General features: G+C 42.6%; 182 protein-coding genes, 3 pseudogenes and 3 riboswitches (1 of these 188 running past the window's edge). Of the genes and pseudogenes, 134 read left to right on the top strand and 51 right to left on the bottom strand.

The annotated features are described in order from the left end of the window. From AB685_RS16855 to AB685_RS31355, 7 genes are all read left to right on the top strand, one after another. Positions 1-1,926: condensation domain-containing protein (locus AB685_RS16855; RefSeq protein ID WP_047971734.1), on the top strand; the 1,926-nt coding region annotated here is incomplete at its 5' end. After that, on the top strand, positions 1,919-3,685 hold the full coding sequence (locus tag AB685_RS16850; protein ID WP_047971733.1) for an ABC transporter ATP-binding protein: 1,767 nt from the start codon (positions 1,919-1,921) through the stop codon (positions 3,683-3,685). The genes AB685_RS16855 and AB685_RS16850, both read left to right, overlap by 8 nt. A gap of 4 nt (positions 3,686-3,689) precedes the next feature. Next, a complete protein-coding gene (locus tag AB685_RS16845; RefSeq protein WP_047971732.1) occupies positions 3,690-4,421 on the top strand; it encodes a DUF2807 domain-containing protein in 732 nt (243 codons plus the stop codon). Between the two features lie 11 nt (positions 4,422-4,432). Further along, positions 4,433-5,125 carry a thioesterase domain-containing protein gene (locus AB685_RS16840; protein ID WP_047971731.1) on the top strand — a complete coding sequence of 231 codons (693 nt, stop codon included), beginning with the start codon at positions 4,433-4,435 and terminating at the stop codon, positions 5,123-5,125. A 214-nt stretch (positions 5,126-5,339) separates the two neighbouring features. Further along, positions 5,340-6,731 (top strand): lysine 2,3-aminomutase, encoded by a 1,392-nt coding sequence (gene ablA, locus AB685_RS16835; RefSeq protein WP_047971730.1) that lies wholly within the window; start codon positions 5,340-5,342, stop codon positions 6,729-6,731. A gap of 28 nt (positions 6,732-6,759) precedes the next feature. Then, the gene (locus AB685_RS16830) at positions 6,760-7,023 is read left to right on the top strand and encodes a YokU family protein (protein WP_082153682.1); all 264 of its coding nucleotides are present in this window, start codon (positions 6,760-6,762) and stop codon (positions 7,021-7,023) included. A gap of 120 nt (positions 7,024-7,143) precedes the next feature. Next, positions 7,144-7,308: a hypothetical protein gene (locus AB685_RS31355; protein ID WP_157860732.1), complete on the top strand. Its 165-nt coding sequence runs from the start codon at positions 7,144-7,146 to the stop codon at positions 7,306-7,308. Between the two features lie 91 nt (positions 7,309-7,399). Here the strand turns inward: AB685_RS31355 and AB685_RS30430 are convergent, their stop codons facing one another. Together AB685_RS30430 and AB685_RS29800 are read right to left on the bottom strand one after the other, a co-directional pair. Next, positions 7,400-7,564: a DUF4261 domain-containing protein gene (locus AB685_RS30430; RefSeq protein ID WP_082153675.1), complete on the bottom strand. Its 165-nt coding sequence runs from the start codon at positions 7,562-7,564 to the stop codon at positions 7,400-7,402. A gap of 28 nt (positions 7,565-7,592) precedes the next feature. Further along, positions 7,593-7,877 (bottom strand): hypothetical protein, encoded by a 285-nt coding sequence (locus AB685_RS29800; protein ID WP_053073857.1) that lies wholly within the window; start codon positions 7,875-7,877, stop codon positions 7,593-7,595. A gap of 435 nt (positions 7,878-8,312) precedes the next feature. Beyond that, positions 8,313-8,415, top strand: a riboswitch (purine riboswitch). A gap of 160 nt (positions 8,416-8,575) precedes the next feature. On the opposite strand from AB685_RS29800, the gene AB685_RS16820 reads away from it, so the two are divergent. Continuing rightward, on the top strand, positions 8,576-9,457 hold the full coding sequence (locus AB685_RS16820) for a 5'-methylthioadenosine/S-adenosylhomocysteine nucleosidase (protein ID WP_047971729.1): 882 nt from the start codon (positions 8,576-8,578) through the stop codon (positions 9,455-9,457). An 88-nt stretch (positions 9,458-9,545) separates the two neighbouring features. Here AB685_RS16820 and AB685_RS16815 read toward each other — a convergent pair whose 3' ends face one another. Beyond that, the gene (locus tag AB685_RS16815; RefSeq protein ID WP_241773326.1) at positions 9,546-10,631 is read right to left on the bottom strand and encodes an endonuclease; all 1,086 of its coding nucleotides are present in this window, start codon (positions 10,629-10,631) and stop codon (positions 9,546-9,548) included. 424 nt (positions 10,632-11,055) lie between these two features. Here AB685_RS16815 and AB685_RS16810 point away from each other — a divergent pair, with 424 nt between their 5' ends. Both AB685_RS16810 and AB685_RS16805 read left to right on the top strand, forming a co-directional pair. Then, the gene (locus AB685_RS16810) at positions 11,056-11,496 is read left to right on the top strand and encodes an S-Ena type endospore appendage (RefSeq protein ID WP_047971728.1); all 441 of its coding nucleotides are present in this window, start codon (positions 11,056-11,058) and stop codon (positions 11,494-11,496) included. Positions 11,497-11,546: 50 nt separating this feature from the next. After that, complete coding sequence (locus AB685_RS16805; RefSeq protein ID WP_047971727.1) at positions 11,547-11,801, top strand: hypothetical protein; 255 nt, start codon at positions 11,547-11,549, stop codon at positions 11,799-11,801. 211 nt (positions 11,802-12,012) lie between these two features. Here AB685_RS16805 and AB685_RS16800 read toward each other — a convergent pair whose 3' ends face one another. After that, positions 12,013-12,942, bottom strand: coding sequence for an Ltp family lipoprotein (locus AB685_RS16800; protein ID WP_082153673.1), 930 nt, complete (start codon positions 12,940-12,942; stop codon positions 12,013-12,015). Between the two features lie 129 nt (positions 12,943-13,071). Then, entirely contained in the window at positions 13,072-13,521 is a 450-nt protein-coding gene (locus AB685_RS16795) for a GNAT family N-acetyltransferase (RefSeq protein WP_047971726.1), read from the bottom strand. A gap of 155 nt (positions 13,522-13,676) precedes the next feature. On the opposite strand from AB685_RS16795, the gene AB685_RS16790 reads away from it, so the two are divergent. The 24 genes from AB685_RS16790 to AB685_RS16675 all read left to right on the top strand — a co-directional run bounded on the left by AB685_RS16790 (position 13,677) and on the right by AB685_RS16675 (position 39,417). Further along, on the top strand, positions 13,677-14,099 hold the full coding sequence (locus AB685_RS16790; protein WP_047971725.1) for an Lrp/AsnC family transcriptional regulator: 423 nt from the start codon (positions 13,677-13,679) through the stop codon (positions 14,097-14,099). A gap of 512 nt (positions 14,100-14,611) precedes the next feature. Next, positions 14,612-15,709, top strand: a complete 1,098-nt coding sequence (locus tag AB685_RS16785; RefSeq protein ID WP_053073856.1) for an autoinducer 2 ABC transporter substrate-binding protein — start codon at positions 14,612-14,614, stop codon at positions 15,707-15,709. Further along, the gene (locus AB685_RS16780; protein WP_047971724.1) at positions 15,699-17,543 is read left to right on the top strand and encodes a sensor histidine kinase; all 1,845 of its coding nucleotides are present in this window, start codon (positions 15,699-15,701) and stop codon (positions 17,541-17,543) included. Before AB685_RS16785 ends, AB685_RS16780 begins: the two co-directional genes overlap by 11 nt. Beyond that, positions 17,530-19,179: a response regulator gene (locus AB685_RS16775; RefSeq protein ID WP_047971723.1), complete on the top strand. Its 1,650-nt coding sequence runs from the start codon at positions 17,530-17,532 to the stop codon at positions 19,177-19,179. Before AB685_RS16780 ends, AB685_RS16775 begins: the two co-directional genes overlap by 14 nt. Positions 19,180-19,453: 274 nt before the next feature. Beyond that, complete coding sequence (gene hxlB, locus AB685_RS16770) at positions 19,454-20,008, top strand: 6-phospho-3-hexuloisomerase (protein WP_047971722.1); 555 nt, start codon at positions 19,454-19,456, stop codon at positions 20,006-20,008. Between the two features lie 72 nt (positions 20,009-20,080). Then, positions 20,081-21,169, top strand: a complete 1,089-nt coding sequence (locus tag AB685_RS16765; RefSeq protein WP_047971721.1) for a substrate-binding domain-containing protein — start codon at positions 20,081-20,083, stop codon at positions 21,167-21,169. Positions 21,170-21,354: 185 nt separating this feature from the next. After that, positions 21,355-22,833, top strand: coding sequence for a sugar ABC transporter ATP-binding protein (locus AB685_RS16760; protein WP_047971720.1), 1,479 nt, complete (start codon positions 21,355-21,357; stop codon positions 22,831-22,833). Between the two features lie 15 nt (positions 22,834-22,848). Next, a complete protein-coding gene (locus tag AB685_RS16755; RefSeq protein WP_198530527.1) occupies positions 22,849-23,883 on the top strand; it encodes an ABC transporter permease in 1,035 nt (344 codons plus the stop codon). Between the two features lies 1 nt (position 23,884). Further along, a complete protein-coding gene (locus AB685_RS16750) occupies positions 23,885-24,946 on the top strand; it encodes an ABC transporter permease (RefSeq protein ID WP_082153671.1) in 1,062 nt (353 codons plus the stop codon). An 89-nt stretch (positions 24,947-25,035) separates the two neighbouring features. Beyond that, entirely contained in the window at positions 25,036-25,713 is a 678-nt protein-coding gene (alsE, locus tag AB685_RS16745) for a D-allulose 6-phosphate 3-epimerase (RefSeq protein WP_047971718.1), read from the top strand. Positions 25,714-25,719: 6 nt separating this feature from the next. Then, positions 25,720-26,418 (top strand): fructose-6-phosphate aldolase, encoded by a 699-nt coding sequence (locus tag AB685_RS16740; protein ID WP_241773320.1) that lies wholly within the window; start codon positions 25,720-25,722, stop codon positions 26,416-26,418. Positions 26,419-26,449: 31 nt separating this feature from the next. Next, on the top strand, positions 26,450-27,058 hold the full coding sequence (locus AB685_RS16735; protein ID WP_198530526.1) for an SIS domain-containing protein: 609 nt from the start codon (positions 26,450-26,452) through the stop codon (positions 27,056-27,058). Positions 27,059-27,079: 21 nt separating this feature from the next. Further along, on the top strand, positions 27,080-28,753 hold the full coding sequence (gene araB / locus AB685_RS16730; RefSeq protein ID WP_198530530.1) for a ribulokinase: 1,674 nt from the start codon (positions 27,080-27,082) through the stop codon (positions 28,751-28,753). Positions 28,754-28,951: 198 nt separating this feature from the next. Beyond that, positions 28,952-29,326, top strand: coding sequence for a hypothetical protein (locus tag AB685_RS16725; protein ID WP_277814293.1), 375 nt, complete (start codon positions 28,952-28,954; stop codon positions 29,324-29,326). Between the two features lie 291 nt (positions 29,327-29,617). Beyond that, a complete protein-coding gene (locus tag AB685_RS16720; RefSeq protein WP_198530529.1) occupies positions 29,618-29,896 on the top strand; it encodes an autorepressor SdpR family transcription factor in 279 nt (92 codons plus the stop codon). Beyond that, on the top strand, positions 29,893-30,465 hold the full coding sequence (locus tag AB685_RS16715) for a hypothetical protein (RefSeq protein ID WP_047971714.1): 573 nt from the start codon (positions 29,893-29,895) through the stop codon (positions 30,463-30,465). The genes AB685_RS16720 and AB685_RS16715 overlap by 4 nt, the downstream gene beginning before the upstream one ends. Before the next feature lie 227 nt (positions 30,466-30,692). After that, positions 30,693-31,982 (top strand): hypothetical protein, encoded by a 1,290-nt coding sequence (locus AB685_RS16710; RefSeq protein WP_047971713.1) that lies wholly within the window; start codon positions 30,693-30,695, stop codon positions 31,980-31,982. Next, positions 31,979-32,533: a hypothetical protein gene (locus AB685_RS16705; RefSeq protein WP_047971712.1), complete on the top strand. Its 555-nt coding sequence runs from the start codon at positions 31,979-31,981 to the stop codon at positions 32,531-32,533. The genes AB685_RS16710 and AB685_RS16705 overlap by 4 nt, the downstream gene beginning before the upstream one ends. A gap of 216 nt (positions 32,534-32,749) precedes the next feature. Then, positions 32,750-33,724, top strand: a complete 975-nt coding sequence (locus AB685_RS16700) for an ABC transporter ATP-binding protein (protein WP_047971711.1) — start codon at positions 32,750-32,752, stop codon at positions 33,722-33,724. After that, positions 33,711-34,484: an ABC transporter permease gene (locus AB685_RS16695; RefSeq protein WP_047971710.1), complete on the top strand. Its 774-nt coding sequence runs from the start codon at positions 33,711-33,713 to the stop codon at positions 34,482-34,484. Before AB685_RS16700 ends, AB685_RS16695 begins: the two co-directional genes overlap by 14 nt. Before the next feature lie 41 nt (positions 34,485-34,525). After that, entirely contained in the window at positions 34,526-35,086 is a 561-nt protein-coding gene (locus AB685_RS16690; RefSeq protein WP_047971709.1) for a GNAT family protein, read from the top strand. 255 nt (positions 35,087-35,341) lie between these two features. Next, positions 35,342-36,259, top strand: a complete 918-nt coding sequence (locus AB685_RS16685; protein WP_047971708.1) for a proline dehydrogenase family protein — start codon at positions 35,342-35,344, stop codon at positions 36,257-36,259. Between the two features lie 84 nt (positions 36,260-36,343). Continuing rightward, positions 36,344-37,975 (top strand): L-glutamate gamma-semialdehyde dehydrogenase, encoded by a 1,632-nt coding sequence (gene pruA, locus AB685_RS16680; protein ID WP_047971707.1) that lies wholly within the window; start codon positions 36,344-36,346, stop codon positions 37,973-37,975. 170 nt (positions 37,976-38,145) lie between these two features. Continuing rightward, positions 38,146-39,417 carry a helix-turn-helix domain-containing protein gene (locus AB685_RS16675; RefSeq protein WP_047971706.1) on the top strand — a complete coding sequence of 424 codons (1,272 nt, stop codon included), beginning with the start codon at positions 38,146-38,148 and terminating at the stop codon, positions 39,415-39,417. A 52-nt stretch (positions 39,418-39,469) separates the two neighbouring features. On the opposite strand, the gene AB685_RS16670 is transcribed toward AB685_RS16675, so the two are convergent. Further along, on the bottom strand, positions 39,470-40,843 hold the full coding sequence (locus AB685_RS16670; protein WP_047971705.1) for a HAMP domain-containing sensor histidine kinase: 1,374 nt from the start codon (positions 40,841-40,843) through the stop codon (positions 39,470-39,472). 10 nt (positions 40,844-40,853) lie between these two features. Continuing rightward, entirely contained in the window at positions 40,854-41,570 is a 717-nt protein-coding gene (locus AB685_RS16665; protein WP_047971704.1) for a response regulator transcription factor, read from the bottom strand. Between the two features lie 188 nt (positions 41,571-41,758). Here AB685_RS16665 and AB685_RS16660 point away from each other — a divergent pair, with 188 nt between their 5' ends. Genes AB685_RS16660 through AB685_RS16650 form a run of 3 tightly spaced genes read left to right on the top strand, consistent with a single transcriptional unit; the run spans position 41,759 to position 44,725 of the window. Further along, positions 41,759-42,526 (top strand): ABC transporter ATP-binding protein, encoded by a 768-nt coding sequence (locus tag AB685_RS16660; RefSeq protein ID WP_047971703.1) that lies wholly within the window; start codon positions 41,759-41,761, stop codon positions 42,524-42,526. After that, the gene (locus AB685_RS16655) at positions 42,513-44,375 is read left to right on the top strand and encodes an ABC transporter permease (RefSeq protein WP_047971702.1); all 1,863 of its coding nucleotides are present in this window, start codon (positions 42,513-42,515) and stop codon (positions 44,373-44,375) included. Before AB685_RS16660 ends, AB685_RS16655 begins: the two co-directional genes overlap by 14 nt. Next, the gene (locus AB685_RS16650) at positions 44,375-44,725 is read left to right on the top strand and encodes a YxeA family protein (RefSeq protein WP_047971701.1); all 351 of its coding nucleotides are present in this window, start codon (positions 44,375-44,377) and stop codon (positions 44,723-44,725) included. The genes AB685_RS16655 and AB685_RS16650 overlap by 1 nt, the downstream gene beginning before the upstream one ends. 58 nt (positions 44,726-44,783) lie before the next feature. Here AB685_RS16650 and AB685_RS16645 read toward each other — a convergent pair whose 3' ends face one another. Continuing rightward, positions 44,784-45,329 carry a hypothetical protein gene (locus AB685_RS16645; protein WP_047971700.1) on the bottom strand — a complete coding sequence of 182 codons (546 nt, stop codon included), beginning with the start codon at positions 45,327-45,329 and terminating at the stop codon, positions 44,784-44,786. A gap of 151 nt (positions 45,330-45,480) precedes the next feature. Between AB685_RS16645 and AB685_RS16640 the strand changes: the two genes are divergently transcribed. The 7 genes and pseudogenes from AB685_RS16640 to AB685_RS16610 all read left to right on the top strand — a co-directional run bounded on the left by AB685_RS16640 (position 45,481) and on the right by AB685_RS16610 (position 52,287). Next, positions 45,481-45,894 carry a VOC family protein gene (locus AB685_RS16640; RefSeq protein ID WP_047971699.1) on the top strand — a complete coding sequence of 138 codons (414 nt, stop codon included), beginning with the start codon at positions 45,481-45,483 and terminating at the stop codon, positions 45,892-45,894. Between the two features lie 647 nt (positions 45,895-46,541). After that, a pseudogene (locus AB685_RS32115) lies at positions 46,542-46,706 on the top strand (IS5/IS1182 family transposase); the annotation flags it as partial. A gap of 253 nt (positions 46,707-46,959) precedes the next feature. Then, positions 46,960-48,201 (top strand): MFS transporter, encoded by a 1,242-nt coding sequence (locus tag AB685_RS16635; RefSeq protein ID WP_047971698.1) that lies wholly within the window; start codon positions 46,960-46,962, stop codon positions 48,199-48,201. Between the two features lie 463 nt (positions 48,202-48,664). Continuing rightward, complete coding sequence (locus tag AB685_RS29795) at positions 48,665-50,347, top strand: LXG domain-containing protein (RefSeq protein ID WP_053073854.1); 1,683 nt, start codon at positions 48,665-48,667, stop codon at positions 50,345-50,347. A gap of 499 nt (positions 50,348-50,846) precedes the next feature. Beyond that, the gene (locus AB685_RS16620; protein ID WP_047971696.1) at positions 50,847-51,155 is read left to right on the top strand and encodes a hypothetical protein; all 309 of its coding nucleotides are present in this window, start codon (positions 50,847-50,849) and stop codon (positions 51,153-51,155) included. An 84-nt stretch (positions 51,156-51,239) separates the two neighbouring features. Then, on the top strand, positions 51,240-51,539 hold the full coding sequence (locus AB685_RS16615) for a hypothetical protein (RefSeq protein WP_047971695.1): 300 nt from the start codon (positions 51,240-51,242) through the stop codon (positions 51,537-51,539). A gap of 25 nt (positions 51,540-51,564) precedes the next feature. Next, positions 51,565-52,287: a hypothetical protein gene (locus tag AB685_RS16610; protein ID WP_047971694.1), complete on the top strand. Its 723-nt coding sequence runs from the start codon at positions 51,565-51,567 to the stop codon at positions 52,285-52,287. A 54-nt stretch (positions 52,288-52,341) separates the two neighbouring features. On the opposite strand, the gene AB685_RS16605 is transcribed toward AB685_RS16610, so the two are convergent. Beyond that, the gene (locus AB685_RS16605) at positions 52,342-53,025 is read right to left on the bottom strand and encodes a type II CAAX endopeptidase family protein (RefSeq protein ID WP_241773319.1); all 684 of its coding nucleotides are present in this window, start codon (positions 53,023-53,025) and stop codon (positions 52,342-52,344) included. Positions 53,026-53,110: 85 nt separating this feature from the next. Between AB685_RS16605 and AB685_RS16600 the strand changes: the two genes are divergently transcribed. Both AB685_RS16600 and AB685_RS16595 read left to right on the top strand, forming a co-directional pair. After that, on the top strand, positions 53,111-53,863 hold the full coding sequence (locus tag AB685_RS16600; protein ID WP_047971693.1) for a MerR family transcriptional regulator: 753 nt from the start codon (positions 53,111-53,113) through the stop codon (positions 53,861-53,863). A 96-nt stretch (positions 53,864-53,959) separates the two neighbouring features. Next, positions 53,960-54,355 (top strand): VOC family protein, encoded by a 396-nt coding sequence (locus AB685_RS16595; protein WP_047971692.1) that lies wholly within the window; start codon positions 53,960-53,962, stop codon positions 54,353-54,355. A gap of 222 nt (positions 54,356-54,577) precedes the next feature. Here AB685_RS16595 and AB685_RS16590 read toward each other — a convergent pair whose 3' ends face one another. Next, positions 54,578-55,147 (bottom strand): TetR-like C-terminal domain-containing protein, encoded by a 570-nt coding sequence (locus AB685_RS16590; protein ID WP_047971691.1) that lies wholly within the window; start codon positions 55,145-55,147, stop codon positions 54,578-54,580. Between the two features lie 277 nt (positions 55,148-55,424). Between AB685_RS16590 and AB685_RS16585 the strand changes: the two genes are divergently transcribed. Both AB685_RS16585 and AB685_RS16580 read left to right on the top strand, forming a co-directional pair. Beyond that, complete coding sequence (locus AB685_RS16585; RefSeq protein WP_241773325.1) at positions 55,425-57,368, top strand: MMPL family transporter; 1,944 nt, start codon at positions 55,425-55,427, stop codon at positions 57,366-57,368. Further along, a complete protein-coding gene (locus AB685_RS16580) occupies positions 57,368-59,173 on the top strand; it encodes an X-X-X-Leu-X-X-Gly heptad repeat-containing protein (protein ID WP_047971689.1) in 1,806 nt (601 codons plus the stop codon). Before AB685_RS16585 ends, AB685_RS16580 begins: the two co-directional genes overlap by 1 nt. Before the next feature lie 45 nt (positions 59,174-59,218). On the opposite strand, the gene AB685_RS16575 is transcribed toward AB685_RS16580, so the two are convergent. Further along, positions 59,219-60,013 (bottom strand): sporulation protein, encoded by a 795-nt coding sequence (locus tag AB685_RS16575; protein WP_053073852.1) that lies wholly within the window; start codon positions 60,011-60,013, stop codon positions 59,219-59,221. 168 nt (positions 60,014-60,181) lie between these two features. Between AB685_RS16575 and AB685_RS16570 the strand changes: the two genes are divergently transcribed. Both AB685_RS16570 and AB685_RS16565 read left to right on the top strand, forming a co-directional pair. Next, positions 60,182-60,535: a PadR family transcriptional regulator gene (locus AB685_RS16570; protein ID WP_047971688.1), complete on the top strand. Its 354-nt coding sequence runs from the start codon at positions 60,182-60,184 to the stop codon at positions 60,533-60,535. Further along, entirely contained in the window at positions 60,525-61,184 is a 660-nt protein-coding gene (locus AB685_RS16565; protein ID WP_047971687.1) for a permease prefix domain 1-containing protein, read from the top strand. The genes AB685_RS16570 and AB685_RS16565 overlap by 11 nt, the downstream gene beginning before the upstream one ends. A gap of 171 nt (positions 61,185-61,355) precedes the next feature. Here AB685_RS16565 and AB685_RS16560 read toward each other — a convergent pair whose 3' ends face one another. Then, a complete protein-coding gene (locus AB685_RS16560; RefSeq protein ID WP_047971686.1) occupies positions 61,356-61,925 on the bottom strand; it encodes a biotin transporter BioY in 570 nt (189 codons plus the stop codon). Between the two features lie 180 nt (positions 61,926-62,105). On the opposite strand from AB685_RS16560, the gene AB685_RS16555 reads away from it, so the two are divergent. From AB685_RS16555 to AB685_RS16535, 5 genes are all read left to right on the top strand, one after another. Further along, positions 62,106-62,888, top strand: a complete 783-nt coding sequence (locus AB685_RS16555) for an SDR family oxidoreductase (RefSeq protein WP_047971685.1) — start codon at positions 62,106-62,108, stop codon at positions 62,886-62,888. A 217-nt stretch (positions 62,889-63,105) separates the two neighbouring features. Further along, positions 63,106-63,633 (top strand): RNA polymerase sigma factor, encoded by a 528-nt coding sequence (locus AB685_RS16550; RefSeq protein WP_047971684.1) that lies wholly within the window; start codon positions 63,106-63,108, stop codon positions 63,631-63,633. Then, positions 63,608-64,363 (top strand): hypothetical protein, encoded by a 756-nt coding sequence (locus AB685_RS16545; RefSeq protein WP_047971683.1) that lies wholly within the window; start codon positions 63,608-63,610, stop codon positions 64,361-64,363. Before AB685_RS16550 ends, AB685_RS16545 begins: the two co-directional genes overlap by 26 nt. 145 nt (positions 64,364-64,508) lie before the next feature. Next, complete coding sequence (locus AB685_RS16540; RefSeq protein WP_047971682.1) at positions 64,509-65,042, top strand: RNA polymerase sigma factor; 534 nt, start codon at positions 64,509-64,511, stop codon at positions 65,040-65,042. After that, on the top strand, positions 65,032-65,871 hold the full coding sequence (locus AB685_RS16535) for a hypothetical protein (RefSeq protein ID WP_047971681.1): 840 nt from the start codon (positions 65,032-65,034) through the stop codon (positions 65,869-65,871). The genes AB685_RS16540 and AB685_RS16535 overlap by 11 nt, the downstream gene beginning before the upstream one ends. A gap of 245 nt (positions 65,872-66,116) precedes the next feature. Here AB685_RS16535 and AB685_RS30425 read toward each other — a convergent pair. After that, positions 66,117-66,386 (bottom strand): annotated as a pseudogene (locus AB685_RS30425) (phosphotransferase); the annotation flags it as partial. 330 nt (positions 66,387-66,716) lie between these two features. Here AB685_RS30425 and AB685_RS16530 point away from each other — a divergent pair. Together AB685_RS16530 and AB685_RS16525 are read left to right on the top strand one after the other, a co-directional pair. Continuing rightward, positions 66,717-67,349, top strand: a complete 633-nt coding sequence (locus AB685_RS16530; RefSeq protein WP_053073851.1) for a lysoplasmalogenase — start codon at positions 66,717-66,719, stop codon at positions 67,347-67,349. Between the two features lie 126 nt (positions 67,350-67,475). Beyond that, positions 67,476-68,219: a hypothetical protein gene (locus AB685_RS16525; protein WP_047971680.1), complete on the top strand. Its 744-nt coding sequence runs from the start codon at positions 67,476-67,478 to the stop codon at positions 68,217-68,219. A gap of 230 nt (positions 68,220-68,449) precedes the next feature. Here AB685_RS16525 and AB685_RS16520 read toward each other — a convergent pair whose 3' ends face one another. Beyond that, positions 68,450-68,869, bottom strand: coding sequence for a hypothetical protein (locus AB685_RS16520; RefSeq protein WP_053073850.1), 420 nt, complete (start codon positions 68,867-68,869; stop codon positions 68,450-68,452). Positions 68,870-69,099: 230 nt separating this feature from the next. Then, on the bottom strand, positions 69,100-69,612 hold the full coding sequence (locus AB685_RS16515; RefSeq protein WP_047971774.1) for an acyl-CoA thioesterase: 513 nt from the start codon (positions 69,610-69,612) through the stop codon (positions 69,100-69,102). A gap of 178 nt (positions 69,613-69,790) precedes the next feature. On the opposite strand from AB685_RS16515, the gene AB685_RS16510 reads away from it, so the two are divergent. Next, positions 69,791-71,254 (top strand): protein adenylyltransferase SelO, encoded by a 1,464-nt coding sequence (locus AB685_RS16510; protein ID WP_047971679.1) that lies wholly within the window; start codon positions 69,791-69,793, stop codon positions 71,252-71,254. A 145-nt stretch (positions 71,255-71,399) separates the two neighbouring features. Then, positions 71,400-71,969 carry a Uma2 family endonuclease gene (locus tag AB685_RS16505; RefSeq protein ID WP_047971678.1) on the top strand — a complete coding sequence of 190 codons (570 nt, stop codon included), beginning with the start codon at positions 71,400-71,402 and terminating at the stop codon, positions 71,967-71,969. A 243-nt stretch (positions 71,970-72,212) separates the two neighbouring features. Here AB685_RS16505 and AB685_RS16500 read toward each other — a convergent pair whose 3' ends face one another. Beyond that, positions 72,213-73,952 (bottom strand): ABC transporter ATP-binding protein, encoded by a 1,740-nt coding sequence (locus AB685_RS16500; RefSeq protein WP_047971677.1) that lies wholly within the window; start codon positions 73,950-73,952, stop codon positions 72,213-72,215. A gap of 197 nt (positions 73,953-74,149) precedes the next feature. On the opposite strand from AB685_RS16500, the gene AB685_RS16495 reads away from it, so the two are divergent. Both AB685_RS16495 and AB685_RS16490 read left to right on the top strand, forming a co-directional pair. After that, positions 74,150-74,719, top strand: a complete 570-nt coding sequence (locus AB685_RS16495; protein WP_047971676.1) for a TetR/AcrR family transcriptional regulator — start codon at positions 74,150-74,152, stop codon at positions 74,717-74,719. A 52-nt stretch (positions 74,720-74,771) separates the two neighbouring features. Further along, positions 74,772-75,710, top strand: coding sequence for an SDR family NAD(P)-dependent oxidoreductase (locus AB685_RS16490; protein WP_047971675.1), 939 nt, complete (start codon positions 74,772-74,774; stop codon positions 75,708-75,710). Between the two features lie 266 nt (positions 75,711-75,976). Here AB685_RS16490 and AB685_RS16485 read toward each other — a convergent pair whose 3' ends face one another. After that, a complete protein-coding gene (locus AB685_RS16485; protein WP_047971674.1) occupies positions 75,977-77,044 on the bottom strand; it encodes an AI-2E family transporter in 1,068 nt (355 codons plus the stop codon). A 165-nt stretch (positions 77,045-77,209) separates the two neighbouring features. Between AB685_RS16485 and AB685_RS16480 the strand changes: the two genes are divergently transcribed. The 3 genes from AB685_RS16480 to AB685_RS16470 all read left to right on the top strand — a co-directional run bounded on the left by AB685_RS16480 (position 77,210) and on the right by AB685_RS16470 (position 79,502). Next, the gene (locus tag AB685_RS16480) at positions 77,210-77,557 is read left to right on the top strand and encodes a PadR family transcriptional regulator (protein WP_047971673.1); all 348 of its coding nucleotides are present in this window, start codon (positions 77,210-77,212) and stop codon (positions 77,555-77,557) included. Beyond that, positions 77,544-78,533 (top strand): hypothetical protein, encoded by a 990-nt coding sequence (locus tag AB685_RS16475; protein ID WP_047971672.1) that lies wholly within the window; start codon positions 77,544-77,546, stop codon positions 78,531-78,533. The genes AB685_RS16480 and AB685_RS16475 overlap by 14 nt, the downstream gene beginning before the upstream one ends. A gap of 147 nt (positions 78,534-78,680) precedes the next feature. After that, complete coding sequence (locus tag AB685_RS16470; protein WP_047971671.1) at positions 78,681-79,502, top strand: STAS domain-containing protein; 822 nt, start codon at positions 78,681-78,683, stop codon at positions 79,500-79,502. A gap of 97 nt (positions 79,503-79,599) precedes the next feature. On the opposite strand, the gene AB685_RS16465 is transcribed toward AB685_RS16470, so the two are convergent. Further along, on the bottom strand, positions 79,600-80,493 hold the full coding sequence (locus tag AB685_RS16465) for a TetR/AcrR family transcriptional regulator (RefSeq protein WP_047971670.1): 894 nt from the start codon (positions 80,491-80,493) through the stop codon (positions 79,600-79,602). A 183-nt stretch (positions 80,494-80,676) separates the two neighbouring features. On the opposite strand from AB685_RS16465, the gene AB685_RS16460 reads away from it, so the two are divergent. From AB685_RS16460 to AB685_RS16390, 15 genes and pseudogenes are all read left to right on the top strand, one after another. Further along, positions 80,677-82,230: a DHA2 family efflux MFS transporter permease subunit gene (locus AB685_RS16460; RefSeq protein WP_047971669.1), complete on the top strand. Its 1,554-nt coding sequence runs from the start codon at positions 80,677-80,679 to the stop codon at positions 82,228-82,230. A gap of 149 nt (positions 82,231-82,379) precedes the next feature. Continuing rightward, positions 82,380-82,572, top strand: a riboswitch (cobalamin riboswitch). A 141-nt stretch (positions 82,573-82,713) separates the two neighbouring features. After that, positions 82,714-83,268: pseudogene (locus tag AB685_RS16455) on the top strand (cob(I)yrinic acid a,c-diamide adenosyltransferase); the annotation flags it as partial. 21 nt (positions 83,269-83,289) lie between these two features. Then, positions 83,290-84,663, top strand: coding sequence for a cobyrinate a,c-diamide synthase (locus AB685_RS16450; protein WP_047971667.1), 1,374 nt, complete (start codon positions 83,290-83,292; stop codon positions 84,661-84,663). Further along, positions 84,656-86,194: a cobyric acid synthase gene (locus AB685_RS16445; protein ID WP_047971666.1), complete on the top strand. Its 1,539-nt coding sequence runs from the start codon at positions 84,656-84,658 to the stop codon at positions 86,192-86,194. Before AB685_RS16450 ends, AB685_RS16445 begins: the two co-directional genes overlap by 8 nt. Beyond that, the gene (gene cobT / locus AB685_RS16440) at positions 86,187-87,227 is read left to right on the top strand and encodes a nicotinate-nucleotide--dimethylbenzimidazole phosphoribosyltransferase (RefSeq protein ID WP_047971665.1); all 1,041 of its coding nucleotides are present in this window, start codon (positions 86,187-86,189) and stop codon (positions 87,225-87,227) included. Before AB685_RS16445 ends, cobT begins: the two co-directional genes overlap by 8 nt. Positions 87,228-87,284: 57 nt before the next feature. Beyond that, positions 87,285-87,498, top strand: a riboswitch (cobalamin riboswitch). Between the two features lie 161 nt (positions 87,499-87,659). After that, entirely contained in the window at positions 87,660-88,658 is a 999-nt protein-coding gene (locus AB685_RS16435) for an ABC transporter substrate-binding protein (RefSeq protein WP_047971664.1), read from the top strand. Further along, a complete protein-coding gene (locus tag AB685_RS16430) occupies positions 88,624-89,697 on the top strand; it encodes an iron ABC transporter permease (protein WP_047971663.1) in 1,074 nt (357 codons plus the stop codon). Before AB685_RS16435 ends, AB685_RS16430 begins: the two co-directional genes overlap by 35 nt. Then, positions 89,690-91,168: an adenosylcobinamide amidohydrolase gene (locus tag AB685_RS16425; protein ID WP_047971662.1), complete on the top strand. Its 1,479-nt coding sequence runs from the start codon at positions 89,690-89,692 to the stop codon at positions 91,166-91,168. Before AB685_RS16430 ends, AB685_RS16425 begins: the two co-directional genes overlap by 8 nt. Beyond that, the gene (gene cbiB, locus AB685_RS16420; protein ID WP_047971661.1) at positions 91,161-92,129 is read left to right on the top strand and encodes an adenosylcobinamide-phosphate synthase CbiB; all 969 of its coding nucleotides are present in this window, start codon (positions 91,161-91,163) and stop codon (positions 92,127-92,129) included. Before AB685_RS16425 ends, cbiB begins: the two co-directional genes overlap by 8 nt. A gap of 4 nt (positions 92,130-92,133) precedes the next feature. Next, entirely contained in the window at positions 92,134-93,213 is a 1,080-nt protein-coding gene (gene cobD, locus AB685_RS16415) for a threonine-phosphate decarboxylase CobD (RefSeq protein WP_047971660.1), read from the top strand. Beyond that, positions 93,210-93,758, top strand: coding sequence for a bifunctional adenosylcobinamide kinase/adenosylcobinamide-phosphate guanylyltransferase (locus tag AB685_RS16410; protein WP_047971659.1), 549 nt, complete (start codon positions 93,210-93,212; stop codon positions 93,756-93,758). Before cobD ends, AB685_RS16410 begins: the two co-directional genes overlap by 4 nt. Beyond that, the gene (gene cobS, locus AB685_RS16405) at positions 93,755-94,516 is read left to right on the top strand and encodes an adenosylcobinamide-GDP ribazoletransferase (RefSeq protein WP_047971658.1); all 762 of its coding nucleotides are present in this window, start codon (positions 93,755-93,757) and stop codon (positions 94,514-94,516) included. The genes AB685_RS16410 and cobS overlap by 4 nt, the downstream gene beginning before the upstream one ends. Beyond that, a complete protein-coding gene (locus tag AB685_RS16400) occupies positions 94,468-95,091 on the top strand; it encodes a histidine phosphatase family protein (protein ID WP_047971657.1) in 624 nt (207 codons plus the stop codon). The genes cobS and AB685_RS16400 overlap by 49 nt, the downstream gene beginning before the upstream one ends. After that, positions 95,043-95,474, top strand: a complete 432-nt coding sequence (locus AB685_RS16395) for a bifunctional adenosylcobinamide kinase/adenosylcobinamide-phosphate guanylyltransferase (RefSeq protein WP_047971656.1) — start codon at positions 95,043-95,045, stop codon at positions 95,472-95,474. Before AB685_RS16400 ends, AB685_RS16395 begins: the two co-directional genes overlap by 49 nt. Positions 95,475-95,688: 214 nt before the next feature. After that, on the top strand, positions 95,689-96,291 hold the full coding sequence (locus tag AB685_RS16390; protein ID WP_047971655.1) for a class I SAM-dependent methyltransferase: 603 nt from the start codon (positions 95,689-95,691) through the stop codon (positions 96,289-96,291). A 285-nt stretch (positions 96,292-96,576) separates the two neighbouring features. Here AB685_RS16390 and AB685_RS16385 read toward each other — a convergent pair whose 3' ends face one another. Next, positions 96,577-97,308 (bottom strand): UvrB/UvrC motif-containing protein, encoded by a 732-nt coding sequence (locus tag AB685_RS16385; protein ID WP_241773318.1) that lies wholly within the window; start codon positions 97,306-97,308, stop codon positions 96,577-96,579. A 683-nt stretch (positions 97,309-97,991) separates the two neighbouring features. Here AB685_RS16385 and AB685_RS16380 point away from each other — a divergent pair. Both AB685_RS16380 and AB685_RS16375 read left to right on the top strand, forming a co-directional pair. Next, entirely contained in the window at positions 97,992-99,071 is a 1,080-nt protein-coding gene (locus tag AB685_RS16380; RefSeq protein ID WP_047971653.1) for a hypothetical protein, read from the top strand. Between the two features lie 7 nt (positions 99,072-99,078). After that, the gene (locus AB685_RS16375; protein WP_047971652.1) at positions 99,079-101,103 is read left to right on the top strand and encodes an AAA family ATPase; all 2,025 of its coding nucleotides are present in this window, start codon (positions 99,079-99,081) and stop codon (positions 101,101-101,103) included. 85 nt (positions 101,104-101,188) lie between these two features. Here the strand turns inward: AB685_RS16375 and AB685_RS31740 are convergent, their stop codons facing one another. Then, positions 101,189-101,392, bottom strand: a complete 204-nt coding sequence (locus AB685_RS31740; protein WP_198530531.1) for a hypothetical protein — start codon at positions 101,390-101,392, stop codon at positions 101,189-101,191. Between AB685_RS31740 and AB685_RS16370 the strand changes: the two genes are divergently transcribed. Then, complete coding sequence (locus tag AB685_RS16370) at positions 101,327-103,093, top strand: DUF2357 domain-containing protein (protein ID WP_241773324.1); 1,767 nt, start codon at positions 101,327-101,329, stop codon at positions 103,091-103,093. The genes AB685_RS31740 and AB685_RS16370 overlap by 66 nt on opposite strands. A gap of 158 nt (positions 103,094-103,251) precedes the next feature. Here the strand turns inward: AB685_RS16370 and AB685_RS16365 are convergent, their stop codons facing one another. Together AB685_RS16365 and AB685_RS16360 are read right to left on the bottom strand one after the other, a co-directional pair. After that, a complete protein-coding gene (locus AB685_RS16365; protein WP_082153681.1) occupies positions 103,252-104,211 on the bottom strand; it encodes a GHKL domain-containing protein in 960 nt (319 codons plus the stop codon). Positions 104,212-104,314: 103 nt separating this feature from the next. After that, positions 104,315-105,013 carry a LytTR family DNA-binding domain-containing protein gene (locus AB685_RS16360; protein WP_047971650.1) on the bottom strand — a complete coding sequence of 233 codons (699 nt, stop codon included), beginning with the start codon at positions 105,011-105,013 and terminating at the stop codon, positions 104,315-104,317. Between the two features lie 190 nt (positions 105,014-105,203). Here AB685_RS16360 and AB685_RS16355 point away from each other — a divergent pair, with 190 nt between their 5' ends. The 16 genes from AB685_RS16355 (at position 105,204) to AB685_RS16280 (ending at position 125,312) form a co-directional block, all read left to right on the top strand. Then, positions 105,204-105,956 carry an ATP-binding cassette domain-containing protein gene (locus AB685_RS16355; RefSeq protein ID WP_047971649.1) on the top strand — a complete coding sequence of 251 codons (753 nt, stop codon included), beginning with the start codon at positions 105,204-105,206 and terminating at the stop codon, positions 105,954-105,956. Next, a complete protein-coding gene (locus AB685_RS16350; protein ID WP_047971648.1) occupies positions 105,946-107,103 on the top strand; it encodes an ABC transporter permease subunit in 1,158 nt (385 codons plus the stop codon). The genes AB685_RS16355 and AB685_RS16350 overlap by 11 nt, the downstream gene beginning before the upstream one ends. A 183-nt stretch (positions 107,104-107,286) precedes the next feature. Then, complete coding sequence (locus AB685_RS16345; RefSeq protein WP_047971647.1) at positions 107,287-108,711, top strand: PTS mannitol transporter subunit IICB; 1,425 nt, start codon at positions 107,287-107,289, stop codon at positions 108,709-108,711. A 214-nt stretch (positions 108,712-108,925) separates the two neighbouring features. Continuing rightward, positions 108,926-111,058, top strand: a complete 2,133-nt coding sequence (locus tag AB685_RS16340; protein WP_047971646.1) for a transcription antiterminator — start codon at positions 108,926-108,928, stop codon at positions 111,056-111,058. 3 nt (positions 111,059-111,061) lie between these two features. After that, a complete protein-coding gene (locus AB685_RS16335; RefSeq protein ID WP_047971645.1) occupies positions 111,062-111,499 on the top strand; it encodes a PTS sugar transporter subunit IIA in 438 nt (145 codons plus the stop codon). 1 nt (position 111,500) lies between these two features. Next, entirely contained in the window at positions 111,501-112,643 is a 1,143-nt protein-coding gene (locus AB685_RS16330) for a mannitol-1-phosphate 5-dehydrogenase (RefSeq protein ID WP_047971644.1), read from the top strand. Positions 112,644-112,990: 347 nt separating this feature from the next. Beyond that, positions 112,991-113,353, top strand: a complete 363-nt coding sequence (locus tag AB685_RS16325; protein ID WP_047971643.1) for a PH domain-containing protein — start codon at positions 112,991-112,993, stop codon at positions 113,351-113,353. Between the two features lie 99 nt (positions 113,354-113,452). Further along, the gene (locus tag AB685_RS16320; RefSeq protein WP_128755887.1) at positions 113,453-114,526 is read left to right on the top strand and encodes a carbohydrate-binding protein; all 1,074 of its coding nucleotides are present in this window, start codon (positions 113,453-113,455) and stop codon (positions 114,524-114,526) included. A 371-nt stretch (positions 114,527-114,897) separates the two neighbouring features. After that, positions 114,898-115,575, top strand: coding sequence for a GntR family transcriptional regulator (locus AB685_RS16315; RefSeq protein ID WP_047971641.1), 678 nt, complete (start codon positions 114,898-114,900; stop codon positions 115,573-115,575). A gap of 21 nt (positions 115,576-115,596) precedes the next feature. Beyond that, on the top strand, positions 115,597-116,208 hold the full coding sequence (locus AB685_RS16310; protein ID WP_047971640.1) for a sterol desaturase family protein: 612 nt from the start codon (positions 115,597-115,599) through the stop codon (positions 116,206-116,208). Between the two features lie 452 nt (positions 116,209-116,660). Next, positions 116,661-118,166, top strand: coding sequence for a BCCT family transporter (locus AB685_RS16305; RefSeq protein ID WP_128755886.1), 1,506 nt, complete (start codon positions 116,661-116,663; stop codon positions 118,164-118,166). A gap of 375 nt (positions 118,167-118,541) precedes the next feature. After that, complete coding sequence (locus AB685_RS16300; protein WP_047971638.1) at positions 118,542-121,418, top strand: 2-oxoglutarate dehydrogenase E1 component; 2,877 nt, start codon at positions 118,542-118,544, stop codon at positions 121,416-121,418. Next, positions 121,415-122,701 (top strand): 2-oxoglutarate dehydrogenase complex dihydrolipoyllysine-residue succinyltransferase, encoded by a 1,287-nt coding sequence (gene odhB, locus AB685_RS16295; RefSeq protein WP_047971637.1) that lies wholly within the window; start codon positions 121,415-121,417, stop codon positions 122,699-122,701. Before AB685_RS16300 ends, odhB begins: the two co-directional genes overlap by 4 nt. Positions 122,702-122,859: 158 nt before the next feature. Continuing rightward, positions 122,860-123,495, top strand: a complete 636-nt coding sequence (locus tag AB685_RS16290) for a DUF4352 domain-containing protein (RefSeq protein WP_047971636.1) — start codon at positions 122,860-122,862, stop codon at positions 123,493-123,495. 311 nt (positions 123,496-123,806) lie between these two features. After that, positions 123,807-124,802: a Gfo/Idh/MocA family oxidoreductase gene (locus AB685_RS16285; protein ID WP_047971635.1), complete on the top strand. Its 996-nt coding sequence runs from the start codon at positions 123,807-123,809 to the stop codon at positions 124,800-124,802. Positions 124,803-124,862: 60 nt separating this feature from the next. After that, complete coding sequence (locus AB685_RS16280; protein ID WP_047971634.1) at positions 124,863-125,312, top strand: GNAT family N-acetyltransferase; 450 nt, start codon at positions 124,863-124,865, stop codon at positions 125,310-125,312. Between the two features lie 238 nt (positions 125,313-125,550). On the opposite strand, the gene AB685_RS16275 is transcribed toward AB685_RS16280, so the two are convergent. The 3 genes from AB685_RS16275 to rpsN form a co-directional block, all read right to left on the bottom strand. Further along, complete coding sequence (locus AB685_RS16275; RefSeq protein ID WP_047971633.1) at positions 125,551-125,946, bottom strand: SET domain-containing protein; 396 nt, start codon at positions 125,944-125,946, stop codon at positions 125,551-125,553. Between the two features lie 178 nt (positions 125,947-126,124). Beyond that, a complete protein-coding gene (locus tag AB685_RS16270) occupies positions 126,125-126,472 on the bottom strand; it encodes a hypothetical protein (RefSeq protein ID WP_047971632.1) in 348 nt (115 codons plus the stop codon). Positions 126,473-126,541: 69 nt separating this feature from the next. Continuing rightward, entirely contained in the window at positions 126,542-126,811 is a 270-nt protein-coding gene (gene rpsN / locus AB685_RS16265) for a 30S ribosomal protein S14 (protein WP_010199153.1), read from the bottom strand. Between the two features lie 255 nt (positions 126,812-127,066). Here rpsN and pssA point away from each other — a divergent pair, with 255 nt between their 5' ends. The 3 genes from pssA to AB685_RS16250 all read left to right on the top strand — a co-directional run bounded on the left by pssA (position 127,067) and on the right by AB685_RS16250 (position 130,012). Further along, positions 127,067-127,780 carry a CDP-diacylglycerol--serine O-phosphatidyltransferase gene (pssA, locus tag AB685_RS16260; protein ID WP_082153666.1) on the top strand — a complete coding sequence of 238 codons (714 nt, stop codon included), beginning with the start codon at positions 127,067-127,069 and terminating at the stop codon, positions 127,778-127,780. 152 nt (positions 127,781-127,932) lie between these two features. Continuing rightward, positions 127,933-128,313, top strand: coding sequence for a MerR family DNA-binding transcriptional regulator (locus AB685_RS16255; protein WP_047971631.1), 381 nt, complete (start codon positions 127,933-127,935; stop codon positions 128,311-128,313). Further along, positions 128,303-130,012, top strand: coding sequence for an acyl-CoA dehydrogenase family protein (locus AB685_RS16250; RefSeq protein WP_047971630.1), 1,710 nt, complete (start codon positions 128,303-128,305; stop codon positions 130,010-130,012). Before AB685_RS16255 ends, AB685_RS16250 begins: the two co-directional genes overlap by 11 nt. Before the next feature lie 114 nt (positions 130,013-130,126). Here AB685_RS16250 and AB685_RS16245 read toward each other — a convergent pair whose 3' ends face one another. Then, entirely contained in the window at positions 130,127-131,563 is a 1,437-nt protein-coding gene (locus AB685_RS16245) for a carbon starvation CstA family protein (protein ID WP_047971629.1), read from the bottom strand. Between the two features lie 290 nt (positions 131,564-131,853). On the opposite strand from AB685_RS16245, the gene AB685_RS16240 reads away from it, so the two are divergent. The 4 genes from AB685_RS16240 to AB685_RS16225 all read left to right on the top strand — a co-directional run bounded on the left by AB685_RS16240 (position 131,854) and on the right by AB685_RS16225 (position 137,417). Beyond that, the gene (locus tag AB685_RS16240; protein WP_053073847.1) at positions 131,854-133,596 is read left to right on the top strand and encodes an ATP-binding protein; all 1,743 of its coding nucleotides are present in this window, start codon (positions 131,854-131,856) and stop codon (positions 133,594-133,596) included. A 10-nt stretch (positions 133,597-133,606) separates the two neighbouring features. Then, a complete protein-coding gene (locus AB685_RS16235; RefSeq protein WP_047971628.1) occupies positions 133,607-133,837 on the top strand; it encodes an excisionase family DNA-binding protein in 231 nt (76 codons plus the stop codon). A gap of 760 nt (positions 133,838-134,597) precedes the next feature. After that, positions 134,598-135,974 (top strand): aldehyde dehydrogenase, encoded by a 1,377-nt coding sequence (locus AB685_RS16230; protein WP_047971770.1) that lies wholly within the window; start codon positions 134,598-134,600, stop codon positions 135,972-135,974. A 234-nt stretch (positions 135,975-136,208) separates the two neighbouring features. Beyond that, on the top strand, positions 136,209-137,417 hold the full coding sequence (locus tag AB685_RS16225) for an MFS transporter (protein ID WP_047971627.1): 1,209 nt from the start codon (positions 136,209-136,211) through the stop codon (positions 137,415-137,417). Between the two features lie 147 nt (positions 137,418-137,564). On the opposite strand, the gene AB685_RS16220 is transcribed toward AB685_RS16225, so the two are convergent. The 3 genes from AB685_RS16220 to hpaB all read right to left on the bottom strand — a co-directional run bounded on the left by AB685_RS16220 (position 137,565) and on the right by hpaB (position 140,693). Continuing rightward, positions 137,565-137,762 (bottom strand): YwbE family protein, encoded by a 198-nt coding sequence (locus tag AB685_RS16220; protein ID WP_047971626.1) that lies wholly within the window; start codon positions 137,760-137,762, stop codon positions 137,565-137,567. A 402-nt stretch (positions 137,763-138,164) separates the two neighbouring features. Next, positions 138,165-139,115 (bottom strand): glycerophosphodiester phosphodiesterase, encoded by a 951-nt coding sequence (locus AB685_RS16215; RefSeq protein ID WP_053073846.1) that lies wholly within the window; start codon positions 139,113-139,115, stop codon positions 138,165-138,167. A gap of 138 nt (positions 139,116-139,253) precedes the next feature. Beyond that, positions 139,254-140,693 carry a 4-hydroxyphenylacetate 3-monooxygenase, oxygenase component gene (gene hpaB, locus AB685_RS16210; RefSeq protein ID WP_047971625.1) on the bottom strand — a complete coding sequence of 480 codons (1,440 nt, stop codon included), beginning with the start codon at positions 140,691-140,693 and terminating at the stop codon, positions 139,254-139,256. A gap of 139 nt (positions 140,694-140,832) precedes the next feature. On the opposite strand from hpaB, the gene AB685_RS16205 reads away from it, so the two are divergent. Beyond that, positions 140,833-141,951: an alanine racemase gene (locus AB685_RS16205; protein WP_047971624.1), complete on the top strand. Its 1,119-nt coding sequence runs from the start codon at positions 140,833-140,835 to the stop codon at positions 141,949-141,951. A gap of 435 nt (positions 141,952-142,386) precedes the next feature. On the opposite strand, the gene AB685_RS16200 is transcribed toward AB685_RS16205, so the two are convergent. Both AB685_RS16200 and AB685_RS16195 read right to left on the bottom strand, forming a co-directional pair. Then, positions 142,387-143,772 carry a dipeptidase gene (locus AB685_RS16200; protein WP_047971623.1) on the bottom strand — a complete coding sequence of 462 codons (1,386 nt, stop codon included), beginning with the start codon at positions 143,770-143,772 and terminating at the stop codon, positions 142,387-142,389. Next, a complete protein-coding gene (locus tag AB685_RS16195; protein ID WP_047971622.1) occupies positions 143,769-145,256 on the bottom strand; it encodes an amidase family protein in 1,488 nt (495 codons plus the stop codon). The genes AB685_RS16200 and AB685_RS16195 overlap by 4 nt, the downstream gene beginning before the upstream one ends. 409 nt (positions 145,257-145,665) lie before the next feature. On the opposite strand from AB685_RS16195, the gene AB685_RS16190 reads away from it, so the two are divergent. The 4 genes from AB685_RS16190 (at position 145,666) to AB685_RS16175 (ending at position 152,750) form a co-directional block, all read left to right on the top strand. Further along, positions 145,666-147,408: an ABC transporter ATP-binding protein gene (locus AB685_RS16190; protein WP_047971621.1), complete on the top strand. Its 1,743-nt coding sequence runs from the start codon at positions 145,666-145,668 to the stop codon at positions 147,406-147,408. Further along, complete coding sequence (locus AB685_RS16185; RefSeq protein ID WP_047971620.1) at positions 147,389-149,197, top strand: ABC transporter ATP-binding protein; 1,809 nt, start codon at positions 147,389-147,391, stop codon at positions 149,195-149,197. Before AB685_RS16190 ends, AB685_RS16185 begins: the two co-directional genes overlap by 20 nt. Positions 149,198-149,515: 318 nt before the next feature. Next, positions 149,516-150,931 (top strand): alanine/glycine:cation symporter family protein, encoded by a 1,416-nt coding sequence (locus tag AB685_RS16180; protein ID WP_128755891.1) that lies wholly within the window; start codon positions 149,516-149,518, stop codon positions 150,929-150,931. A 526-nt stretch (positions 150,932-151,457) separates the two neighbouring features. After that, on the top strand, positions 151,458-152,750 hold the full coding sequence (locus AB685_RS16175) for an ATP-binding protein (protein WP_047971619.1): 1,293 nt from the start codon (positions 151,458-151,460) through the stop codon (positions 152,748-152,750). 431 nt (positions 152,751-153,181) lie between these two features. On the opposite strand, the gene AB685_RS16170 is transcribed toward AB685_RS16175, so the two are convergent. Then, positions 153,182-154,708 (bottom strand): FAD-dependent oxidoreductase, encoded by a 1,527-nt coding sequence (locus AB685_RS16170; protein ID WP_047971618.1) that lies wholly within the window; start codon positions 154,706-154,708, stop codon positions 153,182-153,184. 170 nt (positions 154,709-154,878) lie between these two features. On the opposite strand from AB685_RS16170, the gene AB685_RS16165 reads away from it, so the two are divergent. After that, positions 154,879-156,180, top strand: coding sequence for a DEAD/DEAH box helicase (locus tag AB685_RS16165; protein WP_047971617.1), 1,302 nt, complete (start codon positions 154,879-154,881; stop codon positions 156,178-156,180). Positions 156,181-156,314: 134 nt separating this feature from the next. On the opposite strand, the gene AB685_RS16160 is transcribed toward AB685_RS16165, so the two are convergent. Next, a complete protein-coding gene (locus AB685_RS16160) occupies positions 156,315-157,526 on the bottom strand; it encodes a cytochrome P450 (protein ID WP_047971616.1) in 1,212 nt (403 codons plus the stop codon). A gap of 395 nt (positions 157,527-157,921) precedes the next feature. Between AB685_RS16160 and AB685_RS16155 the strand changes: the two genes are divergently transcribed. Further along, positions 157,922-159,106, top strand: a complete 1,185-nt coding sequence (locus tag AB685_RS16155; RefSeq protein WP_128755885.1) for an FxLYD domain-containing protein — start codon at positions 157,922-157,924, stop codon at positions 159,104-159,106. Positions 159,107-159,146: 40 nt separating this feature from the next. Further along, positions 159,147-160,277 carry a trypsin-like peptidase domain-containing protein gene (locus AB685_RS16150; RefSeq protein ID WP_047971614.1) on the top strand — a complete coding sequence of 377 codons (1,131 nt, stop codon included), beginning with the start codon at positions 159,147-159,149 and terminating at the stop codon, positions 160,275-160,277. 123 nt (positions 160,278-160,400) lie between these two features. On the opposite strand, the gene AB685_RS16145 is transcribed toward AB685_RS16150, so the two are convergent. Next, positions 160,401-160,805 (bottom strand): C40 family peptidase, encoded by a 405-nt coding sequence (locus tag AB685_RS16145; protein ID WP_053073845.1) that lies wholly within the window; start codon positions 160,803-160,805, stop codon positions 160,401-160,403. A gap of 102 nt (positions 160,806-160,907) precedes the next feature. On the opposite strand from AB685_RS16145, the gene AB685_RS16140 reads away from it, so the two are divergent. Continuing rightward, positions 160,908-161,672, top strand: coding sequence for a hypothetical protein (locus tag AB685_RS16140; RefSeq protein ID WP_047971612.1), 765 nt, complete (start codon positions 160,908-160,910; stop codon positions 161,670-161,672). A gap of 412 nt (positions 161,673-162,084) precedes the next feature. On the opposite strand, the gene AB685_RS16135 is transcribed toward AB685_RS16140, so the two are convergent. Beyond that, complete coding sequence (locus AB685_RS16135; protein ID WP_047971611.1) at positions 162,085-162,813, bottom strand: tryptophan-rich sensory protein; 729 nt, start codon at positions 162,811-162,813, stop codon at positions 162,085-162,087. A gap of 186 nt (positions 162,814-162,999) precedes the next feature. On the opposite strand from AB685_RS16135, the gene AB685_RS16130 reads away from it, so the two are divergent. The 3 genes from AB685_RS16130 to AB685_RS16120 all read left to right on the top strand — a co-directional run bounded on the left by AB685_RS16130 (position 163,000) and on the right by AB685_RS16120 (position 166,583). Continuing rightward, positions 163,000-164,328: a polysaccharide biosynthesis protein gene (locus AB685_RS16130; RefSeq protein ID WP_047971610.1), complete on the top strand. Its 1,329-nt coding sequence runs from the start codon at positions 163,000-163,002 to the stop codon at positions 164,326-164,328. A gap of 172 nt (positions 164,329-164,500) precedes the next feature. Then, positions 164,501-165,355, top strand: coding sequence for a YitT family protein (locus AB685_RS16125; protein WP_047971609.1), 855 nt, complete (start codon positions 164,501-164,503; stop codon positions 165,353-165,355). A gap of 136 nt (positions 165,356-165,491) precedes the next feature. Continuing rightward, positions 165,492-166,583: a nitric oxide synthase oxygenase gene (locus AB685_RS16120; RefSeq protein WP_053073844.1), complete on the top strand. Its 1,092-nt coding sequence runs from the start codon at positions 165,492-165,494 to the stop codon at positions 166,581-166,583. 150 nt (positions 166,584-166,733) lie between these two features. Here the strand turns inward: AB685_RS16120 and mreBH are convergent, their stop codons facing one another. Continuing rightward, on the bottom strand, positions 166,734-167,741 hold the full coding sequence (gene mreBH / locus AB685_RS16115; RefSeq protein WP_047971607.1) for a rod-share determining protein MreBH: 1,008 nt from the start codon (positions 167,739-167,741) through the stop codon (positions 166,734-166,736). Between the two features lie 213 nt (positions 167,742-167,954). On the opposite strand from mreBH, the gene AB685_RS16110 reads away from it, so the two are divergent. The 3 genes from AB685_RS16110 to AB685_RS16100 all read left to right on the top strand — a co-directional run bounded on the left by AB685_RS16110 (position 167,955) and on the right by AB685_RS16100 (position 169,816). Further along, positions 167,955-168,527, top strand: coding sequence for a hypothetical protein (locus tag AB685_RS16110; RefSeq protein ID WP_047971606.1), 573 nt, complete (start codon positions 167,955-167,957; stop codon positions 168,525-168,527). A gap of 338 nt (positions 168,528-168,865) precedes the next feature. Then, positions 168,866-169,183, top strand: a complete 318-nt coding sequence (locus AB685_RS16105; RefSeq protein ID WP_047971605.1) for a hypothetical protein — start codon at positions 168,866-168,868, stop codon at positions 169,181-169,183. A 183-nt stretch (positions 169,184-169,366) separates the two neighbouring features. Next, positions 169,367-169,816, top strand: a complete 450-nt coding sequence (locus AB685_RS16100; RefSeq protein WP_241773317.1) for an NUDIX domain-containing protein — start codon at positions 169,367-169,369, stop codon at positions 169,814-169,816. Positions 169,817-169,957: 141 nt separating this feature from the next. Here AB685_RS16100 and AB685_RS16095 read toward each other — a convergent pair whose 3' ends face one another. Then, the gene (locus tag AB685_RS16095; protein WP_047971604.1) at positions 169,958-171,253 is read right to left on the bottom strand and encodes an NCS2 family permease; all 1,296 of its coding nucleotides are present in this window, start codon (positions 171,251-171,253) and stop codon (positions 169,958-169,960) included. 132 nt (positions 171,254-171,385) lie between these two features. Here AB685_RS16095 and AB685_RS16090 point away from each other — a divergent pair, with 132 nt between their 5' ends. The 5 genes from AB685_RS16090 to AB685_RS32390 all read left to right on the top strand — a co-directional run bounded on the left by AB685_RS16090 (position 171,386) and on the right by AB685_RS32390 (position 175,696). Then, positions 171,386-171,832, top strand: a complete 447-nt coding sequence (locus AB685_RS16090) for a DnaJ family domain-containing protein (RefSeq protein WP_347230872.1) — start codon at positions 171,386-171,388, stop codon at positions 171,830-171,832. 217 nt (positions 171,833-172,049) lie between these two features. Continuing rightward, positions 172,050-172,727, top strand: coding sequence for a response regulator transcription factor (locus tag AB685_RS16085; protein WP_047971602.1), 678 nt, complete (start codon positions 172,050-172,052; stop codon positions 172,725-172,727). Further along, a complete protein-coding gene (locus AB685_RS16080) occupies positions 172,724-174,142 on the top strand; it encodes a HAMP domain-containing histidine kinase (RefSeq protein WP_047971601.1) in 1,419 nt (472 codons plus the stop codon). The genes AB685_RS16085 and AB685_RS16080 overlap by 4 nt, the downstream gene beginning before the upstream one ends. A 119-nt stretch (positions 174,143-174,261) precedes the next feature. Continuing rightward, positions 174,262-175,500 (top strand): trypsin-like peptidase domain-containing protein, encoded by a 1,239-nt coding sequence (locus AB685_RS16075; protein ID WP_047971600.1) that lies wholly within the window; start codon positions 174,262-174,264, stop codon positions 175,498-175,500. Positions 175,501-175,561: 61 nt separating this feature from the next. Continuing rightward, complete coding sequence (locus tag AB685_RS32390; RefSeq protein WP_277814292.1) at positions 175,562-175,696, top strand: hypothetical protein; 135 nt, start codon at positions 175,562-175,564, stop codon at positions 175,694-175,696. Between the two features lie 420 nt (positions 175,697-176,116). On the opposite strand, the gene AB685_RS31350 is transcribed toward AB685_RS32390, so the two are convergent. The 3 genes from AB685_RS31350 to AB685_RS31345 all read right to left on the bottom strand — a co-directional run bounded on the left by AB685_RS31350 (position 176,117) and on the right by AB685_RS31345 (position 177,811). Beyond that, complete coding sequence (locus AB685_RS31350) at positions 176,117-176,281, bottom strand: hypothetical protein (protein ID WP_157860729.1); 165 nt, start codon at positions 176,279-176,281, stop codon at positions 176,117-176,119. 325 nt (positions 176,282-176,606) lie between these two features. Next, complete coding sequence (locus AB685_RS16070; protein ID WP_047971599.1) at positions 176,607-177,473, bottom strand: metal-dependent hydrolase; 867 nt, start codon at positions 177,471-177,473, stop codon at positions 176,607-176,609. Positions 177,474-177,646: 173 nt separating this feature from the next. Continuing rightward, positions 177,647-177,811 carry a hypothetical protein gene (locus AB685_RS31345; protein ID WP_157860728.1) on the bottom strand — a complete coding sequence of 55 codons (165 nt, stop codon included), beginning with the start codon at positions 177,809-177,811 and terminating at the stop codon, positions 177,647-177,649. A gap of 103 nt (positions 177,812-177,914) precedes the next feature. Here AB685_RS31345 and AB685_RS16065 point away from each other — a divergent pair, with 103 nt between their 5' ends. Next, on the top strand, positions 177,915-178,385 hold the full coding sequence (locus AB685_RS16065) for an SRPBCC family protein (RefSeq protein ID WP_047971598.1): 471 nt from the start codon (positions 177,915-177,917) through the stop codon (positions 178,383-178,385). A gap of 72 nt (positions 178,386-178,457) precedes the next feature. Here AB685_RS16065 and AB685_RS16060 read toward each other — a convergent pair whose 3' ends face one another. After that, positions 178,458-178,682: a DUF1128 domain-containing protein gene (locus tag AB685_RS16060; protein WP_047971597.1), complete on the bottom strand. Its 225-nt coding sequence runs from the start codon at positions 178,680-178,682 to the stop codon at positions 178,458-178,460. Positions 178,683-178,843: 161 nt separating this feature from the next. On the opposite strand from AB685_RS16060, the gene AB685_RS16055 reads away from it, so the two are divergent. The 3 genes from AB685_RS16055 to AB685_RS16045 are packed head-to-tail and all read left to right on the top strand — an operon-like array spanning position 178,844 to position 180,567. Further along, positions 178,844-179,317, top strand: a complete 474-nt coding sequence (locus tag AB685_RS16055; RefSeq protein ID WP_047971596.1) for a low molecular weight protein-tyrosine-phosphatase — start codon at positions 178,844-178,846, stop codon at positions 179,315-179,317. 13 nt (positions 179,318-179,330) lie between these two features. Continuing rightward, positions 179,331-179,687, top strand: coding sequence for a YtxH domain-containing protein (locus tag AB685_RS16050; protein ID WP_047971595.1), 357 nt, complete (start codon positions 179,331-179,333; stop codon positions 179,685-179,687). Between the two features lie 55 nt (positions 179,688-179,742). Further along, positions 179,743-180,567, top strand: coding sequence for a YihY/virulence factor BrkB family protein (locus tag AB685_RS16045; RefSeq protein WP_047971594.1), 825 nt, complete (start codon positions 179,743-179,745; stop codon positions 180,565-180,567). A 432-nt stretch (positions 180,568-180,999) separates the two neighbouring features. On the opposite strand, the gene AB685_RS16040 is transcribed toward AB685_RS16045, so the two are convergent. After that, on the bottom strand, positions 181,000-182,901 hold the full coding sequence (locus AB685_RS16040; RefSeq protein WP_047971593.1) for a heavy metal translocating P-type ATPase: 1,902 nt from the start codon (positions 182,899-182,901) through the stop codon (positions 181,000-181,002). A 268-nt stretch (positions 182,902-183,169) separates the two neighbouring features. On the opposite strand from AB685_RS16040, the gene AB685_RS16035 reads away from it, so the two are divergent. Then, the gene (locus tag AB685_RS16035) at positions 183,170-184,120 is read left to right on the top strand and encodes a DMT family transporter (protein ID WP_128755884.1); all 951 of its coding nucleotides are present in this window, start codon (positions 183,170-183,172) and stop codon (positions 184,118-184,120) included. Between the two features lie 65 nt (positions 184,121-184,185). Here the strand turns inward: AB685_RS16035 and AB685_RS16030 are convergent, their stop codons facing one another. Then, entirely contained in the window at positions 184,186-184,335 is a 150-nt protein-coding gene (locus AB685_RS16030) for a BH0509 family protein (RefSeq protein ID WP_010191652.1), read from the bottom strand. 808 nt (positions 184,336-185,143) lie between these two features. Between AB685_RS16030 and AB685_RS16020 the strand changes: the two genes are divergently transcribed. Continuing rightward, positions 185,144-185,584 (top strand): SRPBCC family protein, encoded by a 441-nt coding sequence (locus AB685_RS16020; RefSeq protein ID WP_047971591.1) that lies wholly within the window; start codon positions 185,144-185,146, stop codon positions 185,582-185,584. Positions 185,585-185,690: 106 nt separating this feature from the next. On the opposite strand, the gene AB685_RS16015 is transcribed toward AB685_RS16020, so the two are convergent. After that, a complete protein-coding gene (locus AB685_RS16015) occupies positions 185,691-186,854 on the bottom strand; it encodes an MFS transporter (RefSeq protein WP_047971590.1) in 1,164 nt (387 codons plus the stop codon). A gap of 157 nt (positions 186,855-187,011) precedes the next feature. Here AB685_RS16015 and AB685_RS16010 point away from each other — a divergent pair, with 157 nt between their 5' ends. Beyond that, the gene (locus tag AB685_RS16010) at positions 187,012-187,395 is read left to right on the top strand and encodes an OsmC family protein (RefSeq protein ID WP_047971589.1); all 384 of its coding nucleotides are present in this window, start codon (positions 187,012-187,014) and stop codon (positions 187,393-187,395) included. 260 nt (positions 187,396-187,655) lie between these two features. Here the strand turns inward: AB685_RS16010 and AB685_RS16005 are convergent, their stop codons facing one another. Continuing rightward, the gene (locus AB685_RS16005; RefSeq protein ID WP_047971588.1) at positions 187,656-188,912 is read right to left on the bottom strand and encodes a cytochrome P450; all 1,257 of its coding nucleotides are present in this window, start codon (positions 188,910-188,912) and stop codon (positions 187,656-187,658) included. Positions 188,913-189,102: 190 nt separating this feature from the next. Then, entirely contained in the window at positions 189,103-189,657 is a 555-nt protein-coding gene (locus AB685_RS16000) for a DUF3231 family protein (protein WP_047971587.1), read from the bottom strand. A gap of 129 nt (positions 189,658-189,786) precedes the next feature. Here AB685_RS16000 and map point away from each other — a divergent pair, with 129 nt between their 5' ends. After that, on the top strand, positions 189,787-190,548 hold the full coding sequence (gene map, locus AB685_RS15995) for a type I methionyl aminopeptidase (RefSeq protein WP_047971586.1): 762 nt from the start codon (positions 189,787-189,789) through the stop codon (positions 190,546-190,548). Positions 190,549-190,633: 85 nt separating this feature from the next. Here the strand turns inward: map and AB685_RS15990 are convergent, their stop codons facing one another. Genes AB685_RS15990 through AB685_RS15980 form a run of 3 tightly spaced genes read right to left on the bottom strand, consistent with a single transcriptional unit; the run spans position 190,634 to position 194,398 of the window. After that, a complete protein-coding gene (locus tag AB685_RS15990; protein WP_047971585.1) occupies positions 190,634-191,740 on the bottom strand; it encodes a Ger(x)C family spore germination protein in 1,107 nt (368 codons plus the stop codon). After that, positions 191,733-192,830, bottom strand: coding sequence for a GerAB/ArcD/ProY family transporter (locus tag AB685_RS15985; protein WP_047971584.1), 1,098 nt, complete (start codon positions 192,828-192,830; stop codon positions 191,733-191,735). Before AB685_RS15985 ends, AB685_RS15990 begins: the two co-directional genes overlap by 8 nt. Further along, positions 192,827-194,398, bottom strand: a complete 1,572-nt coding sequence (locus AB685_RS15980) for a spore germination protein (protein WP_053073843.1) — start codon at positions 194,396-194,398, stop codon at positions 192,827-192,829. The genes AB685_RS15985 and AB685_RS15980 overlap by 4 nt, the downstream gene beginning before the upstream one ends. Positions 194,399-194,659: 261 nt before the next feature. On the opposite strand from AB685_RS15980, the gene AB685_RS29790 reads away from it, so the two are divergent. Then, the gene (locus AB685_RS29790) at positions 194,660-195,631 is read left to right on the top strand and encodes a BadF/BadG/BcrA/BcrD ATPase family protein (protein ID WP_053073842.1); all 972 of its coding nucleotides are present in this window, start codon (positions 194,660-194,662) and stop codon (positions 195,629-195,631) included. Between the two features lie 275 nt (positions 195,632-195,906). On the opposite strand, the gene AB685_RS15970 is transcribed toward AB685_RS29790, so the two are convergent. Together AB685_RS15970 and glcD are read right to left on the bottom strand one after the other, a co-directional pair. Next, the gene (locus AB685_RS15970) at positions 195,907-197,238 is read right to left on the bottom strand and encodes a (Fe-S)-binding protein (protein ID WP_047971583.1); all 1,332 of its coding nucleotides are present in this window, start codon (positions 197,236-197,238) and stop codon (positions 195,907-195,909) included. After that, positions 197,235-198,399, bottom strand: partial view of a glycolate oxidase subunit GlcD gene (gene glcD, locus AB685_RS15965; RefSeq protein WP_047971582.1) — the 3' portion only. It continues 248 nt past the right edge of the window; only the last 1,165 of its 1,413 coding nucleotides appear in the window; its start codon lies off the right edge, out of view; it ends in the stop codon at positions 197,235-197,237. The genes AB685_RS15970 and glcD overlap by 4 nt, the downstream gene beginning before the upstream one ends.

Below are 198,399 nucleotides of genomic sequence, written 5' to 3'. Positions count from 1 at the left end.
TTCAACAAACAGGCAGGAGTAAAAGAAACCGTAGTCCTCGCAAAAGAACTGGACGAAGGAGTTCAAGCCCTTTTCGCTTATGTGGTGATGAAAGAAAACGAAGCGCTAGATCTAGCAGCTATAAAAGAAGGTGCTAGAAAAGAATTACCAGAGTACATGATACCATCCTATATGATGGCAATAGATGAGATCCCTTTAACTGTAAACGGGAAAACCGATAAAAAGGCGTTGCCGGATATTGGATTTGAAAGGCAAGATGACTATATTGCCCCAACAGAAGAGATTGAAAAGATGATAGCTGCAAGCTTTGAACAAGTTTTAGGTGTAGAGTCTGTAGGGCTACATGATAGTTTCTTTGAATTAGGTGGAGATTCTATAAAAGCAATCCAAGTATCCTCCATAATTAGAGAACTAGGATATAGACTTACAATCAAGGACATTATGAAACATCAAACAGTGGGGAATATCTACAATTCAAATGTTATTGGAAAAGAAATTGATGAATATAGTCAGGATCCATTATCTGGAGAAGTCACTTTATCACCCATACAGAGTAGATTCCTTCAATTAGATTTAAAAAATACAAATCACTTTAATCAATCCATCGTTTTAGAAATGGATGCGCCTTTAAAGGCAGATATTTTAAGGAATGCATTAAATGAAATTGTAAAACATCATGATATGTTAAGAGTCATATATGATCCTTATCAAAGGATTACATCCATTGATGAAAGAGAGGAATTAATAGTCTTCAGAGAAGAATTTGTAGAAGAAGACACAAAAGAAGAAATTGAAAAAATTATGAAATATGAGCAAAGCGCTATGAATATACAAAATGAACCATTGCTTCATGCAATATTATTTCATACTAAGACAAAGGATTATTTAATGATTTGTGTACATCATCTAGCTGTAGACGGTGTTTCCTGGAGGATATTAGTGGTGGATATCTTTACAGTATATAATCAGTTGGCTGCAGACAAAAACGTTGCATTGCCTAAAAAGACAGCTTCGTACGCGGAATGGGTGGAAAGCTTAAAGGAATTTGGACAAAGCCATTATATTCACCACGATGAAAAACACTGGAAAGATATCGTCTATGAAACGAAATTTACAGACAGATTGTTCTTTAAACCAATAACAGAAGAAAAATACATTGGTAAAAAGAGATTAGGCGTATCAAGTTTTGAAATTCCCAAAGAAAAGTGCACCAAAATGATCATGCAATATCAGAAGATATTTGGTATTGAAACTAACGAATTCTTTATAACAATATTAAACATAGCCCTAAACAAATGGAGGAATGTATCAAGTTATGTACTAGAGGTGGAATCCCATGGTAGAGAAGAACTCCATAAGAACATAAATATTAATAGAACCGTAGGCTGGTTTACAAATATATATCCAATATTATTGAAACCTAGTTCAAATATTTATGAAGCAATAATGGATATCAGAAGGAGTTTTTTAAAGGTTCCGAACCAGGGAATGTCCTATGGAATATTAAAGTATCTACATCATAATGATTCACTAAACATAGATGGGGATATAATCTTTAACTTCTTAGGAGAAACTTCTCTGGAAAATCATGAGCTAAAAGGTATTACATTTTCAAATACATTTAATCAATTTGATATAGATGATATGAATAGATTGTTTCATCCTTTGACAATAAATGGCGCATATATTAAGGGCAGAGTCGTATTTACGAATTATTATGATCATCTATTTATAAGTCAAGAAAATATGGAGAGCTTTGAAAAATACTTTTTAGATGCTTTTGAAGATCTTTATGATTTTGCAAACTCCGACTATATGCCAAAAGAAAGAATAAATATGATAGAAGAAGTAAGTGCCGTAGAATTCCTAGATGAAGAAGTGGATTTATTAAATCAATTAATGGAAGGGATAGGAGCAAATGGTTAAGGGGGGACTAATTAAAAGAGGATTAAAAAGATCCCCCGAATATAATGAGAAAAAGCTAAAGGATTTTATATTCGAAAAGAATAAAGTTATGTATTTTCTAGCTGTATCTTTTTCAATAATATCCTACCTTTTAAGCGTAGGTGTAGCCCTTATATTACAACAATTTATTGACTCAGGTATTGAGGGAGGGCTTCACGAATTATATAGCTTAATCATTATTTCTATCATATATATTCTAGTAAATATCTTAGTCAATATGGTAGAAATCATTACCGTAAATACATTTACTAAAAAAGCAATGACGAATTTAAAAAAGGTAGTAACAGAAAAGATTTTCAATTTAAAAATGAAAGATTTTAATAATGAGAAAACCGGGAACTATATCTCGATACTAAATAATGATATGACCATTATCGAGCAAGATTATATTAGAGGAACCATTCGCCTAATATCACAAAGTGCCATGATCGTTTTCGGTATAGCTCTTATGTTTTACATCAACTGGAAATTAGCTATATGTGTATTGTTATCATGTGTACTACCATTAATAGTTTCAGCTATATTCAATAAAAAGTTAGTCAACGCCCAAAACAATGTTTCAGTAAATAATGGTTTATTTACTTCATTTATTAAGGATATTCTTACTGGATATCCAGTAATAAAAAGCTTTAATGTTGAAGATGAGATACTTAATTTATCTGAAGGAAAAGTAGAGCAGCAAGAAAGTGCCAAGAAAAAGTATCATGTGTTACTTGGGATTGTAATGTCATTAACTCATAATAGCACTGTTATTATTGTACTGATACTTTTTGTTGCAGGTGCATGGTTAACTATACAGGGGCAAATGACAATTGGTGGGATTCTTGCATTTGTGCAGCTTCTTAACAATGTAACTTCTCCTATAAATGATGTGGTTTCATCTTTAGCTAAAAGAAATGCAAGCTTACAGTTACTAGAAAACTCTAATGACTTATTGAAGAAAGAACCATCATCAGGACTTAAAATTCATAAAACCAATTTAGAACATAGCATTAGAGTAGAAAATTTAAGTTTTGCTTTTAAATCTAATGGTCAAAGTATTTTAGAAAATATTGATTTAGTTTTTGAGAAAGGGAAAACATATGCAATCGTTGGTCTGAGTGGTAGTGGAAAGTCTACATTACTTAAAATTCTAGCAGGCAATTATGATTCGTTTGAAGGAAATATCTTTATCGATGATGTTGAAATACGTGATGTTGATGAAAAAGCATTGACGCAGTTATATAGCATTGTTCAACAAGATACATTTGTTTTTGATGATAGCATTGAAGAAAATATTAAACTTTATAAAGAGTGGCCAGAAGATCAACTTAAATTTGCTATAAAGAACGCAAGTATGGATTCTTTCCTTGAAGAAAGAGGAGGAATAAAGGCGCTATGTGGAGAAGGAGGCGTAGAATTATCAGGTGGTGAAAGACAAAGAATTTCAATTGCAAGGGCATTGTTAAAGGAACCACCAATATTGCTTATGGACGAAGCTACTTCGGCCTTAGACTTAAAGACAACTAGGGATTTGGAGAATTCCCTTAGCAATCTTATGGATATGACAAGAATTGCTATCACTCACAAAATAGATGAAGAACTACTAGCAAATTATGACTGTATTATCATGTTGAAAGACGGTAAGGTTTCTGAAATGGGTAATATCAATGAATTATTACAACGAAAGGGAGAGTTTTATTCGCTTTGTAAATTAAGTGATGAGCTAGCTAAGGTGTAAAACAATGAAAAAATACAAAAAAATCATACTAATGATAATACCGATTACTGTTATGTTAACAGCGTGTTCTACTAGTAATTCGAAGGTAGATACGAGGGATAGGGTAAATATGGAAAGTTACTCTATTATTATAAATAAGGTGAAAAATAAGAAGTCCAACTTAGTGGGAGATATAGTATTCGATAAAGACCTTGGTGAATTATACGAAGTTACAGGTACTAATGCAAAATCTATTTCTGTATCAGTAGATGAAGGTAAAAAAGTTATTACAATAAAAAGTGATAAAAGGAATTTAGATACAGGCGGAAATCTGGTCATTAAATTTGGTGTTCCGATAGATTCAATATATATCGATCAAGGTAATTTTAATTTGGACATCTTTGTAGATTCCATTGAAAAGTTTAGGGGAGTATTTGAATCGGGAATCAGTGGTGAAATAAGAAGTGAAAATGTAAAGGAATTTAATTTAGATCTGCTAGGTGCGGGCAATATAACTCTTTCGGGAAATGCAGAATCAGCTAATATCCTTATACAAGGGTCTTCTATACTTCAAGGGAAGGAAATGAAAGTGAAAGATATGAAATTTAAATTAGAAGGAACTGGAAGCGGTAGTGTGTATGCTTCTAATAGTCTAGATGCTTCGGTTGATGGGATAGGGGGTATAAGTTATAGCGGAAATCCTGAAAAAGTGAATAAAAAGGTAAATGGAATTGGATTTATTAGAGAACTCAACTAGGGAGGATAGTCTTGAAGAACATAACGCTTTTATGTTTACCTTACGCAGGTGCTTCTGCCACAATCTATTATAAATTGCGACCATTTTTACAAAAAGATATCAACTTAATACCTATCGAGTTATCTGGAAGAGGATCAAGATTTGATGAAAAATTACTGTATTCTTTTAATGAGGTAGTTGAAGATGTGGTAAATCAAATAAAGTCTAAAATAAGTAAAGAAGAGAAGTATATGATATTAGGATATAGTTTTGGTAGTTTATTAGCCTATGAAGCTAGTAAGAGGTTAAAACAAAAACCTGAACACTTATTTTTGGCAGCCTTTCAACCACCAATGTATGAAATGTCCTCAGACTTACTGGGGTTAGAGGACGAGAAGTTTATTCAAAAATTAGTAAATAATGGTGGAATAGAAGCTGATTTAACTATTAATCTAGATTTACTTAAATACTTCATTCCAATAATGAGAGCAGATTTTGCTTCTGTTGAAAGCTATCAATTTGATAAATCATCTGAAAAGCTGAGTTGCAGAGCTACTATCCTCTATACGGCAGAAGATGAACACAGTGATAAGATTCATAAGTGGAATGATATCTTTGTAAAGGCTTGTGAATATAAGTTGTTTACAGGGAATCATTTTTTCATCAAAAGGGATTATGTAAGAATGGCTAATATTATAAATCGTGTATCTTTAAGATATTTATGAAAGATTTACCCTACTCTCCGAAAGAAGTCTCCCCTTTTAAACGAACTGGGTGGAACTCAGTGAAAGTGGGAGATGAATTTCGGTTTTTCTTTTTGTTTTCTGTGATAAGAGCAGTCTGGACTTAGCAATAAGTTACAGGAAAAATGCCGAAATTGGATGATAACAAGAGTTGAAGATATAACAAATTAATAAATAATGGAGGGCGATCAATCGAATGCATAATCAATTATATAAACCCAAAAGAGCTTGGCAAGAAGTAGAATTATGGAAGGATGTACCAGAAGAGAAGTGGAATGATTGGATTTGGCAGTTGACGAATACGATACGCACTGTTGAAGACTTAAAAAAAGTTGTTAATCTGACTCCTGATGAGGAAGAGGGTGTAAGAATATCAACGAAAACGATTCCATTGAACATAACACCATATTATGCATCATTAATGAATCCTGATGATCCTCGATGTCCCATTCGGATGCAATCGATTCCAATATCAGCAGAAATAAACAAGACGAATTATGACCTAGAAGATCCTCTTCATGAGGATGAGGATTCTCCGGTTCCTGGACTTACGCACCGTTATCCAGATAGGGCTTTGTTCCTGGTTACAAATCAATGCTCAATGTATTGCCGTTACTGCACAAGACGAAGGTTTTCTGGACAAATCGGTATGGGAGTTCCGAAAAAACAACTTGATAAAGCCATTCAATATATTAAGGAAACACCTGTAATTCGTGATGTTCTTATCTCAGGCGGAGATGGCTTACTCATCAATGACAAGGTATTAGAGTATATCATAAAGAATTTACGCGCAATTCCACATGTGGAAATTATACGTATCGGTACAAGAGCACCAGTTGTCTTTCCGCAAAGAATTACGGAGAACTTGTGTAATATATTGAAAAAGTATCATCCGATATGGCTGAATACTCATTTCAATACCTCTGTAGAGATAACAGAGGAATCTAAAAAAGCATGCGAGATGTTAGCTGATGCAGGTATTCCATTAGGAAACCAAGCTGTTATTTTAGCGGGGATCAATGATAGCGTTAGTATTATGAAGAAGCTTATGCATGATTTGGTGAAAATCCGTGTTCGCCCGTATTATATTTACCAATGCGACTTATCAGAAGGAATCGGCCATTTTAGAGCACCAATTTCAAAAGGAATTGAAATTATTGAGGGGCTGAGAGGCCATACATCTGGCTATGCTGTACCTACTTTTGTTGTTGATGCACCGGGTGGTGGCGGTAAAATCCCCGTTCAACCCAATTATGTTATTTCACAAGGTGGGGGAAAAGTAATTCTTCGAAACTTTGAGGGCGTCATTACTTCATATCCAGAACCTCAAAATTATGTTCCGGGCAGGGCAGATGAGTACTTCAATGAAATATACAAAATGGAAAACACATCCCGTACAGTTGGGATTGCATCTTTAATGAATGATGAAGTCAAAACTATAACTCCAGAAAACTTAGAACGTAATAATCGCAGAAAAATCTATGAATCAGATCCTGAACATGAGACTCTAAAAGATGGCAGAGAAAAAAGAGATGAATTAGTTGAGAAAAAATGGCTTGCACAACAAAAGGTTAAGGTAAATCAATAGAAAAATGGAGGGAATTAAAGTGGAATGTATGTGGTGTGAATCAGATGATATTTTATTATCTAAACAAAATGCATCGTGGGAATTACCAACAGGTAATAGAGCTATTGAAATTACATCAATTCCATCTATTGAATGTTTGAATTGTGGAATGATTTATCAAAAAGATTCTGTTCACGAAGAAATCGAAGAACAATTATATCTTGTTGACAACAATAAGATAGAATCGAGTGTCTCGTATGTGAATTTATTGAAAATACCAAGATTACTAAAGGAAAACTATTTTAAAGTTTAATCATTTAATAGTAATTTTGCGGACAACTGGTGATTTTGAATTAGAGTTTGAATATAATGTAAATGCCGTGATGTCAAAGAGTAAAGATAAAGCTAGAATGCAGTTTTTCTGTGAGCCATAATGGTGAAGCGGCATGCCGACCCATTGTCTCTTGTTAACATATTACCAAATAGACATGCTGATGCAGCATGTCTATTTGGTGTTGGTGGAATTACAATACAACGGATACAAGAAATAGCGGAAGAACTTTGTGTAAATAGTGAACACGAAGAGAAAGAGCATTGATTATATTATCAAGATCTTCTTTCTGCAATTGAAGGTATGGATAAAGGATAAATTGGAGAGGTACGCTTGCACGTATACCTAGAATCATTGGTTAAATCAATAGTATATATGGGAGTATTATGCTAAATGTTTCGCCACTTCTGAAAGTAGGATTTTCCACTATACTATATAGATTGACGTTATAGAGTAGGTCGGCTGCTTCTTCAGATGGAAGGGAAGAGGGAATAACGGTATCTGGCAACCCGAATGCTTTCATTCCACATGAAAAGTAATAATCTTCATCTCTAATTAGGGTGACAAAATGAGAATATAATGGGGAAGTATTCTTGTTCCCGGTTGAGCTGATGCCATTCTTCTTTTGTATAGGCGATCCCTGTGGTCTCAATCTTCACAGCTAAACCTCCAAATTTCAATAATCCTGCACCGACATCTACTACGTCTAGGAGATCCTTGAACCGGTTTATATCTGCTATAACATAAACGGTGAAGATATGTTGTTCAATTTCACTTAATAGGCTATCATCAAACGTCTCTCGACTCGCATAGGAGAAAGCGTCCTTTTTGTTCATACACTTCCACTTGAAAGCCTACATCCCTTTTCGCATTATGAATGAGATGACCAGCCATTAAGTATCCTTCGCTTTGAGAGGCAATAGCCTGTATTATTTCTGTTCTTGTTTTCATTTAACTGGTACTTCAATTATAACCTGAGCTTAGTAAAATTTACGGTGATATCTACTAAATTCTTCACAGATCGACATACCTCCTCTATTCTAATGAGTGGATATAGAGAGATGTTAGGTTAAGTGGATCGGTGGGGAAGTTTGGGAGTTTCTCTGCTTGTGGATTAACTATTAATATAAAGTTTTTTAAAGGGGGAAGTAGAAAAAACAAATTTATTTTAGTTGAAATATGGTTAAAAACGAACATTATTAAAGTCATTTATAATTATTATTCGCATTTTAATTGATTATTCAATGTGCGTTTGTTATATTAGGAAAGTAGTATAATTAAATATATTTACTCGTATATACTCGGTAATATGGTCTGAGTGTCTCTACCCGGTTCCCATGTAAGAACTGGACTACGATTTGAAGTATATGGAAAATCAGCTTTTTTGCTGATTCCAAATTTTGATGCAGGGCTACATGTCTGTGTCGTTATTTATACTTGGACTCGTAGGTGTAGAGGGTAGAAATTATTCTATTTTCTAGGCCTTTTTCTTTTGACCAGAGCAGCAAGAAAATACTACTTAGGAGAGATCACTATGAAAAACATTATGGTAAGAAAATACGTTTCATTAACATTGATTGCGGTACTATTAGTGTCGGTATTTGCAGGTTGCAGTTCCACGACTCAATCAGCAGGTAAGAAAAAGGAAACGCAACGGCCAATCATGGTTCAAGGGCCGATGCCAATTGAAGCAGAAAAATTTGCAGATAGACTGGAGAACGTAAAGGAAGAAAAATCAGGATCGTTTGTATTTTATATAGGGACTTTAGATAACTACCCGGTTATCGTTGCAAAAACCGGTAAAGGGATGGAAAATACGGCAGCAGCTACTGCAGTTGCGATTGAAAGATACAATCCGATTGCCATCATCAACCAAGGAACATCAGGCGGACATGATGCGGATCTAAACGTATTTGATATCGTTTTAGGGGAAAGAACGACCAATCTTGGTTCATTAAAGACAGCGGATAAGGATGAAAACGAAGGAATTGATCCAACTGTATGGAAACCGATGGACTTGATGGCTTCTGAAGGAAGTGCAGGGGAAGATCCTAATGCCGAAAAGATTCGCTACTATGAGGGAGACAAAGAACTGCTCGCAGCTGCCAATGCCGTAATAGATACCTATACGGAAGGGAAAGTTGTTCAGGGGACAATCGGTTCTGCAGATGTGTGGAATAATGAAGTAGATCGAATTAAATGGTTCCATGAAAAATACGGTACATCCGTAGAAGAAATGGAAGGAGCCGCAGCTGCTCAAATCGCTGACGCATATGATACAGCATTCTTAGGCATAAGAATACTATCCAATAACAAGGTTAACGGAGGGAAATACAACCCGGAAACAGCAGCAGCTAACCAAGGATATGTGTACGAAGTGGTGAAAGAATACATCTCCACGTTGCAGGGTGAATGATGTAAAGTAAACAGATGAAAATGAACCATTCTGGTAAAAAGGCCTCATTTCTACACGATGAAATGGGGCCTTTTTATGAATATAAGTTCTACCAAATCATCTCCGCAAATTCTGGGTGGTCGATGAATGGATTGCGGTTTCCTTGGTAGTTTTCGAAAATGATATTGTTGCGGCGAATTTCTCTTGCATCCACTGGGTCGTCTGTGTGCCATTGTAGCAGGACGAACAGTTTGCCGTGGTAAGGGGAACTGCCGTTGTTTACGTAGTTATTAAGCTCTAAATCTAGCTCCCCGCTGTCTCCTTCATAGCGAACTGCCATATAGAAGATCATGCGTGCTACGTCGCCTTTTACTTCATCACGCGGCTCCCAGGAATCACTGTCATAATAGTTTCCTGGTGCTTCCGAATGCTGGCTTCCGCCGTTATCAAAGTCTAGGTTTCCTCTGGAGGAGTTAACCGTCACATCTGTTGGGCGCAGGTGGTGAAGGTCTGTTCCAGGGCCTTGTGATGTACCGAAGTCTCCGTGGGATTTTGCCCAAACGTGCTCGCGGTTCCAGTCGTCTACTCCTCCCCCGTTCGTGTACTTGGATTGAGAACGGTTGGAATAGAGTAAAAGGACATTGTTGGAGTTTGCTGGGTCTTCATCTGTATGACGCAACGCATCCCACACTGCAGAATAGGTTAGAGTTTGGTGATCGTCGATGATGTTATGTAGCGCTATTTTTAATGCGGATCCTGTTTTACCTTCTGCAGAACTGTAATACTGATCATAGCTTGGTGGAGGGTCAGTAGGATCAGTTGGGTCCGTTGCTTCTCCATCAACTACCTCATATGCAGAAGTATTTTTGATACCTGAATGAGAGAAGTAAGCTGATAAAGAACCAGTGATCTTCAGTTTTTTTCCCATTAGGTCAGGGTTGCTCTGTAATCCATAGTCTGAACGGAAGGAAGACGGGATTTGAACATAAATCATATTGGATGTGCCTGTTTCAGACGGGCTGTCGGCTAACGCTAATGCGTAGTCGTTGGGAAAATTGCTCGTAACAACTGTATTGGTTGCGGTTGGTTGTCCCACTACATAACCTTCAACAGTCTTAGTAGAACCGTTTTGATTGGAGTTTGCTTGACTGACAGTAAACGGAGAACTACAAGTACCCGAACCTGCAGCGCTCATCTTATCAGGTACGGCGTGGGAGCATGCAAGGGTAAAAGCAAATAGGAAAATAAATAAGCCTCTGACTTTTTTATTTAATTGATTCAAACCGTTTCTCCTCCTCATGGTTGCTTCGGTACATAAATAGCGTACATCAGGAGGTTTAAAAATTGTGTAAATATTGTGTAAATGACGATAAATGAGGCTTTTAGCATGTGTTGGGGAAACCCGGGGCGTGTGTGTTCTGGGGATATGTTACTGTTTTATGAGGTGAAGGGGAGGACAGGCACCGTGACCCATTCTTGTCCTGTGATTAATCATTAGCGGGTCGAGGAACCTGTCCCCACAACCAAAAAATAGTTAAGAAATGGCTCACGCCTATACATGTCCTCCCATTGGCGCATACAATGCAAGTGAATATTGTATAGAAAAAGGAGAGAAACATATGGGATTGTATCATTCCGGATATACTGCGTGTTCATTTGCTAAAAAGGAAGCTAAGGATAAGTGCTTTATTGATTTTCATAGTATATTTATAGATGTTGCTCAACCATGCAATGGAACAACCGTGGAGTATTATCAAAATACAACTGATAATCACAACAAGGCGTCCATTACGATTGAAAATTTTACAGAATGTACTCTAATCGCCCTTATTGAAACAAGGGACGGGAAATCGTTTGAAGTACCAGTTATTGCAGTTGAGGGACCATTTGGTGGATTATTTGGTGAACGCGCGATAACAGTGGAAAATCTTTGTCGGATATCGGTTCGTTGTGAAGGGGGAGGACCAACAGCCACTTGCCAGGGAGGTATTGATATTGATCTGACATTCTGCATCTGCTGCCCTGGTCATAAGTCCACAAAACATAGTTGTGACTGTTAAGCCTGAGTAAGTGGAAAGCTTTAGATCTATAAGGAAGGAGGCAAACATTTTTGAATGATATGAGAACGCAGAGGCTGATGCGTCTTTTAGAAAGAAACAATTTGTATCATTTAGTTGAAATGATCAATAATGGTACAGACGTGAAAAAAATTGCCGAAGCATACGAAGTTTATGACGAAAAAGCAGCTTCGAGAAGAAAAAACCGAAACCGAGATGCCAGAAACAGATATTCACGCAACTCCGATTTCAAAAAAATAGAATTTTATTTAAGGCTTTTAGGAAGGAAATCCGATTGTGGCTGTTAGAGAGACATGAGGACATGGACAGGTCCCTTGTAATTAGAGAGTCGGGGGGACAGGCACGCCGATCCATTTTGCTCTCCTTACAGAAGCAGAAGAGACATGCTGCATCGGCATGTCTCTTTGGTGTTGGTTGGGAGGGATTGAGGGTATTACCTCGATTGTTCAATATTACTGGGTTATTGAACGAACCAGGGTCCGCTAACCAGGAACTATTTTATAGCCCTACTTCGTCCACGGCATAAGTAGCATCAGCATTACTGAACCCTTCAAATTCTAGCTGTTGGATTAAGCCACTTCTGGAGAATGAAGTGTAATCTAGGTAGTTTTGAGCCATTTTAACTGCTTGGGCTTGCCAATCTACCTGGAGATTATCTACTGCATAAGTAGCATCAGCATTACTGAAGCCTTCAAATTCTAGTTGTTCGATTAAGCCAGTTCTTGAGAATGAAGTGTAATCTAGGTAGTTTTGAGCCGTTTGAACTGCTTGGGCTTGCCAGTCTACATTTAGTTTATCTGCAGCATAAGTAGCATCAGCATTACTGAATCCTTCATATTCTAACTGTGCGATCAAGCCGCTTTTAGAAAATGCAGTGTAATTAAGGTAGTCATTAGCCATTTGAACTGCTTGGGTTTGTGACATGGTTTCAGCATTTTTTGCTGCTTCTTCAGCGTCTTTTTTAGCTTGCTCTTCGGCTTCTTTTTTGGCTTGTTCTTCGGCGTCTTTCTTAGCTTGCTCTTCAGCTTCTATCTTAGCTTGTTCTTCGGCGTCTTTCTTGGCTTGCTCTTCGGCCTCTTTCTTGGCTTGTTCTTCAGCTTCTATCTTGGCCTGCTCTTCAGCCTCTATCTTGGCCAGCTCTTCGGCTTCTTTTTTGGCCTGCTCTTCGGCCTCTTTCTTAGCTTGTTTTTCACCTTCTTCTTTTTTCTCTATTTCCTCGTCGTTTTTAACTGCACTCTCGCTTGTGGGAGGTGTGGTTATTGCAAATAAAATAAAGAATGCTACTGTGGCAATTCCAAAATACATCGCCACATATTTTCTTTTTCTTTTGGCTTCGGGAGACCATGATAATACTATACCGGGTCTAATCATACCAATAAGAAATGCTAAGATTGAAATAAGAGATAAAATTAAAAAGAAATCATCCATCCGTTCCCCTCCTAATCATTAACATATACCAATATATGTTAATGATTTTAGGGATATGTAAAAGGATGGAATTAATCATGAAGAGCAGTAGAAGTCGGCGAAAGGAGGAATGGGCTGGAGTTACTGGGGTTAGCCCTCTCCAAGTTCCAGGTAATAATGGTAAAATTGATCATCCTTTTTATACCCGTTTTTTTTGTATAATCCTTGGGCTACTTCATTATCTGGTGTTGTTTCTAACGTAATACTTTTTGCACCTGTCTGACTAGCAAACTCCTTTGCTTTTTGTAAAAGTTGTTCCCCGACTCCTTGTTTTCTGGCATTAGCATCTACAAACATGTCATTTAAAATCCATGCTCGTTTCATTGATATGGATGAGAAGGTGGGGTAGAGTTGGGTGAATCCGACATATTTTTGATTGGATTTTGCAATGAATATAACCGAATCCTCGTTTTCTAAGCGATTTTTTACGAAAGCCTTAGCCCCATCTAAATCTGGTGTTTGTTGATAGAAAGTACGATACATATTAAATAAATTTGCAGCACCTTCTAGGTCTTTCAAGGTAGCTTGATAGATCTCCATTTGTTGTTCTCCCCCTTACTTTAAGTTAGTTATATTTTATAGGGTGGATTGTTTTATTTACATAAACTTTTAAAGGTTATTCGCGAAAATTGCATGCTATTTTATTATAATAATAGTTAATTACTTTAAATTTTATTGCCGTGGAGGGAAGTAGCTTGGATGAGATAGATCAAAGTATCCTTAGTCATCTTCAAGAAAATGCTCGAATATCGATGACCGAACTAGCGAAAAGGGTTGGGCTTTCCACCCCAGCAACCAATGAGCGGGTAAAAAAGCTTGAAGATAAAGAAGTGATAAAGGGATACAGGGCGATTGTGGATCCTGAGAAACTTGATAAGAATGTGACAGCATATATTCTGTTTGACACCAAACAAGGGAAGAAGTTCAGGGATTTTTGTAAAGATCATCCAGTTGTAGTGGAGAGCCATCGATTGGCAGGGCAGTATAGTTATTTGGTGAAGGTGGTTGCAGAATCGGTGAAAGTGCTTGAGGAATTCATTGATGCAACTTTGCCTTTTGGAGAGCCATCTACTTTGATTAAGCTGTCTTCGGTGGTGGAGTTTAAGCCTTTGGTGTAGAAGGGACAGGTTCCTTGACCCATTTATAGTGGGTCACGGTGCCTGTCCCTTTGATTCTTCTTGAAGACTACTTCAACCAAAGAAGTGGTCTATTTATTATGAATTCCTATAATTATTAACTTCACATTTTTTCACAATTCCAGGAAGAAGCTTGAAGCAGTAAGGGCTTACGCTTCTTATTCTATGTAAATTTATTGTTATATTCTGAGTCATATTAAGACCCCTTCCTTTAAAACCCTATTTTTATTTATATAGGCTTGTTATATTATAGTAAATAAGGGTGGGACTAAAAGTGGATTTTTTTGAAATATTTAGTTTGCAATCCTAGACTTGATATATAATGATGGGTGCATTTTTCTAAGATTTATAGGGTGATTATTTTATTAACTGAATTCCCCAACAAAATGGAACTGTATTAATAGTTTAATGTAACTATTAAAATTTTTTAGTTTCAATGAAACCGTTATCACGATGGTAGATCGAAACCTGAATAAGGTGCGATTATAAGGAGATTGGCACTAAAACAAGAAGATTTATCTGATTATTTTAAAATTTTTGAAATTGCGGAGGATAATATGGTAAGAATTCTCATCACGTTGTGTTTGCTTATGATCTGCACTAGCTGCAGTACGAAGTCACCATATGAAGTTATTTATAGTAGTGAAAATCAGCAGGTATTAGAGGAAGAACTAAAAGAAGAACTACTAGCTTCTTATAAAATAGGCATAGTATCCAAGATTAGCGGTATTTCTTACTTTAATGCTGTTCAAGAAGGAGTATTGGAAGCCGCAGAAGATATAGGAGTGGAAGTTATTTTCAGAGCACCTAGAGATGTTTCGTGGGAAGGTCAGGAAAAAATTATAGAAGAGTTTATCAGAAATGAAGTAGATGTCATTGCAATTGCTGCTAACGATCCAAAAAATATTGGTCCTGCCTTACTAAAAGCAAGAAATCAGGGGATAAAAATAATTACTTGGGATTCAGACACCGACCCTGAATTTAGAGAGTTTTATATCAATATGCTTGATCCGGAAGTTTTAGGACGACATTTAATGGATTCTTTAGCTCTGAGAACAGAGGAGTCAGGTGAATATATCATTTTGACAGGGTCGGAGAATTCCGCTAATTTGAATGATTGGATTAAATGGATAAAAATTCAAAACGAGGAGTATTATCCAAACTTGAAATTAATAGATACCATTGCAACAGATGAAAATATTGATAAGGCTTATACAACTTCAAAAATAATGATTGAAAAGTATCCAGATTTAGCGGGGATTCTCGCAATTTCAACGGTTAACCCTCCAGCATCAGCAGAAGCTGTAAATGATCTTAACAAAAATGGAGAAATTGTCATTATCGGAACAACAACTCCGAACTTAAGTAGGGAACATATTAAAGAGGGTACCATCCAAGTAAATACATTTTGGAGTCCTCAAAGACTTGGATATTTGACAGTGATTTTAGCAAAGGATCTTTTAGACGATAAGCTTCCATATGACGGGCAAGTTATTTCCAATGTAGGTGCTATTAAAGTTAAGGGTGATACAGTAATTATGGGATTACCAGTTGATTTTACAAAGGATAATATAGATCAGTATGATTTCTAATGTATGGAAAAGAGTTGCATTCAAAAATTTTCATTTATCTACAAAATTAATCATCACTTATGTTATGTTAACGGTTATTCCTATGGCCTTAATAGGTTCCATCGCCTATTCCCAATATTCAAAGTCAATGGAAGAACAAATTGGGGAATATATCCCAAGACTGTTACATCAATCGAATGAAAATATCGAAAATAATTTTAGGGAAATGTCAGCACTACCTGAATTAATTTATAACTCGGAAAATGTTATGGCTATATTAAGGAAAGAGAGGGCTCAAAGTCTCGCCCAGTTTAATAGAGATCAGTATATTTTAAATTCCTTTTTTTCCAGAACATTTCTAAATAATAATTCCGAAATAGTAGGAGTGTTCTTGGTATCAAATGGTCGTGTATTTGAAAGCTCTCGTGTCCCTTATGAGGGATCTATTAAAGATATCTATTTTACAAGTGATGAAGAGATACCCTTGGAGGGAGGGATGTATCTCCAGCCTCCAAACCAAAGCAATCTAAAATTCCAAGGTAACCCACCTTATTTTTTATTAAAGAAGAATATAATAGATTTCGACAATCGAAAAACGATTGGTGCTCTTTTTATTGCCGTTGAGACATCTTTTATTGAAAGAGTATTTAATAATTTGGATCATCAAAATAAAGCGGATATTTGGGTCATGAACAAACAAGGTAGAATAATCTATCATACTGATTCAAATGAAATAGGTAGAACATACGAAGGGATTACTAATTTCCCAATTATCAATGGTAGTTTTCGTTTTACTGAATCTGGCGTTGCCACAGTAATAAGTGTAGATGAAACAACAAATATGGACTGGATTCTGGCCCACAGTATACCAACTAAATTCCTGACCGAGAAAACAGACATTGTGACAGAAGTCATTATTATATTTTTTATTATCCTGGTCTTGATTGGAACAGTGATTTCCATACATTTAGCTTTAACCGTTACGAAGCCTATAAAAAAATTAAGCAGACTGATGAATGAGGTAGAGGGCGGGAATCTTAAAGTGAAGATACCTATTCATTCTAACGATGAAGTCGGTGTACTTGCTCGAAATTTTGATTCTATGATTACACAACTAAGGGAACTTATACGCAAGAATTATCAAATTGAACTTAGACAAAAGAATGCGGAGTTATATGCACTAGAATCACAAATCAATCCACACTTTATGTACAATACCTTAGAAACAATTGGTATGGCAGTTGAGGAAGGAGACACAGAAGTAGTCGTCGACATGGTAACCATTTTAGGAAGAATGCTTCGTTTTTCTCTTAGCAATAAGGAACGATTCATTCCCATATCGAAAGAGGTTCTGCATATTCGTGATTATTTAAGTCTTCAAACCTTTAGATTTGAAGACCGCCTTACTTTTCAAATTAACGAACAAATAGATAGTGACTATTACTACACACCTAAATTTATTTTGCAGCCCATCGTTGAAAATGCGATTAAATACGGATTAGAAAATAGAAGAGAATTGACTATAAGTATTGATGTTCAAAAGGAAATTAATGAAACAGGAGAAGAAGATTTATTGTTTGTCGTTCGGGATAACGGACCAGGTATTCATCATGACATATTGAAAAGGATATATCAGCTGTTAAAATCTAATCCCATTGTAAATCGTGATTCTGGATATGGAATTACCAATGTACATTCAAGAATCGCTACAATGTTTGGAGACCAGTATGGGGTTAGCATGAGTAGTACGCTTAATGAAGGTACGGAAGTTATTATTCGAACGAAATTGATTGAAGAAAATGAAGTAGTTAAGTATGCAAGCAGTAGGGAGGTTATTGGAGATGACGACTATTAAGACAATCATTGTGGATGACGAAGCCCGGATCCGCCGAGGAATTGAGCGGTTAGTAAAATCATTTGGAGAGGAATGGGAGGTTATAGGCACTTATTCAGACGGAAAAGAAGCCTATGAAACAATATTGAGTAGTCATTTACAAGTAGACCTTGTTTTAACAGATGTAAAAATGCCTGAGATGGATGGATTAACGTTTGTGAGGGAATTGAAGAAAACACATTCTTTCTTTGCTTTTTTTATTAGTGGTTTTGATGACTTTGAGTATTTACAAAGTGCAATACGTGAAGGTGTAATAAACTATATCCTAAAGCCTATAGACCGTGAACAATTCCGTACGGAGCTACAAGTAGTTAAGGAAAAGGTTATGAAAAAAAGAGAAGAGCAACAAGAATTGGAAGTGGTGTATGAAAAAGCTTCACGGCTAACGTACACTAAACAAGTACAGTTATTAAGTGAGATGACGTGGATGGAAGACAAAGATGTCTCCATGTTAAATTGGAAAGATAAATTTCCAAAAGGTAACTATAAGCTTGTATATATAAGTATTGATCAAGTGACAACAAAAACGGCGGAGTTTGACTCTGGAGAATACGAGATTTGGAACTTTGCTATTGAAAATATTATAGAAGAATCGTTGGATATAGAATTTCGAAATTCAGATGTATCAACGTGGTGGTGGCGTAACGGTAAGTTTAACTATTGGCTGTTGCTTAATGAACAAGTCCAAACAGAAGTGGATTCTTTTTCAAACTTGATAGACCATTTTATTAAAAAGCTGCAACAGAATATAGATGACTATACTTCCTATACTGCGTCTGTTTCTATTGGTAATGTATTTCAGGATATCATGCAATTGCCAAGTTATAAAAAGCAATTATTATCTCTTTTACAATTTCGAATTATACAAGGCGGAAATAATATATTTCAATATGATTTAATAAAAAATGATTTGGAACAAAAACCAACAGAAATTCCCTCTGGTATATACATATGTACCCAACAAATCATTTATTGGATCGAGAAACAAAATGAAAAAAAAGTAATGGAGAGTTTACAATCCTTTTTTGTTGAACTTGAAACGGTATCATCACCTAAATTGGTAGAAGAGGGGATACACTATTTATTCATTAAAATAGTTAACATGTGGATGGATAACGATGGTTATTGTGTAGATCCTTATTTACTAACGGACGCTATGCAAATTACAAAACAAGCTGCTAGTTTAAATGAGCTTAAGGAAAGAACAGAAATCTGGATAATAAGCATGATGAATAAAATACAATCATTGACCCAAACCCAATCAGACTCCATCCATCAAGCTAAACGATGGATTAATGATAATCTTAGTGGAAATATCACTGTTAAGAAAATAGCGGATCATGTTTATATGAACCCTACTTACTTTTGCGAATACTTTAAAAATAATACTGGAAGAACTGTGCTGGATTACATCACAAAAAAACGTCTGGAAAAGGCAAAGGAGTTATTGGAGATTCCTGATATTAAGATTTATGATATTTCTAGTTCAGTTGGATACCAAGATGCGAAATACTTTAGTCAACTATTTAAGAAGTGGCAAGGATATTCCCCTTCTCAGTATCGGGACTATTACTTCAAACGGTCACATATCCAATAGTTAAACTCCGCTCGGAATCTCAAGCTTACATTTGTCATCCCTAGCAGTCTTTAATAATAGTGTCTCGGTACCACTCATGCAAAAAGGGTGTCTTAAAAGGTAGCAGTAAACCTTTTGAGACACCCTTTTCTATTTTAAATCCTTATTTTTTTCTCATTACCGAATATTACCCGACTAATCTGAACTTTATCACCTACAAGAATAGGCCAATAATCTATATAGTACTACTTAACAGTAATCACTAAGTGAATGTGGAGAGCAATGAGGGGTGGAAATGCTGAAAACTAATTTGAAATCGGTTACATTTGAACTTGCTTCGGTAATGGAAAGTATTGATGAAACTCAGTTTGAAAAAGTTGCTGAGTATTTAGGAAATGCCCCACGCATTTTTGTGAAGGGTGTTGGTCGATCTGGCTTAATTATGGAAGCGTTTGCAATGAGGTTGATGCATTTAGGATTTCCTGTTCATATAATTGGAAGCGCAACCACTCCGGGTGCAAGAGAAGGAGACTTATTAATAGTAGGTACAGGGTCTGGTGAAACGGGCAGCTTAATTACCTATGCGAACAAAGCTGAGAAGCTGGGCATGAAACAGATAACGCTAACAAGTTCAGTAGATTCGACTTTAGGGGGAATGGCTGATGTAGTATTACGAATCCCTTCACCAACTAAGTCAGCAAATAATAGTAAGATTTCTTCCATTCAACCGATGGGGACGCTTTTTGAACAGTCTTTACTGATTTGCTTGGATATCTTGATCTTGGAGCTTATGGAATCCAAATCAATAAATGCAGACCAGATGTTTGGTAACCATGCAAATCTTGAATAGGCCTTAACAGGCAGTTGTAATCACTTCTTACAACTGAATTAAAATATATTAGAAAAATAGGAGGGTCAAAAGATGAAGAAAAATACTTTAGCATTATTTTTAGTTGTATTAATGGTCTTTTTTGTAGCAGCTTGTTCTAGTGAAAATGGGGGAACAAGTGGATCTGGAACAGATGGGGCTGCAAATGAGGATCTATTAAATCCAGCAAACTATAAGTCTGATAAAGACAAATCTGAATGGACAATTGGAGTTGTTACGAAAGATAACACTGCAGCTTGGTTCAAGCGGATGGAGATTGGAGTTAATGAATACGGTGATGAGATGAACATCAATGTTATTCAAAGAGGACCAGCTAATGCTGATGCTGCATCTCAAGTACAAGTAATTGAAGACTTAATCGCTCAAGGTGTAGATGCACTAGCGGTAGTACCTATCGATCCGGGTGCAATTGAAGCATCTTTAAAAAATGCTTTATCTCAAGGGATTGCAGTAGTAACGCATGAAGCTTCCAACCAAGAAAATACATTGTATGACGTAGAAGCATTTACATCAGAAGCATTTGGTAACACGATAATGGATACTGTTGCAGAATTAATGGATGAAGAAGGTAAGTATGCATTGATGGTTGGTTATACAACTAGCACGACTCATATGGAATATGCCAATGCGCAGAAAGCTAGACAAGAAGAGAATTACCCTAATATGGAATTAATTAATGGTGGAGAAGTACCGAGTGCTGAATCAGAAGAAAGTGTTAGTGTAGCGTATGACAAAGCTAAAGAAATCTTAAAAGCAAACCCTGACTTAAAAGGGTTCACTGGAGTTGCCTCTACAGATATCCCAGGAGTTGCTAACGCTGTCGAAGAACTAGGATTAGCTGGAAAAGTAAGCATCGTTGGCGTTGGTACCCCGAACGAGCTTAACTCCTATGTAAAAGCAGGAACAATTAACAAACTTCTTCTATGGGATCCAAAAGATGCTGGTTATGCAATGGTTTCTGTTGCAGCTAAAATTTTGGCTGGTGAGGAAATTACAGAAGGTTCTGGATTAGGTGTTACTGGTTATGAGAGCGTTACAATCATTGAAGGTACAAACAAAGTTATTGTCGGTAATGCTCCATTGGAAATTGATATTGATAACATTGATGACTTTGACTTCTAAGAATAAAGCTAGGCTTTTAAGATAAAACAAAGAGAAATACCGTATCCTATTAATTCTTGAGCAGGGTAATGCGGTATTTCTTTTAATTCAGGATCATTCCTGACATTTATCTTTAAGATATAGGCTTATCTTAAAACAACGAGGAGTTGACCAATAATAGTAGCCCAAATTTGAGGAGGGACAATATGTCAGAGAAAATAGTATCTGTTAAAGGTATTCATAAATCTTTTGGGGGTGTTCATGCATTAAAGGGTGTTGACCTTGAAATTAAGAAGGGTGAGGTTCATTGCTTAGCTGGAGAGAACGGCTGTGGAAAATCCACAGTTATCAAGGTTATTTCAGGAGTGCACCGCCCAGATTCAGGTGAAATTGAAATAAATGGGAAGAAGTATAATTCAATGACTCCATCTGAAGCTATAAAACAAGGTATACAGATTATATATCAAGATTTCTCCGTGTTTCCAAATTTAACAGTTGTTGAAAACTTAGCTTTCAACAAGGTTTTGGCGAACAAAAGAAAGTTCGTTAACAAAAAAGAGTTTAGAAGAATTGCAGAGGAAGCAGTCAGTAAGATCAACTTTGATATTGATTTAGATGCATTAGTGGAAACACTTCCGGTAGCGGATAAGCAGTTAATCGCAATATCTAGGGCTTTATTGGATAATGCGAAGTTTATTGTGATGGATGAACCAACAACAGCCTTAACTAAAAAAGAAGTTAAAAGGTTATTTGAAATTATAAATAAATTGAAAAAAGAAGGTGTAACCATTCTTTTCGTTTCACACAAATTAGAAGAAGTATTTGAAATTTGTGATAGTGTGACGATTTTTCGAAACGGGAGAAATGTTATCTCATGTCCAGTGTCAGAAATGGATGAAGAGAAATTTAGTTATCATATGACCGGACGCTACTTTGAAGCATATAAAGCACCTGCAACAAGGACTCTCGGCGAAACGATATTAGAAACAAAACAATTATCTGCAAAAGGGTTTAGTGATGTTAGTTTCCAATTAAGAAAAGGTGAAATACTCGGTATCTCTGGACAACTTGGATCAGGTCGTACGGAACTGTCCTTGGCATTATTTGGACTGCTACGTCCGCTTGAAGGAGAAATTCTCATTGAAAATAAAAATGTAGTCATCCCAAATCCATCTAAAGCGCAGGAATTAGGAATTGCACTAGTCCCAGAGGACCGATTGACAGAAGGTTTATTTTTACCACAGTCCATAAAGAATAATATCGTTGTAACGAGATTAGATCAGCTATCTAACAAACTAGGTTTGGTAAATAATGATTCCGTGGATGAAGAGTCAAAGAAGTGGGTTCGTGATATTGGGGTTGCAACCAAGGACGATGAATTCCCTGTTTCAACACTATCTGGTGGTAACCAGCAAAAAGTGCTATTAGCAAGATGGATTGCTTCAGAGCCTAAGGTTTTAATATTGAATGGGCCGACTGTGGGAGTTGATATTGGAGCAAAACATGATATTCATAATTTACTACGTGAGCTTGCCGGCAAAGGTATGGGAATCATCATTCAATCGGATGATGTAACGGAATTACTTAGCACTTGTGATCGTGTTCTGGTCATGCAAAAAGGTCATATTACAGCAGAAGTGAAGGAGGACGACTTAAACGCATCAACTTTAGCTAATTACATATAAAAGATAGGAGTGTTAATGATGAATACACTTTCATCAAATTCATTGAAGAAACTTGCAACACGCCCTGAATTTTACGTATTGATAATCATACTACTACTGAGCTTATTCATCCAGGGTAAGTCAGGACAATTTTTTACCAGTAATAACATCGTGGATATCTTGCGTTCTATGACAGTTCCACTAATCTATGCGATATGTGCTTACTTGGCCTTTATTAGTACCGGCCCGGATGTATCCTTCCCTTTAATCGCTGCATTAAGTGGTTACTTGGCTACACAGTTTGTTTTTATTACGGGATATTCAGGCCCGATCTTTATAGTATTTCTAGTAGCTATCTTCTTCGGTCTACTTATGGGTGCTATTAACGGTTTCATAATTGCCAAATATAACTTTCCGAGTTTAATAGTTACTTTGGGGACAACGTCCATTTTCAGTGGGATTTTATTAGGGGTTTTTGAAGCAGGAAGAATCAAATTACCAGAATCAATGATTGAATTTGGACAACAATCTATCATAAGTGTTTCAAATACAGGAAACGGATTAGGCTCATCGCTGCCAATGACTTTTCTTATAGCGGTCGGTTTGTATATCCTGACTTACTTATTTCTGAATTTCACTATGGCAGGAAGAGGAGTTTTTGCGGTAGGCGGGGATGAAACTTCCGCAGAAAGAGCAGGATTTAGCGTAAAGAAGACTCGTTTTGGTGTATTCACAATCAGTGGTGCTTTAGCAGCTATAGCTGGTGTTTGCTACTCCGTTGAAACAACGTACTTCTTGCCAACTGAATTTGCTGGGAAAGAAATGATTGTTATTGCTGCTGTCATTCTTGGTGGTACACGGTTAATGGGAGGAGTTGGAACACTGACTGGCTGTGTATTAGGTACCTTATTACTTATAATTGTGACTAATAGCCTGATTCTAATCGGTGTCCCAATATATTGGCAAAAATTTATAATTGGTGCAATTATTATCTTCGGTACTGCAATATCCGTTATTCAAATTACTGAATTAAAAGGATTCAGGAAGCGGAAAAGGGTAGGGGTGGCTTAATATGAAAACTTCCATAAAGACAAATACAGATGCTATTTTAAACAATGATAAAAGATTTCCTTTCAATAAAATGGATGGAAACACGCTTCGTTTATTAATCATCATGTTCACTTTGTTAGGTATAGCAAGTATCACAAAGCCAGATTCCTTTTTATCACTAGCCAACTTCCTTTCGATGGAGAAACAACTCGTAGAGTACGGTTTACTGGCAATTGGAGTAGGGATCGCGATGATTGCAGGGGGAATTGACCTCTCTGTTGTTTATATAGCTAACCTTAGTGCGATTGTTGCAGGAATATTTATGCAATCCTACGCTACTGCAGTTACTGGTACGGAACAAATAATTTTTATAATTCTAGGAATACTACTTGGTTTATTAACTGGTGTTATTTGCGGCCTTTTTAACGGTTTTCTTATTGCGAAGCTAAGAATACCTGCAATGCTTGCGACATTGGGGACCATGCAGTTATTCATGGGTCTTTCCATTATCATTACAAAGGGAGGGATCGTAAGTGGTTTACCTCAACCTTTTACAGAACTGGGACGTACAAATGTATTTCAAATCTTTACGCTATCTTTCATTGTGTATCTTGTTATTGTGGCAATCGTATCCTATTACATTGGGAGAACAAAATACGGAATGCAATTGTATTTATTAGGAACAAATGAGAAAGCATCTAAGTTTACTGGTATAAAAAATAATAAAATCATCATGAGAGCATATATGCTTTCCGGAGTGATTGCAGCATCTGCCGGAATACTAAGTCTTGCCCGAATCAACTCAGCAAAGGCTGACTTTGGGTCAAGCTTTGTTATGTTGACTATTCTTATTGCTGTCCTTGGCGGGATTAATCCAAGTGGCGGTAAAGGTAAGATATATGGGATTTTCCTGGCAACTATCATCGTTCAGTTAATGTCATCTTACTTAAATATGTTTCCGAATATCAGTAACTTCTACAGAGACATGATTTGGGGTACAGCGCTAATAGTAGTACTTATAGTTAACTTTGTTCTAAATAAGAAGAGTGAAGCTAGATTAATGCGGATTACTTCGCAGCAGTGACATTGGTTCAAGATAAACCAGGGAAACCAGGAACCTACTATTGATTAATATAAAAATGCATTCCTTCTTTATAAGCGGGAGGTTAAACGATGAAACCTATATTCTCGGCATCTCTTATGTGTATGGATTTCTTGCATGTAAAAGATCAGTTGGAAGTTTTAAATCATTCTGTTGATTATTATCATATTGATATTATTGATGGACACTACAGTAAGAATCTTTCCCTCTCCCCAGACTTGATGAAAGCGTTTAGAAAAGTGGCGAATAAGCCAATGGATGTCCATTTAGCAACCACAAATCCAGAAGATTGGATTGAAATTTGTGCAGATGCTGGTGCAACCTACATTTCCCCACAAGCAGAGACGATTAATCATCATGCTTTTCGTGTATTAAATATGATTGCAAGGGTTGGTTGTAGGGTAGGGATTGTCATTAATCCAGCAACTCCCCTCCGTTATATTGAATCCTACTTAGGGAGAGTGGAATTACTGACGATTATGACAGTGGATCCTGGATTTCCTGGGCAGCCCTTTATCAATGAAATGATAGAAAAGATTGAAGAAGCAGTTCGTCTGAGGGAGGAAAAAGGATATTCCTATAAAATCCAAGTAGATGGAGCAGTCAACAAACATTCGTTCAGTCTGCTGAAAAAGGCCGGTGCAGATGTTTATGTGCTTGGTTCCTCTGGGTTATTTAATTTAGATGAAAATATTGACCTTGCCTGTAAGAAAGCATACGAGAACTTTGCTGAAGTAACCACACTATAAATATTAATGGGATATGGAGGGTTGAGAATGGAATTGATGTTTGATACGGCGAATTTAGATGATATACGGTATTGCACTGGAATTTTCCCATTTACAGGTATCACATCCAATCCCAGTATCTTAAAAAAAGAAGGAAGACTTGAACTAGTCAACCATTTTAAAGAGGTCCGGAATGTAATTGGCAATCATCGTTCTTTACATGTTCAAGTAACTACAGATAAATCTGAAAGAATGGTAGAAGAAGCATACAGATTAGTAGAGAAATTAGGAAAAGATCTGTATATCAAAATACCTGTCAATGAAGAGGGTTTAAAAGCCATCAATCAGCTGAAGAATGAGGGTTTTTACATAACTGCGACCGCAATCTATACGATGGCACAAGGTGATTATGCTATTATGGCAGGCGCAGATTATATTGCACCTTATTACAATCGAATGGAAAACATCAATATAGACCCAGAACGTGTAATCAATCACTATGCGAAAGTGATTCAAACTGGCAACTACCAAACAAAGATTCTAGCTGCTAGTTTTAAAAACATTGGCCAAGTAATGAGAGCATTTGAAAGTGGGGCACATAGTGCAACTGTTGACCCAGGATTGCTTCGTACATCACTTAAAATGCCCTCAATCGAAACAGCCGTAACAGACTTTAAAAAAGATTGGGAAGCGATTTATGGAGAAAAAACATTTTTAGATATTTGATAGACATATTACTCTAGGAGTGTGATTTATTTTGTTCGCTAATGTGATAGATTCCGTCAATGATACGCTTACAAAAGAAGCAGAGGCTATATTGGAAATTAGGAATACGTTTGATCATGCACAAGTAGAAAAGGTGTATGAACTTATAAAGAACTGCAAAGGGAAAATTATTACGACAGGTTGTGGAACATCAGGTGCTGCTGCAAAAAAAATAGCCCACACGTTAAGTTGTGTGGAATGTCCAGCCTTATTTCTAACACCTTCTGATGCTGTTCATGGTGGGCTTGGTGTTGTTCAGAAAGAAGATATCGTTATTGCGTTTTCTAAGGGAGGGGCAACACAAGAAATTAATAATTTAATACCAGGTTGTAAAACAAAAGGTGCAACCTTAATTGCCGTAACAGAGGTAGAGGACTCATACATAGCAACTAATGCAGATTATGTATTAAAAGTAAAAGTATCGAAAGAACCGGATGACTTTAACATGTTAGCTACAGCAAGTACCCTTACTACTATTGCCCTTTTTGATGCTATTAGCATTGCGATGACACGATTCAGGGGGTATTCAAAAGAACAATTTGCAGTTATCCATCCTGGCGGAAAAGTTGGTGAAGCTCTGACTAAAAATAAAAACGACTAATCTAAGAACTACTTAGGGGGGATTATATTGTCAAAATATACAATTGGCCTTGATTTCGGAACACTTTCGGGGCGCGCAGTATTAGTGAATGTAAAAACAGGGGAAGAGTTAGCGACAGCAACACATGATTACGCTCACGGGGTAATGGATAAGGCATTGCCTAACGGGGATAAGCTGCCTCTTGATTGGGCACTTCAACATCCAAAGGATTATTTGGAAGTACTATCCACCGTTATCCCATCTGTATTAAAACTGTCTGGTGTCTCTCCGGATGATATTATTGGTGTGGGTGTAGACTTTACCGCGTGTACAATTTTACCGATAAAATCGGATGGCACTCCATTGTGCTTCATCGATTCATATAAAGAGGAAGCACACTCCTATGTAAAGTTATGGAAACACCATGCTGCTCAGGAAAAAGCGAACAAGTTAAATGAGATTGCAGAACAAATGGGAGAAGAATGGCTGAATCGTTATGGTGGAAAAATTTCATCTGAATGGGTCTTCCCTAAGATCTGGCAAGTATTAGACGAAGCTCCACATATTTATGACGAAGCAGATTATTTTATAGAGGCTTCCGATTGGATTGTTTGGCAACTGACTGGAGAACATACGAGAAATGCATGTACAGCCGGTTTCAAGGCAATTTGGCATAAACAAGAAGGATATCCAGAAAAAGCGTTCTTTAAATCATTAGATCCTCGTTTGGAAAACGTCGTCGAAGAAAAGTTGAGTACTGATATTACCCCGATTGGGCAAAGGGCAGGGGAAATAACAATAAAAGCGGCGGAATTAACTGGATTAAATGCAGGAACTGCTGTAGCAATTGCCCATGCCGATGCTCATGTGTGTTTCCCTGCTGTAAAGATAGATGGACCAGGTAAAATGTTAGATATTATTGGAACATCAAGCTGTCACTTGATCACGAGTGAAGAGGAACAGAAAGTACCTGGTATATGCGGTGTTGTAGAAGACGGACTTGTACCTGGGTTCTTTAGCTATGAAGCAGGTCAGAATTGTGTCGGGGATACCTTCGCGTGGTTCGTAGATAATTGCGTACCAGCAGAGTATAAGAAGCAAGCCAAAAGTGAAGGGAAAAGCATTCATGAATATATGACCGAAAAAGCCGAAAATCTAAAAGCAGGTGAAAATGGATTAGTCGCACTTGATTGGTGGAACGGAAACCGTTCAACGCTCGTGGATGTTGATTTAACTGGAATGATTGTGGGGATGACCCTTCAAACGAAGCCAGAAGACATCTACCGTGCCATAATCGAAAGTACAGCCTATGGAACAAGAAAAATCATAGAAACTTTTAGAGAAAATGGTGTAGCCGTCGACGAGTTCTTTGCCTCTGGAGGCATTGCCCAAAAGAACCCTCTTGTTATGCAAATATACGCAGATGTGATTAATATGCCTGTGAAAGTTGGCGGTGGCTCACAAGGACCTGCGCTAGGAAGTGCTATCTTTGGAGCAGTTGCTGCAGGTATAGAACGAGGCGGATATGATGATGTATTTGTTGCAGGTCAAGCAATGGGTAAGTTGGAGGATAAAGTGTATGTTCCAGACGCTGACAATGCAAAAGTCTATGATCAAATGTATCGTGAATATTTAACTCTTTACAATTTCTTTGGGGTGGAGTCGAAGGGAATCATGAAAAGGTTGAAAAATATTAAAATTGAACAAAGTAAATAGTTTGATGTATGCCCTGCCTGATGGTAGTGGCAGCCTACATTGTAATGGGTGGAATGTATAGTGTTGTTTACACAGATGTTGTTCAATGGTTCTTTATATTAATTGGTATGGCATTAATTATTCCTTTTGCTTTAAAGGCTGGAGGAGGATTTACAGATCTTACCGCCAATGTCCCCGCAGAAAAATGGAGCATGTTTGATGGGATTTGGAACTATTTTAGCGCTAATATTCATGTATATCGCTTCTTTCACAGTTGGACAGGAACCGGTTCAACGCTACTATGCAGCCAAGGATGAAAAAGCGGCGAAGAAAGCTTCTATCATTACATCAATAGTATATGCGCTGTTCGCATTTATCCCTGCCGTTATCGGAATCCTAATGTACGGTATGGTCCAGAACGGCATTGATGAATCCATCATGACCGAATACGGAGCCAACTATGCTCTGCCGTTAATGGCTGTAGAAGTTCTACCGTCGTTTGTGGTAGGAATTCTGTTTGCGGACCTTATCTCAGCCATACTATCCAGTGCATCCAGTATTTTTACGATAAACTTTCCCCTTTGTCATTATTGATAGTAGTCGGTTTATCTGTTGGCTTGCTTGTATAAATAGATACAATGTAAAAGGAGAGTGCGCTAACAATTAAGGCTGGATAAATAGGGTCCAATCCAAAGAGGTTTTTGAAGCAGAGGGCGGTTCCTCTGCTTTTTCTAATAAATAAGGGGACGGTTCTCGCGCTTCCTTCGAACATCGAATGAAGTAGTGGAATCGACGCCTTTTTCTTGACAATAAAATACAATCGGCTATAATTTAAGTAGTTAAGTAATTACTTAAATACTTAATGTGGAGGTCTAGTAGTTGGGAATCAACGGATTGTTTAAAGCATTATCAGATGAAAACAGAAGAAAAATCTTAGATCTTTTGAAGGAGGGAGATTTAACTGCTGGTGAAATTGCTGACCATTTTGACATGAGCAAAGCTGGGATATCGCAACATTTGTCTGTATTGAAGAATGCAGATTTAGTTTATGCCATCAAAAGGGGCCAGTATGTGTACTATTCGTTAAATGCGAGCGTATTTCAAGAAGTGCTGAAGTGGGTCGTGCAATTTCAGTCACAATCAAAGGGGGAAAATGAAAAATGAGAAAGCTGAGTATGTATTTGTTAGTCGTTATTTCTTTTGCGTGGAGCATCTATGTTTTGTTTATGGGGTTGTTGGGAGCAGCGGTGCAGGACTCTTCGCAAATCATTTCATTATTTAGCATTCCATTTGCGATGGTTCTGGTTATGGTGAGCTTTTGGATCATACCGAAACAAGCTTCGTTTGAGCGATACAGCAAAGGACTGGAAAGTATCTTTTTAGCTTTAATGTTGATATTGACCATCCTTCAAATCGGATTGATTTTATATCTTATGGATACGGGATTCCCAGTCATTATGCTCGTTCCAATTGGCGTCGGGCTTGTCCTGATTGCCACTGCAAACACACTTCCTAGATTTCAACTAGAGTTGCCTCCTACATCCTCAGAACCCAAAAAATCAACTCACCAATCCTGGAATAAGGGGTTGCGTCCATTCTCCAAACCACTGATTATTGGAGGACTAGCCATGTTGCTATGCGCTTTCCTTCCGCAACACCTCATACTTATCGGATTCCTGACGGTTTTGGCCTGTACACTTGTTACATCTGTGTTTTTAACGCTTAGAACCTGAAAATAAGGGACGGTTCTTCTGCTTCTTAGGTAACATGGAAGCGCAAGAACCGTCCCTAGATGCTCCCCGAAAACCAGTAAATATTCCTCATGGGGAAGATAATTTTATGAATTTTTAGTTAATTATAACTATTGTTGATATACCGCAAGATAAAGTAAAATATTTCTAAAGATGTATAAAGCTTCTAAGAGACATTTGCATAAAAAAATTAAAAGGGAGGTTGGGAAATGAAAAAGAAGTTCCATGTTGCTTTTGGATTATGGTCTTTGGTGATTGTTTTGTTAATGAGCACAACGTTTAATGTATCGGCAAGCGAAAAGGGTGCAGCTAATGGGGAGAAAGCAGAGTATGAAGGGTGGTTAACAGAGGTTGCTGACACGAGAAACTTAGATATCAACCCTGTTGTTACCGGTCAGATCTTGAACTATGACGGGGGACAAGCAGCTAAAAATGCTGCAGTGTATCTTCAGGCATGGCCAAGTTCAGAGAAACTTGGTTCAATGAAAGAAGGTGACACGTTTGATCTCGTACCGATTGCAAAAACCGTAACAGATGCGAATGGATATTTTAAGCTTAGTATAGACCCAAGTATAGACATATCTGATTTATGGTCTGAGGACGGAATGATGGATGTCGACGTTGTTGCTTGGACAGAGTCAGGAACGGTTACGTATAGCTTTACTATCGAACCCACACAAAAAGACAGTGAAAATAATCCTTCTGGAGCGCAAGTTAATCCAACCACGGGTCAGATAGTCAATGCAATAGGTGTTAATTTGCAATTGAATAATCCTGCAGCTACCACAGTAGATGGAGAAGAGATAGTCTATGAAGTAGATACGGGGCTTTACACAGAAGTGGGAAATACTTCATTACCAACAGACTTTTCAAACGGTTGTCCTACCACAGGTACTAAATTAGTTCAAAATTTAGGAGATCGATTGGTGAATGTTGGGTCCATTCATACAGCAACAAGTGGAAAGAATATGAAATTTACGTATTCTGGCAGTGCTTCAAGTACTTTAGGTGTCGGTATTTCATCTTCAGGTAAGTATGGATCATTTAGTTCAAGTGGCTCCGTAACCAGATCAAGAAGCAATACGACTACATGGCCTTGGTACACGTCAGCCACGTCACGTCATCTAGATACTTATTTTTCATACGGAAAATATTGCACGACTACCCGTAGCCCAGGGCCAAGTTTTTCATGGTCAGTTAGGCCAATTAAACATGAAGGGGGAACTAATCACCGAAGTGTAAGTGTTCCTACAACATCCAGTAGTTACTGTGTACCGTACAGATCAGCTGGTAGTGGCGGAGAAAAAGCAAGCACCAAAACTATTACATGGTCAAATGGTGCCAAGCTTAGCGGAGCAATTGGAATTGACTTGTCCAGTCAAACTGGATACACAACAAATTCAAAAATAGAATATGTATTTAAAACCGCTGGCAGACTATGCGGTACACATGATAAACCTAATGGGTCCCCGAAACGCTTGGTGATGAGGTCGTTATGATTCGAGTAAAGTCTCTCTTATTGCTCACCTTACTTTTATTCATCAGTGGATGTACTAACTCGAATCCAGTTGGAAGCAGTTTAAACCTTGGTGAGACACCTGGTATGGACTGTGTACCTGGAGGGGATGGAGCGAGCAGAATGTTTGGGGATACATTTCTCATACATGAGGGAGATGAGGAAATTACTATTACTGATATCTCTCTGGTAAATGCTGACGGCCTAGAACTTAAAGAGGCTGTTCTGGTAAAGCTTAACCCTGATGAAGCGCTTCTGGGATTTGGCGAATGGCCACCAGCAGACACCCCAGAATTTCCACTGCCGGAGAATTGGGATAATCGTATAGAAGCTGTTGATGCGAAAATTCAGCCAAATGAGAAATGGAATCTTGTATTTGCCTTAACTTCTACTTCATCTGGCACTGTTTCTACTGATGCAGTTAAGATTGTGTACAAGGATTCTGCAGGAAAAACCTTTGAGCAAGAAACACTAATTCGTTATTTTATAACTTCCAGTAAGTGTGAGGAAGTTTTAAAGGCTAACCCTCTATAGAGTTAAAAAGACAGTTTCCCCTTAGTAGGTGGGAACTGTCTTTTATTGTGGAAAATAGGGGACGGTTCTTCTGCTTCCTAGGTAACATGGAAGCGCAAGAACCGTCCCTTAAGTCTCTAGACCGAGAGGAAATCCACCTGCTGGGTGTTTATATCTGTCAATTTACAGAATATAATGAAAATATAGGATGAACAATTTAGAACATTGGAGGTAGCGATGGAGAAAATAATTGAGGTGCGTGGGATTCAGAAGCGGTATGTGAAGCGGAAGACGAAGGAAGTTGTGACGGCGGTAAATGATGTGTCTTTTGATGTACATAAAGGGGAGGTCCTGGGACTGCTTGGTCCAAATGGTGCCGGTAAAACATCCACCATTAAAATGATCTGTGGGCTGTTGAAGCCAGAAGAGGGATCTATTTTCATTAATGGACTGGACATCCAAAAAAAGAGATTGAAAGCATTGCAGCATATTAGCGCAGTTCTGGAAGGAAACCGGAATCTGTATTGGCGCTTAACAGTGCGGGAAAACCTGGAGTATTTTGCCGGGAACAGAGGACATTCCCGAAAAGAAGTTGCAGCGCAGATAGAGAAACTGTTAGAGCAGTTCGGACTGAAGGATAAAGAGCATGAGCTTGTGCAAGGATTGTCGCGAGGAATGCAGCAGAAGCTGGCAATTGCGGTGGCCTTACTTGCAAACACAGAGGTCATTCTGCTTGATGAACCTACACTCGGCCTTGATGTGGAGATTAGTTACGAGCTTCGTGAAAGCCTTAAAAAAATTGTCAAGGAAGAGCAGCGTACCATCATTATCAGCTCTCATGATATGCCAGTTGTCCAGGAACTCTGTGACCGGACCATCATCATTAACAAAGGCTCCGTTGTCGTGGATGAAAAAGTGGAAAATCTCCTCAACCTCTTTGAAACGAAAGCCTATTCCGTAACACTCGGTAAGGCATTAAGTACTGCCCAGAAAAAGAAGCTGACCACCACTTTTCCTTTGAGCAAGTACACAGAATCCTCGCTTCAAACGTTGGTAGAAGTGAACCTGGAGCGGAGTGAGGACATTTATCTCCTTTTTGATATTTTTAAAGAGGAAGGGACTCCTGTGGAAAGCATCGATCGTACGACTATCGATTTCGAGCAGGTATTCTTGCAGATCGTGAAGGGGGAGAAGCGCTATGCAATGGCTTAATGTGCTAAATGCCAATGTACGGAAGGAATATATCGAGTTAAAGCGTTATCTACCAAACACCATTGCGCTTGTGCTCACCTTCTACTTTATTTTCCTTGGGGCGTTTTTCGGAATCATGTTTATTGGCGACCCGGCAAGCTTTGATTCGAATGTGCAGTATTCCATCGTTAGTGTGGTGTTCTGGGGACTGACGCTGATGACAATGAACTTTATCGGCTTTGCCATCATAACAGAAGCGATGCGGGGAACCCTCGAGCAACTCTACATGTCTCCAAAAGGTGTTTGGAAAATCATGCTCACCCGGATAATCGGCCAATTTTTACTACAGTCCATCTGCATGATTATTTTGTTATTCGCTGTAATGCTGACGTCCGGTCAATGGCTGAACCTTAATCCGTTAACGACCATCCCGATTATTCTTGTGACGATGATCAGCATGGTAGGAATCAGCTTTATGATCGCAGGACTTGCCATCATCGTAAAGCAAATCCAAGCGTTTCTACAAATCTTTCAATTTATCTTGATGGCCCTTGTCTTCATCCCGCTTACCGTTGCACCATACCTCGTGTTTGCGCCGTTTGTAAAAGGGGTGAACATGGTCAGAGCGGTCATGATCGAGAACTTGACGTTAAGTGATATTGCTTGGATGGACTACGGGATTTTGTTGTTAAATTCCCTCGTTTACCTGATTCTTGGTCTCCTAGTCTTCCATTGGTGTGAAAAGATAGCGATGAAAAAGGGATTGCTCGGACAATATTAAACTAGTAATGGACGATTTCCATGTAAGGAGTAATTTACGCAATGATTAATTTACGAGAAAAACCAACAATGATAGGGTCTAAAATTACATTAAGGCCATTTATGCCAGAGGACCTTCCGTATATCGAGGAATGCCTGAGGGATCCTGAGGTTAATAAATATACAGGCGGAACAGAGAACGATTTTGATGAAGAGGTGGTAAGGAATTGGTACGCCACCCGCAATGAACAAAAAGACCGCTTGGACCTTGCCATTGTGGATAATGCGGCCGGTGTGGTTGTAGGGGAGGCCGTCGTTAATCTTTATCAAGAGGATAAAAATAGCATGAACTTTAGAATCATGATTGGTCCAAGAGGAAGAGATCGAGGTCTGGGCACAGAGGCAACAAAGCTTATGGTGGATTATGTGTTTGACCATACCGCCTTGAGCCAACTAACTCTAAGTGTTTTTGCCTTCAATCAAAGGGCAATAAAGGTGTATGAAAAGGTCGGATTTGTTTTGGAAAGTGTCGATAAAAACGAGCTGGAGTATGAAGGGGAATGGATTGACTCGTATAATATGGTACTGACGAAGGGAGGACCACAGAATCGGTCCAGATCCTGATAATTTTGATTTTTAATAGGTGAAATAATGTCCAAGAGGCGCATGAAAAACATTCATGCGTCTCGTTCTATTGCAATTTTTATATCCAATTGTGTTTAAATCATAAATCAGCACTGGAATTATTGTGGTTAGAGCACGTTGTTTCAAGTCAATCATTATCGATATAATTTACTTAACAAATAAATAATCAAATGAATTCTTCGTTTATTCACCCTAGTCTTCAGGGAAGAGTCAATATAAGGAGGTGAGGGGATCTTGGAAATCATAAGCAAGCGCTTCTTTTTGTACCTCTCCAACAATAAGACATTTGATCGAATGGCCAAACGTTGGGGATCAAAATTTGGGGCCAACAAGATTATAGGGGGAGAAACCTTTTCACAAGCAATTCCATTGATTTCTCAATTGAACCAGGAGGGATTCCAGGTTACAGTCGATCACCTAGGTGAATTCGTCAATTCCGAAGATGTTGCGCGGGAACATGTTCAAGAGTGCATTAAGAGTATAAGTGCGATCGCTTATCATCAACTGGACACTGAAATTTCTGTGAAACTGACCTCCTTGGGATTGGATATCAGTCATGACCTTGTCATAGAACACATGGAATTGATTCTATCCAAGGCGAAGGAAAGTGGAATCACGGTAACCATCGATATGGAGGATTACTCCAGGTGCCATGCCATCCTTGAGGTTTACAAAACGCTTCGGAGTAAGTACGAAAACCTTGGGACGGTGATTCAATCCTATCTCTATCGATCAGAGCAGGATATAGATGATCTCCATCATTTCAATCCTTATTTAAGGCTTGTGAAGGGTGCATATAAAGAATCTAGTAAAGTGGTTTTTCCTGAAAAGCAAATGGTGGATGAGAACCTGAAACATCTCATCAAAAAGCAACTCTTGAGTGGTCATTATACAGCTATAGCAAGCCATGATGAAGCGATGATCGATTACACCATCGATTTAGTGAAAGAATATAAAATTCCAGATGACCGCTTTGAGTTTCAAATGCTTTATGGAATGAAAAATCAATTGCAGTCCGATCTAGTGAAAAAAGGTTATACAGTCCGTATTTATCTACCTTACGGGGAGGATTGGTATGGGTATTTCATGAGACGTCTGGCGGAAAGGCCTGCAAATGTTGCGTTTGCATTGAAAGGAATCTTCAGCAAGTAAATTTTATGAGCCTTATTACCAATAAATTTGTCGATATAAGCAGTTATATCTAATTAGGATTTAAACAGGAAGGAATGGATAAGAATGAGTAACGGAATTTTCAAAATCCCAACACCTAAAAATGAGCCTGGTAACACATATGCCCCAGGTACAAAGGAAAGAGAAACATTAAAAGCGGAATTAAATCGCCAATCTAATATGGAAGTCAATATCCCTGTGATTATTAATGGAGAAAATATTAAGACAGATACAGTGAAGCAATTGGTTATGCCACATGATCACCAGCATGTCTTGGCAAGCTATTCACAAGCTGGAGAAAAGGAATTGCGTGACGCTGTGGAAGCGGCAATGGCTGCAAAAGAGTCATGGGCAAATATGCCATGGGAACACCGTGCATCCATTTTCTTAAAAGCAGCTGATTTGATCTCGGGTCCATACCGTGACGTAATAAATGCTGCTACAATGTTAGGACAATCCAAAACAGCTTACCAAACGGAAATTGATGCTGCACAAGAATTAGCAGATTTCTTACGTTTTGGCGTTGATTATGCCAACCAAATCTATCAAATTCAACCGGATAGTATGAAGAATATTTGGAATCGTTTAGAATACCGTCCATTGGATGGCTTTGTCTTGGCAATATCTCCATTTAACTTCACAGCAATTGGTGGGAACTTACCATCAGCTCCTGCAATAATGGGGAACGTAGTCGTTTGGAAACCAGCAACAACAGCTTTACTATCAAACTACTACTTTATGCGTATTTTAGAAGAAGCAGGATTACCAAAAGGTGTCATCAACTTTGTACCTTCTCGTGGTTCACAAGTATCGGAAGTAGTATTAACAGACTCTCGTATGTCTGGATTCCATTTTACTGGTTCCACAAGTACGTTCCAAACAATTTGGAAAACAGTAGGAGAAAACATTACAAACTATAAATCATATCCTCGTTTGGTTGGGGAGACTGGTGGAAAAGACTTTGTATTTGCTCACGAAACGGCACAAGCAGACAAAGTAGTAGCTGGACTTGTTCGTGGTGCGTTTGAATACCAAGGTCAAAAATGTTCAGCAGCCTCTCGTGCTTACATCCCTGCAAGCATGTGGGAAGAAGTGAAAACTGGTGTAGTGGAAGAAACTGCTAAGCTTAAAGTAGGGGATATCCGAGATTTCACAAACTTCATGGGTGCGGTAATTGATAAAGCGGCTTTTGATTCCATCACAAGCTATATCGACTATGCTGCAGCTTCTGAAGAAGCAGAAATTATTGCTGGTGGTACTTATGATGATTCTGTTGGATATTTCGTTCAACCGACAATCATTGTGACAACCAATCCAAACTTTAAAACAATGACAGAAGAAATTTTTGGACCAGTATTAACGATTTATGTATATGAAAATGATAAATTAGAAGAAACATTGACTGCAGTAGATACAGCGTCTATGTATGCATTAACCGGGGCGATCTTTGCACAGGATCGTCAAGCAATTATGCACTTAGAACGCCGCTTATCTGGTGCGGCTGGTAACTTCTATATCAACGATAAACCTACTGGTGCGGTGATTAATCAACAACCATTTGGCGGTTCCCGTGGTTCTGGTACAAACGATAAAGCAGGTTCTGTATTTAACATGATTCGTTGGACAAGTCCTCGTATTATCAAAGAAAACTTTGCACCAAATACAGAAATTTCCTATCCGTTTATGGATGCAGAATAATTTGGAAGGTTGGACATGCTGGCCAAGACCATTTCGAAAAATTCTAATGGAATAGCGATTTAAGCTTCTAATGACAAAAGCTCTCCCGATAAGGGGGGGCTTTTCGCTTTTCATTCAGGAATTAAACGCTATAATAGGAATAATAACTCTCGCGGAAAGGTAAGATTCCTATGGAAGCAAAAGACTTGATCCTCCAAGCAGAAGACATCCATAAAGCAACGGAAATGATCAGTTCAAAATTAGGGAACCCTGTGATCATTGAAAACAAAAATTTTGAATTGATTTCTTACAGTTCCTCTTTCGATAAATTTGATCAAACACAGCAAAAGACGATCCTCACGAAAAAATGTCCGATCTTCATCATCGATCGACTGAAAAAAGAAGGCATCGTACACCGACTCGAAAGACATTCGGATCCAATCCGGGTTCAACCTATGGAAGAGTTGGGGTTCCACCAACGTGTCGTCATTGCCACAAAGTACCTTGGGAATACTATGGGATATATTTGGGTCCAGGAATCCAGCCAGCTTCTCCAAAGTGAAGAGCTTGCTTTCCTTGAAGAGATCTCCCCTCACCTTGGGAACCTGATCAATGATATTTACGCGAAGGTCAATGTCAAGAAAGGCAAGAAAGAAGAGGTATTGTGGCAACTCCTCCAGCACGAATATGGAAGTGAAAGCCAACTGCGCCATGACGCATCACTAGTCAAGCTGACATTGCCGGAACGGTTCTCTGTAGCTGTTTATTCGATAACATCCCCACAATTTAAACCTATGCTCGACCATCTTGAGAGGCTGATCCACGAATCAAGCTTCCATACAAATATTTATACGTTGAAAACGGAATACCAAGTGATCCTCGTTCTCTACGGCAAAGCAGATAAACCGTTTTCTTCCCTGGAATTAGCCAGGGATTTAGTCAGTAAAATCAAAGAACAAACAGGCGAAGAACAATTTTATAACTTCTTGATCGGGATGGGGAAGGAATACACCGAGCTATATCAAATGAGAAAGAGCTTTTTGGAAGCGTCAGAGGTCATTGAGACCGCGAACTTCATCGGTCCGCGTCCTGAATCGATGCCGCGGGAATTTGCTCAATTGGGAATTTATCGGTACTTGCCCACCCTCTATGAAAAAAACACCTCAAAGGATTATTATAGTGATGACTTGTTGTCATTGCTCAAGAATGATGTCAAGAAACAGACAGATCTGCTCCGTACACTTGAAGTGTTTTTGGCGAATGACGGAAAAGGCAAACAGACCGCTAATGAATTGTTTATCCATCCGAACACTTTGAATTATCGAATAAAAAGAATACAAGAGCTTACTACAATTGATTTCAATAACTTCAATATGAAAGTGTACCTATACACTGAATTACTGCTGTTGAACAATGTTGAAGCATATTATCAGCGTTACAAAGATGCTTTGAAAGGAATTTGATTTTTGGGGACGGTTCTATTGCTTCCGAAGAAGCAATAGAACCGTCCCTTATCTACAACCGAATCTCAACGGTAGTCCCTCTCCCAACCTCACTTGTTAATTCCACGCTACCACCATGCGCTTCCACTATATCTCTTGCGATTGCCATGCCAAGTCCGGTACCACGAATGTTTTGGGTGTTTGTTCCGCGGTAGTAACGTTCAAATATATGCTCTAAATCGTGTGGTGCGATACCCTTTCCTGTATCTGTGATGGAGATGCCGTATGACGTGATATGTATAGTCACTTCAATGTTGTCATCATTGTGAATGAGCGAATTGTAAACAAAGTTGAGAATCGCTCGCTTCATTAAATGGCGATCGATATTCCAAGTTAATTCAGGTGACAAGCTCTCAAAGGAAATATGATATTTACCAAATTGCGAATCATTTAATAAGTCGATGACAATTTCTCTAACGAAGCTCTCGATTCGTGTTTCTTGTAAATGGAGGGGCATCTCTTGATTCCTTAATCGCATTGTAAGGTTAAAGTCATCAAGCAAATCCTTCATGTAGATGGATTGACGTTCTATGACTTCTGCATATTCCAAGCGATCTTCAGGAGAGAGATCCTGGTAGCGGAGGAGCTCCGCATATCCTCTTATAGAGGAAAGTGGTGTTTTTAAGTCATGAGAGACATTACTGATCCAATCATCTCGCATTTTCTCTAGCTTTGCCCGTTCCTTTTCCTGTACTTGAAGGGTTCTGGACACTTCATTTAAATTGGCGAATACAGGTTTATAAATCCCCATTTTCTTCATTTCCAACTCCGAAAAGTTGCGTTTTTTCAGCTGTGTTATGCGGTCAATCAGCCTTGTGACCGGCTTTGTTAAAAAGGTACTGAACAGCAAGCCGACAAGTGATGCTATGAGTAGATCAACAACAAGAATGACAAGTAATGATTTAGAAATAAAGGCAAAAACGGATTCGGCGTGAAGCATGAACACGACCCGCTCTTCTTTAGAATTAGGAACCCCGATCAAATAATTATAAGGCTCAAATTCTCCAATAAAGTACGTGACAAATTGGTCATCCATGTATTTATAGATATGGATAAGTTGGAGCGGACTATAGTGGCCAGGGGCATCTTCTGGTTCGAGAGCGGATGTGACGACATTCCCGTTGACATCCAGGATTTGAATCCATGCTCCAAAAGCTTGCAGCGCCTCTATCCCTTCTTTTGAAACGGCAGGTTGCTCGTTTTCCATCGTTAAATACTTATGGAAGTGACGAGAGAAGTCCTCGCCAGAATTACTTGATACATCATCCATTCCTAGTCCTTGCTGATAAAAGAGCATCCCAAAAAGAATGATGGTATTAATAATAATCACAATAAAGACAATGATGAGCACTGATACTAAATAGCGCCCCGTTAGCTTCCATTTCATAAAACCTCACCTACTTTGGGATAAATCGATAGCCAAGTCCTTTGACCGTGATGATATGGGTTGGCTTGGACGGTGTATCCTCTATTTTTTCCCGTAAACGTCTGATATGTACCATTAAAGTATTGTCCGCACCGTAAAACTCTTCGCCCCACACCTTGTTAAAAAGCGTCTCTTTACTCAGAATGTGATTTGGGTTTCTCATGAAGCATGCCATTAACCCCACTTCTTTTGCCGTCAATTCCAACATTTGCCCATCCTTCATCACTTCGGTTTCATCATGGTTGATAGTAAAGGAACCGATGGTAATCGTTCTTCCACTAGTGCTTGAAACGTGTGCTTCTGCTTCAGCTGTGCTGTAACCTGCACGGCGGAGCTGCGCCTTTACTCGGAATGCCACTTCCTTTGGACTGAATGGTTTTGTAATATAATCATCCCCGCCAATTGCCAGTCCTAAGATCTTATCTATTTCATCTGTTTTGGCTGATAAGAATAAAACAGGTACACGAGATATCTCTCTTATTCTTTTACAAAGATCATATCCTTCACCATCAGGTAGCATGACATCCAAAATGACGATGTTAGGCGTGAAATCGTTAAATTTTTCCCATCCTTCTTCCACAGTACCGGCCATTTCTATTTCAGAAAATCCTTCTTTCTGTAGTGCCGTTTTAATCAATGAACATAAATCCTTTTCATCATCCACTATTAATATCCGTGGCTTGTCCATCATTCACACATCCTTTCACCGATCGAAACAGCTTTCTCATTTCTACTAGTATAAATCAATGCCTGAACTAAATGTATGTCTATTCTTTCAGATTTGCTTCATTTAAGGATTTTGTAAGGTACCGTTGATTTTAATGTAAGGTTGGCCCGGTATAGTAAGGACATACGAAAGAGAGAGGTGCATATTTAATGGAACCATTATTAGTAGTAGATAAAGTAGAAAAAATATATGGCAAAGGAGCTAATACTTTTAAAGCTCTTCAACATATCTCATTTGATATTCATCCAGGGGAGTTTGTTGGGGTGATGGGTCCTTCAGGTGCAGGGAAATCGACCTTGCTTAATGTCCTAGCAACCATTGATTCTCCAACGAGGGGAGACATTTTTCTTGGGAAAGATAATATCGCTAAGTTGAAAGAAGAAGCACTTGCTGATTTTCGACGTAATCACCTGGGCTTTATTTTCCAGGACTACCATTTACTCGATTCGCTAACCGTACGAGAAAACATCGTGCTACCATTAGCAATTGCGAAAAAGCCGGCTGCAGAAATAAAAGAACGGGTAGAAGCAATGGCTGATACATTTGGTATCTCATCATTATTAGATAAATATCCTTACCAGTTATCAGGTGGTCAAAAACAGCGTACTGCTGCAAGCCGAGCACTTGTGACAAATCCCAAGCTGATCTTTGCGGATGAACCCACAGGGGCGCTCGATTCTAAATCGGCATCTGATTTACTGACTAGCCTGAGTCGGTTGAATGATGTTAACGAAACAACAATCATGATGGTTACCCACGATGCATATGCAGCGAGCTATTGCCGTCGCATCCTATTCATTAAAGATGGTGAATTATCAAGAGAGTTATACCGTGGAACAAAATCGCGCAAGGAATTCTTCCAACTAATATTAAATGAGCTTGCTACATTAGGCGGTGACGTCCATGACGTTATTTGATTTGGCCATAAAGAATATTCAACGTAATGTAAAAAGCTATTCCCTTTATATTGGGACAACTATTTTTTCCATCGTCATCTACTTTACATTTGTGATGCTGAAATATAGTAACGATATTAGTGAACTTGCAGAAGCATCCAAGCAAGTCCAAGGAATCATGGGTGCTTCCGCTTTTGTATTAATGATTTTTGTGGCAATTTTTATCCTATATTCAAATTCGTTTTTTATGAAGAAAAGAAAAAAGGAAGTAGCGTTGTATTCCTTATTAGGTGTTCGTAAACGTTCAATTGGCTTATTGCTCTTTTTTGAAAACATGGTTATTGGCCTGTTGTCGCTAGTGGTCGGAATCGGACTCGGCTTTTTACTTTCCCGTGTCCTGCTATCGATCTTAATGAAATTAATGAACATGGATATGATGGTCGGGTTCGCATTTTCCATGGATGCCGTGCTGAATACGCTATTGGTGTTCTTCGTTATTTTTCTTTTCACGTCCTTGCAAGGATACCGTGTTATTTATCAATTCAAACTGATTGATTTATTTCATGCGGAAAAAAAGGGAGAAGAGTTGCCAAAGGCGCGGATTATTACAGCGATTTTAGGTGTCGGTGCACTAGCTGGAGCGTACTGGCTAGCTCTTCAAGATCTGATGACATCTGAAGTATGGCGTACGCTTGGTTTAGCGATGCCCATTGTCATTATTGCCTTAACCGTTATCGGTTCGGGACTAATTTTTCATAGTGTTCTTGTTTATGTATTATCTTTTTTGAAAAAGAAGGAGACCTGGGCTTGGCGAGGGCTTCATTTAATGACTGTATCACAGTTGCTTTACAGGATTCGCGGAAATGCCAGAACGCTGACGATGATAGCTATTTTGAGTGCGACCACTATTACTGCGGGTGGGGCGGTATTCGGTATTTATTATAACGCGGAAAAAAGTGTCCTGGACTATACGCCATTCACCTTTATGTGGGAAGGCGCTCCCATTGCTATTGATCCTAATGTGCTGGAGCACGAAGAAACCATATCGAGTAAAGCAATACGTGTGACAGAGGATATGTATGAAAGAGAATACACGGTCATAGATCAGTCTACGTTTGAAAAGCTTGCAGCTCATTTGGAATGGGACGACGTGCATGCCATAAAGGAAGGAGAAGTCCTACTGATTGATGCCTTTTATGATGAACGTTGGTCTATCAAACAGGAAGCGGTTCTCATCCATGAAAAGGAGCATACAGTCGCCAAGTTATATGACAAAGCATTATTTAATACTTTTGCCATTGGAAGCAGCACATTAGTAGTAACAGATGACGTGTATAGTAGCATCGCGTCTGAGGAGCGAATCTTCCAAGCGGTTCAAGTCAAGGATTACAAAAATCAGTTAGCCTTGTCGGAGGAATTAGAGGCTTCACCTGTTACTGAAAATTTCACTAGTGCCACAAAGGATTATAAGGAAGCCATCGAAGCGTATGGTTCGCTCCTGTTTGTAGGAAGCTTTTTGGGATTAGTATTTCTAGTTGCAACAGGAAGTATCATCTTCTTCAAAATGATGACCGAGGCGGAAGAGGATAAAGCAAAGTATGGCATGCTTCATAAGCTTGGTGTTTCAAGTCGAGAAAGAAAGCGTACCGTTCGACATCAAGTGGCAGTAATCTTCACCGCACCGCTCGTATTAGGGCTGGTTCACGGAGCAGTTGCGCTAACGGCATTTTCCAAGTTGTTGATGATGGATCTGCTGGTGCCTGTTGTCCTGTGGATGCTTGCATACACCGTCATCTATACAATTTACTATTTTGCTACGGTAAGAAGCTTTAACAAAACGATTGAACAATATTATTTGGAGGGATCTTGATGAAGAAGTTTTTCATTTTTATAAGTTGTATGGTTATCCTTATTATAGGTGTGCTTGTCGTTTTGCCTGCCATTGATTTTAACCGCTTGGCAAAAGACAATGCCTATGTACAAATTACAAAGGCCACTTCTGTAGAAGAAACAAAATTAGATTCCGGTGAAATCATGATGACTTATTGGTACAAGCTACCCGCATACCATGAAGACGGAAGAGTCATAGAAGTAGAATTCTCTGCCTCAAAAGAATTGCGCGAAGAAGCCTACCTAATGCTTTATTTAACAGATGATAACGACGTGACTTCATATGACGAGGTTAAGTATGAGGACCTTCCGGGGGGCATGAGGAATTGAATAAGGGACGGTTCTTCTGCTCCATAGGAATATGGAAGCGCTAGAACCGTCCCTTTCTTTAAGACACCTTAAATGCCTCAAAGTTCGAGCTGAATGCTAAACCGGGTTCTTCAACGTCACTGAAGATGGTTCCGGCTGTGGAGCTTTGACCGAAAATTTCGACGAGGTCGCCTGCTTCTAGTTGGAGGACGGCGGAGACATTGACGACGTTTAGGATGAATAGTTGGTCCCAATAATCATTGTCGACTTGGACGGTGATGCCGTTCACCACAATGTCTGCTCTTGTACGGTAGGGAACATTCATGTTCGGGGAAAAAGTGTAGCTGGCTGATACATAGTAGATACCGCTCTCTCGGGGTACAAAAGTGGAATTTCCGGCATTGTAGATGTTTCCGATATCAAATTGCTCTTCTTCAAACGTAATTTTGCTAGACTGACCTGCTGCCAGTGGTTGATTGGTTGTTTTCAATGCACGGAAAGCTGGTGTTCTGCGGTCTCTTCTATCACTTCCGCAATCGACGTTAATGTTGATATCTTTGGAGTCCTTTTTGTGTTTGTGATGAAAAGTAGATTCCGGATCATTTTTATAATGGAAAGTTTTCACTTAATTCACCTCCCTTTCTTTCTACTAGTATATGGAAATCTAGTAAAAGTGTTTGGGTGATAGAAGCCTGAATTATCTTTTTATAGTGTCTATTATTTGAATTTTCGGATAAGATAGATTTGTACTTAATCAATGAAGAGGAGTGAAGAGAATGTCTGTAGATGCTTATCTTGTTTTTAATGGTAATTGCCGAGAAGCAGTCGAGTTTTACGCGAAAGTGTTTCAAACTGAAACCCCGCAAATTATGACGTTTGGAGATACACCGGAAAACCCGGAATATCAACTGCCTGAGGAAGCAAAAGAACTGGTTATGCACACACGTCTGACTATCGACGGAAGCAATGTCATGTTTTCTGATACCTTTCCGGGTCAGGAATATATAGTTGGCAACAATGTAACACTTGCTTTGGTCAGCCACAATATGGATGATCTGAAATCTTGGTATGAGCAATTAAAAGAAGGCGGCAAGGTCGATATGGAACTGCAGGAAACTTTCTGGAGCAAGCTCTATGGACAAGTTACGGATAAGTTTGGTGTTCATTGGCAACTTAACTACGGAGAATAACGAACTTGGAAAGGGGTCTATCGCGTAAGAGCGGTAGACCCCTTCCTTTTGCGAGGCAACTGAAAAAGCCTTAATTTTAGGCTCTGCTAAAACACCGCTGTTGATTTCCGCAAAAGACTTCGTTTATCCAGAGGGCGATCTTGAGCCTCCTCGGGTTATGCCCTGCGGGGTCTTAAGATTGTCGCTACTCCCCCGCTGGAGTCTACGCCTTTTGCTCCAATCCACAGCTAGAAACCATCAAATACTATAAGATTTCCAGTTTTTCGTGGCTAAGTAGAGTTGTGTGGGGATTATTGCGATTTGTGGGGGGATTACCGCTGTGAATGGGGGGATTATCGGCTCTACCGGTGGAATTATGCAAATGTGTGGGGGGATTAAAATTGGTGTGGAGGGAACACCCCCCTTAAGTGGTTGGATTGGAAGCTTTTAGTGGGGGGAATGGTACCAGTTGATGGTTAGTTTACGCATTTGTGTGGGGGGAATGAGGGGGGAAGATTAGGAACTTTTCAATTCCCCCTTAAAACTAGCAATTAAATTAGTGTTTTTTAGATGCTGGCAAAAAGTAGTCATGTAAGCAAAGGTCTTTTAGATCTTCAGCCAGCTTTCTCCTCAGTAAATAAGGAACGGTTCTACCGCTGCCCCTTTCTTTCTTAAAAAAGAACACGAAAAAGGCTTCGATAGAAGGAAAGAATGCGGAGCTAAAGAGATTTCACGACCTATCCCGAGCGAGGGGGGATGGTCTTTTAAGCGTGCCTGAAAAATCAAAACTCACTGCCATCTCAGTCAATATAAAGATAATTGCGGGACTCATATTGAAAAAATCGGAGGTATAAAGTAACAAAACCTTCCGATTTGATTCGAAATTTATAAGAACAGACCTCTAATATACATAAATACCCAAATGAAAACTAGTTCAAATGTTTTTTACACTACTTTTTCACTGGTCTCGAACCGTCCCTCATTTATACATCATAAGTTGTACGCAATATTCAATCTTTTGCTTAATGTAGTGGTCTTCTTTTCCAATTATGATGAGAGTATCTAAAGTGGAGAGGGAGATTTAGTATGAACAGTTTGTATAGGGATTCACGGTTTCGTTTTATTATATTTGCCAATATAGCTTCTTCTATTGGAAGCGGGATAACGATGATTGCCATTCCGTGGCTCTTGGTGACAAGCAGGAATGGGAATGAGGTATTTGGGTATGTGGCGATGGGCATGACCATCATCAATTTTATTTTGACGCCTTATTTGGGACATCTGATTGATAGGATTTCCAGGAAGAGACTGCTTATATGCAGTAAAGTGGTAAGTCTCTTCGCTTTGCTAGCTTTCACGGCGATTGGGTTTTTGGGAGTGGATTATGAACTCTGGCATTATATCGTGATTTACATGATTGGCAGCCTTTACTACACTATTTTCTATCCAACGATGTTTGCTTTAAATCAAGAGTTGTTTCGTAAAGATCAGTTTAAGGTGCTGAACGGGACGATGGAGGTGCAGGGGCAACTCTCGAGCATGGTTGCCGGAGGAATTGCAAGTATCCTCTTGTTAAAATGGGAGCTTCATTATATTTTGCTGATGGATGTGTGTACGTATGCAGTTGCCATTTTCTTTTTTATGAAAATTCCTTACGTGAGGGAGAAACGTGAAGCCACGGATGGGGACGGATTCGGAACAAGCAAAGTAACGGGGATAAAAGCATCGGTCACTCTAAATTATTTAATGAAACAGCCCGTCATGTTTCTGTTTCTTCTGGCCACTTCTTTGCCGTTTATCGCGATCATGCTTACGAATTATCTGTTTCCGGTTTATTTGGCAGATGTTTTGAGCGTGGAAGGCAATATTTATGGGATTCAGGGGATGGTTTACGGATTGGGGGCTGTGCTGGCTGGTGTGTTTGTCCCGATTGCCGCCCAGAAGTTCGCAGGTGAAAAAATGATTGCTGCTTTGATGGTTATGTTTACAGTGGCAATCTCCATCATGGTATATCTGTCGGTATCTGGTTATTTATTCATGATGCTGCTTATCGCGGTGGGGAACAGTGGTGTTAGGGTTGCTAGGAATACGTTCATGATGGAGCACGTTCCAAATGACATCATCGGAAGAGTGGACGGTTTGCTGCGAGCAACTGGGCTTTTATTGCGAATTGTGTTGCTGGGATTGTTTACTGGCTTGGTTTCAGGGGGGCATATTTTGTTGTGTTTTACCATATTGACTGGAATTTTGGGGTTCGCTTCGTTTTATGTGGTGGTTTATTGGCGGAGGAGCCTTCATTCAATCAATCGGGAGGTCGTGAAGGCGTAGGGGCAGTGGGAAAGCTGGTGCTCCACCGGGTTCTTCGGGTGATATCGTAGCGGAAAGTGGTCTGAAAGTGGATTACTTTCCTGGGGCTCGATATTGTAGTCCAACTTTCGATTTTATAGACAATTTAGGGCAACAAAAAACCATTCGACAAAATCAGCCATAATTAGATATGGTTGGTTTTATTTTTTCTTTGTAAAACCCGCTATCATCAAGTTTTACTTTTTCCAAAAATGGGCATGTAAAAATTAGGTAGTTTGCTAGAACAAATAGGTTAAGAGAATTCGTAAGTAGGTGAAGCGATCTGGGAGAAAAGTTGTGTAGTATGTAGGGGAAAAGATGGATTTCTTAGATGAAACATAAACCATAACACCTATTCTAAACAAGTTGGCAAATTGGTAAAATTAAACTAATTGTTATTTTTTCTAGTAAGTACTAGTAAATGATCGTGGGTGGTGATTGTAAAATGAAGGTTTTAGAAGTAGAATCGCTTCATATGGAACTTCAATCGATGCTTGAGAAATTGGAGTTGCAGAAGGAAGCGGTGGAAAAGATACATAATGATGTGATGGGAATCGTTAGTTTGGAAGACTCCTTAAAAGGGCAAGGTGGACAGGCAATTAGAGCGTTTTATCAGGATTGCCATGTCCCTTTCTTGACCTATTACCAAACCATGCTTGATGAATTCAAGAACACGTTGAATGGGATAAAAAGTGCTCTCCAGTCGGTTGAACCATCCAGTTCAGGTTATATTAATGAAAGCTTTTTGCAGAACGATTTGCCCCGGGCGCTGGATAGTGCAAGGAGAATGACAACGGATTTGGCAAACGAAACAAACCAGGCCATCTATTCTGTAAGCGACATTGTTTCCTTACCAGCTATGAAGGAAGATGGATTTGTCGATCAGGTAAGGGTGGCCGAGAGAGATATTGATCAGACACTTGAGAAGCTGCATGTTTTTGATCAGGAACAAACAAGGAAGTTAGATGCGGTATCTGAGAGCAGTCAGGTTGCTTCCGGGTATATTGAACAGATCAATTCGATGTTTTCGGCGAAGAAAATCAGCATCAGTGGGTATGAATCGGGTTCGTTGTTTGAAAAATTGGCAAGTGAAACGGTGGAGTCAGGGATGAGCGCACCAGGTAGTTCTTCAGCGGCAGTGCTTAACGGTAATTCTATTAGTGAACGTGCGCTAAGTTTATTGTTATCGCATGAAAGCAGTATGAATTTGGATGGACCGAACTCGGAAGGACAGGGCGATTCTAAGGGGATTTTTCATGCCATTAAAGACGGTGCTTTTGATTCCTTTGCGCCACTGGCTGTTTTGGTGGCAGCGCATAAATCTAAGCTTCTTCGTATTGAATACACGAAGAAAAAGAATCATTATACGTTTAAGTATAATCGAAAGGTCTTGAAGTTCCTTAAGGGGAGAATCGGGCCGAAATGGTCACGGATGCTTATTCAGAAGATTAATAGGACATCGAAAAACTATAGGAATATAGAGAAAACCTTAAAAGCTCAAAAGGCAAGTGTTTTAAAAGGCAAGGAATTTAAGGATATGAGAAGCACAGGTCAGAAAGTAAAAAGCGGTGTCTGGAAGCTGGCAACGAAAAACCGACCTTTACATGAAAATGTTAAAAAAAGGCTAGTTAAACACTCATCTCACGGAATGGTCATTCCTAAGGAAGCATTTAAGAAAGTGGCTGCAAGAGCGTCAGGTACTGCGACTGCTTTTGTTAGCACCTATACTGCGGTTACTACGGCATGGGATAGAAGGAGTGAAGCAGATGGTTTAGAAGGAAAAGAAAAACATAATGTGCTGGGGCGTGTTGTTGCAGAAGAAACAAATAGAGCCGTTGGGACTGTAAGCGGTGCTACAGCGGGAGCTTATGTAGGAGCAGCCATTGGAGGAGTACTCTCTGGTCCATTTGCCCCTTTTGGAGCAGCGGCTGGAGCCGTAATTGGAAGTGCCGTTGGGGCTACAGTTGGCGAATGGGCTTCAAAATACACAAATAAATGGGCAAGTGATGCTGGGGCAGCTATTGGAGAGAAATTTTATGATGTCAAGAAAAAGGCAAAAGGTGCAATTGAAGGCGCTAAAAATACATTAAGCAATGCCAAGGATTCACTTTTTGGGTGGGTAGGTTAATATAACTTTAAAAAATCAAAGGTGATGTTAAAGGATGATAGATACGTAATGAAATATATTGCAATTTTTCTCGGTATGCTAGGAATATTTATACTAGTTAATTTTCTTTTTTCCCTCCTATATATACTAAGTAGATCAGCCGGGAAAGGTTTTTATCGCTGGATTACTTATGACCTTGATTTCCTGGAGATTTTATCTTCTCCACTATTTGGAATAACCCAATGGGTAGCAGGTGTTACATATGAACGTTTTAATTGGTTTGTAGCAAGAGTGTTACTAATTTTATATGCCATATTTATACTTATTCTATCAATCGTTTGCTTTAGCATGTTTTGGTATATTGGAGATAAGTATTGATTGAGTGCAACAAGAATAATTTCGCCATTTGTACCATTTTCTAAATATTTCGGGGGGTTTTTGGGTGGAGTGGAGTAAGGTGTACATTAACAAAATTCTATAATAATCGCTCTAAAGAAAAGTTTAAGGGTGTTAGATTATAATGCAAATACTTGCAGTTTCTTTTGGTTCTCTTGGGGCATTTATATTATTTAATTTTTTCCTTACCCTTTTATATATACTTAGTAAATCAGCAGGAAATGGCTTTTATCGCTGGATTACTCATGACCTGGATTTCTTGATAATTTTATCTTTTCCGCTATTTGGTTTAACCCAATGGGTAGCAAGTAGTGCTTATGAAAGGTTTAATTGGTTTGTAGCGAGGGCGCTGTTAATTTTATATGCAATAATCATTTTTATATTAGCAATCGTTAGCTTTATTGTGTTTGGTTATATTGAGGATAATAGGTAATAGAGTATAGTAGTAGTTGTAAAAAAGGAAGTATAACTCCTGCAAAAATAGATATAGATAGACTTAAAGGATGCTAGATAAATAATGGAATTCATCGAAACTATTTTCTTTATAATTGGGGCACTTTTATTTACAAATTTCTTCTTTGCCCTCTTATATTTATTGAGTAGATCAGCTGGTGAAGGGCTAATTAACGGGATTTCTCATTCCTCGGAGTGCCTAGGAACTTTGCTGGTTCTGCCGTTTTTAGGATTGACACATTTTGTAGCAATTCTTACTTATGATCGCTTTAATTGGTTTGTAGCGCGGGTTGTAATACTCTTATATGCCATATTCCTATTTATAATATTTTTTGTTCTTTTAATTTTGGCTGATTATTTTTGAAAATAGGTGGTAAACGAGTCTGAAAATGAAAGGAATAACTATTATGACTTATGTTCTTACTGCAGAAGAATACATTTTATCGCTTTTATTGCTTGATGGTGCAGAAGTGGCCTCTTCGATAAAAGACGAAGTGTTCGGTAATATATCGGATCAGGAATTGGAGTGTCGGTTAGATAGTGCTACAAGTGGCCTGATTTCCAAAGGGCTATTGACTGTGGACCGTAATCAGGAAACAGTGGATGAGCAGTTCCGGAAATTTCTGATGGGACTGACAAATGTGAAGCGGGTTATTCGCTGTCAAATTGCTACAGACGAAGGCGCCAGTACTGTATCGTTATTCTGTAACGAGGAATTTACCGTTCAACAATCTTTGTATGACAACCGTATTTTTAAGTTGTTTGTTGAGTCGGATGAGCAGAAGTTAAGCAAGTTAATGGACATAAGTCCCACTAAAGTGGAAGGTGAGGCATTCTCTTTGAAGGAGTCTCAGTTTGAAAAGGTTGTAGACAAATTGTTGGCGGGAATGGAGCTTACAGCGGAAGAGTCCGGTCTGTTTGATCCGCAGTTTTTAGAAGTGCTTGTGGCGAAAAAAGGAAAGTTGAATTCGTTGTATGATTACCATCTTGGTGAACAGGTAGCCATTGGTGCTCTTCTGTATATAACCAGTGGTGGGCGGACATGGTTTATTGAAAGCAATGGAGATAATTTGACGATTGCGCCGTTTTCATATGGGGCTTTGTTTGAATAAAGTTGTTTTAGGAACAGGCACGTCGACCCAATTGGGTTGGCGTGCCTGTTCCTGTTAACCCACCACCGTCAACACCACCGCCAGCCCGTTAAACACCGCATGAATTATTATCCCCGGAATAATGGAACCCGACTTTTCATAGGTCCAGGCAAAAATCATTCCAGAGATAAAATTGACCGGCAACGTGTTGTAGGTTGGGATGTGGACGATGGTAAAGATCAGGGAACTCCCTAATAGTCCGGCCGTCACATCCCACTTGTCACGCATCCATTTATACAAAAATCCTCGGTAAAAAATTTCCTCGTATAAGGGTGAGACGACAGCGGCAGAAAGGAAGGCGATGGCGAACGTGAACCAGGTGACCTGCTCTTTCAGGGATTCTGTCTTGCTATTGTCGACTCCGATTTGAAAGATATCCATTAGAACTACTAATAGAATACTAGAAACAATTAATACGACCGTCCATACCGGGATCCATTTCCAATAGTTTTTTGAGAATGAGCGCAGACCGACTTCCTTCCAGCCTAGCTGATGAGGTTTTAGGGCAACCAAGTACACGCTTAATGTGAAAATAATGGACATGATGAGGCCTGACATCGTGCCAGCGTAGAGTGTGTTCCCGAATGCTTGGAGTAAAAACCGGTGTAGGTAAGTTTCAATAAAAATTGGCACGAAAACGAGTGCCATTAAGAGTAGTAGGATTAATTCTTTTACATTCCATTTTGTGTTAATTTTCAATGTGATTTCCCCCAGATATTTTGTATGATAGATATAGGATAGATGGTGACGTTACGTAACCTGCAAGTAGTTTAGGAGGGAATATATGAATTATTTTTCATCGGGAGATGTAGCAAAGAAACTAGGGGTTTCCTTGCGGACGGTACGATATTATGACGACATTGGATTGGTGGAACCGACACGGAAGGATGAGAGTGGTAGGCGCCTATATACGGAGGAAGATATCCTCCAGCTTCAAAAAGTAATGTTGTTGAAGGAAACGGCCATGCCACTGAAGGACATCCAAAAAGTCTTGAATCAGATTACGATGGAGCGGATTCTTCTTTTACACAAGGAAAAATTGGTGAGTGACCTCGAGCAACTAGATCTATCTCTTGATCACACACATTCTCTACTAAATATGATTAAGCTTGAAAAAGACATTCAATGGGAGCATCTTATCCCCTTGCTAGGTGAGGACTTAGAAGAGAAACGACAGCAGCGTTCAGCAGCAATGGAAATGGCATTCAGTGGCGAGGAGCAAGCGGTTTTGCAAGAGAACTTGCCTAAGTTAGAAGACAATCCGGTGGAGGTGGCGAAGTGGATTAATATCATCAAGCGGATTGAGCTTTGCCTTGCAGGTGGGAAAACTCCGGAATCGCTAGAAGGTCAGCTGATTGCTGAAGATGTGATGATTTTATCTAAGGAGACATTCAATGGCGATGGCGAGTTGGCGGCGAAGTTCTGGGATGTGAGGAAATCGGAAGAGGCATCTAATGAGTTAGGATTCTATCCAGTGAGGCAGGAAGTGTTGGTGTTTTTGGAGAGGGCGATGAGGGAGACTTCAATATCTTCATAACTACTTATTGAACCGTTGACTATAGATGATTTATGATAGAGAAGTAAGCTGGGATATATTAGGAATCGAAATAGGAGATCCAATAGGAGGGGAACTATGGGTAGATTAATTCATTTCGAAATCCATGTGGATGACATGGAGCGTGCAAAGGGGTTTTATGGAGAGGTATTCGGTTGGTCGTTTCAAGATTGGAGCGAATATGCTGGAACACCGTATTTCGGAGCGGTGACAGGCGACGAGAATGAGCTTGGGATCAATGGTGCTTTAATGCAGCGTAAAGGTGCACCACCTGCAGAAAATCAGCCTTTAAATGGGTTTGCCTGCACAATGGGAGTGGCGGAGTACGATGTCACGGAAAAGTTGATTCTTGAGAATGGCGGGAAAGTGGCAGTGCCAAAGTATGCATTGCCTGGAATGGCGTGGCAGGGGTACTATGTGGACACGGAAGGCAATGTGTTTGGTATCCACCAGCCGGATCAGAATGCGAAATAGATAGAGTGGGAGACAAGACCTGATGTATGAATGTTTGAACAAACATTCATACTCGGGTCTTTTTTTTAGTGTAAACACCTAAACTTGGCGGCGTGCCTGTCCCTTCAGCCCAAAGTAGCTCACCACGTATGATTTATCAACCACTTTGGGCAATATAAATGCCATTCGACAACCTACGACAAAATTCACACCTCATTTCAATTGGAATTCTCAAAAACCGCGTCACCGTACCTGTCCCCTCAACCCACGGTTCAAAAACTCATTCAACAACCCCGCCATTTCCTTTGGTGTCTTGTTCATCCCACTCTCCAACCAGTTCTTAATCATATAAATACTTCCGCTCACAAAGAATATACTTAAGTATTCAAAGGTTTCTGCGTCGACTTGTTTGCTGGGAATGAAATTTTTCAATATGTATTCTTTCGCAATCATCATGCCCTTTTTCTGAAATTGCACTTCCGTATTTTCACTCAACAAAATACAACAAATGTCACTTTTAGCAGCAATGTATTCAAAGATCTTCTCGGTCATTTGGTATGCTTCATCTTCTTTTGAGAAATTATATTGGTTAAGTGTTTTGACCATGTCCTCTGTGAATTCATCGTCGATGGAATCCAGTAAGTCGTATTGACTGGAATAGTGGGCGTAAAAGGTGGACCTGTTGATGTCTGCCTTTTCACAGATTTCTTTTATGGTAATGCTACCGATGGATTTCGCTTTTAACAGGTCCAACAAGCTATCCTTCAGTACCATGCGTGTATATTGTTTTCTTCTATCTACTTTTTCGCTCATTTGTCATCATGCCCCTCAAATAAAAAATTTCCTCGTTATCCAACATTAATGATTAATTTGTTGACTATCTAACATCTAGAAACCAACTGTCTGTTGAATACCCAACACTGTGTCTAATATAATAATAAGATGAAAAGGGTTAAGACACAAGAGAGGATGAAAAACGATAAATATAGCATCACGTATTATAAAACATAAAAAGGCTGTTTTGATTGTGTTTGCGTTGGTGACCATCATCTCGACCGTGGCGCAGTTTTTTGTCTCGGTCAATTATAATATGGTAGATTATCTGCCGGATGATGCCCAGTCGACCAAGGCGATGGAAATCATGGAAAAAGAATTTACCGGCTCTGTTCCGGATACGCGGGTTATGGTGACGGATGTATCCATTCAGGAAGCCGTTTCGTATAAAGAAAGATTAGAAGCAATCGAGGGTGTTGCCGATGTGCTTTGGCTTGATGATGTCGTCGATATGAAGACCCCGCTTGAAATAGCTGACACGGAATTGGTCGAAACCTATTACAAGGACAGCAATGCGCTATTCTCTATCAGTGTGGGCAGCGGAAATGAGGTGGCCGTCACAGATGCCATCTATGAGGTGATTGGGGATAATGGCGCGATTGCCGGAGAAGCCATTAATACGGCGACCTCGCAAAAAATGGCTGGAAACGAATCGATGTATGCGGCAATGTTACTTGTGCCGATTATCATCTTTATCCTCGTTATTTCCACCACTTCTTGGGTGGAGCCGATTTTCTTCCTGACAGCGATTGGGGTATCCGTCCTAATCAACTTAGGAACGAACATCTTTATTGGAGAGGTTTCCTTTGTGACGCAGTCGGTTGCGCCGATCCTGCAGCTCGCCGTGTCACTTGATTATGCGGTGTTCTTGCTCCACAGTTTTGCAGAATATCGTAAGAAGACCAACAATCCGGAAGAGGCAATGGAGCTTGCGATGAAAAAGTCGTTCCCGGCCATCACGGCAAGTGCGGCGACGACGTTTTTCGGATTTATTGCCCTGACGTTTATGGATTTTGAGATTGGTTCTGACCTTGGCTTGAACTTGGTTAAAGGAATTGTTCTGAGCTTTATCAGTGTCATGGTATTTTTGCCGGCTTTGACGCTTTTCTTTTATAAATGGATGGATAAGACGCAGCACAGAAGCTTCATTCCAAGCTTTGAGGGAATCGGGAATTTCGTGGTGAAGTTCCGCATACCAAGCTTATTAATTGTTCTTGCCCTCATGGTGCCGGCGTTCCTAGCACAAACCAATACCTCTTTTACATATGGATTTGGGGAATTGCCAGACCATACGAGAGCGGGTGCGGATTATAAGCAAATTAATGAATCGTTCGGAGAAATCACGCCGATCGTGCTTTTGGTGCCAAAGGGTGATGTGGCAAAAGAGGAGGAGCTTGTTACAGAGCTTGAGGCCATGGACTATGTCACAAGCGTAGTGTCCTATGTAAACATGGTGGACCCGGTGATTCCGCCGGAGTACTTGGATGAAGAGGTCCGGAATGAATTTTATTCGGAAAATTATAGCCGGATAGTTATCAACACCAATCAGGCTACAGAAGGAGACATTCCTTTTGCGATTGTGGAAAATGTGGATAAAGCCGCATCGGAGTATTACGGTGAATCCGCGCTCAGCCTTGGGGAGAGCGTGACGTTATATGACATTAAAAACACGGTGACAAAGGATAATATTTTGGTCAATGTGCTGACGGTGGTGACGATTGCGATTGTGTTATTGATTGGTTTCCGATCGATTTCTATGCCGGTTGTGCTGCTCCTGACGATTCAGTCCGCCGTATGGATTAACCTGTCGATTCCGTATTTTACGGAAACTTCACTCGTGTTTGTAGGGTATCTAATCATCAGTACGGTGCAGCTAGCGGCAACAGTGGATTATGGGATCCTCTTTACGGAAGCCTATACCCACCACCGCAAGGAAATGTCCGCGAGAAAGGCGATTATAAAAACGCTGGATGAAAAGACCTTCTCAATTTCCATTTCGGCAGCAATTCTATCAAGTGTCGGGTTTATTTTATGGATTACGTCTTCCAATCCAATTGTCGGTTCAATCGGACTGTTGCTTGGAAGAGGAGCGCTGTTAGCCTTCATCATGGTGCTGTTCTTTTTACCGGCGATGTTGTTGGTGTGCGATAAATTCATCAAAAGAACTACCTATAAGTCCAATTTTAAAGAGGAGAAGTGATGATGAGACAAAAGAAGATACTTTATGTTGCGCTTGCTGGGATGCTCTTTTTGCCTTCTTTTCTAGGGAATGCGAGCGGTGTTCTGGCTGAGGGTCAAGGGAATGTACGGTCCAAAGAAGAAGTCGTCTATGCCACGTTGAAAGCCAACGGAGATCCAGGTCCGATCTATGTCGTGAATACACTGGAGGTTGCCATGGCTGGAGAAATCCTTGATTTCGGAAATTATAAAACGGTGAAAAACCTGACGGATATGACAGAACTTGCGCAAGATGGCGAGCGTGTTGCGGCGGATGTGGAACAGAAAGGAAAGTTCTACTACCAAGGGGACTTGGAAGAGGGGACGGAATTACCTTGGGATGTGACTGTGACGTATCTATTGGATGGTCGTGAGGTGGATTCTTCCGAGCTTGCTGGTGAGAGCGGTCATGTGGAAATCCAAGTCGAAACGTCCTCGAACAAGAACGTGGACTCCGTCTTTTATGAAAATTACTTGCTGCAAGTATCCCTAATGCTACCGAACACCTACCAGAATATTGAAACATCTTCTGGCGGAATGCAGGCCAACGCCGGGAAAAACAAGCAGATCACGTTTACCGTCATGCCTGGAAAAGAAGAGCAGCTTCTGGTTGAGGCTGATGTCGAAAACTTTGAATTTGATGGTGTCGAGATTGCCGCAGTTCCGTCCAGCCTTCCGATAGATACAACGGGAACGGAAGGGATGACTGATGACATGGCAGAACTGTCAGATGCCATTGGACAATTGAATGATGGGGTTGGCCAGTTGCAGGACGGGGTTGCTGAATTGAACAACGGTTCCACGAAGCTTCGGGACGGTTCTGCACAATATAAAAATGGCATCAACCAGCTGGATGGATCCTCTACAGAGTTAGTGGGGGCATCGAATTCTATAAAAGAAGCGTTAGTAACAATCAACCGTGAGCTTTCCGGTGGTGCCGCTGACGTTGATTTGAGCAGCTTGACGAAATTGCCTGCAGGATTGCGTGAGCTTGCGAAAGGCTTGAATGATACGGCAGACGGCCTCGGGAAATTACAGGAGAACTACGGGGCGGCATATGCTGCACTAGATGGTGCAATTTCGGAAATCCCAGCTGGGGACCTATCTGAAGCAGAGATTGCCGGATTATACGAAAGCGGAGCAGACCCTGCTGTTGTGGATAAGTTGGTTGCCAACTATGCAGCTGCACAAAAAGTGAAAGGGACTTATGCACAAGTGCGTGAAGCATTTGCTGCAGTGGAGCCATCCCTTACCCAGGTCGATGGGGCAGTTAGAGGGATGAGTGGCACCTTGACAACGATTGCTGATGAGCTAGCGGCTTCACTAGAGGAAACCGATTTGAGTGGGTTTGCCGAACTGACCAAAGGGATGGAGACGTTAGCGGGTAATTATAATCAGTTCCATTCTGGACTTGTGAGCTATACGAACGGGGTTGGAGAGCTATCCACATCCTATTCACAGCTTCACACAGGTTTGATTGGTTTGACGGATGGTACGAGTGAATTGTCATCTGGAGTCGGTGAATTGTCTGAGGGAACAGAGGAATTATATTCTGAAACAAAAGATCTACCTGAAAAAATGCAAGCCGAGATCGATAAAATGATCCAGGAATACGATAAGTCAGACTTTAAGCCCGTCTCGTTTGTTTCAGCGGAAAATGAGAAAGTTACTTCAGTTCAGTTTGTTATTAAAACCGAGGCAATTAAGATGGAAGAAAAGAAAACGAAGGAAGCGGAGCCTGAGAAGAAGAAGGGGTTTTGGACTTTGTTGAGAGAGTTGTTTAAATAAAGAAAAAAGAGCCCATCCGTACCAAAGGATGGGCTCATTTCTGCCTTACAAAACTCTATCAATAATCTTCTCAAACTCGTCACTCACAGACCTTCTGTCATTCAAGATCTGCTCGTTTTTAAACGTCACACTGCCTCTGTTTTTATCCAAATTAAACTTATCCACAACTGAGGATAATGGATTTCTACGCAGTTTATCCACATCAAACAGAACCGTGGTTTCCACATCCCCTTGGAAAATGTAAACTTCGATTTCTTCTAATCTCTTAAAATATTTTCCGAATGTAGGGACGAATTCGTATTGTTGGCCGAATACTTTTTCCGATTTTAAATTAAAGGGAAGCTTCTGGCTTTCCATTTGACGGAACTTCAACCCGAGAACTCTCAGGGCGTCGAGGATTTGTTCATGCACCCTGGTAGGTTCGATGGTGATGTAGTCTTTATCTCTTGGATCTACAGCATTTTTCACATCAGCTTCTGTTGCGATCCAAACGGGCGGGATGTTCTTTCCTGTTTCCGGATCTTGCATGGTAATAGGTGTATCCAAAGGAATTCGGAATGAAAATGGAATTTCCTTTCGTTCGCCGGCATGAATGGTAAATGAATCATTCAGTTTGTGGGTATGTATGACTGTGTTAGTCAGGCGGCTGCTTCCTTCATGACCGTAAAGGGTCATCAGTTTCAAGTGAATGGCATCAATTTTTTGATTGGAGTTTCCACCTAATATCTCCACAATTCCATCCAATACTTCCCCTTGCATAAAATAATTCTTCTTCAATTTCGTATCCACTTTCGCCGAGCCGATCCCGACACTGGTAATTAGTTTTGAAAATAGGGACATTGCTATTCCTCCTTCGATCGTCTACTAATTAGTACGATATTGAAGGGGAAAAGTTTCTTTTATAAAATTAGTAATTAATGGTACTTTACAAACAAAGTAATTGGTCAGAAAAATTACTTTGACACACACAGTAATATGTTGTAAATTATAACCAGGAGGTGAAGTAATGTGGGAACCAAGATATCAACTGATTTGATAAGGGGCCATACGGATACCATTATTCTGAATGTACTTCGGCAAGGGGATAGTTATGGTTATCAGATCTACAAGACCATCATTGAGTTGAGTAAAAATCAGTATGAACTGAAAGAGGCAACTTTGTACACAGCTTTTCGACGGCTCGAGAAGGATGGCTTTATTGCTTCGTATTGGGGAGATGAAACGCAGGGTGGGCGCAGGAAATACTACCGGATAACCGAAGATGGTACAGCGCGTTACTTGCAATTCAAAGATGAATGGAAGTTTGCGAAAGAGGTACTTAATTACTTGATAGAGGGAGGAATCGAAATTGATGAGAACTAATGGGGATAAAAAGGTCCAGGCATATGTGGATGGTCTTTTTTCAGGAGTTGGGGAAAGTCAGCAGTTGTTTGACCTCAAAGAGGAGCTAACAACCAATCTTAAAGAGAAAATTGCGGATTATAAGAGAGCGGGGATGGAAGAAACAGTAGCATTTAACGAAGCGGTAAGTTCCATGGGCGACCTTAGCGGGTTGGTCGATGATATGCGCGAAGTTGGTCAGGACAAAGCGAAGCAAGCAGTCTATTCATCCATGACAGCACGGATTTCTGCGGCCGGATTGATCACGGGGATATTGCTTGTTTTATTCGGTGTATTAACATCTGCCATGCTGTTTTTTATGGGATTGCAATTGGAAGCTGTAACAGGTACTGCGATATTTGCCGTGTTTGGAATTGCGATTATTACGTATAGTGCGTTAACGAGAGAGACGAGTAAAAAGTATGCGATGAATAAGGTGCGGGCGATTTTTTATGCAGTGGCAGTCGGGTTGGTCGCCTTTAGTCTGTTTGTGGCTTTTACTTCAGGGTTTGCGACTGGGGAGATGTATATTGCCATTAGTTCCTTCATGATTTTCTTCTTGGTTGGAATTGGTTTATGGTTAGGCCTTGCTTTTACGGGAACGGATCGAAGGAAGATGGTGGCGAGGTAGTGAGATCTAAACTATTTCAATGGCAAAAGAAACCCACCCTTAGGTAAAAGCAAAAGGTGGCTTTCATATGAAATCAATATTACCCACTATTTAAAGCTAGTGAATGTCGGGAGAAGTGTTGGAGCACTTCTCTCTTTTAATTATACACGATTTTGATAAGGAGGCTCCAGTTTATGCGGCTACATCACCTTTATTGTGTAGCAAGTTTGCTTGCTTAAGGCGTCTTCTAACTGTAATACCAATCCAACTAGCTAAAAATGCCTTAACTAGACCGACAACAATAAAAGGATAAACTCCAAATTTCAAAGCATCCGCCCATGTCATATCCATCACAAGTTTTAACTGAATTGTTCCCATCACAAGTGTGATAATCATCCCGACGGTGTTCGCGATCATTGCCCATTTTAATGTGAAAGATGTTTTTTCCAAAATGTAACCAGTAAAAAATGCAGCTAAAATAAAGCCAAAAATGTATCCCCCTGTTGGACCAACAAGTACTCCAGCCCCACCTTTCATCTCCGCGAACACCGGCAATCCGACTGCTCCAAGAAGAACGTAACATACCATTGACATGGCTCCGTATCTGCTTCCTAATATTGTTGCGGCAAGTCCTACCGCCAATGTTTGCCCGCTGATTGGTACAAGTGGCAATGGTATTTCCATTTGTGCCAATACCGCCGTGATCGCTGCGAACATGGCGCATAATATAAGCCATCGTAACCTTTCGTTTCTTACGTTCATCTGATGATCCTCCTATTTTGTTAACTAATTTATAATTTCAGTTTACATAAATATCAGGATGATGGGAAGGTTTTTTTCTTATGGAAAAAGAAGCGGTAGAACCGTCCCCCATCTCCTTGTTTTGCCACCACTCCTTCAGGGAAAACAAAACGATAACCTATTTTTACAGGAGGAGTTCAAATGGCGAAAACAATATTCATCACAGGAGCAGGGACCGGACTTGGAAGAGGTGCTGCGTTAGGACTTGCCGAGAAAGGGCATAGAGTTATCGCAACAACGGAACTGACATCCCAGAAAACAGATCTATTGCGAGAAGTGGAGAATCAAGGGCTGGAGATGGAAGTTTTCAAGCTCGACATTACCAACCCTCTTGATTTGGAACAGATGGAAAAATACGATTTTGATGTGTTTGTGGCAAATGCCGCAATCAATGAGGGAGGGCCGCTTGGGGAAGTGCCGATGGAAAGATTTCGTGCCCTTTTTGAAATCAATGTTTTCGCGACCCTTGAAACTGCGCAGATTGCTGCAAGGAAACTGGTGAAAAGGGGAAGCGGAAAGATAGTCTTCATGAGTTCCATGGCGGGCATTTCCGCGACACCATATGTGGGTCCTTACACGGCAACCAAGCATGCATTGGAAGGAATAGCGCAGACGATGAAATCTGAGCTAGAAGAGTTCGGAGTGAAAGTGGCGACAATCAACCCAGGACCATACGCAACTGGCTTCAATAAACGTGCTGCTGAGGAAAAGTGGAAATGGTTTGATGAAGAAAAGCATTTTACAAGAAAAGCAGACATGATAGAGCAGGAAGAGCAGTTGAAAGAGTTCCATCCGGAAGATATGATTGAAAAGATGGTAGAAATCATCCCAGCCGATGAGCATAAGTTCCGTACCGTTTATCCTGAAGAGACGGAGAAACAGTTGAAGGAGACGGAGCAGGAGCGGTGGGGTATGAGAATATAAATAGAAGATATAGAAACCGGTGACCTTCATTCTGGGATGGAGTCGCCTTTTTTTTACATCTATTGAACAAATATGGAGTAATTAAAGTTATTATAGGGATGGTTCTCCTGCTTCTAATTGAGAGGTGGGAGAGCCATCCTATTATTTTTCTCTATTTTAAAACTTTTTTGAAGTTCACCCGTCTATACAGTGTCAAAAAAACGAGGGGGAAAACCAGGTGTCATTCTATAAAGAAAATGAGATAGAGGAGTGGTATAGCCAATACCATCAGACTATTTTCAAATACATTATTCTCATGGTCAAAGACAGTCAGCAGGCAGAGGATTTGACGCAAGAGACTTTTATAAGGGCATATAAGCATCATCATACATTTAAAAGGGATTCTTCCCCGAAAACATGGCTTTTCAAAATTGCTCATAATACTACTGTCGATTACATCCGTAAAATGAAGCCGATTAGATTATTCCATCAAGTATTTAATAAAGAACTGGCAGCATCATCAGAGGATATCATCATCCTTAAAGAGAATTCCCGAGAACTTTATGAAGCTTTAAGTAATATGAAAGCTGCATATAAGCAGGTAATCATCCTTAGAAAGATTAAAGGCTTTTCTATCCTGGAAACAGCCCACATCTTGGACTGGTCCGAAAGTAAAGTGAAGTCAACTTTGTTTCGAGCGATGCAGACCTTGGGAGAACATATGAAGGGGGAGGTAAATCATGAAGAGAAACAGTTTAGAAAGTGAATACGGGTTGGACCAATTATTGAAAAGGTTAGAGTATGATCTGGAGTGGAATCATGATCGAGCCGGTTTGGTAAGGGAGAGAATCCGGTCAGATATCTATAGGATGAAGAAAAAGCGGAGAGTGACAAACATTCTTCTCGTTGCAGCAACTTTGTTTCTCTTAATGGGTACTCCTCCTTTGCTTCAAGAACATTGGGGGTCATTAACGGGTGATTCCACTGAAATAAAAAAAGAAACTGTACTTCAAACTGATGAACCAATTTCAGCAAAGCAGCAGGACAAGGACATCATTTTAGATCCCGAACATAACTTTTTTCCTTTGAATGCACAGGAAATTGTAGAAGGAATTAGCGGGGAGCCTACTATAACTAGGGCTTCATATGGAAAATACCCTTATCAACTCAGTGAGCGTCCAGTTGAATTTCTACACGTCAGAATTGAACCCCATGAACTTTCCCAAGAAAAAATGCTTAAACAATTGAATCCGGAATTAAATTATCATCCCTCTGTCCCCTACGAGTCAGAAGAGTTAATGGTTGGGGAACATCCCGCAATTCTTAAAGTTTCCGGGCAAGAAATGGGAGGAATTATTTTAGAAGTAGTTACCGAAGATTTTATCTACCTTTTCACAACTCCTAAGTCATTCCAGCCAAAGGATATGACAAGTGAAGAAATAGAACAATTGAAGGCAGACTTGATTGAACTTGCAAATTTATTTCAACTTGAATGAAGGAGCGGACCTCTCGTTTTCTAGTGTAAACTAGAACTACGAGAGAACCGTTTCTTTTTTTTTGAAAAAAGTGTAACCATATTACAATCCTCACGTCCTTAAAGTAAGCAAATTTGCGATAGCTATAGAGAGATAGGTGAAATAAATGGAGGGAGAATGGTCCATTCGAAAGCTGAATGATTGGTATGAGCGTTATAGTGATGAGGTTTTTCGTTATGTTCTGATGATGACCGGTGATCCAGAGATGGCGAAGGATTTGACGCATGATACCTATATCAAGGCTTATCAAGCAATAGATCGTTATAAAGGGGAAACAAGTGAAAGGAATTGGCTGTACCGGATTGCCCGGAATGCGACAATTGATGAGTTTCGGAAGAGGAAGCCTTTTCGTTATGTGGCGGATTCTTTTGCAGCTACTGCCATGCTTTCAACAGCAGAATATCTACCAGAGCAGGTCGCGCAGCAAGGAGAATATGAGGCATATCTGTATCGTGCCCTGCAGCAATTGAAAAGGTCGTATCGGGAGGTCATTACTTTACGAAAAATAAAGGATTTGACGGTTCGGGAAACTGCGGAAATCCTGGATTGGAGCGAAGGCAAAGTGAAGACCACTTTGCATAGAGCGTTGGAAGCCTTGAAGAAACAAATGCTGAAGGAGGGTTATAACCATGACGCATGAGAAAGATGAGAGTCGCCTGGATCGGACATTGAAAGGGTATCAGAAGATCAAGATGGATGATGAAGGGAAGAAAGAACTTCATGAAAAAGTGATGGAGTCGGTTAGGCAACCGGAGAAAAGACAACAAAGGAGATGGGATATGAGGCCGGTATTTTCATTTGTGTTGGCTGGGTTATTATTGGTGATTGGTGGGTATGTTCTGGCGACTGAGGTGATTTTTTCAGATTCGGAAAAGAGTTTGACGGTGGAGGAAGAGACTGAAGCTGGTGTAGAACCTGGGAATGGAGGGGTGACCCCATATACCAATTTAGAAAAAGTAGCTTCTGCAAAGCTAGGGACAGAGGTTCATATACCGTTTCATGCTGAAGTTCCTTTAAAGGTGGCTACCATTATAAAAGACGGATACATTATTGATGATGAAGCTCATATCGGCAATCCAGTTTACGGAATTTTCATTTATAGTACATTGGATGCGGGAGAAGAGGAAAAGGAGCAGGAAGAGGAATTGGAGAAAAGATATGGTGGCGTCTTTGGAAATATAATTTACGGTGAGCCGTTGGTTGATGATAAACACATGGTGAGTCTGAGCATAGTAAATGGAGATACGAGTCAAATAGATGATATTAATAGACATCTGATTGAAGAAGAAAAAACAATCGCCGGCAAAACTGTCTATTATAGTCATAGAAAAGATTCTATCCCGGAAACGTTCAGAATCAGTTTTCGACAAGATGATGATGTGTATGCATTCTATTTTAATATGGAAAAAGTAACGGAAGACTATGCGTTTGCTTTTGTGGAGAAGTCGTTGAAGCAGATTCAAGAATAAGTGAAGGACGGCTCCCTCGGTAGCTCGGTAGGAGTTAACCCATTATGAATTTCTAATTTTTAAAGGTATGAAGACAATCTGGAAGGTGATTTCTAGCTGAAATTGTCATCATCCCGCTTATGAAGACAATCTCGTAGCTTATTTCTTGTTAAAAAGGACTTCATACCACTTATGAAGTCCTTTTCATTGTTTTTTTATGCCAAAGTGTTCTTCATCTTACCAAGCTAGACCTCTACTGCTAGATTCTATTCCTCATTCACTCTACCCAACACCTGCTTCGCCATCTCCATATATTCCTCCAAACCAGATTTAATCGCAAACTCAGCTATGGCGATAGGGTAGGCTGCAGTCAATTTCATTACGTGCTGTGCCATTCCTGGCCATACTACGTAGCCGCCAGCTTTTTCATAGTGATGGATTAACTCTTTTAAAACATCTTCTCCAAATGTACGATAGTGTGCTACAAAGTCGATGGCAATGTCGCTTACGGAAGCTTCCGTCCAGTCGATAAAGCCAGGACCTTATTCAAACACCTCCATTTACAGATTTTCCGAACGGGAAAGCCCACTCCTTAAAAGTCGGAACGAAAAGCATATCAAGAGTCTTTCTAGGCTTGTTGAGAGAGGTGCCTTGCTATACGCAATACGTCCGTTAATGTTTTAGGAGAAAGCACGCCAGTGCTTTGGTGGAAACTCTTTTCGAAAGGGAAGATAAGGGCACCATCGAGAAGCGTAAAAGTACCCTAGAACCCCACTGCTTTAGCTGTGGGAGTTGTCAGATCTTTCACGGATTCTTTTTGTGGATTAAAATGTAAAGTGTATCAATGTCTGAAGGAGGTTTCCGTCTTGTTAATAGCTCTCTCATTTCTCACCATGCTTTTAGGAATTTTTTATCTTTTGGCGATAGAAAAACAACATAAATTATGGATATATCTCTTAAAGCCAGGGACGATGGTTATCATTATTTTAATAGCGGTGATGGGCCTTGTGAATTCCCCCTCTTTTTTTAGCTGGTGGATCTTGGCGGGGTTATTATTTTCTATAATAGGTGATATTTTTCTGATGCTGCCAAAGGATCGTTTTGTATATGGATTAATATCTTTTTTGGCCGGGCATATATGCTATGTTGTGGCGTTTTTATACTTTCCAGTCGGTGGAGTAAATATATGGATTACTGGATCGTTACTTTTTGTCGCAATTCTATACCTCTCAATATTGTTGAAAGGGGTTCTGAATTCGGGAGGCATCGTTCTTTTCCTTTCAGTCACCGCATATGTAGTAATCATCACGTCCATGGTATGGGCAGCATTCTATAGTCAACAGCCGCTTATTTTAGCAGGGGCAATCTTGTTTTTCTTTTCCGATGGCATTCTTGCTTGGGACAGATTTGTCGGAAAGTTAACATATAGAAACTATCTGGTGATGATCCCTTATTATTCGGCACAATATCTGTTTGCAATTTCTTTGCACTGGATGTGATTTGTTACTAGATTTGACAGAGAACAGTTCCAAGTTAATGGAAAAGAATCATTAATAAAGAAGGAATATGTAAATAAATATCGAATCCTTTCTTTGTATCAAACTATAATTGAAGGGATTGATGTAATGAAGAAATATGAAACAGTTGATAATGTTGTGGGTTTTGCCCAGTCGGCAACACATTCCGGGGAGTTTAAAAATGACCTGCCAATTTCCGAGGAGTTAAAAGTAGAGTTACTTACCGAGGTTTATAACGACTTTGCTAGAGAGGTGGTTGGCACCCATTTCAAAGACTTTCAGGAACTGATGCAGGAGTACATCGATGAACACCAGATCCCCGAAGAGAAAAGGCATTCCCTTGAGCACAACCTATTCTGGTGGAAAGTACTATACCAGGCAAGCATTGGAGTCGAGATTTTATTCGTGCAGGAATATATCGCAAAAAACTATTCAGTCCTCAAACACAAACCACTTATCATCTCCTGGCTCAAACAATGGGAGATGGCCACAACCAAATTCTACTATGTTGGCTTTAAGCACAACGACCGCACCTTAGTCTTAATTGATATCCTAACTGAAGAGACACTTGATGTTGTCGTTTATGACCGGAACGCTATCCCGCCAATAAAAGGCGAAATAGTGGTGGGGACTATACTTCCCATCGGAGACGCCCTATATTTTCCTATTCTTGATTTCTACCATTTCGACTACCGAGCAAGAGAACATATCGCAACCCTCCTACCTCACTATTACGAACGTTACCAAAAAAACTCAACCGAACAAGAAGCCTTCATTCACGTTTTATCTGCCGCCTTGCAGGTGGAGCGCATTCTTAGGGATGAGGAGGAGAAGGGGGATAAAAAGGACTAGGTTATGAGTCTAAAAAAAGTAAGTAGTTCAGTTTTAAGGTTGAAAAACTAAATTAACTTCACTATTTTGAGTTCAATTCGCATATGAATTGGACTCTTTGTTTTTGTTGATATATCAATATTTATTGGCAAAATAGGTATGAAATAGCACACAAATTAGCATATTAATTAGTAGGTTGACAATAGCTGTTGGTCATATGCCAGAAGTTCAGATAAAAAGCTCAGTGAAAATTATTCACCGAGCTTTTCGCCTGTAATGATTTCATATAAAACTGTGGAGTCCTCTTTAGAAAGTTTAGTGTATTTATTTTCACCTTGGATAATCACTTCGAGCATATCCTTTTGGGGAGTTAACCAAATTAAGTATTTATTGTTAATCCTAAAGTCAGGAGGGTGAGCCATTTGAACTTTAGCGTTTTCCCAATTCGCTTCTCGAAATATATTTAATACTTTTTCTACCTTTTCCTTGTCCGTTATTTCATTAAATTGTTCATATTGATTTTCTGTTCCCACACGTTTTTCAATGAATAGCTTTTCTTCTTCAACTATTATATTTGTTTCATTAACTTGCTTACTATCTGACTTTAAATTACACCCAACTAATGAAATGAGTGCAATCGACACAAACATTAAGATAACGAGTTTTCTCATAAGACACCTACCTTTGTTAAGTTTTCTTTCATATAGACGAATAATTCGCTAAATAAGTTTCATTCCCTTGTATTAACCACTAAAAATAGCATCAGCTAAAACTGATGCTATTTCCCTTGCGATTTGCCGTATATTTTTTAGTGAAAACATATGTTAGTTCATATTCCTTTTATGATTTTCTACTTCAAAACTGAACTGCTTGCCAAAAAAGCGCTCTCCTTTTTGTACGTTTAATCTATTGACGAAAATCCACTTGTCAGCTTGAATGCCAATCCTTTACTTTCGGCACGTCTATTTCTTCGTGTTTTTGCTCGTTCGTACCCGGTTTGATGCAAGTAAATCTCTTCCTCCGTTTCTGGTGTGATGGAAGGAACGGGGGCAGGTTTACCTTGATCATCGAGTGCGACAAACGTCAAAAATGCCGTCGCAGCAATGGTTCTTGTACCCTTAGTTAAATCCTCCGCCGTCACTTTCACAAAAACCTCCATGGATGAATTTCCTGTCCAAGTCACAAATGATTCGAAAATGACAGCATCTGTAGGACGAATCGGGGACAGAAAATCAACCGAGTCCATGGATGCAGTCACACATTCGCAACGGCACATGCGGGCGGCGGATATGGAGGCAAGCATGTCCACATCTGACAACAGTTTTCCTCCGAACAAGGTGTTATGGTTATTGATATCATTTGGAAATACGCGGCTGGTTCGGATAACACGGGTATCCTTGCAGGTTTTGTTCATTTTGGATTCTCCTTGGCTTAAAAGATTATTTTTTGCATTCAGTAAATATTTTAGCATTATTTTCCTCTATTCCAAACATCCAACTCTCAGTAACGAACTGAACCTCCATTTATTAAAACAGATGGCTTTAAGGGTATAATAGAGAATAACGACAAAACAGATGAGAAGAGGGGATTTGATGACCATAAAAAAACATGAAACTGAAATAGGCTGGAACTTCGACAACAGCTATGAGTCGCTACCAGGACTGTTTTTTTCAGAAATAAAGCCGAATCCTGTGGAGTTACCGAACCTGATTTTGCTTAATGAATCGGTGGCAGAGGATCTTGGACTGAGTGCGGATGCTTTGAAAGGGGATTCGGGCCTAGAGGTATTTGCAGGTAATAAGATTCCGCAAGGTGGTTCGGGTATTGCGCAGGCGTATGCTGGGCATCAGTTCGGGAACTTTACCATGCTCGGCGATGGCAGGGCGCTGCTGGTTGGGGAACAAATCACTCCAACTGGTGAGCGGTTTGACATTCAATTGAAGGGATCTGGAAGGACTCCATACTCCCGTGGTGGGGATGGCAGGGCGACTATAGGACCAATGCTGCGCGAGTACATCATCAGTGAAGCGATGCATGGCCTTGGCATTCCGACCACACGAAGCCTTGCGGTAGTTACAACCGGCGAGGAAGTGTTGAGGGATGGACTGTTACCTGGTGCAATCATGACGCGTGTCGCATCCAGTCATCTCCGTTTTGGGACATTTCAATTTGCGGCGCAGTGGGGGGATTTGGAAAAATTGCGTGCTTTGGCGGACTATGCGATGAAGCGACATGACACTGAGTTGGATGCTGGGGACTATATCGGCTTTTTTAGAAAGGTGATGGAGCGTCAAGCTGCATTGATTGCGAAATGGCAGCTGGTCGGATTCATTCATGGTGTCATGAACACGGACAATATGACCATCAGTGGGGAAACCATCGATTACGGACCGTGTGCGTTCATGGATGTGTATGACCCGGCGACCGTGTTCAGTTCCATTGATATGCAAGGGCGTTATTCGTATGAAAATCAGCCGCGGATCGGGGGATGGAATCTGGCGAGGTTTGCGGAATCCTTGCTGCCGTTGTTCCATGAGGACCAGAAGAAGGCGGTCGAGTTGGCGCAGGAAGAGCTCTATAAATTTTCGGATTTGTATAAGGGTCACTGGCTTGCCGGAATGCGTGCGAAGCTTGGACTGTTTGGTGAAGAGTCTTCGGATGAGGCTTTGGTGCAGGGTCTACTTGATGTGATGAAGGAAAGTAAGTCGGACTTTACGAATACGTTCCGTGAGCTGACGTTGGGTGAGCTTGGGCTTGGCGAAAAGCCGGAATTTCTAGAGTGGCATTCGATGTGGCAGGAGCGTTTGGGGAGGCAGTCCGAGAGTGCGGAATCTGTGCGCGAGTTGATGCGGAAGAGCAATCCAGCCATTATCCCCCGTAACCACCGGGTCGAAGCGGCATTGACGGCTGCGGTGGAGCATGGAAATTACGGAGTGATGGAGAATTTGGTCAAGGTATTACAGGATCCGTATGCGTATTCGGATGTGCAGGAGGATTATTGTGTGTCTCCTGGAGTGAGTGCGACTGTAGGATATAAGACGTTTTGCGGGACCTAATGAGATGTAGGGTGAGGGTGACCAAGGAGAATGGTAATCCTCACCCTCACGCTAAGTGCAGAGGAACCCCTTCCTCTTCAAACCGGTCAAAGATGATATAATATTATAAATAGTATTTCCAAATTGATCTAAAGAGGTGAATTCCATGTCACTATCCAAAGAGTCTTTTGTCTCCTTAGAAAGATATTATGAAATCCGCGAATCAAGTGACCATTTATACGAATATATTGATGGCTCTGTCTTCATGTCCCCATCTCCTTCTACCAAACATCAAAGAGTATCTGGTCGCCTTCAATTAAAATTCGGCAATTTCCTAAGTGAGAATGAGAGCAACTGTGAAGTGTTTGTTGCCCCCTATGACATTGAGTTGTCTAAAGAGGGGATGGAAGGAACCAAAATTGTCATTCCCGATATCAGCATAATGTGTGATGCAAATGGCTTCACAGAAACTAAATACGTTGGTATTCCAAATCTTATTGTTGAAATTTTAAGCCCCTCCAACCAATCACATGATCTAATTACGAAGCTCAATCTTTATATGAAGTATGGGGTGAAAGAGTATTGGATCGTGAATCCGATGTTAAACTCCATCACGGTTTACTCTCTGAATGAAGAAGACGTATATGAACAATTTGATATAAAAACAGAACAGGGAACCATTACTTCAAAACTACTTGATGGTTTCCATGTCGAATTAAAATATATTTTTAAATAGCTCTTTTCTCAAAGATTGTTGCTATTCACTTGTAAAAAGTCGGCAATTGGACTTTTTACCGCATATAGACTCTAATGTAGGCATAAAACCTATTCTGATAACCGGGAAAAGAGCACGATAGCAAGGAATATAACGGTTGGTTCAAAAATACGAAAAAGCAACAAAGTATACGAAAAGAGCCTTTTAAATAGAAAAATGGTCAAGGACCCAAAATCCTTGACCATTTTTTTAACTTCAACCACCCTAAGTCAGCTGCTGCTCCGCAAACTCCCGATACAGATTATGCGATTCCACCAGTTCCTGATGTGTCCCGACACCAGTAATCTCACCTTTTTCAATAAAGATAATCTTATCTGCGTTCACAATGGTAGACAGTCGATGGGCAATCACAAACGTAGTCCGTCCTTCCATCAACCTTGTCAACGCCTGCTGGACAATCCCTTCCGATTGGCTGTCTAGGCTTGCTGTTGCCTCATCCATCATTAATATTTTCGGATCCCGCAAAAAGGCCCTTGCAATCGCAATCCGTTGCCTTTGTCCACCGGATAGCATTACGCCGCGCTCTCCAACCTCCGTATCGAGTCCTTTCGGAAACTCTTGGATGAACTGATCTGCATAAGCCATTTTGGCAACTTCCCACAAGCGATCATCTGTGAGCTCCTCTTTATTTTCCAAGCCATATGATAAGTTATCCCTGATAGTTCCAGCCATCATCGGACTGTCCTGGGAAACGTAGCCAATCTGCTGGCGCCACGATTTCATGGACAGCGAGCGAATTGGTGTAGTTCCAACATAAATTTCCCCGTCCGTAGGCTCATAAAAACGTTCCAGTAGTCCGAAAAGGGTACTCTTTCCGCCCCCACTTGGCCCTGCAAAAGCAACCATCATACCGGGTTGCACGTCGAAGGATACTCCTCTGATAATTGGCTCGTCCTCGTTGTAACCGAAGGAAACCCCTTCAACTAGAATTGGCTGGTTGGTGATATCCGCATCCATACCTTCCTGCCCTGGTTCTTCGTCAATTTCCAGGATATCAATAATTCGTTCTGTAGCACCCTTTGCCTTTTGTAACTGTGTAAAAAACATCGTAAAGGATGTAATTGGGAAAATGATCTGGAACAGATAAAGCAGGAATGCCACAAGTGCACCTGTTGTCATCGTTCCTTCTGCAACACGAATCCCTCCGTATCCGATAATAACGACGATTACGAACATGACGACCATATACATAAGTGGTCCGATGATTGCGAAAATGCGCGCTTCTCGCAGTCCGAACGTCAAAAGCGTGCGGATGCCGGTTTTACCTTTCAGTTTCTCTGCTGTTTCGGCATTAGATGCTTTCATCAGGCGAATTTCACTTAATGTCTGCTGAACACTGCCTGTAAAATTGGCTGTCTCATCCTGCATGCCACGGGATATTTTCGCCATTTTTGTTCCTAATGGAATCATCACCAATGTAGTGATTGGTACAGAAATCAGCATAAGCAAGGTCATTTTCCAATCCATAATCAAGAGAATAGTGACAGCCCCGATAATGGTGATGATACCTGTAATGAATTGAGGGAAGTGCTGCGAAATCAAATCTTTCACAATCCCGGTGTCATTCACCACGCGGCTGACAGATTCTCCGCTCGTCTTTTTGTCAAAATAGCTGACAGGCAGGCGAATCAGTTTGAACCACATTCTCTCACGAAGGCCGGCAACGATACTCTGCCCAACGTAGGCGAGCGAGTAGGTGGAAAGCCCGTCAATTATGGCCTGGATGATGAAAACCGCAGCAATCGTAATGATTAGTGCGACACTTAGTGATTCCATGGAGAAGCCGTCGACAAGTTGCTGGGTGAGCAAAGGGATGGTCAGGCCGACTAGCGTTGTGATAAGACTTCCGATTAATCCAAGGGTCAGCGCTACCTTTGGTATTTTGGTGGAGAGTATGAGTGAGATGAACTTCTTGAGATTGGTGTTTTTGTTTGTTGGTTCCATTTATTTTTTTGTCTCCTTTGGAAGAATGAAGAGGACAGGTTCTGCCTGCCTCCAATTGTACGTTTATATCAACTATAAGATCCTCCTTCATTGTGACAGATTAAGGAACTTGTTTCCAATTTAACAGTTGACAACAGTATCTTCAAGCGTTTATATTTTAATTAAACAGTGGTCAATAAAAAGGATGAGACAAGAATATGACACCTAGAAAAGCGGTAGCAAAGGAATTGACTCAGGAGATGGTGATGGTAGCTGCTAGAGAGCTGTTCCGAAAGAAAGGGTACCAGCAGGTTTCCATGAGACAGATTGCAGCGGAGCTCGGCTACAGTCACGGAGCAATTTATTATCATTTCAAAAATAAAGCGGACTTGTTTTATGCCATGATTGAAACGGACTTCAAAGAATTAGATCGTTGGCTGGAAGAAGTGATGAAACAGGATTTTGATAAAAGGACCAAGTTGAAGAAGGTGCTCCTCGCATTCATACGATTCGGTCTCACCCACAAGAATCAGTATGAATTGATGTTTTTACTGGCAGATGAGGAAGTGAAAAGCTACGTCAACAAAGGGCCGAACGAGTCCTATAAAAAATTTGCAGATGCACTCGTGGAACTTAGCGCAAAGTCTATCAGCATCCAGCAGGCATGGTCCATTTTCCTTTCGTTGCACGGCTTTGTCAGCCACTATTGCCGTTGTGACGCAGAATATGAAGATGTGAAAGGGTTGGCCGAGTCGCATGTGAATTTTATCCTAAAATCCTTAGGATAAAATTTTTTTAGAATAATTGACCGTTGGTTAATAATAATTGGAGGGTTTTAAAATGGAAAAAGCGATGGTTATTGGCGCATCAGGCGGGATGGGGTACGCACTGGTCATGGAACTTGTCAAACGAGGAGTAGAAGTAGTTGCTTTCGCTAGAAGAAAAGAAAGGTTAATTAATCTATTTGGAGGGGTGGAAAAAGTGATAATCGTGGCTGGCGATGCAAGTGAATTGAAACAAATATCTTATGCTGCCAAAGGGGTAGATGTAATCTTCCATGCACTTAACCTCCCCTATGAAGAGTGGAAAGAGAAACTGTTACCGATTACCAAAAACATACTAGAAGCAACTGAAGAAAATAGTGCAAAGCTTGCGGTGGTAGATAATATTTATGCTTACGGTAAAAGCAATGGTGTTCCACTGAGTGAGGATAGAGAAAAAATACCTCACACCAAAAAAGGGAAGCTACGTTTGGCGATGGGGGAATTAATTCTGCAGGCGCCAGTCCCGTCCTTTGTCTGCCACTTTCCGGATTTCTATGGTCCCAATGCTTCTAACACCTACATCCACTTTACACTTGAACAGCTCCTTAAAAAAGGAAAGGGAGGTTTCGTCGGTAGAGGTGATATAGAAAGGGAATTCATCTTTACAAAAGATGGGGCGAGAATGATGGTAGAATTGGCTTTAAGTGGAGACGCCTATGGTCAAAGCTGGAATATCCCTGCAGTCTCCACCATCACGGGCCGTGATTTTGAGCAAATAGTGAAAGAACAACTTGGGGAAGATAAGCAACTCTACTACATCACGAAGCCGATGTTTACACTATATGCCTTGATTGCCGGCAAAGGCATGAGAGAGGCAGTGGAAATGCAGTATATCAACTCTGAACCTACCATTCTTTCAGGAGAAAAAGTGAAAAGGTTTTTAGGAGAAACATACAGTACTACGTATGAAAAAGGAATAGAGGAAACAATAGAATTTATGCAGAAACAGATTTAGATAGAAGGCTCTTTTCTCAAAGATTGTTGCTATTCACTAATAAAAAGTCGGCAATTGGACTTTAATCGGCCTTTGGATTTTTCACAGCTTATCTACTTTAAAATAGGCATGTAGGTTATTCTGTACGCCGTGAAAAGAGCACGACAGTAAGGAATATAACGGTTGATTGAAAAATACGAAATAGCAACAAAGTTTACGAAAACAGCCAAATAGAAAAAGGGAATCAGCCATGATTACTGATTCCCCCATATAATGTAGGAGCTCATCTAAATACTCCGCAACCGATAAAACCTATACAAATTCTTCGTTACAACCTTCAACACCGAATACACCGGAACCGCCAGTAGGATTCCAATAAATCCATACAACTTCCCTGCTACAAGTAAAAGCAAAATAACCGTCAAAGGATGGATGGAGAGTTTGTTTCCGATAATCTGCGGCGACACAAGATTTCCCTCAATCTGTTGCACAACAGCCAGCAGAATCAAGATTTTCAAGACCATAAATGGATCTGTCATCAGTCCGATGATCACAGCGGGCAAGATACCGAGTGCAGGACCGATGATTGGAACGATAGCGGTAATGACAATGAAAAGCGCCAGCACCAAGGCATAATCCAATCCGATGATAAGGTAACCGATATACATCAGAATGCCATTGACTAATGCAACGAGCATTTGCCCGCCAATGTAGGTGGATAGGGTCTTATCAATGTCGATCAACAATCTTTTCCCTTCGTCATGGTGCTTGCCCGGTAGCATTTTCAAAATGAAGGGTAACAGCTTATGGCCATCCTTTAGGAAATAGAACAGAATAAACGGTACAACAATAAGGACCGTTAAAAAGTCGGTGATGGAGGAAATGATAGTCGACACATTATCTCCAATGCTCTTTGTCTGTTCCTTTAAGAATCCCAGTACACGTTTTTTGGCTTCCTCATAGGAAATGAGATCGAAGTTATTGTCATCAATCAGTTCCTTTGTCTGTTCTTCGTTCTTTTCAAGGAAAGCAGGAAAGTCTTCGGCAAACTGGACGACCTGCTCCTCAACTTTTCCACCGACCGAAAAGCCACCTAGAACCGCGCCACCAATAATTGCTGAGAATACAAGAATGATAGCTAGAGTTCGCGGCACATACTTCGACCTAGCCAGAAAATTAACCAAAGGCTTCAAAATATAGAATAGGAATCCTGCAAATATAATAGGAAAGAACAGGGTTGTGATGAAGCTGATAACCGGTTGTACGATAAATTCCACTTCACTTAATAGAAAAACAATTAATAATACGAGAATAATACCTGTTACATATTTAAAGAACGGGTGTCTGATCCACATGGTATCCCTCCAAATAAGGTAATAGTGGTCTATTCCCGTAGATGGAGGTCGTTGAAACGGGGTCAGACCCCAATGCCTTTTTTGCTTTACTTTTTTCACTTTTATACTGTATGATACATAGTATAAACTATACTGTACGACATATAGTATAAAAGAGGTGAGCAGATGGGCGATGGATTGTTGCAGTCATTGACGACAGAATTAAGGAGGGGGACATTAAGCTTGGCGGTATTGAGTCAGTTGAAAACCCCGCAATATGGGTATTCTCTTGTTCAATTGCTTGAGAAGAGTGGAATCACCATCGAGCAAAGCACTCTATATCCTTTGCTCAGACGACTCGAAAAGCAGGAATTGGTGACAAGCAGCTGGGACAAAACGGAAAGCAGGCCGCGCAGGTATTATGTTTTAAGTGATTATGGGACGGAGATTTTCGAGAAGTTGAAAAAGGAATGGGAGAAGACATCTCAGGAATTATCCATTTTATTAAAGGAGGATAACAATGAAACTGATTGATTTGTATGTGCAGGAGGTGACAAGAAGGCTGCCGGAGAAACAACGGGAGGACATTGGATTGGAATTGCGTTCGACGATTGAGGATATGCTTCCAGAGGAGTATCATGAGGAAGATGTAAAGGTGGTATTGTCTCAGCTTGGCCACCCGGCAAAATTAGCAAGTGGCTATCTGGATCGGCCGATGCATTTAATAGGACCCCGTTACTTTGATATATATGTAAGTCTGTTGAGGCTGATAATTCCACTTGCGATGATCATCTCGTTTTGCGTAGTAACATTCATTAACATTTTCTCCTACAGTGGTGAAGGGGAAGTAATCCAGGTTTTATTGAGTATAATTGGAGAGGGTATCTGGAACAGTCTTGCTGCAGGCATCCAGACATTCTTCTGGATAACGGTCACGTTCGCCGTAGTGGAAAGGTTTGATACGTCCAACAAAACAAACCCGATCACCTCCAACTGGAAGGAATGGTCCCCGGATGACCTGAAGGAGGTCCCGTACATTCCAAAGGAGAAAGCAATCACGAAGGTGGAACTGTTCGGCAGTTTAATCTGGACGGTCATTTGGGTAGTAGGGTTTTTTAATGCCAATAAGTTGCTCGGAATCTATGAAAAAGGGGCCGACGGATTGACGCTGGTGACGCCACTCTTCAATCAATCGCAATTGCTCGTGTTCTGGCCGTTGGTAGTGATGGTTTTCCTACTGGAGCTTGGAATGGTGGCGTATAAATGGAAGCTCGGTCTGTGGACGATGAAGCTTGCTGTGGTAAATGCAGGTATCCACGTCGTATCGCTTGCTGTTTTTATCATTGTTTTCAGCAACTTTACGATTTTCAATCAGGCATTCTTTGAAGCTTCCCAAGGGTTGTTCGGCTTTACACATCAATTGGATATGATTTTTTGGGGAGCGGTATTGATTTATATCCTTTCTTCCGCCTCAGATATTTACCAAGGTGTGAAGAAAGCGAAAAGTTGAATAATAAATATAGGAACAGTGGTGTGGTGAAGCATAACGGCAGCGCAGTCCTTTTTTTGTCGAAAATTTGAAGTAATATCTTTTTTTGTATAGAATAAGGAATTATATGATATAAGTCCATAAAAACGCAAGAAGAGGAGATATGAGATGAATATGAAGATTAACATCAACGGAGAGTTAACCAATTTTCTTATTGAAAAAAAGCCGGAGTTTGAAGCAACACTTTTATCTGAGGCTGTAAATGTCGCAGCCAAAATCAATGATATTTTACAGACGGGTAATATTGACCTCTTAAAAAATGCATATACACTTGTACAGCGTGTGATTGAACAGAGAGAATCGGAAGTGATCGAGTTTGCGGAGAAGGAAGGGGTGGCCTGGGCAAAACATTCCCTTACATTGTCTTTCAAGTTGGAGTGGGTACAGGCGATAAGAAGGACTTTATGGCAATTCGTTAATAAATTTATTGACGAAAGAGGTGAGTACCTCACCCAGGAAGATTTTTTTGATTTGGAGAAGAAGATAAATAACAACATCGACTTTTTCTTGAATAGCTTCTTCCTTAGCTACTCCCACTACAAAGATGAACTAATCAGCTCCCAAAGAAAATTGGTGGAGCACTTATCTGTACCGATTATACCGGTAAGTCCGACTGTAGCTGTCTTGCCGTTGATTGGAGCCGTCGATGACTACCGTATCCAGATTATCGAGGAAAAGGCGCTGACGGAGATTTCTAACTTGAAATTGCAAACCCTTGTGCTCGATCTTTCCGGTGTGACCACCATGGACGAGAGTGTCATCTCGAAGTTCGAAAATCTCCTTTGTGGAATTTCTATGATGGGTTGCAAGTCGGTGCTCACAGGATTGCGCGCAGAGCTTGTCAGGCAGATGGTGAGCATGGGTGTGACCTTCAACCAGCTTGCGGAAACTCATGGAACTTTACAGCAGACGTTGAAGAAGTATTTGTAGGAAGTATAGTTAGAAGGGGGCCGATCAGATTCGGCCCTTATATTTAATGGTAAGAAAGTAAAATCAATTTACTGAAAGTAAAAGGAGAAGCCACTGCTTATTTCACATTAGCGGTGGCTTGTTTTTGTTGTATGAAGTTTCTCAGTTTGTTCCATTCTTTTTGATTGTGAATCAGTTCATACTCAGAAAGTGTATCCAACGCACTTTCTACCAAAAATCTTCTTGGCGCGACCGGGTTCCCCTCCCTATGCTCCTCATGAATAAAATCCAACAGTTCCGTCAACTTTGGCGATTCTGGTTGCCCATGAAGTTTCTTTTTTAAGCTGAGAATGATGGAGCAAAGCGTTTCTCTATTATCAGGCTGATCTTCTGGAAATAACAGGTCCATGACATCCGCTTCCAACAATACTTCCTCTGTTCTGGAAACATCCTCGACAATAGTCAAAAGGCGGTTCGTACTGAATTGAACGACGCGCTGAATGTCCAATTGCTTATCGTGTGTCAAAGTGTAATATTTAATGTTGTGATTTAAAATTCCAAGGAACATGATCGCACAATCCCAGAGATAGTCGCGTTTGTCCTGGCCGAAAATTTGAACAAATCGTTGGTGCACCCACGAAAGCATTCGCATTTGTCCCTGTCGAATGAAATCCTTCAACTCAGGATCATTAATAAAAATGACTTCCTCAAATAAAGATATCAGCTTGTTCGCACGATTCGTCTCCATCTGAAGCTCGAACTGTTTGATGAAAATATTAATGTCGGACGGATCCTCGCCGATCAGCAGGTCGTTCCGTTCTTTCTCCATTTTCTGATATAAGGTTTTAAAGAGCTCTATTAATAGCTCGTTTTTCGAGGAAAAATAATTATACAAGGTCCCTTTGGCAATACCGCTTTCATCCAGAATGTCCTGGATGGACGTGGCTTGAAATCCTTTTTCTATAAAAAGTTTATGGGCACATGTGAGCACATACAGTTTCCGATCCTTCATTTTATCACCTAATTAAAATAGACTGGTGGTACAAGAATAATAGTACACGAATTATAGTAGTTACACAAACAGCAAATTAACAAAGTTTTTTAGATTGATTTAATTGGACTGATGGTATAAAATCGGGGTAGATGTAATGGTAGTATAAAAAATGTACTGTAAGTATAAAACGGGGGAGAAATTATGCAACAAGCAGAACCAAACACAAATACAAAACGTCCACCATATGGCATTCTGGCCATTTTAATGATTGGCGCATTTATCGCCTTTTTGAATAATACATTATTGAATATCGCCCTGCCATCCATCATGATGGAAATGGAAGTCGGCCCTTCGACGGTTCAGTGGCTGACCACAGGGTTCATGTTGGTCAACGGAGTACTGATTCCGACCACGGCCTTTTTAATTCAGAAGTATTCCGTCCGAAAACTGTTTATTGTCGCAATGGGATTATTTACAGTAGGAACGGTCATTGCCGGTTTTGCGCCGGTTTTCGGAGTCCTTTTAGCAGGGAGAATGATGCAGGCTTCCGGTTCGGCCATATTGATGCCACTATTGATGAATGTGATGCTTGTCAGTTTTCCAATTGAAAAACGCGGAACCGCAATGGGGGTTTTCGGACTTATTTTGATGGGAGCACCTGCTATCGGTCCGACACTTTCCGGTTGGCTGATCGAACATTATGATTGGAGAATGCTGTTCCATTTCGTTTCGCCGATTGCAATAGGGGTCTTGCTTCTTGGGGTATTCCTATTGAAGGATAGAAAAGAAAAGCGGGATATCCGCTTGGATCGAGTCTCTGTAGTGTTATCAAGTCTTGGGTTCGGTGGGCTTTTATACGGATTCAGTTCAGCAGGGGCCAAGGGGTGGGACAGTCCGCTAGTGTATGGGACGATTGCCATCGGGGCTATGTCATTAACCTGGTTTATTTTACGACAGCTTGGAAAAGAAAAACCGATGTTGAATTTCAGAATCTATCGTTACCCGATGTTCGCCTTATCTTCCGCGATCTCCATGGTCATAACGATGGCGATGTTCTCCGGGATGATTCTGTTGCCGATCTACGTGCAGACGATTCGAGGAATCTCGCCGTTGGATGCTGGCCTGTTGATGCTTCCGGGTGCGATTGTGATGGCATTGATGTCGCCGATTACCGGGAAGCTCTTCGATAAATACGGCGGAAGGGCAATGGCGATTACCGGTTTGACAATTACCGTTGTGACGACGTACTTCTTCAGCCAGCTGACGTTTGAAACAACTTATACGCAATTGCTGATTTTATATACGGTGAGGATGTTCGGGATGTCTATGGTGTTCATGCCGGTTTCCACGAACGGATTGAACCAGCTACCGACACGTTTTTATCCGCATGGCACGGCAATGAACAACACGTTGCAGCAGGTGTCCGGTGCGATTGGAACGGCACTGCTCGTGACGTTGATGTCCACCCGAGCGGCAAGCTATGGACGTGAGTTGTCGGGGGATGCGATGGCTGCGCTTGGAGCGAATCCTTCCGCAGAGGCGGTCGCAGCGGTTGAACAGCAGGTGTTGATGCAAGGAATGCTTGAAGGGATCAATTTTGCATTCTTCGTGTCGACGTTTATTGCTGTGGTTGCACTTGTGTTGGCATTCTTCATCAAACGCGCTACACAGGCTGAAGATACGATGGAAGCTGAAGTAGAGCCGGTAGTAGAGGCAAACAAACCGCAGGTCAAGGCTAAGTTGGTAGAGAGTTAACGTGTTAAAGAGGTGAAGAGGGGTCTGACCCTCAGCGCGGTGATGCGCTGAAGGGTCAGACTTTTTTTGTATTCAATAAAGACTTTTTTGTTTAAATAGGCTACAATGAATGCGTTGTTAGTTTGGTAGTTAGCAAAATAATAATTACATAGTTTTATCAACATTTAGGTGCCTTTGTGAAGAAAGGTTAAAAGGGAAGCTGGTGACAATCCAGCACGGACCCCGCCACTGTAAGCGTTGAGCGATGCTGAGAATTATCCACTGTGTGAAAAATGCATGGGAAGGGTTGGCATTGTGCTTGAGACGTAAGTCAGGAGACCTGCCTAATTGTTTTTAAGGATTCTGCGAGGAAAGAATGCTTAAAGAGACATTCATAGTTTCATGTCAGCCAGCCATGAATTTGGCTTGTTTTATAAATGAATGGACCTTTAACGCCTTTCCGCTCTTAAGCAGAAAGGCGTTTTTTATTGGAGAAAAGAGGAGGCAACTATGAGCAGAAAAGAGAAGCAAAGAGGTCTGACACTTGTGTACACAGGAGATGGGAAGGGAAAAACAACATCCGCAATCGGTTTGACGGTCCGGGCAGTCGGAAGGGGCATGCACGTGAAAATCTTTCAGTTCATCAAATCACCGGAACGGACTTATGGCGAACAGATTGCACTCAAAAAACTGGGTGTTGAAATGGAACAGGTAGGTATCGGCTTTACCTGGACCAAGACGCCGGAGGAGCATCGCGAGGCACTTCGCATTGGATGGCCGAAAGCGAGAGAGGCTGTAATGAGTGGCGAATATGACGTTGTTGTTTTGGATGAACTTAATAACGCCCTGGCCATACAGAGTTTCCCGGTGGACGATGTGCTTCCATTAGAGGACGTTCTGGATTTGATTAAAAATAAACCAAACCATGTTCACCTAGTTATCACAGGCAGGGGTGCACACGAGAAGGTTAAAGAAGCAGCTGACTTGGTCTCTGTTATCGAAGTGGAAAAGCATTATTACAACGAAGGAGTACCGGCAGTGAAAGGAATAGAATTTTAACCGAGCGGAGGTGAAATTGCGATGTTGAACAGAAGATTGGTCATTGCAGGAACAGGAAGTGGGGTAGGAAAGACGACCGTAACAATAGGCCTGATGGCGGCCCTGCAGCAAAAGGGCTACAAGGTACAGGGGTTCAAGTGTGGTCCGGATTATATCGACACCTCCTATCATACAGCGGTTACTGGCAGGCCGTCCCGCAACCTGGACAGCTGGATGCTTCCGCATAGTGTGGTAAAAGAAGTGCTGAAACGCGGAAGTGAAGGAGCAGATATTTCTATCATAGAGGGTGTTATGGGATTTTACGACGGAAAAGACCCTCGTTCCGACCGGGGAAGCACCGCAGAAATAAGCATTCTCACCGGCAGTCCGGTGGTGCTGGTGGTAGACTGTTCTGGCATGGCGAGAAGTGCAGCCGCGATGGTAAAAGGCTATCAGATGTTGTCCGATCAGGTGAACTTAGTGGGAGTAATTGCAAATAAAGTAGGAAGCGAAGGCCATTTCCAGCTGATAAAAACAGCTGTTGAACAGGAATGTCGCATCCCGGTGATTGGCTATATGACAAGGGAAGCGGATATAGAGATGCCGGAACGGCACTTGGGGTTGGTTCCATCCATTGAGCGTGGAGACCTTGATAACTTTTTTACTAGACTGGGAGAGCTCCTTCGCACAACGATAGACCTGGAGCTGTTATACCAGCTGGCAGGTCAGTCAGGAGAAATCCAGTTGGATGAAAAGCTATTTTCCGTTCGTGGTAAGAAGGGTGTCCGAATTGCGGTTGCCTATGATGCAGCCTTTAATTTTTACTATAAGGAGAATTTGGAGCTGTTGGAATGTAGGGGAGCCGAATTGGTCTATTTTTCCCCTTTGAAAAATGAGAGAGTACCTGTTGATGTGGACGGGCTTTATCTAGGCGGGGGTTTTCCGGAGGAGTTTGCGGCAGACCTTTCTTCTAAACATGACAGCATGGAATCTATCCGCAAGGTAGTTATAGCAGGAATTCCAACTCTGGCGGAATGTGGCGGATTTATGTATTTGTGCGAGGAGCTCATGACAATTGACGGCAATTCTCACACCATGGCATGCATCATTCCAGGTACAGTGAAAATGGAAGATAGACTCGCAGCGCTAGGATATCGTGAAATCAGGGGCACAAACAGCAATTTTCTTTTAAAAGAAGGACAGGTTGCCAAAGGACACGAATTTCACTATTCGACTTTTCATACTGAAAAAGAACTCCCACGTGCTTATGAAACAAAAGGAATGCGAGGGGAAGCAAGGGACGGATATGTTACAAAAAATCTTGTTGCCGGCTATAGCCATATACATTTCGCTTCCCAACCGGAGATGGTGGAAAACTGGATCCAGCGTTGTCTGGAGGTAAAAGCCCATGTTTAAGGGAACCCCGTTGATGGTGCAGGGCACGCATTCCGATGCTGGTAAAAGTGCAATTGTTACGGCATTATGCCGGATTTTCTCACAGGATGGCTACCGGACTGCGCCCTTTAAATCCCAGAACATGGCGCTCAATTCTTACATTACAATGGACGGAAAGGAGATTGGCAGAGCACAGGGAGTGCAGGCGGAAGCGGCTGGAGTAATCGCGACCACTGATATGAATCCGATTCTGATCAAGCCGACCGGCGATTATCAATCGCAAATTGTGGTGCACGGTGTGCCTTTTCAAAATATGAAAGCGGGAGAGTACCGTCAGGAGTTTTATGAAAAGGGTCTGCATTTGATAGATGCCGCTTATCGCAGTCTTCAGACAGAGTATGATTGCATTGTGATTGAAGGGGCAGGAAGTCCGGCCGAGGTCAACTTGAACGACCGAGAGCTGGTGAATATGCGGGTGGCCAGACTTACCAACGCTCCTGTCATTCTTGTCGGGGATATTGAAAAAGGCGGTGTGTTCGCAAGTTTGGTCGGAACGCTACAGCTGTTGGGCGAGGAAGACCGTCAAAGGGTCATTGGCGTCGTCATCAACAAGTTCAGGGGCGATGTGTCGCTGCTGGATCCTGGTTTGGAGTGGTTTGAAGCATATACGGGTGTACCTGTTCTTGGAGTCGTTCCATACGTGCCAAATTTGAATATCGAGGCAGAGGATTCTGTGATTCTTGATAGTTATTCTGTAAAAAGGGACGTCACGAAAGAGCTTGATATTGCAGTAATCCGCTTCCCACTGATTTCAAACTTTACCGATATGGACCCGTTCTTTGCAGAGCAGGACTGTCATGTGCGGTATGTACAAAAGGCGGAAGAGCTTGGGGAACCGGATATGGTCATTCTACCCGGAAGCAAAAATACATTGAGCGACCTGCTTTTTTTACACGAAAGAGGGTTGGCTAACAGACTTCAGACATTGTCAGCACAAGGAACCGCAATCTTCGGGATTTGCGGTGGCTACCAGATGCTTGGGGATGTAGTGGTGGACGAGTATGAGATGGAATCTTCATTGAAGGTGGTTTCAGGGCTTGGACTGCTTTCAATGAAAACATCAATTTTGGCGGATAAGACGACGGTATTATCTGAAGGTGTGGTGTCCTTTGGGCAAAAAGAGATACCTGTGAAAGGTTACGAGATTCATATGGGAGTTTCGGAAGTGCAGGAAGGGGTTGCACCGTTTGTCAGACTGTCTGGTCGTTCAGAGGGTGTTCAGTTCGAAAACATTACGGGCACATACTTCCATGGAGTTTTTCATAATGATAAGTTCAGGGAGGAGCTGCTGAATTCGTTAAGGATGAAGAAGGGGCTGGCGCCAATCGAAGGCAGGACTTCTTTTGAGAGATTAAGAGAGGAGTCTTTTAATCGGTTGGCGGATGTGGTGAGGGAACATCTTTCCATTGACTTTATTTATAAAAGGATGCGAGAGTTCCAGGATTACGGATTTTCCATAAAAAAACAAGCAGCAGGTGATAAAAATGAGTAACAACTATAACATCGAGCCAGTCAATCAGAAGCAAGGAGAAAAGATGAAGTCCTATCTAGACACCTTAACAAAACCGCAGGGGAGCCTTGGGATGGTGGAGGAGATTGCTATCCAGCTCGGACAAATTACAGGAGCGGATTTTCCGGAGGTGACGCCACCAGGAATCATTGTGTTTGCTGCTGATCATGGAATAGCTTCCGAAGGGGTATCGGCTTACCCGCAGGAGGTGACTGTACAGATGGTTCACAATTTCCTGAACGGAGGAGCGGCTATCAATGTGCTGGCACGACAGATTGGAGCAAAGGTTGAAATTGTCGATATGGGTGTGGTGAGCGATGTAAATAGAGAAGGGCTACATGTTAATAAAGTTCGCCATGGGACCGGCAATTTCCTGAAGGAGGATGCAATGACTCGAAGTCAGGCACTCCAGGCGATCGACGCTGGAAGAGACATCGCAACAAAAGTATTAAATGACGGTGCTAAGTGTCTGATTGTCGGGGAAATGGGAATCGGAAACACAACGAGCAGCAGTGCCGTATTGGCAGCATTAAGCGGCTTGGGTGCAGCTCAAGGGGTCGGCTTCGGGACAGGGATATCTTCAGAGCAGGTGAAAATAAAACAGCAGGTCATCAGTCAAGCGATCGGCAACCGCAAACCAGACTCCGCTGATCCAATCGATGTCTTGTCTAAATTAGGCGGCCTTGAAATAGCAGGGATGATCGGTGCCATCTTAACAGCCGCAGAAAGAAAAATCCCGGTTCTCATCGACGGCTTTATCAGTACTATCGCTGCACTTCTGGCAGTAAAGCTGCACAATGAAGTGAAAGGCTATCTTTTTATTGGCCATCAGTCCCAAGAGGCGGGGCATCAGCATGCCATTAAACTTTTAGAAAGAATGCCAATACTGAATCTCGGACTGCGACTTGGGGAAGGGACCGGTGCCGCCTTGGCATTCCCGGTTCTCCAAGCGGCTGCGAACATCACAAAAGAAATGGCCACTTTCAAGTCGGCAGGGGTAGCAGAGAAAGTTTAGTAGAATAAAATTTACAACTCCAGGAAGTTATTTTATAATAACGAAAGAATAAAAAAACAAATATTACGACAAATAGGTTCCTTTCTTGTTTAGAGTATGACTCGTGCAGGAAGGGTGAAAAGGGAAGTTGGTGCAAGTCCAACACGGTCCCGCCACTGTAAGCGTTTAGGAAAGCTGCTGGAGTCCACTGTGCACGATAAAGGTGCATGGGAAGGCGCAGCTGACCAGTTAAGCGTAAGTCAGGAGACCTGCCTATCTTGTTATTTAAGCTCCTTCGAGGAAAAGGATGTTTGAAGTGCAGAGTTTCCATGTTTGATAGATGATGTCTAACAATCTAGCCATAACGCGGATACATAGGTGCTTTTTGACGTTCAACGCTTTCCTTTAGGATGGCGTTTTTTTATTTTAAAAAAATTTAAAGGGGAAAAAATAATGAAGCATTTAAAGCAGAAGTGGGGAGTTTTCGGTCTTGTTCTGGTCCTGATTTTAGGAATATTGGCAGGCTGTGGCGCGACCTCAGAGGAAACGAATGGAAACGTAGAAAATGGGAACACGAATAAAACTACAACTGGTGAAGAACAACAACAGGAAAGAGCCTTCCCTGTCACAATAACGGACGATTCGGGCAAGGAAATCACAATAGAAGAAGAGCCGGAAAGCATTATTTCCATGCAGCCAAGTAACACCGAAATTGCTTATGCGCTTGGCTTGGGAGACAAGATGGTAGGGGTTTCCGATTATTGCAACTATCCTGTTGAAACAGCTGACGTAGAAAAGGTAGGGGCGCAGGATATGAATGTGGAACTCATCTTGACCTTAATGCCTGATGTGATTTTCGTTACGGATTATCATCAGCAGAACCATGAGAATATCCTCAAACAGTATGAGGAAGCGGGAATTACTGTGATTGTTATTGGCAGCGAATCATCGTTCGCTGATGTATATGAAACGATGGAACTGATGGGCAAAGCAACAGGAAAAACTGCAGAGGCTCAAAGCTTAATAGTCGACATGAAGGACCGCCTTGCTGCGGTGGAAGAGAAAGCGAAGGAAGTAACGGAAAAGAAAAAGGTTTGGGTGGAGGTTTCTCCTGCTCCGGATATTTTCACAACAGGGCAAGGGACGTTCATGAATGAAATGCTCGAATCCATTCAAGCGGAAAATGCTGCAGGTGATCAGGAGGGCTGGGTGAAGCTGACGGAAGAGGAAATTGTTCAGCTGAATCCCGATGTGATCATCACCACTTATGGCTATTATGTGGACAATCCGAAAGAGGGAGTGATGGCCCGTTCCGGTTGGGCGGAGGTTCCTGCCATCAAAGATGGAGAAGTGCATGATGTGGACAGTGATACAGTAACAAGACCGGGACCCCGTCTTATTGAAGGGGTGGAGACTCTTGCGAAACTTATCTATCCGGAGATCTTTGAGTAATCGGGTCTTTTGGCTGTATATCGGAAGCGGAGGGTTTGTACTTGGTACAGCCCTCCTTGGTTTATTGAACAGTAGTGTTTCGATCCCGATACCGTCCATCTTACATATTTTATCTGAAAATGCCATTGGGTTCGGCTGGATTGTGGACGTTCCGAAGAATGAGGAAATGATCATCTGGAATATCCGGTTTCCGCGTGTCCTTCTCGCGATGTTAGTCGGGGCATCACTTGCGCTCGCTGGTGCTGCTTTTCAGGGGCTGCTTAGGAATCCACTGGCAGACCCATACACGATCGGGGTTTCTTCGGGTGCAGCACTGGGAGCGGTGGCTGTATTATTTTTCAACATAACGATTATCGGGCTGGGTAGCTTCACGCTGCCGGTTGTCGCGATTATCAGTGGCCTGTTGTCCCTTTTGCTTGTATTTGGCCTGGTAAGGTTGAGTAACCGCGGGTTGGCGATAGAAACGATTATCTTGGCAGGGATCATTATCAGCGCCTTTATCGGTTCCATCATTTCACTGATTATCGCACTTGGTGACAAGGAGTCGATGACACAAATCATCTATTGGCTGTACGGAAGCGTGGGTATGAGAGGCTGGAGCCATGTGCAGCTTATCTTTCCGTTTATGATTGCAGGTTCGCTCTTTTTGTTCATGCATTTTCGTGAGCTGAATGCCATGGCGCTTGGGGAAGAGGCGGCAGATCACATCGGAGTGAATGTGAAGCGTGGGAAAACATTGATCCTGTTCGGGGCCTCCCTTTTGACCGGATCAGCGGTTGCGGTGTCGGGATCTATCGGGTTTGTCGGGCTGGTAATCCCACATTTGGTACGACTGTTGACCGGACCGAATCATCGCCATGTTCTTCCGTTGTCGATGTTGATCGGAGGAGGCTTTCTTGTGTTGGCAGACCTGATGGCACGGACCATCATTGCACCGAAGGAACTGCCGATCGGTGTCATTACCGCTTTGATTGGAGCGCCGGTTTTTGCCGTTCTTTTGGTCAGAGAAAGGATTGGGAAGGGGAAGGCGAATGATTAAGATTCAAAGTCTGGTAGGCGGATATAGTGTGGAAAATCCCATTATTAATGGGGTGGACCTTGAAATTCATAAAGGTGAGTTCTTTGCGCTGCTTGGACCGAATGGGAGTGGAAAGACGACACTTTTTAAGCTGGTAACCGGTCAGCTTCCAATTATAGAGGGAGAGCTGCTGCTTTCAGGCAGACCCCTTGCTTCTTTTACAAAATTGGAAAAGGCAAAAAAGGTTGCGGTGCTGTCCCAGGAGATTCAGGTTTCGTTTGATTATACGGTGGAGGAAATCATTAGTCTTGGACGGTATCCGCATCAGAAAGGGATTCTGAAAAGCCTTTCTGTCATAGATAAGGAAATCATGTTGCAAGTAATGGAAGTAACAAACATAAAGAAGTACAGAAATAAACAGTTTCGTAAGCTGAGCGGTGGGGAGAAACAGAGGGTACTGCTTGCCAAGGCACTTGCCCAAGAACCGGAAATCCTGCTTCTGGATGAGCCTACAAACCATCTTGATATCAAGCATACCTTTCAAATGCTTGATTTAATCAAGGAGTGGCAGCGAACAAAGGGCCTGACCGTTTTCGCGATCTTGCATGATTTGAATGTTGCTTCCTTATACGCCGACCGCCTCGCTCTTTTGCATAATGGGAGATTTCTGGAGGTAGGGGATGCGGAGACCCTGCGAAAAGAGGAGCAGCTCGAAAAGGTGTATGAAGTGTGGATTAAGGCAGAATCCCATCCAGTCGTGCCTAAGCCGCAGCTTTTGATGACGCCGAGGTTTGAAGCAAAAGCTGAAGCTGTAGAGTTCAATAGTAACTTTTCGTTCAAGCAGGACGGGACATGTGTCCATGTTCATTCCACCCGGCCGTTGCGGACCATTTCCAATGGCGTTGTAGGCGAAGGCATCCAGTGGCATAAACACTTCTGTAATTTTCATGTAAAAAAGAATTACAACTGCAGTGATCCGGTTAAAGATATGGAGCAATGGCTCGAGGAGCGGGGGATTCCGTCCGAGCAGACAGTCGGGATGATGACGGCCGTCCAGCTCGATGATGTGGTGGTGCACAAGAAAAAATTAGAGAATCTGGAGTTTATGGCAGTGGTTACTGCAGGGGTAGGCAATGCAGTCGACATCACCCAAACGGAACTCTGCCCGACTCCGGTGACAACGGGAACGATAAACACCATGGTGTTTATCAACGCACACTTGACCGATGGAGCGTTGGTCAATGGACTGATGTCGGCGACAGAGGCAAAAGGAAAGGCGCTTTTTGATTTGCAAGTGAAAGATCTGCAAACAGGCACCATCGCAACTGGTACCTCCACAGACGCCATGGTGCTTGCCGTCACCCAACAAGGTGATAAGACTCCTTATGCTGGTTCCGGCACACTTGTAGGGAAAGGAATCGGACATATTGTCTATGAAGCGGTAATAGAAGCTATTTTGAAATATAGGAAAAGAGTAGAAAGTAATGATTGAAAATTTTTTCTATATAGGATTTTTCATATTAGTCGGTGCTGTTGTGCTGGATTTACTTATTGGAGATCCACGCTGGCTGCCACATCCTGTAGTGCAGATGGGGAGACTTATCTCACTACTGGACAGGTTCTGGAATAAGGGAAGCAGACGAAAGGGGAAGGGAGTGCTTCTTACTGTCACGGTCGTGCTCATGGTATATGGCCTCGCCTTTCTGCTTGTCTATTTATCTTATAGACTTCAATTCTGGGCTGGGGTGGCTGTTGAAATCTATTTCATTTCAACGACCATCGCCATAAAAGGGTTGGCTGATGCCGGCAGAAGTGTGCTGAAGCCATTGCTTGCGGGGAACTTTGAAGAGGCGAGGAAGAGTCTCAGCATGATTGTGGGCCGAGACACTGACAAGTTACCGGAAAGCGATATTGTCAGAGGTACAGTTGAAACGATTGCCGAGAATACCGTTGACGGGGTTACTGCGCCATTGTTCTGGGCAATGATTGGCGGGGCACCGCTTGCAATGGCTTACCGGGCGGTGAATACGCTGGACTCCATGGTGGGATACAAGAATGTTAGATACCGTGATTTTGGTTGGGCGTCAGCCAGTCTGGATGATGCGGCGAACTTTCTGCCGGCAAGAATGACAGCCCTGGCCATGTGGCTTTCCTCATTTTTTATAAAAGAATCCAGAAGCACTGAAGGTTGGAAAATCACAAGACGGGATGCAGGGAAGCACCCAAGTCCCAACAGCGGCTGGCCAGAAGCGATGACTGCAGGACTGATGGGAATCCAGCTTGGAGGGGTCAATTACTATGAAGGAATTAAGTCAGACCGTGCAAAAATGGGGGATTCGTTGAGGAAGTTGGTACCAGCGGATATCTCCAAATCCATTCACTATATGCATGGTGGCTGGATCGGATTTATGGCACTGGGAATACTTTCCCTATTCTTACTGAATCTGAGGTGATGAAATGAACTGGCCTGAACACGGCGGACAGCCGGCAACGATGAAGAAGCTTTTTCAATTGGAGGATGAGGTGGAGATACTGGATTTCAGTGCAAACCTTAACCCCCTTGGTCCTCCTGATTGGTTAAAGAGGGAGCTGGAGAAACAGTGGGAAAACATGATGCGCTACCCGGACCCTGATTATTCCAATAGCAGTGCAACATTAGCACGTATCGAAGGAATCGAGGAGGAGGAGATTCTTTTAACAAACGGCGGTGCGGAAGCGATTTTTCTTGCAGCCAAATATTTTGAAGGAAAAAAGGCGGGAATTGTACATCCAGCTTTTTCAGAATATAAAAGAGCGTGTGACCATTATCATTTGAATGTGACGGATATCATTTTGTCTGCGGAGGATGATTTCCGTTTGCCGATGAATAGTCTGTTAGAGATTCTGCCGGATTTGGATGTCCTTTTCCTCTGTCGTCCCAACAATCCGACAGGTACGGTGGTTCCGAAAGCGGAAGTGAAAATGCTTCTGGAGCAAGGGATGAACACTCATACATATTTAGTGATAGATGAAGCATTTGTTGATTTTGTTCCTTCCGAGTCTTTGGTTCCATTATGGAAGGAATATCCCAATCTGATCTTGCTCCGGTCTTTGACGAAGATGTACACGATACCTGGATTACGGCTTGGTTATATGATGGCTGGAAAGGCTGTGGTGGAAGAACTGAAAAAGGTGCAGATTCCTTGGAGTGTCAATGCGTTGGCTGATGCAGTGGCTCCTCTGTTATTGGATGATACTGATTTCGTACAGCGAACATTTGACTGGCTTGGTGAACAGACAAAAGTGCTGCGTGCATTTTACAAGAATCATGGTTTCTATATGTCCCCAACCGGTGTGAATTTCTATCTTCTTCAAGATAAAAGAAATATTGAACAGACAGAGGAGCTGTTCACTTTCTTGTTTCAACACGGAATTCTGGTGAGGCATACATATAACTTTAAAGGGTTGGATGGCAGATATTTGCGGCTTGCCATCCGAACCGAAGAAGAGCATGAGAGATTGCTGGCAGTGCTCTGTAAATGGAGAGAGCGGGTATGATCGTTTTCGTATCGGGAGGTGCCCGTTCAGGAAAAAGCAGCTTTGCGGAGAGATTGGCGCTTTCTTTTTACAAAAAGAGGGATTCTGCCCGCCTCATATATCTTGCGACCGCGAAGAAAAGTGATGCGGAGATGGAGCGGCGCATCGCCATTCATCGGACAGAAAGGGAAGATTGCTGGGAAGTGATGGAGGAGCCGATAGAGGTTGGGTGGAAAATGCATCTTGCACGTGAGGAGGATGTGGTTCTGCTGGACTGCCTGACTATTTGGTTGAGTAATGTGCTGTTTGATGGTGGAGGTTTGAAGGAAGCTGAGGTCTTGGAAAAGGTGGAAAAGTTGGTGAATATAACGCGAAGGAAGGGTTTCACACTGCTCGTCGTCTCCAATGATGTAAATGAAGAACTGCCTTCCCGTTATGAATCTGTTCAATACTATGTTTATTTGCTAGAAAAAATTCATCAGTTCCTGATGCACAAGGCCGATGTCGCTGTGCAGGTTCGTGCGGGTATCCCGAAGTATTGGAAAGGAGGCAAAGTGGTCGGATGAAAAATAGTTTGTATGGTTTTATGCTAGCCATTCAATTTTTAACAAGAATCCCTGTGCCCCTCGAGTGCCCGTGGAACAAAGAGACGAGCAGGTGGGCGTTAAGAAGCTATCCGTTAACAGGTATTATTTTGGCTGCTATTCTTGTGTTGGTAGTCGTTCTTTTGCATTCTTTTCTTCCGTTATGGGTGCTGGCGCTGCTTCTGTTGACCTTGTGGATTTGGCTGACAGGCGGGCTTCATCTGGATGGCTGGATGGATGTGGCGGACGCCATCGGTTCGAATGCACCGCTTGAGAAGAAATGGGAGATCATGAAGGATCCCCATGTAGGCAGCTTCGGAATATTGAGTCTCTTATTTTTATTGGCTTGGAAAGCGATTTTCATTTATTTGCTGCTGGAAGAATCCTTTCTACATATTTTCTCGTTCTTTATCATTCTTGCATTCTCAAGATTTATCGCGGTGTTCCTGATGTATTTTTACCCGACGGCTCAGCAGGAGGGCCTTGCATGGGAATGGAAGCGGAATTTAACGAAGGTCGATGTGATCTTGGCACTTTTTCCGTTAGCTGTCGTGTTTATTTTCATACCGGTGTATCTTGTATTGTTGCCAGCGTACTTCTTGTTTAGTTGTTGGTACGCCCATTGGATGATGAAAAAATTTAAAGGAAGCAATGGTGATCTGATGGGAACGGCCATTGAAGGAGGAGAGTTATGGGGACTAGTCGTTGTGTGGATCTTTATCTCGTACGTCATGGGCTGACGGACTGGAATAAGGAGAGGCGATACCTTGGACATACCGATAGAGATGTCTTGGTGGAAGAGTTAGGGCAGTTTAATCGTTTGAAAAAAGAATTAAGTAAGCTGTCTTTTAACGCTATTTACTCTAGTGACCTAATTCGGTGTCGATCCACCTTGGATTATTTGAAGCTCGCAAATGTCCTTTGGGTGGATACGAGACTAAGAGAAATGAACTTTGGAGAATGGGAAGGGAGAACATATGAAGATCTGAAAGGGAAGCCTGCATATAGGGAATGGATTGATGATTGGGAGCAGGGAAGGACACCAAGTGGGGAGTCTGGCCGTGATTTTACACGAAGGGTGAATTCTTTTGTGGGAGAGTTGCTGGAGTCCGGTGTAACGGGGAACATTCTAGTAGTCACCCACGGCGGCGTAATCCGTTACATACTTACCAAATTTCGAGCTGTAGATTCTTTTTGGGAATCCCCTGCGGTAGGTCATGGGCAGGGTCTGAAGATGAGATTGATAGAGAAAGAGGGGGAGTGGACTTGCAACTCGTTATCGGTGGTGCCTTCAGTGGCAAAAGAAACGTTGTGAAAAACCGGCATCCGGGGAAACTTGCCTGGATTTCCGCTTATGATGGTAGGGCTGTTACGGAATGGAAATCCTGCTGGGATGAAAATGCAACGCTAGTGCTGGAAGGGTGGGAAAAGTGGCTGGAGGATGCCATCATTCAGGAGAATGACGATGAGGCTGTTCGCAAGACTCTCCGTAATCATTTTCACTATCTAATGAAGGAAGAGCAGATGAGAGGAGAAGAAGTGGTTCTTGTCATGCTGGAAATGGGGCGTGGAATTGTACCGATGGACAGCCATTACAGGAGAGTTCGTGACCTGTCGGGATGGGTTGCCCAGGATGCTGCAAGTCTAGCACGAGAAGTCCATTATGTTTGGCATGGTGTTAGTGAGCGGATGAAGTAATAACTATGTATGGAATCACGATATGCACAAGCAATGGTTGAAGCGGGCTTTGAGGAGTTTTTGAGTGCCTTTTCGTTTGTGAACATCAGTGTAAGAAGTACGCTTGTAACAGTGTAGTACATTTAAGAAGCATGTAAAGGAGATGATCCTTTACATGCTTCTTTACTTGAGGCGCAGTGTCTGCTAGATTTGGTGTACAAAAGGGGGGCTCGTCATGACGGATTTTCAACGGGAATATGACCAAAAATTAAACATCAAAACCTCCGACATTCAGATGGGAATCCATCGCTCTTATACCTATCACCGCTATGAGCCTACTCCTTATGAGGCACTTGACTGTCTTTTTAAAAAGTATGAGGTGGAGTCTGGTGACCATGTGGTGGACTTCGGCTGCGGAAAAGGGCGGCTGAACTTCTATCTAGCACATCGGTTCGGTGCTAGTGTGACCGGAATTGAGATGAATGAGACGTTTTACGGGGAATGCTTGAGTAATTTGGAAGGGTATAGCGGTAAAAATAAGCAAAAAATCGAGTTTGGACAGAGCCTGGCGGAGAAGTATGATATACCGTCCACTGCAAACCGTTTCTATTTTTTCAACCCTTTTACCATTGAGATTTTCAGGACGGTAGTGAACAATATTCTTCTATCCGTGGAGCAGACATACCGCTCTGTGGAGATCATCCTCTACTACCCGGCACCTGATTATGTTTTCTACTTGGAGAACCACTCCCTGTCCAACCTCAAACTGGAGGTTCAACTCGATGGATATGAGAAGAACGCGAACGAGAGGTTTTTGGTGTATGAGTTTGCTTATTAGTGATCAGTTTTAACTCCTGTAGATTTCCATTCAAGGTGCCCGCTTTCCACGGAAATCTACAGCGGTGGTTTATAAAAGGCTGTTTTCGTAAACTTTGTTGCTTTTTCGTATTTATAAACCAACCGTTGTATTCCTTGTTATCGTGCTTTTAAGAAAAGAGCCTTATAAAAACCCGGAAATTAGGTACATAACCCTTACCAGTCACAAAAAGAAACCCTCAGAACAAGCCCGAGCGTTTCACAAAGTTTGTCCTTTGTTCATATATATAAAATAAACAGGAAACGTTCAGGCCAGCACCAGCTTCTCTATCACTTTTTCCAAGGCATACACCTCATCCTCAGACACCATCGCATACCGGCACTTACCGCTCCGCAAATAACTGTAGATAATCTGTGCCTTATCGATTTCAAAACGGCTAATCTGTCGGGGTTCTGCTGGGGCCGTGTCATCGAGCTCAAGTAACACTTTTGCTTTAATTTCCGATAAAGACTTACCGGCATTGACACCGTTATCACTAACATCAACCTTATATATCCCACTGAACAGCACATCCGTCCTTCTAATCAAAAAGAGCTTCACTCTCTCCTCATTCAGCCTTTCTGCTACCATCATGACATGGTTGCCTGCGGTGAAATCCATTACTTCTTCTTTTCGTAAGAGTCCCTGAAGGGATTGGATGTAGTTTCGGTATTGTGCGGCGCGTTCGAAAGCAAGGTCCTCTGCATGCTGCGCCATCTGTCGTTGCATATCTTCAAGCAGTCGCGAATCCTCCCCTTTGAGCAAGGAAACTAGCTGTTCTGCAATCTGATTGTATTCCGCGAGGGCCTTCCCGCCGAGACATATTCCACGGCATAGGCCAAGGGAATAGTTCAGACAAGGTGAGCCGTTGATGGCTGGGTTCGAGCATTGCAGGCGATAGACGTCTTTCAATCCGTAAATGGCACGGCTGACCGCTTTTTTGCTCGTATAGGGCCCGAAACTCCAGCCAACATCACCACGCAAAGGCTGGGTGTACATGCGGATTCGGTAAAGTTTGCCGACCTTCCGAATAGTCAGGTAGATGAAGGCCTCCGGTGTTTTCATCTGGCGGTTGTATTGGGGGCGGATCTCTTGGATGAGTTGCCACTCAAGCAGAAAGGCTTCAAATTCCGTGTCTGTCTTGATCGTCTCTAAATCACGGATATGTTTAACGAGTTTTCGGACCTTCGTGGTGTGGATGGACGAGCTTCTGAAATAGGATAGCACACGCTGACGAAGCCGCTTTGATTTTCCGACGTAGATGACCTGGCCAGCGGAGTCTTTCATCAGGTAGACACCAGGTGTGACAGGGAGCTCTTTTATTTTATTGGAAAGACTCATGGCACATCACCTCTCTAGGAATAAAGTTCTATGTTTAAATTTTCATAACCTTACAAAAAAGATTTCGTTCATGTAGAATGAAAAGTGTATTTACCTAATGGCTGTTTTCGTAAACTTTGTTACTTTTCGAATGTTAACTATCCCCGTTATATTTACTGCTGTCGTGCTCTTTTCCTAGCTGGATAATATAAACTGCTTGCCTTATTTAAAGTGAATAAACGGTAAAATGTCCAAATGCCGACTTTTTACAGCAAAAAGCAACAATCTTTAAGAAAAGAGCTTACCTAATAGAGTACCAGAGAAAATGTGAGATTAACAAGAATTAAAAGGGGGTCATTACATTGAGCAGAGAAACGTGGAAAAAGGTATTCAGTACGATTTCAGATGTGGACCTAGTGGAGTTAGTAGATTTCTGGTCGATCCAGGTGAAAGGGTTCCGTTACATCAATCTGGAAAACATCAAACAGGCAAGGGCGATGGTCATAACAGAGGCGTTGAAGCCGCGAAACCTTAAGATGATTAAAGCCTATTACACTATTACTGACGAAGAAGCGGACGAACCGGCGGAGAAGGATGACGAAATTACGCTAGATGCCTTGATGAAGCTGTATGAAGAGGGGAAAGAGCTTCACTTGATCATTGGGGGACTATATGCAAGCGAAGAGGAAAAGCTCGAGAAGCTCGCGGATGAATTCGAGAAAGCTTTACTGAAAAAATATAAGGCGGATGACTTGAGCAGTCTGGTAGATAGAGAGAATAAGAAAGTCACAGAAGAACCTGAAGACAGGAAGGGAAAAGCTCAACCGTCGGACTGGGAAAAGAAGTGGAACAAGTCCGAAGAGAAAAACAAGGACCTCCGCGCCAAAGTAAGTGAATGGGAGAAAAAGTATTCCCAATTGAAGCAGCAAACGAAAGAAGATAAGCAGGCGGTGTTAAGTGAGAAGCTGAAGCTACAACAGGAGCTAGGGGGCGAGCGATCGCTGCATAGGGAAACGGTGGAGAAGAACCAGAAGACCTATGAGGAAAATGAGACGTTGAAGGCGGAAGTGGCAAAATTGAAGGCTGAGAACTCCCATTTGAACGCGATGCTGCTCAACAACCAACAGGAGGTTGCAGTAACCAGAACGGACGAAAAACAATTGGAGCAATCGATCACCAAAGACAAAAAGAAAGTCCTGCTAGTGGGAGATCCCAAAAATAAATTAACGGAAAATTCAGCAAATCATTCTATTCGGGTCTTGGAGCTAAAGGATGTTCCGGAAGCTCTGGAATCGGAACAGCTCGAAAGTTGTGATGAAATTTGGATCATGACCTATCTCGTCCCACCACAAATGAGAAGAAAAATAAAGCGGACGACTCAAAAGAGTATTAAGGAATTTACCGATTTTCCGACAATGAAACGTTATATTGAGAAAGGTTGAGGCATAGATGAACAAGGTTTGGGAGAACGATTTAGTTGGAGTGCTGGCGGATGTGGACCAGAGCGAGCTGATCTACCGGGACTCAATTTTAATAAACAAGCAAGATAGCCTTCAGTTTTTTGTACGGATCATTTCGCAGCCTGCGGACAGTTTTCCGAATGTGAAGGCTGTAACCGGATTCTACTCTGATCTGGAAAAGTGGGGGTTTGAGGATGACTATCTGCAGCCGGAATTCATCCGGAAAGAAAAACTGCGCGAATGGCTTGCCGACCGCCTGTTAATTTTCAAAGTGGAAAAGCGCATCCGCTACAACCATGAAGAAGTGTATAACATGTTTCAGGTTCGCGTGATGCCGAAGCTTCCGAGCTATGAGAAGGATCTGAAACTGATTCCTGTTCCCATTTTCAGTGAACGAGTGAATGGGTTGAGGCAGGATGACTTCATTGGTCGACTGGCTAGCAAAAAGTTTGTCGGACGCATTGAGGAGGTTTCCCATGAAGCGAGCGATACACCGCCGATCGTCCTGTGGAGAGAAGAAGCTGGTGAGGATGAGAACTTCTTTGTGTTTGGGAATTTTGAAAAGCATCAGTATGCGCACGGCGGCTTCAGCCTTGAACTTCGGGACGAATTGAAGCGGATGGATTTTGAGGAGGAGTTGCTCGACGAATGCTATTTGACGGATGAGAGTCCGAATGTGGCGTTTGTGCCGATTGAAATCTATCAGAGGCTGTTGGATAGACTGGAAGAGCAGAAACCTGTTCCGATGATTGCTGAGGCTGTTGAAAATTCTAAGCATGCAATGGAAACTGACCGTGTTGAAGATGGCGAGGCATCCCCTACTCCGGATATGGAAAGCAAGCAGGAAGTCGCGGTGTCGGTCATGGAAAATCCAACCGGGCTTGGTTATGCTCCTTTTGCGGAATTGAATGAAAAGGAGCAGGAGTTCCTAGAGCTCTTGTACAACCACACCCAGGATGCGGGTCTTATCTATCGAAAAGAGAATCTGATCAACTTTCACACTTCGATGAAATCGTCTTCGCTCGTTGTTTTATCAGGGATGAGCGGCACGGGGAAAACGAAACTTGTGGAGCTTTACAGCCAGTCGCTTGGGCTAAAAGGTGAGCAACTGACAGTGATTCCGGTTAGCCCGTCATGGACGTCTGATTCGGATCTGATCGGCTACGCGGATACGCTGAATATGGTGTACCGTCCTGGGGATTCGGGTCTCATCAATGCGCTGCGCAAGGCGGAGGATGACAAGGATAAGCTTTATATCATCTGCTTTGACGAGATGAACCTTGCGAGGGTGGAGCATTATTTTTCCCAATTTCTCTCGATCTTGGAAATGGATCATGGGAAAAGGGTGTTGAGGTTGTATAACGATGATCTGGAGAGCAGACTGTACAATTCGGCTCAGTATCCACCGACCATCGTCATCCGTGAAAATGTCCTGTTTGTCGGGACAGTCAACATGGATGAGTCGACCTATCATTTTTCCGATAAAGTTTTGGACCGTGCCAATGTGCTTTCCCTTGATGTGATGCCGTTTACCAAGATGAAACAGCTTCCGGAAAAGAAAAAAGGGATTATGGCACGAGCGGATGAGATCGACTTTGACACGTACGAATCTTTCCAATATAAAAACCGCAACCTGAACCTCCATGATGATGAGCTCTCGCTATTATGGGAAATTCATCAGCTGATGCAGGATGTGAACAGGCAGGTTGGAGTCGGCCCGCGTATTGTGAAGCAAATCGATCAGTACTTGGGGAATCTCCCGGTGCAGAACTTTATTTTACGGGAAGATGCCTTTGATCTCCAGATGGTCCAGCGCATTCTAACGAAGGTGAGGGGTTCCGAGGACCAGCTCCGGGATCTGCTTGGGCGCTATAATCGGGAAAAGGATATAGTGGAAGGAAGCCAGCTTAATCGATTGTTCGACCGTTACTCCCATGTTTCCGGCTTCAAGGAAAGCCGTAATGTCGTAAAACAAAAAGCGAAAGAGCTGAAATACAATGGATATACCATGTAGCACACAGCCATTCTCCGTTGTTTTTACGCATATTTTTCAGAATGGAAGCAGGGAGGATACGGAGGTTGCAAGCTTTGTGGAGCATCTATCCGACTGGGACGAGACGGTGCACAGTTACACGGAAATCAGGGAGAACGTCAACTTGGAGCTTCGGTTCCGTTGTGAGGGCGTAGGGGCTAAGTGTTACATGGATGGATTCGATGGGCTCACTGATGTCCGCTTGATGGTGGATCATGAGAATGAGGAAAATTATCTCGGCTGTAATAGGTTGGTGACGCTGTTCAAGCACTCCACGTCGGAAAATTATTATCCTTATATACCCGGGCTCTACAGTTTGCGCGTGGAAACGTCGGATGGGAGGACGTTTTACACCTTGGTGAAGGTTATCTCCAACCGGCTGTTTGATGATCAGTTAGAAACGATGAGATCAGAGGTTGAGGAGAAGCTGAAAGGTGCCGCCCTGGATGTCATTCGCAAACAGCACAGTCCCAAGAGCTTGGAGGCGTTGCGGATCAATCCGGTATTGTTCCGCCAATACCAGGTGTTGCAACACTATTTTGCCGATATTTACGCCATCGTTTCGGATCTCGCCCAAAAAGTGAGGTCGTCCGTTGCGAAGGAGTATCAAATGCAGCCCGCTGATAAGCCTGCCCATGTCGATGTGGTATCCATCCAGCATCGCCTGAAGCGCCCGGATACGGAGAATCTCGTAAAGTCGGTGCAGAAGCGGATCAACTATGACTTGCCGGAAAATCAGATGCTGAAGGCGATATTGGAAAAGTGGATCAGGTTGCTGCATGAGTTTGTGGAGACGATGGACCGGACCATCAAAGGCTTAACGTTGAAAAGCAGCAAGGACTATTCTTTCTCCATCTCCCTTCCGCTGGAAAGAAAAAGGCGGCTTGTGGAGGAACTGAAGGAATATCGCGGCAAGGCGATGCGAATGAACGGCGCTTTGAGCCAGGTCAAATCAAGTCATTGGTATCAGGAGGTCTCTTATAGAAAGGCCCTTTTGGTTCCAAAGGTAATGTTTGTGGATGTGCGGTACCGTAAGCTTTATCAGATTGACCAGGCGCTTTACGGGGATGAGCTTCCTGTACATACCGGACTCGGCCAGCAGTGGAAGCGGACAGATCAGTTGTATGAGATCTGGGGCTGGCTGCAGGTGGTCGGGGTGGTGGAGGAGTTTGGACTTGAGCGACATCGGGAGCTTTCTAAGTTTTCTAAGGGATTAGATCAGGGTGACGCGGGTCTGGAAGGCAGCTTGGATGGAACGGCTGATGTGGATGGAGCAGATGGTGAGGATAGTGAGGATAATGTGGCGAGGCCGATGAGGCTAGGAGACAGGCTCGTTCATGAATGGAGCTTCGGTGATTGGGGGAATGCGGAACGGTCATATCGAGTAGGTGACAGATTGGTTCAAGGGGAGTGGCCACGCCGACGTGACGGGTCAATTAGCAGTGGTGACTCACTTGATGCAACAACCGCCCAGCCGATTGCGAAGGACAATATGATCCAGTTTTCATTTGGCGCCACTCGCCTGCATATCACGTATGATGGGACGATTCCCGGGAATCTGGAAGCTACCGAAAAGTTCGGCGTACCAATCTATACGACCGGGACGAATAATAACCCTGATGTGAGGCTGGATCTGTTCGTGCGGGATGTCTATATCGGCACTATCATGATTGATATGAAATACCGCAAAAAGCATGCCCTCACAGACTCGATGCGCCAGCTGACAAGCTATGCGGATAACGTGAGATCCCCGTATATCTATGGGAAGAGACGCTGGCAGAAGTATCGTCCTGTACACCAGGTGCTCGTTCTTTATCCAGAGAAGCATGGTGGGATTGAGGTGGATGAACTGGACGGCAGAAGCATCAGCCTCGTTCCGCTGACCCCTGCTGAGGACCAGACCGTTTTCCAGGAGACACTGCTCCGGCTTATGGAGGAGATGTTGCTGGAGGCGGAGGAGGAAGGGATTTAGTAAGAATGTGGCTGAAGGTTGGGAGTCATGACATTTGAATGATGGATATAGTGGCAAAGCTCCTCTTTTTGGGGGCTTTGCTTTTTATTTTGTATTCATGCAACACCGATATCCTTCTTTATCTTTACCGCAATTTTCCGTCAACTTGGGAATTGCCCCTACTTAATCGCCGGCACCTTGATCTTCACCGTAAACTCCTCGTCCTTATGAACAAAATCCAGGAAGCCCTGATGCTCCTCCACAATATCCTTAATCATTTTCGTACCCAAGCCTTCGTGGTCGCCACCTTTCGTGGTGTGGCCATATGAATGGAACAACGAATCCAACACATTAGCAGGGACTGGTAGGGTATTATTTTTGCAAATCAGCATATACAATCCACTGCGTTTATAAAACTGTAACGTAAGCATTGCCTGGCCGCCACGCTCGCGCTGCCAATCTTCGCATGCGTCCAAGCCGTTGCTTAACAGGTTTCCGAGTAGCCCGACCATTTTCTGGTCACCAATCGGCAACGTGGATAGAGGCACATCCAGATCGTACACTACGCTGACCCCGGCAGCCTTTCCGCGACGGTACATTTGATGTAGCGCACCTGCCACCACACCGCGCTCTCCCTTGATGGAGTAGTTCGTCTCTTCATAGCTTTCCACGATCTCATCCAGGTACAGCTTGGCTTCTTCCGCCTTACCGCCCTCCAGCATAAAGTGAACGGCTGACACGTGCTTCAGGAAATCATGACGCTCGCTACGGACAATGCGGAAGGTTTCATTGATGTGCTCGCGCTGTTCTTCCTGCTGAGCGAGGTACCGTCTTAACAGGGTAAGCTGGCGTCCAAGCCCCAATCGTACATATTCAACGGCAACAAATATCGTCATTGGCATTAGCGCGAGCCATACAGGCAGCGCCACACCAAGTGATACCGAAACGAGAAACACTTGCGCTACTGCCAGCACACTATTAATCTTCCAGCCTAAATGATTGATTTCTACTACAATTTTTCTATGAAAATAAATCGTGAGGGCACCCGCAGCCAGAAGGCTCACGTAGAACGGTACCCACTCGCTGGCAAGTGCATGCAAGTGTAAAAATAGAAACGCACCGAGCGCTCTCCAATACATTGAGGAAGTCGTCAAAATATATCCATCCTTTAAATGCTTTTTTCGTAAACTAAGTTGCCGACATTTTACTAGCTAATAGCAACACCCTTTAAGAAAAGCCCCTTTAAAAATAGTTCTGTTGCAAAAAATCCACTTTGTCCTTTGTAATCATCGCCTGCTCCTCCATGCCCTCAAACGAAACGATATAGGAATTCTTTGCATAGAGCGAGAAGTTTTTTACATGATGTATGTTGATGATGAAGGAGCGGTGGGAGCGGAGGAAATCGCGTTCGCGCAGTTCGCCTTCGAGTTCATTCAGGGTCTGGTATGTCTTGATCGGTCCGCCTTTTGTATAGATGGTGGTCGAGCGGCCGGACCTTTCAATAAAAACGATGTCCTTTTTCTGAACGATATGGATGTCGTTTTTTTGTTTGAGATAAAGTCTGCCAGCGATTTCAGCCGACTTGGATTTCTCGAGAAGTCTTTCAATGCTTTTCACCAATCGGTCCTTTGGATAAGGCTTCATGATGTAGTCGTGGACGTTCAGTTCAAAGGCGTGCACGGCATAGCCGCTGCTTCCGGTAACAAAAATGACCGAGATATTCAATGCATGCGAGTGGATGATGTCTGCGAGCTCATAGCCGGAGAGGTTCGGCATCTCGATATCGGCAATCAGCAGGTCCACCGCTTCTTTTTTTATATGTTCATAGGCTTCTTCGGCAGATTGGGTGGAAAAGACAATATCCACATTTGGTATAGCTGCCACGATGCCATTCAGTTTATCCAAATCTATGTATCTGTCATCAACTAGACCAACCCTCATCCTTTTCGCCTCACCTTGTTGTTATTGTTGCGTCCCATTTGAAGGGTAATTATCTTTATTTTACCATCAATAAGGGTGGAATTGTCATTTTCACGACATCAAACGGAATATTCACGACATAACTAGAGATTCATAACCAAATAGTTTGTATGATGAAAACAAGAAATTAAACAGACGAGGTGAGAGGAACATGATTGAAATCAACCAAGTGACAAAGAAGTTCCAAGATAAGAAGGTGTATGTGACGGCGTTGAAGCATGTGACGTTTACGGTGAATAAGGGGCAGGTTGTCGGTCTGCTCGGGGAGAACGGTGCTGGGAAGACGACACTGTTAAGGTCGATTGCAACGCTTTTGACTCCGACAGAGGGGGATATTAGTGTAGCTGGATTTGATACGGTGAAGACCCCGGATGCAATCAAAAGAAAGATAGGGGTGTTGTTTGGAGGGGAGACCGGATTGTACGATCGCCTGACTGCCCGTGAGAATCTAGAGTACTTTGCGACTCTTTACGGGCTGAGCAAGCATGAGACGAAGGTGCGGATCGAGGAATTGGCGAAAATGTTCGGAATGAGAGATTACTTGAATCGCAAGGTCGGGGGATTTTCCAAGGGGATGCGTCAGAAGGTGGCAATTGCCCGCACGTTAATCCACAACCCGGATATCATCCTTTTCGACGAGCCGACAACTGGCCTTGATATCACCTCATCCAACGTATTCCGCCAGTTGGTTCATCAGCTGAAGCGTGAAGGGAAAACAATCATCTTCTCGAGCCACATAATGGAAGAAGTGAGCATGCTGTGCGATACGGTGGCTATGATGCACAAAGGGGAATTGGTCCACCACGGACCATTGGAGGAGTTATATAAAACAGAAGGTTCTAGGGACCTTAACTATATTTTCATGAGCAAACTTGTAAGGGGGAACGAACATTATGCTTCGTAAAATTTATTTTAAAGAAATGAAGGATTCATTTCGTGACAGACGTACACTTCTATTAACGGTGTTATTGCCGATTGTGATGATGACGGGCCTTGTGTTGTTTTATGAAAGCATGCTTTCTGATGGGGATGGGGAAACCTTTAAGCTGGCAGTGAGTGAAAGTTTTGGATCACAGGAAGAGGCTTTATTTGCAGGAATGGACAATATTGAATTTGTGAAAGCTGCCGACCCGGAAGCTGTGTTGGAAGAGGGGGAAGCACAGGCTGCTTTGATTCTGGACAACGGTTTTCTGGGCAAAGTGGAAAATGGAGAAGCGGCAACCGTAACACTTGTCGGAAACTCCTTCAGTCAAAATTCCTCCAACTTGATGACACAGGTTACCACAGCACTAGGAAACTATGAAAAAGTGGTTATTGCCGACCGTTTGGAAGCGCAAGGTACCCCAGAGGAGCTTATACAGCCTTTTGCCATTGAACAAAAGGAGCTTACAGAGGACACTGCAGGTATCAATTTGGTTGCCATGCTGGTTCCGATGATTCTTGCCCTTGCAATTGGGATAGGCGCCAGCCCGTCCTCCTCAGATTTGTTTGCCGGTGAAAAAGAGAAGAAGACGATGGAGGCACTATTAATGACTCCTGTGAATCGCTTAACCCTTCTATTCGCGAAATGGTTAACGATATCAACGATTGGCGCTCTTACGGGGATTGTGACGTTGATTGTAGTGGCATTGGAAATTAACTTCCTGACTGAGAATCTGAGAAACGCGATTTCATTTGGAGGGAACGTCTACTATATTATAGGATTTGCCCTTCTTGTTTCGATCGTCTATGCCATGTTCCTGGCCACTTTACTAATGATAACTAGCATCATGGGGAAAACGGTGAAGGAATCACAAAGCTATAGTACACCAATCCTGATGATTGCGGTGTTCCCGGTCATGATCATCTCTGGCATCGGAATCAACGAGCTGGCTTTCCACCACTTTGCCATCCCAATCATGAACATCTTCACGATTTTGAAGGAACTCAGCTTCGGAATCATCAACTACGAGCACCTGGGAATCATGGTCGGAAGCAACATGCTGTGCATCATCGTGGCATTTGTTATTGCAAGAATCATGTTTTTGAAGGATAAATGGGTGATGAATTGATATATAAGGGTTCTTTAATTCAATGCGTTAAAGTGATAAAAGGGGTCTGACCCCCTTTATCCCTTTATTTAATTATGTCAACAATCATCTTGCCAAATGGGTCTTTAGTATCAATGGAATCTTCGGTGAAACCGCTTTATCATAAGGGTAAGCAATAAAAACTATGATAAGGGGGCAGAAAAATTGAGCTCTGAAAAGAAAACTACATCTAAATCTAACTTCAAAGTGAAAATACAGCGTTTTGGTAGTCATCTTAGCGGGATGATCATGCCGAATATTGGGGCTTTCATCGCTTGGGGACTTATAACTGCTTTATTTATACCGACTGGCTGGTGGCCAAATGAAGAACTGGCTAGCTTGGTCGATCCAATGATCAAATTCTTGTTGCCGATACTGATCGGTTTTACGGGTGGCCGTCTTGTGTATGACCTCCGCGGTGGGGTTGTCGGTGCTACAGCGACCATGGGGGTTATTGTCGGAGCGGATATTCCGATGTTCTTAGGCGCAATGGTAATGGGACCACTTGGTGGGTATGCCATCAAGAAGTTCGACCAGGCGATCGATGGAAAGGTAAGACAAGGCTTTGAAATGCTTGTGAACAACTTCTCAGCGGGGATTATTGCCGGTATCCTGACCATCATCGGTTTCAAAGGAATCGGTCCTGTTGTATTAACCTTGAACAAAATATTGGCAGCTGGTGTTGAAACATTAGTACAGGCGAACCTTCTGCCACTAGCAAGTATCATCATTGAGCCAGCAAAGGTACTTTTCCTGAACAACGCAATTAATCATGGAATCCTTGGTCCAATAGGTATTGAGCAGGCAGCACGCGAAGGATTGTCCATTTTGTTCCTTCTTGAAGCGAATCCTGGACCTGGTCTTGGAATCCTGTTGGCGTTTGTGGTGTTCGGAAAAGGAATGGCGAAACAATCGGCTTCCGGAGCAACGGTCATTCACTTCTTTGGTGGAATTCATGAAATTTACTTCCCGTATATCCTGATGAAGCCTGCCCTTATCTTGGCAGCAATCGGTGGAGGAGCAGCTGGTGTATTCACGCTTCTATTGTTTAACGGGGGGCTTGTTGCCGCACCATCACCTGGTAGTATTTTTGCAATAGCTGCAATGGCCCCAAGAGGTGGGTTCCTTGCAGTCATGGCTGGTGTCCTTGTAGCTGCTGTGGTTTCCTTCTTGATTGCATCTGTCATCTTAAAAGGTTCTAAATCAACAGACGAGGATCTGGCAAAAGCAACAGAAAAGACGTCTGCACTAAAAGGCAAAGAAAGCAGAGCAAGCTCGCTTGTTGCAAAAGAAACGGATAAACCTGTTGAAGGATTAGAAGTAAACAAAATCATCTTTGCATGTGATGCAGGAATGGGTTCAAGTGCCATGGGTGCATCCATCATGAAAAATAAAGTGAAAAAAGCTGGGTTGTCGATTGATGTGACTAACTCCTCTATCAGTAATATTCCAATGGATGCAGACATCGTCATCACGCACAAAGATTTAACAGACCGTGCAAGAGCAAAGCATCCGAAAGCAACTCATATTTCTGTTGAGAACTTCCTGAACAGTCCTAAGTATGATGAGCTTATTGAAAAACTAAAATAATCATAAAAAAGAAGGATTAGAGCGATGACTCTCTCCTTCTTTTTTTGTATAGGGATGGAATGTTAAATAGATGTCATTATTAAGTTTTGTCAACAACGAACCTGACGAATCCTTATTTTCCTTTCATTGAATCAATAAAACGGGTGATTTATGATGAAACTATAAGCATAGTAATTTAATTTTGTCATCATCCAAGGGTATTGGAGTGAGAGCTATGTATGTTACCGCAAGAGAGCGGCAAATCCTGGAGATACTATTATCAACGGTTAAAGAACTGACAGTCAGTGATCTGGCGAACGTAATCAATGTTAGTACCCGAACCATCCACCGTGACTTAAAGGAAGTCGAGGGAACCCTGGCTCAGTATCAATTATCTTTAATAAAAAAATCAGGTGTGGGTGTTCAAATAATCGGGGAACAAGAAAATATAGAACATTTAAAGCTCTTTCTTTTTAATGTAGACCACAATCAGTTCACCGCCGAAGAAAGGCAGACAATCATTTTATGTGCACTTTTGGAATCGGTCGAACCGGTCAAGTTGATTGCGCTTGCTAATGACTTGCATGTCACTATCGCAACGGTGAGCAATGATCTCAATAAAGTAGAGGAGCGGTTAAATCAATTTGGAAATTTAACACTTATCCGAAAAAGAGGATATGGTGTACAGATTGAAGGCGACGAGAACGCCAAGCGTAAGGCGATGAGCAAGGTAATCGCTGCTAATGTGGATGAATATGAACTACTGAGCCTTATAAAAGAGAGCATTCAAAAGAAAAGTAAGCATTCATCAAATCCCATTTCAGAAAGATTGCTCGGTCTAGTGGAGAAAAAGAATCTGCATATTGTAGAGCGGACAGTGGATGAAATGAACAAAGAGCTGCCCTATTCCATTGCAGACAGCGCTTATATGGGGCTGGTTGTCCATCTGGCATTGGCGATGGAGAGAATCATGCGCGGGGAGAATATTACGATTGATCAGAGCTACCTCTCCGAACTGGAAGGGACTCCTGAATACATGATTGCCAAAAAAATCATCGAGAAGCTTGAAAAAGTGTATCAAACAGAGATTCCAGTCGCTGAAATTGGCTATATCACCATGCATCTAAGAGGAGCGAAGTTAAGGAAGGACAAGGAATATTTTGCAGAAGAAGCGGGAATGCAGGATGCCTTAAAAGCAAAGCACCTCATCCGTTATGTGGAAAAAAGGATCCACCAAAATCTATCAGATAATTCTTCTTTACTGCAGGGGCTCGTTGCCCATCTTGGCCCAGCGTTATTCCGCCTCAAGCAAAACATGGGGATAACGAACCCGCTCCTTGATCGAATCAAAACAGAATATGCAGAATTATTTTCCATAATCAAAGAAGGCGTCGAGGTGACATTTCCTGATCTCTCGATTCCAGATGAAGAGGTAGGTTTTCTGGTCATGCACTTTGGTTCTGTCTTATTGAACATTCACCAAGGCAGACCGCTGCAGGCACTTGTCGTTTGTTCCACTGGCATTGGAACTTCAAAAATGCTGGCAACAAGGCTTCAAAAAGAAATTCCAGAGATAAAGGTTTGTCAGAATGTATCCCTATTCGAGTTGAATCAGTTAAACCACGAAAATTATGATTTGATCATCTCTACGATTCGTTTGCATGATTTCAACAGAGAATATTTTATCGTGAATCCGATCTTAAAAGAAGAAGAAATAGACAAAATCAAACAGTACATCTATAAGCAGCATAAAAGCAAATTGATAGAGATAAAGGGAAACTTCGAACTAGAGGAAGCCTTTTATTACCCAGAGCTTACAAAAGAAGCGGTGGCAGATATTCTAGAAAAGGTTTCTCTCTATTCTAAAGCAGCTTCAACCTTATTGAAGGGCTTTATTTTTAAAAAGGGAGAAGGTCGCGAATCCATTCGTGCTGCGTTGCAGACTCTTTGCATGGAACTGCAACATATGGAGCAGCTTTCCGATGCGGAGCAAGTAATGGAGGACCTATTGGAGAGGGAAGAGCTTGGCGGACTTGGGATACCGGGTACAAAGCTAGCATTGTTCCACGCCAAAAGTAATACCGTGTTACAACCATCCTTTGCTATTTTCAAACTAGCTCATTCTTGTCCGACAACAGGAATGGATCAGCAGCCAATGGAAGTAGAGTCGGTTCTGCTCCTTCTAGCACCATCTGAAGCAAAAAAGGAGATCTTGGAAGTATTGAGTCATATTAGTGCATCCATCATAGAAGATGATAGAAGCATTGCACGATTTGAATCAATAGACGGGGGTGCAATTGGGAATCACCTCGCCACTACATTGAATCGCTATTTTATCGAAAAATTATCAGAATTAAGGAGTGTTTGAATCATGACTTTACCAATCTTAGCAAAAGAAAACATCCTATTAAACGAATTTGCAGGCACAAAAGAGGAAGCAATTAAAAAGACAGGGCAACTATTAGTAGACCGCGGGTATGTAGAGGCAGCATATATTGAAAAGATGTTGGAACGTGAAGAATTGACTTCTACTTACATGGGTAACTTTGTTGCGATTCCACATGGTACAGAGGATGCAAAAAAAGCAGTAAAAGAATCCGGGATCGCTATTTTACAAGTTCCAGCCGGTGTGGAATTTGGTGCAGGAAATGAAGTGAAATTATTGATCGGTATTGCAGGAAAAGGCGATGAGCACTTAGAGATCCTTTCGCAAATTGCGATAGTCTGCTCCGAAGAAGAAAATGTTCAACAGATTGTGAAGGCATCTTCAGCTGAAGAGATCCTTGAGTTATTTGAAGGGGTTCAATAACATGAAGGCACTACATTATGGTGCCGGCAATATCGGCAGAGGCTTTATTGGAGCTTTGCTATACCAGGCCGGCTATGCCACCACTTTCGTAGATGTAAACAGTGAAATAGTGGATTTGATTAATGATAGGGAAGAATATCGAGTTGTACTGGCGGATAAAACGCAGCAGGAGTTGGTTGTACGTCATGTGTCGGCAATCAATAGTATGAAAGAAAGTGGTAAGTTGGAGAAGGCGATTGTGGATGCGGATCTAATTACTACTGCAGTAGGTCCATCAATCCTCCCTATCATTGCGAAGTCGCTTGTTAGTGGATTGCGTAAACGTGTGGAAACCAACAAGTCGCCTTTAAACATCATAGCATGTGAAAACCTTATTGGTGGAAGTTCCTTGTTGAAACAGCATGTATATGAAAATCTCGCACCAGAAGAAATCTTGTTATTCGATGAGCTATTCGCGTTTCCAGATGCTGCTGTCGACAGGATCGTGCCAAATCAAACGAATGCTGATAAGTTGATGGTCACAGTGGAACCGTATTATGAGTGGGTTGTGGATGAATCTGCACTTGTTGGAGACACTCCATCCATTGAAGGAATCACGTTTGTCCGTAATTTAGCACCGTATATTGAACGTAAGTTGTTCACGGTGAATACAGGTCATGCCGCAGTTGCTTATTTGGGTTATCATAAGGGCTACAAAACGATAGACGAAGCACTCACAAATGAAGAAGTTCGTAAGGTTGTGGAGTCTGCTTTAAAGGAAACAGGAATGGTCCTTGTCGGGAAATATGGATTCGATAAGAAGGAGCATGAGGCATATATCGGCAAGATCCTTTCCCGATTTGAAAACTCCTATATAACGGATGATGTTACAAGGGTAGGACGCGCTCCGCTCAGAAAACTCGGCGGGAACGACCGCCTAGTTGGACCGGCAAAACATTACCTCGAGCTTTTCGGCCATCCACCAGCTAACCTGATAAAGGCGATCGCGGCCGCCATCACTTACGATGTACCAAGTGATGACGAGGCCCAGACGATTCAACAATTAATCCACGAAAAAGGAATACAGCAGGCCATCACGGAAATAACCGGACTTGAAACTGACAATCCAATTACGGTGCAGATTGAGAAGGAAGTAGGGGTCTGACCCGCTGGACGTTAATGTGTTAAAGTGAGCTCTCCTTTTAGAGGAGGGCTCTTTGTTTTAGTGCGAGTGTGAATAAGAGGGCTCGGGTTGTAATGTGTCGGTTTGTGTAGTTTGGCATGTATTGTGAAGAGTTTGGACAGTAAATCCAGAATGTCCCCCTACCTGTATGGGTATCTTTTGCCCAAAATTATGTGAAATTCCCTCAATAGAAAATCAAAGCCCCAATATTCCCCAAAATTAAGCAGGATTATCTAGAACATTTGTTTAATTCTATCAATGTCACCGGTTTCCATCAGCAGTACTGAAATTACTCCCAATCATTAACCCTATTAAAAGGAGGAAGAAATATGGCAGTCAACACACTTATGACATGGACATTCATGTCGGAAACAGCAATAACGAAAGACATCGAGGATATCTTGATAGAAGGGGAGACGGCAGAGATAGCCTACAAGACCATTCGGGATGTGGCAGTTGTCACGAATAAACGAATCATCATCGCTGATCGTCAGGGGCTAACTGGCAAAAAAGTGGAGATGTACACTATTCCCTTCAAATCAATAGTGATGTACTCTTCTGAAAACGGTGGCATGCTGGATACCAATGCAGAATTGGAGCTATGGACAAAGGCTGGTACCTTTAAATTGAACATCAACAAAAAAGTGGACATCCGCAAGCTGGATCGTCTAATAGCAGAGCAAATCCTATAAATTAATTCACTTCATCCAATAATCACATAGAACATGCACCTCCCCGCCTGTCTTCTGCATAGGCTATTAGGCAGAAGTCTAGTTAGGGGAGGTTTTTTTATGAATTCACATCAGAATTTCGGGCAGAATCCATATGCTTATCGCCAGACACCAACTGATGAAAGACTGATTTATGTTTATCCTCGTCCACGGCCATATTACCCTTATTATTATCCATACTACCCGGCTCCGAGGCCATATTTTTATCCATATTATTACCCTCGTCCACGTCCGCGCCCATATTACAGAACAGACGAAAATGATATGAGGGCAAGCTGGCGGGAGTGGGAGGATCTTGGTTCACCGTTATTGGGGATGAAAGGTGCGCCGGCAGTTGCTTCCTGGGCGACTAACCGCCTGGATACGTTCGTGCGCGGCGAAGACAATCGGATGTGGCAGAAGTTTTGGAATGGCAGACGGTGGAGTCGCTGGAATGATCTTGGCGCGCCACGTGGTGGGTTAAGAAGTTCGCCGGCAGCGGTATCATGGGGGCAGAACCGTATTGATACGTTTGCCCGTGGCGCCAATGATGGCATGTGGCATAAATGGTGGGATGGGCAACGTTGGAGCCAGTGGGAAGACTTAGGTTCTCCACGCGGTGGATTTAAGGGTTCTCCTTCAGTCGCATCCTGGTCGGCAAACCGTTTAGACTGCTTTGTGCAAGGTATGGACAATAACATGTGGCACAAGTGGTGGGACGGATCCCGTTGGAGTCAATGGGAAAACCTCGGTTCACCACGGGGTGGGCTCACAAGTACACCTGGCGCGGTATCATGGGGGCCGAATCGCATAGACTGTTTTGTCAGGAGCATGAACGAACGCATGTGGCATAAATGGTGGGACGGCAGAAGCTGGAGCCGTTGGGAGGATCTTGGAACTCCAAGAGGCGGATTTGAAGGAGCGCCGGCAGCGGCTTCATGGGGGCAGAACCGTATTGACGTCTTTGTAAAAGGAGACGACAACCGCATGTGGCAGAAATATTGGAACGGACAGCGCTGGAGCCAGTGGGGCAATCTTGGTGCACCTAGAGGCGGCGTACAATCCCATCCGGCAGCCATTTCGTGGGGACCGAACCGCGTGGATACGTTTGTGAGAGGGAACAACAAGAAAATGTGGCATAAGTGGTATTCGTAACCCAACGCATTGTCAGAAGTTAGGGTAATGAAGGATCAGACCAACCTAGTTTGGAGTATTTTTCAGAATATTATTGAAATTAAATCTATCTAATTATAAACTGGTAATACCAAACATAAAATTGGTATTACCAGTTTTATTTTTCTTAAGGATTGTTGGGCTATAATGTTTGACCGTTCCTTTCCGCTGCAGGCACTCGCTTTCCGCGGGGAGGGCCGGGAGCCTCCTCGGCAAGCCTGCGGGGTCTCCCGTTTCCCTCTACCTCCCGCCGGAGTCGAGTGCCTTCCGCTACAGTCCACTCGTTTGTTCTAACTTTTACTATAAGCATCACATTTGGAGAAAACAGCATTCCAGAAAGGGGTAGATAGCACATGCGAGCAACCGACAAAATTGAAAAACAATTCATTCGAAAAGTCCTCAAGGGCGACTATCCATCAGGCACGCAAATCCCATCAGAACGAGAGCTGGCCGCAGAATTTGAAGTGGGCCGTCCAGTCATCCGTGAAGTTTTGCAACGGCTGGAACGGGACGGTTGGCTGACAATCCGTCACAATCAACGGGCAACCGTGAACGATTACTGGAAAGAGGGCAACCTCATGACTATTGTCCACATTTTGAATGAAGAGGACACCATCCCGGATGAGTTTATCATCCACCTTCTGGAGCTGCGGAAAAATCTCTCTCCCTCTTATGTGAAAGGAGCAGTAACCCATAAACCGCTGGAGGTCGTTTCCTTATTAAAAGAAAGCGAGAGTGTCGCAGATAACCCGCAATCTTTTGCCGAATACGATTGGTATTTGCAACGTGGTCTAGCGGCCGCTGCGCCTAATCCGATCTATCTATTGATCTTGAACAGCTTCGGGCACCTTTATATAAAAATGGCAACCTATTACTTCACAGACTCAAACTACCGTGACTCCTCACGAAACTATTACTTGAAGCTGATGCAAGCCACCTTGGAAAAGGATGGCGAAAAGGCCGAACAACTCGTGCACACCATGATGGAGCAGAGCATCCAAATGTGGCAGAAGCATACCGCTGAAAAATAAATCAGAGAAGGGGAGAGTTAGATGAAGGGATACTACAGGGAATTCTTTTTGTTTCCGGACATCACGATATTACTTGTTTTGATTATGGGAAGTATCGGAGTGCAATTGTGGAATGGAGTGACGTGGGTAGCGTTTGCGGTGTTTGCATTCGGAATGATTACTTTCATGTTCAGCGAATACCTTACCCATCGCTTTGTGTTCCATCTGAAGCCACCGAAAAGTCCATTTCTATTAAAAATGCTGAAGCGCCTACACTATGATCACCATACACACCCGAATGATTTGCATCTATTGTTTTTGCCATTGTGGTACAGCCTGCCGAATTTATCAGTGCTGGCCGTTATCTTCTATTTGATTGTTGGCAGTTGGTGGATAACCGTTGCTTTTGCAAGCGGACTGATGACGATGTTATTCCTCTATGAGTGGAAGCATTATGTAGCACACCGTCCGATCAAGCCTCGAACGAGATTTGGCAAATGGGTCAAGAAAACGCATATTCTTCACCACTTTAAGAACGAAAACTTCTGGTACGGGGTGTCCACGCCCTTTGTCGATGTGCTGTTTGGGACACTGAAAAATGAAAAAGACGTGGAAACGAGCAAGACGGCGAAGGATTTGGAGAATCGAGTGTGACCGGAAACCTGGGAGCCTTGGCTTTTCGGTTTTTTTCTATGAAGCAAAGTAGGATATGGGTCCCGGTGGCGATAGGGGTGATTTTATTAGCTTAATGGCATTGTTCTAGCGCCAAAAATGGGTTTGGCATCAACTAGGGGCCTTTTGGCATGAACTTATGTGATTGCGGCATGAACTCGGTACAGTCCGGCATGAACTATAAAAAAACTGCCTAGCCCCTTCATAACAAACGCTTCCTTCACCAAAATATAGTATGGAAACCGGAGCATCCCCAACCTATTGCTCGAAATCATCCACCTGCCCAAGGTAGATGCTCCATGAAGCACCATATCCCCGAATACTCTTGATTATCATTCCTCTGCTCTTTTTTCAATTAACTAGTATTATGGTTTAATTAATATGGATTGTTGGGAATAGATTATAAGAATTTAAGATGAGGGATGTTGATGCTTATGGACAGGTCAGTTTTTAAGATTTCAGTAGGGATTGCCGTAGTTTTTGTATTGATTGGTGTATTGATTCCAGACCAATTGGGAAGTGCAATGGGTGCTGCTCAGAGCTTTGTTCTGGAAACGTTTGGATGGTTCTATCAGTTGGTTGCCACATTTTTTCTCCTATTCGCCGTTTTTATGATCTTCAGTAAATATGGGAAAATCAAACTTGGAAAGAAAGATGACAAACCTGAATACAGTCGCCCTACTTGGTTTGCGATGCTGTTTTCTGCAGGTATGGGTATTGGATTGCTTTTTTATGGGGTATCAGAACCGATTTCCCACTTCTCAGCGCCGCCACTTGGTGAAGGAAGCACGGAACAATCCGCCATCTTGGGGCTAAGATATACATGGCTGCATTGGGGACTACATGCATGGGCTATTTACGCAATCGTAGCAATGGCGCTTGCCTACCAAAAGTTCAAGAACAATGCACCAGGTTTGATGAGTGCAACACTTCGTCCTGTACTTGGTGAAAAGGTGAAAGGCCCTATCGGAAAAACGATTGATGTTGTTGCGGTATTTGCCACGTTGTTTGGGGTGGCTGCATCGCTTGGATTGGGTGCGCAACAGATCAATGCCGGGTTGGAATACTTGGTCGGCATTCCGAATAATTTTACGGTACAGTTCATTATAATGGCTGTCATCACTGTGCTTTTCATCGTTTCAGCAACTACAGGTATTTCAAAAGGGATCAAATATTTAAGTAATATTAATATGTCGCTTGCAGTGGTCCTATTTTTCGCTATGTTGATTTTAGGCCCAACTCTTTTCTTATTAAATATGTTTACTACAACACTTGGAAGCTATGTGCAAAATGTCGCGTTAATGGGACTGCGTCTATCACCATTTGATGCAAATGAGGCTGCCTGGACACAAGGATGGACGGTCTTCTACTGGGCATGGTGGATTTCATGGACGCCGTTTGTCGGAATGTTCATTGCCCGTGTATCCAAAGGGCGTACAATCAGGGAGTTTACGATTGCTGTTCTCCTTGTGCCGAGTCTTGTTTGTGCACTTTGGTTTACTGTGTTTGGCGGAACAGGAATCTACTTGGAGTTTGTTCAAGGCTTGAATGTCTCCGAGCAAAGCCTTGAGACGGCATTATTCTTTGTGTACCAGCAATTGCCGTTTGGCGCGTTGTTATCTGTACTGACGGTTGGATTGATTACGACGTTCTTCGTCACTTCTGCCGATTCTGCAACATTTGTCCTTGGTATGCAGACAACAGGTGGCAAATTGAATCCTCCCAACAAAATCAAGGTAGTGTGGGGAATCATTTTGGTTGCAGCTACATTGGTATTGATGGTATCAGGAGGATTAGCTGGACTGCAGACGGCTATCATCGTCAGTGCTCTGCCTCTTACATTTATTGTTTTAGTAATGTGCTATGGTTTGATGAAGGAGCTAGACAAAGAGTGGAAGCTTGAGAAGAATAAAGATAAAACAGTCAAGAAAGCAAGTTGATGTGAGGCCTGCCTGAAGTTTGGGGCAGGCTTTTTATATTTTAATTCTCATCCACAATAACTTTTTCAATCTCACTTGAACTCCAAACTTAATACCTATCTTTTTATAATATTCTGAAAACACTAGTGTTTTCATGGACTATAGAAAATTTGTCCAAAATATGAAAACGTTTTTATGGTAAATAGAAAGTTTTTTCTGTATAATTTAGGTGTATAAGAAATAGGGACGGGTATATGAATGACAGATGGATTGTAACGGGAGTTTTACATCAAGCAGACAGAACATCTGCCCATTTACCTGAACCTTTATATATTGACTAATCTAATCTAGAGGCATTTTCTAAAACGTCACAGCCTAAGATGGGGGCATGTAATAATGAGTAAGGTCGAAGTTGAACAAATTTGGGAGCGCTTTTATGGTCCAAATATGGGTTATGTATATGATATGTATGAAAAATACCAACAAGATCCGGAATCAGTAGACGGATCTATTCGTGCGCTATTTGATGAACTGGGTCCACCGCCTGGAATGGATTCCATTTCCATTTCCGTTGAAGGTTCTAAAACCGGGGCTGACAACCAACAAGCTGTACCACAGACGGCAATCAAGAAAGTGATTTCTGCAAACAAGCTTCTGCGCAATATCCGTGAGCTTGGTCATCTTGCTGCAAACATTAATCCGCTTCACAAAGAGCCACAGGACGATGTCGGTTTCCTAGACGTGGAGACTTACGGATTAAGCAAGCAGGATCTGGTACAAATTCCGGTAGATTTAGTGTGGGAGGCTGCACCTGAGGCGGTCTCCAATGCGTGGGAGGCTTACGAGCATCTTAAGCGCATCTATACAGGAACGATTGCGTATGAGTTTGGCCATATACATGACGAGGAAGAGCAAACATGGTTGAATTCCTATATTGAAAATACACGAATTGAGCGTCCGTTCAGTAAAGAACAGCGTGTGGAATTGCTTGAAAGATTGATTTCCGTTGATGGCTTTGAGAAGTTTTTACATAAAACATTCGTAGGCCAGAAGCGATTTTCCATTGAAGGGTTGGACATGCTTGTACCGATGTTCGACAAGCTTATACAGTCCGGCTGTGAGGATGGAACGAAAAACATCAGCATCGGAATGGCGCACCGTGGCCGTCTGAACGTGCTTGCGCATGTTCTTGGCAAGCCGTATGAGCTGATTTTCTCAGAATTCCACCACTCTCCGAACAAGGAGCTGGTACCTTCTGAAGGGTCCCGCGGCATCAATTTCGGTTGGTCCGGAGATGTAAAATACCACATGGGAGCCGACCGCAAAGTAACGGGTGAAAAGGAACAGACGGTACGCATCCACCTAGCGCACAACCCGAGTCACCTGGAGTTCGTGAATCCAGTGGTACAAGGGGTGGCACGTGCTTCCCAGGAAGACCGTTCCGAAAAAGGCTATCCAAAACAGAACAAGCAATCCTCCTTCAGTGTACTTGTGCACGGTGATGCGGCGTTCCCAGGCGAAGGTGTTGTGGCCGAAACGTTAAACCTGACGAAGCTGAAAGGCTATGCAACAGGTGGTACACTCCATATCATCGCGAACAACCTGCTTGGATTTACGACAAATTATGGAGATTCACGCTCTACGAAGTATGCAAGTGATCTTGCAAAAGGGTACGAGATCCCAGTAATCCATGTGAACGCAGACGATCCGGAAAGCTGTCTTGCTGTAATGGAATTTGCTTACGAATACCGCAAGAAATTCGAAAAAGACATCGTGATTGACCTCATCGGTTACCGCCGTTTCGGGCATAACGAAATGGACGATGCCAATGTGACGCAACCACTTTTATATGAAAAAATCAACAACCACCCGGTTATTGCTGAAAAGTACGGAAAAGATCTTGTAACCAGAGGCATCCTTTCTGACGAGGGCTTTACGGGTATGAAGACGGAATTCATGCAGAAGCTACAAGACATTTTCGATGAACTCCGCAAAGAGGACGAAGGCAATGTGAAAATAAAGCAGGTGCCAAAGCCGATCAGTGATCAGGTTCCTGAGCTTGAAACGGCTGTGCCGGAAGACATTTTGAAATCAATCAACAGCAACCTTGTGAAGTATCCGGAAACGTTCACCGTTTATCCAAAGCTTGGCCGTATTTTGAAAAAGCGTGAAAGCCTTCTTGCTAACGACCACAAGGTGGACTGGTCATTAGGTGAGACACTTGCCTTTGCATCCATTCTTGCTGATGGCACACCGATCCGCTTGACTGGTCAGGACAGTGAGCGAGGTACGTTCTCACATCGACACCTTGTATTGCACGATAACAAAACGGGAGAGCGCTTCATTCCGTTGCACGAGCTGCCGGAAGCAAAAGCTTCACTATCCCTATATAACAGTCCATTATCCGAGACAGCAGTACTCGGCTATGACTATGGATACAGCGTACAGTCGCCTGAATCCCTTGTCATTTGGGAAGCGCAATTTGGTGATTTTGTAAACGTAGCGCAAGTGATCATTGACCAGTTCATTGCATCCGGAAGAGCGAAATGGGGACAGAAATCAAGTCTTGTGATGCTTCTACCGCACGGCTATGAAGGTCAAGGGCCGGAGCACTCCAGCGGTCGTGTGGAGCGTTTCTTGAACTCCGCTGCGGAGAACAACTGGATTGTCGCAAACGTAACAAGTGCGGCACAGTATTTCCATCTTTTAAGAAGACAGGCGAAATTGACGACAAAAGAGGATGCAAGACCACTTATTGTCATGACTCCAAAGAGCTTATTGCGTAACTCCATGACCGTCTCCGATGTGTCTGAGTTGACAGATGGCAAGTTCAAGCTTCTAGTGGAAGAAAAACGCACAGGTCAAAATAAAGAACAAGTGAAACGTCTTGCATTATGCACAGGTAAAGTAGCGATTGATTTGGCTACCAAAGTCGATGAGATGGGAGCGGAGCAAGTGGAATCCCTTCACATTGCACGGGTGGAGCAGTTATATCCTTTCCCTCATAAAGAAGTGGAAGAGCTAGCAGCACAATTCCCTAACTTGGAAGAAATCGTATGGGTTCAGGAAGAGCCGAAGAACATGGGAGCATGGCCAGTTGTAAAAGCAAACCTTCATGAAATTGCAAGCGAAGGAATCTCTGTGGACTACATCGGGCGTCCAAAACGCTCCAGTCCTGCAACAGGTGAGCCGCATATTCATAAACAAGAACAAGCTTGGATTGTTGAAGATACATTGAACGCAGACAAAGGGCATGGAGGGGAAAACAAATGATCGAAATTAAAGTGCCAGAATTAGCAGAATCCATTACAGAAGGTACGATAGCAGAGTGGACAGTAAAAACAGGCGACGCCATTGAAAAAGGTGAAACCATCGCCGAGCTTGAAACAGACAAAGTGAACGTAGAAATCAAAAGTGACTTTAGCGGGGTTATACAGGAGCTTTTGGCTGAGCCTGGTGACAATGTTGTTGTTGGACAGGTTATTGCAAAGCTAGGTGAAGAAGGAGCAAGCGCTGCTTCTGAAGCTGCGCCAAAAGAGGAAGCACCGAAAGCGGAAGATGCTCCTAAAGCTGAGCCGGCAAAAGAGGCTGCCCCAGCTGAGGCACCAGCAGCTGAGGAGAAGAAACCTGGGAAATCCAGAACAGTTGCATCTCCTGCAGCACGCAAAAAAGCAAGAGAGCTTGGCATCGACCTTGACGAAGTTTCCTACCGTGACCCAATGGGCCGCGTGCGTGTAGAAGACGTGGAAGCGTATAAACAAGCACAGAATGCACCGAAGTCATCTGAGAAACCTGCAGCTCCTTCCAAACCTGCAGCAACAGCTCCGGCAAAATCTGCTGCTCAGGATGACTCTCGTGTGGAAAGAGTGAAAATGTCTAGAAGACGCCAAACGATTGCAAAGCGTCTTGTCGAAGCGCAACACACAGCAGCAATGCTGACAACGTTCAACGAAGTCGACATGACTGCCGTAATGGACGTTCGTAACCGCCGCAAGGATGCTTTCTTGAAAAAGAATGGCGTAAAGCTTGGCTTCATGTCCTTCTTTACAAAAGCGGTAATCGGCGCGCTAAAATCCTTCCCATTATTGAATGCGGAAATTCAAGGCGACGAGATCCTATTGAAAAAGTTCTATGACATAGGAGTAGCGGTATCAACAGAAGAGGGCTTAGTTGTACCAGTAGTCCGCGATGCTGACAAATTGAGTTTTGCCGGTATTGAAAAAGAAATTGGTGACCTTGGTAAAAAGGCTCGTGACAACTCATTAGGACTTAAAGACATTCAAGGTGGAACATTCACGATCACAAACGGCGGTATCTTCGGTTCCCTTTACTCCACGCCGATATTGAACACACCTCAGGTCGGTATTCTTGGAATGCACACGATCCAACGCCGTCCAGTAGTAGTGGATGACAAGGACACTGTGGAAGTAAGACCGATGATGTACATCGCTCTTTCCTACGACCACCGTATTGTCGACGGTAAAGATGCGGTTCAGTTCCTGGTAAGAGTAAAGCAATTGCTGGAAGATCCGGAAGATCTATTGTTAGAAGGATAATCATTTAGGAGGGCTTATCATTTGGATAAGCCCTCTTTTTAGAGTTTTTTGTGCAGATTATTGTCGGAATACTAGCAATTCTGTGAAAATATGCAGTATAATCTTTTCTATATAGAAAATAATTTCAGATTTTCAGTCACATTAGGGGGAAATGAAGAATGAAAAAATACCTATCACTATTTTTAATAGGGTTATTAGTTGTGGTAATGGCAGCATGTACATCAGATGACAAGGAAACAACTGAAGCGAATGAAGAAGGCTTTGCAGAAGAATCGGATGAAAGAGAAGATGAAGAAAGCTTAATTCCGATTGGTGAAACGGCAGAAACAGAAGGCGGCAGCTTTACGTACCATGCAAGAAACAACCGTTTAAAACCGATCGAAACGGACTCTTTCTCCATCAATCTGGACAAAGTATCCGTGATGAGCGGAAAGCTTAGTGGTGGATTCAAAGAGTATCTGGGGCAAGACGAAATTGAGTATATCCAATTCGATCTTGAAGTGGAAAACAAAACATCCGATTCATTAAACTTTGAGGCGTACCAAGCAAGCATCGTTACAAGTACTGGTGAGGAAATCGATGCACCGGATTCCAGACTAACAACCAAGAGTGAAGATACCGGTGAATTAAATGAGAAATTCACTGGCGGCGAGAAAAAGCAAGGGGCAATCTTCTTCTTATTGGAGGAATCGAAAGCAGAAGATGTGGAATGGGTGCAGATCAATATGAAAGCACCATTGGATGAGAACAATGAGAAGGTCGGGGAAGATGTTAATATTAAGGTAAAGCTGTAATTTTATATGGCTGGTAAAAGGGGCAGGGGAGACTCTGTCCTTTATTGATAGGTGTATGGTTGTCGTAAAGCGGTTGATTTCCGTTGCAGGCGCTTCGCTTTCCAGTGGGCGGTCCGTGAGCCTCCTCACTTCGTTGCGGGGTCTCCCCTGTCCCTTCCTCCCACAGGACAAGGAAGGCTACGGCAGCATTACATCGCACGAAGAAAATGCGTTAGCATTTTCGAGGAGTCTTCGCGCCTCTCACTTCAATCGACTGGATTCACATTCAGCATAATGGTATAAATAAAATCATATTGTAGGAGGTACCACTTATGATTAAAACAGCATTACTTAGCAAATGGCATGTTCATGCACAAGAATATGCGGAAGAGGCAATCCAAAACGAACATATCACCCTTACCCATGTCTGGGACGAGCAAAATGAGCGGGGACAAGCATGGGCAGAGGAACTCGATCTTATCTTTGAAGAGGAAATTGACAACATTTTCACCAATCCTGAGATTGATGCGGTCATTGTTGCCTCTCCAACAAGCATGCATACAGAAATCATCACCAAAGCTGTCCAGCATGGCAAGCATGTTTTCACGGAAAAGGTGCTTGCAGAAACGGAAGCGGATGCCAGGGCAATCCTCCAAGAGGTAGAGAAGCATGATATCAAACTGATGATATCTCTGCCTCGTTTGACAGCTGACTATTATCTATACGCGCAACAAGTAGCTGACCAAGGATTGTTGGGCAGACTTACTACCATCCGATGCCGCGTTGCACACAATGGATCCGTTCCGACAAAGCAGCACCCTAATGGTTGGTTGCCACAGCACTTTTACGATAAGGATTTATGCGGAGGAGGAGCATTCATCGATCTTGGCGCTCACCCGATCTATCTGACAAACCGTCTTGGCGGACAACCGAAAGGGGTAACCGCCCGCTTCAAACAGACCTTTGATTATGAGGTAGATGATAACGCTGTTGCGATTGTCGAGTACCAATCAGGTGCGCTAGGCATCTTGGAAACAGGATTTGTTTCTTCCGGTAGCCCGTTTCAATTAGAGGTTTATGGAACGGAGGGAACTTTAATGATAGAAGACAGTAGCATTCGAATCAAAAGTGTAAACCTAGAAGAAGGCTGGCATTCACCATCTGAAGCCGAACTCCCTGAGAACGCGCCATCTGCCATGATGCAATGGGTCTCAGAAATCAGAACAGGTAAAAAGCCGGACATCAGCCACCAAGACGCATATCTGCTCACCTTGATTAACGATGCAGCCCGTCGTTCCAATGAAGAGGGACGGAGAATCGAAATATAAACATACAAAAAAATAAAACTATACACATTTGAAACTACTTAAACGAAAGGTTGGGCACGTTTGAAACATTTTGAAATTATTGTTATCCCATACGAACCTAAGTATGCCGAACAAACAATCATCATGTGGCGAGATAGTAAATTTGGGGCTATCGGTAAAAAAGAAGTGCACAGCTTTGAAAGCCATGTAAACTTTCTGAATCAAATCCTACCCAAGGAATTTACCGTTGAACTGGCGATTGTTGCTGAAAAAGTGGTTGGGATGATTGCATATAATAGATTGCAAATAAGTCAACTATATATTCATAGCGAATATCAAAATGCTGGGATAGGGAAGAAATTACTTCATAAAGCAAAAGAACAAGCTGACGGAAGTTTAACACTATACACATTTGAGATAAATAAAATAGCACAACGATTTTATGAAAAGAATGGGTTCGTAATTATTGGAAGAGGGAGTGATAATGAAGAAAAGCTGCCGGATATTCAATATGAATGGAAAGCTACTTAAATAAATTTTTACTTTTCAATATGCTCTTATACACACCGCTGTTGATTTCCGCACCGGACTTCGCTTTCCGCGGGGCACTTGTGGAGCCTCTTCGGGCAAGCCTGTGGAGTCTCCACTAAGCGCTACCTCCCGCTGGAGTCTTCGCCCTGTGCTTCAATCAAAAGCTAAACTATCATCTTTAGTAGGACATTTCAATAAGAAAACGACCAGAAATATTCTGGCCGTTTTCTTTTATTGATCACTTACTATTCTCTTCCTCTTCCATATTAAACCAAAGTGGATCCATCTCGTCCACATCGCCATTATAGTTAATGAGGATTTCTTCACCAGCTTTGATGTCCTTGTATGCGAAAAAATCAAAGGTATGTTCGTCAAAGTTGATTTCATATTGTGCATTCGGTTCGTACGAATGGTTGAATAGCATGCCATAGCCGAGAAGGATGGCGGTATGATTAAGGCCATACTCGAATGCATAGTCCGCTAATAAAGTTTTTTCAATATGCTCGTGCTGTTCATTTGGATAGGATATGACCGGGGCGGAATGAAATAGTGTTCCTGCTTTGATATCCTCTGTCGCAAATACGCCTCTATTGAATTCTCCATCACTTACTTGAGAGTTTTTTACTTCAATCATGATAATCACCTACACGTTTCCGAAAAATTTCCTGACCTATTAAGGGTGCCACTTTCTTGATAAGAAAGCAACTGGTTAGATTAAACTATCTTAACCATAAGTACAACAACATTCAACTCTTGAAAAAATAAAAGCATGAAAAAACTCTCTCACATTTTGTTTTGTGAGAGAGCCTTTATTATATCCCAATAAAGAAATATTGCTTATTAGAGCGTTCTATGTCTGATACCTGTTTTGTATAGTCAACCCAGAAAACCTGCTTCATCCTGTTGTCGGCGTTATTCTTGATCTCCTGCTCAATCTCGAGCATGAGATCTCGAGCTGTTTCCACTGGCATATGGAAATGCTTTGCTGCTTGCACATATGGGTGGTGTTTCACAAGTAAATCAAAATATTGATCAGGGTTTTCCGCTTGCTCTTCATAAGAATATTCCACATCCTGAACAAAGTTGTAGAAGAGCTGCTTTTCAGGGGGAAGCTCCGCCACGCTGCATTTTGTTAGGTATCTATACAAGCTTTCCTTCATCTAAAACACCTCATTAACTGTAACAGGTTTTAATTAGTATATGCATTGGTAGCATTAAAAGACGGTATGTTACCAGCTGGCCTTCTTCACACCTGGAACCTGTCCTTTGTGAGCGAATTCCCGGAATGCAATACGCGACATCTTGAATTTGCGGATATAGCCCCGTGGTCTACCAGTTACTTCACAACGGTTTTTCAGGCGAGTTGGGGAGGAGTCACGCGGCAATTTTCGAAGACCCTCGATATCACCTTTTGCTTTCAACTCCCTGCGAATCTCAGCGTACTGTTCGACAAGCTGCTGGCGTTTTCTTTCTTTTGCTACTTTTGATTTTTTAGCCATGAATAATGTCTCTCCTTTTTATTGAAAATAGTAATCGTTACGATTTATTAAAACATATATTTGTAGTGAGTGCAATTAAAAAGTGAGAACAGTTTTATAAACAACCCTACAAAATAACTTTTACTCGTAATGCGTCTGAATGGTATAATTAAATAAAGGTGAGCCTAAGCAGTGTTCCTTTGTTTAGGTTTTTATTTTTCTACGAGGGTATGGCCCTTTACATATGAATTTATGCTGACGGAGTGATGATAATTTATGCGAATGCGCACGCGCTTTATTAAAAGCATTCCCAACATGTTCACACTTGGGAATTTATTTTGTGGATTTTTGTCCATCGGCTTTGCTGCAAGCGGACAATACAGCAATGCTGCAATCCTAATATTAATTGGTATGATGCTCGACAGCATGGATGGCCGGTTGGCTAGAATGCTGAATGCGGACGGAGAGCTTGGCAAAGAGCTCGATTCCTTGGCAGACGTTGTAACGTTTGGTGTGGCACCGTCCTTTTTGGTCTATTACACATATTTTTATCAATTTGGTTTGCTAGGGTTGGCAATCGCCGGGTTGTTCCCACTCTTTGGAGCATACAGGTTGGCGCGGTTCAATATCAGCACTGTCAAATCTTCAGGAAAATACTTCACGGGAGTGCCGATTACTGCAGCAGGGGGAATCCTTGCACTGTTGACCCTGTTCGGAAATTTGATTCCGCAGATTGTCACAACCGTCATTTTCACTGCATTCTGTTTCCTGATGATCAGCAAAATAAAGATCCCAAGCTTCAAGGACGTTCCTCTTCCGAAGTATGGAACGATTGTTACTTTATTTTTGGGGGCTTCCTTGTTTATGGTCTATAAAGGAACTTATGCACAATATCCTTACCTGATCTATATTGCCATTCCAATGTATATCGCTTATCTGGCATACCGGTTTGTTAGGGTGCGTGGGAAAAATAAGCGGGAGACTGACTAAATGTTTTATTGAGCAGCATTGCACAAGAAGTGGACCTACCTTTTGAGGGAGGTCCTTTTTATGTGGAAAATTTATGATTGAACTTAACGTTAACGTCAATGATAAACTATAATTGTAACTATCTAAATTTTCAGTAAAGGGAAGAGTCCATTATGTACACGATCTCGCAGCTTGCTAATGAATTTGACATATCCACCAGAACAGTCCGCTATTATGAGGAGCTAGGTCTCCTTGAACCCGCCCGCTCGGAAGGCAATCAACGATTGTTTTCTAAAAGGGAATATGCACGCTTGAAGCTGATAACCAGGGGCAAACGGTACGGCTTTCAGCTTGATGAAATCAAAGAGATGGTCACCTTGTTTGATAAGGACCGCACCGGAACGAAGCAACTGGAGAAAACCATCGAATACGGAACGCAGAAAGTAGCGGAAGTGGAAGAACGAATTCGGGAACTGACCGAACTGAAAGAGGAAATGAGTGAACTTCTCAAGGATTTTCAAAAAAGACTAGGAGGAGAAACAAATGACACGTAATTTTTTCACAGAGGATAAGCATCTGCAAAATGTTCTGAAGCAGCACTTGGAGCCGGAATTTTACGAGTGGGCGGAAAAAGAGCTCACTGAGTTTGGGGAGAGTTGTGCAAATGAAATTGACGAGAGAGCTGTCCACACCGATCGGGAAGGTCAGCCGAAGCTTATCAAATATAACAGGATGGGCGAGGATCTTTCCGAGGTTTGGGTGAATGAGGGGTACAAGAAGACGGTCGAGGAAACCTACAATAGAGGAATTGTTGGATATGTGCACAAGGAGATTCCGGAACTTGGCCGATGCGGCAACTATTTGTATTCGTATGCCCAAGGCTACCTGCTTTCCCAGACAGAACCCGGCTTCTACTGCCCTGTCACTCTTACTATGGCGACTGCCTACCTCCTCGAGCACTATGCAGACCAGCATGTTAAGGATAAATTCCTTCCGCATGTTATTTCGACTGGAGAGGTAGAACTTTTTGAAGGGGCGACATTTCTGACGGAGAGACAGGGAGGATCGGATGTCGGGGCGAATGAGACGAAGGCGGTGCCAGACCCAAACGGGGACACATATCTTCTAACGGGTGAGAAGTATTTCGCCTCCAATGCCGGCCAGTGCGGCGTGGCGATGGTGCTGGCTAGAATGGAAGGTGCACCAAAAGGGACGAAGGGGCTGAGCCTGTTCGCTGTTCCTTGGAAACACGAGGACGGCGATGGAAAGCTGAATGGTATTGAGATTAGACGATTGAAGGATAAGCTCGGCGTCAGAGCTGTCCCTTCCGCAGAAGTTCTGTTCAACGATGCGATAGGTTACCTTGTAGGGGAGCCAAGCAAAGGGATCTATTATATGATGGAAGCTTTAAACCTTTCGCGTGTCTGCAATGCGATTGCATCCATCGGCATTATGCAAAGGGCGTACACCGAAGCGCGCAACTATGCGACAAGTCGCGTGACGTTTGGCGATCAGTTGATTAATTTTCCGATGATACGTGAATCTTTAGTAGACATGTCTGTGAAGCAAGAGGTGGAAACGAGTGCTAGTTTTGAGTTGGTGGCATTGTTCGATCGTGTCATGCGAAAGCAAGGTGACCAGATCTCAGAAGAAGAGGTCGTCCTCAATCGACTTCAAATTGCCCTTTTGAAAAAAGAAACCGCAGAACAGGCGGTCCACTTTTCCCATGAAGCCATTGAAATGCACGGTGGGAATGGTTTCATAGAAGATTTCGTTACCCCAAGGCTTTTGCGTGATGCCCAAGTATTGACCGTTTGGGAAGGAACTGCGAATATTCTAGGGATGGAAGTGCTGAGGTTGATGGGACGTTTCAAGGTGGAACGGATTTTCATAGAGTCTATGAGAGAAAGAGTGTCCTCCGTTATTTCGCTGGATGCTTCCTTGAAGGGACCAGTCGAACAGGCTTTGGTGAAACTGCAGGAGCTTTGCGATTTTACAGGAAGTTGTGCTCCAGAGATCCAGACTGTTTACTCCAAAAAGATTGCCAGCCTGATGGTGAAAATTTTTGAAAGTGTAATTGCGTTGGAAGGTGCTGCCTCTGGGGATGCCCGTGAAAAGGCGAAGGGCGAACTGTTTATCCAAATGACCTGGAAAGATTCCGATCTGTGGTTTGATAGGGAAAATAAGAAGTTGAAACACTTTGACTTGATTGTGAATTGGAAAGAGCATTCGGTTGGGGTGGAGCAGAAGTAATAGTAATACCGTTCTGGCGCGAGTGTGTGACAAAGCTTGTGCCAGAACGATTTTCTGGTTAACTCCGCATAAAAAAACAGGCAACCCTAAAGGTCACCTGTCCTCTAAACTAAACTAAGCTACACGCTTTTCTGCGCCACCAGACTTAATTTTTCGATACTTCACTATCTGACTCACAAACCAACCAAGGATCACCAAGGTTAGGGAGAAACCAAGAATTAAAGAAATGTTATAATCCATTCCCAATCCCTCTGGTGCGTAGAAGATATACGTACAAACTACTCCTGTCATAAACAATGCAGGAACGCTAGCAATCCAGTGAAACTTGTGCTCTTTTAGTAGATACATAGCGGCTGTCCACAGCATTACCGTTGCAACTAACTGGTTTGTCCATCCTACATACCTCCATAGGAATGTGTAGTCGATGGTGGCAAGATACAACGCAGGTGCTGCCAATAACAGAGTAACTAATAGCACTTTCAGTTTGCCCTCCATGTTGAAGAACTTGGAAAACATTTCTGTCAGGATCATACGGGAGGAGCGAAGTGCAGTATCACCCGTTGTAATCGGAAGGATGATAACTCCAAGGATTGCAAGGATTCCCCCAAGTGTTCCAAGCAGGGAAATGGAGATTTCATTTACCACGTACGATGGTCCGCCTGTGGCAAGGGCTTCCTGTAGTCCGCCTGTTCCGTTAAAGAACGTCATACCTGCTGCGGCCCAGACCAGCGCGATCATCCCTTCTGTAACCATTGCACCATAGAAGATTTTACGCCCGTGAGATTCCTTTTTCATCGTGCAAGCTACAATCGGACTTTGTGTGCAATGGAAGCCGGAAATCGCCCCGCAGGAGATGGTCACCATCAACAGCGGCCAGATTGGCAGTTCCTGAGGGTGCAAGTTTGCAAATGTCAGGTTCGGTATCTGTTTATCTGTGAACAATAGCGCTACGGCAATCGCAACTGCCATGAAAAGCAGGATAGCGCCAAGTAATGGATATATTTTACCGATTATTCGATTGACAGGTAATAGAGTAGCCAATAAAAAATACCCGAAAATCAAAAGTAATGCCATCATGAAGCTTAGTGGTGTCAGCTGGGCGATCAGTTGGGCAGGTCCTGCTGTAAAGGCCGCTGCCACTAGGACCATCAGTACGAGTGAAACCACATAGATGCAAGATTTCACCACATTCCCTAGATATTTTCCAACGATTGTCGGGTATTGTGCCCCGTTGTGCCGTAAGGAAAGCATGCCGGAAAAGTAATCATGTACTGCACCGGCAAATATACAGCCGACAACAATCCAGATGAAAGCGACAGGTCCATATAACGCTCCTAGCACGGCCCCGTAAATGGGTCCCAAACCAGCAATATTTAAAAGTTGGATCAGATTCCCTTTCCACCATGGCATGGGAACAAAATCGAAGTTGTCCCTTTTTGTATAGGCAGGAGTAGAGTTCTGATCATTAATAACAAAAACTCTTTCAACGAATTTGGAATAAAAGATATAACCTAGAACTAGAAAAATAAGTGCGCCAAAAAATGTGATCATGATGTTCTCCTCCTGTTGTGTGAAAATTACAATTTCAAACATTTTAACACGTTTAAGCGGAAAAACAACAGATTGTTCTGAAAAATTTAAACTTTTTGTTAAATAAAACGGTTTCATGTCGAAGAAAAAGGTTATAAAAGAGGGAAAGTGGTATTGTAAACGTCTGCCATATATTGCTTTACCAATGGATATGACATACAATGAAAGCTGTTAACTAAGGCTCATTTACATTTTTAAGAGCCACAAGGATTTTAAAAACGCTTTAATAAAGACAGCTAAGAGATTCGAGAGTGATTTCATTGAAAACAATCTATCATAAACATAAATTGGTAATAAACCTGTTTGCTGTCATCCTTATCGGAATCAGCCTATTTGTGTTCCACCTTAAAAGTCCATTACCCTTAATGGTTACGGAAGCACCTTTGTTACTTTTGCTAGTATGTTCACTTGTGCTCTTAACTATCAATACAGTACCGCTTCCGCCAAAAGGCAATTCTCTCAGTATGGATTCCGCCATCTATTTGGCAACCATATTTGTTTTCGGTTTGGATTTGTCTTTATGGATTCTGCTTGCAAGCGGAGTAATATATGCTCTGTTGAAAAGGGAGATCGCCTGGTGGAAGCATCTTGTGAACTTTGCCATGTATGTACTCATGATTACAGGTGCACATTACATTTTCCAATGGACAGGTGGTTCAGAAGGGTACCTTGAAACTTCAAGCCTACTATCCTACCTCACAACACTAATAAGCTATTTCTTTATTAATATACTGGTGATCGGGGTATTCTTTTACTCGATTGGTCAACCGCAATTTTTTAAAGAGATGTATAGCACGCTCAAAAAATCAGTTTCCAATTATGCAATCACATTGTTCTCTGCATTGCTTCTTTCCTTACTGTTCGAGTCGGATGCCATTATGGGACTAATTATTTTCACCTGTATCATCTTATTGGTATCAAGAGGATTCAAAGAGTACTTTATTTTAAATGAAGAGATTGATAAAGATCGTGCATACCGGCAGCAGATACTTAATTCCCTACCTGTAGGGATTATCACAGTAGACGATGATCAGTCCAATTTTTCCTTGAACACCTCAGCATCGTCTCTTTTAAACCTGACTGGAGAAGAAATCAAGAACGTAAGTCTGATGAAGGAACCACCTTCGTTCAACGCATCCTTCTGGGACATCATGTTATCCAAACGGATCTGCCAAAATGTCAAGGTGGTCTACTCCCTAAACGAGAATGAGATGCACCTGCTCGTCTCGCAATCCGTTCTTCATGATGATAATAGAAATGTTATCGGTAGAATTTTTTATTTTATCGATATAACAGAAACGGAAGAATTGGAAAGACGGATGCATCAGTCGGAAAAACTTGCCGCCTTAGGGGAACTGGCCGCTGGGGCAGCACATGAAATTAGAAATCCTCTCGCAGTGCTTCACGGTTTCTTCTCTTTGATGAAACAATCCTTCACCAAAGAGGATTTGGACCGCTTTCAGGTACCGCTTCTTATAAAAGAATTTGAAAGAATCAATGCCATCATTGAGGACATGCTGCTAATGGCACGCCCTGGCGCCCCCAGGTTGCAGGCGATATCCATCAAAGCAATCATACAAGAAATTCCTGATTATCATGAAGCAGGTGACACAGGCGATGAACCTGACTTACAAGTGGCTCTGGATGATACGAAGGTGATGGTAGATCCCAAACAGATGAAACAAGTCATTTATAATCTATACCGGAATAGCAAAGAAGCGATCAAAGGGAAAGGCGTAATATCCATTTACTCCAAAGCGTTGAATGACAAGTACCAATTATTTTTCAAAGATAATGGATCGGGAATCCAAAGTGAGATGCGAAAATCGCTGTTCCACCCTTTTCATACATCCAAAGAAACCGGAACAGGACTTGGACTGACTATCGTCCAACGGATTGTTGAAAATCACAATGGGAAGATTGAAGTGTATGAAACATCGCCTAAAGGCACCACTTTCTTAATAACTTTGCCATTATCCCATCAAAATGAGTAGGAGTGACATCATGTACCTATCAATAAAGGAGACAGCCGAATATCTGGCATGCTCCGAAGCTTACGTAAAAACCCTGATACAGCAGAAAAAAATCCGGGCATTGTTTGACGGGGCGGATTACTTGATCAATAAAGACCAATTCACGACCCATATGAAACAGATGGAGAAATACAAGGAACTTGTTGAGGAAACTCGAAACGAGCCGATTCCTGAGGATATTGATATTAAGGATGAGGACTAAAAGGGAAGCACCTATCTGGGTGCTTTTTTTAAGGCTCTTTTCTCAAAGATTGTTGCTATTCGCTTGTAAAAAGTCGGGAATTAGACTTTTTACCGTGTATCTACTTTCAAAATATCATGCAATCTCTCCGAATAACCAGGAAAAGAGCACGACAGCAACAATTATTACGTTCGTTGTAAAAATACGAAATAGCAACAAAGTTTACGAAAACAGCCTTTTTTAAAACGTAAGAAAGTATCAAATCCGGTTGATTTCCGTTCCAGGCGCTTCGCTTTCCTGCGGGCGGTCCGTAAGCCTCCTCACTCCGCCTGAGGGGTCTTACCTGTCCCTTCCTCCCGCGGGAGTCTGCGCGCCTTCCACTACAATCAACTAGGTGGTTTCATTCCCGTTAGAAGAACGAAAATCATCTCTACTAAAAAGTGATGAAATAGCCATTAACCAAAATTACATAAGAACTTTAGCTGTGGATTGGAGCAAATGGCGGAGACTCCCACGGGGGAGCAGCGACAATCTTGAGACCCCGCAACGAAGTGAGGAGGCTCAAGGTCGCCCCGTGGAAAGCCCAGCCATTTGCGGAAAGGAACAGCGGAGGATAACTCAATATTTAGCATTAGAAGACCAGGCGGTTTTTGCCCGGTTTTTTTTATTGACAACGATCAAAAACTTGTCTATTTCATTCTATTTGTAAGAGAATAGAAATAACATAATCTGAATCCATGAGAAACAGGAGGAATCTTGTATGACGATATCAACAACCAATATAAATGAGTCGGTCGAAAAGCTGCTGGCAAACCATAGGAGCTATTTTGCCAAAGGGGAAACGAAGGATATCGATTTCCGACTCGAGCAGCTGGCTACTTTGAAAAAAGCGGTCAAGCAATATGAGCCGGAATTGATGGAAGCTTTGAAAAAAGATCTTGGTAAATCAATTTTTGAAGCGTATGGGTCTGAAGTGGGGTATATCCTCGACAGCATTGGTTTTTTCATGAAAAATCTGAAGGGATGGGCAAAGGTTAAGAAGGTAAAAACGCCACTAGTCCATACCGGATCCAAGAGTCTGATCTATTCGCAGCCATATGGGACGGTACTTATTGTCGGTCCTTTCAATTATCCGGTGCAACTCGTGCTGGAGCCGCTGATCGGGGCAATTTCTGCGGGGAACTGTGCTGTCATCAAACCTTCTGAGTTTACCCCGAATGTTTCTAAGGTGCTTGCGAAAATGATCGGAGAATTTTTTGATGAGGAGTACATCAGTATTGTCGAGGGGGCAAAGGAGGAGACATCCGCCCTGATTCACGCGCCGTTCGATTATATCTTTTTTACAGGAAGTGTGGAGGTTGGAAAGATTGTCATGCAAGCGGCAGCGAAGCGGCTTGTACCGGTGACGCTGGAGCTTGGGGGCAAGAGTCCTTGTATCGTCCATGAGGATGCCAATATCGAGGTGGTTGCTCAGCGGATCGCGTGGGGGAAATTCATGAATGCGGGTCAGACCTGCGTTGCTCCCGATTATATCCTTGTTCATGCAGATGTCAGAGAGAAACTGGTGAAAGCACTCGTAAAAACGATACAGGATTTTTACGGAAACGATCCGCAGCAAAGTAAGGATTATGGACGTGTAGTGAATGAACGTCAATTTGACCGGCTTGCTTCGTTAGTGGACATGGGAAAAGTGGTCACTGGTGGAGGCTTGAATCGCGATGTGCTCTATATGGAACCGACTATTATGAATGGTGTTTCTTGGGAAGATAAGGTGATGCAGGAGGAGATATTCGGTCCGATTCTGCCTGTTCTAGAATACAGAGACCTAAAGGAAGCCATGACACAGATTAATGACCGGCCTAAGCCGTTGGCACTGTATGTGTTCACCGAAAATAAAGAGGTGGAGGAGCTAGTTATTGAAGGTACATCTTTTGGAGGTGGGTGTGTGAATGACACTGTCACCCATTTGACCAATCCATATCTGCCGTTTGGTGGAGTTGGTACTTCAGGCATTGGCTCGTATCATGGAAAAAACAGTTTTGAAACTTTTTCACATAAAAAGAGTGTGATGAAGAAAAGCACCAAGTTCAACTTAAGCTTTTTGTATCCGCCGTATTCGGATAAGAGCATCAAGATGTTGAAGAAGTTCATGAAATAGGCGAGAGTGTACTATTAAGAAGTCTTTTGAGTGGAAGGGTCAGGAAGTTCTTAACATTTCTTTTGTTCGTCTTCTGTGTTAATATTTAGATAGACGAAATATATATTAAAGGCAGCCTTTTGGAGGAAATGAATCTTCGTTTGTGGAGATTCATTTTCTTCTTTTCTAGTTAAATAAAGGATCCTAGCTATTGATAGGTAGAGGGGCGTCTTTTTATAATAGGAGCGTGTAAGAATGGTACCGATTCAGAAAAAAGAAGCGTTATGGACAAAAGCGTTCATCATGTTGATGGTAGGAAATTTGTTTGTTTTTATGTCCTTTCAAATGCTGATTCCAACCCTTCCTCCATATATAAAATCATTAGGTGCCACAGGTTTTGAAATTGGCTTGGTGACAGCCTTGTTTTCCATTGGAGCTGTGTTGAGCAGACCATTTATCGGTTATATGCTTGAGTACCGGGCACGTAAACCTCTTGTATTGATAGGGGCGGTTGCGCTGCTTGCGGTGACGGTGATTTACCCATTGTCCCAGATTGTCGTGATATTTCTCTTGTTCCGTTTTATTCATGGATTGGCTTGGGGCTGGTCGACAACGGTCAATGGCACGGCCGCTGTTGATGTGATTCCTCGGTCTCGATTAGGAGAAGGGATGGGATATTACGGGCTATCCATTACGATAGGGATGATTGTTGCACCGAGCTTGGGAATCTATCTATATCAGGTAACAGAGTTCTCAAACCTGATTATCGTATCTGCCGTACTTGGACTGATCGCGCTTGGGCTACTTTCGATTGTCCACTACCAGACGCCTGCTTCTGTGGAGAAGACGAAAAGGGAAGACCTGAAGTTCTCCTACTTTGGATCTCTTGTTGAGAAGAGTGGCTGGTATCCGGCATTCATCACCTTGATTGCTACATTTGGGTACGGCTCGATTGTGACATTCATTGTCATTTTCGGAGAGGAAAGAGGGATTGACCAAATTTTCCTTTTCTATCTGGTGAATGCGATTATGGCTTCATTGTCACGTCCTATTGCAGGTAAATGGTTTGATAACCATGGGCCGCGGGGCTTGGTATTAATGTGTATGTTCTTTTCATTTGTAGGAATGTGGGTGCTGTCCTTTGCACACTCCAACCTGTTTATCGTGGTGGCTGGAGCTTTGTTTGGAGTAGGTTTCGGTTCCTTGATTCCGACCTTGCAGTCTTGGACGTTATCCGTTACACCGGAAAACCGTCGAGGGGTGGCAAACGGCATGTTCTTCTCCTCCATCGATCTCGGAATTGGACTAAGCGGCATCATCTTTGGCGTCCTAGCCCAATTTGTCCAAACAGCCACCCTGTTCCAAATCTCAAGCACCTTCATGCTCATCGCCATGCTTTTCGCCTGGATTGAAGGAAGACGCAGAAAGCGAGAAGTCCTAGAGGAAATGAGGGAAGGGGCATAAAGGTTCTAAAGGGTCTGAACCTCACGCCGTTAAAGTGGTAGAGAGGTGAAGAGGGTCTGACCCGCAGAACGTTAAAGCGGTAGAGAACTGAAGAGGGGTCTGACCCCTCATAGATTAAAAAAAGCGTAGTCCCAACAATTGTGGGGGCTACGCTTTTTCTATTTCTTTTACTCTGCCGACTTGTCCGTCTTGGAGGCGGACTTTGATGCCGTGTGGGTGGTTTGGGGATTTTGTAAGAATGTCTTTAACGATCCCGCTTGTCAGTTTTCCAGTGCGCTGGTCTTGTTTTAGTACGATTTTAACTGGTAGGCCGATTGTAATGTCTGACCGCTTTTGTCCATTCATATTGGGAAACCTCACGTTTCTGTATTTATTATCTAATTATTATATCACATTAGGAGTGTAGCCACTTCATCATCAATACAAATCTCTGCCCCCACGGAGGCCACTGAAAAAGTACTGAATTTTAGTTCTTGGGTAAACACCGCTGTTGATTTCCGCGGGGCGAGGTTGAGCCTCCTCTGGCTGCGCCCTGCGGGGTCTCAAGATTGTCGCTACTCCCCTGCAGGACAAGGAAGGCTACGGCAGCGATACATCGCACGCAGAAAATGCTCGCATTTTCAAGGAGTCTACGCTATTTGCTCCAATCCACAGCTAGAAACCATTAAAAACAATTCGTTTTCAGTTTTGCAGTGCCCTCTTTTTAACGAGGTAGGGGCTTTGTTTTTGTGGTAGCAACATATTCCATTAAAACTCCATTTCCTCTATCACTTCAAGCAATAGGTCAGGCCGGTTGGTCAAAATTCCATTCGCACCTCTTTCAAGGAGATAGCGCATCGTGTCCTTATCATCAATAGTCCAGTAGTGCATTTGTACGCCACTTCGTTGTGCGTCACGAATGAGACGCTCATTGGTCAGATCGAATATGCTCTCTTGAAGTGGCACTTGAAAGGCATCCACTTCAGGTTTGTATAGGTTTCGGACAAACAGTTTGTGAAGTAGGACGAACCTGGTAATTTCCTGTCTTCCGCCAACAAGGGCCACTCTTCCTTCTGTAAAGCTAGTAAATGTATTTAAAATTTCCTGATCAAAAGAGGCCACAAGTAGCGTATCCTCCCTGTTATATTGAACTGTAAGCTCCCATAGCTTTCTTGCAATCTCTTCGTACTTTTCGGGAGGATTGGTGTCTTTGATTTCAATTTCTATACGGGTGTCAGGGAAGGCCAGGAACATTTCTTCAACCGTCGGGATGGTGACACCTTTTCCCCGAAAACTGTTGTTTCCCTCTAAATCCACAAAATGATAGCCAGCATCAAGTTGTCTGATTTTCTCCAACGTCAAGTCGGCTACGGCACCTTGTCCGTCTGTTGTGCGGTCCACAGTAGGGTCATGAATGGCAACAAGATGACCATCCTTTGTAATATGTATATCCGTTTCTAGCACATCCACTCCCATTTCCACTGCTTGTTGAAAAGCGGCCAAGGTGTTGGAAGGAGCGAGATGTTCTCCACCTTGATGGGCGATTACCAGGGGCTTGCCGCTATTTTCGAAGAAGGGCTTTGTTGCTTGTTTGTTTATCGGGATTAGGGTGAAGACAAGTCCAATGGTGCCGATAGCACCGGCAATGGCACCGAGTACTACCCATCCCTTTCTTTTCTTTTTCGGTTTCTTCTGTGAAGGAATCGTAATTTCCGCCATTTGTGACGTAACCTCACTCTCTAGTAATCTGTTACTACTTAAATTATAGAATATTTGGAAAATAAAGAAAGGGGGTAGTCCTATTTTTTAGAGACTCCCCTTTATTTTTTATATAACTACTTGTATCCTGGTTGTCTCCTAAAAGCCCAACTCCTTTGCAACATCATCAACGAGCTGGTGGCGGTCATATTCATGGTAAAGGCCCATAGCAAGTCGGGTCGGGCAGCCGAAGAAGAAGCGTTCGTATAGAGTTTGACGGGAGCCGAATGCGCTCATGCTGACATCCCATGCCAGGCGGAACAGTTTGATACGGGTCTGTGCATCAGTCGTGGCCGATTGCAGGTACTGGTCGATATCAGCTCGGATTGGCGATTGAAGATCCCGTTCGGTAGGAATGGAGACCAATCCGCTGGCGCCGAGGAGTTGCAGAATTTCGATGAATCTCGGATATACCTTGGGAAACTGGGCAATTGCAACTGAAAGAGGGGTCACATCTGGAACCATCGTCCCATGCTTATCCTGTTTTGCATTCATTTCCGAGGCGAGAAGCAATGCCTTATGATTCTCTAATGCGATGATGATTTCGCTGATTTTCTCTTTTACATGTCCGTACTCTCCGATGGCAATCGTGTTGACCAGTAACTGGGCAACCCCTAAGACGAATTCCGCCTTCTTTACTTGTCTTGACACCACCTGATGGGTGACAAGTGGCTTGAAGTTGCTTGCGCCATATAATTTGTTTGCCACATCAATATTTTCGGAAACGAATACCCGCTCCCATGGGACAAGAACGTTATCGAGCACCACAATTGCATCCATCTCTTCAAACCTTGATCCAAGCGGATGATTAAATTGGGAGGGATCGTACGAAAAGGATTCCCGGCAGATGAATTTCAATCCTTCCATATTGCTTGGAATACTGAAGGCATATGCAAAAGGCTCCTCAAACATTTTTAGTCCTGAAGAGGAGATGATGATTTCATCCGTGATGCCACCTTGTGTCGCCAACAAACGTGCGCCCTTGATGACAATCCCTTCTGAAGTCTTATCCACCATCCTTGCTGCTACAATATTTTCATCATCTTCATAATGAAAGGAAGAACGGTTTACCTGCGGGGAGATGAATGTATGGGTGAAAGACAGATCATTTTCTCTTGCATGGTGGTAAAAATTGCGAAGGTTTTCTGGGAACTGTGGTCCTTGCTCTTCCAATAGATCTGCCGAAGACGCAAGAGCCATTAAGGTCGAGTTTTTATAATCAGGCGAGCGTCCCATCATGCCGAACGTCGATTTCGCCCAGAGCTGCACCATCTTTCTTCTTTTCTCCAAATCTTCCCTCGATGTTGGCCGTAAAAAGGAGGTGCCCACCAAATCACCCGTTGAATCGGATACATAGGTCGTGATCTCTTTATGCTTTTCATCATGTTGAAAGTCATACAGGGCAGCCTGACTTTTCATTGCACCAGCAAATGCAGGGTGCTCCGAAATATTTCCTCTTACCTGTTCCCCGTCATACCAAACATTTGCATGAAGCGCGTTGATCCGATTCAGATACTGTTTGCCGTTTATAATTCCCATGTCTATCACCCTTTGCCCAGATTACTCCTACCAATGTATGCAGGTGGAGTTGTCTGATTTCCAAACAGCCCATCCTCAAATTGTGAATGATTTCGCTTGCGTGGTATAGTGGGGAAAAGACGGTCTGGAGGGAGAAAATATGAACAAGGAATGGAAGAATCTCGATACACCAACGCTCCTGTTGGATCACCCTGTTCTGCTCAAAAATATCCGAAATATGAGTGATTTTGCAAAAGAAAACAATATAAATCTTAGGCCACATATCAAAACCCATAAATCCGTGGAGATTGCGAAGCTGCAGCTGGAACATGGTGCAATAGGCATCACAACTGCAAAGCTGGAGGAAGCGGAAGTGATGGCACATACAGGTATCGTGGATATTCTTGTGGCATATCCCGTTTCAAGTCCTGCGAAAATAGAGCGGATTGTCGGGTTGCTGAATAAAGGGGTGGACCTGAAAGTATCCGTAGACAATCTGGATCAGATCAAGCTTCTTCAAAAAGCGCTGGAGAAAACGGGACACACCCTCGAGGTCTGGATCAAAGTCAATTCCGGCCTAAATCGCTGCGGAGTGGAGCCTGGGACAAATGCTGTCGATCTGGCTAGAGGCATCCTGTTCTTATCACAGCTTCGGCTCGGAGGCATCTTTACCCATGCCGGACATTCCTATGGCGCAAGAGGAAAAGAGGAGCTAGAGCGTATTGCGGTGGCAGAAGCCGAGGCGGTGGTTAGTAGCGCAGAAGCTTGCGAAAAAGCGGGAATTCCGATACCGGTCAGAAGCGTTGGCTCGACGCCTACCTATCGGATAGCCGGAAAGGTGGAAGGCATTACCGAAGTCCGTCCAGGTAACGCCGTATTTTTTGACAGTATTCAAGTCGGTCTTGGTGTTGCGGAAAGGGAAGACTGTGCCCTTTCAGTTCTCGCTTCGGTCGTTGGTGTGTATCCGGACCAGATTGTTCTCGATACCGGAAGCAAAACCTTATGTCTGGATAAAGGGGCACACGGGTTGGATTCTGTGAAAGGGTTTGGCTATGTGGTAGACCATCCCGAACTAACGATAGAAAGACTTTCTGAGGAGCATGGGGTGGCGGTGTTTGACAGGGAGAGGCCTGGGAGTGATATCAGATTGAACGACAAAGTTCGAATCATCCCCAATCATGCCTGCACGGTGGCGAACATGTTCGATGAGTACACGGTTGTGGAAGGAGAGCATGTTGTGGATATGTGGAAGGTGGATGCGAGAGGGAAGAGGAAGTAGAAGGGGTAAGTAACTGGTTTAAGAAGGAGAACGTGTAGGTGATGGGGTGTGACCTGATTTTTACTGGTTTTTTAATGAAAATAGAGGGTTTTGAGTCTCCCAAAAATGGTTCGGACACTTTTGTGAAGTGTTCGGACAGAAATACGTTTGTTTTTTGATAGGTTCGGACAAAAAAACTCTCCCTTCGGACAGAAAGGAGAGCGGTTCGGACATTTGAAAAATTCGTTCGGACATTTCAGTCAAATGTTCAGACAAGAACCCTAAATCTTCGGACAAATTTGGAAAAACTTCGGTCAAGAATCAAAAAAGTTCGGACATTCTCTAGAAGGTGCCTGAAAACTCTACTTTTAGACATCTTCAATCGCACACCTTTACTTTATTCCTCGCCTTCTCCGCCAATCCACCTATCTCAAACCACCAACCGTCAATTCTCCCTCACTCCACATCCAGCACCGCTGCCAACTCCTCCCAATACGCACAAAGCGTCAGCAGCCCTTTATCAAAATTCTTCAGCTTGAAATTTTCATTCGGTGCATGGACATTATCAGACGGCAAGCCGAAACCCATCAGTACAATCGGAGCCTGCAACACTTCGTCCAGCGTCGATACAATCGGCAAAGATCCGCCACCACGCGTAAAAGTTGTCGGGACCTTCCATACCTTTTCAAAGACACGGCTTGCCGCTTGGATGGCAGGGTGGTTGAAAGGTGTGACAAACGGTGCTCCTTTGTCAAAAAGGGAAACCGAAACTTCCACGCCAGCTGGCTTATGCATGGTAACATGCTCCTGCAACAGAGCGAGAATCTCATCCGGATCCTGGTCAGGCACCAGACGGCATGTGATTTTCGCATGAGCCTCAGAAGGAAGGACCGTTTTGATGCCGTCCCCTTGGAATCCACCATACACCCCGTTCACTTCAAGCGTCGGGCGGACCCATGTTCGTTCGTAAAAGCTGTAGCCCTTTTCGCCGTAAAACTCCTGTACGCCGACTTCCTCTTTTACCGCAGCCTCATTAAACCCAATTGCTTCAAATGCCTCTTTCTCTTCCAATGTCAAAGGCACAACTTTATCGTAGAACCCATCGACCGTCACCACTCCATTGCCGTCATGGAATGAATTGAGCAATTCCACCACCGCATGAATCGGATTTGCCACTGCCCCACCGTAAAGCCCGGAGTGGAGGTCGCGCTTCGGTCCCTTTATATCGAGCTGGAATCCACACATCCCACGCAGACCATAACAGATGGTCGGCTTGTCCTCTTCGATCATCGATGTGTCCGAAACTACTACAACATCGGCTGCAAGCATCTCTTTATTTTCCTCGATAAAAGCGGGCAGGTTCGGGCTCCCAACTTCCTCTTCGCCCTCTATACAAAACTTGAAATTGAACGGCAAGGTTCCCGTCGTCTGAAGGACTGCCTCCAACGCTTTCAGGTGCATGAAGGTCTGCCCTTTATCATCGCTTGCACCACGTGCATAAATGCGCTCGTCCCGGATTGCAGGCTCAAAAGGCGGGGTATCCCATAAATGTAGTGGATCGACAGGCTGCACATCATAGTGCCCGTAGATCAGCACAGTCGGTTTATCATCCGCTTTCAACCATTCCCCATACACAATTGGGTGGCCTTTTGTAGGATGAAGCCCCACATTATCCATGCCAAGCTTCCTTAAGGAATTTGCCATCCATTCTGCAGCACGCAATGTGTCTGCATGATGCGCAGGAAGTGCGCTCACGCTTGGAATGGAAAGCAGGTCCATCAATTCTTCCAAATGCTTTTCTCTATGCTCCGACAAATAGGAGGTGATGGTGGCTGTTGTCATGATTTTACCCCTTTCTTCAAAACAGGTGTTTTTCGATGTTTCGTAACTTGTTCATATCCATAGGCGATCTGGATGAGGGTGCTTTCTTCAAAGGCTCTTGCTGTAAAAGTCACACCAACCGGCTTTCCTTCCTTTGTATAGCCACCGGGAACGGTGATGGATGGGTAGCCTGCTTTGGCAGGAATGCCAGCACCGAAGTTGTTCGGCGTCAAGATAGCATCTAGCTGGTGCTCTTCCATAACAGCATCAAGCCCCGCTTTCCTTGAGCGGTAGAGATCTTTTTCACGGCTTAAAATATACTCTTCTTCTGTCAAGGTACCGCTATGCTTTTCGCTCTCCTCCAGGACGGTCTGCTTATACTGCAACATCTTGTTGGAATCCTTTTCGTTAAATGCGATTAAATCCTTTAAACTCTTAATCGGCACTGTTGAACTTGTTCTGCGTAAGTAGGCATTGAGACTCGGTTTGAATTCATAAAACAGTGTATGGTAATCCCATGCTTCTTTTGCAAAAGGAATATCAATGGAACCGATTACTTCAGCGCCATTGTTACGAAGACTTGCGATGGCTTCCTCCATTATGAGTGCTTCTTCATCTGAAAAGTAGGTGAAATATGGGTCACGAGCAACACCTATTCGCATTCCTTTTAGCCCTTCTTTTAATAGGAAGGAAGTGTAGGATATCCCAGGACTCGGATTCGTCAAAGTTGCCGGATCTTGCTCATCCGTGTTGGACATGGCGCTCAACATGATGGCGGCATCTGTAACCGTTCTGGTCATCGGGCCGGCTGTATCCTGGCTGAAAGAGATAGGAATGATGCCTCTGCGACTGACCAATCCAACAGTAGGCTTGATTCCAACAACCGAGTTCGAGCTTGCCGGACTCAAAATCGATCCAGAAGTCTCCGTCCCAATTGCAGCAGCTGCAAAACCGGCCGCTACCGCAGAACCTGAACCGCTGCTGGAACCACCGACATCAAATTCACCAGGACTGTATGGATTGAGGACTTGTCCACCTCTGGAGCTATATCCATTCGGCATCTTTTCTGTCATAAAATTGGCCCATTCGGTCATATTCGTCTTACCAAGAATGACAGCACCTGCTGCCCGCAACTGGCTTGCAACCGCGGAATCTTCTGTTGCCACATGATGTTCGAGAGCCAAGGAACCGGCACTCGTGTGCATGTTGTCACCGGTGTCGATATTATCCTTCAATAGAACAGGAATACCATGAAGGGGACCGCGCGAGCCAGACCTTTCCCTTTCTAAATCGAGCGCTTCCGCAATGAATACGGCATCAGGATTGATTTCAAGCACCGCATTCAGACTTGGCCCTTTTTTGTCATACTGGCTGATGCGATAAAGATACATTAGAACCAGCTCTTTCGCTGTTACCTCCCCAGAGTCCATTGCGGCCTGTAACTCCTCAATGGTCGCATTCGGCAACCAATCATCCACAAGCTTAGAGAGTTTCGGGTGGTTCATAGGTAAAACCTCCTTTATAATTTGGGATATAAGTTTTTCTGATAGAAAAGTATAGTAAATCCAGTTTCCCCTGTTGATTGGAGTGCAAGGTGTGAGACTCCGGCGGGAGGTAGCGGTAGACTTGAGACCCCACAACGAAGTGAGGAGGCTCAAGCACCGCCCCGCGGAAAGCGAACACCTGGAACGGAAATCTACAGGGAGTTAAAAAGGAATCCAACTTTTTTCAACTTCCTACCAATAATAATAATTCAAACTATTTAAAAAACATAGTAATAAAGGTATGATAATAAAATAATATATAAAATTCAAGATATTCGTTTCGCTAAACGAAAGATCAAACGCGTTTAAAATAGATTTTATCGTTTCAACGCAGACTAAACATAGTGAAAGATTTGGAGGAACACGTGTTATGGGGAAAATTTTTTCATATTTAAAACCGTATAAGCTGGCAGTGGTAATCGCATTGTTTCTAATGCTGACGGAATTGGTTGTAGAGCTGATGCATCCATTGCTGATGGCAAAAATTATTGACGAAGGGATACTGACAGGAGATCTTGATGCCGTCATGAAGTGGGGAGGCATCATGGTGCTATTCTCCTTTATCGCCTTTGCTGCAGGTGTCATAAATTCCTTCTTTGCCGCCCATGTCAGTCAAAGCTTTGGGTTTGATATCAGAAGGGGACTTTTCGGGAAAATACAATCGTTTTCATTTGCGAACTTCAGTCTCTTTCCGACATCCTCGCTTATTACAAGAATGACCAATGATGTGACACAAATTCAGAATACGGTGTTCATGAGCTTGCGGATCATGCTGCGCGCACCGTTGCTTGTCATCGGTGGTGTGGTGATGGCGTTGATAGTCAACTGGCAGCTGGCCCTGTTTCTTGTGGTCGGCGTCCCTGTCCTGTTCATCTTCCTTGTCTGGATGATGAAGAAGGGGGGAGCACTATTCAAATCCGTTCAGGAGAAGCTGGATGGTGTGAACAACGTCATGCGGGAAAACCTTGGCGGAATTCGTCTGATTAAAGCCTTTCTCCGTAAAAAGCATGAAATTAAGCGCTTCGGCAATGCAAGTGAGGAACTGAAGGACCAGACCGTGTCGGCTCTTCGTCTTATGGAAGTCACGATGCCGATTCTCCTGCTTATCATGAACGGAAGTATTCTTGCTGTTCTTTGGTTTGGTAGCATTGGCGTCTCAAATGGCGGCGCTCAGGTGGGGGAGGTTGTGGCCATCGTCAACTACGCAACCAGAATCACCGGCGCACTTTCCATCTTTTCTTTTATCATCATGGCATTTGCCCGTGCGAAAGCGTCGTCTCACCGTATAACGGATGTATTGGATGAAGAGATAGACCTTGTGGATAAAGTAAATGTGGATAAGGAGGCAACCTTCTTAAACGGGGAAATCGAGTTTGACAATGTCTCTTTCCGCTATCCCAACACCGAAATTCCGGTGCTCGAGGAGATCTCCTTCCATGTAGAAGCAGGTACCACGGTTGCGATCATGGGAGCGACAGGTGCAGGGAAGTCCTCCTTATTCCAGCTGATTCCAAGGCTTTATGATGTCGACAAAGGGATTATCCGGGTGGATGGGACGGATCTGACGGATCTTTCCTTGAAACGTCTACGTAAGCAGATCGGGTATGTCCCGCAGGAAGCACTCCTTTTCTCCGGCTCTGTAAAAGACAACATTGCCTGGGGGAAAGAAGATGCGACATTGGAGGAAATCATTCAGGTGGCAAAGGATGCACAGATTCATGATACAATCGACCGCCTGCCGAAAAAGTACGAGACGGTTCTCGGACAAAAAGGGGTCAACCTTTCCGGTGGGCAGAAGCAACGGCTTTCCATTGCTCGCGCCCTTGTGAGAAAACCAAAAATTCTTATGCTTGATGACAGTACAAGTGCGCTTGATCTGAAGACGGAAGCCAAGTTGCTTGCAGCCATCAAAAAATATCACTGCACAATATTTATTGTTACGCAAAAAGTAAGTACGGCCATGGAAGCCGATAAAATATTGCTTATTGAAGACGGTAGACTGCTGGAAGAGGGAAGCCACGACAAACTCCTGGCAACCTCGAAACTTTATCAGAAAATTTACCAGTCACAGTTTGGAACGGAGGTGGCAGAGCATGTCGAAGCGTATAAGTAGTAGCGCAGCCGTTGCTAGTAAAGCTAATCCGAAGGCGAAAGCGAAGGATTGGAAAGGGACCATAAAGCGTGTGTGGAGATACCTTGGAGAGAATAGAGGCATGCTGCTGCTTGTTCTGCTTATGGTATTAATAAGTTCGGTACTGGGATTGTTAGGGCCGTTCATTGTTGGGATGGCGATTGATAATTATGTAGTGGAACAAAATACAGCCGGACTTTTAAATGTTTTGATCGGCCTCGTGTTCATCTACATTTTTTACTCCCTGTCTATGTGGCTACAAAACTACTGGATGGTTGGAATCGCGCAAAATACGGTACTGAAAATGCGAACGCAGCTGTTTGAACACCTTCATAAGCTGCCAATTCCTTATTTTGATAAAAGGCAGCACGGGGAACTGATGAGCCGGGTAACGAATGATATGGAAAATGTGAGTTCCACACTTAACAGCTCAGTGATCCAAATTTTCTCTAGTATCCTGACATTGGTTGGAACGGTGTCTGTCATGCTTTATCTTAGCCCGTTGTTGACAGCAATCACTTTGATAATAGTACCGGTCATGTTCCTTGGACTCAAATGGATCACAAACAGGACAGGTCCCCTATTCAAACAGACCCAAAAGAACCTAGGGGAACTAAATGGATATATTGAAGAAACCATCTCCGGTCAGCGGATCGTCAAAACGTTCTCGCAGGAAGACAAGGTGATGGAGGAGTTTACCGAAAAAAGCCTGAAGCTGAGAAAATCCGCTTACTGGGCGCAGACTTATTCAGGCTTTATCCCCAAACTGATGAATATGCTGAACAATCTGAGTTTCGCCATCATCGCAGGTGTAGGGGGGATTCTGGCACTGAACACGCAGTCTGGAATTACCATCGGGGTCATCGTCATTTTTGCGGAATATTCGAGACAGTTCACCCGACCGCTCAACGACCTTGCCAACCAATTCAACACCCTTTTGTCTGCGGTAGCTGGTGCGGAGCGTGTGTTTGATGTCCTGGATGAAGAAGAGGAAGAGAGCGATGAGACAGAAGCGATAGAGCTTCACTCTGTTAAAGGGGAGATGGAATTCAGAGATGCGTCGTTCTCCTATGACGACGATGACACGACTATCCGTAATATTAGCTTTCATGTAGATGCGGGGGAGACGGTCGCATTTGTCGGCCCGACTGGTGCAGGTAAAACCACGGTCATCAACCTGATTTCCCGTTTCTATGATTTGGATAGCGGCAGTATTTTGTTGGATGGCCATCCGATCAACCAGATAAAACGGTCGAACCTTCGAAAGCATATGGCATTCGTGTTGCAGGATTCGTTTCTGTTTGAGGGGACCGTCCGGGAAAATATCCGATACGGAAGGCTGGATGCAACGGATGAAGAAGTAGAGGAAGCGGCCAAGATGGCTAATGCTCACTCATTCATCAGAAAATTGCCTGGTGGCTACGATTTCAAATTGAAACAGGACGGAAGCGGTATCAGCCAAGGGCAGAAGCAACTCTTGTCCATTGCACGTGCAGTGCTGGCTAATCCTACAATCTTGGTGCTGGACGAAGCAACAAGCAGCATTGATACGATCACTGAAATGAAAATTCAAGAAGCATTGCAACGTTTGATGGAGGGAAGAACGAGCTTTGTCATCGCCCATCGTCTGAATACCATTCAGAGTGCCGACCAGATTCTGGTCCTGAAGGAAGGCGAAATCATCGAAAAGGGCTCGCATAATGAATTGCTAGAGGAGCAAGGGTTTTACTATGAACTGTTTACGAGTCAGTTGAAGAAGGATGTTGGATAGTAAAGATAAACGGTAGCGTCGTGACGAGATTGATTGTTGCGGCTGCACCGTTTCTTTTTTTTTTTGCGTTAACCCTGCTTCTAAAAACAAAAAAAACACGTAGATTTTTCCCGGGAAATCTGTCGCTATATAAAGGTTTTTGTCTCAATGGCTCAAAGGATGATGGAGACATGTATTGTCTATTTCCCGAATATGATTTATAATCTGTACAGAATGAAAATTCTAAATATTACAAACAAGTTAAAGGGGGATTATAATTTGGATGCATTTTTACAAGATCCGATTGGCGGCTTAGTAAGTCTTCTATGGAGTACACCTATGATAGTCTTCTGTCTAGGAGTCGGATTGTTATTTACCGTTTTGACAAAATTTGTACAAGTAAGACTTATTGGGGATATGGTTAAGCAAATTTTCTCCGGAAAATCGTCTAGTGCTGGTGTTTCTTCGTTCCAAGCGTTAGCAATTTCCTTATCAGGCCGTGTAGGTACTGGTAATATCGCTGGTACGGCCACAGCAATTGCAATGGGAGGACCGGGAGCAGTATTTTGGATGTGGATGATCGCATTCATCGGATCTGCCAGTGCATTCATCGAATCCACGCTTGCTCAAGTGTACAAAACGAAGCAGGACGGGGAATATCGTGGGGGACCAGCCTATTACATAGAAAAAGGTATCGGCTGGAGATGGTATGGAATTATTTTCGCATTCGCAGCACTTCTTGCGATGAGTTTATTGATGCCGGGGTTACAAGCAAATGCGATTGGAGAAGGATTGAACAATGCATTTGGTATTAATAAACATGTTATTGCTGTAGTACTTGTTGTTGTAATTGGACTTATCATTTTTGGTGGAGTGAAACGTATTGCATCGGTTGCACAGTTTGTGGTTCCTTTCATGGCCATCGCCTATATGTTAGTGGCATTTCTTATAATTGCAATGAATTTTACAGAATTACCGGCTGTATTCGGTTTGATTTTCAGTAGCGCCTTTGGTGCCGATTCCGCATTCGGTGGAATCATCGGTTCCGCGATTGCTTGGGGTGTAAAACGTGGAATCTTTTCGAATGAAGCTGGTCAAGGGACAGGGCCACATGCTGCTGCAGCTGCGGAAGTATCTCACCCTGCGAAACAAGGTCTTGTTCAAGCATTCTCTGTTTATATCGATACAATTCTAGTGTGTTCCGCAACAGCATTCATGATCCTTTTCACAGGAGCATTTAACGTTGTGGATCCGAACAATGAAGGTCAATTTCTTGCAAATAACCTAGGAGCTAATGTAGATGCTGGTCCTGCTTATACGCAAGCTGCCATTGAAACCGCTCTTCCTGGCTTTGGTGCAGGATTTGTAGGGATTGCGTTGTTATTCTTCGCCTTCACGACGATTATGGCATACTACTATATTGCAGAAACGAACGTAGCGTATATCATGCGAGGCAGAAGCAACAAGGTGCCGATGTTCATTCTGAAATTGGTTCTTTTGTTTGCAACGTACGTTGGGGTGGTCAGAAGTACGCAAATCGCTTGGGATCTTGGGGACATAGGACTCGGCTTGATGGTATGGCTCAACCTGATCGCACTTCTCCTCCTGGCGAAACCTGCCCTGGCAGTATTGAAAGACTATGATGAGCAAAGAAAACAGGGTCTAGACCCGACATTCAATCCTGACAAACTGGGAATCAAGAATGCGGAGTTCTGGACGGAGGAATACAAGAAAGATGATGAAAGAGCTTCTTAAAGGATAATGCAGAAAGCCCTCACCGTTTTTTTTAAAATGGCTGAGGGCTTTTTTAAAAGGCTCTTTTCTCAAAGATTGTTGCTATTCGCTTGTAAAAAGTCGGCAATTGGACTTTTTACCAAGAAAAATCGGCCTTTGGATTTTTCACAGTGTATCTACTTTCAAAATATCATGCAATCTCTCCGAATAACCAGGAAAAGAGCACGACAGCAACAGATATAACGGTCGTTGTAAAAATACGAAATAGCAACAAAGTTTACGAAAACAGCCTTTTAAAAAGAAAATATACGACTTTCCCATGGTTGTCGGCGGTTGATTTCCGTTTCTTCCAATAGACTTATAGGATAATTTTACTACTGTTTCTGTGTTTATGGGGAAATCAATCACGATATGTTGAAAAAAAGGTTTGAATGAAGCAAAACTAGTAAAATATATACACTTTCCACTCGAACGCACAAGGGTTTTCCTTAACATTGTCGAAACCATATTATATACATATTCTTGGCAAAGTTAGGAGCGGGCTTGAATGTTGGCGGAAAAGCTACTTTTACATGTATTGATCATATTGGCACCGGTACTAATCTACTATGTCGTTTCTGAGAACAGAAGATTTGGGCAATCCCCATATTTTATTGGGATCCTGCAAGGACTTTCAGCAAGCTTATGTCTGCTGTTTGCCTTTTATGATTATGGTCTATATTGGGACCTCCGCTATATACCGCTTGTATTGGCGATTCTATATGGGGGGCCGAAAGCAGGAATTATTGTACTGGCTGCCATCCTTGGGACGAGGACATATCTTGGTGGGGATGCACTGACTTTCGGTTATATTAGTGGACTTGTTGCCGCTTCTGTTCCGTTTTTATTGTTGAGACGTTTCAATAGGATCGAAACCAAGAAAAAAAGAATAGGGCTGGCCGTACTTGTGGGACTATGGCCTAATTTTGTCATGTTGGCGATACTGATAGCGTATTTGTTGACTCAGCCGCCTGGTGCAAGTGAAGGACCTAATCTTCTGCTCTATATTCTTTTGTTCGGTCTTATACAAGTGGTAGGTGTCGGCTTTGCTTCTATGCTGCACGAAGCGGTGTTGGAGCGGGAGTTGATGAAACAGGAGATACGGAGAGCTGAAAAGCTGAATACATTAGGAGAGCTTGCCGCTTCTATCGCTCATGAGGTCAGAAACCCTTTAACGGTTGTGAAGGGGTTTCTGCAGCTCATGCACAGGGACGATAAGGGGAAGAACTTTCAGTACACCGGGCTTATTCTAAGCGAGCTTGCCCGGGCTGAGTCTATAATCAATGATTACCTCAATTTTGCTAAACCGGAGTTCAAAAAGATAGAAAAAGTGGATCTTGGTGAATTACTCCATGATGTGAAAATGCTTCTGAATCCTTTGGCTATAAAGGATGGAATTCACCTGGAAAGTTATCTTGAGAAAAATGTCTTTATGGAAACTGATAAAAATCAGTTCAAACAGGCACTTGTAAATATTTTGAAGAACGCGATTGAGGCGACCCCTCAGGACGGAAGAGTGTATATCAAACTGCTCTCCAACCAAAAGACAGGAATTCAAATAGTCATCAAGGATACCGGAAAAGGGATGACAAAGGAACAGGTTTCCCGAATTGGTACGTTGTTTTATACAACGAAGGACAAGGGCACGGGGCTTGGGACGACAGTATCGATGAGGATAATCGACACGATGAATGGGAAAGTGGCTTATTCAAGTGAGCTGGGGAAGGGGACGGAAGTGAAAATTTCCTTCCCGCCTGTCAGACAGGAGGAGCAGGAGAGTGAGGCTTCCGTTGTTGGGTAACAGTAACAAAACCGCTTTATTTTTAGTTTGGTATTTCTCTGTTGCTCTCCGTTCCAGGCGCTTCGCTGTCCGCGGGCGGTCCGGGAGCCTCCTCGGCAAGCGGGGTCTCCCCTGTCCCTTCCTCCCGCAGGAGTCTGCGCGCCTTCCACTCCGATCAACAGGGTTTCTACATGTTCCAAAAGCAGAAACTCACTACTCTATATACTTTTAAAAAATTGCTATTAAAAATATTTAGAGAAACTAGTGGATTGGAGCGGAAGGCACTCGACTCCGGCGGGAGGTAGCGGTAGACTTGAGACCCCGCAACGCAGTGAGGAGGCTCAAGCACCGCCCCGCGGAAAGCGAGTGGCTGCAGCGAAAAGGAACGGTCAAACTTTATTACCAATAACAAATTCTTTTAGAAAACATCCTACTTAAAACAAAATACACCTTTAAATCTTATCCAAAGGTTTATCAGCTGGACCTTCTAGCACATCGCCGTGAATGGAGAAACGTGATCCATGGCAAGGGCAGTCCCAGCTTCTATCGCCATGATTCCACTCGACTTCACAGCCAAGATGCGTGCAAGTTGTATCGACACAGAATACTTCCCCTTTTTCATCTTTATAAGCTCCAGCACGGCGTCCGTTTACTATAACCACTCCACCTTCGTCAAGCCCAAGATCCTCAGGCTTTTTGGAAGGTCGATCTAGCTTGCCTTCAATCAAATGACCAGCCACATCCATATTGGTACTGATGAATTTCTTCAGACTAGGATCAGCGACAAAGCGGGATGGAGAAAACAATTGTTCATATTTGTTGTTCCTGCCAAGAATCAGGTCCTGTAACAGAAGTGCTGCTGCGGTTCCATTCGTCATGCCCCACTTTCGGAAGCCTGTTGCAATCAGTATGTTCGGATGACCGGAAGTGATTCGGCCAATATAAGGGACTTTATCCAATGTATAAAGATCCTGTGCCGACCAGCGATAAAGGATCTCTTTTATCCCAAGGACTTCATCCCCAAAGCTTTTCAGAGCCTCATAATGTTTTAAGGTATCTTCCCCTTGTCCAGTTTTATGGCCCTCACCGCCAATCAATGCCACTTTTTCACCATTGATGTTTACATAGCGAAGAGATCTCGAAGGCTGACCTGCGCTATAATACATGCCTTCCGGGGGTTCCTTCTCCGTTTTGGCAGCCAGTATATATGAACGCTCTGCATACATTCGCGTAAAAAAGAAACCTTTTCCATCATAAAAAGGGAAATGTGAGCCTGCAACAATGTAGTCGCATTCTATTTTCGCGCCATTTTTCGTTACAACAGCAAGACCTCGTGAGTCTTCTACATCAGTTGCCACAGTATGCTCATAGATTTCCCCGCCCTTTTCCACGATTTCCTCGACTAATACCTGCAAGTACTGCAGTGGGTGGAATTGTGCCTGGCCTTTCATTACCACGACCGACTTGGTTTCAATGGAAAAAGGAATATCATATTTCAAATCACCCTCAATGCCAAGTTTCTGATATGCCTCGAATTCTTTCAACACCTTCTGATCATCCTGCTCGGTGGAGGAATAAATGTATGCATCCTGTTCACTGAAATCACACTGAATCCGCTTTAGATCTACAAGATCTTTAATATAATGGAGCGCTTCCTGGTTGGCTTGATAATAAAGCTTTGTTTTTTCCTCTCCTAAATGCTGAATGAACTCGTCATAGATGAGGCCGTGTTGCGCCGTCACTTTTGCCGTCGTATGGCCGGTTGTGCCATTGAGGATCTGGTCGGCATCTATCAAAATCACCTTCAGTCCTTCTTGGACGAGTTGATAGGCTGTGGTAATGCCCGTAATTCCGCCTCCAACCACACATACCTGCGTCTTTTTGTTGGATTGTAATGTAGGAAAAGAACCTAGTTTTGTGGACTCTCTCCAATACGGTTCCGGCGACTTTGGAAGTTCGTTGAAATGATTTGCTTCCATGATAAAATTCCTCCTCTTTGTACGTTGCTATACATAATTTTTCCAAATTGATGTAAAACATGTATCTTTTTAACGGAAATGACAACGATATTTCTATTGGAACCTCCCATAAAAAAGGGTAGAATGGAGAATAGCGTAAAACCCCACTGAGGGTTATAAAGGAGATAATAATGTCAACTACATTTATTAATACAGTACAACCGTTCATACAGAAGATTTGGGAAAATAGTGAATTTGCTGCTGCAACACCAGTTCAGGAGCAGGCAATTCCAGTCATCCTTGAAGGGAAGGATGTTCTCGTCGAATCACCGACAGGTACAGGGAAAACGTTAGCCTACCTGCTGCCGATCATTGAGCGCATCAATCTGAACAAACAGCATCCACAAGCTTTAATTGTGGCCCCGTCCAAGGAGCTTGCCATGCAGATTCTCGAGCAGATCCAGAAATGGACAGAAGGAAGCGAGATCACTGGCGCGTCCTTCATCGGTGGAGCGAACGTCAAACGCCAACTTGAAAAACTGAAAAAACGACCGCAAATCCTTGTGGGAACACCAGGTCGTCTTCAGGAACTCATTCAACTGAAAAAAATAAAAATGCATGAAGTCACGACGATTGTCATGGATGAGGCTGATCAGTTATTTGTTCCGGAGCATAAGAAAACAATTGAAAACATCATCAAGTCCTCTATGCAGGAAAGACAGCTGTTATTGTTTTCCGCCACTTTAAAAGAGGAAACGGAAAAGCAGGCAATAGGTTTGTTGAAGGAACCGATTGTATTGAAGATTACTAAAGAAGACATGCCACCAGTGCGTGTGGAGCACCTGTACGCGGTTGTTGATCAGCGGGACAAAGCCAATGTGCTTGCCAATCTGCTTCGTCAACCTGGAATCAAGGCGTTAGCGTTTGTCCGCGATATCGGTAACCTTGCCGTATTGACGGAAAAGCTCTTATATAAACAGCTGAACGTCGGCTCCTTGCATTCTGAATCCTCCAAGCAGGAACGCGAAAATGCGATGAAGAACTTCAGAAAAGACGAGTACCCGATCCTGCTTGCAACAGATGTGGCAGCCCGCGGTCTTGATATTAAAGAGTTGAGTCATGTTATCCACTATGACCTGCCGGAAGAAGTGGAAAACTATGTACACCGATCCGGTAGAACCGGCCGCCAAGGAGCGGAAGGTACTGTCATCTCCATTGTTAGCGAACGCGAGGAGCGTAAGCTAAAGCAGTTCGCAAAAGAGCTTGGCCTGACGCTTGAAAAACGTGTCGTGTTCGGTGGAAAACTTGTGAAGGAAGAGGACATGAAGCCTGGGAAATCCGGCGGCGGTCGCGGCAAACCTGGTGGAAAGAAGCCTGCACAGGAGCGCAGTACAAAGAGGCCAGTGGGGAAGAAGCCAGGATCTAAACCTGCGTTAAAGTCTAAAGGGAAGTCCAAAAAGCAGGGTGCGACTGGTGGATTTAAAAGGAAATAAGTGGAAGTTATAAATTAGGACCACTCCGTGTGTTGGAGTGGTTTTTTCAATTCTTCAATAATGGTGTTTGCATTTACAACCAATCGCACTAAAAAAAGCAGCCGCCACACAGCGACTGCCCCGTTCAAACACCACTACCTCACAACCCCACTAAACCTCAATGCCTCAAACCCCCGAAAAATAACATTATTTCGTCTCACCGGTTCTTCCACCAGCTCCACATCATGCAAGCGTTCGAGCAGAACCTGCAATGCCACCACCGCTTCGAGCCTAGCAAGTGGGGCACCCAAGCAAAAATGGGCACCGGAAGCGAAGGAAAGATGTTTCACATTCTCCCGGGACACATTGAATGCATCAGGATCCTTATGGACTTCAGGATCACGGTTTGCTGCTCCCAAGGCAATCATTGCTACTTGGGCTTTTTTTAATTGCTGTCCGCAAAGCTCCATGTCTTCTCCAACCCATCTTGTGGTGAGTAGAACCGGTGGGTCGTAACGAAGAATCTCTTCAACCGCATTTCCGATCAAGGAAGGGTCTGCCAATAGTTTCTTCATTTCCTCGCGATGATTGAGCAGCAAATAGTAACCGTTTGTGATAAGATTCACCGTCGTCTCATGACCTGCAATTAAGAGCAATAAGCAAGTGGCGACCATTTCGTCCTCATTCAGCTTATCGCCGGCATCAGATACAGCAATAAGTCCGCTTAACAGGTCTTCGGAAGGATTCACACGCTTTTTGCCAATGAGCTTTCGCATGTAAAGGTCCGCCTCTTGAAGATGAGGAGCCACCTCTTCTAAATCGGCCTGTGTTGTGTTGAAATCAATAAATTTCACAAACGAATGAGACCAGAGACGGAACAGTTCCCTATCTTCTTTTGGCACCCCAATCAGCTCGGTGATAACCATGACGGGCAAGGAATAGGCAAAGTCACGAATCAGTTCATGATTAGTCTGACCTTTTCTTCTATCCAACAGAAAGTTTGCCATCTCCACAATGGTCGGCCTCAGTCGCTCTGTCATTCTCGGTGTGAAGGCTTTGGTCACCAACCCTCGTAGTCTTGTATGGTTTGGAGCATCACGGAAAAGCATCATGTTCCGCGTCAAGTTGACAACAGGCATCAATGTCTCGAGTATTGCAGGCATTTCCTCCTGAGGAACAAGATTTCTCACTTCCTTTACAAATCTGGAATCCTTAAGAACTGATTCCGCTTCCTTATATCCTGTCACCAGCCACCCTTGTGCTTCAAAAAAATGAAACCACTGGAAAGGCTGTACTTCATGGGCCAGTTTAAAAATGGAGTATGGATCTTCTATAAATGCTTTTGCAAAATCTGTATGAACGCTCACCTAAATATCCCCCTAAAAATTAATTGCTTTCTCTTACCATTCGCCAAATATCGGGAGAATCCTTGAAGGAAACCCAAAATAGGAAAAACTTTCTACCTTTTTTCTCCAGAAATGCCGAGCTCATTTGACACTTATCTACTAATCTATTGTAAAATGGTGTAATAAGCTGGTTCGATTTTCAATTGTTTTTTAAAAAGGCTCTTTTCTACAAGATTGTTGCTATTCACTAGTAAAAAGTCGGCCATTGGACTTTTTATAGCTTATCTATTCTAAAATAGGCAACGACAGTAAGGAATATAACGGTTAGTTGATAAATACGAAAAGCAATTAAGTTTACGAAAATAGCCTTTAAAAATGATTTTCCAAGTGAATAAAGTGATGGAGGCCAATATAGAATGTTTTGTCACAAATGTGGAAGGAAAGTGGCATCTGATTCAAATTTCTGCTCGAATTGTGGAGGGAATTTGAAAGACGATGTGGATTATAAGGAAGATGAAATACTGGAAGGTAGAGGGAATGCGAAGAAGAATAAACGCTCTACATACATGCCCCTCCTGCCGCCAATGGTTAGTCTGGTACTAATAGCGGGGCTGGTGGGCCTTTACTATAACCATGAACATAATGTCAATGCAGAAGTGCTTGCTATCAAGATGGAAGCAGAGGAATTGGCATTGGAAGGCGAGTACGATCAGGCGAAGACTGAACTGGAAAATGCCATGCAGTTGAGGCCGGGATATCATGTTCTTAGAAACAATCTTGAAGTGGTGAAAATTGCCGAAGAGGTCAATGGGGAACTAGAGGGAGTCAAGGAGCAGATTAAAAGCAAGAAATTTGAGGACGCAGAAAAGAATCTAACCAGACTCCGAGAAAAGCTAACGAGATTGGATGGACCGATAATTCAACCGTTAAAGGAAGATGTTTCGGAAAAAGATGTCATGATTAAGGTCGGAAAAATAAATAGTGAACTTGACCAGCTCCAGACAGTGGACGAACTCTCCAGGAAGCTTGCTGTTATCTCTTCCATTCCTTCAGAGGAAGGAAAAGCGGTAAAAGAACAAATCATGAATCGGATTGTTCAGATTACGGTGGAAGATGCAGAGCAAAAGATGGAACAGAAGCAATATACGAATGCGATGACGGTGGCAGATAGAGCCTTGCAATATGCAGTAAACGACAAGCGGCTACTTTCGCTAAAGGAGAAAATAGATCAGTCCCGTCAGGAGTTTGAGCAAGCAGAGTTTGATAGAATTGAGAAGGCCATGGAGGCAGCGGCAAAAGAGGATCTGAAAAACAAGAACGCCGCACTTGAGGTAGTCGAATTTAAAGTGGATGAGGACGAAGTGGGAGGCATGGCCCTTACAGGGGAAGTGAAAAATGTCGTGTCTGCTAGCGTTTCTTCCATCACCGTCTACTATAATATTTTAAGCAAGGACAAAAATGTATTGGATACCGGCTTTACCACCGTCTACCCATTCAAGCTGGAGCCAGGCAAAAAAGGAAAGTTTGAAGATTATTATTATGGTGTGTTTGAAGATGTGACAGTTGAAATTGAGAATATCACATGGGTTGTGGAAGAATAACTCTTCCTGAAAGTCATCGGAATATAAAGAAGGTGTAGGAATGAATGTGAGATGGTTTTTAAGTATCATTATGACCATTATTTTGATAAGCGGAGGGCTCCTCGGTTATTTTCATATAAAAAATACCGTACCCGCCCAGTTGACGGCACCATCGAAGCTTTATTTGGAGTCGGAAGTGAAAGAACAGGAAAATGTTCCCCAAGCATTAAAGGAGATCATCTTTGAATCTCAAAAGTTGGTAGTGAAAATCGAGTTGCCAGACGGCTCGTTTGGCTCTGGATTTCTATACAACGACAAAGGCGATGTTGTAACCAATGCCCATGTCGTTGCAAATGCAAAAGAAGTGAAAGTAACCTCAGCAGATTCGAAGGAATTGACAGGGGAAGTAATCGGGATCAGCATTGATACCGATGTGGCAGTTGTTCGTGTGCCAGAGCTTGAAGGAACAAAGCCATTCAAAATTGCTGATAGTAGAAAAGCGGAACTCGGGGACGATGTTATTGCGCTCGGAAGTCCATTGGGCCTGCAAAATACCGTCACCACCGGAATTATCAGCGGTACCGGTCGGGAATTTGAAATCGACTCCTTCAAATACGAGGATGTCTTCCAGATCTCGGCACCAATTGCTCCTGGTAACAGTGGTGGACCTCTGATTGATACGAAAACAGGGGAAGTGGTCGGCATCAATTCCGCGACCATGGATCAAGGGGTCATCGGGTTCAGTATCCCGTTAGTGAATGTGATGCCGTTGATAAAGAGCTGGTCGGAGTCACCTATGGAGTCCCTACCTAGAATCGGAGCAAACACGACCGGAAACAGTGCCGGAGAAACGTCAACAAACGTCGACATTGCCGATTACCTCGTAAACTATTTTTACGATAGCATCAATTACCGTGACTATGTAACCGCCTATTCGTTGCTAGGCAGCAGCTGGCAATCCAAAACTAGCTATGATGACTTCCGTGCCGGTTATTTGGATTTCCTTACGATTGAAGTCGACGACCTGCTGACAAAGCAGAACGGAAACAATGTAGAAGTCATCACCGTCATTACAGCCCAGGAACGCTCAGAAAAGGGCGTTTCCTATAAGAAGTTCAAGGTGACCTTTGAGCTTGGACTGGAAAACGACCAGATGAAAATTCTATCCGAGAAACGGAAGAGTATGGAATAAACAAACAAGCAATTCAGTTCATAAGAAAAAGGGGCCTTGCACTTCATATTGTGCAAGGCTCCTTTTCATTTGGAACCTGGGAAAAGAAGTGTACGAACTTAATCAACCATGTTTGGCTACCTGCTAGGCAAGGACTCGCCTTGCCCCGACAATCTTTGTTTTCCAATAGGGGTGAAGGGGGGCAATTGCCACTTTCTTTTCTACCCTCGATGTGTGTAAGATAGAATTATTCCCAATAAAGATGGCAACATGCCCGATTCTTTTATTGCCTTTTAATTTTCCACGTTTTGGAGTGGTGAAGAAAAGAAGATCCCCTCGTCTGACAGATGCAAGGGGGATCGGATCTCCCACCTGAAATTGTTGCCGGGAGGTTCTGGGCAAGGAAATGCCATGAGTTGCATATACATATTGGACAAACGAACTGCAATCGAATCGGTCCACTCGACCCGATTCAGCACCGTACACATAAGGAGTACTAATGAAAGCCTCACCGGTTTTGATAATCTGCTTTGCTTTTTTTATCGACATAATAGTTGCACCATCTTTCCGTTCTACTATATTAGTAGATGAAAAATGATAGGAAGATGCTTGGACATTCTAGTGGAATTTTACAGAAAAGGAGGCATGGATATGAGTGTAAAAGATAGATTTCTGAGTTACTTGGAAGTAGAGGAGAAAGAGCCGACTCTGGTGTTTCTTAACGAGCTGATAGCTGCCCACCAAATGAAAGTGAGGTGGGAAACGTGGACGAAGTTTCTGGATTTTGAGGAAAGGCGGAAAGAGGACTATTATCTTCCGACTATGGAAGAGTATGTGGATAGGGTGATTAGCACAGGAACAGGGGGAACTTGTTGGACTTTGGCGATTGGCTTTCACTATTTATTGGCGGAGCTGGCCTTCAAGGTCGATTACCTGTATATGACACCTGGACATCTTTGCCTGCAAGTAGAACTAGATCAGCCTTACTATGTGGATGTGGGATACTGTGCCCCGTTTTTCCAGGCGTTTCCGTTACATTCCTCCTTTGTCGTGGAGACGGACATGGAGACCTTCAGCTATCAAGTGAACGGGGATGAGGCATTGGTGGAGCGGAATCCGGGTCCGACGAAATCATTGGGGTTGAAGCCTGTTTCATTTGAGGATATGGTCGGACCGTTGCTTGATTCCCATAATTGGGAGGAGGGCTTTGCGTTTCACACCTTAAGAATGTTCGGCTATATTGACGGTGTTCCGTATCAGTTGAGGGAGAATGCGATCAGACGATTCAAGGACCAATCTTTCATGGAAGAGGAACTGACTGATGAGGAGATGCGTTTTTGGATTGAAGAGAAGTTTGGTGCGGATTATGGGGTGTATGAGCGGGCGAAGGAAATTTATTGGATGAGGAAGGGCTAGGAACCTGTAGGTGGGTTTCTAGCTTTTAATTTTTGGGTATATCTCGCGGTTATCGGAGTAGTGGAGGGAATAATGCTTGTTGTGGGGGGAATATCCTAAAATGTGGCGGGAATAACTGTCCGTATGGAGGGATTATATCCATGAGTGGGGGGATGAAAATCGCTGTGGAGAGATTAACTCGCTTTATGGGGGAATTACCTTCTGCAGTGGGGGAAAGGAAGGTTTATAGTAAGGAGAAAACTGATTTTAATGGGGGGATTGAAAGGAAGCAATGAAGCAAGGTGCTCTAGTATGCCGAAATCCTATCATTTTTTGGGAAAATGGCTTTACCTTGCACTATAAGGTAACCGAACCGGCCACAAAAAGAACCTTAGGTTGCATCACCCAAGGCTCGTACTTTTATCATTTTAACCTACTCTTTCTTTCCAACCTTCCCTCCAAGCAATGTCATCACCAAAATCAGGGCTGCCAGCGCATACGCAACATACGCCACATTGCTGTAATCGGCCATATTCTTCACACCGATTCCAATAAAAGCCCAAACAAACACAAGCGGGTAGATCCAGTCATCCTGAGATATCCGGAACCAGACAGCCAACATCGTCGCCACGACCAGCATGATCACCGTCCACGTCACATCCGAAAGCCCAAAGCCATCCCACCCTTTTTCCACCAGCACATAACTGATATTGGCGATGGTCGCAACGCTAATCCATCCCAGGTAAATCGAAAAGGTGGCAAAGTCCAGTTTGCCTGGATTCGATTCACGCATTTTCAGATATAATGCAATAAGCGTCAGCAACAAGCTGATCATCACGACAACCGTTGTTACCCAGAAACCGTAATGCCACAACACAACCCAAGCACTGTTCAACAAGCAGCTTAAGACAAAAAGTCCGCTCGTATTCACATAGATGGGCAGACCTCTGCGCGATTTAGGGAACTGGCGGATGATCCAGATGCCAAGCAGCAGATAGATCAGACTCCAAATGGAAAATACATAGCCTGCTGGCTGAAAAAGAACGGTGATACGGTTTGCAATGTCGCCTGTGGTCAGACCGTTGAGCGGCAGGGCATTGGCCAAGTAATTCACTATTAAAACCAGTATGAATGCAGCGATATTAAGTGAAAGTCTCCACATAAGAATCAGCTCCTCTCTTTCCTTACTAATACTATTCCTTTCAACGTGCGGACATAACCATCCCGGTGTGCAATAACTAGAGATTAAGTAAAAGTGCTCACAAGATTCCAGCCATATTTTCACACCTTGTCTCATAAAATAGGAAATGGATTCCGACGAGAGGTTGAGAGAGGGGAAAAACAGGAAATGAATAAATTTTTTAAAGGGACATTACTCCTGGCAGTCGCTGCCTTTTTAGGAGAGAGCATAGAATTTATAGTGAACATGATACTGGCTAAAAACCTCGGGGAAGAAGGTATGGGGCTGTATATGTCTGTTCTTCCGGTGATTTTTTTGGTGGTGGTAATCTCGAGTTTGGAGCTGCCGATTTCGATTTCAAAATTCGTAGCCGCTAAGGAGGAGAAGTACCACCAAAGCATGTTGCACCATGCCATGAGACTAGCTGTTGTTTTTACAATCATGGTCCTGATAATTGCGGCTCTCACTCTGCCGTTAATTCCGGTGTTCCAGCATTATCACCCGCTTGTGAAATGGCTTGTGCTGATTATGATTCCGGTAATCTCTTTTTCCTCCATAGCCAGGGGATATTTTATGGGTCTGCAGCACATGGGGAAAATAGCCATCTCCAACTTTCTAAGGAAAGTGGTGCAATTGGGTTTGCTAGTAGTTGTGTACCACTTCTTTCATTTTTCGTTAGAAGTTTCCATTCTGATTGCCATCAGTACGTTAATAGGAACAGAACTGATTGTCTGCTTGTATCTTCTCTATATGTACAGGCTTCAATATATTGAACTGAAAACGAAGGCAGCCGCTCGCATAGATGGGAGAACGGTAAGAAAAAACCTGCTGGAGGTGTCGATTCCGACGACTGGTATGCGTCTATTTCACGCCGTGACAAATGCGATTCAACCATTCTTGATAAAAATAGCCCTTGTGAAAGCGGGGCTAAGTCACACTATTGCGCTTGAAGAATTTGGCCTGCTTGCCGGAGTCGCCCTTTCCATCGGATTCTTCCCAGGGTTTATCGCCCATTCCCTATTGATTGTGCTGATTCCAACGGTATCTGAGGCACATGTAAATCATGATTATACAAAAATGCAGAAGTTGTTGAAGCAAGTAATGATTATCACCTTCATCTATGGAATTCCTGTAGTCATGGTGTTCTATCACTTTGCGATCCCGCTTACCAACATCTTTTTTGAAAATTCCCATGCAGCGTCCTATGTGCAGCTGTTATGGCCATTTTTCCTATTTCACTTATTTGTTGCCCCGTTACAGGCTTACCTAATAGGACTGGGCTTAATTAAAGATGCCTTCTTGCATTCGATCTGGTCGACAAGCATATCATTCCTGCTGATGTTCATACTGGGGTCGCTTCCAAACCTGCAGATGAACGGCGTCATTTTGGGGATGAACACAGGAATGGTACTGCTCACCTTAATGCACTATTTTACCGTCTGCAATAAGATTAATGTCACTCTTTGGCTGAAACAGACCAATTCCAAGGCTGCCTAATAGTTTTCCAGACAAGAACTTTTTAAACGAACGTTTGTTGCACGTGAAAAACCAATCCGCGTTTAATTAATCCGCTTTCAATTGTGCAACTTCTTGCTTATGTGTTTACATGCCCGGTCAAGGTCTTTATAATCCCAAATAGACTGAAAAAATTAGAGGGAGGCTGACCGGTATGAACAAACATTTGAAAACACTTTTATTCTTGCACGTAGGTCCTCTTTTTGTTGCGATACATGTACACTTTTTCCTCTCACCTAATAGCTTGGCGACAGGGGGAGTCAGTGGACTTTCCATAATATTGAATGATGTTTTTCCGATGCTATCCATTGGTGTGTTAATGCTTTTGGTTAATATAGCTTTATTTTTTGTGGGATTTTTGCTTCTTGGTTTCGGGTTTGGAGCGAAAACAATCTATGCGAGTGTCATGCTTTCGGTGATGGTATGGCTGTTGGAGGCCTATTTCCCGATAAGCGGACCAATCAGTGAGGACATCCTGATCCAGTTGATTATCGGACAATGTATTGCGGCCCTTGGAATTGCGCTTGTATTCAATCAACGCGCTTCAACAGGCGGTACGGATATTATTGCCTTAATATTAAATAAATACTTTTCGGTGGATATGGGCCGTGGAGTACTGATGGCAGACATCTTCATTGCTCTATCATCCATCCTTGTATTCGGACCGGAAGTTGGTATGTATGCAGTGTTCGGTGTTATTTTAAACGGACTGGTTATTGACTACGTTCTTCAGCAGGTAAACGAAATGCGTGAAGTAGTCATCATCAGCAGTGAAAGCGATCAAATTCGTTCCTATATAGTTGGGCAATTGGGGCGTGGAGCAACCCTTCACTATGCAAAAGGGGCATTTACCTCTGATGAAAAAGAGGTTATCACGACCATCTTGAACAAGAAGGATTTCTCCAAATTGAAAAAATTCATCGGTACAACGGACGATCAGGCGTTCATCACCGTCCACAATATGAAAGAGATATTAGGTCAGAACTTCAAACAATTGGTGACAAAATGAGCTTTAGGGACAGATCCCTCGACCCAGAATTAGGTGGAGGGACCTGTCTCTATTTAAATTCCAATACTCAAAAGTTTCTTTTCCTAACTGAAAAAGTTTACAATGAGTAGAGGGAAATTTATTTGAGGTGGATATATTGTTAGAAACAAAGGAAACTCTTTTAAATAAAGCAGAGGAATTCATTCTGCAGTGCTATCAGGAACTAGGGAAGCCGGAGGACGATATGTCTGTAAGGCTGCTGACAATAAAAGATGAAATAAACCTTTACGGATATTACGAGCATACATATGAGGAACTGGCCCATGGAGCGAAAATGGCCTGGCGAAACAGTAACCGTTGCATAGGAAGGCTTTTCTGGAATTCACTACATGTGATAGATCGCCGTGACTTGCACACGGAGGAGGACATTGCTGCGGCGTTGACACATCACATTGATTTCGCCACCAACCATGGAAAAATAAAGCCTACCATTACTGTCTTTCGCCAGCAAAAAGAGGCGGGGAATCAACTGCGTATCTGGAACCATCAACTTCTTCGTTATGCAGGGTATGAGACGGAGTATGGAATCATCGGAGATCCTGCATCCATTGATTTGACGAGGAAATGTGAGGAGCTTGGATGGGAAGGTGCACGCACGCATTTTGATATTCTGCCATTAGTGGTGCAACTGGATGGAGCGGAGCCGAAATGGTTTCCTATTCCAGAGGAGATCGTTCTGGAGGTTACGGTAGTGCACCCTGATTTACCCGCGTTCAGTGACCTCGGGTTGAAATGGTATGGCACCCCGTTAATTTCAGATATGCGATTGGAGGTAGGGGGAATCCACTATACAGCCGCACCGTTCAACGGCTGGTATATGGAGACGGAGATTGGTGCGAGAAATTTTGCCGATACCGACAGATACAACATGCTTCCGAAAGTGGCTTCCATCATGGGACTGGACACAAGTACAAACGCAACGATGTGGAAGGATAAGGCGCTGATTGAATTGAATCTCGCGGTGGTTCACTCTTTCAAGGAAAAGGGAGTCAGCATTGTCGACCACCATACTGCAGCGATGCAATTCAAGCACTTCGAGGAGCGCGAAGCGGAAAGTTGCCGCCATGTGACGGGCGAATGGGCCTGGTTGATTCCGCCGGTGTCCCCGGCTGCCACACATATATTCCATAAGTCTTATGAAAATAAGATTGTGTTGCCGAATTATTTTTATCAGGATCGATTGTTTTGAAATTTGGATTTGGAGGTCTCTTCCCGTGGATGTATGGGGAGGGGCTTTTTTTCTTTTAAAGAAAGGGAAGTACCTTCTTTAAAGTGTATGCGGATTTAAAAAACCGGGCACCCATCAGGAGCCCGGTTTCCTCTCAATATAAACTTAAACTCAAGTCGCAGCCTTCTGCAACTTATGAATTACTGATAAAGATTTACCTGTGCCGATTGCAACAGACTCTAATGGGTTTGGAGCAACATAAACAGGAACAACGATTTCGTTGCTTAGCCATTCTTGCATGCCGTTCATGAGTGCGCCTCCACCAGTGATGATAACCCCTCTGTCCACGATGTCCCCACTTAGTTCCGGTGGGCAATCTTCGAGTGTTGCACGGATTGCTTCTAGAATGTGAAGAAGAGATTCCTTGATTGCTTTTTGAATTTCGGTAGAATGTAATTCAATGGTTTTCGGCAATCCTGTTACAAGGTCACGTCCGCGGATTTCCATGGTAAGGTCTTCATGCTCCACCAATGCGTAGCCTATTGTCATTTTGACCTGCTCGGCTGTACGCTCACCGATCAACAGGTTGTAGTTTTTTCGTACGTAATGCACGATATCGTCATCGAATTGGTCTCCACCTACACGGATAGAGTTACAAGAAACAACGCCACCGTAAGAGATGATGGCAACCTCTGTTGTACCGCCACCGATGTCCACTACTACGTTTGCCACAGGCTCGTCTACCGGAAGATCTGCTCCGATTGCAGCTGCTACAGGTTCTTCAATCAGGTGTACGTGCTTTGCGCCACAATTTTTAACGGCATCGTGTATCGCACGACGCTCAACAGATGTGGAACCTGATGGAGTACAAACTACCACACTTGGTTTACGGATGGAGAAGCCCATCGTTTTGCTCGCTTTTTTCATGATTTGTTTTAACATGCTTGTCGTGATGTCGAAATCTGCGATAACGCCATCCTTCAATGGTCGAACGGCCACGATTCTTCCCGGTGTCTTACCGATCATGTTTTTGGCTTCTGTACCAACAGCAAGCACGGCCTTTGTTTCTAAATCAATTGCTACAACGGACGGTTCATTGAACACAATCCCTTTACTTTTACTATAAACCAGCGTATTTGCTGTTCCTAAGTCGATCCCAATTTCAGTTGTTGAAAACATAGTCAATTCACCCAATCATTTAGTTAGTTAGTTTAGGTCTCTTATATACGTTCTAAGAAGAATGTCGTTTTGTGGGGGTAAAAATACAAGAATAATATGGTAATATAAATACAGGTGACAGGGGAGCCTTCTTAACTATTTATCTAATTTCAATAGATGGATTTTATTGGATAGTTATGTTATATTCTAGAAAAAAACGGGGAATCACAGCCTATGAATATATGGAATAATGAAAAAGAACTAGAAGAATCGGAAGAAGAAAGTTTTTGGGAATTCAACACAAAAACGGTCACTTTTTTCTTATGCATGCTGACCTTAATTGTGGGAGTCATTACCGGTCTAAGTTTCTATGATGGAATGCATGTGAAAAAGCACGAGAGGGTGGCGGCCTATATTCATGAAATGAATGAGCTTCTTCGAAAAAGTGAGCAATACTCTGATTCGATAATAGATAGCTTGGAAAAGGGGAGAGCTTCTTCATTTACTTTAGAGGATGAGCAGGAATTGCGTGCCATTATGACTGCTGCTAGTCAATTGAAAACTCCTTCAGGTTGGGAGGGGCATAAAGAAGCAGCCGCCGATCTTATATCCGCGAGGTATATGTTCTTTTATCACTATTTTCACGGTTTGGGAATGGAGGAGAAAGAACTGGCAGATGCTTCGGCAAGACTAGAAATATTGGAAAATAAAGAAAAAGAAGTGCTACTATCTTCTTTTGAGTCATCCGGAATTCCTTATCGGGAAACAGAAGAGGGCAAAATTACTTTTTCTATTAAAACCTACTAAAAACCTGAACTTCTCTTGTGATTGTCTAGAGAAATTCAGGTTTCTTTTAATTCCGAGTAGATGACAAGGCACCATGTTATCTTGAATTAAAACTAATAATGTGTTCTTGAATGTGCTCAATTGAAAGATGAATTTGTTTTATAGGGGAGAAGTGCGGGTATTACAACACTATAAATATAAGGAGGCGATAGTATGGGGAAACTATTTCGAAGAGTGTTCATTGCCGTGTTACCCATTTTGGTGAAAGAAGGCTTTAAGTATTATAAAGAAAGAAAAAACACATCCACAAGTACTAAAAGTGCATAATGGCATGTGATTTTTGATAGGAGGGAATCCTCATGGAAAGATATACTTACTATGTAACAATGGAAACCGGCCAGATACACCGGGAACCATTCGATGAACAGGTCAAGTACTATGAAGTATTGGCTTCGGAACATGAGATCCACGAGATTGAAAGGTTGTTCGAAGAGTTGCACAACACAGAATACAGCCCTGATGCCTACACAAGTCCTCTTAATGAGAAGAAAACTCAAGAGCATCGGAATAAGCAACAGTTGATATTAGACAAAATATTCGTATCCATCTATGAGTTGGGTACAGAACCAACAAAAGAGGAAATTCGCACAATGAATGGATTAAACCAGCGAGTATAAGATGCGCTGGTTTTTTTATGGGGGTAACTTGTCAGATTGGTAGCTTCTGACCACGAAATATGTACATTATGGAATATTTCATCTGGAGAAAAGACCTATTTTTATCCGGGGATGGGGCTATTCGTTGAAAGTGGAGTGCGACCGCGTTAGACTAGGTAAAAAAGTAGTGTTAGGAGTATTCCTATGATGAGTAAACAAAAACCGATAAGCATGTATCCTGCTGTGGCAGTGATCATCTTTGATGAGCAGAAAAGAATATTATTACAAAAGAGAGCGGACGTCGGCTTATGGACGATCCCTGCTGGACATGTACAACCGGGTGAGACGGTGGAGGAAGCGGCTGTGCGCGAGGTGTTTCAAGATACAGGCTTGGTTGTTAATCCATATCGCCTGATTGGAGTCTACTCCGATCCTGAGTCGCAAACGTTCGAATACCCGGATGGCCGGTTGGTGCAGTTTGTGACTTCCTATTTCGAAGCGGAAATTACAGGGGGGTCGACTTCCAAGAAGGATCCCGCGCTGATCGAGCTCGAGTACTTTGCTCCGAACAAGCTGCCGCATGACCTGTTGCCGATGCATCCGAGGTGGTTGGTTGATGCGTTCTCTGATCGCCTGGAGGCATTTGTGAGGTAAAGTGTGGAGGATGAGTGAAAGAGTCCGAAACATATAGTATTCGCCATAAATCAAAAAAATCCTTGAGGGGTCTGACCCCCTCAAGGATTTTTTTTTGACTTCTATATATCAATTAATCTCTAAAAATCATCCTTTGAATCATCAATGCACATTTGTTAGATACGTCAGGAAGAAGAGTGCCGCGATCACATATAGTGGAGCGGAGACTTCTTTTGCTTTGCCTAGTGCCAGCTTCATGAGCGGGTAGGCAATGAATCCGAATGCGATACCGTCTGCGATAGAGTAAGAGAATGGAATCATTACAATTACAAGAAACGCAGGGAATCCTTCAGAAAGGTCTTGGAAGTCAATCTGCTTCACAGATTGAAGCATCAATACACCAATGATAATCAAGATTGGCGCAATCGCACTGCCAGGAATTATTTTAATGAAGGGAATCGCAAATATGGAAAGCAAAAATAGGCTTCCTGTCGTTATTGCTGTTACACCGGTTCTTCCGCCAGCGGCAATACCTGCTGCCGTTTCCACTGTTGAAACGGTAGGGCTGGTACCGAACAGTCCACTCGTTAAAATGGAGATTCCGTTTGCCTGGAAGGAACGCTTGAACTTTTCAGGACGGTTGATCATTCCTAGGTGGCCGTTAATCAGCCCGATGTTCTCAAATAGGAGAACCATCGTTAAAGAGAAGACAGCCACTAAAAATGTGAACTCTCCAATCTTTGCAAATGAAACGGCACCAAATAAGGAAAGATAGCTATCCAATGGTAAAGCACTTCCACCAACATCGGAGAAGTTTACCACTCCCAAAGCAGCCGCGATAACTGTACCAGCAATGATACTGATTAAAAAGTTGGCTGGGACATTTCGCATAAACAGAACGATGGCAATAATCACAGTAAGAATCGTGCCTATCACAAAAGGACTTGAAACATCTCCCAGTGATAACAGAGAATTTTCACCCTTTACGATAAGTCCGCCTTTTTCCAAACCGATCAGGGTCAAAAATAACCCTAAACCAACCGTAATTGCATGCTTCAGAGAACTTGGAATCGCCTCGAGTAGCACTTGTGCAAGTTTTGTAAACGAAATAATCGTCACAATTACACCAGAAACCACTACGACGCCCAATGCTTCTTGCCAGGTTAATCCCATGGAGTGAACCAACGTATAAGTAAACATCGCGTTGATTCCCATACCCGGAACGAGGATGATTGGCGCATTCGCCCAAAATCCCATCAGCCAGCAGCCCACTACACAAGTGAGGATGGTAGCAATAATTCCGGCTTCGATCGGAATACCTGCTTCTGCAAGAATCGTTGCATTAACAGCAATAATGTACACAATGGTAAAGAAAGAGATCATTCCGGCCATCATCTCACGCTTTAAAGTCGTCTCATGACCAGCCAGATCAAATAAATTCTTCATCCATTGAAGCATAAATAAAACACCTTATTCAGTTTCCCTCTCCCACCCGGCCGCACAGGACCCACAAACAAGTATTATAACGCTCAATGGCCTATCAGACAATAGAAGATTAAGGGAACACTAAAATTTAAAATAGTTGTAAGAATGTTCAGAAAAAGTACACACTCTTTTCCAGTTAACTGGGGTACACTAGTAGTAACGAAAAAGAAAAGGGTGAGAGCGGTGGACTTTTTTCGATTGACGGATGAAAAGATCAGGAAAGCATATGAGGATGGGGAATTCGAGAACCTGCCGGGATACGGCAAGCGATTGGAGCTTGAGGATTTATCCGATGTCCCTCCAGAAATGAGAATGGCTTACAAAATGATGAAAAATGCCGGGATGATGGAAGAACAGCAAGTCAAGACCGAGATTGAATACCTGGAGGACCTGATACAGGGGGCCAACAGTGAGGTGGAGGAAGTCCGGTTGAACCAGAGGCTGTCAGAAAAACAGCTCCGACTTCAGCAAATCATCCAAAAAAAGAAGAAGGATGCCAATTCTGCCGTTTTCAAGGACTATCAGAACCAGATTATGAAGAGATTCGACTAAATAGCAGGATCAAGAGGCCGGTACACTTGTATGGACATGTGGACCGGTTTTTTACGTGGATTTTTACAATGAAGTTACACTAATATTACACTTTCAATTCTCATCAAATTCTCATCCCATCTGAACCAATAATTAGGTAGTATTAAAGAGAGAGTTAAAATCAGTCAATACGTCTAAAATATAATCAAGAAGCCACTCTTAAGGTAGAGGTGCAACCATGTGCAGAGTCCTAATAATAGAAGATGAAAAAAACCTGGCCCGCTTTATTGAGCTAGAATTACAATATGAAGGTTTTAAAGTGGCCACATCCTATGACGGGAGAGAGGGGCTTGAAATTGCTTTAAAAGAAGAGTGGGATATTATCCTGCTGGATCTGATGCTTCCAGGGTTAAGTGGCATGGAAGTTTGCCGAAGAATTCGTGCAGTAAAAGAGACTCCCATTATCATGCTCACTGCCCGCGACAGTGTGATGGATAAGGTTTCAGGACTTGATAGCGGTGCTGACGACTACATGTCAAAGCCTTTTGCAATTGAAGAGCTTCTTGCAAGAATACGTGCTCTGTTCCGTCGTATGGAAGGAAAGAAAGAAGAGGCACCTAATGTCCTTTCTTTCAGGGAGCTAGAAGTGGATCTAGATGCGAGGACTGTGACACGTGATGATGAACAAATAGACTTAACAAAAAGGGAATATGATCTTCTGGTTGTATTCATGACGAATATCAACAGGGTATTAACAAGGGAGCTCCTACTTGATAAAGTCTGGGAACTGGGGTCTTATGCAGAGACAAACGTAGTGGACGTATATGTCCGCTATCTGCGAAACAAGATTGATAGACCGGATGATGAAAGCTACATACAAACAGTGCGTGGGACGGGTTATGTGATGAGGAAATGAATGCATTCCTAAGGTATATAAAGCAGCTGCCAATCAGATGGAAAATAACCATTTGGTCATCACTGGTTCTTTTCGTCCTATTTGTAGCATACAATTCTGTTCAATATTATGTGATGAGAACGTGGATGATCGAGCAGGAGGAACGTAATATCCAAGAAAAGATGAAAGAGATCCAGGCTTATTTTTCGGAGCAGCCATTCTTTGTTGGACGAACTGAAATTATCAACAGCAGCGGTTTTATTGAGAAGGTGAACGAAACCAATGAGCTGATCAGGGTAATTGACCGTGAAGGAACTCTGCTTCTAGCAGTGGCGACCAATCTCCCGCGGGAGCTGCTTATCACACCTGTGGAGAGTGAGAACCTGGAGCATGTGAAAGTGAACGGAAAACATTACTTGATACACCGCGAACCGGTGATAACAAATGGGTTTATAGGGTACATAGAAATTATTCGGGATTTAAAGAACTATGAGCGGTTACGAGGGCTGATTTTCCTTGTTACCTGGTCTGCCGGAGCAGGAGCAATCTTGTTAAGTGGAGTGGGAGGCATGCTTATTGCCAAACGGCTGCTTACCCCAATCCAAGCGCTTACGGACACAATGAAACGTATCAAGATGCGCGGCTTTAAGGAACGTGTTCCCCAGGATAAAAACCAAAAGGATGAAATTGCCGACCTATCCAATGTATTCAATGAAATGATGGATGATGTGGAAATGTCCTTTCAGAAACAGAAACAGTTTGTGGAGGATGCCTCACATGAACTGCGCACGCCAATCTCCATTTTGGAGGGGCATCTTAAACTGTTGAACCGTTGGGGGAAAAATGACCCTGAAGTATTGGAGGAGTCATTGAAAGCGTCGCAGCAAGAAGTGGAAAGGTTGAAAATGCTCGTTTACGAGCTTTTAGAGCTGACACGTCTGGAATCCGACCGATTAGAAGTGGCGGAAGACTTGATCGAACCCGTTCATGTAGTGGAAGATGTGATGAAAAAATTCAGCCTGCTCTACCCTGATATTACATTTGATTTTTCAAATAACATAACAGGATCAGTTAAAGTCGCCATTGCTGAAAGGCACTTGGAACAAGTACTTATCATCCTGGTTGATAACGCGGTGAAGTATTCCAAGGACTCCACAACAGTCGAGGTTGCCACAGGAAAAATCAACAACAAGTTCATCATGACCATAAAGGATTACGGAATTGGTATTCCGCAAGATGATCTAGACAAGATATTTGATCGTTTCTACAGAGTGGATAAAGCGCGAAGCAGAGAAAAAGGTGGTCAAGGACTCGGCTTATCCATTGCCAAAAGAATGGTGGATACCTATAAAGGTTCCATTTCAGCCGACAGTACAGAAGGAGAATGGACGCAAATCACAGTAACTTTAAATGCAGCTTTTGATGAAGAAATCTGACCAGAGAACATCATCCTCATTTCTCATCATATTCTCATTTTTCTTTAAGCTTACTTTCATCGTATTAGGGTTTAATAGAAGTAGATAAAAAAAAGATTCTCATGATGAGGTGAAGGAATATGGGTTATTATGACGATCATGTAACTCAAAAAAGATCACGTAAGGAAAAAACGTTCGGAAAGCTGGTATTTGCATCCATAACCGGTGGGGTAATCGGCGCGCTCGGAGTCGTGTCCATGTTGCCGGTACTCCTGGATTGGGGTTTTTATATGGACAACAAAGAGAATGCTTCTGAAGATGCCCCGATGAGTGTGGAAACCAACTCGGTAGTCCAGACAGACAAGGTGGAATATGAAAAAATACAAACAAATATAACAAGTGCGATAGAAAACGTTTCCGAAGCTGTAGTTGGGGTAGTGAATATACAAAGAGGTGGAAATTCCCTGTTTGATCCACGTGGTGCTCAAGGCGACCAGGAGGCAGGAACCGGCTCTGGAGTGGTTTACAAGAAAGAGAACGGTAAAGCGTATATTGTAACCAACGCTCATGTGATTGATGGAGCTTCCAAAGTGGAAGTGAGCCTGGTAGATGGAACACGGGTGGAAGCCGATGTGGTTGGAAGTGATGCATTGACTGACCTTGCCGTTTTGACGGTGGATGATGCAAACATTAAACAAGTGGCAACATTCGGCGACTCGGATTCCATTACACTTGGTGAGCCTGTCATTGCCATTGGAAATCCACTTGGATTGGAATTTTTCGGATCTGTTACTCAAGGTATTATCAGTGGAAAAGAGCGGATTATTCCCGTTGATATAGATCAGAACGGCCAACCTGACTGGGAAGCCGATGTCATTCAAACCGATGCAGCCATCAACCCTGGGAACAGTGGTGGAGCACTTGTCAACCTTAGAGGTGAAGTGATCGGAATTAACTCTATGAAGATTTCCCAATCGAGAATAGAAGGCATAGGCTTTGCCATTCCAATCAGTGCAGTGAAACCTATCATTGAAGATCTGGAGCAGCATAAGGAAGTTCAAAGACCGTTTATGGGTGTAGGATTGGCTTCATTATCGGATGTTCCGCTTGAAGCCCAGAGATCGACCCTGAAGCTTCCTGAAGATGTAAAGAACGGGATTGTTGTGACTGGTGTGGAGCCGACATCACCAGCAGACAAAGCCGGAATGAAACAATATGACGTCATCGTAAAACTGGATGGTCAGGAAATAAACGATGCTCTTGGGCTAAGAAAATTTCTCTATAACGAAAAAAACATTGGAGATAAGATGAAAGTCTCATACTACAGAGACGGAAAGCTAGAAGAGACGGAAATGACGCTGGTTAAACAAATGTTCTAAGCAATAATGAAAATGTATGTGAGATAAGTCCAAAAATCTAACGAATAGAGGCGATTGAAACATGCAAAAAACAGTCGATAAAGCAAAAAAGAGGATTGACGTCAGGAAGATTGTAGAAAAGTACAAAGCCAAAGGAATTAAAGTGGATGTCGTTAAGCCGAGAATGGATCTTATAAAAGGGTTAAGCCCTCAGTAACCAGAAAAAAATACTCCCCCCTTAAAATAGATAGGCTCTTTTCTAAAAGATTGTTGCTATTTACTAGTAAAAAATCGGCCTTTGGATTTTTCACCGCTTATCGATTCTATATTAGGCATGCAGTCTATCCCGTATAGCCAGGAAAAGAGCACGATAGCAAGGAATATAACGGTTGGTCTATTAATACGAAAAAGCAATAAATTTTACGAAAACAGCAGATAAAACGACCTTGCATTTAATTGCAAAGTCGTTTTTTTGCGTTCTTCTCTATTTGAGAGTGTCAGAATTTCTCGGGAAATGTATGTGGAAAAGGGGAGAAACCCTTGTCTATGCTCAAAATAGAAGAAAAAATAAGATTTATTGTCAAACTAAAAAACCGGACAATCCGTCACGGTTTTCTAATAAGGGGGGAGATATATGTTATTTCGCAATGAGATCGTGTACCATGTATTTTTGATAAATATGAATGATTTCTTCATCATCCATGCCTAGTACTTCTTCACGCAGGTGGCCTTTGTTTGTTAAAGTCTGTTCTACACTTTCACGTTCCATGTCCGTTAAAAAGTATCTCTTTGAAACTATCATTCTCTAGCACCTCGTTTGTTTTTTAGTATTTAATTATACTATTCCCAGATTAGTAGAATAATATACATCAAAAATATAAAAACCAGAAAAAATTTTTAAAACTGTAACTCTTGTTGATTTCCGTTCCAGGTGTTCGCTTTCCGCGGGGCGGTGCTTGAGCCTCCTCCCAACGCTTGAGGGGTCTCAAGTCTACCGCTACCTCCCGCCGGAGTCTCACACCTTGCACAGCAATCAACAAGGTGTTGTTTGAAAGCAAATGGATTTCTTTCTGAAGAATGAATGGTTCTGAATAGAGCCAACCATCAGGCACTATCCTGATTTAGCATTATTGTTTTTCAATATATTCAAATAAAAATGATTGTCCATTCCGATAGAATCTTGGGTCGTATATGCCAAGTCTTTCGTCGTCATCAACTATGACCACAAATGGGGACCATTCATAGAGAGTTTTGGCTTCGGGTACTTGTGCAAAGAGTTCATTCAGGTCAGATTCTTCTGCTGACTCCAAGGTGTATTGCAGTTTAGGGGAAGTGAACAATGCATCATCCAGTATTTCAACTGCCTGACCGTTTTTCCCGATAACTGAGAAATGCCAAGGTAGAAAGCTGGCAGATAAGGCAACTTGCTCGTACTTGTCTTCATACTGCTTATACAATAGATATCCTTGGCTTGTCTGGATGGTTACATGCACGATGATTAATAGCCATACTAGGCGGTACAACAGATGTCTTTCCCTATTCCAAAGTTTTCTCGCGAAGAAGGCAATGGCAATGATCAACCAGATGACAAAATCCACAATAGGTATTGTGCCAAACGTTATCCTTATCGATGAGAAGGGCTCAAGATAGCCTGTTCCCCAGGCATTGAACAAATCAGCTGTATTATGTATGAAAACGGCGATAAGCGGTACCCAAAGGAATCTCCAATCCCTTCTTTTTAAAAACCAGATGCTAATCAGAAAGAAGAGCAGCGCCCAAACTGGTACCATGAATAAAGAATGTGTAATTCCCCGGTGCCACATCTGGTACATTCCTTCTGTATCCCATAGGCTTGAGATAACGTCACTGTCCGGTATCTGGCTTGCCCCAACAGCAGAAACAAACATAGCTATCTTTGTCTTTTTGTCATCCTCTCGTTTATCTACTGCGCCATATATAGTCATGCCAAAAAGCGTATGGGTGATTGTATCCATAGTAAAACCCCCTGATTATACGTCCGATTTATTCTAAGAATCATTTTACCTTAAAAGTAGGAAATAAAAAAAGAAACAACCTTCTAGAGGCTGTTTCAAATCAAATCATTTATTGTTGCATTTACTGTTGATCTCCGTTCCAGGCGCTTCAATCAATAAGGTTTTCTGTACATTCAATATATCCCGTTCGTTTCTTCTTCTGTCGGTTCTGGAGGCAGAGGATCGATTTCGATGGCATCCTTTTTGTTCAAGCCTTGAGAGACATTGTAAAGAAAGATTCCCATTAATAAAAATAATAATAGTACAAATCCAATGGTTGCTGCATAAAGAAATAACATGATTATCCCCCCTCTGTACACTTATATGCACAGTCAGGTATGGCTATTACTTCATTCCTTAAAGCAAAAGAAGTATAATGGCGAAAAAAGGAGGTCAGATAAAATGCCGGTGATAAAACATCAGATTTATATCGAGGCTCCTATCGAGAAATGCTTTGACCTTGCACGAGATGTAGAGGTGCATACAAAAACCACGAAAAAAACGCGAGAGCGTGCGGTTAGCGGGCGGACAAAAGGATTGCTTAATAAAGGAGATAGAGTTACTTGGGAAGCAGTTCATCTTGGAGTGAAACAACGATTGACAGCAGAGATTATAGAAATGAGTAGACCGCATTTATTTGTGGACGTTATGGTGAAAGGCGCTTTTCATTCTTTCACTCATACACATGAATTTAAGGAACAGGATACAGGCACAATGATGGTGGACACATTTGAATATAAGTCTCCACTAGGACCAATTGGAATCATGGTAGATCGATGGTTCCTGAAAAAATATATGAGGAATTTTATCAAAGAGCGGGCTATTCAGTTGAAGAAGATAGCTGAGAGGGAGACGGGGTCCACAGGATTGTAACGAACAGGTCTTCATTTTAGGTTTGGGAAAAGAAAAAAACACCTACCGAGGTAAGTGTTTAATGTATGAGAATTATTGTTTTCGTAAGTTTCCAAGCTCTTCCGCAATCGCCTGCATCTCGTTCGGGCTGAAGGAAGGCTTTCTCATTACCAGCTCGTAAATATCTTTCAGCTCTTCGTACATTTCTTCATCAAAATGTGAAGGCTTGATGGCACCAAGGTTTAATACTTTTAATTTTGCTTTGATGGCTTCAATCATATATTCTACATTTTCAGTTGATTTTTCTGTTAAGTTCATCTGAACCGTCCTTTCGTACAGAAGCTTTTCCTTATTTTATCACGAAATGACGAAAAACAGTATCTTCTTCTGGGAACTGGGGTATTAAACCATTAGAAGAGTCGTGAAAGTTGCGAAATATGTTTATAATAAGGGTAAGATGGTCGGAAGGGAGAGGTTATATGATACGGGTGCTATTTGTATGCTTAGGCAACATATGCAGATCTCCCATGGCGGAAGCGGTGTTTCGGCATGAAGTGGAAAGGCAGGAATTGACGGATAGAATAAAAGTGGATTCTGCTGGAACTGGTGATTGGCATATCGGACATGCTCCTCATGAAGGAACAAGAAACCTGCTGGACGAAAAGAAGGTAAGCTACGAGGGAATGACAGCTCGACAGGTAAAAGAACAGGACCTGAGTGAGTTTGATTATATCATTGCGATGGACGCCGATAACCTCGGAAATTTGAGAAGAATGGCAGGCTACAGTAAGACAGGCTTTATTGGAAGGCTGCTTGATTTTGTTCCTGAAAGCAAAGTTAGTGATGTGCCTGATCCTTATTTCACAGGGAATTTTGACGAAGTGTATGACATGGTTCAAGCAGGTTGTCAAAACTTGTTGGAAACGATAAAAAAAGAAAAATTAAACGAATAGGAGAGATGTTGACATGGGGAACAGGAATAGATTGTTGGACGGTATGCTGATTGGAGCACTTATTGGTGGAGCCATTTCATTACTAGATAAAAATACAAGGACTACCGTCATACATAATGGCAAGTGTGTTGGTGGAAAATTAAAGTATGCGGCTCAGCATCCACAAGAGATTGCGGATGCAGTCCGTATGCGCATTGAGACGGTAAAGACAACAGTCGATGATGTATCCAAAGATATAGACTATTTAAGATTGAAAGTGAATCAATTGAAGGAAACGACTCCTCAAATGTTGGAAATTGTGAACGAAACGAAGGAAGTTATTTCGAGACATTTGGATTCTGCTGAGCATAAAAGCAAAAACCTGTCGTAAGCAGGACGTGCTCACAATAGAATAGAGTAAAAAGATAAGTGCTGGAGGAAAGTGAATGGGAATTATACGTTTTGGAAAACAGCTGTTTCAGCGCCTCGACCGGAATGAAGCATTGGGAATGTCAGCAGAGTTAGCGTACTTTTTCTTATTGTCTCTTTTTCCGTTTCTCATTTTTTTACTTACCCTGATCGCCTATGTTCCAATTACTCAGGATGATGTCCTCGGTGTGATCACGCAATATGCACCTGGTGATACCATGAAGCTGATTGAGAGTAATGTTGTCAGGATTTTGAATGAACAACGCGGCGATTTGCTTTCCTTCGGTATCATTGCGACCATCTGGTTTGCCTCCAATGGAATCAATGCAATTGTCCGGGCATTTAACAGGGCCTTTGATGTGAATGAAAACAGGCACTTCTTCATTGTGAGAGGGACGGCAATTCTGCTAACCCTTGCGATGGTTTTTGTCATTATTGTTGCGTTATTACTTCCTGTCTTCGGACGGGAAATAGGTTTGTTTATTTTTTCTTCCTATGGATTGTCAGAAGAGTTTCTTACCATCTGGAACACGATCAGATGGGGAGTAAGCTTTGTGATATTATTTTTCGTTTTCAGCTGCCTCTATCTGGCCGCACCTAATATTCATCTGCGCTTGAGGGATGTACTTGCCGGGTCTTTTTTTGCAACTGTCGGCTGGATGTCGTCATCGTTGCTATTTTCTTACTATGTCAGTAATTTCGGGAACTATACGGCAATGTATGGAAGTCTTGGAGGGATTATTGTTTTGTTGGTCTGGTTTTATATTTCGGGTTTGATGATTATTATTGGTGGTGAGATTAATGCGATTCTTTTGCAATGGAAGAAGAGCTTTGTTTCATGAGGGCGGCTACTCTGTTTAACTCCTGTAGATTTCCGTTCCAGGTGTTCGCTTTCCGCGGGGCGGTGCTTGAGCCTCCTCGGCTTTGCCTGCGGGGTCTCAAGTCTACCGCTACCTCCCGCCGGAGTCTCACACCTTGCACTACAATCTACAGGGGAATACGGGATAACATTTATTTTTTTAAAAAAATTTCCCAGTTGTCTTTTCTGTCAAAAACGGGAACTCTATGTTTGAAAGATACTCTAACCAATCTGGAGGGAACTTTCATGACAAAGCAAACGAAAAAAGATGGCGGTACAAAGCAGAATTCCAAGCACAAACCGAAGAACAAGACTTCAGGAAGTGCGAATGGACAAAACGGCTACCACTAGATAGCACAAAAAAGCAGCTAGGCATGATGCCCGCTGCTTTTTTTAGAGTTTTCTTATATATAACCTATCTCAATAACCGCAGCCCATTCAATATAACCAAAATCGTGCTTCCTTCATGACCGATTACTCCAAAAGGGAGGTCAATAATCTGAAGGAAATTGGAACTGATCAGTAACATGATTACAACAATGGAGAAGATGACGTTTTGCTTAATGATTCGGTTCATACGCTTGGAGAGCTTGATGGCTTCCGCTATCTTCTCTAAATCATTTTTCATCAGGACAACATCTGCTGTTTCCAATGCAACATCTGTGCCTTCTCCCATGGCAATACCAACGTTTGCAGTTGCCATTGCGGGAGCATCGTTAATTCCATCTCCGACCATGCCGACAATCTGATACTCGTCTTTAAGTTTTTTGATGGTTTCCACCTTTGTTTCAGGAAGACATTCGGCAACGAATTTTTGTATCGATGCTTCTTTGGCTATGGCTTCCGCTGTACGTTTGCTATCCCCGGTTATCATAATTGATTGTACCTGAAGTGCCTGCAGTTGCTGGATGGCCTTTACGGTTTCTTTTCGAATGACATCCTTCAAGGCAAGGACTCCGACAATTCCCTCGTTATCCTTTACATATACAACCGTTTTACCTGATTTGGTGAGCTTTTCGGCAATTCCGTCTCCGAAAGAATTGGCGCTATCCGCACCGACGAAGTCCGCTTTTCCAACAAGGTACTCTATTTCGTTTAGTCGACCTTTGACACCCCAGCCTGCTTTGTCATCGAGCTGTTCGGGGCGTTGCAATGCCTTCGAGCTGTTTTTCTTGGCATAAGAGGTAATGGACTGAGCCAACGGATGGTTGGAATAGCTTTCGATTGAACCCACGATATAAAGGAATTCCTCTTTTGACATTCCATCTCGGACTTCTACATCTGTCACTTCGGGCTTCCCTTTTGTCAATGTACCAGTTTTATCAAATGCAATAGCCTGAAGGTGGCTAAGATTTTCGAGATGTACGCCACCTTTGAACAGTATCCCTTTTCTGGCACCATTGGAAATGGCAGAAAGCGTTGCCGGCATAATTGAAGCGACTAGCGCACAAGGCGAAGCAACAACCAAGAGAATCATTGCTCTATAAAATGTTTCATTCCAGCTCCATCCCAAGAGAAAATGGGGAAGAATCATCATAATTGCCACAACACCAAGCACTATTTTTACATATGGTCCTTCAAAACGTTCCAGGAATTGCTGGGAAGGGGACTTTTCACTTTGCGCGTTCTGGACAAGGTTGATGATTTTCTGAAATAGGGTTTCTGTAGATAGTTTTGTCACTTCCACAACAATGGACCCATTGATATTCATCGTTCCTGCATACACTCCATCGTCCACTTTTTTCTCAAGGGGAATAGATTCTCCGGTGATGGCCGCTTCATCAATGGCGGATTCTCCACTGACGATTGTTCCATCTGTCGGTATTCGTTCCCCCGGCTTTACAAGGACACGATCCCCGATTGCTAGCTCGGAAATGTGGACCCGCTCTTCTGAGTCATCGGTAATTCTTAATGCTTCTTCAGGCTGTATGTCCATCAGGGCCGAAATTTCTTTCTGACTTCGGTTCATGGTGTATGTTTCAAGTGCTCCACTTAATGCAAAAATAAAGATGAGGATTGCGCCTTCCATCCAATATCCGATGATTGCTGCACCAATGGCGGCAATGATCATCAGCATTTCCACATTCAGTTCTTTTTCCTCGATGGTATCTTGAATGCCTTCTTTTGCTTTAAAATATCCCCCGATAAGAAAAGCGAGAATGAAAATGGGAATGGCAGCGGTGTTTATGTCCATTCTGAGCAATAACCAACCGGTAAGAATAAGAATTCCTGAGATAATAGCGAAAATAAGTTCAATGTGGGTGATGAATTTGTTCATGAATGTATCTTTGTGCGCTCCTACTGTCATTTCTTTCATTTTATCTAACCTCCTAATTGAGAAAAATAATCAACATCAATACTCTTAATAAAATACGAAAGCTGCCATCAATGCGATAGCAGCAATACTTTATGAGGAATACATCTTAATGAGAGTAGTTATCAATAAATTATATTAATTATTATCTAATGTTTATTATAGTTTATTCAGCTGAAGATATCCACTATTTTTTCTTCTTCAGGACTATACAGTATGTAGGCTATCGATATTCTGTGTATAATGTAGCTTGGAGAGAAGGTGAAGGGCCTTGACGGCTGAGAAATTTTACACAAGCAAGCTTGGCATTATTGCAGCGGCGATGTTAGCAACGTTCCTGTGGGGAAGTGCATTTCCTGCAATTAAGCTGAGCTATACTGCTTTAGATATAGGTGCGAACGATTACGATAAACAGCTTCTTTTTGCAGGTTATCGGTTCCTGCTAGCGGGATTGATGATCTTTCTATTTTTTACCCTATTTAGGCAATCACTAAAACTGAGAAGAGCAACCATTGTTCCTCTGATGCAGCTTGGATTTATGCAGACCTTTCTCCAGTACCTATTGTTCTATTTTGGGTTAAGCTATTCAACGGGAATGCAGGGGGCTGTCATTGCGGGAACGGCATCGTTCTTCCAAATCCTCTTTGCTCATTTCTTATATGCGGATGACTCGTTGTCGGTTAGGAAATGGCTCGGAATTGCGCTAGGCTTTGCTGGAGTGTTAGTTGTGAATCTGCCAAAAGCTGGAGCTGATTTTCAGTTCGGTATAGGGGAGCTGTTGCTTCTGCTTGCAATGATGGCATCAGCATACGGAAACATTATGGCCAAAGAACGTGCAGCGACAATGGATGTTTCCTATTTGACTGCGTACCAGATGCTTTTCGGTTCCGTTGGATTGATTGTTGTCGGTGGAGTAAGTGCAGGATTTTTCCCGTTTACATTTGATCTGTACACGGTGGGGCTTGTAGTCTATCTGGCGTTTTTGTCAGCTGCGGGCTTTGTGTTATGGAACAATGTGATGAAGTACAATAAGGTCGGGAAGGTCTCAATGTACCTTTTCCTGGTACCGGTGTTTGGTGTTATGCTGTCAGCCGTGTTCCTGGATGAAGTGATGCATTATACAATACTAATGGGACTGACACTGGTGGTATTAGGGATAATTATTGTGAACAGACAGATGTCAGAAAGAGGGCAAAAAGAAAAACTGCAATCCTCCGCTTAACGGTGTAGGGATTGCAGTTTTTTGTTTTGTGCGCTGCGTGTTGGAAAGCTGAGGGAGGATCAACCTTATAGACTTTGGTGGATCATCATCTGTTCGTACACATTATTGTATAAGTGCTCGATGTCCGCATCTGTCATAAATGCCAATGACTCACGATCTGCCTTCTTCATTACTTCAATAAAATTAATCATGTTTTTACGTTCTTGTCTGCTCATGTTTCTTTCTCCTCCTTTGTATTAGTACAGTGTGTGTTTATTTGATATTATTATATAACAGAATATTTGAAAATGGAACAATTTTTTGAAAGTTTTTTTGAAATGGGTTAAAGGGAGGGGTCAGACCCCTTTTGTTGCGGTAATGAGGTGATGTAATGAAGGTAATGGATGCTGTACAGGGGTGTTTTGGGGGTTGTGGAGGAATTATTGGCAGATGTGGTGGGAATAGGTTCGGTTGTGGGGGGATTCCCGGATGGTGTGGTGGAATTAGTTGGTGGTGTGGAGGGTTTAAATTCTCAGTGGAGGAATTGTTTCTCTGTGTGGGGGGAATTCCCCTCAGCAGCGGGGGAATAAGAAGGCAGATATGACGGGAATCGGACAAAGTGTGGGGGGATTAAATATCAATATTACTTGTACAGCCAAAAACAGGGTAAATATAATACTGTGAGCATTAAATTTGCAGTAATATCCCAATCACTAAACCAGGAGAGGAAAATCTTAATATAGGGAACAACTAAGCAGGACTAATGTCACTATTTACATATCCATTTCTTAACCAACTGATATAATTGTATATATATGGTTAATTGTCGAATTCAGATGAAGTAAAGGACTCGAAAGCTTTAAGAAATGAGGGAGAAAGATTGCTTTTCAAGAAAACATGCTATTTTTGTAAAAAGAAAGTAAGGAACTATTTCACTTATAAAGAGGGAAATACAAAGATTTTTTGTTGCTCACTCTGTAAGACATATGCAGATAGACGGGCATTTGTTCCTTATAAGTAAAGCGAGTTATGGAGGATGAGAGTATGGTAAATGTACGAACTGAAATAGAGATTAATTGCCCGATTAAAGAAGTAGCTGATTATGCTGCAAACCCTGATAACGCTCCAGAGTGGTACGACAATATCGATTCGGCTGAATGGAGAAGTCCAAAGCCTTTGACTCTTGGATCGATGATTGCTTTTCGGGCAAAATTTCTTGGGCGGGACCTTGCATATGTTTATGAAATCGTTGAATATCTTCCAGGGCAGAAACTCACCATGAAAACCGCACAAGGACCTTTTCCTATGGAAACCACCTATACGTGGACAAGCATCAATGCAAATAAGACTAACATGAGTCTTCAAAACAAAGGGGAACCAAAAGGGTTTTCAAAACTTGTCTCACCACTTATGGCTAACATGATGAAAAAGGCCAACCAGAAAGACTTGAAAAAAATTAAAATGATACTGGAAAGTAATAGTTAAAGAATATCCGTGTTATAACCTCCTATTTCCTAAGGTATTGCATTCAAAAAATCAAAAAAAGTTCACCGGTTAGCCGTAAAAGCTAACCGGTGAACCTTTCAAGCTCTTACCCCTTCACCGCAACCAATCCACGCTCTCCAAAAGAATACGTCAACAAAAATATCACAAACAACAAAAAGCTGATGATGTGAAAGAAGCTAATATCGGAAAAGAACTGGATGAACAGGCCGCCGAAGAATGGGCCACCCAAACTACCGATACTGAACGCAATTCCACACATTAGATTGCCTGTCGGTAGCAGGTTCTTTGGCATCAGGTCCGTCATGTAGCTGATCCCGAGTGAGAAGGTGGAACCGACAAGCATTCCTGCGATAAAGATGCATACCGCTAAGGCGATGAAAGTCCCTTCCAGGAAGCTCGCTGTAACAAAGCTCAAGCAGCCAAGCGACAAGATAACGAGCAATATATTCCGACGTCCAAATTTATCACTTAATATCCCAAGTGGGAGCTGAAACACAATTCCTCCGATGGCAAAGGAAGCAAGCAAAATGGAAACACTCCCTACCTCTATGCCATTACGCAAAGCATAAATCGGGAAGCTTCCATTCAATGAAGCTTCCAAAAATCCGTATCCAAGTGGAGGAAGAAACGCAATCCAACCGTACTTCCAGGCCTTACGGAACCGTTTGATGGTTTCGAAAAAGGAGTTTACGCCTATTTCCTGCTCAGGATGTTCATTTTTCAAGAAGAAAAGGAACACCCAGCCAACTAAGCAAAGCAAGGAAGATACGATGAATGGCAGCGCCTGGTTTATCTCCACAAGCGGTGTCATCAACGGACCGGTGGCAAATCCGATTCCGAAAAACACTCCATAAAGGGAGATGTTCCTGCCGCGTACATTTTCAGCTGAAAACGATGTGATCCAGGTTTGGGTGGCAAAGTGCAAGGCATGGTCGCCTATCCCGATTAGCAATCGCAAAACAAACCAGAACCAAAAGCTCTGCCATAGAGGGAACAGGGCCAAAGAAACGACAACTAAAAACCCACCTACTAATATGACAGGCCTATAGCCGTATTTTCGCAACGGCTGTTCCATAAAAGGGGATGCGAGTAGAATCCCAATATATAAGGCAGTAGCGTTCAATCCATTCAGGGTGGAGGATACGCCACTATTTTCAAAAATGACAGCGATTAAAGGAAGCAGCATTCCTTGGCTGAAGCCGGAAACTGCAACGATGGATACGAGGATCCAAAAACGAAAACGATTCATAAGATGCAACCTCAAATATTAAGTATTTTGACCATCCCTAATTCTACATAATTTATGGCAATAATGGAATGGATAATACGAAGCAGACAAAAAACTGGCAGGCTTAATTCGAATTTTGCTATTCTAGAGATAGAGAAAAGAAGGAGATGACAGTCACATGGAATTCAAAATGAAGGAAGTAGGGTTCACCACCAATCTGGAATACGGGGAGCTGCATGTTGCAGGGGACGAGCAATACGGTTTCCGCCCTTATCAGCTGATGGTGTCTTCCATCGCAGTCTGCAGTGGTGGCGTGTTGAAAAGTATTCTGAAGAAAAAGCGTATGGAAATTGAGGACATTGCAATTAAGGCGGATGTCACCCGTAATGAGAAAGAAGCCAACCGTATCGAGAAAATACATATCCACTATACGATTAAAGGAAAGGATCTGGCGGAGAGCAAGATTGAGTCGGCTATAGAGCTTGCAAGTAAAAACTGTCCGATGGTCCAGTCTGTAAAAGGAAGTATTGAGATTGAAGAGACATTTGAATTGAGTAACTAATTCGAAAAGTCCCAGTTTAAAAGTTATGGAAGGGTGTTATCGTTAGGCTGTTTTCGTAAACTTTGTTGCTTTTTCGTATTTATCAACCAACCGTTATATTCCTTACTGTCGTGCTCTTTTCTCGGGTATCCAGAGTAAACTCCATGCCTATTTCTGAGTAGATAAGCCCTAAAAAGTCCAATAACCGACTTTTTACTAGTGAATAGCAACAATCTCTGAGAAAAGAGCCTATCGTTAAAACCGATAACACCCAATTCTAATTAAACGAGTCTGATATTACTCATTTTAATTTTACTTTCTGGAAGACTCGGAATGTCGGTCATACTGAAGTTCAAGTCCTGTTCAGGGAGGTCATATTCAACTTTATTAACCAAGAAATCCAAACTGACCTTCATCACATCAACTGTCAACCACTCACCAGCACAGCGATGTCCAATTTCGTATTCTCCTCCGCCTTGTGGAATGAAATCAAATGGACTCTTATTCCATGTTTGAAAGCGATCTGGTTCAAAGCGGTCGGGGTTTTCCCAGTCATCAGGATGGTGGTTCGTTCCGTATAAGTCCAGGAGAGTAAGAGTGTCTTGTTCAAACTCATAGCCATTCCATGAAAAACTCTCCTTGACCCTTGCAGCAGTAAAGGGGAAGAATGGATAAAAGCGGCGAACTTCCTGTACAAAGTGCTGCAGCGTCTTACTGTTACCCCCCTTGAGTTTATTTGCCTCCGCAGGATATTGGTGCAATGCTAGTGCAGCAAAGCAGATATACACAGAAATGGCGACGATTGGCCTTAATAGATTCAATAGTTCAACCGCAACAATTTCTTTATCCAATAATTTTCCTTCAAGATCTTTATGCATGGAAAAAGAGTATAGTGCCCGGTCTTTTGGAACTTCTAAGTCACCGTTACGGACATCTTCGACTAAATCTTCCAGCCAATTCTCCGCACTGGAGCGTGCTCTTCTCCCTTTCCAATGTTTAAGGCCTATTGCGGCAGCTGATTCATACATATCAGCAAGTTGATCTGCAAACTTTTCTGATTCATTTTTCTGCAAAGGAACACCAGTCCAAGTACATGCAACTTCCGTTAAGATTTTTTTTGCTTCTATGTATAGGACAACTTCATCTTCCTGCTCCGATTTTAGTGCAAAAGCTTCCCATGTTTTTCTCGTTAAGTCAGAAATCTCTTGGAGTTTGTCCTTTGTCATAATGGACATGAACATGGCTTTGCGATGAAAGTGCTCCTGCCCGTCCATTCCCTGGACCCCATCTTCACCAAAAAGTGTTTTTTGAAGGCGTTTAGGCGCAGCATCCATGCGTCTGAATTTATCATTATCATAGAATACCTCTGCTGCATCCTTCCCGGTCAAACAGATTGCTTTTTCCGCCAGTAGTCTGGTTTCAAAAATATTGGAATGAAACATATGACGACGGTTCATGATGAATTGATAGCCTTCCTTCAGCAGCTTTAAGCTATGGTCAAGGCCTTCTTCCTTGGGTATGTTTTGCTTTTCATCCATATAACTCCTCCTGGAAAATCGTATATAGATTATATTTACAACTTCCAACCGCAATAAACTTGTATTTAAAAGCCTCTTCATTCATCTTCTATTATGACGAAAAAACGATAGGGGGATTTATAGCCCTCACCAATCACTTTCACATTTTTTTAGCATAAATTAGTTCTACAGTGATTCATTTGAAAAATTGTCAGTTGGACGCATTTGGTGCTCCAGGAGGACGATAATGAGGTGGGACCCTTAACCAACCACGAGATTTCATTAAATTTTTGAGTGGTGCTGCAAACTTCATTAAGTTGACTTGTATGGAAAAGAACAACAGTCCAACATCGGTCCGGATGGTTTTAGACATTGCTTGCGCACAGAAGGTGATGGATGCGGCAATTTTTACAGCTATAAGATTGGAAATTTCATCTTCTGTGAGCCTTACACCTTCAGGAACAGAATTCGGGTCCGAAGAGGGTTTGTTCGGGTTTACCAAGGGTAAAGGAACTCCTTCATTAAGCAATAACGTTTCTACACGTTTGGTGTCAGATAGGCTTGCTTCGAGTGCCTCTTCCAAAACGCCTTTCAAATCCGTATCGTTTGTAGTATTGAGTGCAACCTGGTAGAGGGAATGGGCCTCCTTAAAGGCTGTAAAAGCCGTCCAAAGGTCCATCACTTCCCCGACGTGTAAAGGGAGTTTTGGTTCATCATCTGTAAAATTTTTTATCACTGCTGTTATAGCTTCAAGAGCACTGGTCATATATAGGCCTCACTTCATTTTTTTTATAATTTTCACCTCTGTACATGTGATTATTCAAAAATTAGTGAACTACCTAAAGGTGAATGGAATAAGACTTAGAATATAGATGGTAAAAGGAAGTAGAGAATAATGATAATATTGAAATCTGAGAGAGAAATACAAAGCATGGCTGAGGCAGGGAAGCTGCTGGCAGCCTGCCATAGACGATTGGCAAAGATGATTAAACCGGGAGTTACGACAATGGAAATTGACCGATATGTGGATGTTTTTCTTAAAAAGAACGGAGGAAAGTCAGCTCAGTACGGTTATCAGGGGTATCAATATGCAACCTGTGCTTCCATTAATGATGAGATATGTCACGGCTTTCCGAGGAAGTCTCCATTGAAAAAAGGGGATCTGGTTACGATCGATATGGTGGTGAACTTGAATGGTGCCCTTGCTGATTCGGCATGGACCTATGCGGTGGGAGAAGTGAGTGTTGAAGTACGAAAGCTGATGGAGGTCACGTTGAACTCCCTATATAAAGGGATTGACCAGGCTGTACCGGGAAACCGGTTGGGCGATATCGGGCATGCCATCCAGACCTATGTGGAAGGGGAAGGCTATTCGGTAGTTCGCGATTTCACGGGACACGGAATCGGCAGGTCCATCCATGAGGATCCGCAAATATTCCATTTCGGTTCACCTGGACGGGGAGTGCGGCTGAGGGAAGGGATGGTCATCACGATTGAACCTATGGTGAACGAAGGGACCTGGCACAGTAAAATGGATGATAACGGCTGGACAGCAAGAACGACAGACGGTAAGCTTTCGGCACAATATGAGCATACGATTGCGATAACGAAGGAGGGGCCATTAATTCTGACGGAAGGGTTGACTAACCTTGTTTAATAAGGCTGTTTTTCGCCGACTTTTTACAAGTGAATAGCAACAATCTTAAAGAAAAAAGCCTTTAATAAAGAGTAAGAGGCTGAAATCAGCTTATGACTCCAGCCTCTACTATTTCTATTTTAGCTTCAATATGTACAGGAATGGTTGGATACGTTTCATTCCATTTCTCTTTATTCCAATCTCTTGTCCTGTGCTTGAACTGCATCCCAATACCTAAAGGATCTATATTCATTTCTTGAAACCTGCTGATCATCACTTCTCCTTTTTTTATAATATCTTCTTCAACCTTTTTTTCAATTTCTTTTATTTTTTCTTTTGTTAAATCATCACCGGAATATTCCTGAATAATTGCTTCGGTCTTAACCGTCAAGGTGACGGTCGGATTGGTTTTTATGTTTTTGACTTCGAAGCTTCTGTTGGATTTAATATGGAAGACAGATGCGAAATCTTCCTCTTCTTCTGCATCAGTTGCTTCATCCTCTCCCTCAAGTTGAACTGTAAGAGTGGCGTCAGAGGTGAATTTTTCATTTAAAAACATAAATATATAACTATCTTCCCCTTTAATGTGGTCAATAAATTTATCCTCTTTAAATAATGCTATGCCAATAATATCAACTGTCTCTTCTTTCAGCTTTAAATAGGGTAAAATGGGGTCTTTTCCTTCTTCACGGTAATCCTTGGTGAAAAGATGCAGGTTCGTTTTTGGAAGAATACCACTCTCTATATTGTGTTCTATTAAGTCTGAGAGGTACATACCATTGTCCGTTTCACCATACTGTATCTTTAAATGCTTTTTCATGTCCCCTTCAATAACAGCCAAATGCATTTTTGCTCCTGTAGAAGGATCTCTTCGAAAGGTATCCAACACTTCAAAAATACCTTTTTCCGCTAACTCCTTACTAAATAAAGCAACTTCGATCTTTCCGCTAACAAACGGTTTGTGTGACTGTCTATTCAATTTATCCCGCATTACTTTGCTTAGTTCTGAGGAGGAGGTATAGGTCCTATTTTCTACGGTCAAGTCCGGTTTATAAACTGGAACAACTGCAGTTGCTTCTAATTTCTTCCCGTCCTCGCCCAGCTCAAACCCTGTAGCTGTCGCCAATTGTACATCATCAAGAATCTTTTGATTTAAGCAGCCTGATAAAAAAGTCAACATCATTACCAAGATAATCGTAGGAGTGTTAGTCATTTTTTTTCTTCCTCACCTTCGCGATAACTAAATATAGAAGAAATAATATGGGCACGTAGACAAACTCCGAATAGAACCCAAGCTTTGTGGTACAGTTGTTCAGAAATAGAATGTTATCTCTTTTTGTAAAGAAAAAACTGCTAATTAACACAATGGTGACAATACCCAATACTGCATATTTTTGTGGGATTTGAAGTGTTTGCTTTATACTTCGGGAGGCTGCCCAAAAGGTTAGGCAGACATTCGGCAAAATAATCAATGCCCAAGAAGTGATGCCGATATACTCGAACCTTTCTACCACAGGCATTTCTACTATTTTCCATAAAGTCAATGTTGCCCAAAGCTGTTCTATCAATTGTTGCTCACTGAAATAACTTATCGATACGACAATAATGAGAAGATAGGTTAGCAAGGTTAAAAAAACTCCCATTTGTGCCCACTTGTGGGAACTTTTTGCTTCCTTGATGAAAGGGTAATATATCAGTAATGTCGAAAATCCCAAATAACTCAGTGTCATTTCATGTGTGGCTTTACTTAAGTCATTAATAGAGTGATTCCACACGGGAAATAAGGAAGTGAAATCCGAATATGGAATCGGGAACATGAATGTGAATATCAAGTAGGCTGGTATAACCACCCCTAAAAAGCAGATACCAGCAACCGTTCGGAATCCTCCGAAAATAGTATAGACTACTAGGACGACATATAATAAAGCCATTAAAAATACACTTAACTCCGGAAACATCCATACTCTTATTACTTCAATGTAAGAAAATAGAACAGTCATACCTACTAACATGAAATAGAATGCCCATATAATGGTCAAGAAGTTGCCGATCCATTTTCCAAAAACGTATTTATGTATTTCGATTAGATCCATCTGTGACCGATTTAAAAGTTGGAATATGACCCAGATAATTATATGAACTCCGATACCGGCCGCCACAACGGGTATCCAGGAATCATTACCAGCGAGGGTAACAACAGATTGTTGAAACCCTAGAATACCTACCCCAACCTGAACAGAATGTACAAGAAAAAACACGAAATAAGGAGACACTTGAAAAACTTCATTTAATTCCTTTTTCATGGATTACCTTCCTGTGAATAGTACTCATCAATGTCCTTCAGCTTCCTTTTTTTCTTTTTCTTGTTTTCAAACCGGACTGTATCTTCAGATTGCACTTCAATTGGCCTTTTGGATTGCAGAGATAAAGGAAGCCTGATGATTGCATCCCTCAGATCACCGAGTCTGAGGGGATATACAGGTTCCAAAAATGGTCTTCCTAAAGAGGTTAATCGTAATAGGTGAATAAGTAACATACAAAAGCATAATGTAACGCCTAACAACCCCAAAAAATGAGCGGAAATGAGAAATGGAAATCGAATTAGACGAATGGTATTCCCCATCTGGTAAACTGGGGTTGTAAAGGATGCTAATGCAGAAAGAGCCACGATAATCAATAGGACATTACTTGTTAGGCCAGCTTCAACAGAAGCCGTTCCTATTACAATCCCTCCCACGATACCGATTGTTTGACCTACTTTAGTCGGCAATCTTGCCCCTGCTTCTCGCAGTAACTCAATAGCAAGCTCAAGGATGATGGCTTCTAATATTGGGGGTAATGGGATAGCGCTTCTAGATGTAACTAAGGTGCTTACTAAATCTTTTGGAATCAATTCATAATGATATGTTAACACCGCTACATAAACAGGGGTCACTAGTATGGAAAAGATAACAGCAAACAACCGGACTAAGCGAAAAAATGAGGCGATAATCCAGTTTAGGAAATAATCCTCAAATGCAGAAAAAAATTCAAATAAAGTGGTTGGCCCGATCAATCCGTGTGGTGCACCATCAACAAGTATTACAATTTTCCCTTCAGCCAGAACGGATGCTACTCTATCAGGTCGTTCTGTATCTATAAATTGTGGAAAAGGTGAATTATTATTGTCCTGTATCAATTGTGTGATAAAAGAACTATCATTTATTTGGTCAAAGGAAATATCTTGGATTCTTTGAATAACAGTGTCCGTGTTTTCTGTATTTGCGACATCCTGCAGAAAGAGGACTGCAATTCGTGTCTTCGATAAATTTCCGACTACGAATTCTTTTACCTCAAGTTCTGGAACTGGTAACCGTTTACGAACCAAATTTAGGTTTGTATCAAGTGATTCAACAAAAGACTCCTTTGGGCCAACCACACTGAATTCAACCTCTGGCAAAGAAACATTCCGTTCGTTGATTAGGATGGCTGGTATGATAGCAAAGGACTCACTATCATGTAACTGGATGGCAACATAGCCATGAAATAAGTAGTCTCTGATTTTCGTCCAATCAGCTGTGATTTTAATATCATCAATCGGAATTCTTAGCGTTACATCCTCTAATGACGTTAGCTCTTGCTGGTTTATATAAGGCAGAATGTGCTTTTGTATTATTTTTTTATCAGCCAAAGAACTGAAATAATATAAATGAAAAGGAGTCTTCGCTTGTTGATAAAAGGATTTCACAAAATCATCGGAGCGTTTCAGTTGTTCCAATAAAGTTTGAAATGATTCTGCTTCCTCTTGCTCTTCCTTCACTACCTTCTTCTCTTCAACTTCAGGAATGCTTTGTGGATCCTTTATTAGCTTCCGGATATTTCTTTTCTTCATTTTATAATGCCACCCAACTTATGGTTTAAATGGTTATTTTTATTGTTCCTAACAAAAAGACAAACATACAAAATAAACCAAAAATAAAGTAAGGGATAGAATAATTTGGAAATGAATTTGATTAAATATTGCAGACAATCAAAGGAAGTGTGGGGCGGCGGAGCTGGAAGGGGGGCCACCATAAAGCAGGAATTTTACAAGATATGAAGAAGTGATATATATACAATTATGTTAAAACACAAACGGCAAGGGGAGCAGCAAATGATCATAGGCATAGATGGTGGAGGAACTAAGACGACAGGGATTGTGGTGGACGCACAGGGGACAGTTTTGAAAATGGCTACAGTCGGTCCAACCAATCCGAACAGTTCTAATGAAGAAAGTATCCTGTCTGAACTGCAGAAGCTCTTTTTGCAATTGCTTCAAGGGCAGGGACTTTCGGGTGAGGATTTAGTCTTTGCAGGGATTTCCGGAGCGGAAAGTGGCGGCAAGAAGGAATGGTTCAAAGAGCTGTTGGTAAACTTGCTGGGAGATAAACCAACTATTACAGTCGATAACGACGCGATTACAGCACTTTATTCCGAAACAAAAGGCGATCCTGGTATCGTCTGTATCAGCGGAACAGGGTCCATTGCATTCGGCGTAAATGAAAAGCTGGAGCGTGGAAGGGTCGGAGGCTGGGGTTATCTGATCAATGATGGATATAGCGGTTTTACAATCGGAAAGAACGTGCTGGAGTACGTGTTTGCCAAGTACGACGAGGGACACGAACCTTGCAGGCTTACAGAGGAAGTATTGGAGCATTTTCAGGTGAAAGAAATGTCGGAGCTAGTGCCACTCGTGTATGAACTAGGGAAAACTCGTGACCGGATTGCATCCCTTGCCAGGGTCGCAGTGGTCAGATCTAACGATGGGGATGGCCTTTGCACTTCGTTTATACAGGGTGCTGCACGGGCGATGTTGAAGGATATAAACGTGTTATATGAAAAATTGATGAAAGACACAGTGCGCAAAGATACTATTCCAATCGTGTTAACTGGTGGAATTGGCCAGCATGCGGAAGCGTTGAAGGATTATTTACATAGTGAGGCTCGGATTGCGGGCTTACCATTCTCGTTTAAGAGGGTAGCACTTCCTCCTATTGTGGGGACGGTATATGCAGCTTTTCGGGGTAGTGGAGAAAAGGCTTCCGAAGATTTTATTAATAAGTTTGAGGGGTATTTTCATATATGAGGTAGTCGGAAGGCAGCAATGGTAGCTAACCGTTGCTGTCTTTTCTCTTGCTATGGTTATTCCTTACAATGGTGGGAGAGGGATTTTCTTGAAAAGGGTAATGAAGACACTTTGGCCTACGAAAATTAGGTGGAAGTGTCTTCATAAGGTGGATGAAGACACTTTCACAGTGAAAATTAGGATGAAACTGTCTTCACAAATTCTAATAAAACGTCGGCAAGGGAAAACACGTACTCCACATCCCTTTAATCCTGCAGAAGACCTAACCGCAACTATCAATCTACTTTTTCTTCCAGCCCCTCCAACAAAAAGTCCGCAATATGAACGGCCCGGATCACCCCAGTCAAGCCTTCACGCTCGATCCCAAGCTTCATCTGCAACAAACAGCCCGGGTTCGCAGTCACGATGGTCGTCGCCTCGCTTTCGGTAACCTTCTCCATCTTGTGATCCAGGATCTGCATCGACATTTCGGACTCAACAATGTTGTAAATGCCAGCAGAGCCACAGCAACGGTCTCCGTCTTTCATCTCGTGAAAATCTGCCCCCTTCATCGATTGAAGCAGTATCCGTGGCTGAAGGAAGGTGCCCTGTACATTGCGAAGATGGCAGGAGTCCTGGTAGGTCACCCGCTGTGGACGCACCTGCAGATCTTTTTTATGAAATTCCAATTCTACCAAAATAGCCGACATATCCTTGATTTTCTCTTTAAAAGCAACCGCCCTCTTAAACCATTCGGGATCATCTTTCAATAGATGGTCATAGTCGACAAGGAAGGCCCCGCAGCCACCGGCATTGGTGATAATATAGTCGACTTCCAAGTCCTCAAACGCAGCTATGTTCTGTTTTGCAAGCCCCTTCGCGCTATGTTTTTCCCCGCTATGTCCATGAAGGGCACCACAACAATTTTGTGCTTTCGGTATCACAATCTCGCAGCCGGCATGCTGGAGCAGTTTCATTGTGGCATTATTGGTCTCTAGGAACATCGTATCCATCAAGCAACCGGAAAAGAAGGCCACTCGTTTTTTCTGAACTTCAAGCGCTGGCAGATGGGAAGGGCGGTTCTTCATTTCCTTCATGGTAGGAACCTTTGGTAGCACTCGCTCCATGCTGCGCATGCTTTCCGGTAACAGCCTCATTAAACCGGTATGGTGAACGACAGTTTGTAGTCCTGACCGTTGATAGATTCCGAGAAAGTTGGTCAAAACACGCATGCGATTTTGATGAGGGAAGAGCCCTTCAAACGCAGTCTTCCGCAACACCCGCACAGGCAACGAATGCTTTTTATTATGGTTGATGATGTCACGTGCCTCCTCGAGCAGATGACCGTATTTCACTCCCGAAGGACAAACGGGCTCACACGCTCTGCAGCCCAGGCAGAGGTCAAGTGTACGCTCTACATCTTCGTCCGGCTCAATCACCCCATCCACAACGGCTTTCATAAGCGCTATTCGTCCACGGGGGGAGTGGGATTCTTTAAATCCTGACTCCACATAGGTCGGACAGGAGGGTAGACAGAAACCGCAACGCATACAGTTCAGCAGTTCATCCTCATCCATGCGGTCCTTGAATTGTTGCTGAATTTCCTGCTTTTCTTTTACCGTTGTCATCTGGAAACCACCACCCGTTTTCTGGCTTCCTTCGCAAATACTTTACCTGGATTCATGATGTTGTTTGGGTCAAATGCGAGTTTAATAGCTTTCATGGCTGCAATACCTTCTGCCCCAAGCTTCCACTCCAGATACGGTGCTTTCATAATTCCGACTCCGTGCTCTCCGGTAATGGTCCCGCCAAGCTCAATCGCCTTTGCGAAAATGTCCTCAAATGCCGCCTCGACCCGTTTCATTTCCTCGTGGTTGCGTGCGTCTGTCGCTACGGTAGGGTGGAGATTCCCGTCCCCTGCATGACCGAATGTACAGATTTTAACCTGGTGCTTCACCGCTATCTCATTAATGGCTTTCACCATCGTGGCAATTTCCGAGCGAGGGACGGTGGCATCTTCAAGAATGGTAGTTGGCTTGAGCCTTGCCAGAGCGGAGAGTGCGGAGCGACGAGCGGTACGCAGTGCTTCCGCTTCGATTTCGGTCTGCGCCACTTGGACGGAAACAGCCTGCTCCGCCATACAGATTTCTTGGATTTTTGCCATATCCCTTGCCACGACTTCAAGTGGTCCGTCCTGCTCAATCAGAAGAACCGCCTGCACGTCTGTTGGCAGCCCTATTTTTGCAAAATCCTCGACCACCTCGAGTGTAGGTTGATCGAGGAATTCCAATGTGGCAGGAATAATTTTATTGGAAATGATGGTGGAAACGGTTTTCGCTGCCGCCTCAATATCCTGATACAAGGCAAGCATCGTTTGCTTCGTTTCCGGAATCGGCACAAGTTTCAATGTCGCTTCCGTAATGATACAAAGTGTCCCTTCCGAACCGACAAACAGCCTTGTCAGGTCATAGCCGGCCACATCCTTTGCAAGCTTGCCGCCGGTTCGGATGATGTCACCGTTCGGCATAACCGCTTCAAGTGCCAAGACATAATCACGCGTAACCCCGTATTTCAATCCACGCAGGCCACCGGAATTTTCGTTGATATTGCCACCTATTGTGGAAATTTTCATGGAACTCGGATCGGGTGGGTAAAATAGCCCCCGCGCTTCGACAGCATGAATCATATCAAGGGTGACAAGACCTGGCTGAACAGTGACTGTCAGGTTCTTCTCATCTAACTCGAGCAGCTTGTTCATATGGGTGAACAAAAGCACAATCCCGCCTTCT

The sequence above is a fragment of the Bacillus sp. LL01 genome (genome assembly GCF_001037965.1).
The sequence above is the reverse complement of the archived record's forward strand: the minus strand, read 5'-3'. Positions and strand labels throughout refer to the sequence as shown.

Coding starts and splice junctions, on each gene's coding strand:
- AB685_RS16850 (WP_047971733.1), top strand. CDS start 1,919: ATGGTTAAGGGGGGACTAATTAAAAGAGGATTAAAAAGATCCCCCGAA.
- AB685_RS16845 (WP_047971732.1), top strand. CDS start 3,690: ATGAAAAAATACAAAAAAATCATACTAATGATAATACCGATTACTGTT.
- ablA (WP_047971730.1), top strand. CDS start 5,340: ATGCATAATCAATTATATAAACCCAAAAGAGCTTGGCAAGAAGTAGAA.
- AB685_RS16830 (WP_082153682.1), top strand. CDS start 6,760: ATGTGGTGTGAATCAGATGATATTTTATTATCTAAACAAAATGCATCG.
- AB685_RS31355 (WP_157860732.1), top strand. CDS start 7,144: ATGGTGAAGCGGCATGCCGACCCATTGTCTCTTGTTAACATATTACCA.
- AB685_RS30430 (WP_082153675.1), bottom strand. CDS start 7,564: ATGAAAGCATTCGGGTTGCCAGATACCGTTATTCCCTCTTCCCTTCCA.
- AB685_RS29800 (WP_053073857.1), bottom strand. CDS start 7,877: ATGAACAAAAAGGACGCTTTCTCCTATGCGAGTCGAGAGACGTTTGAT.
- AB685_RS16820 (WP_047971729.1), top strand. CDS start 8,576: ATGAAAAACATTATGGTAAGAAAATACGTTTCATTAACATTGATTGCG.
- AB685_RS16815 (WP_241773326.1), bottom strand. CDS start 10,631: ATGAGCGCTGCAGGTTCGGGTACTTGTAGTTCTCCGTTTACTGTCAGT.
- AB685_RS16810 (WP_047971728.1), top strand. CDS start 11,056: ATGGGATTGTATCATTCCGGATATACTGCGTGTTCATTTGCTAAAAAG.
- AB685_RS16800 (WP_082153673.1), bottom strand. CDS start 12,942: ATGGATGATTTCTTTTTAATTTTATCTCTTATTTCAATCTTAGCATTT.
- AB685_RS16795 (WP_047971726.1), bottom strand. CDS start 13,521: ATGGAGATCTATCAAGCTACCTTGAAAGACCTAGAAGGTGCTGCAAAT.
- AB685_RS16780 (WP_047971724.1), top strand. CDS start 15,699: ATGATTTCTAATGTATGGAAAAGAGTTGCATTCAAAAATTTTCATTTA.
- AB685_RS16775 (WP_047971723.1), top strand. CDS start 17,530: ATGACGACTATTAAGACAATCATTGTGGATGACGAAGCCCGGATCCGC.
- hxlB (WP_047971722.1), top strand. CDS start 19,454: ATGCTGAAAACTAATTTGAAATCGGTTACATTTGAACTTGCTTCGGTA.
- AB685_RS16765 (WP_047971721.1), top strand. CDS start 20,081: ATGAAGAAAAATACTTTAGCATTATTTTTAGTTGTATTAATGGTCTTT.
- AB685_RS16760 (WP_047971720.1), top strand. CDS start 21,355: ATGTCAGAGAAAATAGTATCTGTTAAAGGTATTCATAAATCTTTTGGG.
- AB685_RS16755 (WP_198530527.1), top strand. CDS start 22,849: ATGATGAATACACTTTCATCAAATTCATTGAAGAAACTTGCAACACGC.
- AB685_RS16750 (WP_082153671.1), top strand. CDS start 23,885: ATGAAAACTTCCATAAAGACAAATACAGATGCTATTTTAAACAATGAT.
- alsE (WP_047971718.1), top strand. CDS start 25,036: ATGAAACCTATATTCTCGGCATCTCTTATGTGTATGGATTTCTTGCAT.
- AB685_RS16740 (WP_241773320.1), top strand. CDS start 25,720: ATGGGATATGGAGGGTTGAGAATGGAATTGATGTTTGATACGGCGAAT.
- AB685_RS16725 (WP_277814293.1), top strand. CDS start 28,952: ATGGGATTTGGAACTATTTTAGCGCTAATATTCATGTATATCGCTTCT.
- AB685_RS16715 (WP_047971714.1), top strand. CDS start 29,893: ATGAGAAAGCTGAGTATGTATTTGTTAGTCGTTATTTCTTTTGCGTGG.
- AB685_RS16710 (WP_047971713.1), top strand. CDS start 30,693: ATGAAAAAGAAGTTCCATGTTGCTTTTGGATTATGGTCTTTGGTGATT.
- AB685_RS16705 (WP_047971712.1), top strand. CDS start 31,979: ATGATTCGAGTAAAGTCTCTCTTATTGCTCACCTTACTTTTATTCATC.
- AB685_RS16700 (WP_047971711.1), top strand. CDS start 32,750: ATGGAGAAAATAATTGAGGTGCGTGGGATTCAGAAGCGGTATGTGAAG.
- AB685_RS16695 (WP_047971710.1), top strand. CDS start 33,711: ATGCAATGGCTTAATGTGCTAAATGCCAATGTACGGAAGGAATATATC.
- AB685_RS16690 (WP_047971709.1), top strand. CDS start 34,526: ATGATTAATTTACGAGAAAAACCAACAATGATAGGGTCTAAAATTACA.
- pruA (WP_047971707.1), top strand. CDS start 36,344: ATGAGTAACGGAATTTTCAAAATCCCAACACCTAAAAATGAGCCTGGT.
- AB685_RS16675 (WP_047971706.1), top strand. CDS start 38,146: ATGGAAGCAAAAGACTTGATCCTCCAAGCAGAAGACATCCATAAAGCA.
- AB685_RS16670 (WP_047971705.1), bottom strand. CDS start 40,843: ATGAAATGGAAGCTAACGGGGCGCTATTTAGTATCAGTGCTCATCATT.
- AB685_RS16665 (WP_047971704.1), bottom strand. CDS start 41,570: ATGGACAAGCCACGGATATTAATAGTGGATGATGAAAAGGATTTATGT.
- AB685_RS16660 (WP_047971703.1), top strand. CDS start 41,759: ATGGAACCATTATTAGTAGTAGATAAAGTAGAAAAAATATATGGCAAA.
- AB685_RS16655 (WP_047971702.1), top strand. CDS start 42,513: ATGACGTTATTTGATTTGGCCATAAAGAATATTCAACGTAATGTAAAA.
- AB685_RS16650 (WP_047971701.1), top strand. CDS start 44,375: ATGAAGAAGTTTTTCATTTTTATAAGTTGTATGGTTATCCTTATTATA.
- AB685_RS16640 (WP_047971699.1), top strand. CDS start 45,481: ATGTCTGTAGATGCTTATCTTGTTTTTAATGGTAATTGCCGAGAAGCA.
- AB685_RS16635 (WP_047971698.1), top strand. CDS start 46,960: ATGAACAGTTTGTATAGGGATTCACGGTTTCGTTTTATTATATTTGCC.
- AB685_RS29795 (WP_053073854.1), top strand. CDS start 48,665: ATGAAGGTTTTAGAAGTAGAATCGCTTCATATGGAACTTCAATCGATG.
- AB685_RS16620 (WP_047971696.1), top strand. CDS start 50,847: ATGCAAATACTTGCAGTTTCTTTTGGTTCTCTTGGGGCATTTATATTA.
- AB685_RS16615 (WP_047971695.1), top strand. CDS start 51,240: ATGGAATTCATCGAAACTATTTTCTTTATAATTGGGGCACTTTTATTT.
- AB685_RS16610 (WP_047971694.1), top strand. CDS start 51,565: ATGAAAGGAATAACTATTATGACTTATGTTCTTACTGCAGAAGAATAC.
- AB685_RS16600 (WP_047971693.1), top strand. CDS start 53,111: ATGAATTATTTTTCATCGGGAGATGTAGCAAAGAAACTAGGGGTTTCC.
- AB685_RS16595 (WP_047971692.1), top strand. CDS start 53,960: ATGGGTAGATTAATTCATTTCGAAATCCATGTGGATGACATGGAGCGT.
- AB685_RS16590 (WP_047971691.1), bottom strand. CDS start 55,147: ATGAGCGAAAAAGTAGATAGAAGAAAACAATATACACGCATGGTACTG.
- AB685_RS16585 (WP_241773325.1), top strand. CDS start 55,425: ATGGTAGATTATCTGCCGGATGATGCCCAGTCGACCAAGGCGATGGAA.
- AB685_RS16580 (WP_047971689.1), top strand. CDS start 57,368: ATGATGAGACAAAAGAAGATACTTTATGTTGCGCTTGCTGGGATGCTC.
- AB685_RS16575 (WP_053073852.1), bottom strand. CDS start 60,013: ATGTCCCTATTTTCAAAACTAATTACCAGTGTCGGGATCGGCTCGGCG.
- AB685_RS16565 (WP_047971687.1), top strand. CDS start 60,525: ATGAGAACTAATGGGGATAAAAAGGTCCAGGCATATGTGGATGGTCTT.
- AB685_RS16560 (WP_047971686.1), bottom strand. CDS start 61,925: ATGAACGTAAGAAACGAAAGGTTACGATGGCTTATATTATGCGCCATG.
- AB685_RS16555 (WP_047971685.1), top strand. CDS start 62,106: ATGGCGAAAACAATATTCATCACAGGAGCAGGGACCGGACTTGGAAGA.
- AB685_RS16545 (WP_047971683.1), top strand. CDS start 63,608: ATGAAGAGAAACAGTTTAGAAAGTGAATACGGGTTGGACCAATTATTG.
- AB685_RS16540 (WP_047971682.1), top strand. CDS start 64,509: ATGGAGGGAGAATGGTCCATTCGAAAGCTGAATGATTGGTATGAGCGT.
- AB685_RS16535 (WP_047971681.1), top strand. CDS start 65,032: ATGACGCATGAGAAAGATGAGAGTCGCCTGGATCGGACATTGAAAGGG.
- AB685_RS16525 (WP_047971680.1), top strand. CDS start 67,476: ATGAAGAAATATGAAACAGTTGATAATGTTGTGGGTTTTGCCCAGTCG.
- AB685_RS16520 (WP_053073850.1), bottom strand. CDS start 68,869: ATGAGAAAACTCGTTATCTTAATGTTTGTGTCGATTGCACTCATTTCA.
- AB685_RS16515 (WP_047971774.1), bottom strand. CDS start 69,612: ATGAACAAAACCTGCAAGGATACCCGTGTTATCCGAACCAGCCGCGTA.
- AB685_RS16510 (WP_047971679.1), top strand. CDS start 69,791: ATGACCATAAAAAAACATGAAACTGAAATAGGCTGGAACTTCGACAAC.
- AB685_RS16505 (WP_047971678.1), top strand. CDS start 71,400: ATGTCACTATCCAAAGAGTCTTTTGTCTCCTTAGAAAGATATTATGAA.
- AB685_RS16500 (WP_047971677.1), bottom strand. CDS start 73,952: ATGGAACCAACAAACAAAAACACCAATCTCAAGAAGTTCATCTCACTC.
- AB685_RS16495 (WP_047971676.1), top strand. CDS start 74,150: ATGACACCTAGAAAAGCGGTAGCAAAGGAATTGACTCAGGAGATGGTG.
- AB685_RS16490 (WP_047971675.1), top strand. CDS start 74,772: ATGGAAAAAGCGATGGTTATTGGCGCATCAGGCGGGATGGGGTACGCA.
- AB685_RS16485 (WP_047971674.1), bottom strand. CDS start 77,044: ATGTGGATCAGACACCCGTTCTTTAAATATGTAACAGGTATTATTCTC.
- AB685_RS16480 (WP_047971673.1), top strand. CDS start 77,210: ATGGGCGATGGATTGTTGCAGTCATTGACGACAGAATTAAGGAGGGGG.
- AB685_RS16475 (WP_047971672.1), top strand. CDS start 77,544: ATGAAACTGATTGATTTGTATGTGCAGGAGGTGACAAGAAGGCTGCCG.
- AB685_RS16470 (WP_047971671.1), top strand. CDS start 78,681: ATGAATATGAAGATTAACATCAACGGAGAGTTAACCAATTTTCTTATT.
- AB685_RS16465 (WP_047971670.1), bottom strand. CDS start 80,493: ATGAAGGATCGGAAACTGTATGTGCTCACATGTGCCCATAAACTTTTT.
- AB685_RS16460 (WP_047971669.1), top strand. CDS start 80,677: ATGCAACAAGCAGAACCAAACACAAATACAAAACGTCCACCATATGGC.
- AB685_RS16450 (WP_047971667.1), top strand. CDS start 83,290: ATGTTGAACAGAAGATTGGTCATTGCAGGAACAGGAAGTGGGGTAGGA.
- AB685_RS16445 (WP_047971666.1), top strand. CDS start 84,656: ATGTTTAAGGGAACCCCGTTGATGGTGCAGGGCACGCATTCCGATGCT.
- cobT (WP_047971665.1), top strand. CDS start 86,187: ATGAGTAACAACTATAACATCGAGCCAGTCAATCAGAAGCAAGGAGAA.
- AB685_RS16435 (WP_047971664.1), top strand. CDS start 87,660: ATGAAGCATTTAAAGCAGAAGTGGGGAGTTTTCGGTCTTGTTCTGGTC.
- AB685_RS16425 (WP_047971662.1), top strand. CDS start 89,690: ATGATTAAGATTCAAAGTCTGGTAGGCGGATATAGTGTGGAAAATCCC.
- cbiB (WP_047971661.1), top strand. CDS start 91,161: ATGATTGAAAATTTTTTCTATATAGGATTTTTCATATTAGTCGGTGCT.
- cobD (WP_047971660.1), top strand. CDS start 92,134: ATGAACTGGCCTGAACACGGCGGACAGCCGGCAACGATGAAGAAGCTT.
- AB685_RS16410 (WP_047971659.1), top strand. CDS start 93,210: ATGATCGTTTTCGTATCGGGAGGTGCCCGTTCAGGAAAAAGCAGCTTT.
- cobS (WP_047971658.1), top strand. CDS start 93,755: ATGAAAAATAGTTTGTATGGTTTTATGCTAGCCATTCAATTTTTAACA.
- AB685_RS16400 (WP_047971657.1), top strand. CDS start 94,468: ATGGGGACTAGTCGTTGTGTGGATCTTTATCTCGTACGTCATGGGCTG.
- AB685_RS16390 (WP_047971655.1), top strand. CDS start 95,689: ATGACGGATTTTCAACGGGAATATGACCAAAAATTAAACATCAAAACC.
- AB685_RS16385 (WP_241773318.1), bottom strand. CDS start 97,308: ATGTACACCCAGCCTTTGCGTGGTGATGTTGGCTGGAGTTTCGGGCCC.
- AB685_RS16375 (WP_047971652.1), top strand. CDS start 99,079: ATGAACAAGGTTTGGGAGAACGATTTAGTTGGAGTGCTGGCGGATGTG.
- AB685_RS16370 (WP_241773324.1), top strand. CDS start 101,327: ATGGTGGATCATGAGAATGAGGAAAATTATCTCGGCTGTAATAGGTTG.
- AB685_RS16365 (WP_082153681.1), bottom strand. CDS start 104,211: ATGTATTGGAGAGCGCTCGGTGCGTTTCTATTTTTACACTTGCATGCA.
- AB685_RS16360 (WP_047971650.1), bottom strand. CDS start 105,013: ATGAGGGTTGGTCTAGTTGATGACAGATACATAGATTTGGATAAACTG.
- AB685_RS16355 (WP_047971649.1), top strand. CDS start 105,204: ATGATTGAAATCAACCAAGTGACAAAGAAGTTCCAAGATAAGAAGGTG.
- AB685_RS16350 (WP_047971648.1), top strand. CDS start 105,946: ATGCTTCGTAAAATTTATTTTAAAGAAATGAAGGATTCATTTCGTGAC.
- AB685_RS16340 (WP_047971646.1), top strand. CDS start 108,926: ATGTATGTTACCGCAAGAGAGCGGCAAATCCTGGAGATACTATTATCA.
- AB685_RS16335 (WP_047971645.1), top strand. CDS start 111,062: ATGACTTTACCAATCTTAGCAAAAGAAAACATCCTATTAAACGAATTT.
- AB685_RS16330 (WP_047971644.1), top strand. CDS start 111,501: ATGAAGGCACTACATTATGGTGCCGGCAATATCGGCAGAGGCTTTATT.
- AB685_RS16325 (WP_047971643.1), top strand. CDS start 112,991: ATGGCAGTCAACACACTTATGACATGGACATTCATGTCGGAAACAGCA.
- AB685_RS16320 (WP_128755887.1), top strand. CDS start 113,453: ATGAATTCACATCAGAATTTCGGGCAGAATCCATATGCTTATCGCCAG.
- AB685_RS16315 (WP_047971641.1), top strand. CDS start 114,898: ATGCGAGCAACCGACAAAATTGAAAAACAATTCATTCGAAAAGTCCTC.
- AB685_RS16310 (WP_047971640.1), top strand. CDS start 115,597: ATGAAGGGATACTACAGGGAATTCTTTTTGTTTCCGGACATCACGATA.
- AB685_RS16305 (WP_128755886.1), top strand. CDS start 116,661: ATGGACAGGTCAGTTTTTAAGATTTCAGTAGGGATTGCCGTAGTTTTT.
- AB685_RS16300 (WP_047971638.1), top strand. CDS start 118,542: ATGAGTAAGGTCGAAGTTGAACAAATTTGGGAGCGCTTTTATGGTCCA.
- odhB (WP_047971637.1), top strand. CDS start 121,415: ATGATCGAAATTAAAGTGCCAGAATTAGCAGAATCCATTACAGAAGGT.
- AB685_RS16290 (WP_047971636.1), top strand. CDS start 122,860: ATGAAAAAATACCTATCACTATTTTTAATAGGGTTATTAGTTGTGGTA.
- AB685_RS16285 (WP_047971635.1), top strand. CDS start 123,807: ATGATTAAAACAGCATTACTTAGCAAATGGCATGTTCATGCACAAGAA.
- AB685_RS16275 (WP_047971633.1), bottom strand. CDS start 125,946: ATGATTGAAGTAAAAAACTCTCAAGTAAGTGATGGAGAATTCAATAGA.
- AB685_RS16270 (WP_047971632.1), bottom strand. CDS start 126,472: ATGAAGGAAAGCTTGTATAGATACCTAACAAAATGCAGCGTGGCGGAG.
- rpsN (WP_010199153.1), bottom strand. CDS start 126,811: ATGGCTAAAAAATCAAAAGTAGCAAAAGAAAGAAAACGCCAGCAGCTT.
- pssA (WP_082153666.1), top strand. CDS start 127,067: ATGCGAATGCGCACGCGCTTTATTAAAAGCATTCCCAACATGTTCACA.
- AB685_RS16255 (WP_047971631.1), top strand. CDS start 127,933: ATGTACACGATCTCGCAGCTTGCTAATGAATTTGACATATCCACCAGA.
- AB685_RS16250 (WP_047971630.1), top strand. CDS start 128,303: ATGACACGTAATTTTTTCACAGAGGATAAGCATCTGCAAAATGTTCTG.
- AB685_RS16245 (WP_047971629.1), bottom strand. CDS start 131,563: ATGATCACATTTTTTGGCGCACTTATTTTTCTAGTTCTAGGTTATATC.
- AB685_RS16235 (WP_047971628.1), top strand. CDS start 133,607: ATGTACCTATCAATAAAGGAGACAGCCGAATATCTGGCATGCTCCGAA.
- AB685_RS16225 (WP_047971627.1), top strand. CDS start 136,209: ATGGTACCGATTCAGAAAAAAGAAGCGTTATGGACAAAAGCGTTCATC.
- AB685_RS16220 (WP_047971626.1), bottom strand. CDS start 137,762: ATGAATGGACAAAAGCGGTCAGACATTACAATCGGCCTACCAGTTAAA.
- AB685_RS16215 (WP_053073846.1), bottom strand. CDS start 139,115: ATGGCGGAAATTACGATTCCTTCACAGAAGAAACCGAAAAAGAAAAGA.
- hpaB (WP_047971625.1), bottom strand. CDS start 140,693: ATGGGAATTATAAACGGCAAACAGTATCTGAATCGGATCAACGCGCTT.
- AB685_RS16205 (WP_047971624.1), top strand. CDS start 140,833: ATGAACAAGGAATGGAAGAATCTCGATACACCAACGCTCCTGTTGGAT.
- AB685_RS16200 (WP_047971623.1), bottom strand. CDS start 143,772: ATGACAACAGCCACCATCACCTCCTATTTGTCGGAGCATAGAGAAAAG.
- AB685_RS16195 (WP_047971622.1), bottom strand. CDS start 145,256: ATGAACCACCCGAAACTCTCTAAGCTTGTGGATGATTGGTTGCCGAAT.
- AB685_RS16190 (WP_047971621.1), top strand. CDS start 145,666: ATGGGGAAAATTTTTTCATATTTAAAACCGTATAAGCTGGCAGTGGTA.
- AB685_RS16185 (WP_047971620.1), top strand. CDS start 147,389: ATGTCGAAGCGTATAAGTAGTAGCGCAGCCGTTGCTAGTAAAGCTAAT.
- AB685_RS16180 (WP_128755891.1), top strand. CDS start 149,516: ATGATAGTCTTCTGTCTAGGAGTCGGATTGTTATTTACCGTTTTGACA.
- AB685_RS16175 (WP_047971619.1), top strand. CDS start 151,458: ATGTTGGCGGAAAAGCTACTTTTACATGTATTGATCATATTGGCACCG.
- AB685_RS16170 (WP_047971618.1), bottom strand. CDS start 154,708: ATGGAAGCAAATCATTTCAACGAACTTCCAAAGTCGCCGGAACCGTAT.
- AB685_RS16165 (WP_047971617.1), top strand. CDS start 154,879: ATGTCAACTACATTTATTAATACAGTACAACCGTTCATACAGAAGATT.
- AB685_RS16155 (WP_128755885.1), top strand. CDS start 157,922: ATGTTTTGTCACAAATGTGGAAGGAAAGTGGCATCTGATTCAAATTTC.
- AB685_RS16150 (WP_047971614.1), top strand. CDS start 159,147: ATGAATGTGAGATGGTTTTTAAGTATCATTATGACCATTATTTTGATA.
- AB685_RS16145 (WP_053073845.1), bottom strand. CDS start 160,805: ATGTCGATAAAAAAAGCAAAGCAGATTATCAAAACCGGTGAGGCTTTC.
- AB685_RS16140 (WP_047971612.1), top strand. CDS start 160,908: ATGAGTGTAAAAGATAGATTTCTGAGTTACTTGGAAGTAGAGGAGAAA.
- AB685_RS16135 (WP_047971611.1), bottom strand. CDS start 162,813: ATGTGGAGACTTTCACTTAATATCGCTGCATTCATACTGGTTTTAATA.
- AB685_RS16130 (WP_047971610.1), top strand. CDS start 163,000: ATGAATAAATTTTTTAAAGGGACATTACTCCTGGCAGTCGCTGCCTTT.
- AB685_RS16125 (WP_047971609.1), top strand. CDS start 164,501: ATGAACAAACATTTGAAAACACTTTTATTCTTGCACGTAGGTCCTCTT.
- mreBH (WP_047971607.1), bottom strand. CDS start 167,741: ATGTTTTCAACAACTGAAATTGGGATCGACTTAGGAACAGCAAATACG.
- AB685_RS16110 (WP_047971606.1), top strand. CDS start 167,955: ATGAATATATGGAATAATGAAAAAGAACTAGAAGAATCGGAAGAAGAA.
- AB685_RS16105 (WP_047971605.1), top strand. CDS start 168,866: ATGGAAAGATATACTTACTATGTAACAATGGAAACCGGCCAGATACAC.
- AB685_RS16100 (WP_241773317.1), top strand. CDS start 169,367: ATGATGAGTAAACAAAAACCGATAAGCATGTATCCTGCTGTGGCAGTG.
- AB685_RS16095 (WP_047971604.1), bottom strand. CDS start 171,253: ATGCTTCAATGGATGAAGAATTTATTTGATCTGGCTGGTCATGAGACG.
- AB685_RS16090 (WP_347230872.1), top strand. CDS start 171,386: ATGTTCAGAAAAAGTACACACTCTTTTCCAGTTAACTGGGGTACACTA.
- AB685_RS16085 (WP_047971602.1), top strand. CDS start 172,050: ATGTGCAGAGTCCTAATAATAGAAGATGAAAAAAACCTGGCCCGCTTT.
- AB685_RS16080 (WP_047971601.1), top strand. CDS start 172,724: ATGAATGCATTCCTAAGGTATATAAAGCAGCTGCCAATCAGATGGAAA.
- AB685_RS16075 (WP_047971600.1), top strand. CDS start 174,262: ATGGGTTATTATGACGATCATGTAACTCAAAAAAGATCACGTAAGGAA.
- AB685_RS32390 (WP_277814292.1), top strand. CDS start 175,562: ATGCAAAAAACAGTCGATAAAGCAAAAAAGAGGATTGACGTCAGGAAG.
- AB685_RS31350 (WP_157860729.1), bottom strand. CDS start 176,281: ATGATAGTTTCAAAGAGATACTTTTTAACGGACATGGAACGTGAAAGT.
- AB685_RS16070 (WP_047971599.1), bottom strand. CDS start 177,473: ATGGATACAATCACCCATACGCTTTTTGGCATGACTATATATGGCGCA.
- AB685_RS31345 (WP_157860728.1), bottom strand. CDS start 177,811: ATGTTATTTCTTTATGCAGCAACCATTGGATTTGTACTATTATTATTT.
- AB685_RS16065 (WP_047971598.1), top strand. CDS start 177,915: ATGCCGGTGATAAAACATCAGATTTATATCGAGGCTCCTATCGAGAAA.
- AB685_RS16060 (WP_047971597.1), bottom strand. CDS start 178,682: ATGAACTTAACAGAAAAATCAACTGAAAATGTAGAATATATGATTGAA.
- AB685_RS16055 (WP_047971596.1), top strand. CDS start 178,844: ATGATACGGGTGCTATTTGTATGCTTAGGCAACATATGCAGATCTCCC.
- AB685_RS16050 (WP_047971595.1), top strand. CDS start 179,331: ATGGGGAACAGGAATAGATTGTTGGACGGTATGCTGATTGGAGCACTT.
- AB685_RS16045 (WP_047971594.1), top strand. CDS start 179,743: ATGGGAATTATACGTTTTGGAAAACAGCTGTTTCAGCGCCTCGACCGG.
- AB685_RS16040 (WP_047971593.1), bottom strand. CDS start 182,901: ATGAAAGAAATGACAGTAGGAGCGCACAAAGATACATTCATGAACAAA.
- AB685_RS16030 (WP_010191652.1), bottom strand. CDS start 184,335: ATGAGCAGACAAGAACGTAAAAACATGATTAATTTTATTGAAGTAATG.
- AB685_RS16020 (WP_047971591.1), top strand. CDS start 185,144: ATGGTAAATGTACGAACTGAAATAGAGATTAATTGCCCGATTAAAGAA.
- AB685_RS16015 (WP_047971590.1), bottom strand. CDS start 186,854: ATGAATCGTTTTCGTTTTTGGATCCTCGTATCCATCGTTGCAGTTTCC.
- AB685_RS16010 (WP_047971589.1), top strand. CDS start 187,012: ATGGAATTCAAAATGAAGGAAGTAGGGTTCACCACCAATCTGGAATAC.
- AB685_RS16005 (WP_047971588.1), bottom strand. CDS start 188,912: ATGGATGAAAAGCAAAACATACCCAAGGAAGAAGGCCTTGACCATAGC.
- AB685_RS16000 (WP_047971587.1), bottom strand. CDS start 189,657: ATGACCAGTGCTCTTGAAGCTATAACAGCAGTGATAAAAAATTTTACA.
- map (WP_047971586.1), top strand. CDS start 189,787: ATGATAATATTGAAATCTGAGAGAGAAATACAAAGCATGGCTGAGGCA.
- AB685_RS15990 (WP_047971585.1), bottom strand. CDS start 191,740: ATGACTAACACTCCTACGATTATCTTGGTAATGATGTTGACTTTTTTA.
- AB685_RS15985 (WP_047971584.1), bottom strand. CDS start 192,830: ATGAAAAAGGAATTAAATGAAGTTTTTCAAGTGTCTCCTTATTTCGTG.
- AB685_RS15980 (WP_053073843.1), bottom strand. CDS start 194,398: ATGAAGAAAAGAAATATCCGGAAGCTAATAAAGGATCCACAAAGCATT.
- AB685_RS29790 (WP_053073842.1), top strand. CDS start 194,660: ATGATCATAGGCATAGATGGTGGAGGAACTAAGACGACAGGGATTGTG.
- AB685_RS15970 (WP_047971583.1), bottom strand. CDS start 197,238: ATGACAACGGTAAAAGAAAAGCAGGAAATTCAGCAACAATTCAAGGAC.